This window comes from Mycobacterium sp. SMC-14 (assembly GCF_046250075.1).
GTDB lineage: Bacteria > Actinomycetota > Actinomycetes > Mycobacteriales > Mycobacteriaceae > Mycobacterium.
In genome coordinates this window covers 4146458-4373406 of the sequence record NZ_CP176429.1, presented here as the reverse complement: position 1 = coordinate 4373406, position 226949 = coordinate 4146458, and the positions used below count along the sequence as shown (strand labels likewise).

Below are 226949 nucleotides of genomic sequence, written 5' to 3'. Positions count from 1 at the left end.
GCCGTAGTCGGGCAGATAGTCGCTGACGCGATCATCCAGGGAGAAGGCGCCGCGCTCGGCCAGCATGTGCATCACCGTGCTGGTAATGGCCTTGGCGGTCGAGTACACGCAGAACGGGGTGTCCACACCCACCGGGACCAGCTCCGCATCAGCGGGATCCGACGGACCGTTGCCCCAGCCGTGCCCGATGGCCCGGTTGAGCACCACGCGACCGTTGTGGCGCAGGCACAACTGGATCGCGGGGTGCAGTCCGGCCGAATACCAGTGCCGGGCGGCCTGCCAGATCCGCTCCACGGACGCCGGGTCGATACCGGAATGGTCCTCGTCGCCGATCGCGGTGACGGCGTCGAGGTCGGCGGGGATACGGACGGTGCCGTCGGGTGTCATGCCCGCCAGGTTACGTGGGACGCCGAGCTCCGCCCCGGCCGAAATACAGTTCCTGGGTCGCCACGCAGACCAGCTGGCCCGCCCGGTTGTACATCGTCGAGGTGGTCAGGCCGCGCCCGGCGATGCCGCTGGGCGTGAACTGGTCCGAGAGCACCCAGTCCGAGAGGTCGACGGGCCGCTGAAACCACAGCGCATGGTCGATCAGCGCGTTGAAGGTACTGGCCTGATTGGTCCGCCGCATGGCCAGCGCCGCCTCCACCATGGTGGTGCCGGACAGGTAGGTCAACAGGGCACTGTGCATCGCGGGATCCGCCGGCACCGCCTCGGCGGGTTTCCACCACAACCGCAGCCGCGGCGACGGCTCGCCACGCTCCATGGCGATCCGTGGCGGCGCGTCCACGTAACGCAGGTCGAACGGGTGCGGCTGAACCCAATAGCCGCCCAGTTCGTCGGCGTAGGCCGCCAGTTGTTCCTGCGACGACGGCAGCGAATCCGGGTCGGGGACATCCGGTATCGGCTGCTGGTATTCGGGCGCGTCGACCGCGGTGGTGAACGACGACAGCACTTCCAGCAGGATCTGGCCGTCCTGGCGGGCCGTGACCTGTCGCGTCGACAGCGTGCCTCCGTCACGGGCCACCTCGACATGCAGGTCGACCGGGCGGCGGGCATCCCCGGCCCGCAGGTAATAGACGTGCACGCTGTGCGGCACCCGGCCCGGCGCGGTGCGGCTGGCCGCGATCAGTGCCTGGCCGGCGATATGCCCGCCGACGATGTGGTGGATCCGGTTGTCCAGCTGGGTGGCCACGAAGTGCTCGTCATCGACGCGGTCGACGTCGAGGGTGGCGATGATGTCGGCCAGGGCCGGCTGGCGGTGCGGCACGTCGTGGCTCACGCGTGCGCGCCCATCTCCATCACGTACACGCCCGCGCCGATCAGCACCACGCCACCGGCCATCACCGGCGTGAACGGATCGTCGAACAAGAACCGGGCCAGCACGGCGGTCAACGCCACTCCGACACCCGACCAGACGCCGTAGGCCACCCCGACCGGAATGCCGCGCTTGAGCACCATCGCCAGCAACACGAAGGACAACACATAGCCGACGGCAACCGGGATCACCCACTGCCATCGAGAGAAGCCGTCGGAGGCGCGCATCGACAGCGTTCCGGCGACCTCGAAACCGATCGCCCCGAACAGGAAGAGCCAGGCCATCACTCGCCGGTGAATTCGGGCTTGCGCTTGCCCATCATCGCGCCGATGCCCTCCAACAGGTCCTTGGACGCCAAGAACGCCGAGTTCCAGGCCGCGACGTAGCGCAGGCTGGCCGACACCCGGTCGGTGCGCTGCTCGTCGAGCACGTCCTTGATGCCGGCGACGGTCAGCGGCGGGTTCTGAGCGATCTCGGCCGCTGCGGCGTGCGCGGCGGCCAGGCTGGCCTCGGCGTCGGCATAGACATCGTTGACCAGGCCGATCTTCTCTGCCCGGGCCGCGTCGATGTCTTTGCCGGTCAGCGCGAGTTCACGCAGGTGGCCGTCGGACAGGATCAGCGGAAGCCGGGCCAGGCTGCCCACATCGGCGACGATCGCCAGCTTGACCTCGCGCACGCTGAACTTGGCGTCCGCGGCGGCGTAGCGGATGTCGACCGCGGAGATCAGGTCGACCCCGCCGCCGATGCACCAGCCGTGAATCGATGCGATGGTCGGTGTCCGACAGTCGGCCACCGCGGTGATCGCACCCTGCATGCGCTGCAGCTCGCGGTGGAAGTCCGCCCGCGGCCGGGCCAGCGCGCCGTCGGCCAGCATCGGTGTCATGGTGCCGCCCATCGCGGCCACGTCCAGCCCGTAGCTGAAGTTCTTGCCGGAGCCGGTCAGCACGATCGCCCGCACCTCGCGGTCGGCGTCCAGCGCCGCGAAGACCTCCGGCAGCTCCGCCCAGAACGCCGGGCCCATCGCATTACCCTTGCCCGGCCCGATGAGCGTGACCTGGGCGACGTGGTCTTTGATCTCGACGGTGACGGATTCATACGACGCTGTCATACCCAGACCGTAGCGTTGGACGCATGACTCCTGATCTGCGACCCGGTACCGACGCGCCCCCCGCCGACGAGCTCGCCGGCGCCGAAGCCGCGTGGGCGGTGCTGGAGCAGGTGTTGAGCGGTATCAGCGGCGACGCATGGTCCAATCCGACGCCCTGCTCAGAGTTCGACGTCGCGCAGCTGACCGAGCACCTGTTGCACTCCATCACCATCCTCGGCGGCGCGGCGGGCGCGGAGTTTCCGGTCCGGGATACCGCCGATTCGCTGGCCGACCAGGTTTCCTCCGCCGCTCGGCCCGCCCTGGACGCCTGGCGAGGTCGCGGTCTGGACGGCACCGTCGCGTTCGGCCCCACTGAGCTGCCGGCCAAGATGGCTGCGGGCATTCTGGCGCTGGAGTTTCTGGTGCACGCGTGGGACTACGCGACGGCGACGGGCCGCACGCTGAATGCGGCCGAACCGCTGGTCGGATACGTGCTGGACCTGGCGCACACGATCATCACACCGGTGGGCCGGGTGCGAGCGGGGTTCGGCGACCCCGTCGATGTCCCCGATTCGGCATCGAGCCTGCACAGGCTGATCGCCTTCACCGGACGGTCATAACCTCGCAACCTGCTGTCCAATCCGGCGTCGTTCAAGCTGCCTAGCGTGGGTAGGACATGGACATTGCCGGATGGTTGTGGGCATTGACGATCGTCGGCCTACTAGGGCTCCTGGCGTTCGACTTCTTCGTGCATGTTCGCAAGGCGCATGTTCCGACGTTGACGGAATCCGCGCGCTGGTCCGCCGGCTACATCGGCGTCGCCGTGCTCTTCGGGGTCGGCATGTTTGTCTTCGGTGGCGCCGACGCGGGCTCGGAATACTTCGCCGGCTACCTCACCGAGAAGGCGCTCTCCGTCGACAATCTGTTCGTGTTCCTGGTCATCATGGCCAGCTTCCGCGTGCCTCGAGTCGACCAACAGAAGGTGCTGCTGTTCGGGATCGTCATGGCGCTGGCCGCGCGGACCGGCTTCATCCTGCTCGGCGCCGCGATGATCAACCGTTTCGCCTGGGTTTTCTACTTCTTCGGCCTCCTGCTCCTGCTGGCGGCGGGCAACATGCTCAGGTCGGGCAGCGCAGAGGAGGCTCAGCGAGCTCCCGACGTCATCGTCGGGCTGGTGAAGAAGGTGGTGCCTACCAGCGAGCGTTACGACGGCGACCGGCTGTTCACCCGGATTGACGGGCGCTGGGCGATCACCCCGATGCTGTTGGTGATGTTGGCGATCGCCGGCACCGATGTGCTCTTCGCGCTCGACTCGATCCCGGCGATCTTCGGCCTGACCCAGAACAGCTATCTGGTGTTCACCGCGACGGCCTTCTCCCTGCTGGGCCTACGCCAGCTCTACTTCCTGATCGACGGCCTGCTCGACCGGCTGGTGTACCTGTCCTACGGACTGGGGCTGATCCTCGGCTTCATCGGCGTGAAGCTGATCATGCACGCGATGCACGAAGGGGGCGCCGGGGGTATCGAGATCGGCACCGGGCCGTCGCTGCTGGTGATCGTCGGCGTGCTCACGGTCACCGTCATCGCCTCACTGCGGCACCGCCGGCACGCGGCGAAGGGCCAGACCGCGCGCGATCGGGAGCTGGTGCTGCGGCGCTGAATCAGATCCGGCCCAGGGGAATGCGGCAGTTGCCCCTCTCCGAGCGACAACTACCGACGCTTGGCAGTGCCCTGAGCCGTTTGATGCTCCTATAGACGTCAAGCCGCGGTTTGGTGGGTGGTGGGTTGTTGGCGTAGGTGTTTGGTGAGGGTCCAGATTTCTCGGATGAGGTGGCGTTTGAGGCAGCGCATGATTTCGGGTTTGGTTTTGCCTTCGGTGATACGTCGGGCGACGTAGGCGCGGGTGGGTTCGTGGTATTTCATGCGGACGACGACGATGCGGTGCAGTGCGGCGTTGGCGCGGCGATGCCCGCCTCGGTTGAGCCGGTAGCGGAGGGTTTTGCCGCTGGAGGCCGGGATCGGGCAGGTGCCGCAGAGTTTGGCCAAGGCGGCTTCGTTGCGGATACGTTCGGCGTTGTCACCGAGTGCCATCAGCAGCTCTGAGGCGTTGTCGGGGCCGATCCCGACCGCGGCGGTCAGCTGCGGGGCGATCTGTTTAATGAGGGTGCCCAGTAGCTTTTCGTGCTCGGTGACTTCGTCGTTGAGGGCCAGCCAGCGTTGGGCGATGGCCCGCAGACTGTATTTGGCTGCTGCGGTCACCGAGGTGGTCGGGCCCGGCCGGAGGCTGGCGCAGCGGCGCAGCAGGGCCATGTTGGGCAGGGGTTGGAGGGTTTCGCGTAACTCGGCCGGTGCGGTGATCAGCACGGCCTTGAGTGACTGCATGGCTGTGGTGCGGGCTTTGACTGCGGCGTTCTTGGCGACTTTGATGTGCCGGATCATCTCCACCGTGCCGTCGTCGGTCTTGGGGATCGCCTCGGTGTGGCCGGCTAGCACCGCGCGAGCGGCATTTTCGGCGTCGAGCAGATCGGATTTGCCGCGGCGATGGCGGTCTTGGCGGTTGGGTCGCATCACCTCCACCACATCGCTGCCGCTGCGACGTACCGCTGCGGCCAGGCCGCGGCCATAGGAGCCGGTGCCTTCAATCCCGAAGCTCGATGCGGTTCCGAACGTGCCGGCCCAGTCGATCAACGCGCGATATCCGCTGGTGTTCGCATCGAAGGTGGCCGTGGCCAATAGGGCGCCACGTTCATCGAGGACCGCCGCGGCGTGCAGGTGTTTATGGGTGTCGACACCGACGATGACTCGACCACCGGGGACTTGTGTTGGCATGATTGGTATCGCGACCTTTCAGCAGGGTTGTGACGCTGGCCGGTCGGGCCGGACAAGACTGTGATGGGACCTGAATTCCGGTCAGGCTCCTATGAGGTCACTGCCCGCCCGGTCAGCACCAGGGGCGCGACTGCCGAGCAGGCGACAGATCAAATCAAGGACACCCGCAAAGACGGGGTCAGTCGCTCAAGTGGGTCAGCCCGCCCGACAGCCACTCAAATCTTCACAGTCGCTCAAAGGTGGGCAACGGTCTACATGGCCCGGATTTCCGGGAACGGGCTAGACCCGCTCCAGGTAGAAGTAGAAGTACCGGCCGTTATCCAACACGCCCGCCTTGCCGTTCATGATGCCCAGCACGGTGTTGTCGTCCACCCGCTTGAAGTGGTCGTGGGTGGGCTGGCCGTCGTAGACCATGGTCGCCACCACCTCGCCGCGGAACTCCTCGGCCCACAGGCTCGCCTCGCCCTTGCCGAGCTTGACGTTGGAGAACTTGTTGCCGTCCTCGTCCAGGCACACCAGCGGCTGCACGTCGGTGAGCGAGTTGAACGTCTTGCCGAACCAGCGGGCCTTGTCCAACAGGCCGTTCATCTTGTGGCCGGTGACGAACTCCCCGCCGCGCCACTCGCCGATCATCTGCTCGACGGTGGCCGGTGGCAGCGTCGCCCACAACGCATCGATCTCGGCGTCGGGGATCTGGTCGGTGCGGTCCTTGAGTGCGTCGAACGTGGTGCGGGCCAGCTCGTCATTCATGGTGGTCATCGTGTCAGCCGGCCTTGTTCACGGCCCGCTTGAGGCCGAACAGCAGGCCGTGCGCCAGCACCGCGGCGACCCCGGGCAGCCGGTTGTCGGCGCTGACGGTGTAGCTGATCTCCGTGCCGGAACCCGTCGAGCGCAGGGCCACGTTGCCGATGTAGTTGCGGAAGGGGATGCCGGAGACGCCCCGGTAGCTCAGTCGCTGATCCGGCTCGAAGGCGATGATCTCCTCCACCAGCGGCGCCATCCCCGGCACCGCCTGGATGCGACGCTGGGCGCCGACGCCGTTGGGCTCGGGGGTTCCCGGCCGGATCACGGTGATCTTCAGACCGGGGGCCCAGTCGGACATGGCCTCGTAGTCGGAGAGCACCGCCCACACTCGAGATGCGGATGCGGCGACGGTGGCAGTCGCGGTCGCGTGCATGTCAGTTCCTCCTCAGCGGTACGTCTGTGCGAACCGTAACAGCGCGTCGTTCTCCTCCGGCGCGCCGATGGTCACCCGGACTCCGTCTTGCCCGTAGGGGCGGACCACCATACGGGCCGCCGCGGCGGCGGCCACGAAGTCGGCGGTGCGCTCGGCCAGCGGCAGCCACACGAAGTTGGCCTGTGAATCCGGCAGCTCGAATCCGGCATCACGCAGCGCAGCCGAAACCCGGGCCCGCTCGGCGACCACCGCGTCGGTGCGGGCCAGCAGCTCCTCGGCGGCATCCAGCGAGGCGATCCCGGCGACCTGCGCCACGCTGGACACCGTGAAGGGCACATAGACCTTGCCCAGTGCGGTGATGATCTCCGGGTCGCCGACCGCGTAACCCAGGCGCAGACCGGCCAACCCGTAGGCCTTCGAAAAAGTCCGCAGCACAACCACATTCCGGTGGCGTCGGGCCAGGCCCAGGCTGTCGGGGAGCAGGCCGTCGCGGATGTACTCCACATACGCCTCGTCGATGGCGATCAGGATGTGCGGTGGCACCGCGGCGACGAACCGGGCCAGCGCGCCGGGGTCGACGACGGTGGAAGTCGGATTGTTCGGATTGCAGACGAAGATCAGCCGGGTGCGGTCGGTGATGGCGTCCAGCATCGCGTCCAGGTCGTAGGTGTGCTCGCGTAGCGGCACCTGCACCGGTACGGCTCCGGCCGTACGGACCTGCAGCGGATAGATCTCGAAGCTGCGCCAGCCGAACACCACCTCATCGCCTGCGCCGGTGCTGATCTGGATGAGCTGCTGGCACAGGCTCACCGACCCGCAACCCGCCGCCACATGCTCGGGGCCGAACCCGACATGCTCGGCCAGCCGGGCGCGCAGCGCGGCGTAGCCGTTGTCCGGGTAACGGTTGGTGGTGGCCAGGGCGGCTTCGACGGCTTTGGCCACGCTGGGCAGCGGGGGGAACACCGTCTCGTTGCTGGCGAGTTTGATCGATCCGGGGACCGTCTTACCCTCGACGTAAGCCGGCAGCGCGGCGATCTCCGGGCGCAGTCTGACGGTCACGGACCACAGCATATGTGTGCCGTTGGCGGTGTAGTCCGGCGGCGGTTCAGCGAGGCTCGACCGAGGGGAGGCGAAGCTGGGACCGCCGTACTAACCCCGCGGTTTCAGAACTGGGGGAGTGATCCGGTACCCTCAACGAGTTCGGGAGGCGTGCCAGAGCGGCCGAATGGGACTCACTGCTAATGAGTTGTCCCCTTTACGGGGGACCGGAGGTTCAAATCCTCTCGCCTCCGCAACGGCCGGGCTTGCTCGACCGACAACTGAAGAGACAGGCGCCCGTAGCTCAACGGATAGAGCATCTGACTACGGATCAGAAGGTTGGGGGTTCGAATCCCTTCGGGCGCACATTTTCACGGTACAGATTGCCCCGGCTACGGCCGGGGCTTTTCTGTTTGGCGGGATTGACGGGCCGGGTCGTGTGGTCGGGACGCCGGCTCTTCCGCCCCCATACCATCTCGAATTAGGTTAGCCTTACCTCTAGCGTGTCGGAGGTCGTCGTGCTCCGCTCGCGATGGACGAAGGCGGCTGCGGATCGCCGCAGGAGGTGAAGGGCTGTGGCTGCGCGAATTGGGCTGGGTGATCTCGAACGCACGGTCATGGAATGCCTGTGGTCGGCGTCAGGGGCGTTGACAGTCCGCGAGGTTCACGCGTCGGTGGCCGTCAAGCGGAACCTGGCTTACACCACGATCATGACTGTGCTGCAACGGCTTGCGAAGAAGAATCTGGTGGTCCAGCGGCGGGACAATCGCGCCCACCGTTATGTGCCGACGCAGGGCCGTGCCGAGCTGGTCGCCGAACTAATGTCGTATGCACTCGATCAGGTTGTCGACTCGCGCGGACGCGAGGCCGCGTTGGTTCACTTCGTCGACCGCGTCGGCGCTGACGAAGCCGCCGCGCTCAGACGAGCGTTGGCTGAACTCTGATCGGTTGCGGCTCACACCACCGGCAGATCCATGCGCTGACCACCAAGGCGGGGTGTCGTCACCGATGGGTCAAGGGGTCCGGCGAGAACCACGCCCTCTTTGCCTGCCAGGACTTGGCCAACCCGTAGGCGAAGATCCCCACCGACAGGCAGATGCAGGCCCAGATCGCCGGGCCGGCGTAGCCGCGCGCCCAGATCGAGCAGACCGCAATCAGGCAGGCCCCCACCGCAAATACCATCGAGACCAGGTATAGCTTGATCGTCCTCCTGGCCCGCGGATCGTGTCGGAGGGCCAGCATCAGCCGGCCGACGTATCCGCTCAAGAGCAGTACCAGGATGCACACCGACACCTCGTAGGCCGTCATCCAGAAATCGCCGGTCAGGCCGGCGAACGTGTCTGGCTCGAAGCCCCGTGCGCTCATCGCGTAGGTCACCACCATCACGACGACGTTCAGTCCCACGGGTATCTGGAGATGCTTACGCATGATCGGGGGCACCTGATCGGGATCGGCGAGGCGGACCAGCATGTGGTAGATGTTCGCCAGCACCGCCACGATCAGGAACATGTTGCCGAGGAGCTGCTGGGCGTTCCACACGCCCAAGTGGCGGTGTAGCCGGGGTCCCAGCTCATCACCGGCCCAGGGCGACAGCAACACCAGCGCGCAGCCCTCCATTGCGATGGCAAAGGTGGCGGCGGCCTCCCAGCGTGACCACCACGTGTCGCGGCGGACCCACAGGCTGTACAGGACCACACCGAGGGTGATGACGATGAATAGGGAAATCATTGCGCGCCGATCACCTTACCGTCACCGGAGGTAAACCAAGCGCTTTTCGCCTTCCACGATCGCGCGGACCCGTAGGCGAAGGTGCCCACCGCCAAGCAGATGCTGAGCCAGATCCAGCGGCTGGCGTTGTCGCCGTCGACCCACGTCGAACCGACCACGATCAGACAGGCGGCGGTGGCGAATGCCATCGAGACGAGGTAGAGGTCAATGGTGGGCTTGGCGCGCGGATCGTGCCGCAGGGTCAGCATCAGCCGGCTGACGTAGGCGCTGAGGTAGATCACCAGCGCACAGCCGACCACTTGGTACAGCTCCATCCAGGCATCGGTCCGGGGTGCGGCGAACGCATCAGGCTGGTAGTCCTGGTCGGAGCGCAGGTAGGCCGGCACCATCACGGCGATGCTCAGCCAGATCGGGATCATGAGCTGGCGGCGCATGATGAACCGCACTTGATCGGGGTCGGCGAGACGGACCAGCATGTGATAGATGTTCGCCGTGACGGCCACGATCAGGCACAGGTGGCCGATCAGCTGTTGAACGTTCCACACCCCGAGGCCGTGATGTAAAACCGGGCCGATCTTGGCCCCGGCCCACGGCGACATCAGTAGCAGCGCACAGGCTTCCAATGCCAACGCGAAGGTGGCGGCGTTCTCCCAGCGTGTCCACCAAGTGTCGCGGCGAACCCAGAGGCTATAGGCGACGACTGCCAATGTGGTGGCAATGATTCCCGACGTCATCGAGTGCCCTCACGACAGGGCTTGCGGGGGATTGGGCTGCCCGACCGGAGGTTCGCTGCTGGCGAACCACGCGGCTTTGGCCTGCCAGGAACGGGCTGAACCGTAAGCGAAGATCGCCACGGAAATGCATGCGCACAGCCAAATCAGCGGGCTGACATCGGCTTTGGACCAGGCATTGCTCAAAAGCGCCATGATGGCCGCCACGGCGAAGGCCGTGGAGGCCGTGTAGAGCTCGACGGTCTCTTTGGCACGGGGGTCGGATCGCAGCATCGACAACACTCGCGTCGCGTAGCCGGACAGGTAGATCAGCACCAGCGACAACAGTGCCCAGTAGGCCCTCGCCCAGGCGCCCCCGCCCCCGAGCGATGAGAAGCCGTCCGGGCGATAGCCCGCGTCGGCGATGAGGAACACCGCCACCATCGCCACCACGCCGGCCTGTACGGGCAACTGCACGTGCAGGCGGAACAACGGTCGGATCTGGTCGAAGTCGGCCAGCCGTGCCAGCACGTGGTAGATGTTGGCCGCGATGGCGACGACGAAGCAGATGTGACCGGCCAGCTGCTGGATGTTCCATATCCGCATGGCGTGCCGCAGCGCCGGACCCAGGGTCTCAGCTGCCCACGGCGACATCAGGACGAGCGCGAAGGTCTCCAGTGCGATCGCCAGGGTGATGCCGATCTCCCAGCGCGACCACCACGTATCGCGGCGCACCCACAGGGCGTACAGCGCCACCACCACGGTGGCACCAATTAACGCCGACGTCATGCGTCGACGGTACTTCCTGGGGGTCGTCTTAGACGGGAGGTTTGTCCAGATCCGCCTTCAAATCACCCAGGCGCAGTGGCCGTGATGAGGACTCCAGGTACTCGGCGACGGCGTCGTGCTCGATCAATCCGAACCGTACCTGCAGGTCGACGGGGTTCAGCCCGAAATACCTGGCAACTCGGATCAGATTGTCCGCGCTGATCAGCCGACCCTCATGTGCCGCCTTGTAGTAGGCGGACTTGCGGTAGCCGAATGCCTCGTAGACCTCGGTCGCTCCAAGCGGCCTGCCTACGAGATAGGGCAACACGACGGTTGGATCTTTGTGACGATCGTCCACAGCAATACACCTTAGCTCTTCTTCGTGGACCGCACAAGTATTTCGGAAACTCGGCGGAGCATAAATACGCTAAAACCGACTGGTCGTAAGCAATTCAAGCATTGCACGGGCTGCAATCCTGGTTCCGAGGGGGATAGCGGAAAGGTCGACCATATAGTCCGGCGAGTGCGGTGTGAAGGGGAACAATTGACCCTTTTCCGCGGACTTCGCGTACACCTGTGGATCGGCGACGCCAACCAGCAGATATGACAGCGGTACCTCCAGGTGCTGCCCTTTGAGCAGGTGGCAGTCCTCCGAGCCGGTCAGCGCCGGCAGCTGGCGCACGACGTTGGCCGGACCGAGCAGGTCGCCGAGCGCGGTGGCCACCCGGTCGGTGAGGGTGGTGTCGTTGACCAGCGGAGTGGCGCCGCCGGCCAGCGAGATCTCCGGCAGCCGGTCCTCGCCCATCCCGTAGCTGCGGGCGATGCCCCGGCAGATGGACCGAATGCCGGCCAGCAGCGTCTCGCGCACGTCGGGGTTGAACCAGCGCAGGTTGACCTTGAGCAGCGCCCGGTCCGGAATGACGTTGTAGGCACTGCCGGCCTGCACCGAGCCGACCGTCAGCACCGCCGTCTCGCTGGGTGCGACGGCGCGACTGACAATGCTCTGGAACTGCACGACCGCCTGTGCTGCCATGAGCACCGGGTCGCGGGCCAACTGGGGCATGGACCCGTGTCCGCCCACACCGTGGAACACGATGTCGAGCTGGTCGGTGCCGGCCATCCGCTCCCCGCCGACCGCGGCAACCATGCCGACCGGTAGCGGCGCGGTGTGCATCGCCAGGAAGGCGTCCGGTCGGGGTGCGACGTCGTAGAGGCCGCCGTCGATCATGGCTTGGGCGCCGGCGATCAGTTCCTCGGCGGGCTGTCCGATCAGCACCGCGGTACCCGACCAGGTGTGGGTGGTCTCGGCGAGCACCTTGGCCAAGCCCAACATCCACGTCACGTGCGCGTCGTGTCCACACATGTGCCCGAGCGCCGGGTTGCTGCTGGCGTAGTCCAGGCCGGTGGCCTCGGGCACCGCCAACGCGTCCATGTCGGCCCGATACATCACCACCGGGCCGGGGCCGTTGGCCAGGACCGCCACCACGCCGGTGCGGCCGATCCCGGTGGTCACTGTGAAGCCGAGGTTGCCGAGTGCCTGCGCGGCGGTCCGCGCGGTGCGCACTTCGTTGAACCCCAACTCGGGATTGCGATGCAGATCTTTGAAGATGTCGACCAGGCGCCGAGTGTCGGCAGTGACGATCCTGTCGATGTCGTCGATGAGGTCTGTCATTTCGCATCCGCCATCCAGGCCTGGGCCCGCTCGAAGAGCCAGACGGCGGCCTCGTGCAACTGGTCGCCGACCTCCTGCTGCGCCATGCCCGCCGACGCGCGGGCCAGCGTGCCCTCGATCACGATGGCCAGCTTGAAACCTGCCATCACCGTGTACCACCCGAGGTGCGACAGATCGCGCGAGCTGCCCGCGGCGTAGCGCTGCACCAGGTCATCGGGGGAGGCCAGCCCGTCCATGCCGGTCAGTGTGTGGCTGAACACGCTGGACCCGTCATCTTGGCGCCAGGTGGCCAGCAGCCAGCCCAGGTCCAGCAGCGGGTCGCCGATGGTCGACATCTCCCAGTCCACAATCGCCACCACCTCAGGTCCGGTGGGGGAGAACATCACGTTGGCCGCGTGGTAGTCGCCGTGCAGGATCCCCGGCTGCCAGGATGCCGGCACGTTGCGCTGCAGCCAGGCGGCGACGTCCTCGAGGCCCGGCAGGTCGGGCCCCGGATAGTTTTCGAACTGTCGGTAGGAGTCCAGTTCGGAAAGCCACCGCGGCACTTGGCGTTCCAGGAACCCGTCGGGTTTTCCGTAGTCCGCCAGCCCCACGGCGACATGGTCGACGGCGCCGAGTTTCGCCAGCGCATCGGCCATCGACAGTCCCATCCCGTAGCGGACCGTCGGGTCGCCGGCGTGCAGGGCGGGCAGTTCTCCGCTCGCGTTGAACCCGTCGACCGGCTCCATCAGATAGAACACCGCATCGCCGAGCACCGCCGGGTCGTCGCAGACGGCGATCAATCCCGGATGCGGCACGTCGCTGCCGGCCAACGCGGCCAGCAGCCGGGTCTCGCGCAGCATCACCGCATTGCTGCGCGGTCGCAGGTGCCGCGGGCCGCGCCGCAGCACATAGCGGCGACCGGATCGGGTGAACGCCAGCATGACGTTCTGGGTGCCGCCGGAAAGCTCCGTGACGTTGTCCAGCGGGCCCTCGCCCAGGCCCTGAGTGGACATCCATTCCGCGACCGCTTCGAGGTTCACGGGGCGAACCTAACCCGTCGGCCCGCAGCGGTTCACCGGTTTCGCGGGCCCCGTCTCCGCGGTGTCAGCTCTTGGGCCGGACCTGCTGGGAGATCGTCTGCACCCGGATCGAGTCGTCGCCGAACAGGAACGTGTCTACCCCGTCGACGCGTGAATCCGGTGCGTCCAGGGTCCATTCCAGCAGCAGCACCGTGCCGCTGTAGGTCTGCGACTTGATCTCGAAGGTCGCGTCGGCCAGTGCGGCGGACAGCTGGCTGAACGCGGCCCGGATTCCGCTACTGCCCCGCGCAACGCCGGCGGCGGTGATCAGCTCGGATTCGTCGGTGTAGTCGGCGAGCAGCTCGTCGACGTCGCGAGCGAGCAGGGCCTGGAGGTGATGGTCGAAGATTTCCTGCGGTGTGCGTGCCATGCGATGAAGATATCGGCGCGCCCGACATACTGGAACGTGATGTCTACGCCACGGGGATCGGTCGAACGTGTCGTGATGTCGCGCGCCGACGGCAAGCCCATCACTGTGCTGGTGGTCGACGACGAGGCGGTGCTGGCCGAGATGGTGTCGATGGCGCTGCGCTACGAGGGCTGGACCACCGCGACCGCAGGCGATGGCGCTTCGGCGATCGCGGCCGCCAAGGCGGAACGTCCCGACGTCGTGGTGCTCGATGTGATGCTGCCCGACATGAGCGGACTCGACGTGCTGGGAAAGCTGCGGGATGTCAACCCGCGGCTGCCGGTGCTGTTCTTGACCGCCAAGGACGGCCTGGAGGACCGCATCGCGGGGTTGGCCGCCGGCGGCGATGACTACGTCACCAAGCCGTTCAGCATCGAGGAGGTGGTGTTGCGGCTACGCGCGCTGTTGCGCCGCACCGGGGTGAGCACCGCCGAGGCCGGCGCCCAGATCGTGGTCGGCGACCTGGTACTCGACGAGGACTCCCACGAGGTGACCCGGGGCGGTGACCCGATCACGTTGACGTCCACCGAGTTCGAGCTGCTGCGCTACCTGATGCACAACGCCAAGCGGGTGCTGTCCAAGGCGCAGATCTTGGACCGGGTGTGGGACTACGACTTCGGCGGCCGGGCCAACATCGTTGAGCTTTACATCTCCTACCTGCGGAAGAAGATCGACAACGGCCGAGAGCCGATGATCCACACGCTGCGCGGTGCGGGCTATGTGCTCAAGCCGGCTGGGTAAGCCGCCGCAAGGCGGCACCTGGCGCAACTGGTCGCTGCGGGCGCGCCTGCTGGCCGGTCAGATCGTGCTGCTCACCGTGGCCTGCCTGGGTATCGGCGCGGTGACGGAGCTCGCGCTGTACCAGTACCTGGTCAGCCAACTCGACCACCAGCTCTCCGACGCCTCGCATCGCTCGGCGCGGCTGCACGGCCAGCCACCGCCGCCGCCCGGGCACCGGCACCACCGGCCGCGGCCGGGGCCCGGCCCGGACTTCCTGGACGCCCCCGGCCAGCCGGCCGGCATGGTCGGTGCGGTGGTGGAAAGCGGGGACGCCCCCGCGGCCGGCCAGGACATCGAGGCGGGGTACCTGAGCACCTCGGGTCAGCGGGAGGAGCTGAGTCCTTCCGCCACAACACGATTGACCGATGTGTCGGCGGGATCGCCGCCGGTGACCCGGCGCCTCGACGGCGTGGGCCGCTACCGGGTGGTCGCGACCACCGCCCGGCGCAGTGACGACGTGATCGTCACCGGGCTGCCGCTGGCCGCGGTGGACGCCACCATGGTCCGGGTGCTGCTGATCTTCGGGCTGGTCACGCTGGTTGCGGTGGCCGCGGTGGCCACCGCCGGCAGCGTGGTCATCCGGCGAGCGCTGGCCCCGCTGCGCCGCGTCGCGCAGACCGCCGGCGAAGTGGCCGGCCTGCCGTTGGATCGCGGTGAGGCGACGCTGCCGGTGCGGGTCGCCGAGTCCGACGCCAACCCCCGCACCGAGGTCGGCCAACTGGGCGCCGCGGTCAACCGGATGCTCGAGCACATCGCTGCCGCGCTGTCGACCCGCCAAGACAGTGAGACCCGGGTGCGCCAGTTCGTCGCCGACGCCAGCCATGAGCTGCGCACGCCGCTGACCGCAATCCGTGGTTACACCGAACTGGCGCAACGGATCCCGGTATCCGACGACGCGGACTCGCAAGGCCTGGCGCACGCGTTGAGCCGGGTGCAGTCCGAAACCGAACGGATGACCCAACTGGTCGAAGACCTGCTGCTGCTGGCTCGGCTGGACTCCGGTCGTCCGCTGGAGCACGAGCCGGTGGACCTGTCCCGGATGGCGGTCGACGCCGTCAGCGACGCGCACGTCGGGGGCCCGGACCATCAGTGGCAACTCGATCTGCCCGATGAGCCGGTGACGGTGCCCGGTGATGCCGCCCGGTTGCACCAGGTAGTGGCCAACCTGCTTACCAATGCCCGTGTGCACACCGGCCCGGGAACCGTGGTGACCCTTCGGCTGGCCGTCGATGGCGACGACGCGGTGCTCAGCGTCACCGATGACGGGCCGGGCATCCCGGCGGAGTTCCTGCCGGAGATCTTCCAGCGGTTCGCGCGCGGGGACACCTCCCGGTCACGCAAGGGCGGCAGCACCGGGCTCGGGCTGGCGATCGCCTCGGCAGTGGTCCGCGCGCATCGGGGCAGCATCGGTGTCGCCAGCGAACCCGGCCGTACCGCGTTCACCGTGCGCCTGCCCCGGTAGCTCGGTACTTTCCGCGAGCGTGCGTGTCTGCCCGGCGACACGCCGGGTGTGTACGTACATCTGCGCGCGCTCGCCCCCCGGGTTTGCACACGCCCCCCGAGGGGTAGGCGACCCGGATGAACCCCGAACTGCCACCCGAACCGGGCCGGCCGGAAGAGCCGCCGCACCGGCGTACTCCCGAGGAGCCGCCGGAACGACTGGTGCCCGCGGACCCGCCGGAACGACTGGCACCCGCCGAGGTGCCCGAAAGGCTGGTTCCCGACGACCCGCCGGCCGCGCCCGACGACTCACCGGAGAGGTGATCCCATGCGTGCTGAAGAAGGCGACGAATCCATCCGTGACTACGCCCGCGAGGCACGCGAGACCCGCGACCGGGTCGCCCGCCCGTCGTGGCCGACGCGGCTGCGCAACGCACTGACCGCGTTGCGCCGGCGCCGTTGACGCGACAACCCACGCCGCGACACGGCATTGGTGGCAAGCTGGGCGCCATGGAAGACCAGCCGGTGAGTGCAACGATCGAGGCCGCCCATGCCGAGCACCGCAGCACGCTGCCCTTCGGCGACACAACAGATTTCGTCGACGCCGACCGCGGCTTCATCGCCGCACTGACGCCGTGTGTCATCACCGCCGCCGATGGCCGGGTGGTGTGGGACAACGACAGCTACGACTTCCTCGCCGGTGATCCGCCGACCTCGGTGCACCCGTCGTTGTGGCGCCAGTGCCAGCTGGCCGCCAAGCAGGGGCTCTACGAAGTCGTTGAGGGCATCTACCAGGTCCGCGGCTTCGATCTGTCCAACATCACCTTCGTCGAGGGCGACACCGGCGTCATCGTCATCGACCCGCTGATCTCCACCGAGGTCGCCGCCGCGGCGCTGCGGCTCTATCGAGAGCATCGCGGGAATCGTGCGGTCAGCGCCGTTATTTATACCCACAGCCACGTCGATCATTTCGGCGGTGTGCTGGGTGTCACCTCGCAGGCCGACGTCGACGCCGGCCGGGTGGCCGTACTCGCCCCGGAGGGCTTCATCGAGCATGCGGTGTCCGAGAACGTCTACGCCGGCACCGCGATGACGCGGCGTGCCGCCTACATGTACGGCACCGTGCTGGCGCGCGGCCCCCGCGGGCAGGTCGGCTGCGGCCTGGGACAGAACACCTCGACCGGGGAAGTGTCCGTGATCGTCCCGACCGTCACCATCTCTCGCACCGGTGAGACTCACGTCATCGACGGCGTGCAGATCGAGTTCCAGATGGCGCCGGGCACCGAGGCACCGGCCGAAATGCACTTCTACTTCCCGCAATTCCGGGCGCTGTGCATGGCCGAGAACGCCACCCACAACCAGCACAACCTGCTGACCTTGCGGGGCGCGCTGGTGCGCGACCCGCGGGCCTGGGCCGGCTACCTCACCGAGGCCATCGACACCTTCGCCGGGCGGGCCGACGTCGTGTTCGCCTCGCACCACTGGCCGACCTGGGGCACCGATCAGATCGCGGAATACCTCGGGCTGCAGCGTGATCTGTACGCCTACCTGCATGACCAGACACTGCGGCTGCTCAACCGCGGCTACACCGGGATCGAGATCGCCGAACAGTTCCAGCTACCACCCGCGCTGGAAAACGCCTGGCACGCACGCGGCTACTACGGATCGGTGAGCCACAACGTCAAAGCCGTCTACCAGCGGTATCTGGGCTGGTTCGACGGCAACCCGGCCCGGTTGTGGCCGCACCCCCCAGAGGAACTGGGACCCCGATACGCGGCAGCGCTGGGCGGCGTGGACCGCGTCGTCGAACTGGCCGACGCGGCCTTCAAAGACGGTGATTTCCGTTGGGCGGCAACCCTGCTCGACCATGCGATGTTCACCGACGCCGACCACGCCGGGGCGCGCAGGCTCTACGCCGACACGCTGGAGCAGCTGGCCTACGGCGCGGAGAACGCCACCTGGCGCAACTTCTTCCTCTCCGGTGCCACCGAATTGCGAACCGGCAACTTCGGCACCCCCACCCGGGTCGCCTCGGTGGGGCTGCTATCTCAGCTCAGCGCCGAGCAACTCTTCGACAGCCTGGCGATCCGGGTCAACGGGCCGCGGGCCTGGGATCTGACACTGGCCCTGGACGTCTCGTTCGCCGACACCGGGGTCAACTATCGCCTCACCCTGCGCAACGGGGTACTCGTGCACCGCAAGACGCCGGCGGATCCGGCCAGCGCTGACGTCACGGTCACGGCGGCCACCACGCCGGCGCTGCTGGCAGCGCTGCTGGGCAATGGCGGGCTGGAGGTCACCGGCGACCAGACCGCCTGGGCGAACCTGCTGCGCGTACTCGACAAGGCCGACCCGAACTTCAACATCGTCACCCCGTGAGGCGGGGCCGAACCGGCCCCTTAGGGTGACAGGGGTGCAGTTGCTGCTGATCCGCCATGCCCTCCCGCTACGCAGCGAGTACGGCCAGGGCTCCGATCCCGAGCTGTCCGAGACCGGCTTCGCCCAAGCGCGGCGCCTGCCTGATGCGTTGACTCGATTCCCGATCACCCGGCTGGTCAGCAGCCCGCAGCGCCGGGCGATCCAGACCGCTGAGCCGCTCGCCGCGCAGCTGGGGTACGGCGTCGACATCGACGAGCGGTTCGCCGAATACGACCGCGACCTGGCCGGCTACCTGCCTGTCGAACAACTGGCCACCGAGCGACCGCAGGATTGGGCCCGGATGGCGCAGGGCCACCTGCCCGCCGACGTCGACGAGGCCGCGTTCTGCGCCCGAGTATCTGACGCCGTCGCCGACGTGGTGGCCGGCGCCGAACCCGACGACACGGTCGCGGTGTTCAGCCACGGCGGCGTGATCAACGTGATCCTGCACCAGGTCCTGGGCACGCAGCGTCTGCTGTCATTTCCCATCGACTATGTGTCGATCACCCGCCTGCTGTACTCGCGGTCCGGGCAGGCAGCGGTGGCATCGACGAACGGCACCGAGCATGTCTGGGACCTGCTGCCGCGCAATCAGGCCCGGTTCTCCGGCGGCGAGGGCCGCGGCGAAGCCGCGGGCTGATCCCGGTCGGCTACCGGTGCGCCGCGAGGGACTTCTTGGCGGCGCGACGCAGTTGGAAGATGCGCGCGGTCCCGACCAGGGCGGTCAGCAGCCCACCGCAGATCGCCGCCAGCAGGATCGCCACCCCCGTGGGCAGGCTCCACGTCCAGGTCAAGAACGCCAGGTCCACCGGGCCGGTGTTCTGGGTGACGAACACCAGCAACACAATCAGGACCAGAAAACCGGCGATCAGCGCGCTCCACAGCGCGCCGGCGCGGGTCAACGGCATCGCCGCTGGAGGCGGCGGCGGGGGGCTGGCTTCACCCTGAGGTGGGTCGACGGGCACGCGCGGGTCGCTGCTCATGGGGATATCTTGCCGCCTGGGGCCCGGAAATGAACCGGTTCTCGTCAGTTTGCGCATCGGGGGGCCTGACGGCGGATCGTTGGCCGGTCGCTTACGGTGGATTGGTGAGCGCAGCCCCGTCCGGCCCGTGGCCGGCGATTCTGACCTGGCGGGCGCCCGACGCCCCCCGGATGGAGTCGGTGCGTGTGCAGCTGTCCGGCAATCGGATCAGGGCCAACGGCCGCATCGTGGCCGGGGCCACCGCCGAGCATCCGGCGTTCGGCGTCTACTACGACCTGCACACCGACGAGTCCGGCGCCACCAAACGGTTGGGCCTGACCGTCACGCTGGCCGAACGGGAACGGCAGCTGGTGATCGCCCGCGACGAAGAGAACATGTGGCTGGTCACCGATGCCCGTGGGCAGTCCCGTGCCGGCTATGACGGTGCCCTGGACATCGACATGCTGTTCAGCCCGTTCTTCAACACGCTGCCGATCCGGCGGGCCCGGCTGCACGAGCGGGAGGCGGCGATCACCCTGCCCACGCTGTACCTGAACCTGCCCGACATGTCGGTGGTGGCGGCCACCGCCAGCTACAGCAGCGTCGGGACCCGGCCCGGCATCAAGGTGATCACCCCGGGAACCGATGCCCGCGGCACCACCCTCACCGTCGATGACGACGGCTTCGTCATCGACTATCCCGGGTTGGCAACGCGGATCTGATCACCCCGCCGGCGCGGCCCGCGGCGGCCAATTCCCGGCGCCAGTCGTTGGCGCCGACGACGACGGTGACGATCTCGCTGCGCGGGAAATTGTCGTAGCGCGTGCGGGCGGCGTGCCCATGATTGACCAGTTCGGCCACCGAGTCCGACGCCGACAGCGAATCGCGCGCGTCGGCCAGCAGCGCGATCGCGCGATCCAGCGCCGGCAGCAGCCGTTGCCAGTTGGCCTCGCACATGGCCCGGACCAGGTCCGGTGCCGTGCCGGCGACGCGGGTGCCGTCGCGGAAGGATCCGGCGGCCAGCGCGAACGCCAGCGGTACATCGGCCGCTGTCACGGCCAACGCCTCGGCCATCAGATGCGGAAGATGAGAGATGGCGGCCGCGGCCGCATCGTGCTCCTCGGAGCGGGCCGGTACCGCCAGCGATCCGCAGTCCAGAATCAGGTCCAGCACCTCGGCGAACACCGCCGGGTCCACGTGGTCGTCGACGCTGATCACCCACGGTGCGCCCTGGAACAGATCGGCGTGCCCGGCGGGCCAACCGGAGTGGGCGGTCCCGGCCATCGGGTGTCCGCCGACGAAGCGGGCCTGCAGCCCGGCGGCGGTGATCTCGTCGAGCACCGGGCTCTTGACGCTGGTGACGTCGGTCAGCGGGCAGTCGCGTGCGAGCCGGCTGATGGGTTCGAGCAGCATCGGCAGCGCCGGCACCGGGACGGCGATCACGATCAGCGCGCCCGTCTGTGCGGCGCGCTTCAGGGCCGTTTCCAACTCGGTGGTGGCGTCGAAGCCGTCGGCGACCGCGGCGTTCACCCCGTCGGCCGACCTGTTGTAGCCGAACGCCGTCCGGCCTGCCGCCGCGGCCGCACGCAGCACCGAACCGCCGATCAGACCGAGCCCTAAGACGCACACCGGAGTCTTCACTGTGCTTACCGCCACCTGTCCAGGTTGGCACACGCTGGTCAAGGGCGTAAGCGGCGACTACCGTAGGCGCCCATGGGAGCACAGAGCTCGTCCGCACCGGGCCGGCCGGCGGAGACGCTGGACGGTTTCGGAGTGGCTGTTGTGCGTGAAGACGGCAAGTGGCGTTGCACGTCCATGCGTGCTGCAGCCCTTACCAGTCTGTCCACAGCAGAGACAGAGCTACGTGAACTTCGCAGTGCCGGAGCTGTTTTCGGTCTGATCAATGTCGACCACGAGTTCTTTGTGATCATCCGCCCTGGCCCGGCCGGCACCCGCTTGTTGCTCTCGGACGCCACGGCGGCGCTGGACTACGACCTCGCCGACGAGGTGCTCGAAGAGATCGACGCCGACATCGACGCCGACGACCTGGAAGATGCCGACCCGTTCGAAGAGGGCGACCTGGGAGTGCTGTCCGATATCGGCCTGCCCGCCGCGGTGCTCGGCGTCATCCTCGACGAGTCCGACCTGGCCGTCGAAGAGCAGCTGCACCGCATCGCCAACGAGATGGGATTCGACGAGCAGCTCACCGCGGCCCTGCCGCGACGCGCTCGGTGAGCGGCCCGCCCACCGACGAGGACCTGATCCGCGCGGCCCTGCTGGCCGCCGGCCAGGCCGGGCCGCGCGACGTGCCGGTGGGTGCGGTGGTGGTCGGTCCCGACGGCACCGTACTGGCCCAGGCGGCCAATGCGCGCGAAGCTCTCGGCGACCCCACCGCACACGCCGAACTGCTGGCCATCCGCGCCGCTGCCGCCGTCCTCGGCGACGGCTGGCGGCTCACCGGCGCGACGCTGGCCGTCACCCTGGAACCCTGCACCATGTGCGCGGGCGCGCTGGTGGCCGCGCGGGTGGCCCGGCTGGTGTTCGGGGCCTTCGAACCCAAGACCGGGGCGGTGGGCTCGCTGTGGGACGTAGTCCGGGATCGCCGGCTCAATCACCGGCCCGAAGTGCGTGGCGGGGTGCTGGCTGCCGAGTGCGCTGCGCCACTGGAAGCGTTCTTCGCCCGGCAGCGATTGGGCTGACGGGCACCTTGTTAGGTACGCTGTCCCGCGGTGGCGTGTCCGAGCGGCCTAAGGAGCACGCCTCGAAAGCGTGTGTGGGGTAACCCCCCACCGAGGGTTCAAATCCCTCCGCCACCGCCATGTGATGTCAGTGATCACCCCGGCTCGCTGCCGGGGTGATCACTGACTCGCGAGATCCGATCCACGCAGGAAATGTTCGAGTAGCGGCCTGCGTCAGCCCGATCTCGCGGACGGATGCGGCCGTCAGACGCCCGCAGTCACTTCCTTCTGCAGCGCCGAAGTACCGCGTTTGGGCGCGGTCCGCGAATGAGTCGCGTACATCGCCAATCCGGTGAACGCCAATCCGCCTACCAGGTTGCCCAGCACCGTGGGAATCTCGTTCCACTCGATGTAGTCCATGATGGTGAAGTTCCCGCCGAGCATCAGGCCGGAGGGGAACAGGTACATGTTGACGATGGAGTGCTCGAAACCCATTGCGAAGAACAGCGTCACCGGCAGCCACATGGCGATCACCTTTCCGGTGACGTCGGTGGCCAGCATGGCCCCGACCACCCCGGTGGACACCATCCAGTTGCACAGCATGCCGCGCACGAACAACGTCAGCATGCCCGGAAAGCCGTGTGCGGCATAGCCGAGCGTGCGAGCCTCGCCGATGTGCCCGATCAACTGACCGACTTCGTTGGGCGGGCTGGAGAAGCCGTAGGTGAACACGATCGCCATCAGCACCGCGACCGTGAACGCACCGGCGAAGTTGCCCAGGAAAACCAGTCCCCAGTTCCGCAGCACCCCGCCGATGGTGACACCCGGGCGCTTGTCGAGCCAGGCCAGCGGCGCCAGCACGAACACCCCGGTCAGCAGGTCGTATCCGAGCAGGTAGAGGATGCAGAAGCCGGCCGGAAACAGCAGTGCCCCGATGATCGCCTGACCGGTCTGCACGGTCATGGTGACCGCGAATGCCGCACCCAGTGCCAGGGTTGCACCGGCCATGAATGCGCGGATCAGGGTGTCGCGGGTGGACATGAAGATCTTGGACTGGCCGGCGTCGATCATCACATTGATCAACTCGGGCGGCTTGACGTAGGTCATCGAACTCCTCAGGGACCGCAGGGCGAAGTGGTTGGTTGCAACGGCGCGTGTGACCCTATTTCGCGACGGCCCGCTCGGACCCGGCTCGCCAGCCAACTCCTAGTCAGCCCACAGACGTTGCCCAACAACGTCTTCGCCGCACCTTCGCGGCGTTTTACCAGCTAAAACCTCACCGAGGCCGGTCGACTGCATACGTGCCGGCGTCGTCGGTGAATTCCGCAAGCACCCGGCGCTGGGCGCCGTCGACAGTGACCACACAGCTGAAACTGCCGCCCTTGCGCACGGTCGGATTGACCCCGTTGTTGCAGCGGACATCGGTCACGTTGTCGCGTCCATAGCCGTTGATCGGATCGGTGAGTACCTGCAGGACGCCGTCTTGGGCCTTGCGCACATCGAGTTCGACCGGCCCGGAGTCGCCGATGACGCCCCGCAGCACCAGAGTCAGGAGCATGGCCAGCGCGAGCAGTCCGGTGATGCCCGAGGCGATCAGCAGAACACGATTCGACAGCGGCTTCGGATCCGCCGGTTTGCCAGGAGCGGCCGCGGGGTTCGTCCGCGGCTGGCGACGGTCCTGCGGCACCGGAGGCCGCGGGCCCGACGGTGGCGGCCGATGCGTCTGCGGGGGCGGTGGCACCCGATGCGGTGGGGGCACCGGGGGCCGGCGGACCTCCAGATACCACGGCTGCTCAGGCCGGCCCAAAGGCGGCCGTGGGCGCTGCGGCGGCGGCCCCTGCGGCCCGCGCGGCCCACGCGGCTGCTGTGGTGGCCGGGGAAGGGGCGTGGTCCGCCGCTCCGGCCGTTCGCGCGGATCCTCTGGACGGTTCATGACATCGTGCCCATCACGGGAACCGCTCGAAGCAGCCGTCGATGTCGCCGTGCAGCCCGGAGCGGAACGCCAGGATCCGGGTGAAACCCGCAGGCACGGTGTCGTCGTTGGCGTCGCTGGCGACAATGCCGTTCATCAGCAGACCGGTGACGGCCTCGTCGAGGTCGCCGCCGGCCAGCGTCAAGCCCGGGCCGGACGACAACGTCATGGGTTCGGCCATCCGCCGCTGGGCCACCCCGGTCAGGCACGCGGTTCGCAACGCCGCCGCCGCCGATTCCAATCCGACTTCACGTTCGCGTTGCACCGCAAGGGCGTACCGCGACGTGACGGCCGACAACCCGGTGTTGTCGCCCTGCGGCATACCCAGGGTCGATTGATCTGTCGGCGCACTCATCTCCTGCAGTCCGGCCAGATCGACGACGATGAGGTTGGACTCCGGGCAGTAGGCCACCGGGTCGGGCTGGTGGCCACTGGGGCATTTGCCCGACGTGGACAGCTCCGGCGGGCGGGACAGGCCGAAGATCTGGCCCAGCTGCTCCATCAGGGTGGACAGCACGGACGCATCGATCGTGAGGTCGCTTTGCGGGTTCTCCGAATCGAACAGGGAATTCGGCAGATCGCCACGGCGCTTGCGGATCTCATCCATGTCGATCCCGGCGCACATCGCGGCGCCGCCGTCGAAGCCGGTCTGGAACGCGCCGACCCGGTCCAGGGCGGTGCCGTGCTCATCGGAGATCGACACCGGATTGTCCGGCGTCGACACCGGGTCGCGGATCACGATCAGCCCGGCCAGCACATGGTTGAGGCCGTCGCCGGTGCTCAACTGCACCCGCGACGAACTGCCCGCGGCCACCCACTGCAGATACACCCCGGCAAAGCAGTCGGCCTGCTGTTCGCGGACCAGGGTGCGGGTCAGCGGGTTGACGATCCCGGCCATGTTCTGCAGGGCGTGCCCGTACTCGTGGGCCAGTGTTCCGTTGATCGCCATGTCGCCGAAGTATTTTCGGGCCGTGGGCAGGAACTTGGCCCGGTCCCAGGCCATCGTGTCCATCCGGCGGCAATACATCGCGTTCGGCAGGTGGTAGACCTCGCCGCCGCACACCGACGGGCCGTCTGCGTCGGTGGAGTCATACGACATCAGCGTCGAGACCGGCTGGAAGCGTCCGCGCAGCGATTCGGTGTAGTGCTGCGTCCAGAAGTCCTCGATGTCGTCGATCGCCAGCAGCGACAACCGGTCGATGTCGCCGCCGTCGCTGCCCTGGACCCGGGCGGTCACCGGCGGAACGTCGCCGCGCGGGCCGCTGGGGCCCTCCGCGGTGGGCAGTCCGCCGACCCGCCCGGGGTCGTACAGCATCGATATCGCATGCCCGGCGACCACCGTCGGGACGCTGTTCTGTGAGCAGCCCGCCAGCGCCAGGGTCAGGGCGGCCACCCCGAAAAGTGTTCTGGCGGTACGGCCGAATCCGCGTTGAGCCATCGTCACCTGCTCAGGTAGGCCACGATCCCGCTGGTGACCGCCGAGGCGTACTGCGCTCGGCCGTCGGCGCTCTCCAACAGTGCCACGTCCTGGGGGTTACGCATGTTGCCCAGCTCGACCAGCACCGCCGGATACTCGGCCAGATTCAGTCCGGCCAGATCCGCTCTCCCGTAGAGGCCGTCGGCGCCCAAATAGCTGGATTGCGGGATCCCCGCGGCGGCCAGGGAATCCCGGATGTCACCGGCCAGCGCCACGGCCGGGCCGGACTGGGCGTCGTTGAGCGCCGGGCTGGAGTAGTTGACGTGGAAACCGCGGCCGGAGGCCGGCCCGCCGTCGGCGTGGATGGACACGATCGCATCCGGGTGAGCAGCGTTGGCCGCGGCGGCGCGCGCGTCGATGCACGGGCCTACCGAGGTGTCGTCGGCGCGCGAGAGTTCGGTGTGCACGCCGAGGCGCTCGAGTTCGGTCCGGATCCGGTTGGTCACGTCCCAGTTCAGGCTGTGCTCGGGGTAGCCGTCGTCGGCGGCGGTTCCGCTGGTCTGACAGGGCTTGGTGCCGCCGCGCCCATTGGGCACCTGCCGGCCGATCGAGGCGTCGTTGGCGCCGCTGTGCCCGGGGTCCAGGAACACCGTTTTGCCGGCAACGGCGGGATTCGCGGGATCTGCCGGAGCGGCGGGCGCAACAATGCCGGCCGTGAGCAAGCACCCGGCCGAGGCGACACAGACAATGGCCCGGCGACGCACGGGGCAAGACTAGCAAGCGGCCAAGGGCCCCTCCGGGGTGTAATGGATCGATGCAGCTGATGTCACCGCTCGACTCGGTCTTTCTGCTGACCGAAACGCGCGAGCACCCCATGCACGTCGGCGGGCTGATGCTGTTGGAGCCGCCGGAGGGGTCTGGACCGGAATTCGTCGGCGAGATCTACCGGAGCCTGTTGGGCGCCCGTGACCTGCAGCCCGCCTTCCGGAAGCGCCCGGCGTCGCTGTTCGGTGGCATACCGAGCGCGCGCTGGGCCTTCGACGACGACGTCGATCTTGAGTACCACGTGCGGCGCTCGGCACTGCCGGTGCCGGGGCGGGTGCGTGATCTGTTGGAGCTGACCTCGCTGCTGCACGGCAGCCTGCTCGATCGGCACCGCCCGCTGTGGGAAGCCCACGTGGTGGAGGGCCTGGCCGACGGCCGGTTCGCCGTCTACGTCAAGATCCACCACTCGCTGATTGACGGCGTCTCGCTGCTGCGGCTGATGCGCCACACCCTGTCGACCGACCCGCGAGAGTCGGAACTGCGCACTCCGTGGTCGGTCCGGCCCCCATCGCGGCCGCGCCCCGACTCGCCATCCCCGTTGAGCGAATTGACGTCGATGGTCAAAGGCGTTGCCGCCCTAGGGCCGTCGACGGTGAAGCTGGCGCGTGCCGCGCTACTGGAGCAGCAGCTGACCCTGCCGTTCGAAGCGCCGCGCACCATGCTCAACGTCAAAATCGGTGGCGCTCGCCGTTGCGCGGCGCAGTCCTGGCCGGTGGAGCGGGTGATCGCGGTCAAAAGGGCGGCCGGGGTCACCCTCAACGATGTGGTGCTGGCGATGTGCGCCGGCGCGTTGCGCGCCTACCTCGACGAGCAGCACGCCCTGCCGGACCACCCCCTGGTGGCGATGGTCCCGGTGAGCCTGCGCACCGAAGCCGAAGCCGACTCCGGCGGCAACATGGTCGGCACCATCTTGTGCAACCTGGCCACCGACCTCGAAGACCCGGCGCAGCGACTGGCGACCATCAGCGAGTCGATGCGCCGCAACAAGAAGGTGTTCAGCGAGCTGCCGCGCACCCAGGCGCTGGCCTTGTCGGCGGCCAACATGGCGCCGCTGGCCTTGGCGGCCATTCCCGGTTTCGTCTCGGCGGCCAAGCCGCCGTTCAACATCGTCATCTCCAACGTTCCCGGTCCGGCCGAGCCGCTGTACTGGCGCGGCGCCCGCCTGGACGGCAACTATCCGATGTCGATCGCGCTGGACGGGCAGGCACTGAACATGACCGTCGTCAGCAACGCCGGCAATCTCGATTTCGGGCTGGTCGGCTGCCGTCGGTCGGTTCCGCACCTGCAGCGCCTGCTCGGGCATTTGAACACCGCGCTGGAAGAGCTGGAACACGCCGTGGGGGTGTGAGGCGTGGCCAAGCGCAGCGCCGGGTTGCTGTTGTATCGGTCGGGCGCCGACGGCGGAGTTGAGGTGTTGATCGCCCATCCCGGCGGACCGTTCTGGGCGCGCAAGGACGACGGGGCCTGGTCGATTCCCAAGGGCGAGCAACCCGAGGGTGAGGACCCATGGCACACCGCGCGACGTGAATTCGCCGAGGAGCTCGGCCTTCAGCCGCCGGACGGCGAGCGAGCCGACCTCGGCGAGGTGCGCCAGGCCGGTGGAAAAGTGGTCACGGTGTTCGCGGTGCGCGGCGACCTCGACGTGACCGACGCCCGCAGCAACACCTTCGAATTGGAGTGGCCGCCGCGGTCGGGACAACTACGGCAGTTTCCGGAAGTAGACCGGGTCGGCTGGTTCTCGGTGGCCCAGGCGCGAATCAAGCTGCTGGCCGGGCAGCGGCCCGTCCTCGACCGGTTGGTGCACTACCTGGGCATCGAGCCTTAACCGCTGGTCTGGCTCGGCGGTGTTCCTTGTTGCTGTTGACGCCGCTGCGCCAAGCTGGAAACGATCATCCGCGCCAGCGTGTTCGCGCCGGTTGCCGCGGCCCCCTGCGGGGACCGCACGGCCGGCGCCGCCGGAGCGTGCCACTGCGCCAGCGCATTCAGTTCACCGTCGAGGAACTGGCGCCGGCATTCGCCCCGCTGAATCTTGCCGCTCGAGGTGGTGGGCACCCGCATCGCCGGCACCAGCAATACGTCGTGGGCGTCCAAGCCGTGCTGCTCGCTGACCGCCGCGCGGATGGACTCCATGATCCCGGGATATTCGCTCTCGGCGACCTGCTGCCGATAGTCCACTTCCTGCACGATCACCAGTCGGGCGTCGCCATGCGGTTTCGGTTGCACGGCGAAGACCGCGCCGCGGTCAGCGAGCAACGCCGGATGGCTGTCCTGCACCGTCGGCTCGATGTTGTTCGGGAAGTAGTTGCTGTCGCCGATGGTGACGAGGTCCTTCCACCGCCCGGTGACGAATACCTCGCCCTGGCATAGAAATCCCATGTCGCCGGTGCGCAGGAAAGGGCCTTCACCGGTGTCCGAGAGGAATCCGGCGAAGCTGTGCGCGTTCTCTACCGGCCGTGCCCAGTACCCCTGCGCAACGCTGGGCCCGGAGACCCAGATCTCGCCGACCTCGTCCGGTCCGAGGCTGCGGCGGGTCTCCGGGTCGGCGATCACGACCCGTTGGCCGTACACCGGTGGGCCGCAGCTGACCACTGCGACGGCGTCGGTGGTGGCGTCGACGTCGACGGTGCGGTTCTCGCTCAGCGCCTTGCTGTCGAGGTAGCGGACGCCGGCGACCTCAGGAGTGGGGTCGGCGGAGACCAGCAGGGTGGCCTCGGCCAGGCCGTAGCACGGCAGAAACGCCTCGATGCGGAATCCTGCCGGAGCGAACGCGTCGGCGAACTCCTGAATGGTCGATGCGTGGATCGGCTCGGAACTGCTCGCGGCGGTGGTCCAGTGCGACAGGTCCAATGCCGCACGCTGCTCGGGGGTGCTTTGTTTGACACACAACCGGTAGGCGCTGTTGGGTGCTGCGGTCGTGTTGGCGCGAAACCGAGACATGGCTTCCAGCCACGCCATCGGCCGCTGGAAGAAGACGATCGGCGACATCAATACGGTGGTGCAGCCGACGTAGATCATCTCCAGGACTCCGCCGATCAGTCCCATGTCGTGCTGCTGCGGCAGGAAGTAGACGCTCGTCTCGTTCTCGTTGCCGTGGTAGGCCCGCCGGATGGACTCCAAGTTGTGCATGAGGTTGCCGTGCGTCACGACCACACCCTTGGGTGATTTGGTCGACCCGGAGGTGTACTGAATCATCGCCGTGGTGCTCGGGTCGATGTCGGGCGCCTGCCACGCTTCAGGGGTGGCGGCGTGGTCGATGGCGCACCACCGCAGCGCCGACATGCCGGGCACATCGGCAGCTGCCATCTGAAGTTGGTTTTGGGTGGTGGAGGTCGCCACCGCGAAGGCGGCTTGTGCATCGGGCGCGACCAGCTTCAGACGTGCCAGGGGAGTGTCGACCGGCACTGCGATCGCCCCGGCGTAAAAGCAGCCGAAAATGCTGACGATGCTGTCCAGGCCCGGTCGGCAGATCACCAGCACTCGTTGCCCGGCGGCGCCTTGGCGCTGCAGGTCGGCCGCAACTGCTCGAGACTTGGCGTCGAGTTCCCGATAGGTCAGGCTGGCCGTGACATTGTTGCCGTCGGGGGCGAAGCGGAAAGCGACCTTGTCCCCGTATCGGTCGGCCTGCAGCCGAAGCAAGTCCACCAGGGTGGGCGTTGTTGGAATGAACTGCTCAGGCATGCCCACACCATAATCCGTGCGCCCAGGGGCGCCTCTAGGAGCGTTGCGTCTGCGAGTGGCCGCCGCACCACTGTTCCGGTGGCACCTGGGCCTTCACCTCCGCGACGTGCTCGCCGCAGCCGTCCCAGGTGATTTTGCCGCAGACCTGGCACGGCACGGGGTAGCACATCGGCGGTTCCTTTCAGGTGGTGCGCAAGGCAACTGCCAGCGTATCGATGACGGTGCGGATTTTCTCGCTCACCTCATCGGCGATCGCCGCCAACGCCGGATTGTCGATGACTTGGGCCATCAGCTGCGGATTCATCGCCTCCACCAGCACCGTGCCCGGATGTTCGGTGTCTTCGCGGACCACGACGTTGCAGGGCAGCAGCACCCCGATGCGCTTCTCGGCGCTCACGGCCCGGTGCGCCAGCGGTGGATTGCAGGCACCCAGGATGAGGTAGCGCTCCATCTCTTCGCCGAGCTTGGCTTTCAGCGTTGCCTGCATATCGATTTCAGTCAGCACGCCGAAACCGTTGTCCTTCAAAATCTCCCGGGTCTTCGCTGTGACGGCGTCGAAATCGGCGCCGGTCACTGCGGTGCTCATCGCCACGGACATGAGGCCTCCTTGGTTGCGGTGAGCCCAGTCTATCAGACACCCCCGGGGGTATATACCTTCACGGTATCGTCGCCTCATGCAGACCCTGCGCACGCCCGACGACAGGTTCGCCGGCCTCCCGGATTTCGCCTACCCGCCGCAGTTTTGCGACCTCGACGACGATGACGGTGGCACGCTTCGGGTGGCGTGGGTGCAAGACGGTCCCGCAGATGGGGATCCGATCCTGATGCTGCACGGCGAACCGTCGTGGTCGTATCTGTACCGCAAGATGATGCCGATCCTGGCCGAGGCAGGGTATCGGGTCATCTGTCCGGACCTGGTCGGATTCGGCCGTTCCGACAAGCCGACCCGCGCGCAGGACCACACCTACGCGCGACATGTCGAGTGGATGCGTGCGCTGGCGTTCGACGTCCTCGACCTGCGCAACGTCACGCTGGTATGCCAGGACTGGGGCGGGTTGATCGGGCTGCGGGTACTCGCCGAGAACCCGGACCGGTTCAGCGGCGTCGTCGTGGCCAACACCGGCCTGCCCACCGGGGACATTCCGATGCCGGAGGTCTGGTGGCGCTTCCGGGAGGCGATCCAGACCGCACCGACGATCGATGTCGGATGGTTCGTGCAGGCCGGGTGCCGCCGCCCGATGAGCGAAGCCGTCCGAACCGGCTACGACGCCCCGTTTCCCGACGACAGGTACTGCGTCGGTCCCCGGACGATGCCGTCGCTGATCCCCACCACGCCGGAGGATCCCGCGGCCCCGGCCAACCGGGCGGCGTGGGCTGCGCTGTGCGCCTCGCAGACCCCGATGCTGGTCGCGTTCAGCGACGGCGATCCGATCACCGGGGCCATGGCGCCGATCTTTCAGCGCGAGATGGTCGGGGCACACGGCCGGGCTCACCCGGTGATCCACGACGCCGGCCACTTCCTGCAGGAGGATGCCGGCGAAGAACTGGCCCGCCACGTCGTGGAATTCCTGCGCCGCTGACGGTTCCCATGCCGGCGGCCAAGGATAGGGGTCATTGTCCGACTTTGAGCGACAACGTCGCCCGATTGTCGGCCGATTGGCCTGGCGAGCCCGGGTTTGATGCTCCTATAGACGTCAAGCCGCGGTTTGGTGGGTGGTGGGTTGTTGGCGTAGGTGTTTGGTGAGGGTCCAGATTTCTCGGATGAGGTGGCGTTTGAGGCAGCGCATGATTTCGGGTTTGGTTTTGCCTTCGGTGATACGTCGGGCGACGTAGGCGCGGGTGGGTTCGTGGTATTTCATGCGGACGACGACGATGCGGTGCAGTGCGGCGTTGGCGCGGCGATGCCCGCCTCGGTTGAGCCGGTAGCGGAGGGTTTTGCCGCTGGAGGCCGGGATCGGGCAGGTGCCGCAGAGTTTGGCCAAGGCGGCTTCGTTGCGGATACGTTCGGCGTTGTCACCGAGTGCCATCAGCAGCTCTGAGGCGTTGTCGGGGCCGATCCCGACCGCGGCGGTCAGCTGCGGGGCGATCTGTTTAATGAGGGTGCCCAGTAGCTTTTCGTGCTCGGTGACTTCGTCGTTGAGGGCCAGCCAGCGTTGGGCGATGGCCCGCAGACTGTATTTGGCTGCTGCGGTCACCGAGGTGGTCGGGCCCGGCCGGAGGCTGGCGCAGCGGCGCAGCAGGGCCATGTTGGGCAGGGGTTGGAGGGTTTCGCGTAACTCGGCCGGTGCGGTGATCAGCACGGCCTTGAGTGACTGCATGGCTGTGGTGCGGGCTTTGACTGCGGCGTTCTTGGCGACTTTGATGTGCCGGATCATCTCCACCGTGCCGTCGTCGGTCTTGGGGATCGCCTCGGTGTGGCCGGCTAGCACCGCGCGAGCGGCATTTTCGGCGTCGAGCAGATCGGATTTGCCGCGGCGATGGCGGTCTTGGCGGTTGGGTCGCATCACCTCCACCACATCGCTGCCGCTGCGACGTACCGCTGCGGCCAGGCCGCGGCCATAGGAGCCGGTGCCTTCAATCCCGAAGCTCGATGCGGTTCCGAACGTGCCGGCCCAGTCGATCAACGCGCGATATCCGCTGGTGTTCGCATCGAAGGTGGCCGTGGCCAATAGGGCGCCACGTTCATCGAGGACCGCCGCGGCGTGCAGGTGTTTATGGGTGTCGACACCGACGATGACTCGACCACCGGGGACTTGTGTTGGCATGATTGGTATCGCGACCTTTCAGCAGGGTTGTGACGCTGGCCGGTCGGGCCGGACAAGACTGTGATGGGACCTGAATTCCGGTCAGGCTCCTATGAGGTCACTGCCCGCCCGGTCAGCACCAGGGGCGCGACTGCCGAGCAGGCGACAGATCAAATCAAGGACACCCGCAAAGACGGGGTCAGTCGCTCAAGTGGGTCAGCCCGCCCGACAGCCACTCAAATCTTCACAGTCGCTCAAAGGTGGGCAACAGCCGCATCTCCTCCCGGCCGTGGCTTCTATGACAGATGGGGCCGCAGCATCCATGATGGACACCATGGACCTGCCCGTGGCGCCGCCGGTGGCCCCGATGCTCGCCAAGGCGGCGGCCAAGGTTCCGAGTGACGGAGACGAGCCGGGGCGCTGGTCCTACGAACCCAAATGGGATGGCTTTCGTGCCATTGTGTTTCGCGACGGCGACGACGTGCTGCTGCAGTCCCGCAACGGCAAACCGCTGAGCCGCTACTTCCCGGAACTGCTGGAGGGGCTGCGCGCCGAGACCGCCCCGCGCTGCGTGCTCGACGGCGAAGTGGTGGTGCCGCGCCAGATCGGCGGGCGGATCCGGCTGGACTGGGACTCGCTGAGCCAGCGGATTCACCCCGCCGAAAGCCGGGTGCGGTTGCTGGCCGAACAGACCCCGGCGCAGTTCATCGCCTTCGACGCGCTGGCCACCGGTTCGGCGTCGCTGCTCGACGAACCGTTCCGCCTGCGACGCGCCGCGCTGGCCGAGCTGATCGCCGGCGGCGTGAGCTGTCACATCACCCGGGCCACCGCCGACCCCGAACTGGCCACGCGCTGGCTCACCACGTTCGAAGGCGCCGGGTTGGACGGGGTGGTCGCCAAGCGGACCGACGGACCATATCTGCCCGGCAAGCGCGAGATGGTCAAGGTCAAACACCACCGCGATGCCGATTGCGTGGTGATGGGGTATCGCATCCACAAGAGCGGCGTCGGCATCGGTTCGCTGCTGCTGGGCCTGTACCGCCCCGACGGCGAGCTGGCGATGGTCGGCGGTTCGTCGGCGTTCACCGATGCCGATCGGCTCAAGCTCCTGACCGAGCTGGAACCGCTTCGCATCGGTGACGTCCGCGACGGCGAGGCCAGCCGGTGGAACTCTGCCGCCGACAAGCAGTGGGTCCCGATCCAGCCCGAGCGCGTCGCCGAGGTCGCCTACGACCAGATGGAGGGAAGCCGCTTCCGCCACACCGTGAAGCTGCTGCGGTGGCGTCCCGACCGCGACCCGGCCAGCTGCACCTTCGACCAGCTCGAGGTGCCGCTGAACTACGACCTCGCCGACGTACTGGAGACCTGATGCCCGGCCCCGAGGAATTGGATGTCCATGGCATCGCCGTCCGTTTCACCAGCGGCGACAAGGTGTACTTCCCTCGGCTGGGCGCCGGCGGCACCAAGCGGGCGCTGGCCGACTACTACCTGGCGGTGGCGGGCGGACCGCTGCTGCACGCCCTGGCCGACCGGCCCAGTCACCTGCAGCGGTTCCCCGACGGCATCGACGGCGACGAGGTCTACCAGAAGCGGCTGCCGCGTTCGCACCCGGAAAACGTGGAGTCCTGCCGGGTGACGTTCCCGTCCGGGCGTACCGCCGACGCCCTCAAAGTCACCCGGCCCGCCGACATCCTGTGGGCCGTGCAGATGAGCACCGTGACCTTCCATCCCTGGCCGGTGCGCTGCCCCGACACCGATCACCCCGACGAGCTGCGCGTCGACCTGGACCCGCAGCCGGGCACCGGCTTCGCCGAGGCCCGTGCGCTCGCTCTGGAGGTGGTGCGCCCGCTGCTCGACGAGCTCGGGCTGGTCGGCCACGTCAAGACCTCCGGCGGCCGCGGTCTGCACGTTTATCTGCGGATCAAGACCGACTGGGACTTCATCGAGGTCCGCCGGGCCGGCATCGCGCTGGCCCGCGAGATCGAGCGGCGTGCACCGGAGGCGGCCACCGCTGAATGGTGGAAAGAGAAGCGTGGTACGCGGATCTTCGTCGACTTCAACCAGAATGCGCGCGACCGCACCATGGCGTCGGCCTACTCGGTGCGGGCCACGCCGATCGCCACCGTGTCCACCCCGCTGACGTGGGACGAGCTGGCCGACGGCGCCGATCCGGACGACTACACCATCAGCACGGTGCCGGAGTTGATCGCACGGCGCGGTGACCCGTGGAACGCCATCGACGACTTCGAACAGTCCCTGCAGCCGTTGCTCGACATGGTGGCCGCCGACGAAGCCCGCGGACTGGGGGACATGCCCTACCCGCCGAACTACCCGAAGATGCCGGGTGAGCCCAAGCGGGTACAGCCCAGCCGGGATACCGATTTGCACAGGAACACGTAGGTGTATGGCCCGCTGCTGAGGTCTCGTTTTTGCACTCAGGGCTGTGTTGGGACCTGAGACGGCAGCCCTGGCTGCAATCTCAGGCGTCAGGACCTTCACTCCTGGCGCAACAGCCCGATGCAGGTGGCGGTGAGCAGTCGGGTCAACGCGGTGGTGAAGTCCAGGTTCCACTCCGGTGGCACCTGCCGCTCGGCGGCATAAGCGTCGGCCAGCTTCGTCGGTGGGTGCGCGACCTGCCACAGCGGCGCCGCCAGCGAATAGGACGCCAACAACAGATCGAAGGCACCTTGCTTGCCCAGTCGGGGGAGTGCCTGCCGGAGGGCGTCGGCCATGGTCAGCCCCGCCGCGGTGATCTTTCGTCGGATCTCGATCACCCGCTCGGCGTCTACTTCGTGGTCGAGATGCAAGTGCAGGTTGGCCAGCATGTCGCAGAACAACGGGTCCGCGGCCAATCCGCTGGCCAGGGTGGCGGCCACCCGGTCCGGCGACATCGTTTCGGGCTGCCGCAGTGCGGTGCAAACGGTGTCTGACCAGCCTTCCCAGCTCTCGGCGGCTAGCCGCAGCAGCACCTCTTTGTGCGAGCTGAAGTAACGCCGTACCGCCGAGTGGTGCACCCCGGCCCGGCTCGCCACCGCCGTCAGCGTCACCGACGCGACACCGTTCTCCGAGGCCACCGAACGCGCCGCCTCCATCAACGCATCAGCCCGCTGACGCTTGTTCGCGTCACTGCGGGCACGTTTGAAGGAGACCTGACGCACAGCGAGAGGATAACGCACACGATGTGCGTTGCGGGCCTCCGTGGGAGTGCTGTAGCGTGCGTTTACGCACGTTGATGTGGGTTAGGGTATCCAAAGCTTGCTGGTGTGAGGGGACTTCGATTTTCAAGGTACTGAGCCGGGTGTGGATACCCCTGGTCATATTGGCGGTGGTCTGTGTCGCCGCATTCACCGTGACGCGCATCCACGGCCTGTTCGGCTCTGAAAAGCGCCCCTCCTATTCAGACGGCCAAAACGACGAGACCAAACCGTTCAACCCCAAGCGGTTGACCTACGAAATCTTCGGTCCGCCAGGGACGGTGGCCGACATCAGCTATTTCGACGTCAACTCCGAACCGCAACGTGTCTCCGACGCCACCCTGCCGTGGCAGCTCGAAATCGTCACCACCCTCCCCGCGGTGGTGGGAAGCATCATGGCTCAAGGCAATAGCAACAGCATCGGCTGCCGCATCATCGTGGACGGCGAAGTGAAGGCCGAGCGGATCTCCAACGAGGTCAACGCCTACACGTTCTGCCTGCTGAAGGCGGCATGAGCCAGCCCAACACGCCTCGCGCCGGCGAACAGCCGGAGCGGCCGTTCATCGCACGGACCATCCGCCGGTTCGCCATACCGATCATCTTGGCGTGGCTGGCGCTGATCGCGGTGCTCGTCGCCACCGTTCCGCCACTGGAAGAGGTCGGCAAACAGAACGCCGTTTCGGCGAGTCCTAAAGACGCCCCCTCCATGCAGGCCATGACGGAGATGGGCAAGGTCTTCAAGGAGTCGGACTCCGACAGCACCGCGATGATCGTGCTCGAAGCCGACCACGAACTGGGCGACGCCGAGCACGAGTACTACGCCGAAGTGGTCGAGAAGCTCAAGGCCGACACCGCGCACGTCCAGCACGTACAGGACTTCTGGGGCGACCCGATGACCGCGGTCGGAGCCCAAAGTGCCGACGGCAGAGCGACATACGTGCAGTTGAACCTGGTCGGCAATATCGGCCAGGCGGCGGCGAACGACTCCATCGCCTCGGTCCGCGAGATCGTCGACTCGGTCCAGGCGCCGCCGGGGCTGACCGTCTACGTCACCGGCACCGCGGCACTGGCCGCCGACATGAACCATGCCGGCGACAAGTCGATGTTCAAGATGATGGTGGTCACCATTCTGGTGATCCTGACCATGCTGTTGCTCGTCTACCGGTCGGTCATCACGGTGGCGCTGCTGCTGGGCATGGTCTACATGGAACTGAACGCCGCCAGCGGCGTGGTGGCGTTCATGGGCCACCACCACTGGGTCGGGTTGACGACGTTCGCCGTCAACCTGCTGGTCTCACTGGCGATCGCCGCCGGCACCGACTACGCGATCTTCCTGATCGGCCGCTATCACGAGGCCCGCCAGGCCGGCGAAGACCGGGAATCGGCGTACTACACGGCCTTCGAAGGCGTCGCACACGTCATCCTGGGCTCGGGCCTGACCATCGCCGGAGCGGTGTTCTGCCTGCACTTCACTCGGATGCCCTACTTCGTCACGCTGGGCATCCCGTGTGCGGTGGGCATGCTCGTCTCGGTCACCGCGGCGTTGACGCTGGGCCCGGCGCTCATCACCGTGGGCAGCCGGTTCGGCCTGTTCGACCCCAAGCGCGCCACCAGCACCCGCGGTTGGCGGCGGGTGGCCACGGTGATCGTCCGCTGGCCCGGCCCGGTTCTGGTTGCCTCACTGGCGGTCGCGGCCGTCGGCCTGCTGGCGCTGCCGGGATATCAACCGGCGTATGACGACCGGAAATACATTCCGTCCGACATCCCCGCCAATGAGGGCTTCAACGCGGCGGACCGGCACTTCTCGCAGTCCCGGATGATGCCCGAGGTGTTGTTGATCGAGTCCGATCACGACATGCGTAACCCGTCGGACTTCCTGGTCATCGACAAATTGGCCAAGTCGGTGTTCAAGGTCGTCGGGATCTCCCGGGTGCAGGCGATCACCCGCCCGCAGGGAACCCCGCTGGAACACACCTCGATCCCGTTCCAGATCAGCATGCAGAACGCCGGCCAGCTACAGACCATGCAGTTCCAGAAGAAGCGCATGGACGACATGCTGACTCAGGCCGAGGCGATGGCTCAAACCATCGCCACCATGCGCCAGATGTACGGCCACATGAGCCAACTGGCCGGCATCACCCACGAGATGGTCGTCGACATGGATGACCTACAGGCCCAGATCTACGACATTCGGGACCACATCGCCGATTTCGAAGACTTCTGGCGGCCGATCCGCAATTACTTCTACTGGGAACCGCACTGCTACGACATCCCGATCTGCTTCTCGCTGCGCTCGGCGTTCGACATGGTCGACAGCGTTGATCCGATGAGCGAGAGCATGGACAAGATGATCGCGCACATGGGAGACATGGACGCGCTCATGCCGCAGATGCTGAGCACCTTCCCGCCGATGATCGACACCATGGAGACCATGCGGACCATGATGCTGACGATGCACAGCACCATGTCCGGCATCTTCGCCCAGATGGACGAGATGAGCGACAACGCCACCGCGATGGGCAAGGCGTTCGACGAGTCCAAGAACGACGATTCGTTCTACCTGCCACCCGAGGTGTTCGAGAACCCGGACTTCAAGCGGGCGATGAACATGTTCATCTCCCCGGATGGCAAGGCCGTCCGGATGATGATCTCGCACCGGGGCAATCCGGCCACGGCCGAAGGTATTTCGCACATCGACAAGATCCGCACCGCGGCCGAAGAAGCGCTCAAGGGCACGCCGCTCGAAGACGCCAAGATCTATCTCGGCGGCACGGCGTCGCTGTTCAAGGACATGCACGACGGCTCCAACTACGACCTGTTGATCGCCGGAATCGCCTCGCTGTGCCTGATTTTCATCATCATGCTGCTGATCACCCGTGCCCTGATCGCCGCGCTGGTGATTGTCGGCACCGTGGCGCTGTCCTTGGGTGCGTCGTTCGGGCTGTCGGTGCTGTTCTGGCAGTACCTCATCGGCATGCAGCTGCACTGGCTGGTGCTGGTGATGAGCGTGATCATCCTGCTGGCGGTGGGCTCCGACTACAACCTGCTACTGGTAGCCCGGTTCAAGGAGGAGATCCACGCCGGGCTGCATACCGGCATCATCCGGGCGATGGGCGGCACCGGGAAGGTGGTGACGTCGGCGGGACTGGTGTTTGCCTTCACCATGACGTCGATGGCGGTCAGTGACCTGCGCATCATCGGGCAGATCGGCACCACGATCGGGCTGGGGCTGATGTTCGACACGTTGATCGTGCGGTCGTTCATGACGCCGTCGATCGCGGCGCTGCTGGGGCGCTGGTTCTGGTGGCCGATCAACGTGTTGCCGCACGTCGGTGGGAAAGCCGCCCGGCATCGAGAAGCCGCCGCGCTCGCGCGGGGGGATGACACCCAGGAGCTGGCCCACAACCGGTAGCCGGGTGTGAGCGATTGCATGCTCAGGGGCCAGAAAACCAATTAGGTAGCATGACTAAAGTTATGTAGCATTGCTTACTGAGTTCGAATGGCTGAGCGGCCATTTGCTGGCGCATTCGCCTCACCTGCTTCACCCGACTCAGTGGCCTCACCGTCGGGTTCGGCGTCCGAAAACTGACAGAGTGAAAGGACCGGGGGAATGGCTACAGTGGATTCCATGCGTACGCACCGCCCGTTTCTGCGGGGCATCGTCGTGACTGCGGCCGCTGTAAGTGCAGCAGCGGCCGCGGTGCTGTTGCCCGCCACCGCCTCCGCCGACGCGACCGACGACTTCCCGATCCCGCGCCGGGTGATCCGGACCGAATGCAGCGCCGAGCAGATGCTGGCCGCCAGCCGTGACCTGTCGCCGATCTACTACGAGCGCTACATGATCGACATGCACAACAAGCCGGTGCAGGTGCAGCAGGCTGCCATCGACAAGATGCACTGGTTCTTCTCGCTGAACCCCGAGCAGCGCCGGGCCTACTCCGAGGAACTGGCGACCAACTTCGCCGACCCGGTGACGGTGTCGTGGCCCAACCACGCCAAGATCTTCTTCAACAACAAGGGCGTCGTCGCTAAGTCGACCGAGGCCTGCAGCCAGTACCCGCGCGACGACATGTCGGTGTGGGACTGGGCCCCCAAGCCGTAACAGGAGAGGCGATGAGCGGTTCCATCCGTCGAGTCATACGGGTTCTGCTCGTCGCCGGCGCGGCGGGCGGCCTGCTCCTCGGGGCTTCGGGATCTCCTGCGGGTGCTCAACCTGCGGGGTTCCCCAACTTTGACGACTTCACCGCGGTCCCGGTGGACAACTACATCTCGACGGGCCCGAAGGGGCCGGGGCGCTGGGTGAATTTCTCCACGCCCTACAACGTCGCCTGCCAATTCGACGCCATCGATCCGCCGGCGGGATCATCGCAGGCCATCATGTGCGACGGCGACATGCCGGGCCTGGCCAACGCGCCGCTCGGCTCCGGCGCCCCGGTGGCGGGCGGCTGTGTGATCGGGACCGTGCGCTCCCAGGGTGCGGCGGGCCTGCGGCTGAACCGCGAATCGACCGGCTGCGGCCGCCAATTCTCCAACGGGGCCTTCCTGGGCGTCGGGCAGAAGCTGACCTACGGCAACGTGACCTGCGCAGTGGGCACCGACCAGCTCGTCGCCTGCCTGGACACCTCGCTGGGACATCACGGGTTCGTGCTGAGCCCGTCGGGCAGTTCGGCGTTCTGACGCTGCCAGGGCCCCGGCTGCGCTACGGGTCGATGTTGAAGGTGGTCGTGTAGGTCCGCGGGTGATAAGGCGGTGGCGGGGCATCTGGCCCGACCGGCCAGCCCTCCGGTGTCGGCCACGTGCTGACCCGCATCGTCACCTGCTCTTGCCCGTTGGGAAGCGTCTCGACGTTGACGATGCTCGGCCCATACGGGACGGCCGGCTGATTGCCGGGGCTCGGGATGAATCCGGGGCCGGTGAGCTCCTGTGCGGGAGCCTGGAGCAGGCCCTGCGGGGTGCCCGCGGCCACGCCCATGACCTGATGGTCGTCGCTCGCGCTGGTCAACAGATACCCGCCCTGGGGCAGAGCCACAATCTGATTCTCCCGGTTGCCGGGACCGAGATTGTCGAAGGCGCCGACCTCGTGCAGGCTGTTCATCCAGGCGTTCGGCGGGTCACCGGCGACGACCGGGGCCGACTGCCACAGGGCGCGCTGACCGTCCTGGCCGACGTTCCCGACGATGACCATGGTTCCGGATGCCGGGTCGTAGACGCCGCTGGCTTGGGAGATACCCACCTTGGTGTCTGAACCGAGGGGGGTGCCCAGCAGCGGTCCCAAATCCGTTGCCGGGTCGGCCAGATTCTGTACTCGCGATTCCGGCGCGATGTAGTTGTCCGGTGAGGTGCCGGGCCCGTAGGGCCGCACACTGTAGAACGCGTATTGCTGACCGTCGGGGCCGACGGCGGTGCCGGTCGGCAGTGCCCGGAAACCATCGTCGACCGGGAACGGATTGTCGATGTCGGGCTTGCCGGGGATGTGTATGCGGGGGTGGCCGCTCTCCGGATCGCCGGTGATGACGATGCCAGTGCCCGGGATAGTCGCCCCCAGGTCATACGGTGCACCGTCCTGCTTCTCCGGCATCGGCGGGCTGCCCACGCCGGCGATGGTGGGATCGTGCGGCTGCTGACCGTCGGCGGGAATCGTGTTGTCCACCAGCCGGATATGCGGGTCCTGTCCGCCCTCACCGCTGCCCAGCTTGTAGTGGTTGGTCAGGGTCTGCACCAGCTGAGCCCGCTGGCGACTGTCGGCGGCGGCCTCGGAGACCACCCGGTGGATCTCGCGAGTCTTGGCGGTCAGGAATCGCTGGAATTGGCGGGAACCGGTGGGGGTGTCCAGGCCCGGCCAGCTGGCTGCCGATTGGCGGATCTCGGCCTCGATGGCGTCCAGGCGTTGCCGCGAACTCACGCTGTGCTGTACGGCCTGCTGCAGGACCGATTGGAGCTCTTTGTCGGCCGCTACCGATGCCGCCAGCCGGTTCGCGAGCAGGTCTTCACGCGCGCGTGCCGCATCCGCGAAAGCACCGAGGTTCTCGGCCATAGCGCACAGGGTAGTCGGCCCGGGTTGGGCTACTGGCTCTTTTTCACCCGGCGCTTGCCGGTGGGGCGCAGCTTGTCGTCGTCGGTCGATGCCGGCTCGTCCGCGTCCTCGCCCGCCGATTCGGCTTCAGTCTCGGCTTCGGTCTCGGTCTCGGTCTCGGTGTCGTCAGCGTCAGCGTCCGCGTCGTCGTCAGTGTCGTCAGCCTCGGCCGCGTCGTCGTCAGCCTCGGCATCGTCGTCGGCCTCAGAGTCTTCGGCCTTCGCGTCGCCGGACTTCTTGCCCCGCCGGCGCTCCTTCTTGGGCTGCTTCTCGGCCTTGGGCTTGATCGGTTTGGGGGGCGGCGGCGGCATCTCGGCGACGAACGCCAGGTAGAACGCGCCGATTCCCAACAGGGCGATCGCGGCCGCGGCCCCATAAATCCCGAACAGCCACATTCCGAAGCTGTCCAGCGACAACCAGATCTCGCTGACCGCGGTGCCCGCGATCAACGCGCCGGCCACCAGGTGCGCCACGATCGAGCCGGTCAACAGCGACAGCGCCAGCTGCGGGGTGCCGTACTCGGGCTTGCGGGCCTGCTTCAAGACCGTCGCCACCGGCAGGGCCGTTGCCCCGACCAGCAGTCCGAGGATGACTCGCATCACGGTGCCCAGCACATGCGGACTGAAGCCGGTCAGCTCCCACCATCGCGGCAGGACAAAGAGGAAATACAGAATGGCGGCGAGGGTCGAGAGCGACGCGTGCCAAATCGTGGCGACGGTACGACTCACGCCACCTCCCATGCTCGTCAGCTAGTGATTCAGGTGCGACCGGACCTCGATCTTTCGGTCCGGCCGCACCTGAATCGGGTGCGGAGGATAGGGGATTTGAACCCCTGAGGGCTATTAACCCAACCCGCGTTCCAGGCGAGCGCCATAGGCCACTAGGCGAATCCTCCGTCGGCAATGGTAACTGAGTCCCTCGGCGGGCCTGCGCACTGCTCTTCCAGTCGGGTTCCCGCCCCGCGTCGCCGCGCTCTGCTGGACCGCTAGACTTGCCCCTGGACCCCGCGCGGCGTCCATCCTGTGAACTCCCCCAGGGCCGGAAGGCAGCAAGGGTCAATGGGCTCTGGCGGGTGCGCGGGGTCCCCTTATATGTCGGGCCTTCGCCGGATGATTGCGCTTGATAAGGGACTTGAAAGGGACGTCGTGTCGCTGCATACCCTCAACCGTGCCGACCTGACCGCGCAACATGAGCGCTACCAGCAGGACTACGCCGCGCTGCAGGCCAAGAAGCTGTCACTGGACCTGACCCGCGGCAAGCCGGCGCCCGCGCAGCTCGATCTGGCCAACGGACTGCTGGCCCTGCCCGGCCCCGACGACTACCGCGGCGACGACGGCACCGACACCCGCAACTACGGCGGCCTGCACGGTCTGCCCGAGCTGCGCTCCATCTTCGGGGAGCTGCTCGGCATCGCGGTCCCCAACCTGATCGCCGGAAACAACGCCAGCCTGGAATTCATGCACGATGTCGTCGTCTACTCGATGCTGCACGGTGGCGTGGACTCGCCGCGGCCCTGGAGCCAGGAGCCGGCCGTCAAGTTCCTGTGCCCGGTGCCCGGTTATGACCGGCACTTCGCGATCACCGAGACCCTGGGCATCGAGATGATCCCGGTCCCGATGCGCGAGGACGGCCCGGATGTCGACCTGATCGAAGAGCTCGTCGCCGCCGACCCGGCCATCAAGGGCATGTGGACTGTGCCGGTGTTCGGCAACCCGACCGGCATCACCTACTCCTGGGAGACCGTGCGCCGGCTGGTGCAGATGAAGACCGCTGCCCCCGACTTCCGGCTGTTCTGGGACAACGCCTACGCGGTGCACACCCTGACCACCGAGTTCCCCCACCAGATCGACGTGCTGGGGCTGGCCGCGGCCGCGGGCAACCCGAACCGGCCGTACGTGTTCGCCTCCACCTCGAAGATCACCTTCGCCGGTGCCGGTGTCAGCTTCTTCGGCGGCTCGCTGGGCAACATCGCCTGGTACCTGCAGTACGCCGGGAAGCGCTCGATCGGCCCGGACAAGGTCAACCAGCTGCGTCACCTGCGGTTCTTCGGCGACGCTGACGGGGTGCGGCTGCACATGCGCCGCCACCAGGAGATCCTGGCGCCCAAGTTCGAGCTGGCCGCCGAAATCCTGGAGCGTCGCCTCGGGGACTCCAAGATCGCGTCGTGGACCGACCCCAAGGGCGGCTACTTCATCAGCCTGGATGTCTGGCCGGGCACCGCGCGTCGCACCGTCGCGCTGGCCAAGGACGCCGGCATCGCGGTCACCGAGGCCGGTGCGTCGTTCCCGTACCGCAAGGACCCCGAGGACAAGAACATCCGGATCGCCCCGTCGTTCCCGTCCGCCGAGGACCTGCGCGACGCCGTCGACGGACTGGCCACCTGTGCGCTGCTGGCCGCCGCCGAGCAGCTGCTGGGCTGAGATGTCCAGAGTCTGGGGCTGCGCGGTGGTGGCGGCAGCTTGCGTGGTGCTGGGCCCGGTCCCGGCAGCGTCCGCACTGCCGGGACCGCCGGTCGACCCGAAGCCGGTGCCGGCTCCAGTGGCCGCGCCCGAGCAAGTCGAGGCCTTGCCGCCCAGGGCGGCTGATGAGCTCGACCTTTTCCGGCACGACGCCGCCGAAGCCGCACTGGGCAATCCGGTGGTCTACGGCGACGGCCAGTGCTACCCGCTCGTCGAGCACTACATCCAGTCGCTGGGCTGGTGGCGCAACACCGATCCCAGCGGCAACGTCTCCGACCTCTACCACCATTTCCCCACCAACGGCCTGAGCCGATACTTCGACCAGGTGCCGTTCGACGGCGGCCTGAACGAGCCGCGGGTCGGCGACATCGTGGTCTACGACCCCGGCGGTTACGTCAGCGAGCACGGGCACGCCGCGGTCGTCACGGACGTCCGCGGCCACGGTCCGCTGCTGAGCTATGAAACCGCCGACCAGAACGCCGGCGGCCGGTTGTTCGTCACGCTCAACCAGCGTGACTTCAGCCCGATGTGGAACACGCTGGGGTATCTGCGCCCGAAGTCGTAGCGCTTGGCCTGGCGGGCCTGCACCGTCGTCGGGCCGAGCAAGTAACCTCCCTTGCGTGGCGCTCTACCGCAAATACCGGCCGGCAACCTTCGCCGAAGTGGTGGGGCAGGAGCACGTCACCGAACCCCTGTGCACCGCCTTGTCGGCGGGCCGGATCAACCACGCCTACCTGTTCTCCGGGCCCCGTGGCTGCGGCAAGACGTCGTCGGCGCGCATCCTGGCCCGATCGCTGAACTGTGCGCAGGGGCCCACCCCGACGCCGTGCGGCACGTGCGACTCGTGCGTGGCGTTGGCCCCCAACGGCCCGGGCAGCATCGACGTCGTCGAACTCGACGCGGCCAGTCACGGCGGCGTCGACGACACCCGCGATCTGCGCGATCGCGCCTTCTACGCCCCCGCCCAGTCGCGCTATCGGATCTTCATCATCGACGAGGCGCACATGGTGACCACCGCGGGTTTCAACGCGCTGCTCAAGATCGTCGAGGAGCCGCCCGACCACCTGATCTTCGTGTTCGCCACCACCGAGCCGGAAAAGGTGCTGCCGACCATCCGGTCGCGCACCCACCACTATCCGTTCCGCCTGCTTGCCCCGCGGACCATGCGGGAGTTGATCGGCCGGATCTGCGAGCAGGAGAACGTCGCCGTCGACGACGCGGTGTATCCCCTGGTGATCCGGGCCGGCGGCGGCTCGCCGCGCGATACCCTTTCGGTGCTCGACCAGCTGCTGGCCGGCTCGGAGAAGGACGACACCGGCATTGACCACGTCCACTATCAACGGGCGCTGGGCCTGTTGGGGGCCACCGATGTCGCCCTGATCGATGAGGCGGTCGACGCCCTGGCCGCCGGGGACGCCGCATCGTTGTTCGGAGCGGTCGAGGCGGTTGTTGACGCCGGCCATGACCCGCGCCGGTTCGCCATCGACCTGCTGGAGCGGTTCCGGGACCTGATCGTGCTGCAGGCGGTCCCCGACGCGGTCGCCAAGGGTGTGGTCGACGCGCCGGAGGACATGCTGGAGCGGATGCATGAGCAGGCCGCCCGGCTGGGTCCGGCCACCCTGGCGCGCTATGCCGAAGTGGTGCATGCCGGCCTCGGCGAGATGCGTGGTGCCACCGCGCCGCGGCTGCTGCTGGAGGTGGTGTGCGCCCGGCTGCTGTTGCCCTCGGCCGCGGACACCGAAGCCGCACTGCTGCAACGGGTTGAGCGCATCGAGGGTCGACTCGACATGTCGATCCCGTCGGCGCCCGCGCGAACCGGCACCGCTCCCACCGTGAGCTCGCCGGCTCCGGCCGCTGCCGCCCCGGCTGCCGCCCCGGCGGCCGCCCCGGCGGCACCCGCCGCGTCAGCCGGCAAGCAGTTCACCCGCCGCTCTGCCCGGGCAGCTGAGGCCGCGCCCGAGCCTGCGCCGGTGCCTGCCGCCGCCCCCACTCCCGAGCCGGTGCCGGCACCCGCGGTGGCAGTGCCCGAACCCGAACCCGCCGCGCCACCCGTGCCGGCGCCGACGCCGCAACCCGAGCCTGAACCCGCGCCGGCGCCGCCGGCGCCCGCTGCGGCAGCCACCCCGGGCGAACCCGACGCCGCCGCGGTGCGCGCGATGTGGACCACGGTCCGCGAAAAGGTGCGCCAGCGCAGCCGCTCGACCGAGGCGATGCTGGCCGACGCGACGGTGCGCACCGTGGACGGCAACACCTTGGTGCTGACCCACGGAACGGCCTCGCTGGCCAGGCGACTCTCCGAACCGCGCAACACCGACGTCATCACCGAGGCGCTCAAGGACGCCCTCGGGGTGAACTGGCGGGTGCGCTGCGAGGCCGGCGGACCCGCCCCGGAAGCGGGCCACCCGGCTGCGCCCGCTGCCGTCGATGTGGAATCGGCGCGGCGTGCCGACGAGGAGGCCATGCTGGCCGAGGCTGCCGGAGACGCCGGCTCAGACGCCCCGCCCCGCCGCGACCCCGAAGAAGTGGCCCTGGAGTTGTTGCAGAACGAGCTGGGCGCCCGCCCGATCAGAGGCGACTGAAGGCTGCTCTTTCTAGGGGGTCCACCAGGGCCGCAGCGGCAGGCCCCCATCCCCGCCCTGCTTGTCGACGTTGCCGGCCAGCACGTGGTGTAACTGACATTGGTTGCGCTCGAAGCCGATTACCGCCGCCGCCATGTACAGACCCCATACCTTGGCGCGGCCCAGGCCGACTTCGGCGACGGCCTCGTCCCAGTGGTCCACCAGGTTCTGGCACCAGCCGCGCAGCGTCTTGGCGTAGTGGAGCCGGAAGTCCTCCTCGTGCAGGACCTCGAGACCGGTCTGCTGGATCTCGGCGGTGATGGTTCCCACCCCGGTGATCTCGCCGTCGGGGAAGACGTACCGGTCGGTGAATGGGTCGCCCTTGTAGATCGAATTGTCCGCCGTTGTGATGCAGTGGTTGAGCAGCAGGCCACCGGTGCGCAGTTTCGATTTGAGGAAACCGAAGTAGGACGGGTAGTTCTTCACCCCGATGTGCTCAGTCATTCCGATCGACGAGACGGCGTCGAACTCGGTCTCTCGCACGTCCCGGTAGTCGCAGTGCCGGACTTCAGCGAACTCGGAGAGCCCTTCATCGGCGATCGCCTGCTGCGCCCAGGCGACCTGCTCTGCAGCCAGGGTGGCGCCGAGCGCGTGCACCCCGCGGCGCGCGGCGTAGCGCACCATGCCGCCCCAGCCGCAGCCGACGTCAAGCAGGCGATCTCCGGGCTTGAGGCGCAGCTTGTCGAAGATCAGCCGGTACTTGTTCTCCTGGGCTTCTTCCAGCGTCGCGTCGGCGGTCGGGTAGATCGCACAGGTGTAGGTCATCGACGGGCCCAGCACCCACTCGTAGAAGGTGTTCGACACGTCGTAGTGGTGATGAATCGCGTCCGCGTCCCGAGACTTGCTGTGCCGCAGCCCGCTGGCGGTGCGTCGCCATTTGGGTGGCGCCTCCTCCGGAGGCGGCGCGATCGGCTTGAGATTCCTCAGTCCGATGGAACGGACGATGTTGGCCATATCGCGCGGCGACGGGTGCTTGAATTCGAGGTCCGCCATGGCGTTGAGCACCTCGTAGGGATTTCCCGGATGGACACCACGCAGCTCCAGGTCACCCGAGACGTAGGCCCGGGCTATGCCGAGTTGGCCCAGTGAGGTGGCCAGATACGCGGTGGCGCGTGGATTCAGCAGATCGACTCCTAGTTCTGCGTCATCGGGGCCGGCACTGCTGCCGTCGTAGGCGGAGATCTTCAGCGGTGGCTGCCCCCCGCCGGCCAGCAGCACCAGAATCTCGGCCAGCCCCAGCTTGCCGTTCGCGGTGGTGTTCGTGCTTCTGATGAGTGTTTTGGCCGTCATGATGAAACCCCCCTTGTCGAGATGCGGATAACCGCCCGGGCGCCACCTCAAACACGCGTAACGTTGCACCGCAATGGGCGAGATGACCGAAACAACCACCTGCGCGATCGTCGGTGGTGGACCGGCAGGCATGGTTCTCGGGTTATTGCTGGCCCGTGCCGGTGTGCAGGTGACGCTGCTGGAAAAGCACGCCGATTTCCTGCGCGACTTCCGTGGCGACACCGTGCACCCCACCACCTTGCGACTTCTCGACGAGCTCGGGCTCTGGGAGCGCTTCACGACGCTGGCGCACAGCGAGATCCACCAGGTCAGTCTGGACGTGGCGGGGCGCGACGTGACGGTGGTCGACTTCGGCCGGTTGCGCCGCCAGCCGCACCCCTACGTCGCGATGGTGCCGCAGTGGGACCTGCTCAACCTGCTCGCCGAATCCGCGCAGACCGAGCCGACGTTCAGCTTGCGGATGCAGACCGAGGTCACCGGGCTGCTGCACGAAGACGGTCGGGTGGCCGGAGTGCGCTACCGCGATGCCGACGGCACCGGCGAACTGCGTGCGGACCTCACGGTCGCCTGTGACGGACGCTGGTCGGTCGCACGGCACGAGGCCGGCTTGCACTCGCGCGAGTTTCCGGTGAACTTCGACGTCTGGTGGTTCCGGCTGCCGAACGACCGCGCCGCTCAGCCCACCTTGTTGCCCCGGCTCGGGCCGGGCCGGGCCGCGATCATGATTCCGCGCGACAGTTACTTCCAGGTCGCCTACCTGGGGCGCAAAGGCACCGACGCGGACAAGCGGGCGCGCGGTATCGAGGCGTTCCGCCGCGACGTGGTCGAGCTCATTCCCGAGGCCGCGGATTCGGTGGAGGCGTTGCGGACCCTGGACGACGTCAAACATCTTGACGTACGGGTGAATCGGTTGCGGCACTGGAGTATTGACGGTCTATTGTGCATCGGCGACGCGGCGCATGCCATGTCGCCGGTGGGTGGTGTCGGCATCAATCTGGCGGTGCAGGACGCGGTGGCCGCCGCGACCATCCTGGCCGAGCCGCTACGCCAAAGGCGGGTGACCCGCCGGGATCTGGCCGCCGTACAGCGACGCCGGGAGCTGCCCACCGTCGTCACCCAATCGGTGCAGCGGGCGGCGCACCGGGCGCTCAACCCGATCCTGCGCGGCGAGAACCTCAGCCCGCCGGCGAGTGCGGGCACGTTGTTCGCCAGGTTGCCCTGGCTGTCGGCGATTCCGGCCTACCTCGTCGGTGTGGGGGTGCGCCCCGAGCGTGCCCCGGCCTTCGCGCGGCGTTAGGGCCGCCACCACGGCCGCAGTGGCAGGCCGACCCCAGCGCCGCCGTTGGTCGCCAGCGCATGATGAAGCTGAATCACGTTGTGCTCGAAGCCCAGCCGGGAACCGGCCATGTACAGACCCCACACCTTGGCGGTGGCCAGCCCGACTTCGGCGACGGCGTCGTCCCAGTGCGCCACCAGATTGGCGCACCAATCGCGCAGGGTCAGCTCGTAGTGGTTGCGCAAGTTCTCGGTGTGCAGCACCTCCAGGCCGGCGTCTTGGATCTCGCTGATGATCCGGCCTGATCCGGCCAGCTCCCCGTCGGGGAACACGTAGCGGTCGATGAAATCGCCGGCGGTCGCACTGGACTTGTTGTCCGCCCGGGTGATGCAGTGGTTGAGCAGTAGGCCGCCGGGGCGCAGCTTGGACTTGAGGAAATCGAAATAGGCGGGGTAGTTGGCCACCCCGATGTGTTCGGTCATCCCGATCGAGGAGACCGCGTCGAATCCGGATTCGCCGACGTCGCGGTAATCGCAGTGCCGCACCTCGGCCCGGTCGGCCAGGCCGGCGTCGGCGATCGCGCGCTGTGCCCACTGGGCCTGCTCGGCCGACAGCGTCGCACCGATGGCGCGCACCCCGTGCCGCGCCGCGTAGCGCACCATGCCACCCCAGCCGCAGCCCACGTCGAGCAGTAGGTCGCCGGGGCACAGCCGCAACTTGTCGAAGATCAGCCGGTACTTGTTCTCCTGGGCCTGCTCCAGCGTCGCATCCGGCGAGGGGTAGACCGCGCAGGTGTAGGTCATTGACGGCCCGAGCACCCATTCGTAGAAGTCGTTGGACACGTCGTAGTGGTGGTGAATCGCCTCGGCATCGCGAGACTTGCTGTGCCGTAAGCCTTCCGCGATGCGCCGCCACCGGGGCAGTGCCTCTTGGGGTGGCGGGGCGATCGGCACCAGATGTTCGATCCCGATCGAGCGCACGATGTTGGCCAGCACTCTCGGCGAGGGCCGCTTGAAGTGCAGCTCGTCGGCGAGGGCCTTGAGCAGCAGATAGGGATCCCCGGGATGCACGCCGTGCAGCCCCAGGTCGCCGGAGATGTAGGCGCGGGCCATCCCCAAGTCACCCGGTGCGGTGGCCAGATAGGTGGTGCCGCGCGGGGTCAGCAGGTCTAGGCCCAGGGGCGCGTCGTCGGGGCCGGTACTGCTGCCGTCGTAGGCGGTGAAGCGCAGCGGCAGGTGTCCGTCGGTGGACAGCGTCTCCAGCACCTGGGCCAGGCTCATCCTGCCGGTCGGAGTGCGTACCTGCGCGCTGTCGATCGTCATCGTCGTCGCACCGCCTTGGCGTAGAGGTCCAGTAGCCGCGAGTCGGGGTCGTAAATCTTCTTGATCCGCCGATAGGTTTCACCGCCGTAGAGCTCGTCAAACTCCGCGGCGGTGTAGTAGGAGTCGGAGTACAGCGACTTGTGGCCATCCAGCTCGCTCACCTTGGCCTCGATCAGGCGATTGGTGGCCCCCTCGGTGGCTCCGGCCGGGACCGACGACCAGAACCCGACGTTGACGTAGGTGCGATTGGACCGGATCGGGTACAGCGGCCACTCCTCGTCACCGCGCAGCCGCAGCGGGCATAACCACACCGGCTCGATCGGCACGTGGGCGAAGAACCACTCCAGAAATTGCCGGCAGCGTTCCAGCGGCACTTCGATGTCCTGCACCACGCGCTCACGTGGTGGGCGGTGATTCCGCTTCTCGATCCGGTCGGCGATGGCGAAGCGCTGGTCGTAGGCGATCAGCTTCGAATAGACACTGCTGCGCCGGTAGCGCCGCGGCCACCACCGTCGCACCAGGGGGCGTTGTGCCCCGAACGCGCGCGAGCACCAGAACCAGTCGGTGTCCCAGCGCCACAGGTAGTCGTGGATGGTCAGCCGGTCGTCTTTGATCCCGTGCGCGTGCCGGATCGAGCGGTAGTAGATCTGCTGGCCGGTGTAGTCGCTGACGGCACCGGGTGAATCGGTCGCGATACCGACACACAGGTAGCTCTCCCGGGGGCTGAACACCACCCCGTCGAGGTAGTCCACCGGAACGCCCTCGAACCCGCCGGTGTCGATGATGCGGTCCATCGTCGAGACCAGGTCGTCGAGGGAATCGAACCGGATGTGCCGCAACGCGACGAACGGCTTGACGGCTTCCAGCTCGATCCGCAGCCGCGTCGAATATCCCAGCGTGCCATAGGAATTCGGAAACGCATGAAACAGGTCCTCATGCCGGTCGCGCGATACTGTCAGCATTTCGCCGCTGCCGGTGAGCACGTCCATCTCCAGCACCGACTCGTGGGGAAGCCCATTGCGGAACGACGCCGACTCGATTCCCAGCCCACTGACCGCGCCGCCCACCGTGATCGTCTTGAGCTGCGGGACCACCAACGGTGCCAGGCCGTACGGGAGGGTGGCGGCGACCAAGTCCTCGTAGGTGCACATGCCGTCGACGTCGGCGGTGCGGTTCTCCGGGTCGACGGCGATGACGCTGACCAAGCCCGAGGTGTCCAGACCGGGTGCCTGGCGCTTCGCGCGCGCCCGAAACAGGTTGGAGGTGGGCTTGGCCAACCGGACCGATTCGTCGGAGGGGATGCTCCGGTAGCTGTCCAGCAGCAGCTGCACCCCCCGCGCGTGGGATGTCGGTGTATCGGCCGGCCGAACGGACATCACCTCCCACGCTAACGGCGGATCGGCGGATCTGCACGCACCGCGCAGCGGGTCAGGGCAGCTGAGTCTGACTACTCAGGAAACTGGCGATGCCGCGCGCCACCGCGTCGGCGTAGCGCTGGCGGCCCGCCGGACTCTCCATCAGGCCCGCATCGGTGGCGTTTTTCATGTTGCCCAGCTCGACCAGGACCGACGGGTATTCGGCCAGGTTCAGTCCGGCCAGGTCGGCGCGCCCTTTCAGGCCGTCGGTGCCGATGTAGTTGGCCGGGGGAATGCCCGCGGCCTGCAACTGGCTGCGCATGATCTGGGCGAACCGTACTGCCGGGCCCTCTTGGGCCGGGTTCAGTGGCGGTGCGGAGTAGTTGACGTGGAATCCGCGGCCGGCGGGCTGCCCGCCGTCGGCGTGGATGGACACGATGGCATTGGGGTGCAGTGCATTGGCTGCTGCGGCGCGTGCGTCGATGCACGGGGCCGGCCCGTTGTCGTCTCCTCGCGACATCGCGGTGCGGACCCCGGCGGAGTTGAGGGCTTGGCGGATCCGCAGTGTGGTGTCCCAGGTGAAGCTGTGCTCGGGGTAGCCGGAATTGGTCGCGGTGCCGCTGGTCTGGCAGTTCTTGGTGCCGCCCCGGCCGTTGGGCACCTGGCGTGACAGCGCGGCGGGGTCCCCCGAGCCGCTGTGTCCGGGGTCGAGGAACACGATCATGCCGGCGATATTGGCCGGAGCGGCCCAGGCCAAGGGAGCCAGCGGGGCGCTCGGTACCGCGGCGGCCACCACCAGGCCGGTGGTGATCGCGATACCGACACGGACAAGAACTGGTACGCGCACGCCGCCAAGGTAGGCCGGGGCCGACTACGCTGGAAATCTCACACGCACCGGGTCTCGCAGCTGAAACCAAGCCGCAACCCAGTCGAGACCACGCACACGACAACGCAAGGGGAGTGTCATGCAACCAGGAGGCCCGCCCGACATGTCGGCGCTGCTGGCCCAGGCTCAGCAGATGCAGCAGCGACTGCTGCAGGCGCAGCAGGAGCTGGCCGTCACCGAGGTGCACGGCGAGGCCGGTGGAGGCCTGGTCAAAGTCACCTCCAACGGCAGCGGCGAGGTGCTCGCGGTGAACATCGACCCCAAGGTTGTCGACCCCGAGGACATCGAGACCCTGCAGGACCTGCTCGTGGGAGCGCTCGCCGACGCCTCGAAGAAGGCGCACACGCTGGCCCAGCAGCGGCTCTCGCCGCTGGCCGGCGGCATGGGCGGTGCGCTCGGCATGCCGGGAGCCTAGGTGTGCCGCCTTGTTTGAAGGCCCGGTTCAGGACCTGATCGACGAGCTGGGCAAGCTGCCGGGCATCGGCCCCAAGAGCGCCCAGCGGATCGCGTTTCACCTGCTGTCGGTGGAGCCGCCGGAGATTGACCGGCTCACCGCGGTGCTCACCAAGGTCCGCGACGGGGTGCAGTTCTGTGAGGTGTGCGGCAACGTCGCCGACGCGCAACGCTGCCGGATCTGCGGGGACCCGCGCCGCGACTTCGCCCAGATCTGCGTCGTCGAGGAGCCCAAGGACGTCGCGGCCATCGAACGCACCCGGGAGTTCCGCGGTCGCTACCACGTGCTCGGCGGGGCGCTGGATCCCTTGTCGGGGATCGGCCCCGAGCAACTGCGGGTGCGTGAGCTGCTGAATCGGGTCGGCGAGCGGATCGACGGGGTTGATGTGAGCGAGGTGATCATCGCCACCGACCCCAATACCGAGGGCGAGGCCACCGCCACCTATTTGGTGCGGGTGCTGCGCGACATTCCCGGCTTGAGCGTGACGCGATTGGCGTCCGGTTTGCCGATGGGCGGCGACCTGGAGTTCGCCGACGAGCTGACCTTGGGCCGGGCCTTCACCGGCCGCCGCGCCATGGCCTGATTTCTCTCCCGCGAGCCTGGGGGTACCTCCCGCTTGCGGGGGAGAGTTATCGCGGTCACTACTCGCACTTCTTCGCGCTAACTACAGGCTCGCGTGGGGTGTCGGTGTCCGTCGGCAGTATCTGGACATGGGCGAGGTCTTCATCGGCAGCGAAGCGCTGGCGCAGGACCGGCTCACCGACTATGAACTGCGTCGCTGGCACCGGCCGATCTTCCGAGACGTCTACGTGGTCAAGACCCATGAGCTGACGCTGCGCGATCGGATCGAGGGAGCGTGGCTGCGGTCTGGACGCCAAGGCGTGATCGCGGGGGTCGCGGCTTCGGCGCTGCATCACGCCGAATGGGTTGATCGCGACATCCCCATCGAGTTGGTCTGGTCGAATACCAGGCCACCGCAAGGACTGATCGTTCGCGACGAAACCCTCTCCGACGACGAAATCACCAAAGTCGCAGGCATGCCGGTCACCACCTCGGCCCGCACCGCCTACGACCTAGCCCGCCACCTGCCCCGCGGCAAGGCGCTGGCCCGGCTCGACGCCTTGGCCCGGGCCACTCCGTTCAGCGCAGAGGACGTGCTGTTGATCGCCAAGCATCACAAAGGCGCACGGGGTCTACGCCGGCTGCGCTCGGTGCTGCCGCTCGTCGACGCCGGCGCCGCCTCACCCAGGGAGACCTGGCTGCGGCTACTCCTTGTCGATGCGGGTCTGCCGACTCCGACCACCCAGATCCCGGTGTGCGACCGCAGCTACGCGCCGTTCGCCTACCTCGACCTGGGCTGGGAGAAGTACCGGGTGGCCGCCGAGTACGACGGTGATCAACACCGCACCGACCGGTCGCAGTACGTCAAGGACCACCAGCGTCAGCGCCGGCTGGAAGCCGTGGGCTGGATCAATATCCGGGTGATCAATGAAGACCATCCCGGTGACGTGACGGCCCGGGTCCGCACGGCCCTGCAGTCTCGCGGCTGGCGACCCTGTAGCCCCTAGACCGGCTGCAGCACGTCGGAGATCGGCACACCGGCGGCGATCCCGGCGCGGGCGGTTCGCACCTTCTCCGGGATTCCCGCGCCCACCACGGCGACCAGCGCCCCGTCGCGCTCGTAGTAGGCCAAGAAGCGGCGACCGTCATCCTCGACCAGGTGCACGGTGTCGCCGGCTCGGGGCCGGCCCAGGCACTGGATCTTGACGTCGTACTGGTCGCTCCAGAAGTAGGGCACGCCGGGGTTCACCACCGCTTCCAGGTTCAGCATCGCCGCCACCAGGATCTTGGCCTGATCGGCGACATTGCTCCAGTGCTCGACGCGGATCTGCGTCCCGGTGGCGTCCCGCCAGGACGCCACATCGCCGATCGCCCAGACATCCGGGGCGCTGGTACGCCCGACCGCGTCGCAGACCACGCCGTCGGCCACGTCGATATCGCTGGCGGTCAGCCAGTCGGTGGCCGGGCGCGACCCGACTCCGACCACCACGAGGTCGGCCTCGATGACCGACCCGTCGGACAGCGTCACCGACTCGACGTCGTCGTTGCCAATAACGGCCTCCACCGCCACACCGGTACGCACGTCGACGTCCTCGTCGCGGTGCAGCCGGGCGATCAGTGCCCCAGCCCGCTCGCCCAGTACGCCGGCCAGGGGTGTGGCCTGCGGCTCCACCAGCGTCACCCGCGCTCCCAGGCGGCGCAGGCTGGCCGCGACCTCGCAGCCGATGAAGCCGGCGCCGATCACCACGGCGCGCCGCGCATCAGCAGCCCGGCGCTGCAGCGCTACGCAGTCATCGAGCGAGCGCAGCACACAGATGCCGTCCAAGTCGCCAAACGCCGCGATGCGGTTGGGCACCAGGCCGGTGGCGATCACCAGGTGGTCGTAGCCGAGCACCTGACCGTCGGCCAGCGTCACGGTGTGCGCCGCGGCGTCGACGGCAACTGCCGGGCAGCCGAGACGCAACCCGATCCCGTTGTCCTCGTAGAACCCGGCCGGCTTCAAAGCCACTGCGCTCAGAACGACGTCGTCGACTTCGCCGCGCAGCATCTGCTTGGACAGCGGCGGACGGTCATACGGAGGGTGCTCTTCGGCGCCGACGATCGTGATCGGGTCGCCGAAGCCGTTGCGCCGAAGCTGTTCGGCGGTACGCACCGCCGCCAGGCCCGCCCCGACGATGACCACCCCGCTCACGGCCGGACCACTTCCACCATCTCGAAGTCGGCCTTGGCCGCGCCGCAGTCCGGGCAGCTCCAGTCCTCATCGATGTCGGCCCAGCGGGTGCCGGGCTCGATGCCGTCCTCCGGCCAACCCAGCGCCTCGTCGTATTCGAAGCCGCACTGCAGGCACCGGAACAGTTTGTAGTCGCTCATGAGTTCACTCCGATCGGTTCGAAATCCAGCTTTTCTCGTACCGCACAGTCCGGGCAGGTCCAGTCGTCGGGGATCTGCGGCCAGGGGGTCCCGGCGGGAAACCCCTCTCGGGGCTCCCCGGCGGCCTCGTCGTAGACGTACCCGCAGCCCGGGCATCCGTACCCGGCCATCAGGCGAGCGCCCCGTAGCGAGCCAGGATCTTCTCCCGGCGCCGCGGCGAGATGTTGGCCCGGGTGATGTCACCGGCGTAGTGCTCGAGCACCCGGTGGTCCATCAGCTTGCGCCACACCGTCGGGAAGTACGTCACCCCGATCAGGGCCCCGTAGCCGGCCGGCAGGTTCGGCGAGTCATCGAAGCTGCGCAGCGTCTGGTAGCGCCGGGTCGGGTTGGCGTGGTGGTCGCTGTGCCGCTGCAGGTGGTAGAGGAACAGGTTGGTGACCATGTGGTCGGAGTTCCAGCTGTGCTGCGGTGTGCAGCGCTCGTAGCGGCCGCTGGACTGCTTCTGGCGCACCAGCCCGTAGTGCTCGAGGTAGTTCACCGACTCCAGCAGCGAGGACCCGTAGATGGCGTTGATCAGCACGTAGGGCCACAACGCGACGCCGAACACCGCGATCAGCACGCCCCAGAACAGCACCGACATCGCCAGGGCGTTGACCACGTCGTTGTCCGCCCAGGTCCGCGGGTTCCACGGGCTCTTTCCGGTCCGGCGGACCCGTTGGGCCTCCAGCTCCCAGGCAGACCGGATGCCGCCGAAAGTGCTGCGCGGCAGGAACTCCCAGAACGTCTCACCGAAGCGGGCCGACGCGGGGTCTTCGGGGGTGGCCACCCGGACGTGGTGGCCGCGGTTGTGCTCGACGTAGAAGTGGCCGTAGCAGACCTGGGCCAGGGTGATCTTGGCCAGCCACCGCTCCAGCGACTCCCGCTTATGGCCCAGCTCGTGGGCGGTGTTGATGCCGACCCCGGCCACGGTCGCGGTGGTCAGCGCCACCCCGATCTTGCCCAGGGCGCCCAGCGACCCGTCGAAGCCGAGCCAGCCCAGGTCCGAGGCGGTGAACAGGTAGGCGCCGAAGATGGCGCTGGCGTACTGGAAGGGGATGTAGGCGTAGGTGGCGTAGCGGTAGTACTTGTCGTTCTCCAGCGCCGCCATCACCTCGTCCGGCGGGTTCTGCCCGTCGGCGCCGATCCAGAGGTCCAGCGCCGGCAGCAGCACGTAGAGCAGGATCGGCCCGATGTACAACGGGAGTTGCGCCGCGGTGTGCAGGCCGGCCTGGTTCAGCGCCCAGACCAGCGGCAGCATCAAGAACAGCATGGTGGGCACCACCAGGCCCAACAGCCACAGGTGACGCTTTTTGTCCTGCCAGAGCTTCGGTTCGCTGGCCATCTCGGTGCTCATCGCGTTCAACCCCTCGCCTCGGTCACACCACGTGTTTTCGGATGTGCCTGACGTTAGGTAGCGCCGCAGCCTCGCCGCTCGTCCCGCGCGGCCGGAATTCGGCCGGCTATTCGTCCTGCGAAGACAACACGGCAGCGCCATACCACTGACACAGCAGCAAGGCGATCTCGACGTCCAGACGATCGTCGGCGATCGGGCGGCCTCGCCGCTCGACCGCCCGCTGCACCCGGTACTTCATGGTGTTGACATGGAAATGGAGTTGCTCGCCGGCCGCCTTGAAGCTGGATCCGGTCCGCAGGAAGACCCGCAGGGTGTCGCGCAGCCGGCCGTCGCTCTCGGTCGCGCAGGCCAGCGGGCCGAGCACCTCGGCCACCCAGGCCCGCGCGGCCGGCAGGTTGTCACCGCCGAGTAGTGCCGCCGCGGACAGTCCGGGGTCGCTGGCCGCACTGACCCGGTTCTCGGGTGCACCGGAGGCGACGGCCAGGGTGTGCGCCGCCAGAGCCTGTTGATGCGATCGGCGGAAACCCTCGACGCCGGGGAGCGGATCGCCGATCGTCACCCACGGCTGGCCGTCCGCGTTGAGCGCGTAGGCGCGGATCTGTTCCACCACGTCGTCTCCGGTGCCCGACGGCAGCGGAAGCCATGCCCACCCGGTGGTGCTGTCGGCCGGGACGAACAGCGGTGCCCCGTGCACCGGCAGTGACTCGGCGAGGTGCTTGACGAAACCCTCCGCAGCGGAAAGCCTGTCGCCGCCCGACTCGGGGTACCACACCACGATCCCGGCGTGGGTGCGCCGCAGCGGATAGCGAATCGCGGTCGTCATCGCGTCGACGTCTAGGCTCTCATCGGCAAGGATGTCTCGGACCCGCAACGCGCGCACCGCATTTCGACTCTCCAGCCAGCGTTCCCGTTCGGCTTGGTAAACGGTCGAGACCTGCTGCGACATCTCGTCGATATAGCCGAACATGAGCGTCGACATGGTGCCGAGCACGCTCAGGCTCAGGTCGGGTTCCAGCTCGGCGGAACGGATCTCGGCCAGCACCAGTTGCAACGCCACCGAGTGCCCCAGCCGGTAACCGCGCACCAACGCGTTGACCGGCACCCCGCGCTGCGCCAGCCGGCGGGCGTGTTCCAGGGCAACAGGCGGTGCCGCGATGTCGGCCACAGGAATGTTGTGGCGGATTGCCGAGAAATACGTGTCGACGTTCGCCGACACGGTCTCATGCAGCAGCTGCAGCAGCGACGAATCGCTGGTGAGATCCGGTGACTCCTTGGCGACCAGATCTTCGATGACGCCGATCGTCTCGGCCAGGCGATCGTAGAGGCGCTGGGAGATCTCGATCGCGGCCTGGGCGACGGCGCTCTCATCGGTCATGGTCTGACCGTAGTCAGACTCGCCGGGGCGCAGCCAGCCGTTCGCGGCGCAGCACGTCCACTTCCGGCAGTTCCAGGGGTGCCAGGTCGCCGACCACCTTCGCCAGCAGCAGATCGGCCAGTTCGGGGTTGCGGGCCAGGCATGGCCCGTGCAGATAGGTGGCGACGACGCTGCCCTGCACCGCGCCGTCGTAGCCGTCGCCGGCCTTGTTGCCGGCGCCCTTGGTGACCGCGCTCAGCGGCGAGGCGTCCGGCCCCAGCACGGTGCCGCCGCGGTGGTTCTCGAAGCCGGTCAGGGGCGCGGACAACCCCGCCAGCAACGGTGTGGCGACCACCTCGCCGATGGTGCGCGACTCCTGTGGAGAGGTGGTCACGTCCAGCAACCCGACCCCTTCGACCCGCTCACCGGCCGAGGTCTCATACCAGTGCCCCAGCACCTGGATGGCCGCGCAGATCGCCAGCACGGGTGCTCCCCGCGCCGCCGCGCGCTGCAAGCCGGGATGGGTGATCAGATGCCGGGTGGCCAGTCGTTGCGCGTAGTCCTCGGCGCCGCCCAGGGTGTAGAGGTCCAACGACTCGGGCACCGGCTCGGCCAGGGTGATCTCGACGATTTCGGCGGGAATCCCGCGCAGCAGCAGTCGCTGCCGCAGCACCACCGCGTTGCCGCCGTCGCCGTAGGTGCCCATCACGTCGGGCAGCACCAGCCCGATCCGCACGGTGCCGTCAGCCATCACCCAACCTCCGCTGCAATTGCAGGAACGCGGTGTAGTTGGCCACCACCTCGACCGGCCCGGGTGGGCAGGACGCGATCGCGGCGAGGGCGTCGTGCACCAGGGTGTGTTGCACGCCGGCGTAGCCCAGTCGCACTGCCAGGTCGGTGCCGCGCTCGCCGGCCGCCACCACGGGAACACCCTCGAAGTGCTCGAAGCGCACATCCCACAGCCAGGACAGGTCTTCGCCGTCGGGCACCTGACCGTTGACCGCGATCACCACGCCTGCGGCATGTTTGTCGACCATCGCCAGTGCTTCCTGCCAGCCGGCGGGGTTCTTGGCCAGCAGCATCCGCACCGTGTGGTCGCCGACCTGCACGCGGCGGTAGCGCCCGGCCACCTCGTCGACCGCGGACACCGCGGCCACCGCTTTGGCCGGGTCGGCGCCCAGGGCGACGGCGGCCGCGACGGCCTGGGCGGCGTTGCCGCGGTTGACGGTGCCGGGCAGGGCCAGCCGCATCGGCAGCACCAGACCGTCCGGCCCGTAGAGCGAGTCGTCGTCGAACCACCACTGCGGGGTGGGCCGACTGAACTCGCTTCCGGTGGAGCGCCAGTGGTCCTCGTGGCGGTCGATCACCTCGCCGCTGCGTGGGCAGCTGACCGAGTCGCCCGACCAGCCGGCGCGCGCGGCGACCCAGACCACGTTGGGGGAGTCGTAGGCGGCCGAGGTCATCAGCACGTCATCGCAGTTGGCGACGACCACCGTCTGCGGATGACGGGCCAGGCCGGTACGCAGCGCGCGCTCCACGGCGTTGATCTCCCCGACCCGGTCCAGCTGATCCCGGGACAGGTTGAGCAGTACCACCACGGCCGGCGACACCGCATCGGCCACGTGGGGGACATGCATCTCGTCGACCTCGAGTGCCGCCAGCTGTGCGGTCCGGTCGGCGGCCAACGCCGCAACCAGCCCGGCGTCCATGTTGGCGCCCTCGGAGTTGGTGGCCACCGCGCCCAGGTCGCCCAGCGCGGCCGCCAGCATGCGGGTGGTGGTCGACTTGCCGTTGGTGCCGGTGACGATCGCGGTGCGTCGCCCCGCGCCGAGCTGACGCAGGATCGATCGGTCGAGGGTCATCGCGATCAGACCGCCGATCATCGCGCCGGCGCCGCGGCCGGTCACTCGCGACGCCCAGCGGGCACTGGCACCGGCGGCCAGCGCCAGGCGTCCGCGGGCGGTGATCATCCGGTGAGTTTAAAGTGCCCCGACACGGGCCATCGCCGGCCGGCATCGTCCGACCCGCATGCCATCCTCGTCACATGAGTGCTCGGTGGGGCCGTCCGGCCCGCGAACCCGGCGACGGCTGGGTCGTTGTCGACGTCGAGACGTCGGGGTTTCGGCCCGGACAGGCCCGGGTGCTCAGCGTCGCCGCGCTGGCGCTCGACGCCGACGGTCGGGTAGAGCAGTCGGTCTCGCACCTGGTCAACCCGGGCACTGACCCGGGCCCCACCCACGTGCACGGGCTGACCGCGGAGATGCTGGCCGGACAACCGCAGTTCGCCGATGTCGTCGACGAGGTTGTCGCACTGTTGCCGGGGCGCACCCTGGTGGCCCACAACGTGGCGTTCGACTACACGTTCCTGGCGGCCGAAGCGGAGATGGCCGGCGCCGTACTGCCCGTCGATTCGGTGATGTGCACCCTGGAGCTTGCGCGACGGTTGGACCTCGGCCTGCCCAACCTGCGGTTACAGACGCTGGCCGCGCATTGGGGCGTCGTCCAGACCCGGGCGCACGACGCACTCGATGATGCCCGGGTGCTGGCCGGCGTGCTGGAGCCTGCGCTGCAGCGCGCCCGGGAGCGTGACGTGTGGTTGCCGGTGCGGCCGGTGACCCGGCGCCGCTGGCCCAACGGCCGGATCACCCACGAGGAACTGCGGCCGCTGAAGGCCCTGGCGTCACGGATGCCGTGCGCGTACCTCAACCCGGGCCGCTACGTGCGGGGCCGCCCGTTGGTGCAGGGCATGCGGGTGGCGTTGTCGGCGGAGTGCACCCGCACCCATGAGGAACTCGTCGAACGCATCCTGCACGCCGGGCTGGCCTACAGCGACGTCGTCGACGCCCACACGTCGCTGGTGATCTGCAACGAGGACCGCCCCGAGCAGGGCAAGGGCTACCTGGCGCGCGAACTGGGGGTGCCGACGGTTTCCGACCGCGACTTCATGGCGTATGTCGGCGGGAACGGCGGCGTCGTCGGAGGCACCGGCATCGAAGAATTCGTCGACACCGGTGTCGCCGGCGATCAGATCTCGCTGTTTTAGTGCCTCGCCCGAGGCGGGGAGTGTCCCAATTTGGGACATCCACAGGTGAACGGATAACGCCATGCTGTTAACCGTGACGAAACATTTGCGGTCATCGGCGCTGCAGCGATGACCACCGCGGTACGCGATGACCGGGCAACCGCCGACGTGACCCCGCTGTTAGGCCGGGCACGCCGAGGCGCGTCGACCCCGGCTCGCCTGCGGGAATCTTCGATGCCGGACGAGGTCGTGGAGAACGGTCCCAGCCTCGCCGGCCAACTCGTCGGGCTCGCCGCCCGGCTGAGCATTCGGCCCATCCTGGCGATCGGCAGTCAGCTGCCGCAGGCGCCATGGCCATGGGGCCTGGTGGACCACGCTGCCCGGGTCGTCCCCTCCGCCCCGGGCAGCGTTCGCCACACGGTTCGGTTGTCGCGCTGCACGGCACGGCTGGTCCGCGCCGCCGGCGTGCTGCCGGCGGACGGCACCGGGCGCGTCGTGCTCTACCTGCACGGCGGGGCATTCTTGACGTGCGGTGTCAACACCCATGACCGGCTGATCACGATGTTGTCGAAGTACGCGGACAGCCCGGCATTGGCGGTCGACTACCGGAAGATCCCCAAGCACTCGGTGGGTGCGGCGGTCGACGACTGTTATGAGGGCTACCAGTGGCTGCGTAGCCAGGGCTATGCACCGGACCAGATCGTGGTCGCCGGTGACTCGGCCGGCGGCTACCTGGCCCTGGCGTTGGCCCGACGGCTCCTCGATGAGGCCGAACAACCCGCGGCCCTGGTCTGTATGTCACCGCTGACCCAGATCGCCAAGGCGTCTCGGAGTACGCACTCCAATAGCGGCAGCGACGCGATGTTCCCGGCCAAGGCCTTCGACGCGCTGGTCGAGCTGATCACCTACGCCGCCAAGCGGCGCAGCGTGAATGGCATCCCGGAGGAGGTCTTCGAGCCACTGGACCACATCGAAGCCGGATTGTGCCCCACCCTGATCCACGTCTCCGGCTCCGAGGTCATGTTGCAGGACGCCAGGCTGGTGGCGCAGCGCCTGGCCGACGTCGGTGTTCCGGTCCAGCTGCGGGTGTGGCCGGGCCAGATGCACGTGTTCCAGATCGCCGGCCCGATGGTGCCGGAGGCCGTCCGCTCGTTGCGTCAGATCGGCCAGTACATCCGTGACGTGACCGACTGGATGACGGTTCCCGAGGCAATCGACGACTACGTGGTGATCCCGTAGGTCTTCAGCTTCCGGTACAGGCTCGACCGCGACATCCCCAGGTGCGCGGCCGCAGCGGCCCGATTGCCATCGGCCTGTCGTAGCGCCGCGACGATCGCGTCTCGTTCGATGACTTCGAGCTGAGTCAAGGCCCGGCGGGCGACGCTTTGGCAGTATCCCGGCAGGTCGGTGTCGGCGATCTCGCCGATCTGGCGTTGGCGAAGGGCATGCACCAGGGCCTCCCGCAGCTGAGTGATGTTGCCGGGCCATGAATATCGGCCGACGAGCCGGCGGGCCGCCGCACTGAGCCGCACTTTGCGTTCCGGTGCGATCCCGCGCAGCAGGGCGGCGGCGATGCCCGGCAGGTCATCGGTGCGGTAGCGCAGCGGCGGCACGGTGATCGCGGTATGAAAGTGGCCCAGTAGCTCACCGAACTCCGGCGTTGAGTCGGATGGGTCCTGCGACACCGTAGCGACCACCCATCCGAGTTGATCGAGCGATTCGATCGCAGCGAAGTAGGCATTCAGCGCTTCGATGCCGACTGCGTCTGCCCGGTCGATGTCCCGGGCGATATGCAGCGTGGGCCCGTCGGTCGGCGGGCCGACCGTGCCATCCGCCGCAAGCTGTTCGGCGTCGACGGTGATGCTGCGAGCGCCGGGATAGACCGACTGAAAAAGTTGTGTCGCCAGAGTGAATTTGCCTACTCCGGATTCGCCGACCAGCAGTACCGGCGCGGTGTTGTCCAGGGCCTGCCGAAGTTCGTCGATTGCTCGCACCCACGCCGGCGAGCGACCGCCGGCCAGCGACTCATGCGAGCCGAACAACGTGGTCAGCCCGAGCGGGAGCACGCCGGGCTCGGCGGATGCTCCGATCGATGTGGCGCGCCCTGACGTCGCCGGTTCGGCGATCACCAGCAGTCCGGCGACCTCGGTGCCGGCGAAGACCCGGGTTCCGCGGATGCGCACGATGCGTTGGCTGCTCGGCAGGACAACGGTGTCGCTGGCACGTTCCCTGCGGGCCAGCAGGAAGGTCGCATGGTCGCGGAGTACCTGTTGTTCGCCGGCGTCGAACATCTGCTGGGCGGCGGGGCTGGCGATCAACAGTGCGGCACCGAAGGCGAAGACCGCCGCCCGGGCCGACCGGGCCGTGACGCGTAGGTAGGCGTCGAAGACGGCCTGTTGCGTCTGGCTACGGTCGAGCAGCAGGTTGCGGCTGATCTCCTTCGCGGCGTTCTTGACCAGAACATGCATCACGGGGTTCCACGCCTGGGTCAGCGTGGCGATTGCCACCACGCCCTCGACGCGGCCGGTGACGGGGTCGAGGATCGGAGCGCCACAGGCGGCAAAGTTCTCCAGGCTCTCGCTGTAATGCTCCGGGCCGACGATGCTGACGGGCTGGCCCGACTCGAAGACGGTTCCGGCCCCGTTGGTGCCCACGGCCGCCTCCGAGAAGTCGAATCCGGGCGCGTACTGGACTCGGTCGAACAGGCGCGTGGCCGTCGCGGAGGTGTCGATCCGTTCGACGACGCGCACCCTGCGGTCGGTCAGGCCGATGGCCAGCGGCAGGTCGGCGGGGGAGGTGTCGTCGCCCAACTGCTTCAGCACGGGTCGCGCGCAGCGCGCCAGCAGCGAATCGGTGTCAACCTCATCGGTGAACGTGCTGATCGGGCGGACGACATCCACCCCAGCGTCCCGGCTGCGCTCCCACGAAGCGACCACCAGGTCGGAGACTCCCGCGACGCTTGGCCTGCCGAACTCCAGGAATGCCATCCGGTCGGCGGCAGCCCTCAGCAGCGGGTTGTCATCCCCGGACATCGCGTCATACCTGCCCCCCGTAGGTCGCGTCAGCCGAGCCGGGCCGCCCTGTTCACCGCGGAGACCACCGCCCGCAGCGACGCGGTGGTGATCGACGGTGCGATCCCGACGCCCCAGACGGTGTGGTCGCCGATCTGAGCCTCCACGTACGCCGCGGCCTGAGCCTCCTCACCGGCGCTCATCGCGTGCTCCGAATAGTCCAGCACGTGGACCTGTACACCGACCTGGCTCAGCGCGTCGACGAACGCGGCCAGCGGGCCGTTGCCGGCCCCGGTGATCTCGGTTTCCACGCCGTCGACCAAGACGGTGGCCTCGATGCGGTCGGTGCCGTCGTCGGTCTCGGCGGCGAGCAGCTTCTGGTGCATCCGCTCCAGCGGACGGATCGGGTTCAGGTACTCGTCGGCGAAGGCGTCCCACATCTCCTTCGGAGTGACCTCGCCGCCTTCTCCGTCGGTCAGTTGCTGGATCACCCGCGAGAACTCGATCTGCAGCCGGCGCGGCAGCACCAGGCCGTGGTCGGTCTTCATCACATACGCCACGCCGCCCTTGCCGGACTGCGAGTTGACCCGGATCACCGCCTCGTAGGTACGGCCCACGTCGCGGGGGTCGATCGGCAGGTAGGGCACCTGCCAGAGCATGTCGTCGACGTCGGAGTCGGCCGCGTCCGCATCGATCTTCATCTGGTCCAGGCCCTTGTTGATGGCGTCCTGGTGACTGCCCGAGAAGGCCGTGTAGACCAGGTCGCCGCCGTAGGGGTGACGCTCGGGTACACCCAGCTGGTTGCAGTACTCGACGGTGCGGCGGATCTCGTCGATGTTGGAGAAGTCGATCTGCGGGTCCACGCCACGCGAGAACAGGTTCAGGCCCAGCGTCACCAGGCAGACGTTGCCGGTGCGTTCGCCGTTGCCGAACAGGCAGCCCTCGATCCGGTCGGCCCCGGCCGCATAGCCCAGCTCCGCGGCGGCCACGGCGGTGCCGCGGTCGTTGTGCGGATGCAGGCTCAGGATCACGCAGTCGCGTCGCTTCAGGTTGCGGCTCATCCACTCGATCGAGTCGGCGTAGACGTTCGGGGTCGCCATCTCCACGGTGGCCGGCAGGTTGAAGATGATCGGGTTGTCCGGTGTCGGCTCGATGACATCGCCCACCGCGTCGCAGACCGCCTTGGCGTACTCCAGTTCGGTTCCGGTGTAGGACTCCGGCGAGTACTCGTAGCGCCAGCGGGTCCTCGGGTGCTTGGCCTGCTCCTGGAGGCACTTGCGCGCCCCGGCCACCGCAATGGCCTGCACCGCAGCCTGATCGGCGCGGAACACCACCCGGCGCTGCAGGACCGAGGTCGAGTTGTAGAAGTGCACGATCACGTTCTTCGCGCCCGTGCAGGCCTCGAAGGTGCGCTCGATCAGCTCGTCACGGCACTGGGTCAGCACCTGCAGGGTGACGTCGTCGGGAACGGCGCCCTCGGTGATGATCTCGCGGACGAAGTCGAAGTCGGTCTGGCTGGCCGACGGGAAACCGACCTCGATCTCCTTGTAGCCCATGGCCACCAGCAGGTCGAACATCCGGCGCTTGCGGGCCGGGCTCATCGGGTCGATCAGCGCCTGATTGCCGTCGCGCAGGTCGACCGCGCACCACAGCGGGGCACGCTCGATGACGCGGTCGGGCCAGGTGCGATCCGGCAGCGTGATGGCCTCGACCTCATCGGCGAAGCTGCGGTACCGGTTGACCGGCATTGCCGAGCCGCGCTGCGGGTTCCAGGCGGGCTGGCCGGGGTTAGCTGGTCCCGCGGGTTTGGTGATGGCGCGGGTGGACGTGAAGGCGTCCGGGTGAGAAGGGGTGGAATAGGTAGTCACGATTTTCGCTCCGGCTTGTCAAGGGACTTGTCCAGTGGACTGGAGAACCGGCGCATCGGCGAAACCCGCGACGGGGAGCCGGTCCTGGTCAGACCCCGTCGCGGCGACCGAGCAGGAGCGCGCGCTGCACGTGAAGAAGCTTACACGCCGATCCGGCGGCCGCAGCGCGATGTCCTCGCACGTTGCCGCGCTGGAGGCCAAGTGAACCGGCGAAGTCCTTCCCCTATCCTTGTTGAGGTTCTTGTAGAGGCCCGATCAGTGAAATCGGCGGAAAGGACGACCGTGGCGCTCGTCGTGCAGAAATACGGCGGATCGTCGGTGGCCGACGCCGACCGGGTCCGCCGGGTGGCCGAGCGCATCGTCGAGACCAAAAGGGCTGGTAACGAGGTCGTGGTGGTGTGCTCCGCGATGGGCGACACCACTGATGACCTGCTGGACCTGGCACAGCAGGTCTGCTCCGCACCGCCGGCCCGTGAGCTGGACATGCTGCTGACCGCCGGGGAGCGGATCTCCAATGCCCTGGTCGCGATGGCCGTCGAGGAGCTGGGCTGCAACGCCCGCTCATTCACCGGGTCGCAGGCCGGCGTCATCACCACCGGCGCGCACGGCAAGGCCAAGATCATCGACGTCACCCCCGGCCGGCTGCAGGCCGCGCTCGGCGAAGACCAGGTGGTGCTGGTCGCCGGGTTCCAGGGCGTCAGCCAGGACACCAAGGACGTCACCACCTTGGGCCGCGGCGGCTCGGACACCACCGCGGTGGCGCTGGCCGCGGCGCTGAGCGCCGACGTCTGCGAGATCTACACCGACGTCGACGGCATCTTCAGCGCCGACCCGCGCATCGTGCCCAACGCCAAGCGCCTGGACACCGTCACCTTCGAGGAGATGCTCGAACTGGCCGCATGCGGCGCCAAGGTGCTCATGCTGCGCTGCGTGGAGTACGCCCGCCGCTACCACCTGCCCATCCACGTCCGGTCGTCCTACTCGGACAAGCCGGGCACCATCGTTTCCGGATCGATCAAGGACATCCCCATGGAAGACGCCATCCTGACCGGAGTCGCGCACGACCGCAGCGAAGCCAAGGTGACTGTGGTCGGTATCCCCGACCTGCCCGGCTACGCGGCCAAGATCTTCCGTGCCGTCGCCGACGCCGACATCAACATCGACATGGTGTTGCAGAACGTCTCGAAGGTCGAGGACGGCAAGACCGACATCACCTTCACCTGCCCCCGCGACAACGGGCCGGCCGCGGTGGCCAAGCTGGAGTCGCTCAAGGGCGAGATCGGCTTCACCGAGGTGCTCTACGACGCCAAGGTGGGCAAGGTGTCGCTGATCGGCGCCGGGATGCGCAGCCACCCGGGTGTGACGGCCACGTTCTGCGAGACGCTGGCCGACAACGGGGTCAACATCGACCTGATCTCCACCTCCGAGATCCGCATCTCGGTGCTGTGCGCCGAAGATGATCTGGACAAGGCCGTCGTTTCGCTGCACGAGGCGTTCGGCCTCGGCACCGACGAGGCGGCCACGGTCTACGGCGGGACGGGGCGCTAAATGGTTTCCATCGGTGTGGTCGGTGCGACCGGCCAGGTCGGCCAGGTGATGCGCGCTCTGCTGGAGGAGCGCAACTTCCCGGCAGACGAGGTGCGGTTCTTCGCCTCGGCGCGCTCGGCCGGACGCAAGCTGGAATTCCGCGGCGCCGAGATCGAGGTCGAAGACTCCGAGACCGCCGACCCGTCCGGGCTGGACATCGCGTTGTTCTCCGCCGGGGCGACCATGTCGCGGGTGCAGGCGCCGCGGTTCGCCGCGGCCGGCGTCACGGTGATCGACAACTCGTCGGCCTGGCGCAAGGACCCCGATGTGCCGCTGGTGGTCTCCGAGGTGAACTTCGACCGCGAGGTGCGCGGGAAGCAGTTGGCCAAGGGCATCATCGCCAATCCGAACTGCACCACGATGGCTGCGATGCCGGTGCTCAAGCCGCTGCACGACGAGGCCGGTCTGACCCGGCTGATCGTCTCGACCTACCAGGCGGTCTCGGGCAGCGGCCTGGCCGGCGTGCAGGAGCTGGCGACGCAGGTGCGTGCGGTCTCCGGCGGTGCGGAGGCCCTGGTGCACGACGGCGGCGCGGTGGACTTCCCGGCGCCGGACAAGTACGTCGCGCCCATCGCATTCAACGTGGTCGCGCTGGCGGGTTCGCTGGTCGACGACGGTTCGGGCGAGACCGATGAAGACCAGAAGCTGCGGTTCGAGAGCCGCAAGATCCTCGGCATCCCAGAGCTTTTGGTGAGCGGCACGTGCGTCCGGGTGCCGGTCTTCACCGGTCACTCGCTGTCGATCAACGCCGAGTTCGCCCGGCCGTTGAGCCCGCAGCGGGCCGCCGAGCTGCTGGCGGACGCCCCGGGCGTGACGCTGACCGACGTGCCGACGCCGCTGGCTGCTGCCGGCGCCGACGACTCGCTGGTGGGCCGAATCCGGGTTGACCCGGGCGCTCCCGATGGGCGCGGCCTGGCGCTGTTCGTCTCCGGGGACAACCTGCGTAAGGGCGCGGCGCTCAACACGATTCAGATCGCCGAGCTGCTGGCTGCATCTTCCGGGTCCTGACGCGGCCCTGCCAAGGCGCCGAACGTGCAGTCAGCGCGAAATTCTCCGCGATTTTTCGGGCTGAGTACACGCTCGGCGGGGTCGGTGTTGATGGCACTGCTGTTGGCTCTGCCGGGGGTGGCGCACGCCGAGCCGCCCGCGCCCATCCCGCGTCCGGTGCTGTGGCCGCTGGCCGAAGGCCAAGTGGTGCGGATCGGCCCCAGTGCCGGAACCGGAACGCCCACCGGCGATTACGGTATCGGCGCCACCGACCTGTGCGAGTTCATGGAGTTCCCCACCGCGGTGCTGCAGATCTGCGGGGACAGTTTCGCCGGCCAGGGCGTCGGGTATGGCGGCTGGTATTCGCCGATCGCGCTGCGCGCCGACGCCGATTCGGTCGTTGACTCCGACGGGGTGCGCTACACCGGGGTGATCGGGGTGGACAAGCCGTTGTTGGCCGACCCGGCGCCGGCGGGCAGTACGCAGCTGCCGGCCGGGATCGTCTCGATCAACCGGACCAACTATCTGATGGTGACCACCGCCAAGATGCTGGTTCCCCAAAGCACACGGTTGGTGAAAGCCGATCCGGCGCAACCGGGTTGGCAGACGGTGCCGGGATCGGTGCGGCCCGCCTCCTACCAGGATCACGGGCAGTCCCAGATCAGCGGTTACTACGACCCGATTCCGACCCCGGACTCGGCCACCGGCTGGGTGTACATCGTGGCCAACAACTTCGACCGCAGTGCGGCGGTGACGCTGTATCGGGTCGCTCCGGGTGCGTTCACCGACCGGTCGGCCTGGCAGGGCTGGTCGGCCACCGCGGGCTGGGGCCATGCGCCCACGCCGCTGTGGAACGACCAGATCGGTGAGCTCAGCCTGCGCCAGATCGACGGCAGGCCGGTGCTGTCCTACTTCAACGGCACCACCGGGAACATGGAAGTTCGGGTGGCCTACGAACCGACCGGGTTGGGCACCGCCCCGGTGACCACGGTTGTGCAGCACGCCGAGTGGCCGGATCCACCGGTGCCCGTCGAGACCCTGCCGTCGCCCTACGACAACCGGCTGGCCCAGCCCTACGGCGGCTACATCTCGCCGGGATCAACCCTCGATGAGCTGCGCGTGTTCGTCAGCCAATGGAACACCCAGCCGCGTGACCGCGCGCCCTATCGGGTGATCCAGTTCGCGGTGAACCCGTTCAAGCCCTGGTCGGTCAGCTGAACAGGGGGCCGGCGGGGCGCCGGGCTCATAGCGGATGCATAGCCAAGACCTAGCGGTGCCTGGTGTTGCCCCCGGCAAGATGCCTTGCATGAGCGAAACACCTGTCACCACAACTACCCCACCCGCACCGCCGGGTGAGCCCAAGCCCTACTGGGTCTACCGGCTGGCTGCCTGGGTCGCCATCGTCGCCGGAATCGTCTTCATCGTGTCGTCGATCTTCTTCGCCGGTGTCTGGGTCAGCCGCGGCGGCCCGGGCGGACACCACTGCCACGGTCATCACGGGCATCACGGCCAACACGCGATGTTCCACAAGGGCCACCACCACCGCGGACCGGGGCCGATGGGACCCGGCCCGGACCAGCGGGGACCCGGCGAGCTGCCGCCATCGGTGAGCACCCAGGCTCCGCCGTCCCCGCCCGGCCGGTAACCCGGTCCGGCCACGAGCAACCGGCCGCCGCCCCTCCCGAAGGGCGGCGGCCGGCGCCGTTCTCGGGCATGATTGATCGGTATGAGCGAGTCGCCAGCCCCCACTCCACCGTCGCCTCCGCCGAACCGGCTCTACCAAGCTGCGGCCTGGGTGGTGATCGTCGCCGGAACGGTCTTCGTCGCCGCCGTCATCTTCGGCACCGGTGTCTACCTCAGCGGCAACGGTGGGTGCTGGCACCATCACCACCACGGCCCAGGCATGATGCATCACGGTCCGCCGATGGGCCCCGGATTCGGGCCCGGCGGCCCCGGCTTTGGGCCCGCAGGTCCCGGCGAAGAGCCGGAATGGCCGGGCTTCCGGCCGGCCGGCCCGGGTAATGGGCCCGGTGGTCCCGGTGGCCCACCCGCTCCGCCACCACCGACGTCGGCTCCACCGCACCGCTGACCCTGAAAAGGGCTGCTGAGTGTGCGGTCTCCTGCGCGACTGGTCATGCCGGGTGTAGGTAACCGCACACTCGCCGGAACGCGTTGAGTCACAAGGTCTTGACCACAAGAGGAGACAGACAGATGACCGAGCACTACACCACCACCGATGCCGGAATCCCGGCACCCAGCGACGGCGAATCGCTGACGATCGGCCCGGATGGTCCCATCCTGTTGCAGGACCACTATCTGATCGAACAGATGGCGATGTTCAACCGGGAGCGCACCCCGGAACGTCAGCCGCACGCCAAGGGGGGTGGGGCTTTCGGGCATTTCGAGGTCACGGCAGACGTCACCAAGTACACCAGGGCCGCGGTGTTCGCGCCGGGCGCCAAGACCCCGACGCTGACGCGGTTCTCCACCGTCGCGGGCGAGCGGGGCAGCCCAGACACTTGGCGCGACCCCCGCGGTTTCGCGACAAAGTTCTACACGTCTGAGGGCAACTTCGACCTGGTCGGCAACAACACCCCGGTCTTCTTCATGCGTGACCCGCTGAAGTTCCAACACTTCATCCGCTCCCAGAAGCGTCGCGCGGCAAGCAACCTGCGTGACCACAACATGCAATGGGACTTCTGGAGCCTCACGCCGGAGTCGGCGCACCAGGTCACCTGGTTGATGGGGGACCGGGGCATTCCGAAGAACTGGCGCCACATGAACGGCTACTCCAGTCACACCTACAGCTGGATCAACGCCGCCGGAGAGATCTTCTGGGTCAAGTACCACTTCATCAGCGACCAGGGTGTGGAGTCCCTCACCCAGGACGAGGCCGACCGGTTGGCCGGTGTCGATGCCGACTATCACCAGCGCGACCTGTATGAGGCGATCGAGCGGGGTGAGTATCCGAGTTGGACGCTCAAGATGCAGATCATGCCGTTCGAGGAGGCAAAGACTTACCGCTACAACCCGTTTGATCTGACCAAGGTATGGCCGCACGCCGACTACCCGCTGATCGACGTCGGCAAGCTGACCCTGGATCGCAACGTCAGCGACTATCACAGTGAGATCGAGCAGGCGGCATTCCAGCCCAACAACATGGTGCCCGGGACAGGTTTGAGCCCGGACAAGATGCTGCTGGCCCGAGGTTTCTCCTACGCCGACGCGCACCGGGCCCGGATCGGGACGAACTACAGCCAATTGCCGGTCAATGCACCGAAATCCGAGGTGCACAGCTATTCCAAGGACGGCGCCATGCGGTTCGTCAACGCGACGGACCCGGTGTATGCGCCGAACTCGATGGGCGGTCCCAAGGCCGACCCGGCCCGTGCCGCCGAAGTGCGCTGGCACGCCGACGGGGACATGGTGCGTGCCGCCTACACACTGCGCCCCGACGATGACGACTTCAGCCAGGCCCGAACCCTGGTCCGCGATGTCCTCGACGACGATGCACGGAAACGATTGACCGCCAATATCATTGGGCACGTATCGGCCGGTGTCACCGAACCGGTGCTGTCCCGGGTGTTCGAGTACTGGCGCAATGTCGACCCTGATCTGGGCAGCGCGGTGGAGGCCGGGGTGCGGGCCAACCTTGCCTGACGGTCGGCGCGCCGCCGCAACCCTTTTGGCGGGGCTGGGATTGGCCGCTGCGGGCGCAGCGGCCGCTCCGGTCGCCGCCGCCGGACCGTCCGAACCTGGTGTGGTCTCCTATGCGGTGTTGCCCAAGGGATCGGTCGGCAACATCGTCGGCGCCCCGATGGGCTTCGAAGCCGTCTCCGGGCAGCCGTTTCAGGCCTTCTGGGTCGACGACCCGGCATGCAACAACTGGGCCGACATCGGCCTACCCGAGGTCTACAACGATCCCGACCTGGCGTCGTTCAACAGCGCCGTCACTCAGACCTCGGCCAACGATCAGGGCCACTTCGCCAAGCAGGCGGTGGGGGTGTTCGCCACCAACGATGCCGCCGCCGCGGCGTTCCGTCGCGTGGTCGACCGGACCGTCGGCTGCTCGGGCCGCACCACCGCGATGCATCTGGACAACGGAGCCACGCAGGTCTGGGAGTTCAGCGGTGGGCCGGCCACGGCAACGGATGCGGCCTGGACCAAGCAGGAGGCCGGCACCGACCGGCGCTGTTTCAACCAGACCCGGCTGCGGGCCAATGTCGTGCTGCAGGCCAAGGTCTGCCAGTCCGGTAACGCCGGCCCGGCGGTGAACGTGCTGGCAGGAGCGATGCAGAACTCCCTGGGTCAGTGATCACCGGTCCTCTTGTCGGCCCTCTCCGGTAGCGTCGGGAAGATCAACGGGCGGAGGGGTTGATATGGGGTTCGCCGCGGCGACGCAACTGTCCCGCGGAGATCAGTCTTGTCTGGGCGGCCCCGAGCTGTCTGGCGCCGCCGAGGCCGCCGACTACATCACCGAGCGATGCCTCACCGATGCCCCGCACGGCCGGGTGGGCCTGGAGATCGAGGCGCACTGCTTCGACCCGACCGACCCGCACCGTCGCCCGGGCTGGGCCGAGATCGGCGATGTGCTGCGGTCCCTGCCGGAGTTGCCGGGCGGCAGTGTCGTCACCGTCGAACCCGGCGGCGCAGTGGAGCTCTCCGGCCCTCCGCTGACCGATGCCCTCGCCGCGATCGAAGCGATGACCGCCGACCAGGCGGTGCTGCGGGCGGCTTTCGCCGACGCCGGGCTGGGGCTGGTGCAGCTGGGTGCCGACCCGCTCCGGCCCACCGAGCGGGTCAACCCCGGCGAGCGTTACGCGGCGATGGAACAGTTCTTCGCCGCCAGCCACACCGGTTCGGCCGGCGCAGCGATGATGACGGCGACGGCGTCGGTCCAGCTCAATCTGGATGCCGGTGCGCGTTCCGGTTGGGCCGATCGGGTCCGGCTGGCCCACGCGCTGGGCCCGACGATGGTCGCGATCTCCGCCAACTCCCCGCTGCTGGCAGGCGAGCTCTCCGGCTGGCGCTCCACCCGGCAGCGGGTCTGGAGCCGGCTGGACTCGGCGCGTTGCGGTCCCGTCCTCGGCCTGGACGGCACCGACCCCGCCACCGACTGGGCGCGGTATGCGCTCAAGGCGCCCGTCATGCTGGTGCACACTCCCGAAGCGATTCCGGTCAGCCGCTACGTGCCGTTTGCCGACTGGGCCGACGGACGGGTGCGGCTCGGTGGCCGCCGCGCCGGTATCGAAGACCTCGACTACCACCTGACCACGCTGTTTCCTCCGGTGCGCCCGCGCGGATGGCTGGAGATCCGCTACCTCGACAGCGTCGACGACACCCTTTGGCCGGCACTGGTATTCACTCTCGCCACCCTGCTCGACGACCCGGTCGCCGCCGACAGCGCAGCCGAAGCAGTGGCGCCCGTCGCCACCGCCTGGGACGTCGCCGCCCGGATCGGCCTGGCCGACCCGCGGCTGCATGCGGCCGCCGGGCGCTGCATTCGCCTGGTCGTTGACCGGGCGCCGGCATCCCTGCGTGACGGGATGGATCGGCTGGCCGGCATGGTCGAACGGGGCCGCTGCCCGGCCGACGACGTCACCGACGAAGTGACCCGGAGCGGCACCACGGCGATGGTCACCCGACTGGCGCGCAGACAATCATGACCCCATCGGAAACCTTGGCCCGCGACCTGACCCGGGCGCGGAGCCGCACACTGGCGCTCGTCGATTTCGACGACGCCGAGCTGCACCGCCAATACGACCCGCTGATGAGCCCGCTGGTGTGGGATCTGGCCCATATCGGTCAGCAGGAGGAGCTGTGGCTGCTGCGCGACGGAGACCCGGCCCGGCCCGGCATGCTGCCGGCGGATGTCGAAGGCCTCTACGACGCCTTCACTCACCCGCGGGCCAGCCGCGTCGCCCTTCCGCTGTTGGCACCGGAACAGGCCCGGAAGTATTGCGCCACCGTGCGTTCCAAAGTTTTCGACAAGCTGGAGACGTTGCCCGCCGGTGCGGGCCATGCCGCCGACTTCTCGAACGGGTTCGCGTTCGGCCTGGTGCTCAGCCATGAACACCAGCACGACGAGACCATGCTGCAGGCGCTGAACCTGCGTGCCGGCCCACCCCTGCTCGGCGCCGGCGCTGTTCTGCCCGCCGGGCGGCCCGACCTGGCGGGAACCTCGGTGTCGGTACCGGGCGGTGAATTCGTGCTCGGCGTCGACGCAGCCGAGGAGCCCTTCTCGCTCGACAATGAGCGCCCCGCGCACCGCGTCGACGTGCCGGGCTTCCGGATCGGCCGGGTGCCGGTGACCAACCGCGAATGGCGGGCCTTCATCGACGACGGTGGCTACCGGCAACCTCGGTGGTGGACCGAACGGGGTTGGCGCCACTGTGTGCAGGCCGGGTTGACGGCGCCGGAGTTCTGGGGCCCCGATCACCGGACCCGGGTACGGTTCGGCCACGTCGAGGACCTGCCTGACGACGAGCCGGTGCAGCACGTGAGCTACTTCGAGGCACAGGCATACGCGGCGTGGGCCGGGGCCAGGCTGCCCACCGAGATCGAATGGGAGAAGGCCTGCGCCTGGGACCCGGTCATCTCGGCGCGGCGGCGCTTTCCGTGGGGCGCCGCCGATCCGTCGGCCCAGTTGGCCAATCTCGACGGCGCGGCGCTGCGTCCGGCTCCGGTCGGGGCCTACCCGCAGGGGGCATCGGCCTATGGCGCGCAACAACTGCTCGGCGATGTCTGGGAGTGGACGAGTTCGCCGCTGCGACCGTGGCCGGGCTTTTCTCCGATGATCTACCAACGCTATTCGGAGCCGTTTTTCGGCGGAGACTATTGGGTGCTGCGCGGTGGGTCCTGGGCGGTCGCCCGCGAGATCCTGCGGCCGAGCTTTCGGAACTGGGACCATCCCTATCGGCGGCAGATCTTCGCCGGTGTGCGACTGGCCTGGGACATCTGATGTGCCGGCACCTGGGCTGGCTGGGCAAGCCGCGTTCACTGGCCGAGCTGATTCTCGAGCCGCCGCAGGGCTTGCTAGTGCAGTCCTATGCACCGCGCCGGCAGCAGCACGGGTTGCTCAACGCCGACGGTTGGGGCGCTGGATTTTTCGACGGCGATGTGCCGCGACGTTGGCGCAGCGCCGCACCGCTGTGGGGTGACGTGTCGTTCGCCTCGGTCGCCCCGGCGCTCGGAAGTCACTGCGTGGTGGCCGCGGTGCGTTCAGCCACCGTCGGGATGCCCATCGAAGCCAGCGCCACGGCTCCGTTCACCGACGGCAGTTGGCTGCTGTCGCACAACGGCGTGGTGAACCGTGGGGTTCTGAAAACCACCGATTGTGCCGAATCGGTCTGTGACAGTGCGATCCTGGCCGCGGCGATCTTCGATCGTGGGGTGGAATCGTTGGGCGAGGTGATCGCCGATATCGGTGCGGCCGACCCGCAAGCACGACTGAACATACTGGCCGCCAACGGTTCCCGGATGTTGGCGACGACCTGGGGAGACACCTTGTCGATGTTGCACGGATCCGATGGCGTGGTACTGGCCAGTGAACCCTACGACGACGACCCGCGCTGGGTGGATATCCCCGACCGGCACCTGGTGGACGCGCACGACGGCGAGGTCTGTGTCACGGCCCTGGGTGCGGCTCGATGACGGGGGTCACCATAGCCAATCACCTGGCCGCCGACGCGGCGCGCACCGCACTGCGCGCCGATGTCCGTCAAGGGCTGGCGCAGCGTCCGAAGTCTTTGCCGCCCAAATGGTTCTACGACGACGTCGGCAGTGATCTGTTCGACCAGATCACCCGACTGCCCGAGTATTACCCCACCCGGGCCGAGGCGGAGATCCTGCGGGCACATTCGGGTGAGGTGGCGGCGCTGTCGGGTGCGGACACCCTGGTGGAACTGGGCAGCGGCACCTCGGAGAAGACCCGGATGCTGCTCGATGCGCTGCGGGACGCCGGGGCACTGCGCCGGTTCATCCCATTCGACGTCGACGCCGGGGTGCTGGAGACGGCGGGGGAGGCGATCGCCCGTGACTATCCCGGCGTGCGAGTCCAAGGTGTCTGCGGCGACTTCGAGCACCACCTGGCACAGATCCCCGATGGTGGCAGACGACTGTTCGTGTTCCTGGGGTCGACCATCGGCAACCTGACACCGGGCCCACGTGCCGACTTCTTGGCCGGCCTGGCCGCGGTCATGCACGACGGTGACGGCCTGTTGCTGGGCACCGATCTGGTCAAAGACACCGGCAGGCTGGTGCGTGCCTACGACGATGCGGCCGGGGTGACCGCGGCGTTCAACCGCAACGTGCTCGCGGTGGTGAATCGTGAACTCGATGCCGACTTCGACCTCGACGAATTCGCCCATGTGGCGCGCTGGAATTCGGCGGAACAGCGCATCGAGATGTGGTTGCGCGCCCGCCGCGCCCAGCATGTCGTGGTCAAGGCGCTGGACCTGGCTGTCGATTTCGCCGCGGGCGAAGAGATGCTGACCGAGGTGTCCTGCAAGTTCCGGCCGGAGCAGGTGGCCGACGAACTGGCCGCCGCGGGACTGCGCCGTCGACGGTGGTGGACCGACGCGGCAGGCGATTTCGGCCTGTCGCTCGCCATCAAATGAGCCTGGCCGACCGTTGGCGCGCGGCGCGCCCTCCGGTCGCCGGGCTGCACCTGGACAGTGCGGCCTGTTCACGGCAGAGCTACGCGGCGTTGGACGCCGCAGCCCGCCACTCCCGCCATGAAGCCGAGGTCGGTGGCTACGTCGCCGCCGAGGCGGCCGCGCCGGTGCTGGATGCCGGGCGGGCGGCTTTCGCCGCATTGACCGGCATGGCCGACGCCGACGTGGTGTTCACCACCGGATCGCGAAATGCGCTGGACCTTCTGCTGTCCCGGTGGCCGGGTGCGCAGCGCACCCTGGCCTGCCTCCCCGGCGAATACGGCCCGAACCTGGCGGTGATGGCCGCACACGGATTCAGCTGGCGAACGCTACCGGTGGACCACACCGGCCGCTTGGTGCTCGACGAGGCGGCAGCGGTACTTGCCGCCGACCCGCCCGGCCTGGTGCACCTGACCCCGGTCGGCAGTCACCGCGGGCTGGTGCAGCCCCTGGCGCAGCTGGCGGATATCTGCCGGTCGGTCGGTGTTCCGCTGGTGGTCGACGCGGCGCAGGCCTTGGGCCAGATCGACTGCGCCGTCGGCGCTGACGGCGTCTATTCGTCGTCACGCAAATGGCTTGCCGGACCGCGCGGTGTCGGGGCGCTGGCGGCACGACCGGCGTTGGCTGAGCTGGCGTCGCCGGGCCCGGAGGCCGGTGACGTCAATGTGGCTGCACAGGTGGGGTTCTCCGTCGCGTTGGGGGAACATCTGGCGGCCGGGCCGGCAGCGGTGCGGGCTGCGCTGGCCGGCGTAGGTGCCCGGAGTCGACGGGTGTTGGCTCAGCTATCCGGCTGGCGGGTGGTCGAACCGCTCGACGAGCCGAGCGCCATCACCACCTTGGCCCCGCCGGCCGGCATTGATCCGGTGGCGGTGCGGGCGTGGCTGATCGCCGAGCACAGGATCGTTTCCACCGCAGCCGGAGTCGAGCGGGCACCGCTGGAGCTGACCATGCCCGTGCTGCGGATCTCACCGCACGTCGACACCACCGAGGCCGACGTGCAGGTGCTCGCTGCGGCGTTAGCCGAAGCGCCGCAAGGCGGATGAAGGCGGCTCTCGGCCAACGCTAGTGGCCGAACAGCCCGCCGCCGTGGCCTCCGCCGAACAGGCCGCCGCCTCCGCCGCCGAACAGGCCACCACCGCGGGATCCTCCTCCGCCGAACAGGCCGCCGCCGCCTCCGCCGCCGAACAGCCCACCGCCGGGCTTTCCGCCACCGCCGAACAGCCCACCGCCGGGGTTGCCTCCGCCGCCGAAGATTCCGCCGGGCTTACCGCCGCCGCCGAACAGGCCACCACCCAGGTTGGGCATGGAGGGAGCGCTCGGTGCGGGCAGGGACGGCAGCGACGGTGCCTTGGGTGCCGGAAGGGACGGCAGTGAGGGCGCCTGGGGCGCGGTGAACGACGGCAGTGAGGGCAGCGAGGGTGCCTTGGGCGCTGGCAACGACGGCAGTGCGGGCGCCTGCGGTGCCGGCAGCGACGGCAGTGCGGGCGCTTGGGGTACCGGGAGCCCTGCCGGGGGGCCTGAATTCGGCAGCTGGATCGGCAGATTCGGCAGTTGGATTCCCGGGGCCGGATTGACGGCGGGTGCGTCGGGAACCTTGACCGGCAGCTCAGGCAGCTGAATGCCCGGGTTGGGGTTGACCGCGGGAAGGTCCGGTACCTGAACCGGCGGATCCGGCAGTTTCACCACCGGCGGGTTCGGTTTGATCACCGGGATCTCGGGTTTGACGACCGGTGGGTTCGGGTTGACCACTGGGATTTCAGGGTTGAGCACCGGGGGATCGGGCTTGACTACCGGGGGATCGGGCTTGACCACCGGGGGATTCGGCTTGACCACCGGCGGAATCGGTTTGATCACCGGCGGATTGGGCTTCACGACCGGAGGATCGGGGAGCTCGACCGGCGGATTGGGCTTCACGACCGGCGGAGTGGGGAGCTCGATCGGCGGGTGGGGCTTCACGACCGGAGGATCGGGCTTGACCACCGGAGGAGTGGGGAGCTCGACCGGGGGTTCGGGCTTGACCTCGGGCGGTTGGGGCTTGACCACCGGCGGGACCGGGGCCGTCGGTTTCTTCGCGGGCAGCCCCCACAGGAATGACAGGTCTGGCATCCCCGAAAGGACGGGCCGGTGGGGGGCCGGCCGCGGAAGCGGCGCGACGACGAAGGGCGACAGGGCATGCGTCGCCGGCGGCTGCATGGGCAACGGCGGACCGAATATCGGTGCGGGAACAAACAATGGCCCGGTGGTTGCCCCGGCCGCCACCGGCATTGGTGCCGGCAGGCCGGGCGCCGGGGCATCCAGCGGCACCGCCGCCGGGAGATCGGGCGCCGACGGCAGGCTCAACGGCGGCAGCGGAATCGAGTCCGCTGGAGCCTGCCCCATCACCGGCGGTTGTCCCCCGAACGGCTCGGTGGCGGGCACCTGAAGATTCGGCGCCCGGTGGGGAATGGTCAGCGCTCGACCCAGATCCGGCCGCAACGCGACGAGGTTGGGGGTGATATCCAGGGTCATGGCCACCATCAGCGCTGACGCCGCAGCGAATGCGGCCGAAGCAAGCGCCGCACCGGCCACCAGCAACGGGCGCCGGGCCGGCGGACCCGCGGGAGCGAAGATCTCGGTGGCCGCTTCGGCTTCGTCGTCGGGCACCGCGCTGTAGGCCAGATCGTCGGCTCCCAGATCGGGGATGTCGTAGTAACAGGGGCCGACAGCAGCGGAACCGGGTTCTTGCGTGTAGGCCAGCGCTGCGGACTCCGCCTCGACACCGGCCAGCCGGGCGGATGCCAGGGCTGCGCCGCGGGCCAGGGCCGCACGCGGTTCCGCGGGTTCGCACACCTCGTGGTCGACCGTCGCCTCCAGTCGCGGCCGAAGCGCCGTCGAATCACCCTCGGGGCAGATCAGGAACAGGCCGTCCGGGCAGGTCTGGGCGGCGTTGAGCCGATCGGCGACCGTGTCGACCGCGGCGGTGGCGTCGCCGTCATCGAGGGCTTGGCGAAAGATCCGGGTGATGGTGCCGTGGGTGCAGTCGACCATGGCCAGGGTCGCGGTCGACGCCTCGACGGACAGCAGCCCCATCTGGTCGCAGCCGACCGTCTGTCCCAGGTTGTGGGTCAGGCTTGCCGCCGCAAGCACCGGCGAGACCAGAGCCACGTTGTCCAAGCCTTCGAGGGCGCCGCTGGCAAGCCGCGAACTCAGTGCGGCCGCGTCGAGCGGATCGGTCACGGTCACGCCGGTCGCGACCAGGTGAAGTCCGGCCGAGTCCGCGGCGTCGCGCGCTCGCAGGATCGCCGCGATCAACGCGTCGACGGCGGCGAATTCGGCGAACTCGTCGGTGGGCACGTCAATGCTGAGCTCTTCCAGCGTGACGCCGTCCCCGCGTTCTCCGCGGACCAGCACGGTGTGGATGGTGGCGGGTGTGCTCGACGCAAGTGCCACACCGAGGACGACGTCCATGTCTTCTCCGATTCAGTTCTGACCTGCACGCGGTCGGCCACGGCGGCTTCTGGGGGGCACAGACATCGGCGGCGTTCCGACACCGTTTGTTCACCATCACGAGATCTACTCGCAATACATCGAAATATGCGTCTGAGTGAATAAATAGCGTCTGATGGGTTCGTGAAGAATGTCTGATTTTGTGGACCGACGCTGGCGAGCGTCGCGATCCTGCCGCGTAGCGCCACCCGATCGGGCCAGGTAAGCCATGATGGACGCGGCACCGACGGGCACCGGTATGGACAGGAGTCAGACTTGGCCGATTTCGTCGCGTCGATCGACCAGGGCACCACCAGCACCCGCTGCATCATCTTCGACCATGACGGTGCGGAGGTGGGCCGTCATCAACTCGAACACGAACAGATCCTGCCCCGAGCCGGCTGGGTGGAACACGATCCGTTCGAATTGTGGAACCACACCGCCGCGGTGCTGGTTTCGGCGCTCAACACCACCAAGCTGCACGCTTCGGACCTGGCGGCGCTGGGCATCGCCAACCAGCGCGAGACGACGGTGGTGTGGAACAAGAACACCGGGCAGCCCTACCACAATGCGATCGTCTGGCAAGACACCCGAACCGACGCCATCGCGGCGGCTCTGGAGCGTGACGGCCACGGCGAGGTGATCCGGCGCAAGGCGGGCCTGCCGCCGGCCACCTATTTCTCCGGCGGCAAGCTGCAGTGGATTCTGGACAACGTCGAGGGTGTGCGCGCCGATGCCGAACGGGGCGACGCGCTGTTCGGCACCTGCGACAGCTGGGTGCTGTGGAACCTGACCGGCGGGCCGCGCGGCGGCGTGCACCTGACCGACGTCACCAACGCCAGCCGCACCATGCTGATGAACCTCGAGACCCTGGACTGGGACGACGAACTGCTGGCGTTGTTCTCGATCCCGCGGTCGATGCTGCCGCGCATCACGGCGTCGTCGACGCGGCGCCGGCACGCGGTCACCGCGAGTACCGGGCCGTTGCGCGGCGAGGTGCCGATCGCCGGCGTCCTGGGCGATCAGCAGAGCGCCATGGTCGGCCAGGTGTGCTTGTCCGCGGGTGAGGCGAAGAACACGTACGGCACCGGAAACTTCTTGCTGCTCAACACCGGTGAGCAGATCGTCCGCTCCGACAACGGATTGTTGACCACGGTCTGCTACCAGTTCGGTGACGCCAAGCCGGTCTATGCGCTGGAGGGCTCGATCGCGGTCACCGGCTCCGCGGTGCAGTGGTTGCGCGACCAGCTGGGCATCATCAGCGGAGCCACGCAGGTTGAGTCCCTGGCCCGCCAGGTCGCCGACAACGGCGGAATGTACTTCGTGCCGGCGTTCTCCGGACTGTTTGCGCCGTACTGGCGTTCGGATGCGCGCGGTGCGATCGTCGGGCTGTCCCGCTTTAACACCAACGCACATCTGGCGCGGGCCACGCTGGAGGCGATCTGCTACCAGAGCCGGGATGTGGCCGAGGCGATGGAAGCCGATTCCGGTGTGCACCTGGGTGTTTTGAAGGTCGACGGTGGTATCACCGCCAACGACCTGTGTATGCAGATCCAAGCCGACGTGCTCGGTGTCGACGTGGTCAAACCGGTAGTGCCCGAAACCACCGCGCTGGGCGCGGCCTATGCGGCAGGCCTGGGCGTCGGGTTCTGGAAGGGGCCCGACGAACTGCGTGCCAATTGGCGCGAAGACCGGCGCTGGACCCCGAACTGGTCGGATGACCAGCGCGCCGAAGGCTATGCCGGGTGGCGAAAGGCCGTGCAGCGCACGCTGGACTGGGTCGAGTTGCCCTGAGGATGGCCGCACGCAAGCGGGTGCTGCCCGGCGCGCTCATTGCGCTGGTAGTGGTGGCAGCCGTCGGCTGGGCGTGGTGGCAGAACGGCGGTTTTTCGCAGCCGTCGGGTCCTTCTCCGGCTCCGACGCCGCCGACGCCGAGCGCGGCGCCGCTCGACCCGGGCTATGACGATGCCCGCCGCATGCTCGAAGCCCTACCGGTCAAGGGCTGGGATCGAGTGCAGGACTTCAAGCGCTACCGGTTCGGCGAGCGGTGGAGCGATGACGTCGACGTCGAATTCGGCCACAACGGCTGCAATACCCGCGACGACGTCTTGCGCCGCGACTTGGCGCAGGTCGAATTGCGACGGGGCACCTGCCTGGTGCAGCGCGGGGTCCTGCATGACCCGTACTCCGGCGAGACCATCGCGTTCGTCCGTGGTCCGGAGACATCCGACGCCGTGCAGGTCGACCATCTCGTGTCGTTGGCCGACGCCTGGTACAAGGGCGCCCGGTCTTGGGACGACAGGCGTCGCCGCGATTTCGCCAACGACCCCCGCAACCTGCTTGCGGTCAGCGCCCAGGCCAACTTTGACAAAGCATTCCGCGACGCCGCCGGCTGGCTGCCGGCGAACGTCGCGTTCGAATGCGAATTCGTAGCCCGTCAGATCACGGTCAAAACCGCGTACGGACTGTGGGTTTCATCCAACGAGAAGACCGCGATGCATCGGGTCCTTCGCCACTGCTGACGGTCGCGATCAGTCGGTTTCCCCGAGGATGCCGTAGATCTCCTTGCGGGCGCTGTTGACGATGTCGACGATGCGCTGCTGCTGTTCGGGCGTGGCTGCCTGGCCGGCCTGAGCGACGGCACCGAACAGCTGGCCGGTCGCGGTGCGCAGATTGATCTGCCCCGGGTCGGCGCCGTCGGCGATCTGCTCCCACGGTGGTGTCTCGATCGTCTCGGCGACCCCGCGGCCTTCTTCGGTCAATTCGAAAAGGCGCTTCTTACCGTCGGTTTCGGTGCCGGTGATCAGGCCCTCATCGACCAGCATCTGCAGGGTCGGGTAGACCGAGCCCGGACTGGGGCGCCACAGCCCTTGGCTGCGCTCGGCGATCTGCTGGATGATCTCGTAGCCGTGCATCGGGCCCTCGGCCAGCAGGGCCAGGATGGCCAGCCGCACGTCGCCGCGTCGGCCACGATTGCCGCGCCGGTGTCCACGGTGCCCGCCCGGACCGAAGCCGAAGCCGAAACCGGGACCGCCGGGTCCGAAACCCGGCCCGAAACCCGGACCGAATCCGTGCCGGAAATCCGGGCCGAACCCGGGGCCGGGGGCCTCGTGGCCGGGACCGAAGCCCAACGGAGCGCAGTGGTCGGCGGCTTGGTCGCGCAGCTGCCGGCGAAATTCGCGCCGGGCCTGCGGGCGCGCGATGTGTGCGGCGCGGCGCTGATGTGGCGACGCCGGGCCGAAACCGAATCCGAATCCGACCTGGTGTTCGGCATCGTCTGGGAAGGGCCCGCCGGGCGGACCGAAAGGGTTGTTCATGCGTACCTCATTGCTCCGGAAGGGGGAGCGCGATTCGCTCCCGATACGTTGACGATATATCGGGAACTATCGAGATGCAACGGTAGTGTCGATCCGGCCGACAGAATCGACACCATCCGAACGGGATTTATGGGCAACGGCATCCCCACGGGAAGCACCGCTGGCCGAGTCGATCGCCGGGGAGCTCGGGCCGGCGATCGGCAATGGCGTGCTAGCTCGGGGGAAAGAAGCCGCCCGCATTCGGTGGCGGCCACGGCGCCGGAGGCGGCGGGAAATACGGTCCGGGCGCTTGAGCCTGAAACCGCGCCAGTTCGCGTTGATGGCGTTCGGCCAGTACCGCAGCCAGCACCAGTTCGGGCGGGGCATCCGGGGGCGGTGGCGGTGAGATGTGCGCGAGTACGTCACCGGAGATCCGGTAGGCCATCATCTGGCGGGTGTGCGGGTCGAGCTGTGCGGCCCGGCCGAGGAATTGCCGTGCCAGTTCTGCGGATTCGGCACGCAGGCCCGACAACTGCAATGTCGACGCCCACCAGGCCAGCCCCGGCGGCATCATGGGCGGCGGCGTCGAGGCCGGCGCGCGTTCGCTGATCACGACGGTGCCGGCGAAGATGTCGCCCAGGCGCTTTCCGCGCGGCGACAGCAGGCTGCAGATCACCGCTGGGCTGCCGGTCAGTCCCCAGATCTCGATCACCGAGGCCAGCGCCCGAAAGAGGGCCTGCCGGAAGCGTTCCGGGCCGCCGTCATCGGAAACCACCCGCAGTCCCATCGCCATCTTGCCCAGCGACCGGCCCCGGGTGACGGTCTCCATGACGACGGGGTAACCGACCAAGAGCAGTACGGCGAAGATGATCATGACCGCCGTGGTCAAGGCGTCGTCGAACTGGCCGAGGGTGGTGGCCCACAGCACGATCGCGCAGAGGTAACCCACCATCACGACGGTGATGTCGATCAGCGCGCTGACCGCGCGCACCGGCAGTTGCGCGATCGCGATGTCGAGAACGACGGCGTCGCCGGTCACCAGCTCGGGGCCGCGGTTCGCCATAGCTCAGACGCTACTCGCCGAACCGGTGACATCGAGGCGCTCGCCGCCGTGCCCGATGGCGCGGACCTGCATCGCCCGGCTTCGCCGCTAGGCTCGGCGACGTGGATGTCGACGCCTTCGTGCTGACCCATCGACCGACCTGGGAACGGCTGGAGTCACTGGTCAAGAACCGGCGGCGGCTCACCGGAGCCGAGGTCGACGAACTGGTCGACCTCTATCAACGCGTGTCCACGCACCTGTCGGTGGTGCGCTCGTCGTCGTCGGACGCGGCGCTCATCGGCCGACTTTCCGCCCTGGTGGCGCGGGCGCGTGCGGCCGTCACCGGTGCTCATGCGCCGCTGGCCTCGGAGTTCGTCCGGTTCGTGACGGTGTCGTTCCCGGTTGTCGCCTACCGCGCCTGGCGGTGGTGGCTGGGCACCGCCGTGGTGTTCCTGGCGGTCTCGGCGGTCATCGCCTGCTGGGTGGCCGGCAATCCCGATGTGCAGGCGGTGATCGGCACCCCCGCCGAGATCGACCGGTTGGTCAACCATGACTTCGCCGCCTACTACAGCGATCACCCGGCAGGGTCGTTCGCGCTACAGGTCTGGGTGAACAACGCCTGGGTAGCCGCCCGTGCCATCGCGTTCGCGGTGCTGCTGGGCCTGCCGATACCGGCGCTGTTGTTCGCCAACGCGGCCAACGTCGGCTTGGCGCTCGGGCTGATGTTCCACGCCGGCCGGGGCGGTTTCATGCTGGGACTGCTTGCCCCGCACGGACTGCTGGAGCTGACGGCGGTGTTCCTGGCCGGCGCGGTGGGGATGCGTCTGGGCTGGGCGGTGATCGCCCCGGGCGATCGGCCCCGCACACAGGTGCTCGCCGAGCAGGGCCGGGCCGTCGTCGCGGTCGCGGTGGGGCTGGTCGTGGTGTTCGCCGTGGCCGGGCTGCTTGAGGCGGTGGTGACCCCGTCGCCGCTGCCGACGTGGCTGCGGGTCGGCATCGGCGTGCTGGTCGAGGCGGCGTTCCTGGCCTACGTGGTGTACTTCGGGCGCAAGGCGGTGGCCGCCGACGAGACCGGTGACATCGCCGATGCCCCCGACGTGGTGCCCACCGCCTAGCCCCGTCCTGCGCGAGCCGGCGGTCCCCCCGCCCTTGCGCGAACGTGCGTGTCTGCGCAGCGACACGCCGCAAATGGTGGCATTGTGCGCACGCTCGCGGCCGCGATCAGAGCCGCCCGGCGGCCTTCATCGCCAGATAGGCATCGGCCAGCGCCGGCGCCAGGTCCTCCGGTGGGGCGTCGATGACCTGCACGCCGCTGCGGCGCAACTGGGTTGCCACCGCACGGCGATCGTTGCGGGCTCGCTCGGCGGCGCCGGCGTCATAGACAGCGGCAGCGTCGCCGCGGCCCCGCGACAGCCGTTCCACCCGCGGATCGGCAACCGCGGCCAGGATCACCTGGTGTGCTGCAGTCAGTTTCGGCAATACCGGCAGCAGGCCCTCTTCCAGGGCGGAGGGGTTGAGATCGGTCAACAGCACTACCAGGTTCTGTCGCCGCGCCCGCCGGGACAAAGCGGCCAGCATCGCCGCCGCGTCGGATTCGACCAGCGCCGGTTGCAGTGGCGCCATCGCGTCGACCAACTGGGCGAACAGCCGGGTTCTCGACGCCCCGAACACCCCGGCCCGGGTCACAGAGTCGTGTGCGAGCAGATCGACGTGGTCGCCGGCGCGTAATGCCAATGCCGCCAACAACAGTGCGGCGTCCATCGACCAATCCAGCCGCGGCCAGCCCGCGGGGTCCCGCGCGGTCGGGTCGACCCCGATCCGGCCCGCCGCGGTCCGGCCGGTGTCGAGCACGATGACGACCCGCCGGTCACGCTCGGGCCGCCAGGTGCGCACCACGACGTCGGAGCGCCGCGCGGTGGCCCGCCAGTCGATCGAGCGCACGTCGTCGCCGACGACGTATTCGCGCAGTGAGTCGAACTCGCTGCCCTGACCGCGCACCAGCGCCGGAAGATTCCCGTCGATCTCGCGCAGCCGGGCCAACCGTGCCGGCAGGTGTCGGCGCGACAAGAACGGTGGGAGCACCCGCACGTTCCCGGGCACCTGCCGGGATCGCTGGCGTCCGGCCAGCCCCAATGGTCCGATCGAGCGCACGGTGACCCGGGCGGCCTGTTGGTCGCCGCGGCGGACCGGCCGTAGTTCGGTGACCAGCCGGTATTGCTGTCCGGCCGCCAGCTCCAGCGGATGGGAGTGCGGCGTGGCACAAGCGCTGGGCGGCCAGGAGTCACGTATCTGACCGCGGAATCGGCTGCCACCGTTGCCGATCCACAATGTCGTCAGCACCGTCTGGCCGAGCCGTGCCGCGTTGTCCATGGACCGTTCGATGCGCAACGTCGCGGGATCGGTCGTCAACGCGACATCGAGCACCACGGCCGAGATGAGCCCGGCCAGCAGCACCGTAAACGCCGCCGCCGGCCAGGGTGCCACCGTGATCGGCACGGCGCAAAGCAGTGCGATCAGCGCGGTGCGACCCGTCAGAATCACCAGCGCGGCACCGGAACCGAGGCCAGGATGGCATCGAGAACGCCGTCGGCGGTGGCGCCCTCGAGGTCGGCCTCCGGGCGCACCATCACCCGGTGCCGCAGCGTGGAGCGGGCCATCGCCTTGACGTCGTCGGGCGTCACGTAGTTGCGCCCGGACAGCCACGCCCACGACCGCGAGGTGGCCAGCAACGCGGTCGCACCGCGCGGCGAAACACCCAGTTGCAGGGCGGGGGAGCGCCGGGTCGCCGAGACCACGTCGACGATGTAGCCCAGCACCTGGTCTGCCACCAGGACCTGGCGCACCGCGGCGCGACCGGCCGCCAGGTCCTGCGCGCCGGCCACCCGGGCCACCGCGGACAGATCGTGCGGGTCAAAGCCCTGTGCATGCCGAGACAAGATGTCGATCTCGGCCTCGCGCACCGGCAGCGGCACGGTCAACTTGAGCAGGAACCGGTCGAGCTGGGCCTCCGGCAGCCGATAGGTGCCCTCGTACTCGATGGGGTTGGCAGTGGCGGCGACGATGAACGGGTCGGGTAGCGGCCTGGCCGCACCGTCGACGCTGACCTGCCCTTCCTCCATCGCCTCCAGCAGCGCCGCCTGGGTCTTGGGGGGCGTCCGGTTGATCTCGTCGGCCAGCAGCAGGTTGGTGAAGACCGGCCCGGGGCGGAACACGAACTCCGCGGTGTGGGTGTCGTAGACCAGCGAACCGGTGATATCGCCGGGCATCAGGTCCGGGGTGAACTGGACCCGTTTGAAGTCCAGCTGCAACGCGGCGCTCAGAGTGCGGACCAGCAGTGTTTTCGCCACGCCCGGGACGCCTTCGAGCAGCACATGGCCGCGGCATAACAGTGCGATCACCAGGCCGCTGACCACGGCGTCCTGGCCGACAACAACCTTGGCGACTTCGCTGCGCAACGCCAGCAACGCCTCGCGGGCCGCGGCAGCAGCCGGATTCTCGGCGGGAGTGTGAGTCACGAGTCGGTGACCTGCCTTTCGATGTCGTCGAGTGCGTGGGCCAGGGCGACCAGGGCATCGTCGGAATCCGGAGGTGGTCCGAACAGTAAGTGCCCGAGCCAGTCCGGGTGGGCGCCGATCCGCGCCGACACTGCGGCGATCAGCGTGGGTGGCTCTGGTCCCGGGCCCAATCCCAGTCGTGGAGCCAGTCGGCGCAGGGCCGCAGTGCGCAGCGCGGCGGCGGCTCGGTCCCGGGCCCGGTGGGAGCGGTAGAGCCGGCCAAGCCCCTCGACGGCCTCCGATGCGCGGACGACGACGGGCAGTGGCTCGGCGACCAGGGGGCCCAGTCGGCGGCCCTTCCACACGGCGGCCAGTGCCAGCGCCACACACAACTGCCAGAACAGCCATCGCACGTTCGACGGGATCATGCCGGAAATCGCTGCCTTCCCCGACCTTGCGCCTTGAACATGTTGGGGCGCATACCAGATCAGGCGATCTGAGGTGCCGGCAAGATTCATCGCCAGTGCGGCGTTGCCCGCGCGGGCCAGGTCGGCGTTGGTCATGAAGGTCTCACTGCCGATCACGGTGATGGTCCGCTTGCCGTCTCGATAGCGCACCAGGGCGCCGTCGTAGCAGCTGTCCACCGAATGGCCTTGGACCGCAGCGTAGGTCGCGGTGGTACGCAGGTCCACTTCTCCCGCCCGTTGCGCCTCGCGCAGGCTGCAACCGGGCTGGTGGGTGTATGCCCGGGCCGGCCCGGACCGGATGCCCGGTGCCAGGGCCTTGCGGGCCAGGGCATCGGGTGCCACCAGTAGCAGGTCGCCCGGCAGATCGGCCAGCCGGTTCATCAGCTCACTGCCGGCGATGCGCGGGGTCTGGGCCACCAGCACCAGCGTGTCGGGACGCGCCTGCAGCGCAACGTCATCGACGGTTCCGGCGGGCACAACCTCCACTCCGCGGTGACGCAGCAGCGCCACCAGCGCATGCGCGCCCTCGGGCCCGGTGGCATTGGGATCCATTCGGCCGCCGGGCCGCGGTGTGGTCAGGTAGGCGCCCACCGCCGAAACCGCCACGATCACAGCCAAGGCCGCGGCGACCCACAGCCACGTCCGCCGCCGGGTTCTCATCGGAACTGCCGTGCCGGTGTTGTGGCCCGCATCCGCTCGTCCAGGTCTGCGACGATCCGATATCCCTCCGGGGTCGCGGGCAGCTCGCCGTAGCTGACGTCATTGAATATCTCGGCGGCCCGGAACAACTCACCGGCCAGAACCGGTAGCGCCGTACCGGCGTCGCGGGCCAGTTCGGTGGCGGTACGGCCCGTGGCGGGATGCAAGACCCCGGTCTCCTCGAGTTGGCGAGCCACCGCCCGCAGTCGGTGCCGGATCGCTTCGACCCAATCCCCCGCTGCGGCATGCCGTTGCGCAGCGGCGCGGTGTTCGGCGGCACTGAGTTGCATTGCGCCGTACAACGGGTCGCCGCGGCGGCCATCGTGCAGCATCCGGCGGCTGACGTGGACGGCAGTCACCACGGCCGCCGCGAGGACGATCAGCAGCAGGCTGATGGTGAACCACCCGCCCGGCAACTCCGCACCCTTGAGCACCAGCCGCCGTACCAGCGTCTCGATGAAGTCGAGGAACTGTTGTTTGGGCGACGGCCGCGGGTACATCGGTTTTGCCAGCTCGCGTTCGGCCGCCTCGCGGGCGGCTTCGCGGTCGACGTCGACGGTGGGCACCCGGGGTCCTTACCCCGGGGGCCGGGTCAGCCAGAGGTTGTCGGTCCACCCGGCGCCGTAGGGCCCACCGGTTGCGCCGGTGCGCAACACCAGGTCGAACGCCTCGCCCCGGATACGGCGGTCGGTGTACAGCAGTACCGACACCCCGGCGCTGAAGGGCAGCACGATGATCTGACCGATCGTCGTTCCGATCCGGGAGAACAGGCTCAACTGTGCTCCGCCGGTCAGGGCGTCGGTGCCGTGGGTGACGATCATCCCGAAGATGTTGAAGGGAAACGCCACCGCACTGCTGATCAGGGAGACGATCAGTGCGGTCAGCGCCATGATGCCCAGCACCCGCCAGAAACTGTTGCGTACCAAGTAGAACGAGCGCCGCATCGCTTCGAACACGGGTTGACGCTCCAGCACGATCACGGTCGGCGCGAAGACCAGCACGGTGTAGCCGTAGGCCAATGCTGCGATCAGTGCCGGTACCAGCGGCACAGCGATCAACACGGCAGCGCCGGTGCCGCCGGCCCCGGCGGCGAAGGTGACCAAGGCGGCCGCGAAGCCACACAGCACCGCCGCGGCCAGGCCGATCAGGGCGGTCAGACCGATCAGCGGACCGAAGCGGTCGCGGACGCTCGCCCAGGCTTCGGCGATGGTGATCGGCGACCCGAACACCGCGCGACCGACCACGACGGTCAGCAGGCCGGTCAACACGATGGTGCCCAGGGCGGTCACGATGGCCGCGCCGACAGAACCGGTCAGCCACGCCGCCACGTCGCCGCCGGACAGCTCCGAGGACGACCTGCCCGGGCCCGACGGGCCGAGCGCCGACAGCAGGCCGAACAGGGCGATCCCGCTGATGATCTGGGTGGCCACCACGACCACGGCGGTGAGCCCGAGGACGGTCTTGGGGTTGGCCCGGATGTAGCCGACCGCACCGTTGTAGATGTCGGTGAGGCTCAGTGGGCGCAGTGGAATGATGCCGGGCTTGAGTTCCGGCTGCGGATAGCCCTGCGGGGGGCCGTATCCCGGCGGCGGGCCGTAGCCGGGTGGGGGACCGTAGCCCGGGGCCGGGGGACCATAGCCGACCGGCGGTGGGCCGTAGCCAGGCGGCGGGCCGTAGCCCGGAGGGGGTGGGCCGTAGCCCGGCGCTGGCGGTCCGTAGCCGGGCGGCGGGCCGTAGCCGGGCGGCGGGCCGTAGCCCGGAGGTGGCGGGCCGTAGCCGGGAGGCGGAAAACCGGGTCCGGGGTAGCCGGGCGGAGGCGGATTCACCATGTGGCTGAGCGTAGCGTTATGGGGCATGGCGGAACTCAAATCCCAGTTGCGTACCGATCTGACGGCGTCGATGAAGGCGCAGGACAAGCTGCGCACCGCAACCCTGCGAATGTTGTTGGCCGCGATTCAGGCTGAAGAGGTCGCCGGAAAACAGGCCCGGGAACTGACCGACGAGGACGTCTTGAAGGTGCTGGCGCGCGAGGCCCGCAAGCGTGCGGAGTCCGCGACCATCTACACCCAGAACGGCCGGGGCGACCTCGCCGCCGAAGAGCACGCCGAGGCCCGGATCATCGACGAGTACTTACCTGCGCCGCTCAGCGACGCCGAACTGGCCGACGTCGTCGACACCGCGCTGGCCCAGGTCGCCGAGGCGATCGGGGAGCGGCCGCACATGAAGCACATGGGTCAGGTGATGAAGGCCGCCACCGCGATCGCCGCGGGCAAGGCCGACGGTTCGCGGCTGTCGGCCGCGGTCCGGGACCGGCTCTAGCGATAGCCCGCGGCATCGGCGCCGATCAAGGCGGTAGCACGCAGACCAATTTCGGCATTGGCCGTGATTGATGTAGCCAGCACGGAGGGGAAGGGCCCGGACTGGCCGCCATCGAGGCCGAATTTCGGTATCGATGTCGCCGAGTCGTCAACACCGCTCAGTCGTGGTTGAAATGTGCCGAAAGCGCAATCAGGATCGTCACGATGACGAGAATGACGATGATGGGAAGCGCCCACGGGAGTACCGCTTCGATCACCACACCAGCATAGGCCGGTTTCGGCTGGCAGTAGCCCGGCCGAGTGGAAGCGCATAGGCCAGGTGGTGAAGGCCGCCACCGCGATCGGCGCGGTCCGCGAACGGCTCTAGGAACCGGTTGCCGGCAGCTGCCAGCCCGTCAGAGCGGCGATGAAGCTGTCGGGGTCGGTAACGCTGACGTAGAGAACGCGGACCGGCCTGTTGAACCAGCCGGCCGTCGGCGCTTTGCTGGGTTTGACGGCGTGGGTCAGCCGTATCTGGACCACGCCGTGCCGGGATCCGTTGACCAGCCAGCCATTACACGCCTGATGGACCCCCCAGCCCCACATGCGTTCCGGTGCCGGCCGGGCGGATTCGATGTTGTCCAACGCGATGTCCATGGCGAAGGCCCATCCGCTGCGGACTTGCAGCAGCCCGTCGGCCACCCGGATGCTCGCCCGCCCGGGCCCCAGGCCCAACGCGGACGCCAGTGGTCGATACCACCGGTCATAGCGCATCGGGAAGTCCACAGCAGACATTGTCTACGGCTAAGGAGCCTGGTGGACCGGTTTCGATACAACCAGTAACCGAAGGGCGTCCGCTATTCCGCTTGGCGGAAGTAAGGCTCAACCGTGCCGCTGAGCTTGACGACCATCGGATTTCCGCGGCGATCCTTGGCGGTAGGGACTTCCACCCGCACCCAACCTTCGGCCACGTTGTATTCGTACACGTTGGTCTTCTCGACGCCATTGAAGCGAATGCCGACGCCGCGGAGGAGCGTCTCTTCGTCATAGAAGGCGCTGCCCGGATCGATGGAGAGGTGATTCGGTGGAACGTCTGTGTTCTGATCCTCGGACAAGATGATGGCCTTCGTCGAATGCTGCGGGAAGTTCGTGGATTTGATTCGCTAAGAAACCTACGTGACCAAGGCTGGCTGGATGAAATCACGGCCAACCCAGGTCGCCGGGCCCGACCCAACTGCGGACCACGACGAGAAAGGGCTCCGACTGGATTGACCAGTCAGAGCCCTCTACCTGCAACAACATGAGTCGGGGTGGCGGGATTCGAACCCACGACCTCTTCGTCCCGAACGAAGCACGCTACCAAGCTGCGCCACACCCCGTGTGAAGCCACGACAGCGTATCGCACCGCGCCGCCGGTCACCCAAACGCCCAGTTCAACCAACATCGAGGCCCAGCTCACTAGCTCCCGAGAGCATGAAACGCCCCACATTCCGGCGTGTGGAGCTCGCAAACATAGGCGGACTTAGGCAGACTGACTAACAAGGTTTAGCGCAAAGGGAGTCAAATCATGACGCTGTTAGGCGGAGCGGTGTATGCCGGTTTCTTCGCTCTGGCTGCGGTGTGGCTGGTGGCCACCAACCCCGACGCAGCCGAAGAGCGGGCTCAGGCGAACGCGAACCGGCAGGACCTCTCGAACTCGGCCAGAACGGCCGCCGGGCCCGTCGGATCGAGCCCTTGCTGCGCCAGCCAGTCGTCGTTGTAATAGGTGTCGGCGTAGCGGTCGCCGCTGTCGGCCAGCACGGTGATCACCGATCCGCTGCGCCCGTCGGAAACCATCTCGGCCAGTAGCGCAAACGCACCCCAGACATTGGTGCCGGTCGAGGCACCCACCCGACGGCCCAAGACCGCGCTGACGTGCCGCGCAGTGGCCACCGAGGCGGCATCGAGCACCGTTACCATCCGGTCCACCACGTCGGGCAGGAACGACGGTTCCACCCGCGGCCGGCCGATGCCTTCGATCCGCGACGATTCCTCGACCACGACGTCGTAGCGGCACTGTGAGTAGGCCGGGTAGAAGGCCGAATTCTCCGGGTCGACCACGCACAGCCGGGTGGCGTGCCGGCGATACCGGATGTAGCGGCCGATCGTCGCGCTGGTGCCGCCGGTGCCGGCCCCCACCACGATCCACTCCGGGATCGGATGGGCTTCCTCGCGCATCTGGGAGTACATCGACTCCGCGATGTTGTTGTTGCCGCGCCAGTCGGTGGCGCGTTCGGCGTTAGTGAACTGGTCCAGGTAGTGCCCGCCGGTATCGGCGGCGATCCGCTCCGCTTCGGCGTAGACGTCGGCCGCATGCGTCACGAAATGGCAGCGTCCACCCTGCGCCTCGATCAGAGCCACTTTCGACGCACTCGTCGAGGCCGGCATGACCGCGACGAACGGTAGCCCCAGCAGCGCCGCGAAGTAGGCCTCGGACACCGCGGTAGACCCCGAGGACGCCTCGACCACCGTGGTGCCCTCGGCGATCCGGCCGTTGCACAGCCCGTAGAGGAACAGTGAGCGGGCCAGCCGGTGCTTGAGGCTGCCGGTGATGTGGGTGGTCTCGTCTTTGAGGTACAGCGCTACGTCGGCTTCGGCGGCCCACGCCGAGGGCAGCGGGTAACGCAGCAGATGGGTGTCGGCGCTGCGCCGCGCGTCGGCTTCGATCAGCCGGATCGCGTTGTCGGCCCAGAGCCGTGGATGCCCGTGGTCGGCGATCCGCCCAGTCAACGGGCCGACACGGAGGGCTGGGTCGAGCCGCGGATGAGCTGCGAATCGTCACCGCCGGTCGGCGCGGCCACCAGGGTCAGCAGGCTGGCTTCGGGGCGGCAGGCGAACCGCACCGGCGCGAACGGCGAGGTGCCGATTCCCGCCGAGACATGCAGGCGCATGTGCGCACCCCACTGTGACGGTCCCTTGACCCGCGAGCGATCCAGTCCGCAGTTGGTCACCAGTGCGCCGTAGAACGGCACGCACAGCTGGCCGCCGTGGGTGTGTCCGGCCATCACCAGCTGATACCCGTCGCCGGCGAACCGATCGAGCACGCGTGGCTCCGGCGAATGGGTCAGCCCCAAGCGCAGATCGGCGGTCAGGTCGGACGGACCGGCGATGGTGTCGTAGCGGTCCCGCTCGATGTGTGGGTCGTCGACGCCGGCCGCGGCGATCCGATGTCCGGCCACGTCGAATTCGCGACGGTTGTGGGTCAGGTCCAGCCAGCCGCGCTCGGTGAACGCCGCGCGCAGGTCCTGCCACGGGAGCGGGACGCCGTGGACCCGATGCGTCGGCTTGGTCAGGTACTTCGCCGGGTTCTTCAGTCGCGGTCCGAAGTAGTCGTTGCTGCCGAACACGAACACTCCCGGCACCGACAGCAGATCACCCAGGGCCTGAACCACCGCCGGCACCGCCTTCGGATGCGCGAGGTTGTCGCCGGTGTTGACCACCAAGTCCGGCTCCAGGCGCACCAGCTCCCGCAGCCAGGCCTGTTTGCGGCGCTGGCCGGGACGCATGTGGATGTCGCTGATGTGCAGCACCCGCAGCGGTGAGGAGCCGGGAGCCAGCACCGGCATCGTCGCCTCGCGCACCACGAACGCGTTGCGTTCGATGATCGCGCCATAGCCGATAGCGAGGGCCGCCGGTCCGAGCGCCGCCGAAGCGGCGACGACAGACCGGGTCAGGGCAGGTGAGGCAGCCATGGCGTTCAGACTACTGCGCCCGGACCGCGTCGCCGCGACTACGGCGGCGGCGCAGGGGGTGGCAGCAGCGGAATGGTGATCGGGGGCAAGCCGGGAATCTCCACCACCGTCGACCCCACCGGTCCGAGCGGCGGCAGGCCGTCGGGTGGCGGTGGCGGTGGCGGTGGGATGCCGTTGCTGACGTCGATGGTGATGATCGAACCGGGAATGGTCTGCCCACTCGGTGACGTACCGACGACGGCACCGGAACGGGCGCTGCTGTTGACCCAGTTCGGCTGGTCGGCGACCTGGAACCCGACTTCCTTCAGGCGCGCCCGGGCGGCGTCCACGTCCAGGCCGGTGACGCTGGGCACCCGTGAGTTGGGACCGCCGTCGACGTACCGCGGATCGGTCGGCGGCATGATGACATCGCCGAAGTCGTTGGCGATCGGTTTCATTGCCGCAAACCAGGTCCGGGCCGGCTCGTTGCCGCCGTAGAGGTCGCCGTCCCCACAGTGCCGCAGCGGGAACGAGCACAGGTCGCCGGGCGAGAGGGAGTCGTCGAAGATGTAGTTGGCGGCGGCGTAGCGGTTGGTGAAGCCCAGGAAGCCCGACGAGCGGTGCGCCTCGGTGGTGCCGGTCTTGCCCGCCATCGGCAGGTCCCAGCCCACCGAACCGGCGGCGGGCGCCGCGGTGCCGCCACCTTGGATGTCCTTGCTCAAGGCGTTGGCCATGGTGTTCGCGAGCCCTTCGGGAACCACTCGCTCACAGGTCTCGGTGGTCACGGCCACCTCGTTGCCGTTGCGGTCGAAGACCTTGTCGATCGGGTTCGGCGGGCACCAGACGCCGCCGGAGGCCAAGGTGGCGGCAACGTTGGACAGCTCCAGCGCGTTGACCTCGATCGGGCCCAGGGTGAACGAGCCCAGGTTCTGCCGTTTGACGAAATCGGCCAGGCTCTCGCTGCTGTCCGGGTCGTAGTCGCGGGCGGTGCCCGGATCGGCATAGGAACGCAAGCCCAGTTTGATCGCCATGTCCACGGTGCGGCCGACACCGACCTGGGAGATCAGCTTTGCGAACGCGGTGTTGGGCGAGGTCGCCAGCGCGGTGGAGACGTTCATCGGCGACCGGTAGGGGGCGACGTTGACCACACACCAGGTCTCCTTGGGGCAGCCCTTGGCGCCGCCTGAGCCCATGCCCTTGGTCTGGAACCGGCCGGGCACTTCGAGGTCGGCGCTGATCCCCATGCCCATCTCCAGTGCCGCTGCCACGGTGAAGGTCTTGAAGATGGATCCGGCGCCGTCGCCGACCAGCGAGAAAGGTTGCGGCCGCATGGTTTCGCCGAGGTCGGCGTTGAGCCCGTAGGTGCGGTTGCTGGCCATCGCCAGCACCGGGTGTGCGTCGCTGCCGGGCTTGATCACGCTCATCACGCTGGCGATGCCCTGCACGTTGGGGTTGGCGAAGCTGTCGATCGCCTCTTTGATCGGGGCCTGCACGTCGGGGTCCAGCGTGGTGTGGATGACGTAGCCGCCGCGGGCCACCTGTTCCTTGCTGATCCCGGCCCGCGTCAGGTACTCCTGCACGTAGTCGCAGAAGAAGGCCCGGTCGCCGGCCGCGATGCAGCCCCGCGGCAGCTCGTTGGGCTGCGGCAGGATGCCCAGTGGCTCGGCCTTGGCCGCTCGCAGCGCGTCGGCCTCACCGGGGATGTTTTCGATCATCGTGTCCAGCACCAGGTTCCGTCGCGCCAGTGCGCCCTCGGGATTGGTGTAGGGGTTCAGCGTGCTGGTCGACTGCACCATGCCGGCCAGCAGGGCCGACTGCTGCCAGTTCAGGTCCGCGGCGTCGACACCGAAGTAGGTCTGGGCGGCGTCCTGGATGCCGAACGAGTTGTTGCCGAATGAGACCAGGTTCAGGTAGCGGGTCAGGATCTGCGGCTTGGTGAAGGTCCGGTCCAGGGTGAGCGCCATCCGGATCTCGCGGAGCTTGCGCGCGGGGGTGGTCTCGATCGCGGCACGCTTCTCGGCGTCGGTCTGGGCCAGCACCAGCAGTTGGTAGTTCTTGATGTACTGCTGCTCCAGCGTCGACCCGCCGCGGGTGTCGATGTCCCCGGAGGCGTAGCCGGCCAGCCCGGTCAGCGTCCCCTTCCAGTCCACCCCGCTGTGCTCGGCGAACCGCTTGTCCTCGATGGAGACGATCGCCAGCTTCATCGTGTCGGCGATCTTGTCGCTGGGCACCTCGAACCGGCGCTGCGAGTACAGCCATGCGATCGTGTTGCCCTTGGCGTCGACCATCGTGGACACCGCGGGCACGTCACCGCTGACCAGCTGGGCCGACCCGTTGGCCACCACGTCGGAGGCGCGGTTGGACATCAGGCCGACACCGCCGGCGACGGGAAACAGCAGCGCCGCGAGCAGCACGGCGGCGAGCAGACAACACCCGGCCAGTTTGAGCACAGTAGGGCCGGTCGGGGGGCGCTCCGACATGGCTACACACTAGCGGTGGTCGCAAGCGCGGCTGAGCCGGGCGATCGGGGCACTCACCTACCTGCGGTGTGGGCCCACCCGCTTGCGGGGGACGGGCCACCGCCATCAACCCGGCCCCGGGGCAGGCGGGCGCTCGCCGAAGACGCCGAAGACCGTGGGTGCCCGGGCCGATTTAACTGACATAGGCGTCAAAAACTGTCGCGTTCAGGCAAGGCTTTGCTGCTGATGGCGGCGCAGATCATGATCGGACGGCACGGTTGTCCCAAAAAAGTGCCGGTCAACCTGTTGCGCAGACAGCACCTGACCACCTAACTTGGACATCAAGTGCGATTCAGGTAACACTGATGACACGATGTGGCGTAGATCGCAATGTTGGTTCGCGTCGATGTTGAATAGGTGGCTGCCGGGGCGGCCGGGACGGAGGATCGTCAGTGTCTGTTACGGGGACAGCGGTTCATAACGCCAGCATGCCAACGGATTCATCCCAACCCCCCCGAACCGTCCTGCGCGGCGTGCAGGACGAGGGGCGAATCGCCTGGGTTTCCAAGGCCGTATGCCGCGGTGCGGATCCCGACGAACTCTTCGTACGTGGTGCGGCACAACGCAAAGCCGCAGTGATCTGTCGGCACTGCCCGGTTGTGCTCGAGTGTTTGGCCGACGCCCTCGACAACCGGGTCGAGTTCGGTGTGTGGGGCGGCATGACCGAGCGGCAGCGCCGAGCACTGCTCAAGCAGCACCCCGAGGTGACCTCCTGGGGCGAGTACTTCGCCGCTCAGCGCAAGCAGCGTGACGCCGGCTGATGCCCGGCTGAGTCCCTCTTCGCTTCTACTTCTACTTCTTCGCCGTCAGCTGATCGGCGATCGCGCCGAGCGCCTCCAGATCGGAGACGTCGAACGGCAGTGACGGCACCCCGACGATGGGGACCCGCGGGTTGGCCCGGGTGAAACGCGACAGCAGTCGGATCTCACGTTTGGCGGTAGCGCCGCGTTCGGCGTGAATCTGCAGCGCCGCGGTGGTGAGCGCCTTCGTCCCCTCGGGCAGCGACGCGCTGACCTCGGGCTCCTGCAGCGTCTCGATCGCGTCGATGGCGCGCTCGATGGGCAGGTCGCACAGCATCGGATGGGTGCGGTTGAGGATCAACCCCGCCAGCGGCATGTGCTCTTGGGAGAGTCGGTCGACGAAGAACGACGCCTCCCGCAACGCGTCGGGCTCGGCCGCCGACACCACTACGAACTGGGTGCCGCGGCGCTTGAGCAGGTCGTAGGTGCGGTCGGCCTTCTCCCGGAAGCCGCCGAAGGTGGCGTCGAGGGACTGCACGAAATTCGCTGCATCGGAAAGCATTTGAGAGCCCAGCACAGTCGACAGTGCTTTCATCGCCAGACCGACGGCGCCGGCTACCAGTTTGCCGATGCCCCGGCCGGGGCCGAGCAGCAGCTTCCACAGCCGGCTGTCCATGAAGCTGCCCAGCCGCTTGGGCGCGTCCAGGAAGTCCAGGGCGTTGCGCGACGGCGGGGTGTCGACGACCACCAGGTCCCAGCGGTCCTCGCTCAGCAACTGGCCGAGTTTCTCCATCGCCATGTATTCCTGCGTACCGGAGAGCGAGGTGGCCACCGTTTGGTAGAACTGGTTGCCCAGGATCGCCTCGGCCCGCTCCGGGCCCGAGTACTGCGTCACCATCTCGTCGAAGGTGCGGCGCATGTCGAGCATCATCGCGTACAGCTGACCGGGCACTTCCGCAGGCAGCGTGACTTGCTGCGGGTTGTTGCCCAGGTCGTCGATGCCCAGCGCCTGCGCCAGCCGGCGGGCCGGGTCGATGGTCAGCACCACCACGGTGCGGCCGTATTCGGCGGCCCGCAGCGCCATCGACGCGGCGGTAGTGGTCTTGCCGACGCCGCCGGCGCCGCAGCACACCACCACACGGTTGGAGGTGTCGGCCAGGATGGCCGCCAAGTCCAGCGCCAGCGGCTTGCCGGTCGTATCGGGTGTCATCGAACCCCCTGTTGGCCGAGAACTTCGGAGAGCTCATAGAGGCTGCCGAGGTCGACCCCGTCGGTGATCGTCGGCAGATGCAGGCGTGGCACGTCCAACTGCTGCAGCTGTTCGGCCGTTTCGGTCCGGGCGCTGATGCGGGTGGCGTGCTGGATGGTTTCGGTCAGCAGGCCGGCGAAGTCGTCGTCGGTCAGCGTGATCCCCGCCGCCGCCAGTCCGCTGCGAAGCGCGTCGGCGTCGACGACGCCTTCGGCTGCCTTGGCCAGGTCGGCGGGATCCAGGTGTGCGGGGATGTCGCGGTTGACGATCACACTGCCGATCGGCAGGTCCAGCGCCCGCAGCTCGTCGATGGCTTCCAGGGTTTCCTGCATCGGCAGGGCCTCCAGCAGCGTCACCAGGTGGATGGCCGTCTGATCGGAGTGCAGCAGCTTCACCACGCCGTCGGCCTGGGAGTGCACCGGGCCGCCCTTTGCCAGCTGCGACACCGCCTTGGTGACGTCGAGGAATCGGGAGATCCGGCCGGTCGGCGGCGCGTCCACCACGATCGCGTCGTAGACCGGCTTGTTGTTCTTGTCGGTCTGGATCACGTGGTACTTGATCTTGCCGGTGAGGATGACGTCGCGCAGGCCGGGCGCGATGGTGGTCGCGAACTCGACCGCCCCGACGCGCCGCATCGCCCGCCCGGCGATCCCCAGGTTGTAGAACAGGTCGAGGTATTCCAGGAACGCGGCCTCGATGTCCATCGCCAGCGCGTCGACCTGCCCACCGCCCTCGGCGGTCGCAACCTTGAGTGGGGTGATAGGCAGCGGCGGCACGTCGAAGAGCTGCGCAATGCCTTGGCGCTCTTCGACTTCCACCAGCAGGACCCGACGTCCGCCGGCCGCCAGCGACAACGCCAGCGCGGCGGCCACCGTCGACTTGCCGGTACCGCCCTTGCCGGTCACGAAATGCAGCCGGGCCTTCGTCAATCGCGAAGGCCAGCCGAGAGCAGGCTCGCTGCTGGATGTGGCTGTCACCACTGCATGCTAACCAAACGCTTGGACGTCCTAGCGATAAGCTCGCTCCCATGAGTGAACGCACGGTCTGGGAGTACGCCACGGTCCCCTTGATCACGCACGCCACCAAGCAGATCCTCGACCAGTGGGGCGAAGACGGCTGGGAGCTGGTCTCGGTGCTGCCGGGGCCGTCCGGTGAGCAGCTCATCGCCTTCCTGAAGCGCCCGAAATGAGCTGGCGGGCCCGGCTGACCGAGCTCGGGATCGAGCTGCCCGACGTGGTGGCGCCGCTGGCGGCCTACGTGCCGGCAGTTCGCACCGGCAACCTGGTCTACACCTCCGGTCAGCTGCCGATGCAGTCCGGGGCGTTGCCGCACACCGGCAAGGTCGGTGCGCAGGTCAGCCCGGAGGAGGGCCACGCGCTGGCGCGAATCTGCGCTCTCAACGCGCTGGCCGCCGTGGATGCCCTGGTCGGGCTCGACGCGGTGGCCCGGGTGGTCAAGGTGGTCGGGTTCGTCGCGTCGGCGCCGAACTTCAACGGGCAGCCCGCCGTGATCAATGGGGCCTCCGAACTGCTGGGTGAGGTGTTCGGCGACGCCGGCAAGCATGCCCGCTCGGCGGTCGGCGTCTCCGAGCTGCCGCTGGATGCCCCCGTGGAGGTCGAACTGATCGTCGAGCTGAAGGCCGCGGCGGAGTAGTCGAGCGGTGTCCGCCAGTCATCCCGCCTACGGTCGGTTGCGGCCGGTCACCCAGACCGCGTCGGTGCTGTTGGCCGACAACCCGGGCTTGATGACGCTGGAGGGCACCAATACCTGGGTGTTGCGTGGCCCGGGCAGCGACGAGGTGGTGGTCGTCGACCCGGGGCCCGACGACGACGAGCACATCGGCCGGTTGGCCGAGGTCGGCAAGATCGCCCTGGTGCTGATAAGCCACCGGCACTTCGATCACACCGAAGGCATCGACAAGCTGGCCGACGCGGTGGGGGCACCGGTCTACTCCGCTGGGAGCGGGTTTCAGCGTCGACTCGGCGGCGGCCTGACCGACGGTCAGGTGATCGACGCAGCCGGACTGCGCATCAAGGTTTTCGCCACCCCCGGTCACACCGCGGACTCGCTGTCGTTCGTGCTGGATGACGCCGTCCTGACCGCCGACACCGTGCTGGGCCGCGGCACCACCGTGATCGATACCGAAGACGGCGACCTGACGCACTACCTGGACTCGCTGCGGCGCCTCCGCGGTTTGGGTGGGCGCACGGTGCTGCCCGGGCATGGACCGGAGCTGCCCAACATCGAGGCGGTGGCCACCGGCTACCTGGAGCATCGCGAACAGCGGCTCGACCAGGTGCGCTCGGCGCTAGCCGCGCTGGGTGAGGACGCTACTGCCCGTCAGGTGGTCGAACACGTCTACACCGACGTCGACGAAGAGCTGTGGGGTGCCGCCGAATGGTCAGTGCAGGCCCAGTTGGACTACCTGCGGGGCTGAGTCACCGCCGCGAGCCTGTAGTTAACGTGGGAAAGTGCGAGCAGCGGCCACGCTAACTACAGGCTCGGCGAACAGGTCCCTAGCGCGCCCGGCGGGCCAGCCGCTCGGAGTCGGAGATCAGCACGCTCTTGCCCTCGAGCCGGATCCAGCCGCGGTGGGCGAAGTCGGCCAGCGCCTTGTTCACCGTCTCCCGCGAGGCCCCGACCAGCTGGGCGATCTCTTCCTGGGTCAGGTCGTGGGTGACCCGCAGGGCCCCGCCTTCCTGGGTGCCGAACCGTTGCGCCAGCTGCAGCAGCTGCTTGGCGACCCGACCGGGCACGTCGGTGAAGATCAGATCGGCCAGGTTGTTGTTGGTGCGACGCAACCGGCGGGCCAGCACCCGCAGCAGCTGCTCGGCGATCTCGGGCCGATCGGAGATCCACGACCGCAGGGCGTCGCGGTCCATCGAGACCGCGCGCACCTCGGTGATGGTGGTCGCGCTCGAGGTCCGCGGACCCGGGTCGAAGATCGACAGCTCACCGAACATGTCCGAGGGGCCCATGATGGTCAGGAGGTTCTCCCGGCCGTCGGGAGACCGTCGGCCGATCTTCACTTTCCCGGAGACGATGATGTACAGCCGGTCGCCGGGCTCTCCCTCGGCGAACACGGTGTGTCCGCGCGGAAAGTCCACGGGCTGAAGCTGCTTGGTCAGCGCGGCTACGGCGCTGGGCTCAACTCCCTGGAAGATTCCGGCCCTCGCCAGGATCTCGTCCACGATGCCCCTTAGATGTTTTTGATGAAGGTTTGAAATCGTAAGTGCGGGCCGCTACCCGGCCAGCCACCTGAGTCTAGAGCCACGCGTCAAGCGAGATTACAACGCTATACACGGTTGGCATGCCGATTCGGAGGAAACTGCGGATTGGCCTTCGCCTCCCGGCTCAGCCCCGTTTCGATGCGTTCCAGCCCGACTGCTGACAGCATCAGCAGCATCGGGATGGCGGTGATCAGCAACCAGGACACAAGTCGTCAGTAAACATGGGCAAGGTCTCGTTGGGGTCACAAATTAGTACCCTGTCGGAGGTGACAGTGGACAAAGGCTCCCGCGCGTCGCGGACGGAGACCCGAACCGGACTGGTCCGGCGTGCTCGTCGGATGAATCGGACTCTGGCGCAGGCCTTTCCCGACGCCCACTGCGAGTTGGACTTCACCACGCCGCTGGAGCTGGCCGTCGCGACGGTGCTCTCGGCCCAATGCACGGACGTGCGGGTGAACCTGACGACGCCGGCGTTGTTCGCCCGGTACCCCACGGCGCTGGACTACGCCCAGGCCGACCGCACCGAGCTGGAAGAGCTCATTCGGCCCACCGGCTTCTACCGCAACAAGGCGTCTTCCCTGATCAACCTCGGCCAGATGCTGGTCGAACGTTTCGACGGGGAACTGCCCGACACCATGGAAGAGCTGGTGCGCCTGCCCGGGGTGGGTCGCAAAACCGCCAACGTGATTCTGGGCAATGCGTTCGGGGTCCCGGGCATCACCGTCGACACCCACTTCGGCCGGCTGGTGCGGCGTTGGGCCTGGACCAGCGAGGAAGACCCGGTCAAGGTCGAGCATGCGGTTGGTGAGCTCATCGAGCGCAAGGAATGGACGTTGCTGTCCCACCGGGTGATTTTTCACGGCCGACGGGTGTGTCACGCCCGCAAGCCGGCCTGCGGAGTGTGCGTGCTGGCCAAGGACTGCCCGTCGTTCGGGATCGGGCCCACCGCCCCGATGGAGGCCGCCGCGCTGGTCAAGGGCCCCGAAACCGAGCATCTGCTGGCTTTGGCCGGGCTAGCGGCGGTCGCCAGCACGACGGAGTCGGTCGCAGCGGGCCGCCGCAGTCCGGCCTAGCGGGTCCCTGGATCAGATGGCGCCGATGAGCAGGTCGCGAGGATGGACCCTGACCGGGTTAGCGGTACTGGCGGTGGTGGCCGCGCTGCTCACCGGGCTGGTCACCGAACTGCGCCGTGAGCCGACCGCCGTGCAGCCGGGCCGCAGCCCGGCCGTGGCCGGCGCCGGCGCGGACCTGACGTCGCTGCGGCAGCGCGCCGACCTGCCGCCCTGTCAGGTGGGGCCGGGAGACACCGGGCCGACTGCCCTGCGCGGCGTGACCGTCGAGTGCGCGGCCGACGGGTCGCCCGTCGACGTGGCTGCGATGTTCGCCGGCCGGAAGGTGGTGCTCAATCTGTGGGCGTACTGGTGCGGGCCCTGCCGCGACGAACTGCGGGCGTTCGCCGAGTACCAGCGCCGGGTCGGGCCGACCGTGACGGTGGTGACGGTGCACCAAGACGACAACCAAGCGGCGGGCTTGGCCCTGCTGGCCGAACTGGGCGTGCGGCTGCCCACCCTGCAAGACGGCCGCCGGCAGCTTGCGGCGGCACTGCGGGTGCCCAATGTGATGCCCGCGACTGTGGTGCTGGCCGCGGACGGTAGCGTTGCCCGCATCCTGCCGCAGCCCTTCGCCAATGCCGAAGAGATCGCCGCCGCCGTCGAGAACAGCGGCCGCTGATGTGGGGCGATCAGGATCCGGCACGCAAGGGAGGCGCGGTGAGCGCTGGCGAGTCCCAGTCCTGGGCCCCGTCGCGCGCCCCGTCTTGGCTTCGCCCGCTCGTCGACAACGTCGAGAAGGTGCCGACGGCCTACCTGCACCGGCTGCCCGCCGATGTTCGCGCGATGATCACGGCGGCCAACGCCAAGGCCAGCGCCGGCGGCCGCGGGCGCGACGCGGCCGTCCTGGTGCTGTTCTCCGGGCCGCCGGGAGGCCCGCCGGAGGCGATATCGGAGTCGGCTGACCTGCTGGTAACGGTGCGGGCCTCGACGCTGCGCCACCATGCCGGCCAGGCCGCATTTCCGGGTGGAGCAGTCGATCCCGGCGACGACGGACCGGTTGCCACGGCGCTGCGGGAGGCCAACGAGGAGACCGGAATCGATCCGGTCCGGGTGCATCCGTTGGTCACGATGGACAAGATCTTCATCGCCCCCTCGGGATTCCAGGTGGTGCCGGTGCTGGCGTACTCCGAGGATCCTGGGCCGGTGACCGCGGTGGACCCCGGCGAGACCGCTATCGTCGCTCGCGTTCCAGTCCGGGCATTCATCAACCCGGAGAACCGGTTGATGGTTTACCGTGATGCGCGCAGTCGGCGTTGGGCCATGCCGGCGTTCCGGCTCAACCAGATGCTGGTCTGGGGATTCACCGCCCAGGTGATCTCGGCGATGCTGGATGTGGCCGGCTGGGCACAGCCCTGGGACACCAGCGAGGTGCTTGGGCTGGACGAGGCCATGGCGCAGGTTGGAGGAGAAGGCGAGATATGACGTCGTCGCAGTGGCTGGACATCGCCGTCCTGGCGATCGCCTTCGTTGCCGCAGTGTCCGGCTGGCGCTCGGGTGCGCTGGGCTCCCTGCTCTCTTTCGTCGGTGTTGCGTTGGGGGCCATGGCCGGCGTGCTGCTGGCCCCGCACCTGATCGAGAGCGTCTCGGGTGCTCGGCTGAAATTGTTCGCCGCACTGTTTCTGATCCTGGCCATGGTCGTCATCGGTGAGGTCGCCGGCGTGGTGCTGGGGCGGGCGGTGCGCGGGGCGATCCGCAGCCCGGGTGTTCGGGGAGTCGACTCCGTCGTGGGCGTGGTGCTGCAGCTGGGCGTGGTGCTGATCGCGGCCTGGCTGCTGGCCACCCCCCTGACCGCGTCCGATCAGCCGAACCTGGCTGCTGCCGTCAATGATTCACGCGTGCTGCGTCAGGTCGACGACCTCGCGCCGCGTTGGCTCAAGAACGTGCCTCGGCGGCTCTCGGCGGTGCTCGACGACTCCGGGTTGCCCGCCGTGTTGGAGCCCTTCAATCGCGCCCCGATCGCTGCGGTGGATGCGCCGGACCCGGAACTGGCTGCAAGCCCGGTGGTGGAAGCCACTGCGCCGAGTGTGCTGCGGATCCGCGGCGTGGCGCCCAACTGCCAGAAAGTGTTGGAGGGCACCGGATTTGTCATCTCACCCACTCGGGTGATGACGAACGCGCACGTGGTGGCCGGTTCGGACAGCGTCACCGTGGAAAGCGGCACCAAGTCGTACGAGGCCACGGTGATCTCCTTCGACCCCAAGGAAGACATCTCCATCCTGGCGGTGCCCGATCTGCCGCTGCCGCCGTTGGCGTTCGCCTCCTCGCCCGCCCAGGCTGACACCGACGCACTGGTGTTGGGCTACCCCGGAGGCGGCGTCTTCGAGGCCACCCCGGCGCGAATCCGCGACGTGATCAATCTCGAGGGCCCCGACATCTACCGCAACACGACCGTCACCCGCCGGGTGTACACCATCAGAGGCACTGTGCAGCAAGGTAATTCCGGTGGTCCCATGATCGATATGGACGGTCGGGTGATCGGCGTGGTGTTCGGTGCCGCGGTCGACGACGCCGACACCGGGTTCGTGATGACCGCCGAGGAGGTGGCGGGTCAGCTCGCCCGCATCGGCGACACCCAGCCGGTCTCGACACAGACCTGTGTCGGGGGAGAGTGATCAGGCGAGGAACCGCAGCAGGTGGTCATTGACCACCTCGGGCGCCTCTTCGTGAGCGAAATGCCCCGCGCCGGGCACCGACACGTACTGCCCGTGGGGCGCATACTGCCGCGTCTTGTTGACCGGATCGGCCAGCACGTAGGGGTCGTTCGCGCCGCGTAGGTGTAGCAGTGGAATATTCAGCGTGCGTAGGTCCAGCGCCTTCATGAACCGCCGGCCCTCAGCCCGGAGCTGGCTGCGCACCGCCCAGCGCTGGTACTCCAGCGCGCAGTGCGCCGCCGACGGAATCTGTACCGCGGTGCGCAGGTGCCCGATGGTTTCGGCGAAATCCTGACTCGCCTGCCAGCTCGCGCCGGCTCGACTGCGCACCAGGCGCTCGAGCTCGGCTCCACCTCGGCGGGTCAGGGAGCGCTCCGGCCAGAACGGCACTTGGTAGCGAAGCAACCATGGCAACAGCGCTCGGCCCTGATCGGCATGGGTCAGCGCCGAGTGACGCAACGCCGCCGGGTGCGGTGAGCTGACCACGGCGATATCGCGCACCAGGCGGGGGTGCAACAGTGCGGTGGCCCAACACACCAGGCCCCCGTCGGCGTGGCCGACCAGGGTCGCCGAGGAGTGCCCCAGGGCGCGGATCAGCCCGGCCGTGTCACCGGCGAGGGTCCAGCCGTCGTAGCCCCGGGGAGGCTTGTCGCTACCCCCGTAGCCGCGCAGGTCGACTGCGACGACCCGGGCGTCGTCGCTCAGCCCGCGCAACTGATGACGCCAGGTCCACCAGAACGAGCCGAACCCGTGCAGCAGCATCACCAGCGGCCGTGAGGTCGGCGGGGCGTCGGCGGCGTTGGGCGTGTCTTTGCCGACCGTTGTCGCCTCGACGACATGGAAGCGAATGCCGTTGGCGTGGATGTCCCAGTGTCGCCACGGCCCGTCGATGCGGGTGATCGACGGATCCGGTGGCGGCACTACCAGCCCGAGGGATCGGTGGTCGGCCTGCCGTCGGGCGAGCCCGCCGGTGACGCCGACGAGCCGTGCAGGCGGGTCGGGTCGGGGCGCAGCGCATCGCGGGTCTCACGCACCGATTCGATCGTTTGGCGCGGCCCGCGGATACGGCGCACCCGCAAGAAGCCGAGCAGCGCCAGGGCCACCGTCACCACCAGCATGATCCCGAACACGATCAGGTAGGCCGCCCAGTCCTGCAGCCACATGTTGAGCAGCTCGGCGACGAAGAAGAAGAAAAAGAAGGTGGAGTAGAACAGCACGACCAGGGCCGCGATGAAGAAAACGCTGCCGGTCAGGCCCTTCTTGACGTCTCGGGTGATCTCGGCGCGGGCCAGCTCGACCTCCGCGCGAACCAGCGTCGACACCTGCGCCGTGGCGTCCTTGACCAGCTCGCCCAGGGACGGGTCGGCGGGCAGCGCGTGCGGGTCGGCCAGCGGGATGGTCGCCAAGGTGTTCGGCACGCCGTTGCGGTCCGCCCTAGCTGCGGCGCGTGGTGCATTCCTGCGGTCGCCCTTGCTCACTGGCTGTCCTCCCGTTCGCCGTCGTCGCGGCTTAATGTTGCCATGCGGTAGCCGACCCGACGAGTGACCCCGGAAAGCTGCGGCAGATCGCGAGCCACCGCGCCCCCGACGGCGCTGGCCCGCGGCGCGCCCAGCCCCGCCACGTCACTTACCGCCGTTAGGCTGTTTCTCTACCACCGGGGGTGGAGTTGATCGACGGGAGAACCGCTGTGCAGATCGCACACCGCTGGTCGTTGCGCGCCGCGACGGTGCTGTTGGCATGGGTGGCCTGTGCCGGCTTGGCCACAGTCGCCGTACCGGCGGGCCGGGTAGCCGCCGACGACAAGGTGGTGATGGGCGGGGGCGCGGGCATCGTGGTCGACGAGGACACGCTGTGCACCCTGACCTCGATCGGCCACGACAAGACCGGTGCGCTGATCGGTTTCACCTCGGCACACTGCGGCGGGCCGGGCGCGCTGGTGGCCGCCGAGGGCTCCGAGGGCAACGGCACGATCGGCCACATGGTCGCCGGCAACGACGGCCTGGACTACGCCGTGATCGAGTTCGACCCCAACAAGGTGACGCCGGTGCCCAACTTCGGCGGCTTCGTGATCGGCGGCATCGGGCCGGACCCCATGTTCGGTCAGATCGCCTGCAAGCAAGGCCGCACCACCGGCAACTCCTGCGGTGTCACCTGGGGGCCGGGCCAGGACCCGGGCACCATTGTGATGCAGGTGTGTGGGCGGCCTGGTGACTCCGGCGGGCCTGTCGTGGTGAACAACATGTTGGTCGGCATGATCCACGGTGCGTTCAGCGATGCGTTGCCGACGTGCGTGGTCAAGTACATCCCGTTGCACACGCCCGCGGTCGTGGTGTCGATCAACGCCGTGCTGGGCGACATCAACGCCAACGACCGGCCGGGCGCGGGCTTCGTCCCGATCGGCTAGGCGGGGCTCAGTCGGCCGCCCGGATCGCGTCGAACACGCTGGGGTCCACCAGGGTTGAGGTATCGCCCAGTTCGCGGCCGTCGGCGATGTCGCGCAGTAGCCGGCGCATGATTTTGCCGCTGCGGGTCTTGGGCAGCTCCGGGACGATGTGGACGTTGCGGGGCTTGGCGATCGGGGAGATCTCCACGGTGACCCGCTCGCGCAGGTCGTCGACGATCGTGCCGCCCACGTGGCTGTGGGATGCCGCCAGTACCACGAACGCGCAGATCCGTTGGCCGGTCTGCTCATCGATGGCGCCGACGACGGCGGCCTCGGCCACCGCTTCGTGACCGACCAGAGCGGACTCCACCTCCGCGGTGGAGATGCGGTGCCCGGACACGTTCATCACGTCGTCGATCCGGCCCAGTACCCAGATATCGCCGTCGGCGTCGTAGCGGGCGCCGTCACCGGCGAAGTACCAGCCCTGCTCGGCAAAGCGCGACCAGTAGGTCTCGATGAAACGCTGCGAGTCACCCCAGATCCCGCGGGTCATCGACGGCCACGGCTGATCGATGACCAGGTAGCCCGAAACCGGTTCCCCGGCAGCGTCATCCGGAGACAGCAGGTCGCCGTGATCGTCGACGATGCGAGCGGAAATCCCGGGCAGCGGGGTCATCGCGGCACCCGGTTTGGCCGCGGCCACACCGGGCAGTGGGGTGATCATCGCCGCGCCGGTCTCGGTCTGCCACCAGGTGTCGACCACCGGGACGGCGTCCGCGCCGATCACTCGCCGGTACCAGCGCCAGGCCTCCGGGTTGATCGGTTCACCGACTGAACCCAACAGTCGCAGACTGGTCAGATCGTGGGCGTCGGGGACCTCGCGGCCCCACTTCATGAACGTGCGGATCAACGTGGGCGCGGTGTAATAGATGGTCACACCGTACTTTTCGATGATCTGGAAGTGCCGGTGCTGGTCCGGGAAGTCCGGGGTGCCCTCGTAGATCACTTCGGTGGCGCCGTTGGCCAGCGGCCCGTACACCGAGTAGGTGTGGCCCGTGACCCAGCCGACGTCGGCGGTGCACCAGAAGACGTCGGAGGCGGCCTTGAGGTCGAAGACGTAGTGGTGGGTGTAGGCCGCCTGCGTCAGATAACCGCCACTGGTGTGCACGATGCCCTTGGGCTTGCCCGTGGTCCCCGATGTGTAGAGCAGGAACAGCGGCTGCTCTGCTTCGAACGCCTCGGGGGCGTGCTGCGGTGCGGCCGGATCCACCACGTCGTGCCACCACAGGTCGCGGTCGGGGTTCCAGGCCACCTCGCCACCGGTGCGGCGCACCACCAGAACGTGCTCGACACTCGGAGCATCGGCTACCGCCTCGTCGACCGCAGGCTTGAGCGGTGCCGGCTGGCCGCGGCGGAACTGCCCGTCGGAGGTGATGACCACCTTCGCCTGCGCGTCGTCGATGCGGGAACGCAGCGCGTGCGCGGAGAACCCGGCGAACACCACCGTGTGCAAAACGCCCAGCCGCGCGCACGCCAGCATCGCGATGACCGCCTCGGGGATCATCGGCAGGTAGATGGCCACCCGGTCACCGGCGACCAAGCCGAGCCCGGTCAGCGCGTTAGCCGCCCGGGAGACCTCGGCGAGCAGGTCCGCATAGGTGATGGTGCGGGCGTCGCCATCCGGCTCGCCCTCCCAGTGGATCGCCACCCGGTCGCCGTGGCCGGCTTCGACATGGCGGTCCACGCAGTTGTAGGCGACGTTGAGTTTGCCGTCGGCGAACCAGCGCGCGAACGGAGCGTCTGAGTAGTCGAGCACCTCGGCGAAGGGCGTTGCCCAGCTCAACCGGTTGGCCTGCTCGGCCCAGAACGCGAGCCGATCGGATTCGGCTGCGCGGTACAACTCCGGACCCGCGTTGGCCTGGGCGACGAACTCGGCGGCGGGTGGGTACGACGGCGCTGAAGCGGCGGGTGTTGCGGTCACGGTCACCGAGCCTAGGCGTGTGCCTGATTCGCCGCAGGAGTAGGGCGATGTGGCTGAGTCAGGCGGACGCCTGGGCTGTGTGATGCCTTCACCTAGGCCGAGTCGACTACCGAGGTCGGTCGTGTCCACGGTCCGACGGTTTAGAGCATCGCAGGGGATCATTGTGGTCCAAATGCTGGCTCAGTGCTTGCGCACGAGACTTGTCGGTGGGGAGTGGCAGGTTCTGCGGTGATGGCGCGTCACACCACGTTTAAGTTCTGCCTCGATCCCACGGTCGAGCAGTGCGACGTGCTGGCTCGGCACGCCGGGGCGGCACGATTTGCGTTCAACCAGTGCGTTCGTCTGGTGAAGACCGCGCTGACCGAGCGGCGCACCGACGCGGGCGTCGAGGTGCCGTGGACCGGGTTTGATTTGATCAATACGTTCAACGCATGGAAGAAGACCGCAGAAGCGGGGCGGGTCTTTGCCGTCAATAACGCCGGTGTGGCAGAGGTCGTCGCCGTCGGCCTGGCGTGGCGCACCGAGGTGCGGCAGCAGGTGTTCGAGGAAGCAGCCGTCGACCTGGGTAGAGGACTCGCGGCGTGGTCGCAATCGCGGTCCGGGAAACGCAGGGGCGAGCGCGTCGGCTTCCCTCGCTTTAAGAAGAAGGCCCGTTCGATCCCGTCATTTCGGTTGCGCAACAAGCACCCCAAGAACCGGCGGCCGGCGATCCGGGTCGGCGAGGGCGACCGGCCACGTTCGGTCACCCTGCCCGGCGTGGGTCAGATCGGGGTTCACGACGACACTCGCCGCCTGCGGGGCATGCTCGCCAAAGGCCGGGCCAAGATTCTGTTCGCTACCGTGTCCCAGCGTGGGGGGCGGTGGTGGGTCTCGCTGACCACCGAAGCCGCCGAGTTGCACCCCAGCCAGCGACACCACCCTCGCGCAGCCGACGACGGTGGCGGCTGGATCGGCGTCGACCGGGGGCTATCAGCATTCGTGGTCGCCGCTGACGCTGCTGGCATTGAGGTCGCACGCCTCACCGACGCACCCAAAGCACTCGCCGCCGGCATCGCCAAGCAACGCCGACTTGCGAAATCGTTGTCCCGCAAGCAGAAAGGATCACACAACCGTCTCGATGCCGCGGCCCGCTTGGCCCGGCATCACCATCATGTCGCTAATATGCGGCGGCATTTCGCACACCAGGTCTCCAACCAGCTGGTCAAGACCCACGACCGGCTCGTCATCGAGGACCTGCACGTGGCGGGAATGCTAGCCAACCACCGGCTGGCCCGCGCAATATCCGATGCCGGCTGGGCCGAGTTCGGCCGCCAACTGCACTACAAGCAGGCATGGCGGCGCGGTGAGGTCATCACCGCAGACCGCTGGTACCCGTCAAGTCAGCTCTGTTCGATCTGCGGCGACCGCCGAACCGACCTGAGCCTGGCCGACCGGGTATTCACCTGCGCACACGGCCATCGCCTGGATCGTGACGCCAACGCCGCGACGAACCTGGCCCGATGGGGTCAAAACTACTATGCTCTGCACCGATCCCCGGCCCCCCAAGCAGGAGGCCGGGCCACCAATGCCCGCCGACGGGACGGCTCTGGCCAACACCCCCGTGTTGGTGAAACCAGCCCGGTTGACGCGGGAACAGATGTCCAGGCCGCGCCGGCGGCCTGAACCGACGACGCCCGAGAAGGGCGGTGCCGAACAGTCACCACAGCTGTCCGACACGCTTGAATCACCTCGCCGGTAGTGTCACAGCCCGTGACCACTTCGGAGGATCCACTGGCCCCGTTAGCTGCGCTGCCCGGTGTCGCAGAGGCCAGTGAGCAGGTTCGCGACGAGCTGGCTCGGGTGCACCGGCACAAGACCAACATGCGGGGCTGGCCGGTCAGCGCCGCGGAGGCGTCGCTGCGGGCGGCCCGGGCGTCGTCGGTGCTCGACGGGGGCCCTGCGGCCGTGGACGCCGCCTCGACTTCCGACCCGGTGTTCGCCGGTGCCCTGCGGGTGGCCCAGGCTCTGGAAGGCGGCGAGACCACGCTGGTTGAGGTGTGGCGGCGTGCGCCGCTGCAGGCCTTGGCTCGGCTGCATGTGCTGGCCGCCGCGGACCTCGTCGACGAGGAGCGCCTCGGCCGGCCGGAGGGTGGCGCGGCCGTCGGGCGCCGGCTGGAGATGCTGGCCGACCTGGCCACCGGCGGCACCTCGGTGGCCGCCCCGGTCTTCGCCGCGGTGGTGCACGGCGAAATACTGACGTTGGCGCCGTTCGGCAGCGCCGACGGTGTGGTGGCCCGGGGCGCGGCCCGGCTGGTCACCATCGCCAGCGGATTGGACCGTCACGGGCTGGGCGTCCCCGAGGTGACCTGGATGCGCAACGCCCGGGACTATCGACGGGCGGCGACGGATTTCGCGAGCGGTTCAGCAGAGGGTGTCACCGCCTGGCTGCTGCTGTGTTGCGGCGCGATGCGCACCGGTGCGCTCGATGCGCTGGGGATAGCTGAGGCCGGTCGCTAGGCGCTGATTCGGGCTGCTTGAAGACCACCCGGAACGAACGAAGCGGGCGGCGCTCCGAATGATTCGGCTCGCCGCCCGCTAGCACGGTACACGGTTACCAAGCGTCCAACTTGGGCTGCGTGGGTGGCCTCGGCGCTCCTGCGGTGTTCTTCGGCTGCAACCCCACCCAAAGGGCTGGCAACACCGATCACGTTCCGCAATTACGCAGGCCCGCAACACTTCTGCCATCTTCGCGGCTGTGGCTCCGCGTGGGTACCGCTCTCCGTACTGGGAAGTGCGGTTCGGGAGGTCGATCCTTCTCTTCCGGGTCGACCCTGGCCTTACCGGCTTCCGTGCTTCCTTTGTACTACGTGACGCACGACACAGCAAGGGTCAATCGCATACGACGTGTGTCGTGTCATCGGATTGTGATCAGCGATGTTTGCTGGAAGCGGGTTCAGGGCACCAGTCGGCGCAGCAGGGAGTAGGTCAGCGCGCCCGCGGCCAGTGCGCTGACGCCGACCGCGGCGGTGGTGGCCAGCGCGGCACCGGAGGGCGCCGGGATGCGGTCACGCAGCGACACCGGCCGCGAGAAGGTCAGCACCGGCCAGCCGTTGGCGATCGCCTCTTTGCGCAGCGCGCGGTCGGGATTGACCGCCGATGGATGTCCGACCACCTGCAGCATCGGTAGGTCGGTGATCGAGTCCGAGTAGGCATAGCAGTGCTCCAGCGGGTAGCCCTCGCGGGCGGCCAGTTCGCGGATGGCCTGCACCTTGCCTTCGCCGTAGCAGTAGAACGCGATCTCCCCGGTGTACTTGCCGTCGGCGACGACCATCCGGGTCGCCATGGCGTGGGTGGCGCCGAGTGCCCGGGCGATGGGCGCCACGATCTCCTCCCCGGAGGCCGAGACCACCACCACGTCGCGGCCGCAGAGTTTGTGATCGGCGATCAGCTCGGCCGCCTCCGCGAAGATCAGAGGCGTGACGATATCGTGCATCGTCTCGTTGACGATGGCCTTGATCTGTTCCACGTTCCAGCCGGTGCACATGTTGGTCAGGTGGGCGCGCATTCGCTCCATCTGATCGTGGTCGGCGCCGGACAACAGCATCAGGAATTGCGCGTAGCTCGACTTGAGCACGGTACGACGGTTGATCAGTCCCTGATCCATAAAGGGTTTGCTGAAGGCCAGCGCGCTGGACTTCGCGATCACCGTCTGATCGAGGTCCAAGAAGGCGGCCGTGCGGGTTCGGGGAGCCCCGGAAGGGTCGCCGGATGCCGCAGGTGAGGTAGGCGGTGACTGCGGCTGCGGGGTGGGTGCGGACACCGCCACAGCATAGGTCCGGGAGGCCGGCCAGCCCGGTGCTACGGCAGAAAGAGCACTTCACACGTAGTGCGAGATTTGAGTCGCCATTCGATAGCAACACTCGCAAACACTTGCGCCGGACCACCCTGTCGTGTGTATAGTGGCATCACTCGGCTTATGCTGAGGGTGTATCGGCCCGACCCCCCGGGGTTGATACGCGACGACCTCCGCCTCCTCCCCCCCTGGCGGGGGTCGTCTTTTTTAACCGGTAAGTTGTTCGCCGGAGCCCCCTCTTGCTGACTGGAACGTGTTACAGATCCGGCTTCTCGTACCATTAGTTTGGTTTTTTAGATAACGCATTACTTCGAGTTATCCACAGTCGCGAATTTCATCCACACTTGGTGTGAATTGGCTGGCGTCGCGGGGTGCGTCGCACCACGGTGAGGCGGTGAGCACAGCCACCCGCCTGTTGGCCCTCGTCACCCAATCGGCGCTACGCGACGAACTGGACCGGGTGGCCGCGGCGGTGGGTGTCCGCGTGATCCACCTGGGCTCGGCGATACCGAACCGCAGGGCCTGGTCCGCCGCTGCCGCGGTAGTGCTCGACGAGCAGGCTGCCGCCCGCTGCGGCCCGGCCCGATTACCGCGCCGCCCCCACGTCGTCGTGCTCACCACCGGCGAGCCCACCACCCTCGCCTGGCAAGCCGGCGTCGTCGTCGGGGCGCAACGGGTCCTCGCGCTGCCCGCCGAAGCTGACGAACTGGTGGCCGAGCTGGCCGAAGCCGGCGAGTCGGTGCGGGACGGGGCGCGCCGCGGCGACGTCATCGCGGTGATCGGCGCACGTGGGGGAGCGGGCGCATCGTTGCTGGCAACGGCGCTGGCCCAGCAGGCAGGTGATGCGCTGTTGGTCGACCTCGACGCTTGGGGCGGCGGTATCGATCTGCTCGCCGGTACCGAGAATGCCGCCGGCCTGCGCTGGTGCGACCTGGCGCAGCACAGCGGGCGGCTGACTTGGCCGGCGCTGCGCGGAGCCCTGCCCCGCCACCACGGGGTGAGTGTGCTGTCCGGCGCTCGGCGGGGCGACGCGGCCCAGGAGACCCCTGGAGTCGAAACCGGCCCCGTCGACGCAGTCGTGGATGCCGGCCGTCGAGGCGGGGTGACGGTGGTCTGCGACCTGCCCCGGACGTGGGCCGACCCGGTCGAGACCGCGCTGAGCGCCGCCGATCTCGTCGTGGTGATCAGTCCCTGCGACGTGCGGTCGTGCGCGGCCGGGGCCGCGATCGCACCGCGTCTTCGCGCGCTGAACCCCAATGTCGGCCTGGTGGTACGGGGGCCGGCCCCCGGCGGACTCCGAGCCGCGGAGGTGGCAGAGATCGTCGGGCTACCCTTGCTGGCCGCATTGCGGGCCGAGCCGCGACTGGCCGAGCGACTCGAACATACGGGCTTGCATTTGCATCGGCGTTCGGCGCTGGCGGTGGCAGCCGGACGAGTACTCGAAATGTTGCCCCAGCGGAAAGCTTTGGCATCATGAGGGATTCGTTGATCGACCGGGTCCGGGAGCGGCTGGCGTCGGAGTCCGGGGGATCGTCGGAGTTACGCCCCCAGGCGGTGGCCGCGGCGATCCGGGCCGAATCCGGTGGGGTGCTCGGCGATACCGAAATGCTGTCCAGCCTGCGAGTGTTGCAGACCGAACTGACCGGCGCCGGGGTGCTGGAACCACTGCTGTGCGCGTCGGGCACCACCGACGTCCTGGTCACCGCGCCCGACGCCGTGTGGGTCGACGATGGGGCAGGCCTGCGGCGCACCGAGATCCGGTTCGCCGATGAAGCGGCGGTGCGCCGGCTGGCTCAACGACTGGCAGTGGCGGCGGGACGCCGGCTCGACGACGCCCAACCCTGGGTGGACGGGCAGCTGCACGGCTTCAACGTCGGAGGCGCCGGCGAGTTCACCGTGCGTCTGCACGCGATCCTGCCGCCCGTCGCTGCCGATGGCACGTGCCTGTCGCTGCGGGTGCTGCGCCCGGCCACCCAAGACCTCGCCGCACTGACCGCCGCGGGCGCCATTGCGCCGCCGGCAGCGGCGCTGCTGACCGACATCATCGCCGCCCGACTGGCGTTTCTGGTCTCCGGCGGTACCGGCGCCGGCAAGACGACCCTGCTGGCCGCCCTGCTCGGCGCGGTCAACGAAGGCGAGCGTGTGGTCTGCGTCGAGGACGCTCCCGAACTGCAACCCCGCCACCCTCATCTGGTCCGGCTGGTGGCCCGCGCGGCGAACGTTGAAGGCGCCGGCGAGGTGGGGCTGCGCGAGTTGGTCCGGCAGGCGCTGCGGATGCGGCCGGACCGGTTGGTGGTCGGCGAGGTCCGGGGCGCCGAAGTGGTCGACCTGCTCGCCGCATTGAACACCGGCCACGACGGCGGTGCCGGGACCGTGCACGCCAACAACCCCGCTGAAGTCCCGGCCCGCCTCGAAGCGCTTGCCGCACTGGGTGGTCTGGACCGTGCGGGCCTGCACAGCCAGTTGGCGGCGGCCGTCTTATCTGGTGTCGCGAGCATGTGTGTATGACTGTTACCGATTAGGTGCGTCCCGTGCCGATCAGCCTAATCGGGAACGATTGAATCGCACGGTGTGCCCGCCTAGGGATTGCGCGGCTGCCATCCCGGCCCGTTTCTCCTGTCGCCTGCCCGGTTGCACTGATTGCGCCCCGGGAGAGGGCTCACCCCGGGCGGTTGTCGTCTGTGCCCCTTTGACCGTCGGGCTGTGGAACTGCGGATTGGGCTTCCTGGGTCCGGTGAGTGGCCAGGAAGTCGTCGACGATGCGGGCGCAGTCGTGTGCGGTGATGGATCGCAGGCCGGTCATTCGTGCGAACGCGAGTGGTCCGATGAGTTGGCACAGTGCGAGATCCGGGTCCAGGCCGTCGAATTCAGCAGCGGCCTCAATGTCTTGCAGGATGGCGTCGAAGGGCTGCCGGTATTGGTTGATGACCCGCGCTCGCAGCGCCTGCGGGGCATGTTCGGTGCTGGCGTGATCGATTGTGGTCGGGCCCAGGGCGAGCCAGGCCAGCATGGTGATGTGTGCTGGGGCGTCGGCGAACAGCGCAGACTGTCGGGTGAGCAGTTCGATGAGTCGTTCGCGCAATGTCCCACTGGCCGGCCCGGGTGGGGTTACTTGAGGTAAGAGTCGCTCGAAGGTGGCCGCGAGCAACTGCGATGAGCTGCCGAAATGGCGGTAGAGGGTGGTGCGGGCCACCTTGGAAGCTTTGGTGACCGCCTCGATGGTGACGGCTTCGATGCCACCGCTGCTGAGCAGCGCGGTCGCGGCGTCGAGCAAGCGGTTGCGCGACCGGGTCCGGCGGGGGTCAATATCGTCGTCATCGGGCACCGGCGGTACCTGCTCGCTGCTCACACCCACTCACCCCTCGCCTCATTCCAGATTCCCGACCAATTACCCGCGTCACCGCCCGTAACGGGTACCGTACCAACGGTAGCGCAGCGAAACTATGTGTACCGAAGGTGTCGTTGGTGGCCGATCACTCACCGCATCACGATGTCGCGTCCGGCCGCTCGGGTGCGGCACGGCCTGAGCTGCTGCCCGCACATACTCGGACGTGTATGGGTTGCGGACCGCAGAATCCGCACGGTCTGCAGCTGGTGGTTTACCGCAGCGGCGACACGGTGTACGCGGACGTGACTTTCGACGAACGCCACGTCGGCGCGCCCGGTCTGGCGCACGGCGGGGCGGTCGCCGCCGCCTGCGACGACGTGCTGGGGTTCGCGCTGTGGATTGCCGGCGCGCCCGCTGTGACACGCAGCCTGACCGTCGAATACCTCCAGCCGGTCGTGCTGCATCGATCCCACCGCATCACCGCGCACATTGCCTCCCGGGAAGGCCGCGTGCTGCACATCGGCGCAACCGGCACCGACCCCGAGGGGGCCACCCGATTCACCGCAAATGCGGTGTTCGTCGTGGTCACCGCCGATCACTTCGCCGCCTATGGCGACGTAGCAGCGTTCGAACATCTTCTTCGGCGGCTCGGGGACAACGGGGCGCCGAGCGATCCGGAATCCTGACCCGCAACCCGTAACGCTATTACTAGTAGCGCAGCGCTACTTGCCGTACCATTTCAGTGCAGACCGGTTGGGCGTCGACGGAGGTGCGCGATGTACACCACGTGGATCGAAGGTTGCACCGTGCAGCGGATGTCGTTGCAGGGTGATCTGGTGTTGAGCTTTGATGACGCCAACGAGGTAGTCATCAGTTGCCTGCTGTGGCTTGCCCTGCCGGCTAGCGGTGAGTTTCCGGCCGAGGAAGTGCTCATCGACCCGCGCGAGGTCGCCGCCCACCAACGTCCGCTACTGGATCTGGCGGGTGCGGTGTGCACGAAGGCATGCCACGACGATTCCGGTCGGCTACTCCTGAGCTTCTCCAACGGCCTGCGCATCGAGGTCAGCGCCAACGAGCGCGCCACCGCCTGGGAGCTCTACGGCAAACACCACGGTTACATGGCGTGCCTGCCGCACGGCAGGGTCAAGGTGGTCCGCCATGACATCCCCTACGACGAGGACGACAATGCCGGTGCAACGACCCCCAACTAAGGATCTTCGTCATCGCCGGCAGCCGAGTCATTGTGACCGGCGGCAGCGTCTTTCGTGGGCGCAGGCGCGGTGAGTGCGGACAACCCGGGCGGTGCGGGCACGGCAACCCTGCCTGTGCGGGCCCGCAACGGGGTGGCCGATCCGGGCCAATCCAGTGAGTACAGCAGCCGGTTAGCAACACTGGCCGGGTTCACGGTGCGTCATAAAGCACTGGTCATCGGCGGCTGGATCGCCGTCGCCGTGCTGCTTGCACTGGTGTTCCCGCAGCTGGAAACGGTGGTACGGCAGCAATCGGTGAACCTGATCCCCCGCGACGCCGCGTCGTTTCAAACCGTGGACCGCATGAGCGCGGCCTTCGGTGAACAGGGCTCCAAAACGATGCTGGTCGTGGCGATGGAAGACCCCGACGGCTTAACCGCGCCGGTGCGCAACCGCTATGAGCAGTTGGTGGTGCAGCTGCGCGCCGATACCGACCACGTCTTGCTGGTTCAAGATCTGCTCGCCGACCCGGTCACCGCGGCGCATGCGACCAGCAATGACGGCAAAGCCTGGTATCTGCCGGTGGGTGTGGCCGGCACCCTGGGTGACCCCAAGGCCGCCGAATCCGTCCAAGCCGTGCGCGACATCGCCGCCGGTTTATTCGCCGGTTCACCGACGACCGTGCACGTGACGGGCCCGGCGGCCACCTTCAACGACCAGATCGCTGCCGCCGAACACGACCTGCTGCTGATCTCGATCGCCACCGCCGCGCTGATCGCACTGATCCTGCTGATTGTCTACCGGTCGGTGTTCACCGCCTTGCTGCCCCTGCTGGTGATCGGGGTCAGCCTGGCCGTCGGCCGTGGTGTGCTGTCTGTCCTCGGCGAGAGCGGCATGCCCGTCTCGCAGTTCACCGTGGCGTTCATGACCGTGATCCTGCTCGGGGCGGGCACCGACTACACGGTGTTTTTGATCAGCCGCTACCACGAACAGCGCCGCGCACATGTCCCCGCCGATCAGGCCGTCATTCATGCCACCGCCAGCATCGGGCGCGTGATCCTGGCCTCGGCGGCCACCGTTGCGCTGGCCTTTTTTGCCATGGTTTTCGCTCGCCTCAGTGTTTTCGCCGGGCTCGGCCCGGCCTGCGCGGTCGCCGTGCTGGTCGGATTCCTGGCCACCGTGACCCTGTTGCCGCCGGTGCTGGCGCTGGCCGCCCGCCGTGGAATCGGCGAGCCGAAATCCGATCGAACCCGCCGCTACTGGAACAGTGTCGCTGTCGCGGTGGTCCGCCGGCCGGTGCCACTGTTGGCCGTGAGCCTGGTGATCCTGCTGGCCCTCTCGGCCATCGCCACCACGATGAAGATCAGCTACGACGACCGCAAAGGCCAGCCTGCCACCACCGCCAGCAACCAGGGTTACCAACTGCTGGATCGCCACTTCCCCAAAGACGTCGTCATCACCGAATTTCTCGTCGTGGAGAACCCCGACGACATGCGCACCAGCAAAGGTCTGGCCGACCTCGACGAGATGGCCTCCCGGGTCGCCCAAGTATCCGGGGTCACCAAAGTCATCGGGATAACCCGCCCCACCGGCACCCGTCTCGAACAAGCCCAACTGTCTTGGCAGAACAGGCAGATCGGCGACAAGATGGCCGACGCCGTCGCCGATGGCGACGCACGAAAAGGCGACCTCACTCAACTCACCGACGGCGCCGATCAACTCGCTGGCGGCCTGGCCCAGCTCGATGCCGCCCTGCACGCGATCTTGACCCCGCTGTCGGGCGTACTGGCCCGAGCCCAATCCGGTGACACCCTGCTGTGGTCATCTCGACCGTTGCTGCAAGAACTTTCGGCCTCCGCACCCACCGTCGACCAAGCCATCCAATCCGGCCCCGGGCTGCGGTCGCGGGCGGATCAAGCCGAAACCGCCCTCGCCGTGCTGGCCCCCCTCGTCGATGGCCTGAACACTTCCGAGTGGTGTGCCACCACGCCGCAATGCGCGCAAATCCGTAACCAGGTCCGGATCCTGGTGAGTTTGCGCGATAACGGATTCTTCACCGAAGTCGCCACCCTCGGCGATCGCTACAACCCTGACACCGACGCCACCATTGCTGGCACCCTTGCCGACATACAAGCCGCTGCCGCAGCACTTGACAAGGCCTTCGGAACTCAGGGTGATCCCGCGGACCCGGCCGGCAACATCGGCCGGCTCCAAGAGGGCGTCGGCCAACTCGCTTCCGGGGCGCAAGCGCTGGCCGCCGGTGTGCACGCCCTGGCCGACAGCAACATCGAAATGTTGGCTCGGATGGGCCAGGTCGCCGCCCAACTGCAGAACTCGGCCCGCGCCAGCGCCGGCTCTGACGCAGCGAGCGGTTTCTACCTGCCCGCCAGTGCCTTCGATAACCGTCAATTCACCGACGTTGCCAAACAATTCCTCTCACCCGATGGCAAAACCGCCCGCTTTGTCGTCGAATCCAGCTACGACCCCTACAGCGCGCAGGCGATCACCCTCGCCCGCCAGATCGTCGAGACCGCCGACACCGCCCGCCCCAACACCACCCTGGCCAACGCCACTATCGCCGTTGCCGGGTTCCCCGCCGTCAACTCCGACATCCAACGGCTCCTGTCGGCTGACTTCACCCAACTGGCCATCAGCACCCTGGTCATCGTCGGACTCATCCTCATCCTGCTCTTGCGCGCCCTGCTCGCCCCGCTATACCTGCTGGGGACGGTCGTGCTGAACTACCTGGCCTCACTGGGCATCGGAGTGCTGGTCTTCCAATGGGGACTCGGCTACGAAATCGCCTGGCCCGTCCCGTTGCTGGCTTTCATCATCCTGGTAGCCGTCGGCGCCGACTACAACATGCTGCTCGTCTCACGGCTGCGGGAGGAATCCAAACACAACATTCGCGTAGGGGTACTGCGCACCGTCGCCCGCACCGGCTCGGTCATCACCTCGGCCGGAATCATCTTCGCCGCCAGCATGTTCGGACTGATGTTCGGCTCCATCGCGATCATGATCCAAGTCGGCCTCATCATCGGCTGCGGACTCCTACTCGACACATTCCTCGTTCGCACCCTCACCGTCCCCGCCATCGCCACACTCCTGCGCGAAGCCAGCTGGTGGCCCAACACGCCGCGCTCTATCCCACCTCCACACCGTCAGGCCCGCCTGAGCGATCCGTATTACGACACAGGCACCCTGTAACCGCCGCAGATTGGGGGATTACGGCTACGGGTGCGTGGTTTCGGCGCCACAATGGCTGGAATCGCGAGTGAAGTGCAGGCGGTGCCCCAAGCCGTTGTTGCGATGGCACCCATTAGCCGCCGCCCCCTGCACCGTTTCCGGCGTCGAGTTGTCCGTAGAGCAGTGCGATTGTCGATTCTTGTTCGGCAAGCTTGGTTCTCAGTGCGCGGATCTCACCGTCCTTGGCGACCAGTTGGGCACGTAGGGCGGCTACGACGGTGCTCTCGCGGCCCGTCGCGGCGTCGAGCGAAGGCGGCTGGCGTCGGTAGGCGTCGATGATCGCGACGAGGTCGCGGTGCTTGTAGACGGTCTTGCGTTCTACGCCGGCGCGGGCAGCGACGGTGGATATGTTGATGATGGCGTTGGTCTTGCGCAGGTGTTTGATGGCGCGTTCGATATCCCGGCGCTTGGTCTGGGAGATGTTCTTACGGTAGTCGGCCAGGGCGCGGCGGGCGTTATCCGAAGGGGGAGGGGGGCGTTGCCTCATCCGGGTGCGTTGGGGTCGGCTTTGCGTAGAACAGATTCGTGGCTGCCGCGGGTCTTGACCTTCAACAGCGGCAACCGGTTTGAGGCACCAGCACCGCCCACACTGGCTCCGTTCGCGAGGCCCTCGGTGTCGGTGTGCAGACGCTCGATGATCGCGTCCAGAGAGGCGATCTCCCGGCGCCGTTCGTGAATCCACACGTTGTCGTCGGTGAGTTCCCGCCCGCTACGTCGCCGGTACTGTTCGCGGCGGACCTCGATCAAGTTGACGGTCTTGGCGCGCTGCGCGATCAATTCGTCGAGATGAGTGGCGTCGGTGGCGAAATGCCCGCATGACAGACAAGCATTTCCTTTGTCACAGCTCTTCAGCGGAGGAAGCAGGCACACGCCGTTGGGAAGTACCCGATCCGTGCGGGCCGCCAGTTGAGTCATGTCATAAATATCGGATGGACTGATTGCGATATCGGTGCCGTGTGCGCCGACCTTCTTGTGCCGCAGGAATTCTGACTCAGCTGTTGCAGCAAGCGTCGCAGCGTAGCGCAGGGTCATCTCAGGGGATGCGTGCCCAAGGTATCGCTGTACCACGTGAATGGGAACGCCGTCGTTTAGCAACTCGGTGGCCCGGGTATGGCGCAGCCGATGGGTCTGGCTGAACCGCAGCGGACGCCCGGCCGAGTCGGCCAGGCCGTGAACCTTGTCGAGTTTGTTCAGTGCCACACCGTAGGACTGGTAGGTGCGGGCCCGGTGGCCCTGATGCTGGTGGCGCAGTCCGAGGAACAGGTACTTCGGGCTCAGCCCAGGGTAGCGGCGGCGAACCCACTGTTGCTGTTCGGTGATCACGTTGACCACCGCCTTCTCAACCAGGATCGACGGCAGTACCCCGTCGACCTTGGTCTGCTGGTAGCGCAACTTGGCGACGAATGCGTTGGGGTCATCGGAATCTGTGGGGCGTTCCGGGCCGGGAATAGCGGTCAGAGGGTCGAAGTCGAGCATCAGTATCTCCGAGGCTCGGCGTCCGGTCAGCGCCTGCAGCAGCCAGACGCGCGCGGCTTGCGGGTCTCCGAGGCCGGCGACAACCGAGATCGTTGCATCAGGGTGAGTGATGGCCACCGGCATACCGCGATCGGCCGCCAGCACATCGAGGTAGCACAGCATCTGCTGCAATTCCGACGTGGAGAACCACGTCAGCTCCCGCTGCCGGTTGGCGCGGCGCGTTCGAAACGCCGCGCCCCACAGACGCGTGTAGGTGTCGGTGATCTGAGCCCACCGGGGGTCGCCGGTCGCCGCAGCGGCTTCCTCGGCGTGATCAACCATGAAGGCGTAGAACACCTGGGCCTGCGACTGGGTCGAGTCCACCGCGGATGCTGACAACGGCCGGTCTGGTTTGAACTGTGCGGATGGGGATTTCAGGTAGTTGGAGAACTCGGTGAACAACAACCGCAGGGCGGCGCGGTCATCGGCCAACAGTGGGGTGCTGATGTTGCGGGCGGCCAAGAACGGGCCGAGGTGCCTGGCCATGTTGCGAGCACGATCGGCTACCGATGACCAGCGCAGCAATTCCGCGGTTATGGAGGTGCGCAGCCAGAACCGCACGCCCTCACGCAGCCAGGGCGGGTGGATCGCGGCAAGTTTGACGACTTGGTCATGGCTGGGTTCATGTTCGCGCTGTGGTATGCGGGGATCAGCCCGTAGATCCCAGATGTCATGGGCCCACCACGGGGCATCGGTGCAGCGCACCGATACGTAAAGATGCAGGTGCTCGATCAAGGCCACGACCTGGCGCCGAGCCCCCGCGGAGGGCAGGCGGGCGTTGCGGCGCTCAAAGCGCACCACGGCGTGACGTACGACATCCTCGGCCGCGAGGTCTGCAATGCTCACTGGAGGCCGGTGATACCGCTGCTGGTGCTCGGCGGCGGCGTCGGTCAAGGCGACGGCCGTCCACTTCAGCAGGAACGGCTCGATCTTGCGGATTCCTTCGTGGCCGCACAACCACACCCACCACGCCATTTCTTGGCGAAAGCGTTCTGGGACATCGGCGGGGGTGAAGTCGTGGCCGTCGGGATTGTTCAGGTAGCGCTGGTTGCGCACGAACACGGCGTCGAACGGTGCAGCGTCGATGCGGTAGTGCAAAGTTCGCCACGATTCAGGGACCTGCTGCCATTGCCGATCCCACACGGTGGCCGCCGCGGATCCTGCAGAATCGACGTGACTGTTACGGGGTTGAGTCATGGCTCACCTTCCAGCCGGCGACGAAGCTCTTCCACTGCGCGACCGTGCGCATCTCGGCGTCGGCGGTCACCCACCCGTAGATCGACAGCGTGGTCTGCACATCGGCGTGGCCGAGACGGCGCATCACCACGTGTTCAGGCACCCCAGACAACAGCAGAGCTGTAGCGTGGGTGTGGCGCAGCCAGTGAGGAGTCCAGTCCTGCGGCAACACATCAGCATGGGCGGCCGTGAGGGTGTCCACCTTGTCGTAGACGGTTTCCGGGCGCAACGGTGCATAGCGCTGGCCGCGTGCCAGATTGACGAACACGAAGTGCGACGCCAGATCGGCAACCGCGACGTCGGCGGCCCACCCGATCAGCTGCCACACGTACTCGCTGTAGAGGGCTACCAGATCATCGCCGATGTAGATCCGGCGTGCACCGGACTTGGCTCGTACCCCATGGGGGTGATCGTCGCGGCCGGCCACCAGAATCGACGGAGTCTCACCCCCGGTGATATGGAAATCATTGTGGCGCAAAGATAATGCTTCACCTATTCGCATTCCGGTCTCGGCCAGGACGGCGAAGAATAACCGGTCACGCAAACCCGCCTCGCTGCCGGTCCACTCACCCGACGGCGACTGCACACTGCAGCCATCCAGGATGGCGTTGACTTGATCGGGCAACAACACCGGCGTCTCGCTGCGATTGGGTGCACGCCGGCGGTGCACAGGCACCTCCTGATCACGTCGCGGTCCGACACCAGCCAGGGTGGGGGCATAGCGGCGCCGCGAGGATCGGGCGTGGGAGGAAAACAAGCGGCGGTACGGGCGGGTCAAATCGTGGGCGTCGGCGAAGTACCGGTACATCGACAACACCGCAGCCCCCCGCGGCTGCAACGACGACTCGGCCATCCCAGGCCCGGGCTCACCGATACGGACCATGCCCGGCAGATCCCCAGTCCGCAGATAACACAGGAACTCGCCAAACAGGCTAGTGGGAAAATCATCCCAGGCCGCGCCGGTGTGTTCGAGCACCGTCCACCACGCCGATAGCCCGTATGCGTAGGCACGCACCGTATTTGGAGACGCGCCCTGATCTGCGAGGAACCGCAAGTACTCTCGGGCAGGTGCAACGGGTAGCCGATCGGCGCCGACCACCGTGTAGGTATCAGGCCGGTCCGGGAAACACAGCCGCTGCACCCGCGCCACGTTCAGCAGCCTCTCGCGCCGTTCATGGAGTTTTACCGCGACGGAAATCGTCGAGGCGGACCACTTGATGCCGCTCTTCCGGGGCTGATCCGCTAGCACCGCGCATCCCGACGGCAGCCATCGGGCGCCTGTCAGATGCAGGTGAAGGCCGTTGCGTAGCCAGGAACCATTCGAGCAGATCCGATGGAAATATCATTGACTCGCGTGCGGCCAGCATCGGCACCGAGGCATCCCCGTAGCAGCGTTCCACCCACTTGCGCAGCAGCCTGGGCCGCTCGGGGTCACGTTCGTTCCATCCGGGTTCCGTCATACCCCAGGTATGCCCAGTCTCAGGATTGATCCGTGAATACAGTTGTGTGGTAAGCATTTTTGCGCGATCAGCGTCGATCAATCCCGAGTCACGCATGTGCATGATCAGCGAACCCAACGACAAGCCCCACTTGTCCTTGAGCGGTTTGAGGTTCAACAGTGACATCACCTGTGGCAACTCCGGCGCCAGCGCGGCGACGGGCGCCAACAACTCGGTGGCGAACCGGTTGGCCTCCAACTCCTCGCCCGAGTTCACCGAGCAGTGCCCACGGCTGTGCAACACCAAATGCCCCAACTCATGGGCAACGGTGAATCGGGTCCGTTCCCACGACTCGGATTCGCGCAACACTACGAGCGGGCGATCCCGGTGTCGTCCCACCCAACTCGAATAACCCAAGTGCTTCTCGTCACGCGCTCTCCCCGGTGTGGCCGCGAACTCGCTCTCCCACTCACCCGGAGTGCGCCGCCGGACGATCACCGGTGCACCCAATCGCTCAGTTTCATACATCAAATCATCCAGTGGCTCATGAGGTTCTAGCCCCATCGCCTCGCGCAGCCACCCTGCGGCCTGGACCGCGCTCGGCCGGTGATGATCCTTGCCGCAGATCGACGGGACCTTCACATGAGGCAATTTCGACCGCTCATCCAGGTCGCCGAGAAAATCGCCGGCGAGCGAAGCGAACGTCGCCAAGAAGTCCTGCTCGCCAACAGTCATCGACTTTGGCGCCCGGAAAAGCAACTCACCCGCCGATACGCGAGACTGCGGTTCCGAGCTGAAAAACCGTGCAGGAAAGCGGAACAACTCCGACAGCCCCGCAACCTCATCAACGGACAACATGATCGTCGAAGACTTCTCGATCTTCGTCTGGCGGGCATTGCTCCAGCCAACCAGGCCCACCACAGAAGTTGCCGTCATGCGCCGCAATAGCCGGGCCTGCCGGACCCGTGCACCAAAAACCTCGATCATCGTGCGCTCGATTCAACATCACCCGAGTGGGAGCCCCGCATGCACCCAGCAGTGTGCACGAGGGCTACGACGATTCCGGCGGCGCTTCGTTCAGTGTCTCCTCGGTGACGCCGTCGGCATCCGCGAAGTCCTCGTCCCGGCGCCGCTTTCCGGGCATTGCAACCTCGGTAGCCTGCGTGAACGGATCCATGGTGGGTGCCGTTTTCGCACGCTGCTCCATGATCGGTGGCGGCAGCGGAGTGCTGGCGTAGAGTACCTGAACCTTGTCGGTGAGTATGCCCGCAGCCAAGACCGCACCACCCAAGCCCAGATTGCCTGGCCACCACAGTACGTATTGCCGATACCCGGGAGGCTCCGGAATGCCATCCCCGCCGCCGATTGGGTACCCCAATTCCTCCTCGATACTCAGCTGATGCTCGCCGGGCACATACTCCACCGATTCGAGCAGGCTGCCGTCCCAGTTGCGTGGATGTTTGCGCACCCCGATACGAGACCCCTTCCCGTCGACCAGAACAATCCCAAACCCGTTGCCCTTGATCGCCTTCAAAGTCGAGTCCTCGGTCTGGCGACGCCACCTCGAGAACAGCAACGTCTCCAGCAGCGTGCATGACACGGTGATTCCTCGGGGATCGTTCCCCTGATCGACGTACCGGTCCGGAACCTCCGCCAACCTCGCACACAGATCGCCATGCGTTTCGCCCAACACGAGAGCATGCTGCTCGACGAACTTCTCCACCAGCAGTTGTGGATTGTCGTGTAGGTCCATGGGGTGAATTTTTACCCCGGTATCCCACATCGGCCGGCGCGCCACGCCGTGCAAACTTGGAAAATGTTTGGCCAACCATACCTAAGAGGATACATGTATACGATGATTAATGTGCAGGTAAACACGCTGATTAACCAATAGAACGTGTTAAACCTCTGATAAACCTACCAGGTGCTGGTGCACGTGGCGCGGGATCGCGATGGCAGGCGGCGACTCACCGACATCTCGATGCTGCGCCGCGCCGCCGGTGGACAGGTACAGGTCGCGCCGGTATGGCAGGCCGGGCGTGGCCTGGTCGACCACGCCGTCGAATTCCGCGGCATGCTGCGCGATCGGATGCCCGCGTGAGCGGCCCCGCGGCCGCCGCACTGGCCTTGGCCGCGGCGACGCTGCTCGGTGTTTCACCGCGCCGCCGCATCGCACCGATCGGCCGCCGCCCTGGCGCTCCGATCGTCGGCCGGGCCGGCCGGTGGAGCGTCGTCGGCACGGTGGCCGGAGTCGCTGTGCTGGCGGTGCTGGCCCTGCCGCCGAGCACGTGGCTGGCTGGGGTCGTTTTGGCGGCCACGTTCGCGGTGCGCCACCGCCGCGGTCTGCGCCGCCGCCGGGCCGGCGCGGAATCGCGCGCCTTGGAAACGGCCCTGGATGCCTTGACCGCGGAGCTGCGGGTGGGAGCACATCCGGTGCGCGCGTTCGCCGTTGCGGCTGCAGAATCCAACCACCCCGCGGTGGCCGCCGGCCTGGGCGGCGTCGCCGCCAGGGCCCGACTGGGCGCCGACGTGGCGACCGGCCTGCGTGATGTAGCCGGATCCTCGGCGCTGCCCTCGCAGTGGGAGCGGCTCGCCGCCTATTGGGAGCTCGGGGGACAGCACGGCTTGGCGATCGCCACCCTGATGCAGGCCGCGCAACGCGATATCACTGCCCGGCACAGGTTCACGGCGCGCGCCGAAGCCGGTATGGCCGGCGCCCGCGCCTCGTCGACGCTCTTGGCCTGTCTGCCGTTGCTCGGCGTGTTACTGGGGCAGTTGATCGGCGCGCGGCCGGTCGGATTTCTCCTTGGCGGAGCGGGTGGGCTGCTGTCGCTGATCGGGGTGAGCCTGGTCTGCGCCGGGCTGCTCTGGTCCGACCGGATCACCACGCGGGCCGGTGGTGTCACGTGACCGCCGCAGCGATGTTGCTGGCTGTGGCAGTGCTTGCCGCCGCCGGACCGGCGACGGTGCGGGCGCGCGCCGGGCTGCCCCGGCCAGTCAGTCCGCCGCCCGGTCGGCCAGTCGCGGGCAGGGACGCGCTGGCGCTGGCCGCCGACCTGGACGTGTTCGCGCTCTGCCTGACGGCGGGGATGTCCGTCTCTGGTGCGGCCGTGGCCACCGCCCGGCACGCGCCGCCGCCACTGTCCGGGGTGTTGAGCCGGGGCGCCGACCTGCTGGCGCTGGGGGCTGAACCGGCCATTGCCTGGTCGGCGCCGAACGGACCGGCCGGCGGGGCACTCGACCCGACCACCACCGCGGTATTGCGTCTGGCTCGAAGGTCGGGGTCATCCGGCGCTGCGCTGGCCGCCGGGCTCGGCGAACTTGCTGCGCAGTCCCGTGACGAGGCCGCGCACACGGCCACGGCCGCTGCCGAGCGGGCGGGAGTGCTGATCGCCGGGCCGCTCGGGCTGTGCTTTCTGCCCGCGTTCGTGTGCCTGGGCATCGTGCCGGTGGTGGCTGGGTTGGCCGGCGACGTGTTGCGGTCGGGCCTGCTGTGATCGTCGATCTTCGCGGGCGGGCCGCGAGAGCCGAAGAGGGTTACCGATGAAGGAGGCTTTATGAGAACGCGGGTATTTCAGGCGCGCAACATGTTTCGTGTCATCTCGTTGAAGATGGTGCTGTTGGCATCCGATGATTCCGGGATGTCCACGGTGGAATATGCCATCGGGACCATCGCTGCCGCGGCTTTCGGCGCGATCCTCTACACCGTGGTCACCGGTGATTCGATCGTGTCGGCACTGAACCGCGTCATCGGACGCGCGTTGAACACCAAGGTCTGACGGGTGGCGACCGGCCGTGCGTCACTTGCCGAGGATGCCGGCGCCAGCACGGTCGAGGCGGCGTTCGCGCTGGCGGCCCTGGTCTCGGTGCTGGTGCTGTGCCTGGCCGGGATCACCGCGGTATCCGCCCAGATCCGCTGCGTCGACGCCGCCCGGGAAGCCGCTCGGCTTGCGGCGCGCGGAGACGCGACCGCGGTCACCGCGGTGGTGCGGCGAATCGCACCCGACGGTGCGACGGTCCGGTTGCGCTCCGAGGGCGACCTGGTGGTTGCCAGTGTCACCGCTCGGCCGGTTCTGTTGCCCGGCATGGCGATCACCGCCGAGGCGGTCTCGGCAGCCGAGCCGCCGCGGTGAATCCGGTGGGGCCACCGTGGCGGCCGCCGCGATGATCGCGGTGCTGCTGAGCGTCACCGGCGGCGGCTTCATCCTCGGTGCCGCGGTCATTGCGCGGCATCGCGCGCAGGCCATTGCCGACCTGGCAGCTCTGGCCGGTGCGGCCCGGATTCCCGCCGGGCCCGCGACGGCCTGCGCGCACGCCACCATGCTGGGCTCGCGGATGCATGCCGCTGAAATCACCTGCACGGTCGACGGACTCGATGTGGTGATCGCTGTCGTGATGCCAGTGCCAGGCTGGCGGCTCGGCCCAGCCCGGGCGGCGGCTCGCGCCGGGCCGATCGCGACGGCCTAGGGGGCCTCGAGCGCCTGTTCCAAACCGGCTCGATCAGAATCGGTGGGGCCCAACCCCGCCTCGGCGAGTTCGGCAGCGGTGGGCAGGCGCAGCGCGATCAGTCCGGCTACGGTGCCCTCGTCGAGATCCACCCGGTTGACCGTCACGTGCACCGGCGCCCAACCGCCGTCCACCTGGCGCAGCCGCAGCACTCCGCTTGCCGGGGCCTGGGAACGAGCCAGGTCGCTTTCCATTCGGGCGATCTGCACCTGGTCGTCGGGATGTGCCCGCGAGACGTCCGCCGGACCGCGCCAGTCGTAGAACGGGCACGGGTCGTCGAGCCACTTCAACAGCCGCCGGGTGGCAAGATCGACCACGGCCCGGTGCACGCCCGGCTGGGCCAATGCGTGCAGGATCTGCTGCGCCAGGAAGTCGGGGCGCTGGACCGCGCCATCGAACTGGCCGCGCCAGTTCATCCCGCGTGTCACCAGGTGCTCACGCCCGCCGGGGACGGCCTCGCGGGCGGTGCGGACCACGAAGCCCACCCGAATGTTCTCACCGTTGAAATCGGTGACATCCCAACTGCTGCAGATGGTCTGGCCGGGTTCGGCCCGGATCGCCAGCGCCAGCACCTTGTTCTCGTTGGGGCTGAACTCGCGGGCGGGCAACTCTTCGACGAACGCCCTGCCGTGGGTGGCCTCCACCTCCGGGTCTTTGCCGCTGTTGATCAGCGACTCTCGGGTGTCGGTGGCCACTCCCTGGGTCAGGTCCCATTTCAGCGGGCCCGGGATGGGGCGCTCGGACGGTTCCATGTCGGCCGGCCCGGTCCAGACGTGCACGCCGTGCACCCGACCGTCGGACATCACCACGGGTTCGGTGCGGATCACCCGATCGCGGCGGGGTGTGATGCTGGCCAGGGGCTGCCCGGTCCGCACCGATTCGGCGATCGCGGTCTGAATCGCCGCGAGGTGTGGGCTGCGTCGCAGGAACTGGGTGAGCGGCACCAGGTTCTTCAGCTGACGGCCTTGGGCGACGACTACCGGTTCACCCCCGAGGGTCTCCACCAGCAACCAGTCGTGCGCCATAATCCACCGATATTACGGCCACCGCCCTTCTACCAGCGTCAACAGCGAATTATTTCCCGGATCCGACGAGCGCTTCTCGCGGGCCGGCGCCCTGCCAAGTTGCGGAGGATCCGGTGCAGCCGGTAACTTACGGCCGCATCCGATCATGTATCGGGTTGGGAACGGATCGCATCTCTCGACCGTTCGTCTTACTGGTCCCGCGCGCCTTTTCGCGTGGTGACGCCCGTCACTGCGATGCAGTTACCGGGGTAAGGGCTCGGGGGAGTCGGCCGTTCGGGGGGTCGGCCGACTCCCGCAGTCATTCCGCACTGATGCGCCAGCCGTCGAGCTTGCCCAGCACCAATCGCAGCACGCGCACCGCGCCTTCTTTGTCCAACGGGTCATTGCCGTTGCCGCACTTGGGGGATTGCACGCACGACGGACAGCCGTTCGGGCATTCGCAGGATTCGATCGCCTCCGCGGTGGCGGTCAGCCAGGTGGCCGCCGCACGGAATCCCCGTTCGGCGAAGCCGGCACCGCCAGGGTGGCCGTCATAGACGAAGACGCTGGGCAAGGCGCCCAGCGCCGCGGGACCCACCGCGGTGGACAGCCCGCCGATGTCGCCGCGATCGCAGCTGGCCACCAGCGGCAGCAGCCCGATCGCCGCATGCTCGGCGGCGTGTAGCGCCCCCGGGATCGCAGGTTCGGCGACCCCGCAGGCGGCCAGCGCGTCGGCGGCGATGGTGTAGACCACGGCCATGGTGGGCAACGTCGCCGGCGGCACGTCCAGATCGATGAAGTCCAGCACCTCCCCGGTCGGCAGCCGTCGCAGGTAGCCGACGATCTGGCGGGTCACCGTCACCGGCACCAGGCCCAGACTGACCGGGCCGAACCAGGCACGCTCACCGTCCCCCGTCACGTCGATGTCGGTGATCTCGCGCGCGAATGTGGCGTAGCCGGGATCCTCGGCGTGCACAAACGCGATCTGGCGCTCCGTGTCCAGCGAGTCGACCACATAACTCTCGCCCTGATGCAAATACACCGCGCCGGTGTGCACCGTGGCCGGCGCCCGTCCGGCGTCGACACTGCCCAGCAGCCGGCCGGTGTCGGCTTCGACGATCACCACCTGCCCGCCGGCCGACCCGCGGATCTCTACCGTCGCGTGCGGCTCCAGTCCGGGCGCCGGGAAGTATCGGTCGGACCGCCGTCGCAACAATCCGTCGTCGACCAGGGTGTCGGCCACCTGCTCGGCGCCCAGTTGCGCCACCTCGGCGGCGGTCAGCGGCAGTTCGGCGGCCGCGCACAGCAGCTGCGGTCCCAGCACGTAGGGGTTGGCCGGGTCGATCACCACCTGCTCGATCGGCTTGTCCAGCAGCGCCGCGGGGTGGTGCACCAGATAGGTGTCCAGCGGGTCGTCGCGGGCGACCAGCACGATCAGCGCCGTCTGCCCCCGTCGGCCCGACCGGCCGGCCTGCTGCCAGAACGATGTCACGGTGCCGGGGAAGCCGGCCATCACCACCGCGTCCAGCCCGGCGATGTCCACTCCGAGTTCCAGGGCGTTCGTGGTGGCCAGGCCATACAACTGGCCGTCGGCCAGCGCACGCTCTAGGGCGCGACGATCCTCGGCCAGGTATCCGGCCCGATAGGAGGCCACCTTCTCGACCAGGGCCGGGGCCACCGATTCCAGCCGGGTGCGGGCCGCCAGCGCGGTGAGCTCCGCGCCCCGGCGCGAGCGCACGAAGGTCAGCGTGCGTGCCCCCTCGGCGATCAGGTCGGCCATCACCCGGGCCGCCTCGGTGCCGGCGGCGCGACGTACCGGTGCGCCGTTCTCCCCGGTCAGGTCGGTGCGCAGCGCCGGTTCCCACAGGGCCACCGTTCGGGCCCCGTGTGGTGAGCCGTCCTCGGTGACCTCTGCGACGGGTTGTCCGACCAGCGCCGACGCGCTGGCTCCCGGCGATGCGGTGGTGGCACTGGCGAAGATCACGGTGGGACCGGTAGGTGCCCCCGGCGCCGAGTAGCGCGCACACAGCCGCAGCAGCCGTCGCAGCACCATCGCCACATGCGAACCGAAGATCCCCCGGTAGTAGTGGCATTCGTCGACGATCACGAAGCGCAGCCCGCGCAGGAAGGCCGCCCAGCGGGCGTGGTTGCGCAGTAGTGACAGATGGATCATGTCCGGGTTGGAGAACACCCAGCGGGACCGTTCCCGGGCGAACCGGCGGATCTCGGCGGCGCTGTCGCCGTCGTAGGCGGTGGGGGCCACCGCTCCGGCTGCGCCACCGAGTCGGGGAACCGCCGTGGTCAGCGTGTGCGCTGCGCGCAGCTGATCGTGCCCCAGTGCCTTCGTGGGCGACAGATAGAGCACCCGGGCGCGGGGATCGGTCACCAGCGCCTGCAGCACCGGCAGCTGATAGGCCAGCGATTTCCCCGACGCCGTACCGGTGCTGATCACTACGTGACGCCCGGCGTGCGCCAGTTCGGCGGCGGCCAGCTGATGCGACCACGGCGCCTCGATCCCCCGTCCGGTGAAGGCAGTGATCACGTCGGGCTCGGCCCAGCCCGGCCAGGCGCCGGTGCGGCCCGCTGACGCCGGCAGATCGGCGACGTGACGCAGCGGGTCTTCACCGGATTCGACCCCGGCGAGCGCGGCGGCCAGCAATTCACCACCGAAACTCGCCGTCATTGGCCCCGTCCTCAATTGCCTGGTTCATGCGGCGGTCCCAGCTTCGCCTCTCCTACGTCGAGTCTCGCTGAACCGCCGGCCTCGAATGCCCGCCGCCGTATTGTTCACCCTGCCTCAAACCTTCGACAGGTCATTTAGGCACCGCAGTCTGTCCTAAGGGCCACGAACATGGTTGACTGATGGGCGGTCGTAGCTTCTGTGTTCGTGTTAAGCCTTCGCAGGATCTGTGGTTGCGGCCGCAGTGCCCGCGGGGGAGTGTCGGTGTCCGCACCGGCCGACCGCCAGGGTACGGCGGTCGGAACAGGCCCGGGGCAGCGAAATGCGGTGCCCCGAACAACGGTGCGTACCGCACCGGGCAAGAAGAGTAAGGAAAGATCGACAAATGCCACAGGGAACTGTGAAGTGGTTCAACGCGGAAAAGGGCTTCGGCTTCATCGCACCAGAGGACGGCTCGGCGGACGTGTTTGTCCACTACACGGAGATCCAGGGAAGCGGCTTTCGCACCCTTGAGGAAAACCAGCGGGTGGAGTTCGAGGTCGGGCAGAGCCCCAAGGGCCCCCAGGCCACGGGCGTCCGCGCCGTCTGAGCCACGGAATTTGACGTCACCCCCCGGGCAGCTCCCGCCAACGGAGCTAAGCCGGGGGGTTTCGTTTCGGGCGGGTAAGACCTCCCCGGATGCCGCCGGATGGTGGACCGGCTTACTGTCGGTGACGTGAGCCAGCTTTCCTTCTTTTCGGCAGAGTCGGTGCCGCCCAGCGTCGCCGACCTCACCGGGGTGCTGGCTGGCCCGGGGCAGATCGTCGTGGCGGGCGATGGAGCGCGACTGTCGGTCGTGGTCGACGCCCAGTGGCGAGCTGTGGCGTTGGCCGAGCTGATCGGCGAGGCCGGTCTGTTGTCCGAGGTCACCCGCACCGAGGAGGACACCCCGCTGGTGCGGACCGCGGTCGACGCACGCTTGCGTGTGCTGGCCCAGGCGTGGACCCGCGGTGCGGTCAAGACCGTCCCGCCGCAATGGCTGCCGGGTCCGCGTGAACTGCGGGCGTGGACGCTGGCGGCCGGCTCCGTCGAAGGCGACCGATACCTGCTCGGGCTCGACCCACACGCGCCGGACACCTTCGAGCCGCTGGCTTCGGCCATGATGCGGGTGGGCATCGCGCCCACCCTGATCGGCACCCGCGGGGGTCATCCAGCGCTGCGGATCACCGGCCGCCGTAGGTTGTCGCGGCTGGTAGAAAACGTCGGGGAATCACCCGCGGACCCCGAGGCGTTGAGCCAATGGCCGCGTGTCGGAGCCACGATCCCGGGCTATGCGGACGGGTTTTGAGAGAATGCACTGCTGAACGCCGGTTTGCATCGGCGCGGTCGTGAGTGCGAGATTGTCAGGTGTCCACTGGCGGCGTGACGCGGCGGTGCGGACAGAAGTGGAGTGGTAAGCGCAAGGTGGCTGACTCTGAAACGGTGAGCGCCCGCAATGGCGATAAGACACCCGTGCGGCGGCTCGTCATTGTCGAGTCGCCCACCAAGGCACGGAAAATTGCGGGTTACCTGGGCCGTAACTACGTTGTCGAGTCCTCCCGAGGGCACATCCGGGACCTGCCGCGCAACGCCGCCGACGTGCCGGCGAAGTACAAGACCGAAGCATGGGCGCGCCTGGGCGTCAACGTCGACGCCGACTTCGAACCGCTCTACATCGTCAGCCCCGACAAAAAGAGCACCGTTGCCGAGCTCAAGGACCTGCTCAAGGACGTCGACGAGCTCTATCTGGCCACCGATGGTGACCGGGAGGGCGAGGCGATCGCCTGGCACCTGCTGGAGACCCTGAAACCGCGCATCCCGGTCAAACGGATGGTGTTCCACGAGATCACCGAGCCGGCGATCCGCAACGCCGCCGAAAACCCCCGCGACCTGGACATCGACCTGGTAGACGCGCAGGAGACCCGGCGCGTCCTGGACCGGTTGTACGGCTACGAGGTCAGCCCCGTGCTGTGGAAGAAGGTCGCGCCGAAGCTGTCGGCGGGCCGCGTCCAGTCGGTGGCCACCCGCATCATCGTGCAGCGCGAACGCGAGCGGATGGCGTTCCGCAGTGCCTCCTACTGGGACGTGGTCGCCCAACTGGACGCCAGCGTCTCCGACCCGACGGCCTCCCCGCCCAACTTCACCGCCCGACTGGTCGCCGTCGACGAGCTGCGGGTGGCCAGCGGACGCGACTTCGACTCGCTGGGGGCACTGAAGAAGCCCGCCGAGGTGCGGGTGCTCGACGAAGCCGCGGCCACCGCCCTGGCGGCTGGGCTGCAGGGCGCGTCGCTGTCGGTGACCTCGGTCGAGGAGAAGCCCTACACCCGGCGGCCCTACGCGCCCTTCATGACCTCGACGTTGCAGCAGGAAGCCGGCCGCAAGCTGCGGTTCTCCGCCGAGCGGACGATGAGTATCGCCCAGCGGCTCTACGAGAACGGCTACATCACCTACATGCGTACCGACTCGACGACGCTGTCGCAGTCGGCCATTGATGCCGCGCGTACCCAGGCCCGCCAGCTCTACGGCGAGGAGTACGTCTCGCCGTCGCCGCGGCAGTACACCCGCAAGGTCAAGAACGCCCAGGAAGCCCACGAGGCGATCCGGCCCGCCGGCGAGACGTTCGCGACACCCGACGCGGTACGCAACGAGCTGGGCAGCGATGAGTTCCGGCTCTACGAGCTGATCTGGCAGCGCACCGTCGCCTCGCAGATGGCCGACGCCCGCGGCACCACGCTGAGCCTGCGGATCGGGGGGCGATCCGGCAGTGAGCAGGTGACGTTCGCCGCCAGCGGCCGCACCATCACCTTCCCCGGCTTCCTCAAGGCCTACGTGGAGACCGTCGACGAGTTGGCCGGCGGCGAAGCCGACGATGCCGAGCGCCGGCTGCCGCAGCTGACCCAGGGCCAGCGGGTGGACGCCACCGAGGCGAACCCGGATGGCCACGCCACCAACCCGCCCGCGCGCTACACCGAGGCCTCGCTGGTCAAGGCGCTCGAAGAGTTGGGCATCGGACGGCCCTCGACATACTCCTCGATCATCAAGACCATTCAGGACCGCGGCTACGTCTACAAGAAGGGCAGCGCCCTGGTCCCGACCTGGGTGGCGTTCGCCGTGATCGGCCTGCTCGAGCAGCACTTCGGTCGCCTGGTCGACTACGATTTCACCGCGGCGATGGAGGACGAGCTCGACGGGATCGCCGCCGGGCGCCAGCGTCGCACGGACTGGCTGCACAACTTCTACTTCGGCGGCGACTACGGCGTGGAAGGCTCGATCTCCCGGGCCGGCGGGCTGAAGAAGCTGGTCGGGGTGAACCTGGAGGGCATCGACGCCCGCGAGATCAACTCGATCAAGCTGTTCGACGACGCCGAGGGACGACCGGTCTACGTGCGGGTGGGCAAGAACGGGCCCTACCTGGAGCGCATGGTCACCGGTGACGACGGCGAGCCGACCCCGCAGCGGGCCAACCTGGATGATTCGCTCCCGCCGGATGAGCTGACTCTGGCCTTGGCCGAGGAACGCTTCGCCACCCCGCAGGAGGGCCGACCGCTCGGTGTCGACCCGGCCACCGGGCACGAGATCGTCGCCAAGGACGGCCGCTACGGCCCGTATGTCACCGAAGTTCTGCCGCCGCCGCCCGATGACGAGTCCGGTAGCACCGCCAAGAAGGGCAAGAAGCCGGTCGGCCCCAAGCCCCGCACCGGTTCGTTGCTGCGCAGCATGAGCCTGGAAACCGTGACCCTCGACGACGCCCTGAAGCTGTTGTCGTTGCCGCGGGTGGTCGGCGTCGACCCGGAGTCCGGTGATGAGATCACCGCTCAGAACGGCCGCTACGGGCCATACCTGAAGCGCGGCACCGATTCTCGGTCGCTGGCCACCGAAGAGCAGATCTTCGAGATCTCTCTCGAAGAGGCGCTGAAGATCTACGCCGAGCCGAAACGCCGTGGCCGCCAAGCAGCTGCGACCGCGGCGCTGCGGGAGCTGGGTGTTGACCCGGCGAGCGGCAAGCCCATGGTGATCAAGGACGGCCGGTTCGGCCCGTACGTGACCGACGGTGAGACCAACGCCAGCCTGCGCAAGGGCGACGAGGTGGCCACGATCACCGATGAGCGTGCCGCCGAACTGCTCGCCGACCGGCGGGCGCGGGGACCGGCGAAGAAGGCTGCCAAGAAGACCGCCCGCAAGGCGCCGGCGAAAAAGGCACCGGCGAAGAAGGCAGCCGCGAAGAAGGCTTCGAAGAGCTGAGTCAGTCCGCGGCGGCTGCGGTCTCGGCGCCCTCGGCCGGGATCACTTCCAGCGCTGCGAGATTCAGTGGCCGTGCCAGCTGAGTGGGAGCGGCGCGCCCGCGCAGCTCGACGATCTCGCCGACCTCCCAGCACAGCGCCTCGGCGTCGACCGCGCCGCTGACCGCAACCGCCGACGCCAGCACGTGGCCATCCTCCAACTTGGCCAGCTCGGTCAGCCGGGCGGCCTCGTTGACCGGGTCGCCGATCACGGTGTACTCGAAACGGGCCCGGGCGCCGATGTGGCCGGCGATGGCCCGCCCGGCCGACACCCCGATGCCGAACTCTTCGGAACCGAGCACCGGAAGCAGGCCGTCATGCAGTTCGCGGGCCGCCGCCAAGGCCGCGCTCGAGGCGTCCGGGTGCTCGATGGGCGCACCGAAGATGGCCAGCGCCGCGTCACCCTGGAATTTGTTGACGAAACCGCCGTGGCGTCCGACGGCCTCGACCACGACCCGGAAGAACTCGTTGAGCAGGTTGACGACCTCGCTGGGCGGCCGTGTCGCGGCCAGCTGGGTGGAACCCACCAAATCGATGAAGAGCACCGCCACGTCGCGCTCCTGGCCGCCCAGCTCGGTGCCGCGCTCCAGCGCACGCCGGGCTACGTCCTCGCCGACGTAGCGGCCGAACAGATCGCGCAGCCGCTGCCGCTCGGCCAGGTCACGCACCATGTCGTTGAACCCGGCCTGCAGCAGGCCGAGTTCACTGGCGTCGTAGATCTGCATGTGAGCGTTGTAGTTACCGCGCTGCACCTCGCCCAACGCCCAGCGCAACTGGCGCAGCGGGTCGGCGATCGACATCGACACCAGCACGGTGCCGGCCAGCCCGATGACCAGTGCGGCCAGCGCCATCAGCAGGATCGGGGTGAACAGTTTGTCCGGCGAGGCGTTGAGCAACGACGCCTTGCCTGCCAGCACCGACAGCACGATCGCCAGCACCGGCACCCCGGTCGACAGCAGCCAGGTCAGCAGCTGGCGCAGGATCACTCCGGGCGCCCGCAGCTTCTCCGGGGTGCCGTCGCGCAGGGCCGCAACGGCGACCGGCCGCAGCACCCGCTCGGACTGCAGGTAGCCGATGATCGCGGTGGCGGCGGCACCCAGGGCGGTGGCGGTGACCACCACCGGCACCACGTCGTGCACCACTTGCCAGCTGATGACGACGAACACCACCCCGCCGACCGTCCAGTAACAGATGCTGATCAGGGAGCGGTAGAACGGCATCCGCAGCGCCCGGGACCGGGCCAGCTCGGTATCGGCGGGATCGGAGTCGCCGTTGGTCTCGAGATCGGCGAGCAGCGCCTCCCGGCGCTGCCAGCGGAACACCGGCATCAGCAATGCGGTGCTGATCGAAAACCCAAGGCCGAACAGGCACAGCAGCACGATCGCGAAGAGCGCCAGGTTCAGCCGCGGCAGGTCCTGCAGGTTGATCCGGTCTTCCTCGGGCAGGCCGAAACGCAGGAATCCGAACACGAACAGCGAACCGATGATGTCGGCCTGCAGCATGCTCAGCGTGAAAACCGGCCAGGGTGTGCGCACGACCCAGCGGACGAATCGGTTGATCCGCCCGACCAGGGTCGTGGTGCTCACCAGCACACCGTATCGGGCCAGCCGACAAAGCCCGAGTCCGAATGTCCGGTCAAGCCACTACTGTGGCCGATGATGTCCGGGGTTTTCGCGCGTTTGGTGGGCCAGCAGTCGGTCGAAGCCGACCTGCTGGCTGCCGCGCGGGCGTCTCGACGTGATTCAGCACACAGTGGCACGACCGCCGGCGGTATGACCCACGCCTGGCTGATCACCGGCCCGCCCGGTTCGGGCCGGTCGATAGCGGCGGTGTGCTTCGCCGCGGCGCTGCAGTGCACCGCCGACGAGTCCGACGGCGGTCCCGGCTGCGGTCGGTGCCGCGCCTGCACCACGACGATGGCCGGCACCCACGCCGACGTGCGGCGGGTGGTGCCGGAGGGACTGTCCATCGGCGTCGACGAGATGCGAGCCATCGTGCAGGCCGCCTCCCGCCGGCCCGGCACCGGCCGCTGGCAGATCGTGGTGGTCGAGGATGCCGACCGGCTCACCGAGGGCGCGGGCAACGCGCTGCTGAAGGTCGTCGAGGAGCCGCCGCCCTCGACGGTGTTCCTGTTGTGCGCCCCCTCGATCGACCCCGAGGACATCGCGATCACGCTGCGGTCCCGGTGCCGTCACGTGGCGTTGGTGACGCCGCCGCCGGCGGCCATCGCCCAGGTGCTGATCGAGGCCGACGGGCTCGACCGGGAGACGGCGGACTGGGCCGCGGCGGTCAGTGGCGGCCACGTGGGACGGGCCCGGCGCCTGGCCACCGATTCCGAGGCCCGCCAGCGCCGCCAGCGCGCGCTGTCACTGGCGCGCGACGCGGCGACCCCGTCGCGGGCGTTCACCGCGGTCGACGAGTTGGTGGCCGCGGCGGAGTCCGAGGCCCGGGATCTGACCGCCGAACGCGCCGAGGTGGAAACCGAGGAACTGCGCACCGCGCTGGGGGCCGGCGGCACCGGCAAGGGCACCGCCGGAACACTGCGCGGCACCGCCGGGGTGATCAAGGACCTGGAGCGCCGGCAGAAGTCCCGTCAGACGCGGGCCTCGCGCGATGCGCTGGACCGGGCACTGATCGATCTGGCCACCTACTTCCGCGACGCCCTGCTGGCCGCCACGGCCTCGGCCGGCGTCGCCCGGCCCAACCACCCGGACATGACCGATGCGGTCGCGGCGATCGCTTCTCACGCGTCGCCGGATCGGCTGTTGCGCTGCATCGAGGCGGTGCTCGAATGCCGCGACGCCCTGGCGGCCAACGTCAAGCCCCGCTTTGCCGTCGGCGCCATGGTGGCCACCGTCGGGCAGGCCCTGCGGGACGACCTGTAGACTGACCCGGCCCGGTTTAGGCGGGGCGCGCCACCTTAGCTCAGTCGGTAGAGCAATTCACTCGTAATGAATAGGTCAGGAGTTCGATTCTCCTAGGTGGCTCCACTTTTTGGCAGTTCAGGCCGTCGTCATCCGGCCAATCGATCCCGCAGTACGTCGACTCCGTTCCCCTGGAGATGCTGAAGCGCCCACGGACGGCCCGCGAGTACCGAGGCCAGGTGTGCTGCGTTCCCGGTGACGGTGAGCCCGTCGCCGTGTTTCCAGTGCAGGTCTTCGGCCCGTAACGACAATCCGCGGGCCCACGCCCGCGACGGGATGAACGGATTCGGTATCTGCACCTGGGTGTCCAGCACCGCGGCCAGTTGTGCCGGCCCGATGGTGGAGTCCAGTCCCAGCGCGAACCGAATGTCCAACTCGTGGATCACGTGATCGCCCAGCAGCAGTCGTCTGGGGAAGGCCCTGCCCAAGCCTCGCGGGGCTGACATCCCGGTGGCAAAGTCCTCCAGCAGCTCCGCCGGTGACCGACGTTGGGCAAGGCGTTGTGCAAGAACCGCATTAGCACGGTCGAACGATCCGCCACGGCGCACCATCGCGAAAGTCATCTGCGTGCCAGAGGCGCGATAGCCCAGTGCCAGATGCGCCAACACATCGTGATTGGTCCAGTGCGTACACAGACTCGGCTGCGCCCACTGTGTCGGTGACCATTCCCGGGCTGCCGCGAGAAACCGGATGTCATTCTGGTAGAGCAACTTACGCGACTGCATCGAAGCACCCCCGCAAGAAGTCGGTCTGATCGCGCAGAAGTCTGTCCAGCAGGGGCGGGTGGTAGACCTCGAAGTGGTCGCTGTCGTAGTGGCGGGCCTGTCCGCGCGGGGCGCGCTCCGCGACGGTGACGGCGTGGCGCGGGTCCATGAGGTTGTCGCGCTCGCAGACGCACACCAGCAACGGTGCCGCAATCTCACGGGCCGACCGCAGGGCACTGGTGAACGCGATACCGAGTACATCCGAGGCGCCGACCCGGTTGTCGAATGACCCGTCTGGCGAGGCGACGCCGTTCCAGCCCTGCACGGATCCGGCAACGGTCACTGCGGCCGTACTTCCCGGTGGGCCCACGATGGGCACGTAATGCGGTGTGGCATCGACCAGGCGCCGGGCCGCATCGGCGAGCAGAGCCGGCCCGAGCCGCAGTGCTGCCCCGAGTCCGAGCCGACGCAATGTCGCCGGTCCGGCGACGATGGGACACTGCACCACGACGGCAGCCAGATCAGCACGCCCGACGGCGACCTTGAGCACGTGCATGGCGCCTAAGCTGGTGCCCCACAGCGCGATCCGGGTGGAGTCCAATTCGGGACGGCTACGCGCGAAGTCGATCGCCGCGCCTACGTCCTGACGATGGCGGGTCAGGCTGAGGCGCTGCCGGGGTAGCCCTCCGGAATCGCCGGTGTGTCGGTAGTCGAACGCCAGCGTCGCGATTCCGGCCCCGGCGAAGTGCTGCTCGTACTGGCCGAGGGACATGGTGTGGTTGGCGCCGAACCCGTGCGCAAGTACGACCACCGGGTGTGGGCCAGGCCCCTCGGGCAGCGTGAGCCAGGCGGCACAGCGAGTGCCTTCCGAATCGAATCCGGTGCTGACAGTGGTGAACGGCATATCGCCTCCTTAGATACGTACGATGTACGTGTTGTATATTGCGTACACCGTACGTGTCAAGGGGGAGGTGGCGATGCGAGCCCGATTCACGCTGGCTCAAGTTCAGGCGGCCGCGCTGCGCATCGTTGATGGCGAAGGCTTGCCCGGTCTGAGCATGCGGTCCCTGGCGGCAGCGTTGGGCACCGGCCCGATGACGCTCTACAACTACGTGTCCAACCGTGAAGGCCTGGAGGATCTGGTTGCCGAGGCGGTCATCGCCGGCGTCGAGATTCCGGCGGCGAGCGATGACTGGGTCGACGACGTGCGGTCAATCGCGACGGCGCTGTGGCGGGCAGTTCGCAGTCACCCCAACGCGATACCGCTGGTCCTCACCCGCCGCACGATGTCGCCCTCGAGTTATTCGGCGGCCGAATACCTGATCGAGGCGCTGGGGCGTGGCGGCCTGTCTGAGGATCGGTTGCTTGTCGCGTTTCGGGCCGTGCTGAGCCTGGTGATGGGCAGCGCGCAAGTCGAGCTCGCCGGCCCGGGATCCGGCGCCGGCCGCGACCAAGAGCAACGTGAGATCGCCAGGCGGATCGGTGAACTCGCCGGCGACGAGCATCGGCACATCGCGGCGCTGAGCAAAGTCAGTCAGCGTTCAACGGCGGCCGACGAGTTCGCCGGCGCCCTGGAGCTTCTGCTGGCCGGGATCCAGACGCGCGCTCACGCTATTAATGATAATGATTGTCAATAAGGGTCAAATCGCGCTACCCTGAGATCCGCGCAACGCGGCCTTGGTCCACACGGCTGTAGGCGCGGCGACACCACGACGCGAAGTGAGCGATTTCCTTGTACGCCAATCCCAAACCCGAAGTGTCGTCACTCTTTCGCTACGTGGAGACTCTGCACGCCGACCGAGAGTGGGGCGCCATGCTGGATTCCGGCGCCGGAGTGAAGTCCCTGCAATGGATCCAGGCGCTGCCGACCGACCGGTGGACGGCGATCACCGCGGCGCCTGGCATGGCCGAGGCGACACGTGCCGCGCTGGGCGACGGAATCCGGTCACAGGACCAGCTGTTGGTCGGCAACTGGATCGATGACGGCCTGCTTGCCGGCGAAACCTTCGACACCGTGCTGGTCGACTATCTGGTCGGCGCGATCGAGGGTTTTGCCCCGTACTGGCAGGATCGGGCGTTCGAACGATTGCGTCCCCTGGTCGCCGACAATGGCCGGCTCTATGTCATCGGGCTGGAACCCTACGTTCAGTACAAGCCCAAGACCGAAAGCGGCCGCATCATTTGGGAAATCGGCCGGGTCCGCGACGCGTGCCTGTTGCTGGCCGGCGAGCGGCCCTACCGTGAGTACCCCCTCGAATGGATGCTGCGCCAGCTCGAACGGGCCGAGTTCCGGGTCGTGGAGAGTCGACGTTTTCCGATCCGATACGGGTCCCGTCATGTCAACGGCCAGCTTGATATGTGCCGCAGGCGACTTGAACGCTTCAATTCCTCTGCAGTCGGCAGCTCGATGCTCCAGTATGTCGAAGAGCTACGGCTTCGAGCGCTGATCGTCCTCGCGCGCGAAGGTGGCCTGCGGCACGGTCACGACTACGTGATCGCCGCGGAACCGCTGCCCTGAACGTGGCTTTAGATGTACATCGCCGGGTCGATGTAACTGGTCGGGTCCACCAGCGGCTCCCGCTGTTTCTCGGTGCGATGGCGCACCGCAGCCGGGATTCCGGTGGCGATGCAATCCTCCGGGACATCCTGGGTGACAACGGCATTGGCGCCGATCGCACTGCCGTCTCCGACGGTGATAGGACCGAGGACCTTCGCGCCGGCGCCCACCGTGACACCGTTACCGATGGTCGGGTGGCGCTTGCCGTGACTCAGCGAACGTCCGCCGAGGGTGACGCCGTGATAGACCATGACGTCATCGCCGATCTCGGTGGTCTCGCCGATCACCACGCCCATGCCGTGGTCGATGAAGAACCGCCGCCCGATGGTCGCGCCCGGGTGAATCTCGATGCCGGTGGCGAATCGGGTGGCCTGAGCCAGCAGGCGGGCCACCCCGCGCAGTGCCGGCCTGGCCCACAGCCGATGCGCGATTCGATACGACCAGATCGCATGCAGACCCGAATAGACCAGCGCGTTCTCGAAGTCCCCGCGCGCGGCCGGGTCATGCTCGCGCGCGTTGCGCAGGTCCTCGCGCAGCCGCGCCAACACACCACTCATAGGTGTGATCATTCCCGAATGTGCTCGAACAGCGGCGTGGAGATATAGCGCTCGCCGAAGTCGGGGACCACCACCACGATCAGCTTCCCGGCGTTCTCGGGGCGCTTGGCCAGCTCGAGGGCGGCCCACAAGTTGGCGCCGGCCGAGATTCCGCCGAGGATCCCTTCCTCGGTGCCCAGCGCGCGAGCAACCCGGATGGCGTCGTCGAATTGCGCGTCGATGATCTCGTCGTAACAGTCGCGGTCGAGTACCTCGGGGACGAAGTTGGCGCCCAGGCCCTGGATCTTGTGCGGACCGGGGTCGGCGCCGTGCAGGATCGCGGAGTCCTTGGGTTCCACGCCGACGATCTGGACCTCGGGCTTGTGGGCCCGCAGGGTGTGCGAGACGCCGGTCAGCGTGCCACCGGTACCGATGCCGGCGACGAAGATGTCGACCGCGCCGTCGGTGTCCTTCCAGATCTCTTCGCCGGTCGTCCGTTCGTGGATGGCCGGGTTGGCCGGGTTGGCGAATTGGTCTGCGGACAGGGCGTTATGGGTGTCGGCGACTATCTGCTTGGCCTTGGCCACCGCACCGGCCATGCCCTCCGAGCCGGGAGTCAGCACGATCTCGGCGCCGTAGGCGCGCAGCATCACCCGGCGCTCGGTGGACATGGTGTCCGGCATGGTCAGGATCACCTTGTAGCCGCGGGCGGCGCCGACCATCGCCAGGGCGATGCCGGTGTTGCCGCTGGTGGCCTCGACGATGGTGCCCCCGGGGCGCAGCTGGCCGGATTGCTCGGCGGCGTCGATGATCGCGACGCCGATGCGGTCCTTGACGCTGTTGGCGGGGTTGTAGAACTCCAGTTTGGCCGCCACCTGGGCGCCCAGGCCCTCGGTCAGCCGGTTGAGTCGCACCAGCGGGGTATGACCGATCAGGTCGGTGACGTTGTCGTAGATCCTGCCCATCAAATGCCCTTTCCTACCAAGGCCGCCATAGGTGCTAGGCGCTCCCTTCGGCGATACGCCGTACGGCCCTGATGAAGACGTCGATCTCTTCGAAAGTGTTGTAGAACGCGAACGACGGTCGCACGGTGGCCTCCAGGCCGTAGCGGCGCAGGATCGGCTGCGCGCAGTGGTGACCTGCGCGCACCGCGATGCCCTCGGAGTTGAGCGCCTTGCCCACGTCCGCCGGGTCGTGGCCGGCCAGGACGAACGACAACACGCTGGCCTTCTCGTCGGCGGTACCGACGAGCCGCACCCCGGGGATATCGGCCAGGCGTGGGGTGGCGTACTCCAGCAGGGCGTGCTCGTAGGTGGCGATGCGTTCGATGCCCACTCGTTCCACATAACGCAGGGCTTCGCCCAGGCCGACCGCGTCGGCGATGTTTCCAGTGCCCGCCTCGAACTTGTTAGGCGGTTCTTGATAGATAGAGCGTTCCAGGGTGACGTCGGCGATCATGTTGCCTCCACCCTGCCACGGCGGCGTCTCGGCCAGCGCCTCGGCGGTGCCGTAGAGCGCTCCGATACCGGTGGGACCGAAGATCTTGTGTCCGGAGAACGCGAAGAAGTCCGCGCCCAGTGATTGCACATCGATGGGAATGTGCGGGATCGACTGTGCCCCGTCGATCAGCACCCGCGCGCCGTAGCGGTGTCCGAGCTCGACGATGTCGTGCACCGGGGTGACGGTGCCCAGCGCGTTGGAGACATGCGTGGCGGCAACCAGTTTGGTCCGCGGACCCAGCAGGTCCTCGAATTCGCCCAGCAGCAGGTTGCCCGCGTCGTCCACCGGGGCCACCTTCAGAATCGCCCCGGTCTTCTTCGAAATCAATTGCCACGGAACGATATTCGCGTGGTGCTCCAGATGAGTGATGACGATCTCATCGCCGGGGCCCAGATTCTTGCCGCCCCAGGCATGAGCAACCAGGTTGATCGCCTCGGTGGTGCCGCGCACAAAGACGATGTCCTCGCTGCGCGGTGCCCCGAGGAATCGCCGCACGGTGTCGCGGGCGTCCTCGTAGGCGTCGGTGGCGCGGGCCGCGAGTTCGTGTGCGGCCCGGTGGATGTTGGAGTTCTCGTGGGCGTAGAAGTACGACAGCCGGTCGATCACGGCCTGCGGCTTCTGTGTGGTGGCGGCGTTGTCGAACCAGATCAACGGCTTGCCGTTGACCGTCTCGCGCAGGATCGGAAAGTCGGCGCGCACCGCGTTGACGTCGAAGATCTCACGCGAGTCCGGCACCGTCGGAGCCGGTTCGGCGGCCGGCACCCGATGGGATAAAAAGGCGTAGTTCGCCTCGTCGCCACCGGCGGCCGGCGCGGGCGTGTCGTGCCAGTCCAGCTGCGGAATCGTCGGCACGCCCCCGGGCCAGCCGGGGGCCGATCCACGTGGCGCGACCGGGACAGCCCCGGCCGGGGAGCCGGCCAGCACCCCGGGCACGGTCGGCACGATGCCGCTCGGCACCGCGAACGCCGACAGGTCGGCTAACCCGGGCGGCAGCAGCCCGGACGGGTCGGGAACACCGCCCCGCGGTGCCACCGCGGTGGTCTGCGGCGGTGAGTCCGGTCCGGGCCGGGCGGCATACAGCTGATTGGCCAGTACCTCCAGCTCAGCAGCGCTGACCGGTGGGTTTACCGGCCCGCGATCACTTGTACTCATGGAAACGGTCCACCGAGACGTCGTCGAGCACAGCGAGCGCATCGTCGGTGAGCACGGCCAGCGAGTTGTACAGCGTGACCAGGTAGGACGCGATCGCCGACCGGTTGATGCCGGTGAACCGGACCGACAGGCCCGGGGCCTGCTCGCCGACCAGGCCGGGCTGGAACAACCCGACGACGCCCTGGCGCTCCTCGCCGGTGCGCACCAGCAGGATCTTGGTCTTGGAGTCCTCCACCGGCACCTTGTCGCTGGGCACGATCGGAATGCCGCGCCAGGTGATGAACTGGGCACCGAACAGGTTCACCACCACCGGCGGCACTCCGCGGCGGGTGGCTTCGCGGCCGAAGGCGGCCACACCGAGCGGGTGGGTCAGGAAGAACCCGGGGGTCTTCCACACCTTGGTGATCAGCGAGTCCAGGTCGTCGGGGGTGGGCGGGCCGGTCAGGGTGGAGATGGTCTGCTCCGGGGTGACCTGGGCCAACAGGCCGTACTCCGGGTTGTTGACCAGCTCGAACTCCTGGCGTTCCTTGATGGTCTCGATGGTGAGGCGCAGCTGCTGAGCGACCTGGTCGTGGGGGCTGGAGTACAGGTCGGAGACCCGGGTGTGCACATCAAGCAGCGTGGAGATCGAACGCAGGGTGTACTCCCGCGGGCTGGTCTCGTAGTCCACGAACGTCTGCGGCAGCGGTTCGGTCGAACCGGCGCCCTGCTCGGCTGCGATAGCGACCTGGCCGGGGTTGACCACCCGGTTGACCCGGTAAATACCGGCTTCGACCGGGACCCAGTTCAACAGGTGCAGCAACCAGCGCGGCGTGATGGTGGCCAGTTGCGGGACAGTCTTGGTCGCATTGGCGAGTTGCCGTGCGGCGAGGTCCCCGAGCGCCTGAGATTCGTTCTGAGCGGACGTCATTGCTTTCCTCCTGATGAGTGACGGCGCCAATCATGGACCATGGTCCGGGTTTGCCCACCAGTTGCGCTCAGGGCGAATTGAATCCCTCGCAGTTCGCGCCGCTGCGGTACATGTCGTAGGGTATGTGTATGTCGAACATCACGCTGCCACAGCCGCACGCTTTGTGCCGCCTCGCCGCGTGTTGTTGTTGTTGATTCTCTGACGCCCTGATTCCTTAGCGTCGCAGCCCGCCCCTTTTTCTCGGCGAGATGCTGCCGTGCGCGCTTCAGACCAGAAAGTCGACTCGGCATGACCGTTTCAACCTCCCTTTTTCCCGTTCTCGACACCGAGCCCGGGGTGACCGTCCGCCGCAGGGTGCAACCCCGCCCGGTCGTCGATATCGACCGAATGACCCGCTATCACGGCGGCACGTATTCGCACACCGTCGACCGGATCGTGTTCACCGACGGAACGAGCGCGCGCACCGATCTGATTCGCCTGAACCCAGGCATCGCGGCATATTCGCTGGACTTTCACGGCATCGCCCCGACCCGGCCGTCGGCCTACCGGATCGATACCTGGTCGGCGGTTCCGAACCTGCGCAGTCCCGGACAGGGCGCCCGTGACCCCCGCGAAGTTCAGGTCGATTGGATCCTGCGCAATTCGGTTCCGCGGCTGACCACCGTCGAGTTGAGTCGACGGCTGCGGGAGGCCGGCCATCAGCTGGGCCGCGGCAACATCACCGAGCACGAGGCGATAGCCGCCACCCAGGCAGCGATCTGGCGGCTGGCCAACGGTTTGGAGCTGGACACGCGTGCCCGCACCGAGCCGGTCCGGGTGTTGCGCGACGCCGACGGGGTGACCGTCGAGTTCGAAGAGGCCCTCGAGTTGGGCGGCTACACCCTGGAACTGGTCGCCTCGGAGCCGGTGACGGTGACCCTGCACAAGTCCGACGACGGCCGTAGCTGGCGGGAGGTGCCCTCGTCGCGGCTGGCCGCCCCGGCCGCCGGCGCTCATCGCAAGGCGCTCGGCGTGGGTGCCACCGTCGGGGGTCACCGGTTCTACCGCCTGTCGGTGGCTGGGACCGGACCGTCGGCCACGCTCGGCGACGTCGACTTCTGGCTCAACGGCACCAGCACCTATCGCAACGCCGACCGCATCGTGGCCCTCTACCGGTATCTGCTGGCCGGTGCGGCACGGGCGCGCTCCACCGCACCCGGATTGAACGTCTCGTCGGCCACCGTGGCCGACGGTCTGGTGGGCCCGCTGCGCCTGTCCGTCGCCGACTCTGCCGCCCTGAGCGCCGAGGGTGCGGTGTTGCTGGACGACGACGGCAACGAGTTGACCGGTCCGGTGGAGCCGGGCAGCGTTTTCTACCTGCGCCCGCGCCCGGGTGCGGTGTCGGCGCGGGTACGCGTCACGGTTCCCGGTACCGACGACGGCTACGGCGGCCGGGTCCTCACCGGCATTGCCGGAGAACAGGACTCGCAGATGTTCACCCCGGTAGCGCTGGCGGTTCCGGCCGCGCTGGTCGTCGACTTCGACCTGACCTGGTCTCAACGGGCCTTGCCGCACCGGTCGCGACGGCCGCGGTCAGCGGCCCGATCCGCCTAGCGACGGATCCACCAGCGGCAGTCGCACCCGAAACACCGTCCAGCCTTCGGTCGACTCCACACCCACCGAGCCGCGGTGTGCGTCGACGATCGAGGAGACGATCGCCAGCCCCAGCCCGGTGCTGCCCAATTCGCCGGAGCGGGCCTTGTCCGCCCGGACGAACCGCTCGAAAAGGTGCGGCAGGAGGTCGGCGTCGATACCGGGCCCGTCGTTGGCCACCGTCAACTCCGCGGCAGGCCCACCGACTCCGCCGTGGTCCGCGGTGATGGCCGTGGTGACCGTCACCCCGGGCGGTGTGTGCACCCAGGCGTTCTTCAACAGGTTGGTGACGACTTGGTGCAGCCGCGCGCGATCGCCGCGAACCCAGACCGGGGTGTCGGGCAGGTCCTTGATCCAGTGATGGTTCGGTGCGGCGGCGGTCGCGTCGTTGACCGCGTCGAGCACCAGATCGGCCAGGTCGATATCTTCGAGCTGCAGGTCCTGGCCTTCGCCGAGCCGCGACAGCAACAACAGCTCCTCCACCAGCGAGGCCATCCGCTGCGCCTCGGACTCGATGCGGGCCAGGGCGTACTCGGTGGTCGGCGGCAGGGCCGCGCTGTCCTGCCGAGTCAGTTCGGCGTAACCCTGGATCGCGGCGAGTGGCGTACGCAGTTCGTGGCTGGCGTCGGTGATGAACTGCCGCATTCGCCGGTCGGCATCGCTGCGATAGGCCAGGGCGCTGTCGACGTTGTCCAGCAAGCGATTCAGGGCGCCGGCGACGATTCCCACCTCGTTGTTCGGGTCGACGTCGCCGGCGGCCACCCTGATGGTGATGCGCTCGTCACCCTCGGCCAGTGGCATCGCCGCAACCGAGGCGGCAGTCGCCGCGACCCGGCGCAGCGGCCGCAACGCGTAGCTGACCACCGTGATGGTCAACCCCGCGGTGATCAACAGTGCCAAGGTGTAAAGCGCTGAGGCAGCGGCCATTCGGCGATCGACGGTACGGTTTGCCAGGTGCATCGAGCCGCCGATGAACAACAGGTCGTCGTCGTCGACCGCGCGGGTGCTCACCCGATAGGAGCCCAGACTGCCTAGCTCCACCGTCTGCGGCGGACCACTGGTCCAGTGCCGCTCGGAGATGGTGGCCACCACATCGGCGGGCGCCGGATACGGATCGCGCTTGGTGAACACCACCGCCCCGATCACCACGCCGTCGCGTAGCACCGCGAGGACGTTTCCCGGGGTCTGATCGCTGAAACTGAGCATGGCCGCGCCGATGTTCGACTGGCCGTCGGGTCCCACCACGTTGTCGACGTGGCGATAGTCGGCGAAATAGTGGCCGAAGGCGTTGAGCGACTCGTAGAGGTCGGCGTCGATCGTGGCGGTGACATAGGTGCGCAGGCTCAACACCGACACCGCGCCCACCGCCACGAACACCACCGTGACGACGGCCGACACCCCCAACACCAACTGACGGCGTAGGCCGCGCGGACGCCACCGGGGTGGGTTGGGGGCTGCGGTCATTCCGGCGACTTGCACATGTACCCCACACCGCGCACGGTGTGGATCATCGGCGCCCGGTCGGCGTCGACCTTCTTACGCAGGTAGGAGATGTAGAGGTCGACGATGCTGGTGCGGCCGGCGAAGTCGTAGTTCCAGACCCGGTCCAAGATCTCCGCACGACCCAACGCCCGCCCCTGGTTGCGCATCAGGAAACGCAGCAGTTCGAACTCGGTCGTGGTCAGCGCCACCGCGGTGCCGCCGCGGGTGACCTGACGGCTTGCGCCGTCCAACGTCAGATCGCCGACGGTGATGACTTCGTTCACCGGTGGTGTCTGCTGGCCGGACCGGCGCAGCAACCCGCGCAGGCGGGCCACCAACTCTTCCAGGCTGAACGGCTTGGTCATGTAATCGTCGGCGCCCGAGGTCAGTCCGGTCACTCGGTCGGTCACCGAGTCGCGGGCGGTGAGAAACAGTGTCGGCGTGTAGGGGTCGGATTCGCGGACCCGCTGCAGAATCCGCAGCCCGTCGATATCGGGCAGCATGATGTCCAGAACCAGCAGATCGGGCGCACCGCCGTGGAACTTGGCGACGGCATCGCGTCCGTTATGGGCGACGTCGACCACCCACCCCTCGTAATGCAGGGCCATCGTCACCAGGTTGGTCAGCGCCGGCTCGTCGTCAACCAGCAGTACCCGAATCGGTGATCCGTCGTGACGATAGATCCGCGGAAGCTGCCCGAGGATCGCCTTGCGCGGAGGCTGACCGTCCGTGTTACCCACCATCGGTCGCCATTTTCCACCGAGTCGGGGTCATTCGCCGAGCAGACGTTGCTTTCGCTGGGCGAATTTCTCCGGCGACAGAACGCCCGAGTCCCGCAATTCGACCAGCGCGCGCAGTTCGGCGACGACACCGATGGCTTTCGACTTGTCGGCTTTGCCGAGCTTGACCGAGGTGTCCGGATCTTCGGGATCGGTGGCCCGCTTGCGCGCTGCGGTGACGTTGGGCCCCGTGGCCTGCGGGGAACGGCGTTCGGTGCCGGCCATCGCGCCCCCGGCCGCGCCGGCCAGGGCCATCTGCGAGTACGGGAGCTTGGCGGCGGTTGCCATCGGCCCCGCTGCCGCGGAGGCGGTACCGGCTTGTGCCGATACCAGGCTGGCTTCGCGCAATACCGAGGGAACGGCCGCCGCCCAGGCTCGCGGCACCGACATTCCGCCCAGCGGCATCGCCTTGCCGGTACTGGCCCACGCCGTACCAGTCCCGGCCAGGTTCGCGGTGGGAACCAAACCTCCTAGGGCGGGCGCGGTTTCACCGATCAGACCCAGCGCTCCCAGTTCGGCTCCTTCGGGAAGGGCGAGTTCTCCCAGCGTCATCGCCAAGCCTCCGAACGCTCCGCCCAGGCCGATCGCCCCGAACGGCCCGACGCTGCCGACCTCGAAAACCGCGCTGATCATGTCGAACAGCAGGCCCGGCGACACCGAGCCGTCGCTGGTGTCGGCTGCGGTATTGGGTGCGGGTGGGGTGAAGGTGGGCAGTTGGGTGGCTGCTGCGGCGTTGGTGGCGTAGTCGTACATGGCAGTGGCGTCTTGGGCCCACATTTGGCTGTAGTGGGCTTCGGTGGCGGCGATGGCGGGGGTGTTGTGGCCGAGGAAGTTGGTGGCGACCAGGGCGGCCAGTTGGGCGCGGTTGGCGGCGATGACGGCGGGGGGCACGGTCATGGCGTAGGCGGTTTCGTAGGCGACCGCGGCGGCGGCGGCTTGGGTGCCGGCGTGGCCGGCTTTGGTGGCGGTGGTGCTCATCCAGGTGGCGTAGGGGGTTGCGGCGGCGACCATGGCTGCTGCGGAGGGTCCTTGCCAGGTTTGGTCGGTGAGTCCGGCGATGACGGTTCGGTAGTTGTTGGCGGCTGATTCGAGTTCGGCGGCCATGGTTTTCCAGGCTGTTGCGGCGGCGCGGATGGGCCCTGAGCCGGCTCCGGTGTACATCAGCCCGGAGTTGACTTCAGGTGGCAGCGCTGCAAAATTCATCGGCCGCCCGCCGCCCCGTCGACGAACGTGTCGATGACGCGTTCGCGTTGCCGGTGGAATTCCTCGTCGCTGAGAACGCCCGCGTCGCGCAGTTCGGCAAGCCCGCGCAGTTCGGCCAGGACCTCCACGCCCGTCACGGTGTCATCCGGCTCCGGGACTGGTTCCGGGTCCGCCTGTTTCGGCGTAGTCACCGACGCGGTAGTCGAGGGGGAACGACGTTCGGCGCCGGCGGTGCCGGCCAGCGCCCGCCCGGCCGCGCCGGCCAGAGCCATCTCGGCGAAGGGGAGATCGGTTCGGGCCGCAGTCGCCGCTGCTGAAACAGCGCTGGATTGTGCTGAGAGCAAGGTGATTTCGCGCAGTGCAGTGGGTGCCGTCGCTGCCCAGGCTCGCGGCACCGACAACCCGCCCAGCGGTAACGCTTTGCCCACACCTGCCCAGGGCATTGTGGCGCGGCCGGCACTGGCCAGGCCGGCGGAGGGCGCCGATCCCATGGCGACCGGGCCAATACCCAGGGCGCCACCGATGGGCACCGCTTCGCCGAGCAGGCCCAGGCCGCCGGCGGCGCCGAAATCGCCGGTGAAACCCAGGCCCGCGAACGGCGCCAGGCTGGCTGTTTCGATTGCCAGACCGCCGAATTCCAGTCCCGCCCCGCCGCCTTCGAAGGGCGCGATGCTGTCCACCTCCAACAGCGCGACCAGGATGTTCAGCAACAAGCCTTCCTCGCCGGCGCCGTCGTACGAGCCGCCCGAAGTGTCCTCGGCGGGTGCGGTGAAGGTGGGCAGTTGGGTGGCTGCTGCGGCGTTGGTGGCGTAGTCGTACATGGCGGTGGCGTCTTGGGCCCACATTTGGCTGTAGTGGGCTTCGGTGGCGGCGATGGCGGGGGTGTTGTGGCCGAGGAAGTTGGTGGCGACCAGGGCGGCCAGTTGGGCGCGGTTGGCGGCGATGACGGCGGGGGGCACGGTCATGGCGTAGGCGGTTTCGTAGGCGACCGCGGCGGCGGCGGCTTGGGTGCCGGCGTGGCCGGCTTTGGTGGCGGTGGTGCTCATCCAGGTGGCGTAGGGGGTTGCGGCGGCGACCATGGCTGCTGCGGAGGGTCCTTGCCAGGTTTGGTCGGTGAGTCCGGCGATGACGGTTCGGTAGTTGTTGGCGGCTGATTCGAGTTCGGCGGCCATGGTTTTCCAGGCTGTTGCGGCGGCGCGGATGGGCCCTGAGCCGGCTCCGGTGTACATCAGCCCGGAGTTGACTTCAGGTGGCAGCGCTGCAAAATTCATCGGCTACTCCTCGATTGCCGATATCTGACGCTATTTTCGGCCGCTACGACCGGGCAACTCTGCAGCGATGACTCATACGAAACACATATCTACCGGGCTGGTTTGGTTAACGCGGCGCTGCCAGCGGGGGAACTGCGGTGGAATACAGCCAGGCCTGCCATAACGACTGCAGCGGTTCGCCCGCGTATCCGCCGGCCAGCGCGGTGAAGTCTTCGGTGCCGGCGTTGCCGTGGCGGTAGCGCGACGTCCAGTCGCGCAGCAGGGCGAAGAAGGCATCGTCGCCCAGCCTTTCGCGCAGCAGATGCAGGGTGATCGCGCCGCGTTTGTAGACCCGATCGTCGAACATGTCGGCAGGTCCGGGATCGGCCAACAGCAGATCTTGTGGCAGACCTGCCAGTTGCCGGTGATAACGCCGAGCCAATTGGTCAGCGCTTGGCCCGCCGGAATGCTCGGACCACAGCCATTCGGCGTAGCAGGCGAAGCCTTCATGCAGCCAGATATCGCTCCAGCGCCGCAACGTGACGCTGTTGCCGAACCACTGGTGGGCCAGCTCGTGGGCGATCAGTCGTGTCGATGACCCGGTGCCGTCGCAGTGGTTGGCCCCAAAGATCGAAATCCCCTGTGCTTCAAGGGGGATCTCCAAGTTGTCGTCGGTCACCAGCACCGTGTAGCCGGCCGCCAGCGGGTAGGGACCGAACAGTCGAACGAACAGCTCCACCATCTGCGCCTGGTCGGTGAAGTCGCGCTCGAACTCGTTCTGCAGGCGGGCGGGCAGCACCGCACGGATTGCCACCGCCGACCCCGGCACCTGGCGGGTCACGTACCGGCCGATCTGCAGGGTGACCAGATAGGTCGGCGTCGGCTCGGGCTGCTCGTAGGTCCAGGTGGTGCGGGTCGCTCGGGTCCGCCGCGATATCAGTTCGCCGTTGGCGACCGCGTAGTACGGGCTGTCGGTGCTGATCTGGATCCGGTAGCTGGCCTTGGCGTAGGGATGATCATCACAGGGGAACCACGACGGTGCTCCGTTGGGCTGTCCGGAGACCAGCGCACCATCGGATAACTCCTCGAAACCCACTTCACCCCACAGTGTTTCGCTGGGCCGGGGCGATCCCGAGTATCGGACGACGATCACCAGCGCGGCACCGGGCGGCACCGTGGCGGCCAGCGTGATCCGCAGCTTCGCCGACGAGGTGGCGAACCGGGCGGGTGGGCGACCGTTGACCCACACCTTGGCCACCGACAGTGCGTCGGCAAGGTCCAGGGTGATCTCGCGCAGTGCTGTCAACGCGACGGCGGTGATGGTCGCGGTGCCTGAGAGTCGGTTGCTGCTGACCTTGTACTCCAGGTCGAGCTCGTAGCGCGAGACCCGGTAGCCGCTGTTGCCGCTGGTAGGCAGGTAGGGGTCAAGAACAGGCGCCGCGGCCTTGGCTGCCTTCGTGGGTTTGCTCATGCCGCGGGCTCCTGACTCGCGGCGGCCGACGAGCCGCGCTTCTTGCCCGACACCTGCCACGGCGCAATCGGATTGCCCTGCCAGCGGGTCGCCGCCGGCACCTCGTCACCGCGCATCACCAGCGAGGCCGGCCCGACGGTGGCGCCGGCGCCGACCCGGGCCGCGGGCAATGCCACGCAGTTGGGCCCCAGGGTGGCGCCCGCCTCCAGTGTGACGGTGTCCATCTGCATGATCCGATCGTGGAACAGGTGCGTCTGCACCACGCAGCCGCGGTTCACCGTCGCGCCGGCACCCAGGGTTACCAGATCGGCCTCGGGCAGCCAGTACGTCTCGCACCACACGCCGCGGCCGATGGTGGCGCCGAGCGCCCGCAACCACAGGTTCATCACCGGGGTACCGGTTGCGGCCCGGGCGAACCACGGGGCGGCAACGGTTTCGACGAAAGCGTCGGAGACCTCGTTGCGCCACACGAACGACGACCACAGCGGGCGCTGTGACGCCCGGATCCGGCCCACGATCAGCCATTTCGCCACCACCGCGCTGCCGCCGGCCACCGCGCCCGCGGCCAGCAGCGTGACACCGCTGCCCAGCGCGGTCCAGCCATAGCCGAACCGTGTTGCCCCCCACTGCAACGTGCCCAAAACTGCGGCCCCGATCGCAAAGGTGACCACCACCGGGATCAGCCGGAACGTCTCCATGACGGCGCGCATGATCTTTAGCCGAAGCGGCGGTTCGAAGGTCCGTTCGGCATCGAGGTCGGCGGCCTTGCGCCGCAGGCGCACCGGCGGGCTGCCCAGCCACGACGACCCGGTCTTGGCCTTATGCGGTGCCGTCGACAGCACCGCCACCAAGGAGTTGTCGGGGACCCGCCTGCCCGGCTGGGTGATCCCGGAATTGCCCAGGAACGCGCGCTTGCCGATGGTGGCCGGCGCGACGTGGATCCAGCCGCCGCCCAACTCGTAGGAGGCCACCATGGTGTCGTCGGCGAGGAAGGCGCCGTCGGCGATCGTGGTGAACTTCGGGATCACCAACGCGGTGGAGATCTCGGTGCCATCGCCCACCTTGGCTCCCAGCAATCGCAGCCACCAGGGCGTGATCAGGCTGGCGTACACCGGAAAAAGGTAGTCGCGCGCGGCGTCCATCAGACGTTCGGTGGCCCACAGCTGCCAACCCACCCGGCTGCGCACCGGGTGGTAGCCCTCCGTCAGTCCGATCGACAACAATCGCACCCCGACCACGGTCAAGGCGGCGTAGCTGAGCATCGCGACCAGCGCGGCCGGCGGGGTGGCCAACATCGCCGGGCGGACCGCGTCGGCCAGGGTGGCGCAGTCCCGCACTGCCCAGCCCAGGACCGCCAGCCCGGCGCCCAGCGCCAACAATGGCAGGCCGGCGAGCGCCAGTGAAGTCAGCCCGTACAGCGCAGCCCACACCGGGCGCGGCGGCGGCCGGTGATCCGGCCAGGGGTGGTGTGCCTTACCGGATTTCACCGCCGGCGAGCCGGTCCAGTACTGGCCCTTCTTCACCTCGCCGACCACCCCGGAGCCGGGAGCCACATCGGCGTCCTTGCCGACCGACGCACCGGGCAGCAGCGTGGTGCGGGCACCGATGGTGGCGTCGTTGCCGACCGTGACGGGACCGACGTGGAACGTGTCGCCGTCGATCCAATGCCCGGTCAGGTCCACCTCCGGTTCGATGGAACACCGGTGGCCCAGCGTCAACATCCCGGTCACCGGCGGGGCGGAGTGCAGATCCACACCCTCGCCGATCTTGTTACCCAGCGCTCGCGCGTAATACACCAGCCACGGTGCGCCGGAAAGATTCTCGGCGCCGCCGGCGGTGGCGAGCCGTTCGGCGATCCAGACCCGAAGGTGCTCGGGGCCGCCGCGCCGATAGGCTCCCGGCTGCAGGTTGGAAAGCAGTGCGCGCGCCGCCAGTGCGGCGATGCCCATCCGGCCCAGCGGGGTGACGAACAGCACGAAGGCGGCGATCACCCACCACCAGTCGAGCCGCGCCAGCCAGGGCAACGGGTGTACCGCCGCCACCACGTTGTTGGTCAGTGCCAGCCAGGTCACCCACTGCAACCCGGTCAGCGTGGCCAGCGGCACTGACAGCAGCACCTGCGCGGCCTGGGTCTGCCACGGCGTGGGCTCAACTGTGCGGGAAGTGGCCTCCGCGCCGGGATCACTGCGGCCCATGTCATCGAGAAAGCCGGCCAGGGAGCCCAGGCGTGGACGGTCGTAGAGCTGGGCGACGGTGGTCTGCGGGTAACGCTGTCGCACGGCGGCCACCAGCTGTGCGGCTTGCAGCGATCCGCCGCCGAGGGCGAAGAAGTCGGCCTGTTCGTCGTCGACCGGGGCGCCGAGCACGTCGCGCCACAGTCCGGCCAGCCAGCCCAGGGTGCTGTCCGGGTCGTCCCCGAGAACTCCGCAGCCGGCCAGGGCGCCCGGCTCCGGCCCCACCGGCCACGGCAGCGCATCGCGGTCCACCTTGCCCGATGTGCGGGTAGGCAGTTCGTCGACCAGCACCAACCGGGGGACCAGCGCCGCGGGCAGTCGCCGACCCAGCTCGGCGCGGGCGGCTGCGAGGTCGAAGTCCAGATCGGTGCTGACCAGGTAACCGACCAGCAGTGGGGTCCCGGCGGCGCTGGTCCGCACCGCCGCCGCGCCGCCGCTGACGCCGGGCAGTGTCACCAGCGCGCTGTCCACCTCGCCCAGTTCGATGCGGCGGCCGCCGACCTTGACCTGGTCGTCGGCCCGGCCGCAGAACACCAGTCCGTCGGCGTCGAGGCGCACCAGATCGCCGCTGCGGTAGGCCCGCGGCCATTCCAGGGCGGGCAGCGGCGCGTACTTCTCGGCGTCTCGGTCGGGGTCCAGGTAGCGGCCCAGCCCGACACCGCCGATCACCAGCTCGCCGACTTCGCCGGTGGTCACCGGCGCCCCGTCGGGGCCGAGCACGGCCAGGTCCCACCCCAACAGCGGCAGTCCGATCTGAACCGGGCCGTTGCCGTCGAGCTGCGCCGCGCAGGCCACCACGGTGGTCTCGGTGGGGCCGTAGGTGTTCCACACCTCGCGGCCGTCCACTGCCAGCCGGGACACCAGCTCCGGCGGGCAGGCCTCGCCGCCGAAGATCAGCAGCCGTACCGCTTCCAGTGCCTCTGCGGGCCACAGCGCCGCCAGGGTGGGCACGGTGGACACCACGGTCACGTCCCGCGCCACCAGCCACGGGCCCAGATCCATGCCGCTGCGCACCAGCGATCGCGGTGCCGGCACCAGACAGGCGCCGTAGCGCCAGGCCAGCCACATCTCCTCGCAGGACGCATCGAACGCGACCGACAGTCCGGCCAGCACCCGGTCGCCGGGCCCGATCGGGTTGTCCTGCAAGAACAGCTGAGCTTCGGCGTCGACGAAGGCCGCCGCGTTGCGGTGCGTGATCGCCACGCCCTTCGGGGTGCCGGTCGATCCCGAGGTGAAGATGATCCAGGCGTCGTCGCTGGTCTGCGGTGCCGTGGCCCGCCAGCCGCGGGACGCGCCGGGGCCGCGGATCAGACCCTGCTCGGTGATGACCGCCGCCACCTGGGCCTCGTTGAACACCAGCTCGGCGCGCTCGGGCGGATCGTCGGCGTCCACCGGCACGTAGGCCGCGCCAGTGGCCAGCGCGGACAGGATCGCCACGTACAGCGCGTAATTGCCCGACGGCATCCGGATGCCGATGCGGTCGCCACGGCCCAATCCGCGGGCGGCCAGCCACGCGACGCTGTCGGCGATGTCCTCGATCAGCTCGCCATAGGTCAACACCACGTTGCCGTCGTCGATGGCGGGAGCATCGGGGTAGCGAGCAGCGGTCTCTTGCAGGATGTCGATCAGGGTGCGGGGCTGCGGCGCCGAGGAGCCGCGCAGATATTGCGCGGGGACTTGCAGTGAGGGCACGACTGTAGAACGTACCCAGCACGGTCGGGGCGTGCAGCGCGTCACCGTCAGCTCGGCGCGTTGTTCGCAGGTGTTCAGGTCTACCGGCGACCGCCGAGCCGCGCCAACTGACGGTGGGCGCCGTAGGCGGCAACACCGACCGCGAAGACCACAAGCCCGGCCAGGACCGAGGTGAGGGGCAGGGCGAAAGCGACAACGATGCAGCCGAGCATGCCGATGATGGGGATCAGGCTCGGGGGACGGCCTTCCGCGGGGGTCAGCGTCCAGGCCGCGGCGTTGGCCACGACGTAGTAGATCAGGACCGCGAACGAGGAAAAACCGATGGCGCCACGGATATCGGTAGTGGCGGCCAGAACGGTGATTACCAGACCAACGGCGATCTCGGCGCGGTGCGCTACCCCGAACCGGGGATGCACCGCGGTCAAATACGCGGGCAGATACCGGTCACGGGCCATGGCCAGGGCGGTTCGCGACACTCCCAGAATCAGGGCGAGCAAGGACCCGGTCGCCGCGAGTATCGCCGCGATCTGGACTGCCACGGTCAGCTTGCCCGCCTCGGCGACCATCGCCACCTGCACCAGGGGCGCCGACGCGCCGGCGAGACCTTCTGGGCCAAGAACATTCAGTGCCGCCGTAGCCACCAGCGCGTACACCACAAAAGTTATAGCCAAGGCGATCGGGATCGCGTGTGGAATGGTGCGCGCCGGCTCCCGGACCTCCTCTCCCAGGGTGGCGATGCGGGCGTAGCCGGCGAACGCGAAGAACAGCAGGCCCGCTGCCTGCAGCACACCCGACACCGACACCGACGAGTGGTCGAACCGAAGGGGTTCAATACCCGAAGTGGCCACGGCGGTCACCACAACCGCTGTCAGGACCACCAGCACCACGGCCACGATCACCCGGGTCAGCCACGCTGATTTCTGCACCCCCAGCACGTTGATGGCGGTTAACCCGAGTACCGTCGCCACCGCGATCGCGTGTCCGTGCGCGGGCCACGCGTAGAAACCCACGGTCAATGCCATCGCCGCGCACGATGCGGTCTTGCCGACGATGAATCCCCACCCGGCCAGATAGCCAAAGAACGGGGTCAGTCGCTCGCGCCCGTATACGTAGGTACCGCCCGATGCCGGATACCTTGCGGCTAGCCGCGCCGAGGAATTGGCGTTGCAGTAGGCGATCGCCGCTGCCACGACCAGACTGATCAGCATCGCCGCACCGGCCGCCCGTGCCGCGGGCGCCAACGCCACGAAAATTCCGGCACCGAGCATCGAGCCCAGCCCAATCGTCACCGCGTCGAACATGCCCAGTTGCCGGCGCAGCTCGCCGGACTTGCGCTGCCGGTCAGGCGTGGCGTGATCCTCCATCAACCCAGCCCACTGTCGCTAGCGCGGCGCGAGATAGCCGACCGGGCCGACGGCGATACACACCGACAGCGCTGCGGTGTCGGCGCGCGCGGACACGTTGTGTCCGGCGCCGGGCAGCCGGACGAAGACACGGTTGAGGCCCGGTCGCACTCGGACCCGCACGTCGGGGCCATCGGACAACGACAGCGTCATCGCACCGTCGACGTTGGCCAGGTAGTTGATCTCTGCGGTCCAGTCCGCGGGCAACAGCGGGCCGTCCAGTGCCAGTGTCGCCGGCAGGTCCGGTTGCACCAGATACCCGCAGCGGGGCACCGGCCCGGCCACCAGGGAGCGGACCCAGGTGACTTGGGCGTCGGTCACCGTCCCCGAAGTGGTCAGCATCCGCAACTTCGTTGTTGTGGAGGCGAATTCGGGACGGTCGCGAAGCAGGGTGAACATGTGGCTGGCCAGGTTCTCCGGGTAGACGACACGCTGCAGTACCAGCGGGTCGACCTCCTGATCCAGCATCGGCGCGTCGGAGGCGGCGTGGGCGGCGGCCAGGCCGTGCTTTGCGTTCTGCAGATACGCGCGAGCCGGGTCGTCCCGCCAGCAGGTCAAGAACGTCACCGTCGAGTACAGGCTGCTCGCGGTAAACGCGGCCGCCAGGCCGGTTACCGCCACGGCGCGCGGGCGGGCGGCGTCCAGCCACCGCGACGAGTCCCGGTTGGGGGCGCACAACCCGACAGCCCCCAGGATCGCCAGCACCACGACGAGGTCGGCCAGGTAGCGCAGGGTTTGGGCCAGTTCTAGCGCGGTGAACGCCGAGGACCGCATCAGATAGATCGGGACCTGGCAGGCCGCCGCGTAGCCTGCCGCAGCCAGCCACACCGGTGCCAAGCGGTGCTTGCGCGCCAGCGACACCGCCAGCAGCGTGGCCAGCACCAGAGCGCCGAGCGTCATCACCACCGGCCCCGGCAGCGCCCACGGCGAGGCCGGTGCCCAGCGCGCCCACGTCCACGGGCCGCCGGCCAGGCTCGGGACGATGCCGTGGGTGATCGAGCGCAGCAGCAGGTCGCGGGTCATCTCCAGATCGAAACTCCACCGCTTCTGATTGACCACCGCCAGATAGACCCCGATCCATCCCGCGGTCACCGCCAGCATCGCCGTCCACAACCGGACACCGGCCCGCCACGTCCCGGCGATCGCGCTGGTCAGCGGCGAGCCGCAGACGTAGCCCAGCAGCGCCACTACCGCGAACGCGACGAACGGGATGACCGCGGACTTCTCGAAGAACAACAAGCCGCCCAGGTAGGTCAGCGTGGCGGTGTACGCATAGCGCCGGTTGCCGGTGCGCGCCAACAGGATCGCGTCGGCGCACACCCAGGCCATCGCGGCGCACAGCGGTAGGGAGTTCAGCGCCGCCGACCACCAGGCGAAGGCCGGCAATCCCAGCGGGGTCCACAACGCGAAGGTCAGCGGCACCAGCAGCACCGGCCGCCAGCCCAGGATCACCCACAGCACGCGCAGCAGCGCGCAGGACGACAGCAGCTGCAGCATCACCAGGCTGACCGCGGGCGCCGCCCACTGCAGCGGCCACAGCTTGGCCAGCGCCCCGGCCACCAGGAACGCGCCCGGCATCACGTGACCGTCGTGGTCATCGAACAGGTACGCCGGCGACAACAGCGGGTGGGTGCCGGCCCGGCCGACCAGGATCAGGTCGTCCCAGTAGAAGTAGCCCCCGAACGCCACCACCGCCCGCACTACCAGCTGGGCGGCGATCAATCCCACCGCCGCCCAGCAGACCCAGGGCAGGGCGGCGATCCGGGTGCGCATCCGTCTTTCTTACCTGTCGGTATGGTGGGCCGGTGCGAGCACTGGTCACCGGGGCAGCCGGATTCATCGGATCGACGCTGGTCGACCGCCTGCGGGCGGACGGACACCAGGTAGTCGGGTTGGACAATTTCGCGACCGGGCGTGCCGGCAACATCGAGCACCTGGCCGACGACGCCGACTTCAGCTTCGTCGAGGCCGACATCGTCTCCGCCGACCTGAACGCGATCGTGGCTGAACACCGGCCCGAGGTGATCTTTCACCTGGCCGCCCAGATCGACGTGCGCCACTCGGTGGCCGACCCGGTCTTCGACGGCTCGGTCAACGTCATCGGGACGATCCGGCTGGCCGACGCCGCGCGCGCCGCGGGGGTGCGCAAGATCGTGCACACCTCCTCGGGCGGGTCGATCTACGGCACCCCGCCGCGCTATCCGACCAGCGAAGACGTCCCGACCGATCCGGCGTCGCCGTATGCCGCCGGCAAGGTGGCCGGTGAGATCTACCTCAACACCTATCGCCACCTCTACGGGTTGCAGTGTTCGGCCATCGCGCCGGCCAACGTCTACGGCCCCCGCCAGGACCCGCACGGCGAGGCCGGGGTGGTGGCGATCTTCGCCCAGGCGCTGCTGGAGGGCCGGCCCACCAAGGTGTTCGGGGACGGGTCCAACACCCGCGACTATGTATTCGTCGACGACGTGGTGGACGCCTTCGTGCGGGCCTCGGGGCAGCAGGGCGACGGGCAGCGGTTCAACGTCGGTACCGGCGTGGAAACCTCGGACCGGCAACTGCATTCGGCGGTGGCCGCCGCGGTCGGAGCGCCCGACGACCCGGAGTTCCATCCGGCCCGACTCGGTGATTTGCGACGCTCCTGCCTTGACATCGAGCGGGCGCGACAAGTGCTGGGATGGAGCCCGCGGGTCGGGTTGGCCGACGGCGTGACACGCACCGTCGCATATTTCCGGCAGATGAAGTCCATCTGAAGTCTGTGGCATACTGGCCGGTCGGAGGGGAGTATTCCCCAATTCGCAGTGTCGTCATCACGTCGCCCGTCATCGGGTGACCGGGGCTGTGGGCCGGACCACCGGCGGAAGAGACCTCCAGCGCTGCAATAACGCTGGAGGCAATCCATGGATGTGTTCGCAATCGGCCGTATCGGACTGGACGCCGTCGGCGCCGTCGCATCGGCCAGCCTGGACCTGGCCGCCATCCCGCTGCGTGAAGGCGCCAAGATCCTGGCCGGTGAGCCCTCCGATCTGACCAGCCGACGCAGCTGGCGCGGTGCTGGACGGGCCTGGATCGAGGTGCACGGGCTCGACGACGCCGACGGCGTGGACATCGGTGCCGAGGTTCTCGAAGCCCTGCGGGCCGAGCCCGGCGTCACCTCGGTGCGGCTGAACCGCCCACTGTCCCGGGTGGTCGTCGAGATCGGTGACCACGTTTCGCTGGCCGATCTGTGCGCCGCGGTCGAAGCCGTCGAAAAGAACGTCGAATTGACCGCGACCGAAACCGCGGCGCTGCCGGGCGACGGACTGCTGCTGGCCACCAAGGGCGCGATGGTGGGCGTCAACGCGGTCGGGCTGGCAATCGCAACCGTGGGCAGCGCGATGCGCCTGCCCGCCGCGCCCAAGATCTTCGACGCCGCAGCGTCGGTGGCCCGCTATCAGCCGCTGGTCAGGGGCGCCCTGGAAAGCCGGATCGGCCCGGCCAAGACCGACCGGGTGCTTTCCCTGGTCTCGCTCGGGTCGCACGTCATCACCATGTCCCCGGCGATCCTGGCGGTGGACCTGATGGTGGAGGGGCTGAAAGCCTCCGAGACCCGCGCCGGGGCGCTGGCCTGGAATCGCTACGAGCCGGAGCTGGCCCGCTGGGATTGCTCCGAAGCTGAGCACCCGGACGTGCACCCCTCCGCGCGACCTGTCCCGCGGCCGGACGGTATGGCCGAGCGCTACCTGAAACGCACCGCGGTCGCGCAGGTGGTCGCGGCCGGGGCGGTGGGCGCGCTGACCCGCAACCTGGACATGACCTCGAGTGCGATTCTGGCCACCTCGCCGAAAGCGGTGCGCACCAGTTGCGAATCGTTCGCCGCGACCCTGGGACAGGGACTGGCGGACACGCACGGAGTGCTCCCGCTGCGGCCGGACAGCCTGCGCCGCCTCGACAAGATCGACACCGTGGTCATCGACCCGCGAGCGCTGATCGGTGAACAACGCCGGGTGGTGCAGATCCGCGGTGCGAGCGAGCACGAGCTGCCGAAGGCCTGGAACAGCGCGCAGAGCCTGCTTGACAAGCCCGGACTGCGCCCGGGCTGGCACCGGGTCCCCGGGATGACAGTCCGCGGGTCGACCCGCAAGGAGCCGGTGGACGCACTGATCCTTCCCGCGCACCACGCGCTGGCGTCGGCGGTGGTGCTCGAAGGGCGTGCCGCGGGCGTCGAACTGGTCACGGTGGACACCGAGATCCTCGGTGAGCTGCGCCCCGGCTTCGACGACATCCGCCCGGTCTCCGGCGACGATTTGGACGCCGCGCTGGCCGCGGCCGTGACCGACCTGCAGCAGGCCGGCCGCACCGTCGCGGTGCTGTCCACTTCGGCGGCGCAGGCGCTGGCGTCGGCGGATCTGGCGCTGGGTGTCATGCCGACCAGCGAGCACGCCGACACCCCACCACCCTTCTATGCCGACCTGTTGCTGGCCGACCTGGCCGGAGCATGGCAGGTGCTGCGCGCGCTGCCGGCCGCCCGGTCAGCCACCGAGCGCGGGGTCGCGATCTCGATCGGCGCATCGTCCATCGCCGGGCTGCTGTTGGTCCGGGGGGTCCGGGCGACCATCCCGGGGGTCGGGGCGGGGCAGAGCCGCGGTCCGGGGCCGGTGACCGTCGGTGCCGGCGCCGGAATGCTCTCGGGATATCTGCTGGCCCGCCGGGTGCTGCGGGCGCACGCGCCGAAGCCGGCCCCGGCCTACGAGTGGCACGCCATGACGGTCGAGCAGGCGCGCGAGCTGCTGACGCCGGACGCCGTGCTGCCGCTTGCCGAACGCGCGCCGGTCGACACGGAAGCGCAAGGCATGTTCTGGCCGTACTTCCACGCCGTGCGTGAGGAGTTGTCCGACCCGATGACGCCGATCCTGGCGCTGTGCTCGGCGGCGACCGCCATGCTGGGTTCGCCGATCGACGCCGTGATGGTGGGTACGGTGCTCACCGGCAACGCCATGCTGGCCGCCTACCAGCGGTTGCGGGCCGAGAGCCGACTGAACATCTTGCTGGCCCAGCAGGCCCCGCCCGCCCGGGTCGTGCAGCTGGGTGCCGACGGCACACCGACTTACCACGAGATCGTCGCCGAACAATTGCTGCCCGGTGACCTGATCGAGGTGCGTAGCAACGAGGTGGTGCCCGCTGACGCGCGCGTCATCGAGGTGTCCGACCTGGAGGTCGACGAGTCCGCGTTGACCGGCGAATCGCTGTCGGTCGGCAAGCAGCTCGACCCGACTCCCGGCGCCGAACTGGCCGAGCGCAGCTCCATGCTCTACGCGGGCACCACGGTGATCGCCGGAAAGGCGCTGGCGCTGGTGACCGCCGTGGGTGCCGACACCCAGGCCCGCCGGGCCTCCGAACTGGCCTCCGGCGAGCTGCCCGAGGTCGGCCTGCAGCACCACCTGTCCCAGCTGATGTACCGGACCTTCCAGTACAGCGCCGCCGGCGGTGTGGCGGTCGGTGCGCTCGGCCTGCTGCGCCAGGGCGGGCTGCGCGTCGCGCTCGGCAACGCGATCGCGGTCGCGATCGCCGCCGTCCCGGAGGGCATGCCGCTGATGGCCACCCTGGCCCAGCACGCGTCGTCGCAACGGTTGAGCAAAACCGGTGCGCTGGTGCGGATCCCGCGGTCGGTGGAGGCACTCGGCCGGGTCGACGTGGTCTGCTTCGACAAGACCGGAACGCTGTCCGAGAACCGGCTGCGGGTCGCCACGGTGCGCCCGCTCGCGGGATATTCCGACGACGACGTTCTGGGCACCGCCGCGCAGGCGGCGCCGGCCCCCGACGGTGCGGCCCACGCGCACGCCACCGACCAGGCCATCGTGGAAGGCGCAGCGGCCGCAGCCGGTTCCCGGCCGTGGATCGAACCCGACGCACACCTGCCGTTCCGCTCCGGGCGGGCCTTCTCGGCATCGGTGCTGGGTTCGGAGCTGCTCGTCAAGGGGGCACCGGAAGTGGTGCTGGGAGCCTGCAAGAACGCCGGCGCCGCGGTCGAGCAGCAGGTGGCCGCGATGGCGGCCCAGGGGCTGCGGGTGATCGCGGTCGCCCACGGCACACTGACGGCCGCCCAGGTGCGGGCCGTGCAGGAAGATTCCGACCGTCTCGCGGAGGTCAGTGCCTCCGGGCTGACGCTGATCGGGTTCCTCGGCCTGGCCGACACGCCCCGGGCCGACGCTCCGCAGCTGCTGGCCGATCTGGCCGCCCGCGGTGTCGACATCCGGATGATCACCGGCGACCACCCGATCACGGCCACCGCGATCGCCGCCGAGATGGGTGTGACCGTCGCCCCGGAGCAGGTCATCACCGGCTCGGAGTGGAATGCGTTGAACCGCAAGGAACAAGAGCACGTGGTCTGCGAGCGGGTGATCTTCGCCCGGATGTCACCGGAGAACAAGGTGCAGATCGTTCAGACCCTGGAGCGTGCCGGCCGAGTGTCGGCGATGGTCGGTGACGGCGCCAACGACGCCGCCGCGATCCGGGCCGCCACGGTGGGGCTGGGTGTCGTTGCGCACGGCAGCGACTCGGCGCACGCCACCGCCGACGTGGTGTTGACCGACGGCAAGATCGGTGCTCTGGTCGACGCGATCGACGAGGGTCGGCGGCTGTGGCGGGGCGTGCAACTGGCGATCTCCGGGCTGCTGGGCGGCAATGCCGGCGAAGTGATGTTCTCCGTGATCGGCACTGCGATCACCGGGAATTCACCGCTGAACACCCGGCAGTTGCTGTTGATGAACACTCTGACCGACGCACTGCCGGCCACCGCCGTGGCGGTGAGTACGCCGGCCGGCCCGATCGGTGACGCGGTGCCGGGACTCGACGAGCGCAAACTGTGGCGTGCGGTGGCGTTCCGCGGCGGTGTCACTGCCGCGGCCGGCACCGCCGCTTGGGCGATGGCCTCAGCAACCGGTTTGCCGCAGCGGGCCGCAACGGTGGCGCTGATCTCGCTGGTGACCACCGAACTCGGTCAGACCGTGGTCGACTCGCGGGCGCCGATGGTGCTGGCGACTGCGGCCGGATCGTTCGCGCTGTTCGCGGCGATAGTCTCCACCCCCGGGGTCAGCCAGCTGTTGGGCTGCACGCCGGTCGGCCCGATCGGCTGGGCGCAGGGTCTCGGTACGGCCGCGGCGGCCACCGCCGCAGTGGCCGTGGCGAGCAGGTTCTCGACGCCGGCTAAGGAGATCGCTGCCCCGGCTAAGGAGATCGCGGCCCCCGCCAAGGCGGTAGCGGCGGTTCCGGCGAAGAAAGCCCCGGCTGCCAAGAAGGCCCCGGTCAAGAAGGCCCCGGTCAAGAAGGCTCCAGCCAAGAAGGCCCCGGTGGCGAAGAAAGCTCCGGTTACCAAGAAGGCCCCGGCCGCCAAGAAGGCCCCGGCTGAGAAGGCCGTGCCGGCCAAGAAGGCACCGGCCAAAAAGGCCGCCGCGAAGAAGTCTTCCGCCAAGCTGGAGCTGGTGCGCTGAGGTTGTCCCGTTACGCCGGCTGAAGCACCGGCACCTGCGACAGCGGTCGTTTGGATGCGCGAACTTGCGCATCGAGCAGCCCGGCGCGCCAGAGCACCGCGTACAACTCGACCATCGGCACTGTCAGCAGTGCCGCTGTGACGTCGGCCAGAGGTTCTGCCAGGATGTCGGTCCCCCGCATACCTGCAACGGTGAGGGCTCGAATCGGACGAGCGGCAAACCCGTTGTTACCACAGGGACAACTGTTGCCGAATTACTGGGTTTCAGGCGGTTCGGGCGGTTGGGCTTGCCCGAGCGCTATCACCCGTGCCAGCCGGGCAAAGCGCAGCTCCAGATCGCGGAATCGCATGTAGGTGCTCAGTGTGGTGAACGCGAAAACCATGATCAGCACGTACAGCATCAGATCGGTACCGCGGCGCACGCCGAGCCAGTTAGCCAGCACGGTGGTGTCGTCGGGACGCAGCACCGCATAGATACCGGCCACCACAAACACCAGGTAGCCGACTTTCACCCAGGCTCGCGACTGGGCGGATCGTCGCGACAGCAGCAGGTAGATCAGCAGCACCAGCACCGCCGCGATCAGCAGTACCTTGATCCAATTCATGAGGAGAACCTGTTCACGCTGGCGATCCTGTTCATCGCGACATCCTCTTGCGTAGCAACCCGTCGAAAAGGATGTTGACGCCGTTGAGCAGCGGCTGCCCCTTCGACTTCGAGTAGTCGGTGTAGAGCACCTCGACCGGCTCTTCCCCTACCCGCCAGCGGTTCTCGGCGATCAGCGCGATGAATTCCCCGGCGTGGCTCATGCCGTTCATGGTGAGGTCGAGTCGGTCGGCGACCCGCCGGTTGAACACCCGCAGACCATTGTGGGCGTCCGAGAGTCCGAGCCGGCGGATCCGCGGGTTGAGCAACACGGCGGCCCGCAGCACCACTCGTTTGAGCGGAGGCACTGTCGCGGCAGCCTCGGGTGCGCCGAACCGCGTGCCGATCACGATGTCGAGGTCGGTGGCGTCGAGACGGTCGATCATGCGCAGCAGATCGGCCACCCGGTGCTGGCCGTCGGCGTCAAAGGTGGCGAACAGCCGGGCGCCGGGCCGCCCGCGGGCGAACTCGACCCCGGTCTGGATGGCCGCTCCTTGGCCGAGGTTGACCGGATGGCGCACGACATAGGCGCCCGCACGTCGGGCTGTGACGGCGGTGTCGTCGGCGCTTCCGTCGTCCACACAGACCACGTAGTCGAAAACCGAACGGATCCCGGCGATCACGTCACCGATGACGGTCGCCTCGTTGAACGCCGGGACGATGATCCAGACATCGGGGTAGCGGGTATCGATGGTTTAGAAAATACACGCCCGCCCGCCTTAGGAATCGGTGCGCAACGCGACCAGATGCACGGCGATTCCCACCAGCGGACCGCACAGCAGGGCCACCACGGTCCTGGTGGGCAGGTCCAGCGGGAGCAACAGGAGCAGCGTCGAGGCCACCGTGGCGCCCACCCAGCCCAGCGCGTACGCGCGATGCAGTGCCGCGGCGACGGTCGCTGCCCCGGTCAGCGTCAGCAGCGCGATCGCGGTGGCCGCCGTGGTCAGTCCGGCCAACAGCAGCCCGTCGGCGCGGTAATCCGGGCCGAACACCGTGCGCAGCAGCCACGGACCGAGCAGGCCCGCCGCCACCGCGCCGGCCGCGCCCAGCGCGGCAACGGCCGCGGCCGGCGTGCTCAGCGCCCGCAGTCGGCGACCTCGTTGGTCGACGAAGTGCGCGATCAGGTTGCCCTGCATGGCGGTCAGCGGCACCAGCAGCGGCGCGCGGGTCACCGTGACCGCCAAGATCACCACACCGCCCGCGGCGCCCAATTCGCCGTAGGTGGCCTGTAACAGCACCGGAAAACCCATCACCAGGATCGCGCTTGCCCCGGCGGCGGTGATCGAATGCGCCGCACCGCGCAGGAACTCCGCCGTGCTCACCGGAGTCAGCAGTCGCGCTGCCGAGCGGGCCGCGGGCGAGGCGGCCAGCAGCAGCAGCCAGGCCAGCGCGCCGGCCACGGTGGCCCACAAGAACCCGAGCAGGCCCCAGCCGATGACGAACGTCGCGGTGGCCACCGCCACCCGAATTGCCGCATCGGTCACCATCAGGGCGCCGTACTGCGTCCACCGGTTGGCGCCGGCCAGCACGCCGAGCAACGTGGCGTGCACCGCGAAGTTGGCCAGACCGAAGCACAGCAGCCCCACCGACAGCCAGCGCGCCTCGACGAACACGTGGCCGCTCCACAGCGGCGAACTGGCGGCGACCACGCCGACCGCCACCAGCCCGGTCAGCCCGGCAACCCGCAGCGGGCGAGTGTGCGCCGTGGGGGAGGGCCCGGGCTCGGATTCGCTAGCGCGCCGGACTTCCCTGGTGGTCTCCTGCAGCAGGCCGTTGGCGGCACCGTTGACCAGGCCGAAGGCGCCCCAGAAGACGCCGAACACCGAGAAACCTGCCGGATCCAGGTCGCGTGCCGCCAGGTACAGCACCGCGTAGCCGCAGAGGGCGCTGAGCAGGGTTGCGGTGCCGACCCGGGCCATACTGGCTCGGGCGACGGGGCCCGTGGCCACCCCGCGAGGGAACCCGGGGGATCCGGTACCACCGACATCGGTCACCACGGCGAAAATACTAAGCGGGTCGCGGGGTACGGTCGGTCAGCCCGCTGAACTGACTGGACGACCGGAGGCTCCCCGATGGACCCGTCGCTGTTGGAATGGCTGGTGACATTCGCGGGCCTGGGTGCGGTGCTCGGTTTCGATCTTTTCCTGGTGGCCCGGCGCGTACACGAGCCCACGATGCGCGAGGTCGCGATCCGGCTGTCGTGCTACATCGGGCTGGCGGTGGCGTTCGGCATCTGGGTGTGGCATTTTCACGGCGCGAAGTACGGCATGCAGTTCTACGCGGGGTGGCTGACCGAGTACAGCCTGTCGGTGGACAACCTGTTCGTGTTCGTGATCATCATGAACAGCTTCAACGTGCCCAAGAAGTACCGCCAGGAGGCGCTGTTCGTCGGCATCATCCTGGCGCTGTCGTTCCGGGCGGTGTTCATCGCGCTCGGCGGCGTCGCCGTGCAGCGGTTGTCGTGGACGTTCTATGTTTTCGGCGCATTCATGGCCTACACCGCGATCAAACTCCTGCGCCACGAGGACCCGACCGGGGAGGGTGCGGGCGAGGGCGGCAACAACGCCGTGGTGAGATTTGCGCGCACCCATTTCAACGCCACTGATCGGTGGGCCGGCGTGCGGTTCTTCGTCCGGGACAACGCCGGGGCGTGGGCCGTCACCCCGATGTTTCTGGTCGCGCTCGCGTTGGGCACCACCGATCTGGTGTTCGCGATGGACTCCATCCCAGCCATCTACGGGCTGACTCGCCAGCCCTACCTGGTGTTCACCGCCAACGTGTTCGCCCTGATGGGGCTGCGGCAATTGTTCTTCATCCTCGGCAAGCTGCTGAGCCGGCTGGTGTATCTGTCGCAGGGACTGGCGGTGATCCTGGGCTTCATCGGGGTGCGGATGGTGTTGCACGCGCTGCGCACCAACGAGGTCTGGTTCATCAACTCCGGTCGTCCGCTCAACGTCCCGGAGATTCCGACCCCGGTCAGTCTGGGGGTCGTGGTGGGGGTGTTGCTGCTGACGACGGGGGCCAGCCTGTACCGGACCCGCGGAACTACCTCAGTGGAGTGAGAAGACCGGAATCGACGGCGCCGCGATCCGCAGTGCGTCGTCCCTGGAATCCGGTGTCAGTCCCGCTACATAGCCTTTGACCTGCCAATACCACCGTTGCAGGTAGTGTCGCAGCACCTCCGGCTTATCGTCGTCTGCCACCTCGGTGACCCGGGCCGGCCTCGGGCGCCACCGCGGCCCGATCTGGATTTCGCCGGCGGCGCGCACATTGCGCACCCACTCGGTGTTGCCGCGCGGCGACACCAGGTAGTCCACCCCGTCGACGGTCAGGAGATTGATCACGACGCCGCGGCGTTTGCCGCTCTTGCGGCCTCGTACCGAGAGCGCGCGGGTGCCGGCAATGCTGATCCCCGCCTCGGCCAGCTTGCGGATCAGTGCATTGGCGAATCGGGCGGCTGCACTGGGTCGGTCGTATCCGGCGGCCATGGAATCGTCCCCCTTAGCGGAAAGTTTCGAGAGCACCGCTCTCGTTTGTTTGATGGTGACACACTGGACGGACCAAAACAAGAGCGGTGCTCTCGAATCTGTCAGACTGGCGCGATGGGCAGACGGCAGGAATCGCGGGAACGTATCGAGGCGCAGATCATCGAGGTCGGCCGGCGCCAACTGCGCACCCACGGGGCGGCCGGGCTGTCACTGCGCGCCGTCGCCCGCGATGTGGGCATGGTGTCCTCGGCGGTCTACCGATATGTGGGCAGTCGCGACGAGTTGATTACCCTGCTGCTGGTCGACGCCTACAACGATCTGGCTGACGCGGTGGCGCGGGTTCGGACGCGGACGTCGTCGTGGCACGCGGACATTCAGGCCATCGCCCATGCGGTGCGGGACTGGGCGTTGGCCAATCAGGCCGGGTGGGCACTGCTGTACGGCAGCCCCGTTCCCGGCTATCACGCGCCGGTCGAGCAGACCGTGGCCCCAGGCACCCGGGTGGTCGGTGCGTTCTTCGAAGCGATCGCGGCGGGCATCGCCGCCGGCGACATTGCGTCTGGCAACAGCGCTGTCGCGCAACCACTATCGGCAGACTTCGAGCGACTGCGGCATGAGTTCGGGTTCCCCGGCGACGATGCCGTCGTCGCGAAATGTTTCCTGCTGTGGGCCGCCCTCGTGGGCGCGGTCAGCCTGGAGGTGTTCGGCGGGTACGGCGAGGACACCCTGTCGGCGCCGCGGGCGGTGTTCGACGTCCAGCTCGCACTCCTGCTGGACGTCCTGGCGCGGCCGCAGCCGCCCGATTAACGCGGCGGTCCCAGCTTCGGCTCTCCTGCGTCGAGGCTCGCTGAACCGCCGGGTTGATGCGGCGGTCCCAGCTTCGCCTCTCCTGCGTCGAGGCTCGCTGAACCGCCGGATCAGTGACCGGAGGTCTTGAACCGCTCGATCGACCGGGTGATCTCGGCCTCGGCTTCGGCACGGTCCACCCAGTCGGCGGCCTTGACGAACTTGCCCGGCTCCAGGTCCTTGTAGTGCACGAAAAAGTGCTTGATCGCGTCCAGCTCATAGGCGGGCACGTCGCTGATGTCCTGAATGTGGTCCCACCGGTGGTCACCGGCCGGCACGCACAGCACCTTGGCGTCGCCGCCGGCTTCGTCGGTCATCTGGAACATCCCGACCGGCCGTGCCTCGACCAGCACACCGGGGAACACCGACTGCGGCAGCAGCACCATCGCGTCGAGCGGGTCGCCGTCCTCGCCGAGGGTGTCCTCGATGAAGCCGTAGTCGGTCGGGTAGCCCATCGGCGTGTACAGGTAGCGGTCGAGCTTGACACGCCCGGTGGCGTGGTCGACCTCGTACTTGTTGCGCTGGCCCTTGGGGATTTCGATGGTCACGTCGAATTGCACCGGGCCAGTCTAGAGCGGCCCGCATTCACGCTCGGACTCCGCCCGTCCGGCACAATTGCGCCAGAGAAGGCAGGAGAGACATGCAACCCACTCGGTGGCGACACAGCAGCGCCCATCTGGGTATCGCGGCCGCGGTACTGGCACTGGCCGCCGCGGTGGTGGTCATCGCGGTGGTTGTGCTCCCGGATGAATCCGGCGCCGGTGCGCGCGTCGTGTCGCCGGCACCGGTGGCGACTGCCAAACCCGGGGTGGTTCCGGTCTCCGACGACGCCCCGATGCCGGTCGGCAGCGCCCTGGCGGCAGCCATGGCGCCTGCGCTGGCCGACCCGAATCTGGGCCGGTTGACCGGGCGAATCACCGATGCGTTGACCGGCAAGGCGCTGTGGACACAGCAGGAAGATCTGCCGGTGCAGCCGGCGTCGACCAACAAGGTGCTGACCGCGGCCGCCGCCTTGCTGGCGCTGGATTCCGGCGCCCGGGTCACCACCCGCGTGACGGCCGGCGATCAGCCCGGGGTGGTGGTGCTGGTGGGCGGCGGCGATCCCACCCTGTCGACCGCCGAGGTCGGTCAGGACACCTGGTACCGCGAAGCCGCGCGTATCAGTGATCTGGCCGAGCAGGTTCGCCGCAGCGGGGCAAGTGTCTCCGAGGTGCAGGTCGACGTGTCGGCGTTCACCGGCCCCACCATGGCCCAGGGTTGGGACGCCGAGGACATCGAAGGCGGCGACATCGCCCCGATCGAGGCGGTGATGGTCGACGGCGGCCGCGTCCAGCCCACCACAGTCGAGTCGCGGCGGTCCCCGACGCCCGCGCTGGACGCCGGGAAGGCGTTGGCCGCGGAGCTGGGCGTCGACCCCGACAAGGTGAGCATCGCGTCCTCGACGGTGACCGGGCGCGAACTGGGGGCGGTCCGATCGGCGCCGCTGGTGGTCCGGCTCGGCGAGATGATGAACGCCTCCGACAACGTGATGGCCGAATCCATCGCCCGGGAGGTGGCCGCGGCGATGGGCCGGCCTCGTTCGTTCGCCGGCGCGGTCGACGCGGTGACCAACCGGCTGGCCACCGCCCACATCGCGGTGAGCGGAGCCGCCCTGCAGGACTCCAGCGGGCTGTCGGTCGACGACCGGCTGTCGGCCCGGACCCTCGATTCGGTGGTGCAGGCGGCTGCCGGGCCGGACCTGCCCGAATTGCGTCCACTGCTGGACATGCTGCCGGTCGCCGGCGGCAGTGGCACGCTCTCCGAGCGGTTCCTCAACCCCAAGACCGGGCGCGGCGCGGCCGGCTGGCTGCGGGCCAAGACCGGCTCGCTGACCCGCACCAATGCGCTGGCCGGCATTGTCACCGACCGCGATAAGCGGGTGCTGACGTTTGCGTTCATCTCCAACGACGCCGGACCCACCGGGCGTACCGCAATCGACGCGCTGGCCGCGGTTCTGCGAACCTGCGGGTGCGGATGAGCGAGTCCGACGTCGGCAGCGCGGTGGACTTTGAGTTCGCCGCGACGGTCGGTGGCTGGCTGGCACGTCCCGCGCCGCCGATGACCGATTACACGCGCCGTCAGGTCGTCGAGGAACTGCACACCAGCGCTCGCGCGGCAGAACCCCTGGTCCGCGAGGTCACTGGTCTGGGCGACGACGGTCCGGTCCCCGACGCCCGCGTGGTCGACCGGCGACAGTGGGTCGCCGCCGCCGCCGAATCGATGCGGGTGATGATGGGCGCCTCCGAGCGGCCCGCCGGTTTCCTCACCAGCCGGCTGACTGGGGCGCAGACCGGCGCGGTGTTGGCCTTCGTCTCCTCGGGCATCCTCGGCCAGTACGACCCGTTCTGTGCTGACGGTGGCGCGCTGCTGCTGGTCTACCCCAATGTGGTCGCCGTCGAGCGTCAGCTGCAGGTGACTCCGGCCGACTTCCGGTTGTGGGTGTGCCTGCATGAGGTGACGCACCGCGTGCAGTTCAGCGTCAACCCGTGGCTGGCCGGCTACATGTCCGAAGCACTGGCGGTACTGACCGGCGACAGCAGCCCGGACCTCACCCAAGTGGTGGGCCGGCTGGCCGACTATCTGCGGGGCCGCCATGACGACGCGGCCTCGCCGGGCCCGGCGGGGATCCTGGGCCTGGTGCGGGCGGTGCAGTCCGAGGAACAACGCACCGCGCTGGACCAACTGCTGATGCTGGGCACGCTGCTTGAAGGCCACGCCGATCACGTGATGGACGCGGTCGGGCCGCTGGCGGTGCCGTCGGTGGCGACCATTCGGAGCCGCTTCGAGGAACGCCGCCAGCGCAGCCAACCCCCGCTGCAACGGCTGTTGCGGGCCTTGCTGGGCCTCGACGCCAAGCTGAGCCAGTACACCCGCGGCAAGGCCTTCGTGGACGCCGTGGTCGGCCGCGTCGGCATGGACCGGTTCAACGCGGTGTGGTCGAGTCCGCAGACCCTGCCGCTGCCCGCCGAGATCGAAGAGCCCCAGCGGTGGATCGACCGGGTGCTGTAGCCGCGCTGCGCGCCGCCCTGGGGGCGTTCGCCGAGCAGCATCTGCCGCAGGGTGGAGGCTGGGCGGTCGCGTTATCCGGTGGGCCGGACTCGCTGGCGCTGACCGCCGTCGCCGCCCGGATGCGGCCGACCACCGCGCTGATCGTCGACCACGGCCTGCAAGCCGATTCGGCGCAGGTGGCCGAGGCTGCGCGAAGTCAGGCGCTCGAACTGGGATGTGTTGATGCGCGGGTTATTTCGGTGACCGTCGGAATTGTGGGCGGTCCAGAGGCGGCGGCGCGCACGGCCCGTTACGCCGCGCTGGCCGATGCCCGCGGCGCAGGCCCGGTGTTGCTGGGACACACACTCGACGATCAGGCCGAGACCGTGCTGCTCGGGCTCGGCCGCGGGTCGGGCGCTCGGTCGATGGCCGGCATGCGGCCGTACGACCCACCATGGTGCCGGCCGCTGCTGGGGGTACGACGCGCAGTGACCGGACAGGCCTGCGCCGAACTGGGGCTGGCGCCGTGGCTCGACCCGCACAACAGCGACCCTCGCTTCACCCGGGTGCGGTTGCGCGCCGAAGTGCTGCCCCTGTTGGAGGACGTGCTGGGCGGCGGGGTGGCCGAAGCCCTGGCCCGGACCGCGATCGCGCTGCGGGAGAACACCGAGCTCATTGATGCCTTGGCCGAGCAGGCGCTGCCCGGCGCCACAGCCGGTGCCGGGTTGGACGCTGCGGCCCTGGCGGCCCTGGCGGCTCCGGTACGCCTCGCGGTGATCCGGCGCTGGCTGATCGATGGAGGCGGGCGCGGCCTGACCGACCTGCAGATCCGCGCAGTGGACCGACTGGTCACCGCATGGCGCGGGCAGGGTGGGGTGGCGATCGGATCAGACCTACGGGGCCAGCGACTGTTCGCGGTCCGCGGCGACGGGTTGCTGCGGCTGCGCCGCGAGCCGGTCTGAGCCCCGGACGTGAATTTGTTCGCCGCAGTTGGTTGTCGAACGCGCGCCATGGCACGCTGTGCTGGTGGCTGAGAACTCGCCTGGGGAGGGACCCGAGTTGTATGCGGGTGACATCAAATCGGTATTGCTGAGCGAGGAGCAGATCCGGACCCGCACTGCCGAACTCGCTGCGCAGATCGCCGCCGAGTACGCCGATGGCCGTGCCGAGGGTGACGACCTGCTGCTGATCACCGTGCTCAAGGGCGCGGTGCTGTTCGTCACCGATCTCGCCAGGGCGATTCCGCTGCCCACGCAGTTCGAGTTCATGGCGGTCAGCTCCTACGGATCGTCGACGTCGTCGTCGGGGGTGGTGCGCATCCTCAAGGACCTCGACCGCGACATCAGCGACCGCGACGTGTTGATCGTCGAGGACGTCGTCGACTCCGGGCTGACCCTGTCGTGGCTGCTGCGCAACCTGGCCACCCGCCGGCCCCGGTCTCTGCGGGTCTGCACTCTGCTGCGCAAACCCGATGCGCTGGGTGCGGGCGTCGACATCTCCTACGTGGGCTTCGACATCCCGAATGATTTTGTGGTCGGCTACGGCCTGGACTACGCCGAGCGCTACCGCGACCTGCCGTACATCGGCACCCTGGACCCGCGGGTCTATCAGGGCTGAATGCCGCTGTAAGGGCGGGGCCTTCTGGCGAAGGAATCGTGCTCCGCTGCGACCGCCTGCTGTCGGGCAAAGTCCACCAGGTTGGCAATCTCGGTGCTGGTGGGCAGCCAGCCGTCAGCCAGGCCGCTGGAGATGGCGGTGTAGATGGTGTGGCAATCGGCGACGGAGAGCTCGGCAGTGAACTCTTCGACAATGCGCCACAGCCAGATAGTACCGTTATTGCTGCCATCGTCTCTGATCGCCGTGGCCGGCAACGCCGTCGCCTCTTCGGGTCTTGTTTGGGTTTTCACGTTTGTTTTCCTTGTTTATTGATTGTCTTGTGAACGAAAGTGCTTTGTCTCGAAAGATATTCAGCAGCTGACGAGACTGCCGGCGTCGCCACGGTGGCACGGAGAGCCAAACTCATGTCGATTTCGCCCGTCGGCGTCGGGAACAATGGCGTAAACCGTGCGCTGATACGGCAGAACCGGCTCCGGGTCAGCCGTCGGCCCAAGCGAATTAACCGAGGACGGGCCGGCTAACCGAGGCCGCCGCGTCCGGCAACCCATTGGTCTTCCGCGTGGGCTCGTGTGGTGCGCGTTGCCCTTTCGCGGTCACTGATCACCAGAAGTGCGTCGACGCTTGAGTCGTTGTTGGGTGCCGCCGCGTTCATCATCGTCTCGTGCGCCTGGTCGGGCTTGGTCCGAGGGGGAACCACGAGCAAGAGGATCCGGTTCCGGTCGGCACCGAGAACCTCCAGAGTGTTGACCGGCTGCCGTTCGTAGCCATGGAGTTGCACCGTTCGTCCGTCGGTGCGGAGTTTGGCAGGTGCCGGCGCCCACTCGCCGAGGTTGTACCGCACTCGTTGAATGCTTCCGATTCGAACCGATAACATCGAGAGCAGGTCCGGGAGCTCGGTGGTGAGAGTGCCACTCCATGGCCACCATGCCCCGTCGACCTGTCCGGTCTGCGGCGCCTTTGGCTTCAGGCGCAACCGTGGTCTGCGTTGCGGCGGTGTCGGGTGTCGGCCCGTTGCTGAGCGGAAATATTGCTGCGTCATAACGACGCTCCTGACTGGGCCGCGAATCGGCCGGCTACCTTCAGATCGGCGGCGATACAACCCAGAACGGTCAGATGCGGAATACCGCCGATATGCCATACCCTACCCGTACCTTGGCTTAGGGGCGCCCGATCGGCGTGCTCAGAGCCCTGCGGCGTGCTCGAGCAGGCGGAGTTCTTCGCCGAGAAGTCTGGTCAGCTCACTCATTCCGGGAACGGCTTCGCGGCAGCCGGTAAGCCCGAACGCAATCGTATCGTCGGTGCTCGTGCAGGTGATGTTGAGTGCCTGCCCGTCGACTGGGATCGACAGGGGATAGAGCTCGTCGAGTCGGGCGCCGTTCCAGTACAAGGGCACCTTAGATCCGGTCACGTTCGAGATCATCACGTTCGGGGGCCGCAGCAGCCTGTGCTGACCGAAGAGCATGCCCAACGCCAGTGGTGTGGCACCCAGCGCACTCATCGCGAGGACCTGCAGCTGACTGTGCGCACCCAGCGCCGTCTTGCCCTCGCGCATGCTGTTCCGCACCGACAGCAGTCGCTCGCCGGAATCGGCCAGGTCGGTGGCCAGGCCGCACATCAGAGACCCGATTCTGTTGCCGGTGTCGTCCCGGCCGGCCGCAGGCCCGGGCAGCCGCAGTGAGACCGGAATCATCGCCACCAGCGACGCCAACGGCAGCGCTTTCCTAGTGGTCAGGTAGTTGCGCAGGGCGCCGGCGCACATGGCCAGCACCACATCGTTGACCGTTGCATCGCTGTGTTTGGCGACCAACTGCAATCGTTCCAGCTGCCACGAGCCCCCGGTGAAGGACCGGGCACTGTCAATCGCCACATTGAACATGGTGTGCGGTGCGACCAGCGACAGCGCGCCGCCGCGCTGGCGCAGGGCCTGCACCAGCGTGCCGGCGAGTGCCGGCAGCAACCCCGCGGCATCGCGTGCTCCGTCCCAGATCGCCGCCGTCGCCCGCCCCGCCAGCGAACCGCTCGACGTCGAGTCCGGTGCAGACGCGGAGCGCGTGTCGGCCGGCTCCCACAACGCAGGTTGACCGCGGCGAGCCGGGTCAGTGCTCAACGCCGCACGCAGCATCCCCATCGCGTAAACCCCGTCGGCGAGCGCATGGTGGACCTTGATGTACACGGCATAGCGGCCGTCGGCGAGGCCTTCGATCAGGTGCATCTCCCACAGCGGCCGATCCCGGTCCAGCGGGATCGCGTGCAGCCACGACACCAGCGTCCACAACTCCCGCAGTCCGGCGGGCCGCGGCAGCGCCGAATACTGCACATGATGGTGGAGGTCGACGTCGGTGCCACTGTCCCAGCCCCACTGCCCCAGCGACAGCACTGAGCGGCGAGCCCGTTTGCGCCACATGCCGGCGACTTCGTTGCGAGCGATGGCTGCCGCGAACATCTGACGGACATCCAAGGCACAGGCACCTTCGGGCGGGGTGAACATGGCAAGCCCACCCACCTGCATCTGGCGATTGTCCGATTCGGCCAGCAAGAACATCGAATCGGTCGGGGACATGGGGATCAACATCAAGGCACAGCTCCAGACAGAAAGTGAGCACCATCAGTGGTGCAGCAATGGCTTTCGGCGAGAGCATCGGTTCGGCTGGGCGAATCTCGTTGATTCAGGCCCAGATACCGCGGAGGGTTGCCTTCGCCTCGCACCTTCAGGTCGGCGATGATCTCGCTGGTCGCGGTGGTGCAGTGGCACCTCGTTGCGATTGGGAGGCTGGAGTGCCCGCCCTGCGGATCCGCAAAGAATGTGGCTTCGATCGGATGAGGTGGAGCCTCACCGCTGGAATCAACCGTACGCCTCACGCTGGTCGTTGTCTCAGCTCGCCGGCTTGGTCGGCCACCGGGACCGGATCGATGTGAGCGGCGCGGTTCTTGCGCTTGGCCGGCCGCCTTCTGCCGGCTCTGTCAGAGGCCCCGCCGATCAGCGAATCGGTGTTCCGGCGTACGGCGTTCGAATACCGGCGTCTCGCATGCGCCGGCCCCTGGAGAAGAGCCGGGTCAGGCGCGCGATTCGCTTGATGGGACCGCCGGGGATCGCTAAGTCCTCAGCGGTGCGCGGCCGCTCCCACCGCAGCTCACCCTGGTAACCCGCGTCTGCAATGGCCCCGCACAGTTCAGCGACATCGACGGTGGAATCCGCGTCGATCGTGGCGGTCGCGGTCGGGAAGTCCACCGAGGCCCGCACGCCGTTGATCGTGTTCAGCTTTAGCTCGATGTGCGCCGAGCACATCCGGCAGGTCATGCCCGTCACATCGAGTTGGATCCGTCGAATGTCGGTCAAGGCCTCTCCTCCTTCAATCCCTCTGTAAGTAGTCGCTGGGCGGGGCTGTCCGGTTCCGATGAACAGCCGTGAGCCACAAGTTCGGCCAGCGGCGCAGGCGTGGCAAACAACTCGGTGACCCCGTCTACCGTCAGGTCGACAGTCGCGTGGCCTGCCAGGTACTGCGCGTACGAACGCTCGCCGAGTCGCATCCCGAGGGTGAGCCAGGCGTCGATGACCGCCCACCGGCGTGGATTGCACCGTGCCCAATCACTGTCGTCGAGAAGCTGCTTCCACTGGTCGACATCGCACTCCCGGGCGCCGAAGCGGGCGAGAAACTCCGAGTACTCGACGGGCGTCCCCCGCAGCACGGTGATGGTGCGGCCGAGCGGGGCCGACAGCATGCCCAGGATCGCCGCCGCTGCCGACCGGCTGTGGGTGACTTCCTCCGTTAGTTGCACGGCGGGGTAAGCGCGCAGTGCCGAGCAGGCATCGGCGAGTGCGACCAAAATATCGGCCGTTCTTCGCAGTTGGTGCGGCTCGCCCAACACCCGGGGTAGCCGCACCAGGGAGAAGGCCAGGTGGCCAGCGTTGCGCGCGACAATCAGCTCGGCCAGCGACTTGGACGCCGCGTAGGGATAGGGCGCGGCGCGCGGATCGACAACCAGCGGTGTTGCCGGTTGCGCGCTCACCACTGAGGTCGACAAATGCACCAACCGGGCGTCGTGTGCTGCGCAGGCCGCAGCGATGGTCGACACCGCTTCCACGTTGGCCGGCCGCAGCTCCCGATAAGGCACCACCACATTGGTATTGCCGATGGCGTTGACCACGGTCGCTGCGTGGGTGGTGCGAATCAGCTCAGGGATACGTTGCGGGGCAATGTGTTCGATGCGAACACCGTCGACGCGGGCCAGCTCCCGCCAGGGACCGGCATCGGGCAGCTCCGAGGTGGTGGCCAAGACCAGCTCCGAATCGAATCCGTGGGCGCGCAGCTCGGCCGCAGCTCGGGCAAAGCCGGTGCCTAGGATTCCTGAGGCGCCGAACACCACAACGGTGCCGGTGCCATCGGAGCTCGGGCTTGGTGCGGGGTAGGGCAGTGATGGGGCCAAGATCGCGAGATCGTCGTCGATCTCGGCGGCGGTGACCTCGTCCACCCCCATCCCGTCGGTGCTTTCGATCAACCGGCTGGCACTGTCGGCGCTGATCACATCCAGCAACGACACGTGTCGGCCGAGGTAGCGTCGGGTGGCAGGCAGGATACGGATCAGATCCAGCGAGCCGACACCTTCGCCCAGCAGTGAGGAGTCCGGCCGCAGGGCGCGGTTCAGATGCCGACTCCACAATTGCGCCAGGCCGTTTGCTTGGGCGGGCGCTGCGCCGGTTTCTGCTTGGTGAGTCTTGGGCAGACGATCCGAATCAACCTTGCCGCCGGGCTTGCGTGGAATCTCCGGGACGCCGGACACCACGAAACCGGGGACTCTCGCCGCCAGCAGGATGCCTCGAATGCGTTCGGCTGCAGCAGAGTCGGTAGACCCCATCTTAGTGTTCGGGGTCTGAAACCAAACTCCGAGCCGGGTGCCGTCCGGCTCGACGGCGACATCGCAGATCGCGGGATCCTCGGCGATAAGCCGGGTGACTTCGGCAGTGTCGACGCGCTTGCCGGCAAGCTTCACAACGGCGTCCTTGCGACCCGCAAACACCGGAAAGCCCGCGCCGTCAAAGCTCACCCGGTCTGCGGTGGCAAACGCACGCAGCGGCGAACCGTCGACGGCGAGTACGGTGCCAAAGGTGGTGCTGGCGATACCCACGTAGCCCGCAGACACCTGGTCGCCGAGCAAGACCACCTCACCGAATGCGATGAAAACGGTGTTGGGAGCCAGGGGTTTCCCCAGTCGCCGTTGGCAACTGGGCTCGACCACAGTCTCCTCCCCGTTCAGCGACAGGTTTGTCACCACCACCGTCGCCTCGGTGGGACCGTAGCTTGAAATCAGCGCGACGTCTGAAACACCGCGAAACGCCTGCCACCTCTCGACGGCGCGGGAGCGAACCGCCTCTCCGCCGATCACGATTTGGCGCACGCGTGATGCCGCCACGGTGTCAAGCATGTCGGGTTTGTCGCAGCACAGGTGCCAGATGGCGGTAGGCAGATCGAGGACCGTAACGCCGTGGCGCATCAGGTCTTCTCCCAGTCGCGTGAGATCTCCGGTTCGTGTTGCCGCCGAGCGAACCAGAGCGGCACCGGATTGCGCGGCGCCGAAAATCTCCTCCACACTGATATCTGACGTCAGGGGCGCACATTGCAAGACGGTGTCGTGCTGCTCCCATCCGTAGGCCAGCCGTGCTCCCCGACAGAAGATCGCCAGTGCGCCGTGAGTGATCGGCACCAGCTTGGGACTGCCGGTAGAGCCTGAAGTCGGCATGACGTAGGCGATCCGTTGCGCCAAGTCATCGTCGTCGCGGACCTGCTGAAGGCGGTCCGAAAGGCGGGAGGGCGGTGTCGGCAAGTCGGTATAGTCGATGTCGACCAATCGTGCTGAAAGCCCACCTTCCGAACGGAGGGCCGCCAGGCGGTTTTCGAGTTCGCCGGCGCTTTCGCAGACGCTGTAGCCGCAACCGGCTAGATGGCATGCGACCAAGAGATCGATGGTCTTGTCGGTGTGATCGTCGATGAATACCAACAGTTCACCGGGCTCGACGGCCGAACTCTCCAGCCAAGCGATCCAGGAATCGACATACCGACGGCGTTGCCGCCAGCCATCGATATCGGCGTTCGGGTCGAGAAACCATGCCGACACGGCCGGCCTTGTGGGGCTGGGCGCGATATCGGTGGAATGGCACGTAGCGTCGGCGTGGACCTCGAACCACTGGCCCACGCTCATCGCGACGGGCTGATTCCACTGGGCCGGCATCTGCAGCAACACCCGGGCGATCACGGCTGCGATTCCCGGGGGTTGGGTCCGGTGATCGCCATCCCAGATCGACAGCGTCAGAGTCTGGTGCGGATCGTCTTGGACGGCTGCCACGGTCAGGCCCTCGATCGGCCCGATATCTGTGGTAGCCGGCATGCCGTCAAGGAACGGACGCAGTTCGGGAGCGCAGGGGTCCGGAAGGAAGTTGAGCGCCAATGCGTCGGTCTGGGGAGTCCGGTTGACCGTCAGATAGATGCGGCGATACAACTCCTCCCGGAACCAGCGCCGCCGCACCGCTTTGACGTATCCGCGGTCCACATTGGCCACGAGCTCTCGCACTGATGCGAAACCCGGGAAGCGAACAGATTGGGCAACTGAGTTGACGATGCAGGTGGCCACCTCAAGAGCGGGCTCACCAAACCGATTGTCGATGGCGTGCACCACCAAGGCATCGGTACTGCATCGACGGCCTGCATCGACGGCGACGGCGGCTGCCGTCACCAACACATGCAGCGGCACCTGTGCCCGAGCGGCCAGCTTCGTGATCGCTTCGTAGTCGGGTCCGGTGATCTGGACCGACTCGAGCAGCACCCCTCGGCGAGCACTGCCTGACCTCGGTGGCGATTGCGGATAGCCCCCCGCGGTTGCCTCGCCTGCCAACTCCCGCTGCACCGATTCGGTCAACCGCTGCTGTGCGGCGTCAACTTGTTCGGCTTCGCGGCGGTGGGCTTCGGCCAGGCGCTCGAGCTCGGCTGCCACGTCGGGCAGTTCGGGGCCTAGGGCCGACAGGTTGCGGCCCAGGTCGGCTTCGATCAGACCGGTCGCACCACCGTCGAGCAGGAGGTGGTGTGCATGCATATCCAGGCCCACGACGTCGCCGCTCGAACTGACCTGCATGGTGTAGCGCACCAGGGGGCGGGACAGAATTCCCGAATCCCATTCCCGCACCAGTGGTTCTGTGCCGTCATGGGACATTCGCATGAGATCGTCCGCCCGCAGCCGCGGAACCAGGTGAGGATACTGCGCTTCGGCCTGTTCGAGAACGCACAATTGCACCGGGTTGCGTTGGACAGCGGCTGCCAATGCGAGCCGGAATCGGGGAAGCGGTATGGGCGACAAGCGATACCGGCGGCCGATCAGATACAGCGTGGGATCGGCATCCTGCAGCACGCCGCGGTAGATGTTCTGCTGGGAGACTGAAAGCGGGATAGACACCGGGGAAGGGGAGTCAGGCATGCCGGCCGGGAACTTCCAGCTCGGCAACCCAGCCGGCGATCGACAGGTCGCGCGCCAAACGTGCCGGTAGCTCAGACTCGCGGTCCACTCCGAGACGCTTCATCAACAAGACGAATCGAACCGAGTCCAGGCCGAGGTCCCGCAGGTCGGTGCCGTCGCCGTCGAAGAGGTCGGCTTCGTCGATGTAGAGCACATCGCAGACCGCGGCGAGGATCCGCTGGCGGATGGTCTCAACCATGTGCTCGAGCATCGATCGCTGCGGCCAGCGACGTGCGCATGACCTTGCCGGACTGGGTTCGCGGAATGCTGTTCACCAGGACGATCCGCGACGGGCGGGCGGCGGATTCCACCTCGCTTCGGTAGCGGGCTGCAATTGTCTGTTTGAGGCTGCGAATACCGGCCTGGTCCAATACTTCCGACGCGACCACCGCGAGGCCGACCAGGGCTCCGAACTCCGGGTCTGGGATCTCGTAACATGCCGCCTCGCGGACCCCCGGAATGGATTCTGCGACGCGGTCAACCTCGTCGGGGGCAACATTGACTCCGCCGCAGATGATCATCTCCGAGGCCCGCCCCCGGATATAGAAGTACCCGTCGCTGCCTTCGTCGAGCAGGTCACCGGTGTTCACCCACCCGTCACGCAGTACTTCGTGGGTCCGGTCCGGGTTGTTCCAGTACCCCAGCATGTTTGCCGGCGAATTGATCCACAACGTTCCCGACGAGGCCGGCGGGCCGGCCGGTCCGCTGCCATCGCCGTCGAGGTGAACCCGCACGCCGGGGTAGGGTCGTCCGACCGCTCCTGCCTCGATGGCGGCGATCGACCCCGGCGCGGTGGGAAGACACAGTGCGGTGCAACCAGTTTCGCTCAAACCGTAGACCTGGGCGGTCCGTATACCCGCGGTCTCGACGAACTGCACATCGGATGCGATAGCCCGCGATCCGCCGTAACCGAGAAAACGCAGCGAAGGCGGCACCGATGCGCCGGTCGCTTTCAGCTCGGCGACCAGACGTGAGAGCAGTGTCGGGACCAGGCAGACCGTAGCGACCTCGTTGGTCGTGAGTATCTCCAACAGCGACGCCCCGTCTTCGCCGCCGGTTACGCATGTACCACCTTGCATCAGGCAGTTCAGAATCCACCACAGGCCACCGATGTGCGTGGCCGGCAACGGCGAGTACGCGACTTCGCCTATCACCCAATCGATCCACGTCAAGCCGGTCTCCCGCAAGATGTCGGCGACGGCGTAGAAGGTCCGATTGGCCAGCAGCACAGCCTTCGGTTCGCCGGTGGTGCCGCTGGTGAAGATCATCGCCAGCGGGTCGTCTGCGCCGCCGTTCGTCCCCGGGAGCACGTCGGGAGCTGCGAGCGGGGCGCTGCCTTCGGCCACCGACAGCGTCGGTACCGCGGCGAGGGTCTCCGGTGGGTCGGAAAGGGACAGTCGGGCACCCTCGGTGCACAGAACTGCGGCGGGTTGCGTGAGTTCGGCGAACCTTTCGACGGTGGCCATCGGCAGATTGCCGTCCGCCAGAACGGCAATGGCGCTCAGTCGGGCGCAGGCAAGCACCGCGAGGTATGTCTGCGGTCCGTTGTCGGAAATGACAAGTACGCGAGAGCCCATGGACACCCCACTCGCCTGCAGTGCTGCGGCCAGGCGTTCCCATTCGGCCGCCAGTTCCTGGTAGCTGAACGGACTGCTTCCGTCGCAACGACGTAACGCGATGGCGTCGGGGCGTCGGCGCACGTGTTCGAGAATGCGATCCAGTACGGACGTGTGGGCCGGACTCATCATGTCTGCGTGCCTATTCTGGGTTGTCAGCCGGGGATGTTCAGTGCGGCGAGTTCGAATTCGCCGAACGCTGAACCGCCGTGTTCGTCCCAGAATTCGATTGCGCACGGCACACGCAGATACCGCACCGTGCGTTGCATGATCTCGAAGTTTCGGCACTCCAGCCGGGCGCTGAACTTGTTGGCATCGATCGGCCTTTTGAACCGTGACGATGAGGTTCTGATGAACATGCTGGACAGCTGGTGCTTGCAATAGTCTTCCAGCCCCCAACCGCGGAAGGCCGGAATGATGCCATCGGCGATGGCCGGTGCAAAAGCGCTGTAAGCGAGCTGGTTGAAACACAGCACCAACTCGACCGCGTTGAAATGCCCAGTGCTACGGATGTAGGCGGACTCGGCGATCGTGAAGTTACCTTGAGCTAGAACAGAATCAGCGTCGGCCTGCGACACCGCTTCGACCAGATACCGGCAACCCTTGTAGGTATAGGGCTCCAGGACGGTGGCCAGCACGTCCTCGGTGATCGGTGCAGCGTCGCTCAGTGCGGGATGAGGCGAAGCGATGCCGCTCATGCTGCGTATCCGGGAGTCTGGTGGCCGTCGAGCATGGTCAGCCGATACGTGGTCAAGGTTCCTTGAGAGCTTCCGTGCTTGGCACGATGCATCAGAACTCGGTTGTCCCACAAGATGATATCTCCGACCTCGTAGTGCTGGGTGTGGATAAAGGGATGTGTGAAATCCGGATCAAGCTGCCCGGTCGACTCCATGAGCTGTTGCAGGATCTGTGGGGCGAGCTCCCGACCATCCTGGCCTTCGATTCGAGTGGTCCCCGAAGCGCAGATATACAGAATCTCTTCCCCGGTCTTCGGATGCCGGATCACGGTCGGCCATTTGATGGGCGGTGTCGTCCGGGTGATTTCGTCCCACACTTCCCCGATCGGCCGGTATATGTCGTCGGGGCGGATCTTGATGTGCCGCCGGGGATCATGAGTGCTCAACGTCCCTCGGGCCGCGTCCTGTAGCGCGGCGGGCACCGAGGCCCAGGCCTGGTTGAGGTCGATGAAGTAGGTTCCCCGGTCAGGCCCGGGAACGGTCAGGGGCAACACCATCGAGAACGCGAACGGCTCGGGCATGAACATGTAGTCGATGTGCCAGAACGCGCCGGTTCGCGGAACGCCTTGGTGTTCCTCCGTGGACGATACGAATATCTCTGGAAACTCGTGATGGTGGTACATGGATTCGTAATAGGGCACGATGTCGCCGACGATCCTGCCCAGCTGCAGGTACTGCTCCGGCGAGGGGTGAACGCCCTTGAGGATGACGAGCTTGTTGGCGTAGACGACCTCGCGAATCTCCTCGCGGGTGATGGTGCTCAGATCGTTGGGGTCGACCCCGGTGATCTGCGCTCCAAGGCCGGTGCCGGTGACGGTCAGCGTCATCCGATCGTGCTTTCCTTGCTCATTGTTCTTTTCCATCCTCTATTGGTTGTGTGAGTTGCTCTACCTGGTCGGAGTCGCACCAGCTGGTGGGCAACATCGGTACTCTCCGGATTTCGTCAGCGTGCCCCGCGAGTCCAGCGGCGCGGGTGGAGGCGACCACTGCTGCGATGGGATCGGGACGTTCGGCAGGGCCGGCATCGGAATCCGCCGCCACGACAGCGCCGTCGCCAGCCTGGAGGAACTCGTAACGGTTGCCGTGCATGCGAACCCGGCCCCTGCTGCGACGACTGCGTCGGCCGCGGGCGTCCGCAGCGATGCCCCGCGGAGAGGTTGCGCGACGGGAAGCCGCAGCACTGCTGGAGGACGCCATATTCTCTTTGGGACCGGTCTTGACGCCGGGTGGTCCCCAGCCGGAGACGAGATAGGGGATCAGTGCGGCAACTCCGTCAGCGCTCGGTGTGAGGACGGGTGTGCTCGGTCCCGGCGCACTGGCGGTGCCGCCCACGCCGGCGGAGGAGCCGGCCGCAGCGGGCGGTGCCACAATCGCCGCAGCGGGGATGTCCACGCTTCCTTCACCGATCAACGTAGCGACGATGTCCGGTTCTTGATCAGCCGGGATCTGTTGGCCGTTCAGCAGCGGTAGCAACTTCAAGGCGCTCAGCGCGCTGAGGGCAGGAGCGAAGAAGGGCAACAGCAACAGGGCATATGACGCGTAGTAGGGGTACCACAACACGTCGTAGGCGATCAATGCGACCACCGCCAGGAAGGTGGCGACCACCGGATTGAAACCTAGGCCCTGGAAGAAGTCCTCGAAGATTCGCAGCAGTTCTTCGGCATTGCCGGCATTGTTGAGAAGGTCGGTGATGAGTCGTGAAAGTTCCTGCAGCCAGTCGCCGTTTCCAACGCGTTCTGGGGCGGTGGCCTCGGCGGGGGAGGCGATGGGCGGCGCGGGGAGGAGCTGCGGGGTCGAGGCGAGTGCCGCGGTGGCGGTGCCCTGGTATACGGACATGGTCTCGGCGGCCTGCACCCACATCCGCGTGTAGTCGGCCTCGTTGGCGGCAATCGGGACGGCGTTCACTCCGAAGAAGTTCGTGGCGAGCAGCACCGCGTGGACCGCGTGGTTGGCGGCCAGTTCTTCGAGACTGGGCATCGAGGCCACTGCGGCGCTATATGCGGAGGCAGCCGTCTGGTGTTGTGCGGCAGTCGCGGCAGCGTCGGCGGCTGCTTGTTCCAACCAGGTCAGGTATGGCGTGTGCGCGGACAGATAGGCCGTGGCGCTGGGGCCCTGCCAGTGGCCGGTCTGCACGGCGGCCAGCACCTGGGTCAATTCAGCGGCGGTATCGTCGTAGATGCCGCTGAGCTGCTGCCATTGCGCGGCGGCTGCCAACATAGGGCCCGGCCCTGGGCCAGTTGCGAGCATGGCGGAGTGCGTCTCGGGAGACATTGCCATCCAGATCGGGGCGGTCAGGATGGCACCTCCTCTGATGTCGTGGATTGCGCGGAACGCAAGGCGCGGGCCAGTTCCCCGTCAACGAGATGGTCGGAGATGGGAATCAAAAAGTTCCGGTCGGTCGCGGTTAGATTTCTCGCAGCGACTCGCGGGGGCCCGGCGGGTACGGTCTGAAGGCGTGCCAGTCATTGACGCGCGCCATCTCGATGGGATATCCGAGACCGCGTTGCTCACGTTGTATCAGCGAGCTGCCGAGGCGAAGCGGCCTGACGGGGTGATCGATGACCCGATGGCGATCGAGTTGCTCAATAGCCTTGATTACGATTACGCAGACTTCGGCAGGACGCACCAGGCCACTGCGATGCGGGCTCTGGTGTTCGACCAGGCCACGCGGGAGTACTTGGCGGAGCATCCGCGCGCGACCGTGGTCGCCCTTGCGGAAGGGCTGCAGACCAGCTTCTGGCGGGTCGATAACGGCCAGTTATGCTGGCTTTCGGTGGATTTGGAACCCATCGTTGCGCTGCGCCAGCGGTTGCTGCCGGCATCAGCCCGGCTGCGGCACTGTGCCCAGTCGGCACTCGACTACTCGTGGATGGACGAAGTCGACGACTCCGCTGAGGTGTTGATCACTGCCGAGGGGTTGCTGCAGTATCTGGATCGCGAAGCGGTGTTCGCTCTGTTCGCCGCCTGCGCGGAGCGGTTCCCTGGCGGCCGGATGATCTTTGACAGCGTCCCGAGGTTGTTGAGTTCCTACTCACGCTCGCGACGCGGCTTCAAGCTCAGCGACAACTACACGGCGCCACCAATGCCGTTCTGGTTCACTGCGCATGACTACGACGAACTGCGTGCGGTGCCCGGGGTCAGGGCCGTCTCTGAACTCGGCATGCCGCCTGGGCGAGGCACCGTGCTTGGAGCGGTGGTTCCGCTGATCTATGGTGTGCGTGGTCTGGCGAGGTTTCGTGCGCCAACCACTCTGGTCGATTTCGGCTGACGAGAAGTCAGACCTGACAGCAAGATTGAGAAAACTTCAGAATCTCTTCTCCGCTCAGGAACTTATCCTGCTTCCGGCTCGACAAACTAGGCATGAAATCGTCTCATCACGCTCACGACCTCGCATCGCACCTCGGCATCGGTGGCCTCATGGCCGGGGGGACCGCACTGGCCCTTACCGGAATGATCGCAGTAAGCCCGGTGGCGCCGGCGCTGGGTGGAGCCGTGCCGCCGTCCGTGCAACTGACCGCGTCACTCGACCTGTTCGGGCCATGGGCCGACGTGTTCAACACCACGCTGGCCAACGCCACCGAGGTCTTCGACGCAATCAAGGATGCTGACTTCGGTTTCCCCGGCTCGCTGCAAGAGGCTTTGGCCGCAACAACGTTCATCGGCGTCGACGTGGCAACGCCCGAGGGCTCGGACCTGGCGGCTCAAACTCTGGACTGGAGTCATCTCTGGGGCCTGCAGTATCTGGCCGGGATGGACATGGGTATGGGTGTCGTGCCGGTAGACGCTGCCGAGCCCGCGGCCACAATTCTGACGCTCTTGTCTTCACCGTTGAGCGGCGTCCTGATGGGACTGATCGGCCCGCTGGTAAGCCCCGGGGTAGAGCTGATCAACAGCATCGGGTCGATCGTCGACAGTATCGGCGATGGCGACTTTGAGGCAGCGCTGCAAGGGCTCCTGGCCGTTCCGGCCAACGTTGTCGGTGCGTTCTTCAACGGTGCCACCTTGAACCTTGATGCGTTGGTTCCGTTGTTGAACGATGCTTTGCAAGTCCCGGAAGGCAATGCGGTCCTCGGTGCCAGCTTCGATTTCGGCGGTCTTTTCACACCCGGAGTAACAGATTCCGGGAGCATCGGTGGTTCGATCTACAACTCACTCGGTCTCGACCTGCAGATGGTGGGGATGGGCATGCCGTACTCGGCCCCGGGTGAGGGTATTGGTCTCATCGCGTCGTTGGTCAATCTCTTGGATATGTTTGTGGCCGGAACGGACTGACGCCGAACCGCAGTGCAATGCGGGAAGCGGGCGCCCGGAATCTCTCAAGGCGCCCGCTTCGTCGCAACCGATGGTGGTCAGCTCCCGATCGATAACTTCGGTCTTGAGTGTTCTTCCAGATCAACCGGTTTCGGAACCGGCCGGCGGGCGGGGGTCGGACGCGTCCGAACCACCTGTGGCCACCAGAACCACTTGCCGAGCAGCGCGGCGATGGAGGGCATCACGAACGACCGGATAACGAGTGTGTCGAACAGCAGTCCCAGTGCGATCGTAGTTCCAATCTGCGCTACCACCCTCAACTCGCTGACAGCCATGGACATCATCGTCAGGGCGAACACCAACCCGGCCGAGGTCACCACCGAACCCGTGCCGCCCATTGCCCGGATGATGCCCGTGTTCACGCCGGCCCGGATCTCTTCTTTGAACCTGGCGACCAGCAGCAGGTTGTAGTCCGAGCCAACAGCCAGCAGGATGATCAGCGACATCGCCATCACCATGAAGTGCAGCTCCAAACCGATAATGTGCTGCCAGAACAAGATCGACAAGCCAAACGACGCTCCCAGCGATACCAGGACGGTGCCGACGATCACTGCGGCGGCGATCACGCTACGGGTGATGATCAACATGATGATGAAGATCAGGCACAGTGCGGCTATACCGACTGCCAAGAGGTCGTAGTTGTTGCCCTCCTGCATGTCCTTGAACACCGACGCCGTACCGCCGACGTAGATCTTCGAACCTTCCAGCGGAGTGCCTTTGATGGCCTCCTTGGCGGCGTGCTTGATGCCGTCGACGCGTGTGATCCCTTCGGGGGTTAGGGGATCGCCGTCGTGCGTGACGATGAACCGAACGGCGTGGCCGTCCGGTGACAGAAACACCTTCAAGCCGCGTTTGAAGTCCTGGTTGTCGAAGACCTCCGGTGGCAGATAGAACGTGTCGTCGTTCTTCGATTCGTTGAACGCCGTGCCCATTGCGGACTGGTTGTCCAGCATCGCCGCGGTCTGATCCAGCAGGCCGCTCTGGGAGGAATACATGGTGAGCATCGCCGTCTGCGTCGACGTCAGTGTCTGGATCTGTGCAGGCAGTTGCCGGAGCAGCTGTGGTATCAGAGCGTCGAGTCGATCGAGGTCAGGCAGCACCTGGTCGATATCGCCGCTCAGTACATCGGTGCCGTCGAGGGCATCGAAGACCGATCGCAGGGCCCAGCAGGTCGGGATGTCGAAACAATGCGGTTCCCAGTACAGGTAGCTGCGCAGTGGTCGCATGAAATCGTCGAAGTCGGCGAGATGATTCCGCAGTTCCGCAGTGTCAGAGGCTAGTTGATGTGTCTTGTGGACCATAGCGCGGGTTGTCGCGCTCATCTCGGTCATCAACAGCTGCATCTGCTCCATGGCATCGATGCCGCGCTGCAGATCTTCGGCACTGGCGCGGAACCCCTCCATGCGGTCCTGCAGGTATCCCTGATTTAGTACCTGCACGGTGCCCTGCAGGCTGAGCTGAGCCGGCAGCGTGCTGAACCTCAATGGCGTGCCATCCGGGCGGGTGATCGTCTGGACCCGGCTTATCCCAGGTTGGCGCACGACCTTCTTGGCGATCTTGTCGATCACCAAGAAGTCTGCCGGATTGCGCAGATCCCGATCGCTCTCCACTAGCAAGACCTCGGGATTCATCCGCGCCGTGGAGAAGTGCTGTTCGGCTGCGGCATAGCCGGCGGTGGAAGGCAGATCCGAAGGAAGGTAGCGGCGTTCGTTGTAGCTGGTGCGATAGCCGGGCAGCGTCAGCAGGCCGATCAGGGTCAGCGCAGTACTGGCCACCAACACCGGAGCCGGCCATCGGACGATGACCGCACCGAGTTTGCGCCAGCCACGGATTCGCATGGCGCGCTTGGGTTCCAGGAGTCCCCGACGGCTGGCCACGGTGATGATCGCCGGGCCGAGCGTCAGCGCCACCAGCATGGCGACGACCATTCCGGCGGCCAGCGGAATACCGAGCGTCTGAAAGTAGGGGAGCCGGGTGAAGTGCAGACAGAACGTGGCACCTGCGATCGTCGAGCCCGACGCCAGGATCACGTGCGCCGTTCCGTCGAACATCGAGCGGTAGGCGGTTTCGCGGTCTTGACCGGCTGCCCTGGCTTCCTGATAACGGCCGACCAGAACGATCGCGTAGTCGGTCGCGGCGGCGATAGCCAAGGTGACCAGCAGGTTGGTTGCGAAGGTGGTCAGACCGATGAGATGGAAGTAGGCGAGCCAGGCCACCACGCCGCGCGCCGCTGCGAGGGCGAGAAACACCAACGCCAAGACAATCAAACCGGTGCTTATCGACCGGTACACCAACAGAATCATCGCAGTGATGACCAAGAACGTGAGACCCACGATGACTTGCGCGCTGTGGTCACCGGCTACCTGCTCGTCGGCGGCCAGAGCCGCGGGGCCGGTGACATGGGTGCGCGTTCCCGGAGGGGCTTCGACCTCGGCGACGATTCTGCGGACCGCCTCAAGCGACTCGTTCGCCAGTGTCTCGCCCTGATTTCCGGCCAGGTAGACCTGCACGTAGGCCGCTCGGCCGTCGTTGCTCTGCGCGCCGGCAGCGGTCAGCGGATCTGCCCAGAAATCCTGCACATGTTCGACATGGACGGTGTCGGCGTTGAGCCGGCTAACCAGTGCGTCGTAGTAGCGGTGCGCATCATCAGCCAGTGGCTGCGGGCCCTCCAGCAGGATCATCGCCGAGCTGTCGGAAGTGTATTCGCCGAAGACCTGGCCGACGCGCTTGATCGCGGTAACCGATGGTGCAAAGTCTGGGCTCATGGGTACCGAGCGCATCTGGCCGACGATTTCCAGTGGCGGCACCGCGGTGCTGAGGACGACGACGACTGCGAGCCATCCCAGGATGATCGGGACGGCGAGCCGCCGAATCCAGGTGGCGACGGCGGAGTGTTCTGCCCGGGGTAGCGGCGCCGGTGCAGGCGAGGTGATCTCAGGACCAGCAGCGGCTGTCATAGATGGCGCAAGCGTTGGGACAAGTCATCGCCCAATGAGTCGGACGAGGCACGTGGAAAGTTCCCACGCCCGCAGCTCGAACCTACGGGGCCGTTAGAAGGGCGGTGGATCGTCGTCTGGGGTGGCGGCGACCTTGGGGAACCAGGTGGCGTCGAATGCGGCGCGCCGGGCTTGGCGGGCCTTGTGGTTCTGGTTGCGTTCGGTGGCGATGCGCGCCGCGCGGTTCTGAGCCCGGGTGCGTCGGCGGCGGGGCATCATCGCGGTGCGATCACCACAGCGGTCATCGTCGCGGCGCAGCGGTGCCGGCAGTTCCCCGGTAGGTGCGCACAAATGCGGGAACAGCAGGGAACTGCCCGGAGTGGTGACATAGGCCTGCCCCGACGGCGAAGTCAGGATCACCGTGCCATCGGGCAGCTGCTGATCCCGCCAGCCCCAAAATGTCTTCACCAAATGATGTGTGCGGCAATAGCATTTGAGATTCGATGGATGGGTGACACCGCTGTCGCCACGGGCAATCGTGTGGATGCTCCTATGCAGCGTCAAGGGCCCCGTTTTGAGGGTTGAGATCGGCTTGGAGGGCTCGGTATAGCTCACGGACTACCGCTCGTTTGAGGCAGCGCATGATTTCCTTTTTCGACTTGCCCTCTTCGGTGCGGCGGGCTGCGTAGATTCTGGTCGGTTGGTGCCAGCGCAGCCGGTTGACCACGACCAGGTGGATCGAGCTGTTGGCTTGCCGGTCGCCGCCGCGGTGCAGTCGGTGCCGTGTGGTGCTACCAGTGCTGGCCGGGATGGGGGCCACGCCGCACAGTCGGGCCAGCGATGCTTCGGATTTGAGACGGTCGATGTTCTCGCCGGCGGTGGTCAGGATTTGTCCTGCGGCCTCGGTACCGACGCCGTTGACGGCCAGCAGATTCGGAGCGTGGCGGGTGAGGAGGTCGTGAAGTTCATGGTTAGCCTTGGCGATTTCGTCGTCGAGCATCTGGATACGTTTGGCCAGGCGGCGCAGCATGCGGCGGGCGTTCATCGCGGGGTCTTCCAGGGTGGCGCTAGCGGGAATGCGCAGCCGTGCGCATCGCGAAACCAGGGCGGCTCGGTCATAGCTGCCCAGTTTGGCGCGTAGCTCTTCGGGGGCGCACCACAGTAGACCGTGCATCTGGTGCAATGCGGCCCGGCGAGCTTTGGTGGCGCTGCGCCGGGTGGCGCGAATTTGGCGCACCGATTCGACGTACCCGTCGCGGTCTTTCGGGGTAGTGGTTGCCGACTCACTCAACACCGCACGCGCGGCGTTGATCGCATCGATCGGGTCAGATTTGCCTTGTCGGCGTCGATCTTGGCGGTTGGGTCGAGCCACTTCGATCACCGTCACCGCGTGTGTTTGCAGATACCGGTGCAGCCCAGCGCCGTAGGAACCCGTGCCCTCCAGTCCCGCCTTGACCACCTCGCCGTACGAGCGCATCCAGGACAGCATTTTCCGGTAGCCGGCGCGGGTTGCCGGAAACTCCTGTTCTGTCAGTAGCTTTCCCGTGTTGGCGTCGAGGAGGGCGCCATGATGGGTCAATTTGTGGGTATCAACCCCGGCGACGATGTGACGCGACCCTGCCTTACTTGTCATGCTTGTTCTACCGTCCTCAATTTCCGGTGGATGGGTGGCATCACCGGCGTTGGCGGTTGGACAAGACAGAGATGGGTGCTTGTGGCGCAAGCTCCTATGAAGTCACAGCCGTCACGTCGGTGACGTCGAGCGCGTCACCCACGACGGCGGTCGACAGATCCACACAAGGACAGCCCACCGGCGCCAATCGAGGTCAGAGTCAGGCCGCCGTCGCGGGTGACACCTCATCATCTCTGTCGATGTCGCACTCGAGCGCCGGACGGTCACAACCGGGCCAGCGGCACGTCATGTCCCGGCACCGCACAAAGTCCGCCAGCGCCTTCGAAGGCACATACCCCGACTCCGGCGGGGCATCGCCGGGATGCATCAACGACACCAACCGGGCCGATCGGGCGAGCTCGGCGATCAACTCCGGCGGGATCAGCCCATCAGCCTCCACCAACGAACCCGGCTCATCACCAGTCCCATCCACGGTGGCCTGCTCAGCGATCACATGAATCACCACCGGCGACACTGCCGCACGCCCCCCCGCCACACAATCCGGACGCCCGCACCGGCAACCCAGCCGATCCGCCCGCGCCGCCAACGCCCCCATCGCATCGGCACGCCGCTGCTCCCGCGTGCGTGGATCGTGCTCACACACCGTGGCCGCCAACGCATCCAGCGCCTTCCCCAGGGCACGGGCATCGGGGGTGAACAAGCTGCCGTAAACCTCCGAGAGCCCGCCCTCTTGGTCCTGAAACCCGATCTTCCGCTCCGCTTGGCGCTCCTTGCGGCGCCGCACCGCATCAGCGTCGGCCTTGGCCACGATCTTGTCGATCTTTCCCGCCAACCGACTCCTGGTCAGGGACGGCCAACGCACCACCTGCGCCGCCAACTGGCCATCGACCAGCGCCAACACCTCACGATTAGCAATCAGATCCGTGCGATACACCATCGTCTGAAACAACCTCATATCGATGTCGCCGGCCTTGAACACCTCCGCCACCTGCGGCAACTGCTCACGCATCGCCCGCGCATAGTGCAACCGACTGCCCGCCAACCCCTGACTGATCCGCAACGCCGCCGCCACCTCAGCAGCCACCGCCGCCTCAGTATCGACCGCCCACTCCTGCGTCTCACCACAGCGACTCAACCGCAGCGCAAACAACTCCCCGATCGCCACCAACTGCGCCGCCGCCGCCCGATTCTCCGCCCGACCCGCCGCACAGATCCGCTCCACCAACGCAGCCGACTCCGGCGTCACCGACGGATAACGCCGCTCAAACCGCTCACTGAGCCGCGCGACCGACTCCGCGGAGGGAAGCGTTCGTTCGAACATATGTGCGACTCCTCAGGTTTGTGTGGGGAGTTTGGGGTGTAGGCCGCCGAGGCAGAGGTAGATCATTGAGCTCAGGGTTTGGGCGGAGTGGTGTCCGTAGCCGCGGGCGTTGATGAGTCGGATCTTGGCGTTGATGCCTTCGATGAGGGCGTTGCTGATGCCGAGTTCGATCGCGGCCAGAATGGGTTCGAAGTAAGCCTCGAAGCGTTTTCCCAGCGCGACGAACGCGGGGATGCGGGAACGCTTGGCTGCGGTGATCCAGGCTTTGAGCAATCTGCGGGCGACACCGGGTTCGTGGTCGTAGCGGTAGAGGTCGCGCGCTTGTTCTTTGAGGGTCCAGGCTCGGCCTATACGACGGTTGGTGCGTGCGATCTGGTTGACCAGGGCGCGTTTTTCGTCGTTGAGTTTGTTCTCGCCGGTACGCAGCGCCCATCGGGCGGCTTTCCAGTCCGCTGTGGCGTACCCGGGTAGGCGGATCGATTCGGCGAAGACGCGGTCCAGGGCACGGTTGACCCATTGCATGATGTGGAAGCCGTCGTAGCAGATGGTCGCGTGTGGGACCGCTGCGGTGGTGGCGGCGGTGTAGGCGGCTGAGACGTCCATGCTGACGGCTTCGATCTGTGCCAGTGAGCAATCCGTCTGGGCGGCATAGAAGTTGGTCAGTGATTGCTCGCTGCGGCCGGGTTGGATGTCGACGACGGTTCCGGTGTCGTGGTCGCCGATGATGGTCAGGTATCGGTGGGGGTGGCGGTAGCAGATCTCGTCGACCCCGATGCGGTAGAGCGTCTGCAGGCGGCGCTGATCAAGCAGCTCGGCCACGCCGCGGGTGATGATCGCGGTGACGGTTTCCCAGGCGCAGCGCATTAACGTGGCCACCGAGGTGCGGTCGGTGCGTTGGGCCAGCCAGAGCACCATGTCCTCGAAGTCGCGGGTATGACGCGCGCCGGGACGGGCCCAGGGCAGTTCTTCGGTGATCACCCCGCAGTCTGGGCAGTCGATGCGGCGAATCTCGTAGACCAGCCACAGCTGTGATCGAGCCAAATCCAGATGGCGCCAGCGCCGGCGCCGGCGGTCATAAATGGACCGTGAGTGTTTGCCGCATGGGCAGCGCAGCAGCCTGGCCTTTGGGCGCAGGCTGACCTCGATCTCACCGCCGTCGATGGCGACATCGGTGACCGTGGCTCCGGGAATCTGCAATAGGCGGTTAAATGCAGTACTGACGCGCACGCGGATCGTTCCTTGCGGTTGAGGTTGGTGTGGTAACCCCGAAACCTAGAGGCGCACCGCGTGCGCGTCCCTCATTTCACCGACGAACCGTCAAATCCTATTGCAGCGCAGACCAATATCGCCCTGAGCAGGGAAAAGGCGCCCACTAGAACCCTAGGAGCGCCACATATGTTCGATTGTACGCGTCTCCACTGACTCAAACTTTCTGACAGGGTCGCCAGTTGTGGATAACTGCGGTCACTGCCGGAAGGCTGTGGAGTGAGATCTGACTACGGATCAGAAGGTTGGGAGTCTTAGCTCAGCTCCCAGATCGCCGTCACGGTGAAGCTCACGGTCTGCTGTCCTGGCTCGACCGGGGGAGCGGCGGCCATCGCGCGGGGCATCGGCATCCCCACCGGCATCGGCGGCGGCGTTCCTCCGGCGATCTCGGAGATCGAGATCACCTGTCCGAGCCGCAGGCCCGACAGCTGGGCGTACTGCTCGGCGCGGTCCTTGGCGTCGTTGAAGGCCCGCTCCCGGGCGCCGCGCACCAATGCCGAGTCGTCCTCGATGGAGTAGCTCACCCCATTGATCCGGGTGGCGTCGCCGCCGGCCCGCACGATGACCGCCAGCACCTGGGAGGCGGAATCGCGCTCGACCTTGACCCGGATGGTGTTGCCGGCGCGGTAACCGGTGATGTTCGCCGACCCGCTGGCGTCGGGATTGCCGTACTGCGGCTGCAGGCTGACCTGAGTGGTGCTGATGTCCTTGCGGTCCACGCCGGCGTCCACCAGTGCGTCGATCACCGCCTGCTGACGCTCGCTGGTCTGGTTCATCGCGCTGGTGACATCTCCGGCGACGAACTCGATCCCCGCCTCGGTGGTCAGCGTGTCAGGCACCCCCTGGACCTCGCCGGTGCCCACCACAGTCACCTGACGTGGGATGTCCGTCCCGCTGCCGCCCGGTGCGGCGTCGCAGCCGGCCATCGCGAGCGCGGCCACGCCGGCCAGCGCCAGCGTCATCGACCAGCGGAGAACCATCCGGGCACTGTGTGTCGGCATGAGTGGCACCTTATCGGAGTCGACGCAGACACCGGCGGAAAAGATCCATGCGGCACACTGAGGCGATGACCTCCGCGCCGTCGCGAGCCCTGTCCAGCGCCATCGAGCCGTTCGCCGGCCAGGTGTACTTCTCCCCGGAGTGTCACCGCGGCTACGCGGCACTCGGTTTCGGCGCCAGCCCCGCAACAACCGATGGGGTCGAAATGCCGGACGGGCCAGCGTACTTCTGCAGCCGGGGTTCCGCGCTGGGCCAGGCGCCCGGCGACGTGATCGCCGCGACGTTCGGGGTGTTCAATCCGGCCGTGGTCGTTCCCGCCGTCGGTTACGGCTGGAAGCTGACCGATGCGCCGACCATCCGAGCGGCGCGTACCGAGGGTGCGGTGGCTCAGCTGCGCCGGGTCCTGGGTGCAGCTCCCGACGGCATTGAGCGCGCCGTGGAGCTGCTGCGCCGCGCCGTGGATGGTCTCTCGGTGGCCGGCAAGCCGCTGTTCGCCGGGCTGGTTGCCGACGGTCTGGCCGGTGAGCCGCTGACCGATGCCTGGCTGTTGGCCGACCAGCTCCGCGAATTCCGTGGCGACGCGCACGTGAACGCCTGGGTCGCAGCGGGATTCGATGCCGTCGAGATCGGACTGATCACCGAGCTCTATCGCGGATTCCCGCCGCGCACCTACGTCCGGTCCCGGGCGTGGAGCGATGACGACTTGGCCGGGGGTGAGGCCCGGCTGGCAGAGCGCGGCCTGGCGCGCGCCGGCGTGCTCAGCGATGCCGGGCGCGCCGCGCGCGAGGCGGTCGAGACGTCAACCGATGCGGCATGTGCTCCGGTCGTGGGCCGCCTCGGTGACGACCTGGGTGAATTGGTGGAACTGGTGGGAGGGTGGTCGAAGCAGCTGGTCGACGCCGGTGGCTTCCCGAAGGCGTGGCTGGGCGCTTCGGCTACGGGGTAACCAGGATCTTGCAGTGCCGGTCGGGGTCGGCCAGCTCGTCGAAGGCCGCGCCCACGCCGTCGAGTCCGACCTCGCCGGTGATCAGCGGTGCCACATCGATGTGGCCCTCGGCGATGGCCCGCAGTGACGCGGCGAATTCCGCCGGGTCGTAGGCCAGTACGAACTGCACGCTGATTTCCTTGGCGATGCCGTAGAACGGGTGCACGGTGTCAGATTCCATGCACACGCCGGCCACCACTAGCCGGCTGCCCACCGGCGCTCGCCGCAGCACGTCGTCGATGATGCCCGGCACCCCGACCGCCTCGAAGATCACCTTCGGGGTGACGGTGTCGAACGGCGAGCCCTGCGCCGGATCGAGCGTGCGATGCGCACCCATTCTGGCGGCAAGTCCTCGCCGGGCGGGCGAATAGTCAGCGGCCGCAATGTCTTCCACCCCTGCGGTGCGCAAGGCGGCGATGATCGCCATCCCGATCGGTCCGCAGCCCAGCACCAGCGCAGTCTCGCCGGCCGCGATGCCGGATTTGTTGACCGCGTGCAGGCCCACCGCCATCGGTTCGGTCAGCGCGGCGTGGCGGGGATCCAGCCCGTTGGGGATCGGCACCAGCAGCGGGGCCGACAGCAGCATCTTCTCGGCGTAGCCGCCCACCGTGGTGTTGGAGTAGACGATCGGTTCAATACCCTTGGCGGCCAGCAGGACCGGTATGGAGGTGATCGGTGTTCCGGCGGCAAACGTGTCGGTGCCGGGACCGGCTTCGAGCACCGTCGCACTGAACTCGTGGCCCATGAAGATATCGGCGCCCAGATCGACGGACGCACGGGAGGACGGGCTGCCGGACATGGCCTGCGTCGCGGCCAGCACCTGCTCGCCATGCGAGGCGAAATGCAGGTCTGATCCGCAGATGCCGCAGGCGGTCACCTCGACGAGCACCTGGCCCGGACCGGGCGTCGGCTCGGGCACGTCGTCGCGGTAGATCATCCGCCCGTCGCGCAGCACCGCCGCGCGCATCAGTGCGAACTATCCGTTTCGGGGGGCGCGGACTCGGCCACGTGCTCGACGACGGCGTTCGTGATCGCCTCGCCGACCCGGCCGAACAGTGAGTCGCGCATGCCGCGGGCCCATTCGTGCGACGCCCTAGGCGCGGTGAGCTGGCCCTTGAAGTGGGGAATCACCTTGCGAGCCAACAGCTCGTAGCTGTGATACGTGGCCTCGGGTGAGGCCCAGTCGTGCCCGAGGAACAGCAAGGTTCCGAATCCTCCGGAGCGCTCCAACAGCCCGGTGATGTGTTCGATCGCGTCATCGGGGGTGCCGATGCAGCTACTCCCGGCCGCGGCGTACGCCTCGACGAACTCGGTCGGCGTCTGCGGCGATCCTTCGACTTCGCTTGCCAGCGGTACGAACCCGGCCGCGCCGAAGTAGTTCGCGAAATCCTGCAGCCCGTATGTGCAGTCGGCCACCGCCTGCTCGCGGGTGTCGGCGATGTGCATGATGCTCAGCACCCGCCAGTCACCCCGATCCGGCTCGTCGCGGCCGGCCTTGGCGGCCTGATCGCACACCACCTGCCAGGTGTTCTCCAGTGCAGCGAAGCCGCCCGGCACCGACATCGACAGGGACAGCAGTGAAGTGCCCAGCGCGCCGGCCAACCGCGGGCCGGACGGCGAAATCATAGCGGCCGCAGAAACTTCCGGGTATGGCCAGGTGTAAGGGCGAATATGCAGGGCCGCGTCGCGCAGGGTGAACCAGTCCGAATGCCGGGTGATCAATTCGCCCGGCTCAGCCCGGAACAGTGCCAGGATCGCCTCCAGGGACTCCTGCATCATCCGGCGCTGCTCGACGGGATCGATGCCCATCATGTGGGCGTCGGTGGGCAGGGCGCCCGGCCCCGCGCCGAACATCACTCGGCCGCGCGTCAGATGATCCAGCAGTACCCAACGGTCGGCCACCATCAACGGGTGGTGATAGGGCAGCGAAACCACGCCGGTGCCCAGCCGGATGTGCTTGGTGCGCTCCGCGGCCGCGGCGATGAACACCTCGGGGCAGGCGATGAGCTCGTAGCCGCCCGAATGGTGTTCGCCGAACCAGGCTTCGTCGAAGCCCAGCCGGTCCAGAGCGACGACGCGTTCCAGGTCATATTCCAGTGCGACCGTCGGTGATTGACCTAGCGCGTGAAACGGCGTGATGAAGACCCCGAAGCGCAGCGGCCGGGCGGTCACGATGCCGCTCCCGCCGGCAGGCCCGCCAGAAATTCCAGCAGCACCGTGTTGACCTCGTCAGGCCGCTCCTGCTGCAGCCAGTGGCCGGCGCCGTCGATGATCACCTCGCGGTAGGGGCCGGTCACCAGCTCGGCGGCCCGGTCGCGGCGGGTGAAGGTCAGCACCGGGTCGGCGGATCCGGCGATGAACATGGTCGGGACGTCGATGGTGGCGGCGGCCGGATTGGTCATGATCTCCCAGTTGCGGTCGAGGTTGCGGTACCAGTTCAGCCCACCGGTGAACCCGGTGCGGGTGAATTCGGCGATGTAGTGGTCCAGTTCGGTGGCGCTGATCCACTCCGGTCGCGCCGCCGGCTCGGCCAGTCGATCGATGAAACCCATCGGCCCGGGCGCGACCATCAGCAGCGCCGTGTCGTGGTCGGCCGGGCTGAGGCTGCCCATCATCCGGCGCATGGTGCGGGCGGGATCGGCATCCAGTTCCGCATCGGCGACGCCCGGTTCCTGGAAATAGAGCATGTAGAAGAAGTTCTCGCCGAAGACCTTGGCGAACGCCTCGGTCGGCGGCAGTTGCGGGCGGGGCACCGGCGGCACGCTGAGCCCCACCACCGCGGCCACCCGCTCGGGGTGCAACTGCGCGGCGTTCCACACCACCGGACCGCCCCAATCGTGGCCGATCCAGATTGCCTGCTCGGCGCCGACGTCGTCCAACAGGCCGACCAGATCGCCGGTGAGTGCTGCCATGTCGTAGGCCGCGATCTCGTCGGGTCGCGACGAGCCGCCGTAGCCGCGCTGATCGGGGGCCAGCACGTGAAAGCCCGCGTCGGCCAGGGCCGGGATCTGATGTCGCCAGGAGAAGGCCAACTCCGGGAATCCGTGCGCCAAGAGGATGACCGGGGCACTGGGCCCGTTTCGCTCGCCCGCTTCGGTGACCCGCAGGGTCACGCCGTTGGTGTCGACGAATCGTTGAGTTGCTCGTTCGATTGCGGGAGCCACCGTCACACCAAAGCACAACCGGGCCGGGATCGAACAGGGTTCCCGAGTCCGGCCAGGCAGGTTAACCGCAAGGGACGGTAGCCTGAACATGCCCAGCTGCATGTATTGGAAGGATTTGGCCGCGCCCGGCCGATGTCTGATGAATCGCAAAAACGTGATCCGCACCGTAACCGCGATCGCAGTGGTGTTGCTGCTCGGTTGGTCGTTCTTCTATTTCAGTGACGACACCCGCGGATACAAGCCGGTCGACACCTCGGTGGCGGTGGCCCAGATCCACAGCGGCAACGTCAAGAGCGCCCAGCTCGACGACCGCGAGCAACAGCTGCGGCTGGTCCTGAAGACTCCGCTCACCAGTGTCGAGGTGACCGACAAGGCCGGCCAGTCGGGCAAAGCCGACAAGCCCGGCCGGGCCGAGAAGGTCGACAAGCTGATCACCAAGTACCCGACCGGGTACGCGGTTCCGCTCTACACCGCGTTGACGGCGAAGAAGGCCCAGATCAACACCGTGGTGAACCAGGGCAGCCTGCTCGGGTCACTGCTGATCTACATGTTGCCGATGTTGCTGCTGATCGGGTTGTTCGTGATGTTCTCCCGCATGCAGGGCGGTGCCCGCATGGGCTTCGGCATGGGCAAATCACGGGCCAAACAGCTGGGCAAGGACATGCCCAAGACCACCTTCGCCGACGTCGCCGGCGTGGATGAGGCGGTCGAAGAGCTCTACGAGATCAAAGACTTCCTGCAGAACCCGGGCCGCTACCAAGCCCTGGGCGCCAAGATCCCCAAAGGCGTGCTGCTCTACGGCCCGCCCGGCACCGGTAAGACGCTGCTGGCCCGCGCGGTCGCCGGTGAGGCAGGCGTGCCCTTCTTCACCATCTCCGGCTCGGACTTCGTGGAGATGTTCGTCGGCGTCGGTGCCTCCCGGGTGCGGGACCTGTTCGAACAGGCCAAACAGAACAGCCCGTGCATCGTGTTCGTGGACGAGATCGACGCCGTCGGCCGCCAGCGCGGCGCCGGCATGGGCGGTGGACACGACGAGCGGGAGCAGACCCTCAACCAATTGCTGGTCGAGATGGACGGGTTCGGCGAGCGGGCCGGGGTCATCCTGATCGCGGCCACCAACCGGCCCGACATCCTCGACCCCGCGCTGCTGCGCCCCGGCCGGTTCGACCGCCAGATCCCGGTGACCAACCCCGACATCGCCGGGCGGCGGGCGGTGTTGCGGGTGCATTCGGCGGGCAAGCCGATCGGCCCTGACGCCGACCTGGATGGGCTGGCCAAGCGCACCGTCGGCATGTCCGGCGCCGATCTGGCCAACGTGATCAACGAAGCGGCGCTGCTGACCGCGCGCGAGAACGGCACCGTCATCACCGGCGCGGCACTGGAAGAAGCGGTGGACCGGGTGATCGGCGGCCCCCGGCGCAAGGGCCGGATCATCAGCGAACACGAGAAGAAGATCACTGCTTACCACGAGGGCGGCCACACCCTGGCGGCGTGGGCGATGCCCGACATCGACCCGGTCTACAAGGTCACCATCCTGGCTCGCGGCCGTACCGGCGGGCACGCGGTGGCGGTGCCCGAGGAAGACAAGGGACTGCGCACCCGCTCGGAGATGATCGCCCAGCTGGTCTTCGCCATGGGCGGGCGCGCCGCCGAAGAACTGGTGTTCCGCGAGCCGACCACCGGAGCGGTCTCCGACATCGAGAAGGCCACCGCGGTCGCGCGGGCCATGGTCACCGAATACGGCATGAGCGCCAAGCTCGGCGCGGTTCGCTACGGCACCGACCACGGCGATCCGTTCGTCGGACGTGCGATGGGTAAGCAGGCCGACTACTCGCACGAAGTGGCCCGCGACATCGACGACGAGGTACGCAAACTGATCGAGGCCGCGCACACCGAGGCCTGGGAGATCCTCACCGAATACCGCGATGTCCTCGACATCCTGGCCGGCGAGCTGTTGGAGAAGGAGACGCTGCACCGCGCCGACCTGGAGAAGATCTTCGGCGACGTGAACAAGCGGCCCCGGCTGACGGCGTTCGACGACTTCGGCGGGCGGGTCCCGTCCGACAAGCCGCCGATCAAGACCCCCGGTGAGCTGGCCATCGAGCGTGGCGAGCCGTGGCCGCAGCCGAAGCCGGAACCGGCGTTCAAGGCCGCCATCGCTCAGGCGTCCCGGGAGGCGGCGGCCCGGGCGGGTGAAGCCGGGCCCAACGGCAGCAACGGTGTGCCCGCCGGCGGTGACGCGGGCACCCAACCGGACTATGGGGCCCCGGCGGGCTGGCACGCGCCGGGTTGGCCGCCCTCCCAGCAGTCGCAGCCCCAGCAGCAGGGCGGCTACTGGTATCCGCCTCAGCACTGGCCGCCCAGTGGTTACCCGCCCGCCCAGCACTACCCGCCCTATCAGCACCGGCCCCAGCCGTACCCCGGTGCCGGCCAGCCGCCGCCACCGCCGGCATCGTCCGGTGAGGCCGATGGCGGTGGTCGTGGCACGGAGAACAAGCGGTCCGAGCAGCCGTCCGGTGACTGAGAAAGCGGGGTCGACGATGACGTCGGCAATTTTCGATCAGGCGCGGGCCGAGGCCGCCGTGCGCGAGCTGCTGCTCGCGGTGGGCGAAGACCCCGACCGGGCGGGCCTGCTCGACACTCCGGCGCGGGTCGCACGGGCCTATCAGGAGATGTTCGCCGGGCTCTACACCGACCCGGACGCGGTGCTGGAGACCACCTTCGACGAGCAGCACGAAGAGTTGGTGATCGTCAAGGAGATCCCGCTCTACTCGACCTGCGAGCACCACCTGGTGTCTTTTCACGGTGTCGCGCACGTCGGGTACATCCCCGGCTACGACGGCCGGATCACCGGTCTGTCCAAGCTGGCGCGGGTGGTGGATCTCTACGCGAAGCGGCCGCAGGTGCAGGAGCGGTTGACCGCGCAGGTTGCCGACGCCCTGATGCGCAAACTCAATCCACGCGGAGTCATCGTGGTGGTCGAGGCTGAGCACCTCTGCATGGCGATGCGCGGAGTGCGCAAGCCCGGTGCGATCACCACTACGTCGGCGGTCCGCGGACAGTTCAAATCCGACAGCACGTCGCGCGCTGAGGCCCTGGAACTCATTCGGCGCAAGTGAGCCCGACACGCGTGCAGGTCGTCGGGGTGGTCAACGTCACCGCCGACTCGTTCTCCGACGGCGGCCGCTACCTCAACGTCGACCGTGCCGTTGCGCACGGCTGCCGGCTGGCGGACCAGGGTGCGGCGATCATCGACGTGGGGGGTGAATCGACCCGGCCGGGCGCGCTGCGTGCCGATCCGCGGGCGGAGGCTCAGCGGGTCGTTCCGGTCGTGAAACAACTTGCTGAGCAAGGTATCACCGTCAGCATCGATACGATGAACGCCGCCGTCGCCGATGCCGCGCTGGACGCCGGCGCCACGATCGTCAACGACGTGTCCGGAGGAGCCGCCGACCCGGCCATGGCACCGCTGTTGGCTTCCTCGGGTGCACGATGGGTGCTGATGCATTGGCGGCCGGTCGATCCGGACAATCCACATCGGGTGCCGTGCTACCGCGACGTGGCGGCCGAGGTCCGTGAGGATCTGCTCGCCTCCGTCGACACGGCTGTGGCCGCCGGTGTGGATCCCTCGCAGCTGATCATCGATCCTGGCCTGGGCTTCGCCAAGACCGCGCAACACAATTGGGCCCTGCTGCATGGGCTGCCGCAATTGGTCGGTCTCGGCGTGCCGGTTCTGGTTGGCGCGTCACGCAAGCGGTTTCTCGGTACGCTGCTGGCCAGCGAGGACGGTACGCCGCGGCCGCCCGACGAGCGCGAAACGGCCACCGCGGTGATATCGGCGTTGTCCGGGCTGCACGGCGCCTGGGGCGTGCGGGTGCACGACGTGCGAGCCTCGGTCGACGCGCTACGTGTCCTGGGAGCCTGGAGCCAAGGAGGTGCGAGCCGTGACTGATCGGATTGAGCTGCGCGGCTTGAAGGTTCGTGGCAATCACGGTGTGTTCGAGCACGAGCGGGCTGACGGCCAGGACTTCATCGTCGACATCACGGTCTGGATGGACCTCGCCGCCGCGGCGACCAGTGACAACTTGGCCGACACCTACGACTACGGACTGCTCGCGCAGCGCGCCGCGAATATCATCGCCGGCCCGGCTCGCGATCTCATCGAGACCGTCGCCGCTGAGATCGCCGAGGAGGTGATGGGCGACGCACGAGTGCAGGCCGTGGAGGTGACGCTGCACAAGCCGCACGCCCCCATCCCGCTCACCTTCGCCGACGTCGCGGTGGTGGCGCGGCGCTCACGCAGCGACCGGCGCGGCAAGGTGGTTCCGGCGTGAGTCGCGCGGTTCTTTCCATTGGGTCCAACCTGGGGGACCGGTTGGCCCTGATCCAGTCGGCGGTCGACGGCCTGAGCCCGGCCGTGCGCGCCGTATCGGGGGTGTACGAGACGCAGGCGTGGGGCGGCGTCGAACAGGGGCCCTTCCTCAATGCGGTGCTGATCGTCGAGGACCCGGCCACCGATGCGCACGGCTGGTTGCGCCGCGCGCACGAACTGGAGCAGGCGGCCGAGCGGGTGCGCATCCAGCGATGGGGGCCGCGGACCCTGGATGTCGACGTGATCAGCTGCCACGACACCGGGGGCACGGAGGTGCTGTCGGACGACGACGAGCTGACGTTGCCCCATCCCCGGGCCCATCTGCGTGCGTTCGTACTGGTGCCCTGGCTGGCGGTAGAGCCGCAGGCACGACTCACGGTGGGCGGCCGGCCGCGTGCGGTGACGGATCTGCTCGACGAGCTGGAACCGGCGGAGCGGGCCGGGGTGTCGCTCACCGATTCGGGGCTGCAGCTCTGATGGGCCCGACTCGCAAGCGTGACGTGGCCGCCGCGGCCGCCGTGGTCGCGATCATCAGCTACCTGGCGGTCCCGCTGCTGTACCGATGGTTCCCGCCGATCACTGTGTGGACCGGGATATCGCTGCTGGCGGTCGCGATCGCCGAGCTGGCCTGGGGCCGCTACGTCGGCGCGAAGATCGACGACGGTCAGATCGGCGCCGGAGCCGGCCGGCTGCATCCGCTTGCGGTGGCCCGCACCGTGGTGGTTGCCAAGGCGTCGGCCTGGATGGGGGCGCTGGTGCTGGGCTTCTGGCTGGGCGTGCTCGGCTATCTGCTGCCGCGCCGGTCCACCCTGCACGTCGCGGATCAGGACACCGGCGGGGCGGTGGTCGCGGCGGCCAGCGCGCTGGCTCTGCTCATCGCCGCGCTGTGGTTGCAGAACCGCTGCAAATCGCCGCACGATCCGGGCCCGTCCACCGAGCTGACCGGAAATCAAGCCGGGTAAGAATCGCCGGAGCGGGGCGACACGCGGATTGACCTCGTACAGGTACAGTCGGGCAATGCGCGCCAGCAACGATACGGGACAGAGCGACGAGGTGGAGCGGCGCAGATGAATTCGGTCCTGTCCCGCGCCCCGGGTCGGCGTGGAGTTCGCAGGCCGGGCTGGACATTGATGACGGCGTTGCTGATTCTTGCGATCGCCGCGAGTTCGGCGCTGGTGTTCACCAGTCGGGTGGAGCTGCTCAAACTGGCAGTCATCATCGCGCTGTGGGCCGCGGTCGCGGCGGCATTCGTGTCGGTGATCTATCGGCGGCAAAGCGATGTCGACCAGGCGCGGGCGCGCGACCTGAAATTGGTGTACGACCTGCAATTGGATCGCGAGATTTCCGCTCGGCGCGAGTATGAGCTGACGGTGGAGTCCCAGCTGCGCCGTGAGCTGGCCTCTGAACTGCGGGCGCAGGCCGCCGACGAGGTCGCGGCCCTGCGGTCGGAGTTGGCAGCGCTGCGCACCAACCTGGAGATCCTCTTCGACGCCGACCTGAGCCACCGGCCGGCGCTCGAGCCTGAGCGCACCCCGGTCCGTGCCTACAGCGACTGGGCGCGCTCGGGCGGAGAACCCTCCACCGGCGCGACCCGAGTCGCGTCGGCGGCCACCTCGATGTACCCGCCGGACTCGGTCACCCAGACCGCGGAGAACCCGATCATCGACGTCCCGGAGGTGCGGATTCCGGCCGCCGGGAACCCCACACCGCAGGCGCCGCAGGCGCCGCACGCCGAGGGCCGCCGCGGTTCGCATCGCCGGCGTGCCGACGAGACACCCCGGCGTAGCGCCGAAGAGTCACCACGGCGGGCCCCCGACGAGACGCCGCCACCGCAACCGGCCGCCGCCCGTTGGGCGCAGCCGCCGCAGCCCTTCATCGCTCCCGAACCGCGCCGTGAGCCGGAACCGCCGCAGCCCCCGCCGGCCCCCCAGCCTCCCCGGGCCGCCGCGCCGACCCCATCCTGGAAACCCGTTGGTGCCGAAGGGGAATGGCTGCCGCCTGGCGCACCGGGTAGCAACTGGTCCGCGGAGGTTCCGGCCGACACCGGGCGGCACGGGGCACCCGACCACAGCGCGGAAGCGCCGAGCCGACACGGTCGCCACGCAGACCCCGCCGAATCCGTCGCCGGTCCGCCGGTCAACGGCGCCGAGCCGGCACCCAACGAGGGAGGGGGGCGCCGGCGGGCGCGCTCCCGGCACGCGGCGGAGCCGGCCGGCGACCATGCCCGGCCGGCGCAGGACGACGCCACGCCCCCGGTAACCGCCGAACCGCAGCCGGCCGAGCCGCCGGCTCCCGCCCACGCCAGTGCGCCCGCGTCCCGGCATTCCGCAGGCGCCGACGGGAGCGCCGAGGGCCCCAGCACCGGCGGCCAGTCGGTGGCCGACCTGCTGGCCCGGCTGCAGCCCACCGCAGGCGAAGGGCGCCGGCACCGCCGTCGCGAGGGGTAATCCGCGGCCAACTGCGACCAACGTCACTCGCAGCGCCGCGACCGATCGGGATAGACTCACCGGCGACCGTCCGGTACCCGCAGCGCGGGACTGGAACGAATACCAAGAGAACCTGTGAGGTCGTCTGCATGGCGCAGTTCGACGGACTGCGGCCCGCCCGGCTCAAGGTCGGCATCATTTCGGCTGGCCGCGTAGGCACCGCACTCGGTGTCGCGCTGGAGCGCGCCGAGCATGTGGTGGTGGCCTGCAGCGCCATCTCCGAGGAGTCGCGCCAGCGCGCCCGGCGCCGGCTGCCCGACACCCTGGTGCGGCCGGCACCCGATGTGGCCGCGGACGCTGAATTGCTGCTGCTCGCCGTTCCCGACACCGAACTGGCCGGCATAGTGTCCGGCCTGGCCGCCACCGGTGCGGTGCGGGCCGGCACGATCGTGGTGCACACCTCCGGCGCCGCCGGGATCGGCGTTCTTGCGCCGCTGACGCAGCAGGGCTGCCTGCCGCTGGCCATCCATCCCGCGATGACTTTCACCGGCTCGGATGAGGACATCGACCGGTTGTCGGAGAGCTGCTTCGGCATCACCGCTGGCGACGAGATCGGCTACGCCGTCGCTGAAGCGCTGACCTGCGAGATCGGCGCCGCGCCGTTCCGGGTCGAGGAGTCCGCCCGCACCCTCTATCACGCCGCGCTCTGTCACGGCGGAAACCATGTGGTGACCGTGATCGACGACGCGCTGGCGGCGTTGCGGGCGGCGTTGCCGGGGCGGATCGGCTCAGTGGCGGCCGATGACCCGGACGGGATTGCCGAGCGGGTGCTCGGACCGCTGGTGCGTGCCGCACTGGCCAACACCCTGCGTGACGGGCGGGCCGCGCTGACCGGGCCGGTGGCCCGCGGCGACTCGGCCACCCTGGCCCGGCACCTGGGCGCCCTGGCCGATGTGGACCCGGACCTAGCCGAGGCATATCGCACCAACGCGCTGCGCACCGCGCACCGCGCCGGTGCCGCCGACGACGTACTGGAGGTGCTGGCCCGATGAGCCCGAACACGTCCCGGGGTCCGCAGCCCACCTTCACCGCCGGCGGGTTCAACGTCTACGAACGCCCGGATGATGTCGCCCGGGTCAGCCGCGCGCTGCGGTCGACCGGTCGCCGGGTGATGCTGGTGCCGACCATGGGCGCCCTGCACGACGGCCACCTGTCGCTGATTCGAGCGGCGCAGCGAGTGCCCGGTTCGGTGGTCGCGGTGTCGATCTTCGTCAACCCGCTGCAGTTCGGCGCCGGTGAGGACCTCGACGCCTACCCACGCACCCTGGATGCCGATCTGACCGCGTTGCGCGCCGCGGGCGTAGACCTGGTTTTCACGCCGACTGCCGCGGCCATGTACCCGAACGGCCCGCGTACCGCGGTGCACCCGGGTCCGCTGGGAGCCGAACTCGAAGGTGCCGCGCGCCCGACCCACTTCGCCGGCATGCTCACCGTGGTCGCCAAATTGCTGTCGATCGTGAGCCCCGACCGGGTGTTCTTGGGCGAGAAGGACTATCAGCAGTTGGTGTTGGTGCGGCAGATGGTCACCGACCTCAACCTCGACGTGACCGTGGTCGGCGTGCCCACCGTGCGCGAATCCGACGGCCTGGCGATGTCGTCACGCAACCGCTACCTCAACGCGGCGCAGCGTGAAGCGGCGACGGCCCTGTCGGCGGCCCTGGCTGCCGGTGAGCGCGCGGCCGCGGCCGGCGCACCAGCGGCGCTGGACGCCGCCGCCGCGGTGCTGTCCGCGGTCCCTGTCGTCGACGTCGACTACCTGCAGGTACGAGGGGTCGACCTCGGCCCGGCACCCACCGACGGACCCGGACGGCTGCTGATCGCCGCCCGGGTGGGTTCGACCCGACTGCTCGACAACGCGGCGATCACGCTCGGACTTCCCATCGACGCCGACGTGGCGTTAGCCGCACAAACCCGGAGGAATTGATGTTTCGGACGATGCTCAAGTCGAAGATTCACCGTGCCACCGTCACCCATGCGGACCTGCACTATGTCGGCTCGGTGACCATCGACGCCGATCTGATGGACGCCGCCGACCTGCTCGAGGGTGAGCAGGTCACGATCGTCGACATCGACAACGGCGCCCGGCTGGTGACCTACGCCATCACCGGCGAGCGGGGCAGCGGTGTCATCGGGATCAACGGTGCGGCAGCGCATCTGGTGCATCCCGGCGACCTGGTCATCCTGATCGCCTACGGCACCATGGAGGACGCCGAGGCCCGCCGTTACCGGCCGCGGATCGTGTTCGTCGACGCCGAGAACAAGCAGGTGGATCTCGGCGATGACCCGGCCTTCGTGCCCGATGACGTCTCGGATCTGCTCTCGCCCAGAAGCGTGCGCTAACCGTGCTGCTGGCGATCGACGTCCGCAACACCCACACCGTCATCGGCCTGATCGCCGGCTCCGGTGATCACGGAAACGTCGTGCAGCAGTGGCGGATCAGGACCGAGGCGGAGATCACTGCGGACGAGCTGGCGCTGACCCTGGACGGACTCATCGGCGACGACGGCGAACAGCTCACCGGTGCCGCCGCACTGTCCACCGTGCCGTCGGTGCTGCACGAAGTTCGGCTGATGCTCGACCAGTACTGGCCCTCGATCCCCGCCGTGTTGATCGAGCCGGGTGTGCGTACCGGGATCCCACTGCTGGTGGACAATCCCAAGGAAGTGGGGGCTGACCGGATCGTCAACGGGTTGGCCGCGTTTCACAAGTTCAAGACGGCGGCGATCGTCGTCGACTTCGGTTCTTCGATCTGCGTCGATGTGGTTTCGGCCAAGGGCGAATTCCTGGGCGGTGCCATCGCGCCCGGCGTCCAGATCTCGTCGGACGCCGCCGCGGCCCGCTCCGCCGGCCTGCGCCGGGTCGAACTCACCCGGCCGCGCTCGGTGATCGGCAAGAACACCGTCGAATGCATGCAGGCCGGTGCGGTCTACGGGTTCGCCGGTCTGGTCGACGGTCTGGTTCGCCGGGTCCGCGAGGAAGCCGCGGGAGCCGGAGACGACGTGACCGTGGTGGCCACCGGTCACTCCGCACCGCTGTTGTTGGCCGATCTGGAGACTGTCGACCATCACGATCCCAACCTCACCCTGGACGGACTGCGGCTGGTGTTCGAACGCAACCGGGACAGTCAGCGGGGCAAACTGCGCCCGGCGCGCTGAGTGCCGCGGGCTTTTCGTCCTGTCGCCCTGTTCCTCTAAGCTGGCGGGTCGTGAGCTCCGCCGATGTATCCCCTGAGACGCAGGACGAATCCGACCTCCCTGAGCAGTTCCGGATCCGACGCGACAAGCGAGCTCGGTTGCTGGCCGAAGGCCGTGATCCCTATCCGGTCGCGGTCGATCGCACCCACACACTTGCCCAGATCCGGGCCGACTACCCCGACCTGGAGGCCGACACCGCCACGGGCGACGTCGTCGGCGTCGCGGGTCGGGTGGTGTTCTCCCGCAACTCGGGCAAACTGTGCTTCGCGACCCTGCAGGAGGGCGACGGCACCCAGCTACAGGTGATGATCAGCCTGGCCAGCGTCGGGGAGCAGGAGCTGGAGGCGTGGAAGACCGACGTCGACCTCGGCGACATCGTCTACGTGCACGGCGAGGTGATCAGCTCCCGCCGCGGCGAGCTGTCGGTGCTGGGCGACTCCTGGCAGATGGCGTCGAAGTCATTGCGACCCCTTCCGGTCGCGCACAAGGAGATGAGCGAGGAGTCGCGTGTTCGGCAGCGCTATGTCGACCTGATCGTCCGGCCGGAAGCCCGTACGGTGGCGCGTCAGCGCATCGCGGTCATTCGCGCGGTGCGCAACGCGCTTGAGCGTCGCGGATTCCTTGAGGTCGAAACACCGATGTTGCAGACATTGGCCGGCGGAGCGGCCGCCCGGCCTTTCGTCACTCATTCGAACGCGCTCGACGCGGACCTTTTCCTGAGAATCGCACCAGAACTGTTCCTGAAACGGTGCGTTGTCGGCGGCTTCGACCGGGTCTTCGAACTGAATCGGGTGTTCCGGAATGAAGGCGCTGATTCCACGCATTCGCCCGAGTTTTCGATGCTGGAGACCTACCAGGCCTACGGCACCTATGACGACTCGGCGGTGGCTACCCGAGAGATTATTCAAGAGGTTGCCGATGAGGTGATCGGGACCCGTCAACTGCCGCTGCCCGACGGCAGCATCTACGACATTGACGGTGAATGGGCGACGGTTGAAATGTATCCATCATTGTCGACCGCACTCGGCCAAGAGATCACCCCGGCCACCTCGGTAGCCGACCTGTGGGCGATCGCGGATCGCCTCGGCGTAGAGATCCCCAAAGACCGCGGCTACGGTCACGGGAAACTGGTCGAGGAACTGTGGGAACATGCCGTCGGCCATGCGTTGAGTGCCCCCACTTTCGTCCGGGATTTCCCGGTCGAGACCACGCCGCTGACCCGCCAGCACCGCAGCATCGAGGGTGTCACCGAGAAGTGGGATCTCTATATGCGCGGTGTTGAACTGGCCACCGGCTATTCCGAGCTCGTCGACCCGGTGGTGCAGCGTGAGCGTTTCGCGGAACAGGCGCGCGCGGCGGCTGCCGGCGATGACGAGGCGATGGCGCTCGACGAGGACTTCCTGGCGGCCATGGAACATGCGATGCCGCCCTGCACAGGTACCGGAATGGGTATCGACCGCCTGTTGATGGTGTTGACGGGTCTATCAATTAGGGACACCGTTTTGTTTCCGATTGTTCGTCGTCAAGGCAACTGAACTGCACCGCAGCCTGTTGTGTTGAAGCAGGCGTATTTTTATGGCAGATTAGTCGGCGAGGTCGAATACGGCTTTGCGCACTGTTCGCGCGCAGGAAAGCTACCTAGGGGTACCAATGGCGAAAAAAGTGACCGTCACCTTGATCGATGATTTCGATGGTGAGGGTGCCGCCGACGAAACGGTCGAATTCGGCCTGGACGGGGTGACCTACGAGATCGACCTTTCGAGCAAGAATGCTACAAAACTGCGCGCAGAACTGAAGAAGTGGGCCGACGCAGGCCGTCGGGTCGGAGGTCGCCGGCGTGGACGGTCCGGTGGTGGCCGCCGTGGAACCATCGACCGTGAGCAGAGCGCCGCGATCCGCGAATGGGCCCGCCGCAACGGACACAATGTGTCGACCCGCGGGCGTATCCCGGCCGACATCATCGACGCATTTCACGCCGCAACCTAGCCGGCAGTTCAGCGAGGCTCGACGCAGGAGAGGCGAAACTGGGACCGCCGGATTGGCCCAATGGTTTCGCTGCTGGCGAACCCAGGAGCCGTCGGAAACACATTCGATGGGTTAGACGTTGCTCCCTTGCATCCGGTGCCAGGTCCTTCGGGGCGGGCCATCGGGTGGTCGATTCAGTACGCACTGCAAGGCAGGTCACAGCGCGCTGCGCCGCCCACTAGAGTGGACAGCAGGCACGCCGGCCGAGCCGAGGCCGATCAAGTGCCGATCGCGAGGGAGAGCAGGTAGCCACCGATGTTCGAGAGATTTACCGACCGCGCCCGCAGGGTTGTCGTCCTGGCCCAAGAAGAGGCCCGGATGCTCAACCACAACTACATCGGGACCGAGCACATCCTGCTGGGCCTGATCCACGAGGGCGAAGGCGTAGCCGCCAAGTCGCTGGAGTCCCTGGGCATCTCTTTGGAAGGGGTGCGCAGCCAGGTCGAGGAGATCATCGGCCAGGGCCAGCAGGCGCCGTCCGGGCACATTCCGTTCACCCCGCGCGCCAAGAAGGTGCTCGAGCTGAGTCTGCGCGAGGCGCTGCAGCTCGGCCACAACTACATCGGCACCGAGCACATTCTGCTCGGCCTGATCCGTGAGGGTGAGGGCGTCGCCGCGCAGGTTCTGGTCAAGCTGGGTGCCGACCTCACTCGGGTGCGCCAGCAGGTGATCCAGCTGCTGAGCGGCTACCAGGGCAAGGAGACCGCGGAGGCCGGCACCGGAGGCCGCGGTGGTGAGTCCGGCTCGCCGTCCACCTCGCTGGTGCTCGACCAATTCGGCCGCAACCTGACCGCGGCCGCCATGGAGGGCAAGCTCGACCCGGTCATCGGCCGCGAGAAGGAAATCGAGCGGGTCATGCAGGTGCTGTCCCGGCGCACCAAGAACAACCCGGTGCTGATCGGTGAGCCCGGCGTCGGCAAGACCGCCGTGGTGGAGGGCCTGGCGCAGGCCATCGTGGCCGGCGAGGTCCCCGAGACGCTGAAGGACAAGCAGCTCTACACCCTGGACCTGGGTTCGCTGGTGGCCGGCAGCCGTTACCGCGGTGACTTCGAGGAACGCCTGAAGAAAGTCCTCAAGGAGATCAACACTCGCGGCGACATCATTCTGTTCATCGACGAGCTGCACACCCTGGTGGGTGCCGGTGCGGCCGAGGGCGCGATCGACGCGGCCTCGATCCTCAAGCCGAAGCTGGCTCGCGGTGAACTCCAGACCATCGGCGCCACGACTCTCGACGAGTACCGCAAGTACATCGAGAAGGACGCCGCACTGGAGCGCCGGTTCCAGCCGGTTCAGGTCGGCGAGCCCACCGTCGAGCACACCATCGAGATCCTCAAGGGTCTGCGGGACCGCTACGAGGCCCACCACCGGGTCTCGATCAGCGACTCGGCGATCGTGGCGGCAGCCACCCTGGCCGACCGCTACATCAACGACCGGTTCTTGCCGGACAAGGCGATCGACCTGATCGACGAGGCCGGTGCGCGGATGCGTATCCGCCGGATGACCGCGCCGCCGGACCTGCGTGAGTTCGACGAGAAGATCGCCGACGCACGTCGGGAGAAGGAGTCCGCGATCGACGCGCAGGACTTCGAGAAGGCGGCCAGTCTGCGGGACCGGGAGAAGCAACTCGTTGCGCAGCGCGCCGAGCGCGAAAAGCAGTGGCGCTCAGGCGATCTGGATGTCGTGGCCGAGGTCGATGACGAGCAGATCGCCGAGGTGCTGGGCAACTGGACCGGTATCCCGGTGTTCAAGCTCACCGAGGCCGAGACCACCCGCCTGCTGCGGATGGAAGACGAGCTGCACAAGCGGATCATCGGCCAGGAGGACGCGGTCAAGGCGGTCAGCAAGGCGATCCGGCGTACCCGCGCCGGGTTGAAGGACCCCAAGCGGCCGTCTGGCTCGTTCATCTTCGCCGGCCCGTCCGGTGTCGGTAAGACCGAGCTGTCCAAGGCGCTGGCTGAGTTCCTGTTCGGCGACGACGACGCGCTCATCCAGATCGACATGGGTGAGTTCCACGACCGCTTCACCGCCTCAAGGCTGTTCGGTGCCCCTCCGGGCTACGTCGGCTACGAAGAAGGCGGTCAGCTGACCGAGAAGGTGCGGCGCAAGCCGTTCTCGGTGGTGCTGTTCGACGAGATCGAGAAGGCCCACGCCGAGATCTACAACAGCCTGTTGCAGGTTCTCGAGGACGGCCGGCTCACCGACGGGCAGGGTCGCACGGTGGACTTCAAGAACTGCGTGCTGATCTTCACCTCCAACCTGGGCACCTCCGACATCTCCAAGGCGGTCGGATTGGGCTTCACCCAGGGCGGCGGGGAGAACAACTACGAGCGGATGAAGCTCAAGGTCAACGACGAGCTCAAGAAGCACTTCCGTCCGGAGTTCCTCAACCGCATCGACGACATCATCGTCTTCCACCAGCTCACCAGGGAAGAGATCATCGAGATGGTCGACCTGATGATCGGCCGGGTGGCCAAGCAGCTGCGGGCCAAGGACATGGACATCGCGCTGACCGACAAGGCCAAGTCCTTGCTGGCCAAGCGTGGCTTCGACCCGGTGCTGGGTGCGCGTCCGCTGCGGCGCACCATCCAGCGCGAAATCGAGGACCAGCTCTCGGAGAAGATCCTGTTCGACGAGATCGGTGCAGGTCAGCTGGTCACCGTCGATGTCGACAACTGGGACGGCGAGGGTGCGCACGAGAACGCGGTGTTCACCTTTGCCGGTAGCCAGAAGCCGACCGCCGAGGCGTCCGATCTGGCCAAGGCCGGCGCGCCCACTGGCGAGTAACTGCTACTGACGCGAAGCGGGCGGCACCTTCACTCGAGGTGCCGCCCGTTTCGTTTCCGGCAGACCGGTCAGCTCAGACCTCGGCGCCAGAAGAAGTGATGCACCATCCCACTGGGGCTTGGGACCTGCTCGAGATGGAAACGGTCCACGAGTTCGTCGGGGCTCGTCCACAATCTTTCCCCGCGGCCGAGGTCGACCGGTGCCACCGCGACATGCATCGTGTCGATGAGATCGGCGTCGAGGAACTCGCGCACCGTGGCAACGCCGCCGCCGATGCGCACATCCTTGCCCTGGGCCGCAGACAATGCGCGCGCCAGTGCTTCCTCGGGGGAGGCGTCGAGGAAATGGAAGGTGGTGTCTCCCAGCGTGAAAGATGGCCGCGCATGGTGGGTGAGGACGAACACCGGTGTGCGGAACGGGGGCTCGTCGCCCCACCATCCTTGCCAGTCGTAGTTTTCCCACGGACCCCGCTGTGGACCGAACTTGTTGCGCCCCATGATCTCTGCGCCGATGTTGTTGGCCCAGTCGCGGGTGATGTAGTCATCTAGTCCGAAGCTGCCGCCGGGATCGGTCCGGTTGACCCAGTGCGCGGTGGCACCTGCCCAGGACATGAAGTCCGCCGGATCGGCGTGACCGAACGGACGGTCGCGGCTCTGTCCTTCCCCCGCACCGTATCCGTCGCTGGAAACGCTGAAGTTCTGCACCCGGACCAGTTGTGACATGGGGTCCCTTCCTGGTTGCACTGTGCGGACGGTTCGGGCTAGCGCTGTACGGGCAGCAGGCCGAACGCCTGCTTGGCGACCTGCAGCATCCAGCTGCCGACGCTCTTGCCGTGGTCACGCGGCCAATTGAGCTGGAAGCTGACCACCCATGGCTGACCGCCCCGGTCGACGGCGTACCAACTGAAGGTCAGATCGCCGGGCAGGCCACCGGCTTTGGCGCCGATATAGGGCCAGTCGGTGCGTGGCAGGTCGATGCCACGAACCGCGGACAGGATCTCCCGGACCGGTGCGGCCTTGCCGACCGCAGCGGCCTGCAACGCGACGTGCACCCGGCAGATGTCCTCGGCGCTGCCGTACCACTCGGCGCCGTACGCAGACGCCGGGATGTGCGCACGGATCGGATCCGGCTCATAGGGGCGGGAATCGGCCTGCTGCAGTAGCTTTGCCCGTTCCTGCGGTGAGCCGTGCTGCCACTGCTCGCGCAGGTCTGGTTTGCCCCAGCCCACCGAGAACAGTTCGTACATGGTGGGAAACGGCGTCATGCTGGCCGGGTCGTGGTGGCCGGCCGCGGCCAGCGCGCGCTCGACCGCCCGAGTGCCCACCCGGCCGATGAGCAGATCGGTCGCCATGTTGTCGCTGGTGGCGATCATCTTCTCGGCTGCCCTGCGCACCGAGACGTGGGCGCCGTCGGGCAGTTCCTCGAGTCCGGATGAGCCGACCGCCTTGGCCCGGCCGGTGATGGTCAGGGGGTCATCCCAGGACACCGTCCCGGCCTTCACTTCGTTGGCCACCGCCAGCAGCACATACAACTTGAAGATCGATGCCAGCGGCAGGGGCTGGGCGGTGTTGGCACCGGCCACCGGTTTGCAGACACCACTCTCGATGCGCGAGGCCTGGTAGGAGTACCGCGCGCCGGTCTTGTTCAGCACCGAATCGAGGTCATGCCACGAGCCGATGGTCGGTGCCTCGGTGGTCGGTTTGAACAGGTCGACCATGCCGTTGTCGTCGGTGCGGAGCCTGATGTCCTGCCGAGCGCCGTAGGAGGTGGTCAGGTGCAGGGTGGCCGCGCCGGCGCGAATGTCGACGCTGTCGAGGTGGAACGGCCGGTCCCACCACAGCGATTCCATGGTCGTGACCACCTGCTCGACCTTGTCCGGTGCGGCCAGGGTCGCCACCCCGATCGGGCCGATCGGCCAATCGGAGTTCAGCATGTCCATGGTCTGCTTGGCGCGCAGGCCGGGCGGAGTCTTGGTCGAAATCGTCACGCCGCTGCCGGAACCGTCGTCGGCGGGAGATGCCGGTGAAGGGGCGCAGCCGGCGGCTGCCCCGGCGGCAAGGGGGACCAGGGTCAGAGCGGTCGTCCATGCCGCCAGGTGGCGCCGCACGGGACTAGGCCTGTGCGGCGGTTCCGGCGACGTCAAGCACGACCTCGAACTCCAGCAGTGATGCCCCGGTCGCCACCGGCTTGGCGCGCTGCCCGGCGTGGGCTTCGACGGCGGGTCCCTGCGCCCACGCCTGGAACGCTTCGTCGGACTCCCAGTGCGTCACCACGAAGTAGCGGTCGTCGCCCTTGACGGGGCGCAGCAGCTGGAAGCCAAGAAAACCGGGCTGGTTCTCCACCGCGTGCGCGCGATTTGCAAACCGTTTCTCCAGTTCGGGCCCGGCGTCGGCGGGCACCTCGATTGCATTGATCTTCACCACTGACATGGGCCTAGGCTACCGTGCCCCGGGTGGGGATCGTGTCGACCGAGTTGCTGACCTACCGCGGCGGCCACGGGGCGCCGTTGGTGCTGGTGCACGGTCTGATGGGGCGTGGCACCACCTGGCCGCGGCAACTGCCCTGGCTGACCAGGCTCGGTGCGGTCTACACCTACGACGCCCCCTGGCATCGAGGCCGCGAGGTCGCCGACCCCCATCCGATCGCCACCGAACGCTTCGTCGCCGACTTGGCCACCGCTGTGGAGCAGTTGCCCGGCCCGGTGCGGCTGATCGGACATTCGATGGGCGGATTGCATTCGTGGTGCCTGGCGGCCCGTCACCCCGAACTCATCTCCGCACTGGTGGTCGAGGACATGGCGCCGGACTTCCGGGGCCGCACCACCGGCCCGTGGGAGCCGTGGGTGCATGCCCTGCCGGTGGAGTTCCCCAGTGCTGAGCAGGTGATCGCAGAATTCGGCGACGTCGCCGGACGCTACTTCCTGGAAGCCTTCGACCGCACCGAGACCGGTTGGCGGCTACATGGTCGGCCCGAGTGGTGGTTGCAGATCGCCGCCGAGTGGGGCACTCGGGACTACTGGGAGCAGTGGCGCGCGGTGCGTGCGCCCACCCTGCTGATCGAGGCCGGTAACTCGGTGACTCCGCCGGGGCAGATGCGCGAAATGCACCGCATCGCGTTCGACAGCAGTTACCTGCACGTTCCGGAGGCGGGACACCTGGTGCACGACGAGGCGCCGCAGGCCTACCGCGAGGCCGTCGAGTCGTTCCTGTCCTGACCGGGCAGCGCGAAGCGGCCGTCGGGCAGTAATTCCACCAGTCCATCGCCCAGCAGGGAGCTCAGGGCACGCTCGCGTTGGACCGGGTCCGCCGGCCAGGCCAGGTCAAGCTCGGCGCGTGTCACTGCAACGGCGTTGTCCCGCAGCACATCCAGTAGCCGTCCGCGGACTTGTCGGTCGGTGCCGGCATAGCGTTGGGCGGCGCGCTTCGGACCGGCGGGCGCCGGCGAGCCGGCCAGCCGCCACCGGCAGGTGGCCCGCAGCGGGCAGGAGTCACAGCGCGGCGACCGCGCGGTGCACACGATGGCGCCCAGCTCCATCAGCGCCGCGGAGAACCTGGCGGCCCGATCGGGTCCGGGCAGCAGGGCCGCCACATCGGCGTGGTCGCGTTTCGCCGACGGGGCGCCGGCGTCAGCCTGCCCGTGCACAGCCCGGGCCACCACCCGGCGCACGTTGGTGTCCACCACCGGAACCGGCTGGCGGTAGGCGAAGCTGGCCACCGCCCTGGCGGTGTAGCTGCCGATCCCGGGCAGCTGCTGCAAGACATCGACGTCGTCGGGCACCACGTCGGCGAATTCTCGAGCGATCACCGTCGCGCATTCATGCAGCCGCTTGGCGCGGCGGGGATAGCCGAGTTTCCCCCATGCCCGCAGGATGTCGGCCTGGCTTGCGGCCGCCGTCGCCGACGGCGTGGGCCAGCGCGCCACCCAATCCGGCCAGATCGGCAGGACCCGTGCGACCGGCGTCTGCTGCAGCATGAATTCGCTCACCAGGATCTGCCACGGCGTGACATCGCCCGCCCGCCAAGGCAGATCCCGTTCAGCCGACGCGAACCAGTTG

Annotated in this window: 213 protein-coding genes, 6 tRNA genes, 1 other RNA gene and 3 pseudogenes (2 of these 223 running past the window's edge); 106 read left to right on the top strand and 117 right to left on the bottom strand. The window is 67.8% G+C overall.

Going from position 1 to position 226949, the window contains the following annotated elements; all coding sequences use genetic code 11:
* The 4 genes in view from lipE to ACKY0W_RS20800 are tightly spaced (at most 10 nt apart) and all read right to left on the bottom strand, a layout consistent with a single transcriptional unit that may run on beyond the window.
* On the bottom strand, nt 1-387 hold the 5' portion of the coding sequence (lipE, locus tag ACKY0W_RS20815; RefSeq protein WP_409435615.1) for a lipase LipE. 855 nt of this gene lie to the left of the window's left edge; only the first 387 of its 1242 coding nucleotides appear in the window; it begins with the start codon at nt 385-387; its stop codon lies off the left edge, out of view.
* Between the two features lie 10 nt (nt 388-397).
* Nucleotides 398-1279: an acyl-CoA thioesterase gene (locus tag ACKY0W_RS20810; RefSeq protein WP_409435614.1), complete on the bottom strand. Its 882-nt coding sequence runs from the start codon at nt 1277-1279 to the stop codon at nt 398-400.
* Entirely contained in the window at nt 1276-1599 is a 324-nt protein-coding gene (locus ACKY0W_RS20805; protein WP_409435613.1) for a DMT family transporter, read from the bottom strand. Before ACKY0W_RS20805 ends, ACKY0W_RS20810 begins: the two co-directional genes overlap by 4 nt.
* Complete coding sequence (locus ACKY0W_RS20800) at nt 1599-2423, bottom strand: crotonase/enoyl-CoA hydratase family protein (protein WP_409435612.1); 825 nt, start codon at nt 2421-2423, stop codon at nt 1599-1601. The genes ACKY0W_RS20805 and ACKY0W_RS20800 overlap by 1 nt, the downstream gene beginning before the upstream one ends.
* A gap of 23 nt (nt 2424-2446) precedes the next feature.
* Here ACKY0W_RS20800 and ACKY0W_RS20795 point away from each other — a divergent pair, with 23 nt between their 5' ends.
* Nucleotides 2447-3022, top strand: coding sequence for a TIGR03086 family metal-binding protein (locus ACKY0W_RS20795; RefSeq protein WP_409435611.1), 576 nt, complete (start codon nt 2447-2449; stop codon nt 3020-3022).
* A 56-nt stretch (nt 3023-3078) separates the two neighbouring features.
* Nucleotides 3079-4062, top strand: coding sequence for a TerC/Alx family metal homeostasis membrane protein (locus ACKY0W_RS20790; RefSeq protein WP_409435610.1), 984 nt, complete (start codon nt 3079-3081; stop codon nt 4060-4062).
* A 98-nt stretch (nt 4063-4160) separates the two neighbouring features.
* On the opposite strand, the gene ACKY0W_RS20785 is transcribed toward ACKY0W_RS20790, so the two are convergent.
* From ACKY0W_RS20785 to ACKY0W_RS20770, 4 genes are all read right to left on the bottom strand, one after another.
* Nucleotides 4161-5231 (bottom strand): IS110 family transposase, encoded by a 1071-nt coding sequence (locus tag ACKY0W_RS20785; protein WP_409434931.1) that lies wholly within the window; start codon nt 5229-5231, stop codon nt 4161-4163.
* 279 nt (nt 5232-5510) lie between these two features.
* Nucleotides 5511-5981 carry a DUF4334 domain-containing protein gene (locus tag ACKY0W_RS20780; protein ID WP_409437877.1) on the bottom strand — a complete coding sequence of 157 codons (471 nt, stop codon included), beginning with the start codon at nt 5979-5981 and terminating at the stop codon, nt 5511-5513.
* A gap of 13 nt (nt 5982-5994) precedes the next feature.
* The gene (locus ACKY0W_RS20775) at nt 5995-6408 is read right to left on the bottom strand and encodes an SRPBCC family protein (protein ID WP_409435609.1); all 414 of its coding nucleotides are present in this window, start codon (nt 6406-6408) and stop codon (nt 5995-5997) included.
* A 12-nt stretch (nt 6409-6420) separates the two neighbouring features.
* Nucleotides 6421-7467, bottom strand: a complete 1047-nt coding sequence (locus ACKY0W_RS20770) for a pyridoxal phosphate-dependent aminotransferase (protein WP_409435608.1) — start codon at nt 7465-7467, stop codon at nt 6421-6423.
* Between the two features lie 144 nt (nt 7468-7611).
* Between ACKY0W_RS20770 and ACKY0W_RS20765 the strand changes: the two genes are divergently transcribed.
* From ACKY0W_RS20765 to ACKY0W_RS20755, 3 genes are all read left to right on the top strand, one after another.
* Nucleotides 7612-7700, top strand: a tRNA-Ser gene (locus tag ACKY0W_RS20765).
* A 39-nt stretch (nt 7701-7739) separates the two neighbouring features.
* Nucleotides 7740-7812: transfer RNA gene (locus tag ACKY0W_RS20760), tRNA-Arg, on the top strand.
* Between the two features lie 251 nt (nt 7813-8063).
* Nucleotides 8064-8390: a BlaI/MecI/CopY family transcriptional regulator gene (locus tag ACKY0W_RS20755; RefSeq protein ID WP_409437876.1), complete on the top strand. Its 327-nt coding sequence runs from the start codon at nt 8064-8066 to the stop codon at nt 8388-8390.
* A 58-nt stretch (nt 8391-8448) separates the two neighbouring features.
* On the opposite strand, the gene ACKY0W_RS20750 is transcribed toward ACKY0W_RS20755, so the two are convergent.
* The 7 genes from ACKY0W_RS20750 to ACKY0W_RS20720 form a co-directional block, all read right to left on the bottom strand.
* On the bottom strand, nt 8449-9174 hold the full coding sequence (locus ACKY0W_RS20750) for a hypothetical protein (protein ID WP_409435607.1): 726 nt from the start codon (nt 9172-9174) through the stop codon (nt 8449-8451).
* The gene (locus tag ACKY0W_RS20745) at nt 9171-9908 is read right to left on the bottom strand and encodes a hypothetical protein (protein ID WP_409435606.1); all 738 of its coding nucleotides are present in this window, start codon (nt 9906-9908) and stop codon (nt 9171-9173) included. The genes ACKY0W_RS20750 and ACKY0W_RS20745 overlap by 4 nt, the downstream gene beginning before the upstream one ends.
* 9 nt (nt 9909-9917) lie before the next feature.
* A complete protein-coding gene (locus tag ACKY0W_RS20740) occupies nt 9918-10673 on the bottom strand; it encodes a hypothetical protein (protein WP_409435605.1) in 756 nt (251 codons plus the stop codon).
* A 28-nt stretch (nt 10674-10701) separates the two neighbouring features.
* Entirely contained in the window at nt 10702-11010 is a 309-nt protein-coding gene (locus tag ACKY0W_RS20735; RefSeq protein WP_019737957.1) for a hypothetical protein, read from the bottom strand.
* Nucleotides 11011-11079: 69 nt separating this feature from the next.
* Nucleotides 11080-12324 carry an amidohydrolase gene (locus ACKY0W_RS20730; protein ID WP_409435604.1) on the bottom strand — a complete coding sequence of 415 codons (1245 nt, stop codon included), beginning with the start codon at nt 12322-12324 and terminating at the stop codon, nt 11080-11082.
* Nucleotides 12321-13319: a phosphotransferase family protein gene (locus tag ACKY0W_RS20725; protein ID WP_409437875.1), complete on the bottom strand. Its 999-nt coding sequence runs from the start codon at nt 13317-13319 to the stop codon at nt 12321-12323. The genes ACKY0W_RS20730 and ACKY0W_RS20725 overlap by 4 nt, the downstream gene beginning before the upstream one ends.
* 91 nt (nt 13320-13410) lie before the next feature.
* On the bottom strand, nt 13411-13755 hold the full coding sequence (locus ACKY0W_RS20720; protein ID WP_409435603.1) for a nuclear transport factor 2 family protein: 345 nt from the start codon (nt 13753-13755) through the stop codon (nt 13411-13413).
* Nucleotides 13756-13830: 75 nt separating this feature from the next.
* On the opposite strand from ACKY0W_RS20720, the gene ACKY0W_RS20715 reads away from it, so the two are divergent.
* The 6 genes from ACKY0W_RS20715 to ACKY0W_RS20690 all read left to right on the top strand — a co-directional run bounded on the left by ACKY0W_RS20715 (nt 13831) and on the right by ACKY0W_RS20690 (nt 19072).
* Entirely contained in the window at nt 13831-14535 is a 705-nt protein-coding gene (locus tag ACKY0W_RS20715) for a response regulator transcription factor (RefSeq protein WP_409437874.1), read from the top strand.
* Nucleotides 14513-16036, top strand: a complete 1524-nt coding sequence (locus tag ACKY0W_RS20710) for a sensor histidine kinase (RefSeq protein WP_409435602.1) — start codon at nt 14513-14515, stop codon at nt 16034-16036. Before ACKY0W_RS20715 ends, ACKY0W_RS20710 begins: the two co-directional genes overlap by 23 nt.
* Nucleotides 16037-16152: 116 nt before the next feature.
* Nucleotides 16153-16338 carry a hypothetical protein gene (locus tag ACKY0W_RS20705; RefSeq protein WP_409435601.1) on the top strand — a complete coding sequence of 62 codons (186 nt, stop codon included), beginning with the start codon at nt 16153-16155 and terminating at the stop codon, nt 16336-16338.
* Nucleotides 16339-16342: 4 nt separating this feature from the next.
* Nucleotides 16343-16477, top strand: coding sequence for a hypothetical protein (locus ACKY0W_RS20700; RefSeq protein ID WP_409435600.1), 135 nt, complete (start codon nt 16343-16345; stop codon nt 16475-16477).
* Between the two features lie 47 nt (nt 16478-16524).
* Nucleotides 16525-18393: an alkyl/aryl-sulfatase gene (locus ACKY0W_RS20695; RefSeq protein WP_409435599.1), complete on the top strand. Its 1869-nt coding sequence runs from the start codon at nt 16525-16527 to the stop codon at nt 18391-18393.
* Between the two features lie 34 nt (nt 18394-18427).
* Nucleotides 18428-19072, top strand: a complete 645-nt coding sequence (locus ACKY0W_RS20690; protein WP_409435598.1) for a histidine phosphatase family protein — start codon at nt 18428-18430, stop codon at nt 19070-19072.
* 10 nt (nt 19073-19082) lie between these two features.
* Here the strand turns inward: ACKY0W_RS20690 and ACKY0W_RS20685 are convergent, their stop codons facing one another.
* Nucleotides 19083-19415, bottom strand: coding sequence for a lipopolysaccharide assembly LapA domain-containing protein (locus tag ACKY0W_RS20685; protein ID WP_409435597.1), 333 nt, complete (start codon nt 19413-19415; stop codon nt 19083-19085).
* Between the two features lie 104 nt (nt 19416-19519).
* Here ACKY0W_RS20685 and ACKY0W_RS20680 point away from each other — a divergent pair, with 104 nt between their 5' ends.
* Nucleotides 19520-20116 (top strand): putative glycolipid-binding domain-containing protein, encoded by a 597-nt coding sequence (locus ACKY0W_RS20680; protein ID WP_409435596.1) that lies wholly within the window; start codon nt 19520-19522, stop codon nt 20114-20116.
* On the opposite strand, the gene ACKY0W_RS20675 is transcribed toward ACKY0W_RS20680, so the two are convergent.
* The gene (locus ACKY0W_RS20675; RefSeq protein ID WP_409437873.1) at nt 20082-21023 is read right to left on the bottom strand and encodes a prephenate dehydrogenase; all 942 of its coding nucleotides are present in this window, start codon (nt 21021-21023) and stop codon (nt 20082-20084) included. The two genes, ACKY0W_RS20680 and ACKY0W_RS20675, sit on opposite strands and share 35 nt — an antisense overlap.
* An 84-nt stretch (nt 21024-21107) precedes the next feature.
* On the opposite strand from ACKY0W_RS20675, the gene ACKY0W_RS20670 reads away from it, so the two are divergent.
* The 3 genes from ACKY0W_RS20670 to ACKY0W_RS20660 all read left to right on the top strand — a co-directional run bounded on the left by ACKY0W_RS20670 (nt 21108) and on the right by ACKY0W_RS20660 (nt 22213).
* Nucleotides 21108-21629 (top strand): tRNA adenosine deaminase-associated protein, encoded by a 522-nt coding sequence (locus tag ACKY0W_RS20670; RefSeq protein ID WP_406756781.1) that lies wholly within the window; start codon nt 21108-21110, stop codon nt 21627-21629.
* Nucleotides 21626-22093: a nucleoside deaminase gene (locus ACKY0W_RS20665; RefSeq protein ID WP_406756782.1), complete on the top strand. Its 468-nt coding sequence runs from the start codon at nt 21626-21628 to the stop codon at nt 22091-22093. The genes ACKY0W_RS20670 and ACKY0W_RS20665 overlap by 4 nt, the downstream gene beginning before the upstream one ends.
* 29 nt (nt 22094-22122) lie before the next feature.
* A tRNA-Ser gene (locus tag ACKY0W_RS20660) sits at nt 22123-22213 on the top strand.
* A 123-nt stretch (nt 22214-22336) separates the two neighbouring features.
* On the opposite strand, the gene ACKY0W_RS20655 is transcribed toward ACKY0W_RS20660, so the two are convergent.
* From ACKY0W_RS20655 to ACKY0W_RS20640, 4 genes are all read right to left on the bottom strand, one after another.
* Nucleotides 22337-23179 (bottom strand): formate/nitrite transporter family protein, encoded by an 843-nt coding sequence (locus tag ACKY0W_RS20655; protein ID WP_409435595.1) that lies wholly within the window; start codon nt 23177-23179, stop codon nt 22337-22339.
* A gap of 169 nt (nt 23180-23348) precedes the next feature.
* Complete coding sequence (locus tag ACKY0W_RS20650) at nt 23349-24005, bottom strand: DUF4333 domain-containing protein (protein WP_409435594.1); 657 nt, start codon at nt 24003-24005, stop codon at nt 23349-23351.
* Nucleotides 24006-24018: 13 nt separating this feature from the next.
* Nucleotides 24019-25482: a neutral zinc metallopeptidase gene (locus ACKY0W_RS20645; RefSeq protein ID WP_409435593.1), complete on the bottom strand. Its 1464-nt coding sequence runs from the start codon at nt 25480-25482 to the stop codon at nt 24019-24021.
* A 2-nt stretch (nt 25483-25484) separates the two neighbouring features.
* The gene (locus ACKY0W_RS20640) at nt 25485-26225 is read right to left on the bottom strand and encodes an Rv3717 family N-acetylmuramoyl-L-alanine amidase (RefSeq protein WP_409435592.1); all 741 of its coding nucleotides are present in this window, start codon (nt 26223-26225) and stop codon (nt 25485-25487) included.
* A gap of 50 nt (nt 26226-26275) precedes the next feature.
* Between ACKY0W_RS20640 and ACKY0W_RS20635 the strand changes: the two genes are divergently transcribed.
* Complete coding sequence (locus tag ACKY0W_RS20635) at nt 26276-27634, top strand: WS/DGAT/MGAT family O-acyltransferase (RefSeq protein WP_409435591.1); 1359 nt, start codon at nt 26276-26278, stop codon at nt 27632-27634.
* Between the two features lie 3 nt (nt 27635-27637).
* Complete coding sequence (locus ACKY0W_RS20630) at nt 27638-28111, top strand: NUDIX domain-containing protein (protein WP_409435590.1); 474 nt, start codon at nt 27638-27640, stop codon at nt 28109-28111.
* Here the strand turns inward: ACKY0W_RS20630 and ACKY0W_RS20625 are convergent.
* Genes ACKY0W_RS20625 through ACKY0W_RS20615 form a run of 3 tightly spaced genes read right to left on the bottom strand, consistent with a single transcriptional unit; the run spans nt 28108 to nt 30562 of the window.
* The gene (locus tag ACKY0W_RS20625) at nt 28108-29964 is read right to left on the bottom strand and encodes a fatty acyl-AMP ligase (RefSeq protein WP_409435589.1); all 1857 of its coding nucleotides are present in this window, start codon (nt 29962-29964) and stop codon (nt 28108-28110) included. The two genes, ACKY0W_RS20630 and ACKY0W_RS20625, sit on opposite strands and share 4 nt — an antisense overlap.
* A 34-nt stretch (nt 29965-29998) precedes the next feature.
* The gene (locus ACKY0W_RS20620) at nt 29999-30133 is read right to left on the bottom strand and encodes a hypothetical protein (RefSeq protein ID WP_409435588.1); all 135 of its coding nucleotides are present in this window, start codon (nt 30131-30133) and stop codon (nt 29999-30001) included.
* Nucleotides 30134-30145: 12 nt separating this feature from the next.
* Entirely contained in the window at nt 30146-30562 is a 417-nt protein-coding gene (locus ACKY0W_RS20615; protein WP_409435587.1) for a DUF302 domain-containing protein, read from the bottom strand.
* A 76-nt stretch (nt 30563-30638) separates the two neighbouring features.
* On the opposite strand from ACKY0W_RS20615, the gene ACKY0W_RS20610 reads away from it, so the two are divergent.
* Nucleotides 30639-31544, top strand: a complete 906-nt coding sequence (locus tag ACKY0W_RS20610) for a haloalkane dehalogenase (RefSeq protein ID WP_409435586.1) — start codon at nt 30639-30641, stop codon at nt 31542-31544.
* A 114-nt stretch (nt 31545-31658) separates the two neighbouring features.
* Here ACKY0W_RS20610 and ACKY0W_RS20605 read toward each other — a convergent pair whose 3' ends face one another.
* Complete coding sequence (locus ACKY0W_RS20605) at nt 31659-32729, bottom strand: IS110 family transposase (protein WP_409434931.1); 1071 nt, start codon at nt 32727-32729, stop codon at nt 31659-31661.
* Between the two features lie 304 nt (nt 32730-33033).
* Here ACKY0W_RS20605 and ACKY0W_RS20600 point away from each other — a divergent pair, with 304 nt between their 5' ends.
* Both ACKY0W_RS20600 and ACKY0W_RS20595 read left to right on the top strand, forming a co-directional pair.
* A complete protein-coding gene (locus ACKY0W_RS20600; RefSeq protein WP_409437872.1) occupies nt 33034-34077 on the top strand; it encodes an ATP-dependent DNA ligase in 1044 nt (347 codons plus the stop codon).
* The gene (locus ACKY0W_RS20595) at nt 34077-35108 is read left to right on the top strand and encodes a DNA polymerase domain-containing protein (RefSeq protein ID WP_409435585.1); all 1032 of its coding nucleotides are present in this window, start codon (nt 34077-34079) and stop codon (nt 35106-35108) included. The genes ACKY0W_RS20600 and ACKY0W_RS20595 overlap by 1 nt, the downstream gene beginning before the upstream one ends.
* A gap of 95 nt (nt 35109-35203) precedes the next feature.
* On the opposite strand, the gene ACKY0W_RS20590 is transcribed toward ACKY0W_RS20595, so the two are convergent.
* Entirely contained in the window at nt 35204-35884 is a 681-nt protein-coding gene (locus ACKY0W_RS20590; RefSeq protein WP_409435584.1) for a TetR family transcriptional regulator, read from the bottom strand.
* Between the two features lie 56 nt (nt 35885-35940).
* On the opposite strand from ACKY0W_RS20590, the gene ACKY0W_RS20585 reads away from it, so the two are divergent.
* The 4 genes from ACKY0W_RS20585 (at nt 35941) to ACKY0W_RS20570 (ending at nt 40579) form a co-directional block, all read left to right on the top strand.
* Nucleotides 35941-36417: an MmpS family protein gene (locus ACKY0W_RS20585; RefSeq protein WP_409437871.1), complete on the top strand. Its 477-nt coding sequence runs from the start codon at nt 35941-35943 to the stop codon at nt 36415-36417.
* Nucleotides 36414-39314, top strand: coding sequence for an RND family transporter (locus tag ACKY0W_RS20580; protein ID WP_409435583.1), 2901 nt, complete (start codon nt 36414-36416; stop codon nt 39312-39314). The genes ACKY0W_RS20585 and ACKY0W_RS20580 overlap by 4 nt, the downstream gene beginning before the upstream one ends.
* A gap of 216 nt (nt 39315-39530) precedes the next feature.
* A complete protein-coding gene (locus tag ACKY0W_RS20575; RefSeq protein ID WP_406756796.1) occupies nt 39531-40004 on the top strand; it encodes a DUF5078 domain-containing protein in 474 nt (157 codons plus the stop codon).
* A gap of 11 nt (nt 40005-40015) precedes the next feature.
* Nucleotides 40016-40579, top strand: coding sequence for a hypothetical protein (locus ACKY0W_RS20570; RefSeq protein WP_409435582.1), 564 nt, complete (start codon nt 40016-40018; stop codon nt 40577-40579).
* A 22-nt stretch (nt 40580-40601) separates the two neighbouring features.
* Here the strand turns inward: ACKY0W_RS20570 and ACKY0W_RS20565 are convergent, their stop codons facing one another.
* From ACKY0W_RS20565 to ACKY0W_RS20555, 3 genes are all read right to left on the bottom strand, one after another.
* Entirely contained in the window at nt 40602-41936 is a 1335-nt protein-coding gene (locus ACKY0W_RS20565) for a DUF4226 domain-containing protein (protein ID WP_409435581.1), read from the bottom strand.
* Between the two features lie 29 nt (nt 41937-41965).
* Entirely contained in the window at nt 41966-42703 is a 738-nt protein-coding gene (locus ACKY0W_RS20560) for a hypothetical protein (RefSeq protein ID WP_409435580.1), read from the bottom strand.
* Between the two features lie 81 nt (nt 42704-42784).
* Nucleotides 42785-42870: transfer RNA gene (locus ACKY0W_RS20555), tRNA-Ser, on the bottom strand.
* Nucleotides 42871-42970: 100 nt separating this feature from the next.
* On the opposite strand from ACKY0W_RS20555, the gene ffs reads away from it, so the two are divergent.
* From ffs to ACKY0W_RS20535, 4 genes are all read left to right on the top strand, one after another.
* Nucleotides 42971-43067: signal recognition particle sRNA small type (gene ffs / locus ACKY0W_RS20550), an RNA gene on the top strand.
* Between the two features lie 17 nt (nt 43068-43084).
* Nucleotides 43085-44395, top strand: a complete 1311-nt coding sequence (locus ACKY0W_RS20545; RefSeq protein ID WP_409435579.1) for an aminotransferase class I/II-fold pyridoxal phosphate-dependent enzyme — start codon at nt 43085-43087, stop codon at nt 44393-44395.
* 1 nt (nt 44396) lies between these two features.
* Nucleotides 44397-44999, top strand: coding sequence for a CHAP domain-containing protein (locus tag ACKY0W_RS20540; RefSeq protein ID WP_409435578.1), 603 nt, complete (start codon nt 44397-44399; stop codon nt 44997-44999).
* A gap of 55 nt (nt 45000-45054) precedes the next feature.
* Complete coding sequence (locus ACKY0W_RS20535) at nt 45055-47013, top strand: DNA polymerase III subunits gamma/tau (protein ID WP_409435577.1); 1959 nt, start codon at nt 45055-45057, stop codon at nt 47011-47013.
* A 12-nt stretch (nt 47014-47025) separates the two neighbouring features.
* Here ACKY0W_RS20535 and ACKY0W_RS20530 read toward each other — a convergent pair whose 3' ends face one another.
* Nucleotides 47026-48342, bottom strand: coding sequence for a class I SAM-dependent methyltransferase (locus ACKY0W_RS20530; RefSeq protein ID WP_409435576.1), 1317 nt, complete (start codon nt 48340-48342; stop codon nt 47026-47028).
* An 82-nt stretch (nt 48343-48424) separates the two neighbouring features.
* Between ACKY0W_RS20530 and ACKY0W_RS20525 the strand changes: the two genes are divergently transcribed.
* A complete protein-coding gene (locus ACKY0W_RS20525; protein WP_409435575.1) occupies nt 48425-49639 on the top strand; it encodes an FAD-dependent oxidoreductase in 1215 nt (404 codons plus the stop codon).
* On the opposite strand, the gene ACKY0W_RS20520 is transcribed toward ACKY0W_RS20525, so the two are convergent.
* Genes ACKY0W_RS20520 through ACKY0W_RS20510 form a run of 3 tightly spaced genes read right to left on the bottom strand, consistent with a single transcriptional unit; the run spans nt 49636 to nt 53142 of the window.
* Nucleotides 49636-50898: a class I SAM-dependent methyltransferase gene (locus tag ACKY0W_RS20520; protein ID WP_409437870.1), complete on the bottom strand. Its 1263-nt coding sequence runs from the start codon at nt 50896-50898 to the stop codon at nt 49636-49638. The two genes, ACKY0W_RS20525 and ACKY0W_RS20520, sit on opposite strands and share 4 nt — an antisense overlap.
* Nucleotides 50899-50936: 38 nt before the next feature.
* Nucleotides 50937-52316 (bottom strand): FAD-binding oxidoreductase, encoded by a 1380-nt coding sequence (locus ACKY0W_RS20515; protein WP_409435574.1) that lies wholly within the window; start codon nt 52314-52316, stop codon nt 50937-50939.
* Between the two features lie 52 nt (nt 52317-52368).
* Entirely contained in the window at nt 52369-53142 is a 774-nt protein-coding gene (locus ACKY0W_RS20510) for an Rv3717 family N-acetylmuramoyl-L-alanine amidase (protein WP_409435573.1), read from the bottom strand.
* Nucleotides 53143-53260: 118 nt separating this feature from the next.
* On the opposite strand from ACKY0W_RS20510, the gene ACKY0W_RS20505 reads away from it, so the two are divergent.
* The 3 genes from ACKY0W_RS20505 (at nt 53261) to ACKY0W_RS20495 (ending at nt 55203) form a co-directional block, all read left to right on the top strand.
* Complete coding sequence (locus ACKY0W_RS20505) at nt 53261-53596, top strand: YbaB/EbfC family nucleoid-associated protein (protein ID WP_409435572.1); 336 nt, start codon at nt 53261-53263, stop codon at nt 53594-53596.
* Nucleotides 53597-53606: 10 nt separating this feature from the next.
* A complete protein-coding gene (recR, locus tag ACKY0W_RS20500; RefSeq protein WP_047319776.1) occupies nt 53607-54218 on the top strand; it encodes a recombination mediator RecR in 612 nt (203 codons plus the stop codon).
* A 127-nt stretch (nt 54219-54345) separates the two neighbouring features.
* On the top strand, nt 54346-55203 hold the full coding sequence (locus tag ACKY0W_RS20495) for an endonuclease domain-containing protein (RefSeq protein ID WP_409435571.1): 858 nt from the start codon (nt 54346-54348) through the stop codon (nt 55201-55203).
* Here the strand turns inward: ACKY0W_RS20495 and ACKY0W_RS20490 are convergent.
* The 7 genes from ACKY0W_RS20490 to ACKY0W_RS20460 form a co-directional block, all read right to left on the bottom strand.
* Complete coding sequence (locus tag ACKY0W_RS20490) at nt 55200-56387, bottom strand: NAD(P)/FAD-dependent oxidoreductase (protein WP_409435570.1); 1188 nt, start codon at nt 56385-56387, stop codon at nt 55200-55202. The two genes, ACKY0W_RS20495 and ACKY0W_RS20490, sit on opposite strands and share 4 nt — an antisense overlap.
* Nucleotides 56384-56566: a rubredoxin gene (locus tag ACKY0W_RS20485; protein WP_409435569.1), complete on the bottom strand. Its 183-nt coding sequence runs from the start codon at nt 56564-56566 to the stop codon at nt 56384-56386. Before ACKY0W_RS20485 ends, ACKY0W_RS20490 begins: the two co-directional genes overlap by 4 nt.
* On the bottom strand, nt 56563-56736 hold the full coding sequence (locus ACKY0W_RS20480) for a rubredoxin (protein WP_409435568.1): 174 nt from the start codon (nt 56734-56736) through the stop codon (nt 56563-56565). Before ACKY0W_RS20480 ends, ACKY0W_RS20485 begins: the two co-directional genes overlap by 4 nt.
* Nucleotides 56736-57959: an alkane 1-monooxygenase gene (locus ACKY0W_RS20475; protein ID WP_409435567.1), complete on the bottom strand. Its 1224-nt coding sequence runs from the start codon at nt 57957-57959 to the stop codon at nt 56736-56738. The genes ACKY0W_RS20480 and ACKY0W_RS20475 overlap by 1 nt, the downstream gene beginning before the upstream one ends.
* 106 nt (nt 57960-58065) lie before the next feature.
* Nucleotides 58066-59334, bottom strand: coding sequence for a PucR family transcriptional regulator (locus ACKY0W_RS20470; protein WP_409435566.1), 1269 nt, complete (start codon nt 59332-59334; stop codon nt 58066-58068).
* A 13-nt stretch (nt 59335-59347) separates the two neighbouring features.
* Nucleotides 59348-60064, bottom strand: coding sequence for a type 1 glutamine amidotransferase (locus ACKY0W_RS20465; protein WP_409435565.1), 717 nt, complete (start codon nt 60062-60064; stop codon nt 59348-59350).
* Complete coding sequence (locus ACKY0W_RS20460; RefSeq protein ID WP_409435564.1) at nt 60057-61283, bottom strand: MurT ligase domain-containing protein; 1227 nt, start codon at nt 61281-61283, stop codon at nt 60057-60059. Before ACKY0W_RS20460 ends, ACKY0W_RS20465 begins: the two co-directional genes overlap by 8 nt.
* A gap of 74 nt (nt 61284-61357) precedes the next feature.
* Here ACKY0W_RS20460 and ACKY0W_RS20455 point away from each other — a divergent pair, with 74 nt between their 5' ends.
* A complete protein-coding gene (locus ACKY0W_RS20455) occupies nt 61358-62356 on the top strand; it encodes a DEDDh family exonuclease (RefSeq protein ID WP_409435563.1) in 999 nt (332 codons plus the stop codon).
* A gap of 108 nt (nt 62357-62464) precedes the next feature.
* A complete protein-coding gene (locus tag ACKY0W_RS20450; RefSeq protein WP_409435562.1) occupies nt 62465-63574 on the top strand; it encodes an alpha/beta hydrolase fold domain-containing protein in 1110 nt (369 codons plus the stop codon).
* Here ACKY0W_RS20450 and ACKY0W_RS20445 read toward each other — a convergent pair.
* The gene (locus ACKY0W_RS20445; RefSeq protein ID WP_409435561.1) at nt 63556-65367 is read right to left on the bottom strand and encodes a sigma-54-dependent Fis family transcriptional regulator; all 1812 of its coding nucleotides are present in this window, start codon (nt 65365-65367) and stop codon (nt 63556-63558) included. The genes ACKY0W_RS20450 and ACKY0W_RS20445 overlap by 19 nt on opposite strands.
* 29 nt (nt 65368-65396) lie before the next feature.
* Nucleotides 65397-67214, bottom strand: coding sequence for a 2-isopropylmalate synthase (leuA, locus tag ACKY0W_RS20440; protein WP_409435560.1), 1818 nt, complete (start codon nt 67212-67214; stop codon nt 65397-65399).
* A gap of 282 nt (nt 67215-67496) precedes the next feature.
* Between leuA and ACKY0W_RS20435 the strand changes: the two genes are divergently transcribed.
* The 12 genes from ACKY0W_RS20435 to egtE all read left to right on the top strand — a co-directional run bounded on the left by ACKY0W_RS20435 (nt 67497) and on the right by egtE (nt 79485).
* Complete coding sequence (locus ACKY0W_RS20435; RefSeq protein WP_409435559.1) at nt 67497-68762, top strand: aspartate kinase; 1266 nt, start codon at nt 67497-67499, stop codon at nt 68760-68762.
* Entirely contained in the window at nt 68763-69809 is a 1047-nt protein-coding gene (locus ACKY0W_RS20430) for an aspartate-semialdehyde dehydrogenase (protein WP_409435558.1), read from the top strand.
* 90 nt (nt 69810-69899) lie between these two features.
* Nucleotides 69900-71006, top strand: a complete 1107-nt coding sequence (locus ACKY0W_RS20425) for a DUF4185 domain-containing protein (protein WP_409435557.1) — start codon at nt 69900-69902, stop codon at nt 71004-71006.
* Nucleotides 71007-71094: 88 nt separating this feature from the next.
* Entirely contained in the window at nt 71095-71433 is a 339-nt protein-coding gene (locus tag ACKY0W_RS20420; protein ID WP_409435556.1) for a hypothetical protein, read from the top strand.
* Between the two features lie 81 nt (nt 71434-71514).
* Nucleotides 71515-71877, top strand: a complete 363-nt coding sequence (locus ACKY0W_RS20415) for a hypothetical protein (protein WP_409435555.1) — start codon at nt 71515-71517, stop codon at nt 71875-71877.
* Between the two features lie 122 nt (nt 71878-71999).
* On the top strand, nt 72000-73448 hold the full coding sequence (locus tag ACKY0W_RS20410; RefSeq protein ID WP_409435554.1) for a catalase: 1449 nt from the start codon (nt 72000-72002) through the stop codon (nt 73446-73448).
* A gap of 25 nt (nt 73449-73473) precedes the next feature.
* Nucleotides 73474-74103, top strand: coding sequence for a sensor domain-containing protein (locus tag ACKY0W_RS20405; RefSeq protein ID WP_409437869.1), 630 nt, complete (start codon nt 73474-73476; stop codon nt 74101-74103).
* A 64-nt stretch (nt 74104-74167) separates the two neighbouring features.
* Entirely contained in the window at nt 74168-75454 is a 1287-nt protein-coding gene (gene egtA / locus ACKY0W_RS20400; protein ID WP_409435553.1) for an ergothioneine biosynthesis glutamate--cysteine ligase EgtA, read from the top strand.
* Nucleotides 75451-76749, top strand: a complete 1299-nt coding sequence (gene egtB, locus ACKY0W_RS20395; RefSeq protein WP_409435552.1) for an ergothioneine biosynthesis protein EgtB — start codon at nt 75451-75453, stop codon at nt 76747-76749. Before egtA ends, egtB begins: the two co-directional genes overlap by 4 nt.
* Nucleotides 76749-77441: an ergothioneine biosynthesis protein EgtC gene (egtC, locus tag ACKY0W_RS20390; protein WP_409435551.1), complete on the top strand. Its 693-nt coding sequence runs from the start codon at nt 76749-76751 to the stop codon at nt 77439-77441. Before egtB ends, egtC begins: the two co-directional genes overlap by 1 nt.
* Nucleotides 77438-78406 (top strand): L-histidine N(alpha)-methyltransferase, encoded by a 969-nt coding sequence (gene egtD / locus ACKY0W_RS20385; RefSeq protein ID WP_409435550.1) that lies wholly within the window; start codon nt 77438-77440, stop codon nt 78404-78406. Before egtC ends, egtD begins: the two co-directional genes overlap by 4 nt.
* Nucleotides 78403-79485, top strand: a complete 1083-nt coding sequence (gene egtE, locus ACKY0W_RS20380) for an ergothioneine biosynthesis PLP-dependent enzyme EgtE (RefSeq protein ID WP_409435549.1) — start codon at nt 78403-78405, stop codon at nt 79483-79485. Before egtD ends, egtE begins: the two co-directional genes overlap by 4 nt.
* 19 nt (nt 79486-79504) lie before the next feature.
* Here egtE and ACKY0W_RS20375 read toward each other — a convergent pair whose 3' ends face one another.
* Nucleotides 79505-81889: a hypothetical protein gene (locus ACKY0W_RS20375; RefSeq protein WP_409435548.1), complete on the bottom strand. Its 2385-nt coding sequence runs from the start codon at nt 81887-81889 to the stop codon at nt 79505-79507.
* A 294-nt stretch (nt 81890-82183) separates the two neighbouring features.
* Between ACKY0W_RS20375 and glpK the strand changes: the two genes are divergently transcribed.
* Complete coding sequence (gene glpK / locus ACKY0W_RS20370) at nt 82184-83701, top strand: glycerol kinase GlpK (RefSeq protein ID WP_409435547.1); 1518 nt, start codon at nt 82184-82186, stop codon at nt 83699-83701.
* A gap of 2 nt (nt 83702-83703) precedes the next feature.
* A complete protein-coding gene (locus ACKY0W_RS20365) occupies nt 83704-84429 on the top strand; it encodes an HNH endonuclease family protein (RefSeq protein ID WP_409435546.1) in 726 nt (241 codons plus the stop codon).
* A 9-nt stretch (nt 84430-84438) separates the two neighbouring features.
* Here ACKY0W_RS20365 and ACKY0W_RS20360 read toward each other — a convergent pair whose 3' ends face one another.
* Entirely contained in the window at nt 84439-85224 is a 786-nt protein-coding gene (locus tag ACKY0W_RS20360; RefSeq protein WP_409435545.1) for a PadR family transcriptional regulator, read from the bottom strand.
* A gap of 211 nt (nt 85225-85435) precedes the next feature.
* Nucleotides 85436-86266, bottom strand: a complete 831-nt coding sequence (locus ACKY0W_RS20355; protein ID WP_409435544.1) for an RDD family protein — start codon at nt 86264-86266, stop codon at nt 85436-85438.
* Between the two features lie 101 nt (nt 86267-86367).
* On the opposite strand from ACKY0W_RS20355, the gene ACKY0W_RS20350 reads away from it, so the two are divergent.
* The gene (locus ACKY0W_RS20350; protein WP_409435543.1) at nt 86368-87360 is read left to right on the top strand and encodes a stage II sporulation protein M; all 993 of its coding nucleotides are present in this window, start codon (nt 86368-86370) and stop codon (nt 87358-87360) included.
* Between the two features lie 106 nt (nt 87361-87466).
* Here ACKY0W_RS20350 and ACKY0W_RS20345 read toward each other — a convergent pair whose 3' ends face one another.
* Genes ACKY0W_RS20345 through ACKY0W_RS20325 form a run of 5 tightly spaced genes read right to left on the bottom strand, consistent with a single transcriptional unit; the run spans nt 87467 to nt 92734 of the window.
* A complete protein-coding gene (locus ACKY0W_RS20345) occupies nt 87467-88786 on the bottom strand; it encodes a DUF58 domain-containing protein (RefSeq protein WP_409435542.1) in 1320 nt (439 codons plus the stop codon).
* The gene (locus ACKY0W_RS20340) at nt 88783-89760 is read right to left on the bottom strand and encodes an AAA family ATPase (RefSeq protein WP_409435541.1); all 978 of its coding nucleotides are present in this window, start codon (nt 89758-89760) and stop codon (nt 88783-88785) included. The genes ACKY0W_RS20345 and ACKY0W_RS20340 overlap by 4 nt, the downstream gene beginning before the upstream one ends.
* Complete coding sequence (locus tag ACKY0W_RS20335; RefSeq protein WP_409435540.1) at nt 89757-90866, bottom strand: DUF4350 domain-containing protein; 1110 nt, start codon at nt 90864-90866, stop codon at nt 89757-89759. Before ACKY0W_RS20335 ends, ACKY0W_RS20340 begins: the two co-directional genes overlap by 4 nt.
* Nucleotides 90863-91471 carry a DUF4129 domain-containing protein gene (locus ACKY0W_RS20330; RefSeq protein ID WP_409435539.1) on the bottom strand — a complete coding sequence of 203 codons (609 nt, stop codon included), beginning with the start codon at nt 91469-91471 and terminating at the stop codon, nt 90863-90865. Before ACKY0W_RS20330 ends, ACKY0W_RS20335 begins: the two co-directional genes overlap by 4 nt.
* A 9-nt stretch (nt 91472-91480) precedes the next feature.
* On the bottom strand, nt 91481-92734 hold the full coding sequence (locus ACKY0W_RS20325) for a hypothetical protein (protein WP_409435538.1): 1254 nt from the start codon (nt 92732-92734) through the stop codon (nt 91481-91483).
* Nucleotides 92735-92759: 25 nt separating this feature from the next.
* Here ACKY0W_RS20325 and ACKY0W_RS20320 point away from each other — a divergent pair, with 25 nt between their 5' ends.
* Entirely contained in the window at nt 92760-93224 is a 465-nt protein-coding gene (locus ACKY0W_RS20320; RefSeq protein ID WP_406756842.1) for a GatB/YqeY domain-containing protein, read from the top strand.
* A 362-nt stretch (nt 93225-93586) separates the two neighbouring features.
* On the opposite strand, the gene ACKY0W_RS20315 is transcribed toward ACKY0W_RS20320, so the two are convergent.
* The 6 genes from ACKY0W_RS20315 to ponA2 all read right to left on the bottom strand — a co-directional run bounded on the left by ACKY0W_RS20315 (nt 93587) and on the right by ponA2 (nt 99392).
* Entirely contained in the window at nt 93587-93997 is a 411-nt protein-coding gene (locus ACKY0W_RS20315) for a hypothetical protein (RefSeq protein ID WP_409435537.1), read from the bottom strand.
* 62 nt (nt 93998-94059) lie between these two features.
* On the bottom strand, nt 94060-94317 hold the full coding sequence (locus ACKY0W_RS20310; protein ID WP_409435536.1) for a DUF3297 family protein: 258 nt from the start codon (nt 94315-94317) through the stop codon (nt 94060-94062).
* A gap of 190 nt (nt 94318-94507) precedes the next feature.
* Nucleotides 94508-94581: transfer RNA gene (locus ACKY0W_RS20305), tRNA-Pro, on the bottom strand.
* Nucleotides 94582-94864: 283 nt separating this feature from the next.
* Nucleotides 94865-95971 (bottom strand): PLP-dependent cysteine synthase family protein, encoded by a 1107-nt coding sequence (locus tag ACKY0W_RS20300; RefSeq protein ID WP_409435535.1) that lies wholly within the window; start codon nt 95969-95971, stop codon nt 94865-94867.
* On the bottom strand, nt 95968-96933 hold the full coding sequence (locus ACKY0W_RS20295; protein ID WP_406756846.1) for a metallophosphoesterase: 966 nt from the start codon (nt 96931-96933) through the stop codon (nt 95968-95970). The genes ACKY0W_RS20300 and ACKY0W_RS20295 overlap by 4 nt, the downstream gene beginning before the upstream one ends.
* A 38-nt stretch (nt 96934-96971) precedes the next feature.
* On the bottom strand, nt 96972-99392 hold the full coding sequence (gene ponA2 / locus ACKY0W_RS20290; protein ID WP_409435534.1) for a transglycosylase/D,D-transpeptidase PonA2: 2421 nt from the start codon (nt 99390-99392) through the stop codon (nt 96972-96974).
* Between the two features lie 467 nt (nt 99393-99859).
* Here ponA2 and ACKY0W_RS20285 point away from each other — a divergent pair, with 467 nt between their 5' ends.
* Nucleotides 99860-100192: a WhiB family transcriptional regulator gene (locus ACKY0W_RS20285; RefSeq protein ID WP_406756848.1), complete on the top strand. Its 333-nt coding sequence runs from the start codon at nt 99860-99862 to the stop codon at nt 100190-100192.
* Between the two features lie 31 nt (nt 100193-100223).
* On the opposite strand, the gene ACKY0W_RS20280 is transcribed toward ACKY0W_RS20285, so the two are convergent.
* The gene (locus tag ACKY0W_RS20280; RefSeq protein WP_409435533.1) at nt 100224-101381 is read right to left on the bottom strand and encodes an ArsA family ATPase; all 1158 of its coding nucleotides are present in this window, start codon (nt 101379-101381) and stop codon (nt 100224-100226) included.
* Complete coding sequence (locus ACKY0W_RS20275; RefSeq protein ID WP_406756850.1) at nt 101378-102400, bottom strand: ArsA family ATPase; 1023 nt, start codon at nt 102398-102400, stop codon at nt 101378-101380. Before ACKY0W_RS20275 ends, ACKY0W_RS20280 begins: the two co-directional genes overlap by 4 nt.
* 47 nt (nt 102401-102447) lie before the next feature.
* Here ACKY0W_RS20275 and ACKY0W_RS20270 point away from each other — a divergent pair, with 47 nt between their 5' ends.
* The 3 genes from ACKY0W_RS20270 to ACKY0W_RS20260 are packed head-to-tail and all read left to right on the top strand — an operon-like array spanning nt 102448 to nt 103857.
* Nucleotides 102448-102609 carry a DUF4177 domain-containing protein gene (locus ACKY0W_RS20270; protein ID WP_109560444.1) on the top strand — a complete coding sequence of 54 codons (162 nt, stop codon included), beginning with the start codon at nt 102448-102450 and terminating at the stop codon, nt 102607-102609.
* Nucleotides 102606-103073 carry a RidA family protein gene (locus tag ACKY0W_RS20265; RefSeq protein WP_406756851.1) on the top strand — a complete coding sequence of 156 codons (468 nt, stop codon included), beginning with the start codon at nt 102606-102608 and terminating at the stop codon, nt 103071-103073. Before ACKY0W_RS20270 ends, ACKY0W_RS20265 begins: the two co-directional genes overlap by 4 nt.
* Before the next feature lie 7 nt (nt 103074-103080).
* Nucleotides 103081-103857 (top strand): MBL fold metallo-hydrolase, encoded by a 777-nt coding sequence (locus ACKY0W_RS20260; protein WP_409435532.1) that lies wholly within the window; start codon nt 103081-103083, stop codon nt 103855-103857.
* A gap of 79 nt (nt 103858-103936) precedes the next feature.
* Here the strand turns inward: ACKY0W_RS20260 and crp are convergent, their stop codons facing one another.
* The gene (gene crp / locus ACKY0W_RS20255) at nt 103937-104611 is read right to left on the bottom strand and encodes a cAMP-activated global transcriptional regulator CRP (protein ID WP_013830875.1); all 675 of its coding nucleotides are present in this window, start codon (nt 104609-104611) and stop codon (nt 103937-103939) included.
* Nucleotides 104612-104715: 104 nt separating this feature from the next.
* Entirely contained in the window at nt 104716-104856 is a 141-nt protein-coding gene (locus ACKY0W_RS20250; protein ID WP_409435531.1) for a hypothetical protein, read from the bottom strand.
* A gap of 132 nt (nt 104857-104988) precedes the next feature.
* On the opposite strand from ACKY0W_RS20250, the gene nth reads away from it, so the two are divergent.
* From nth to marP, 4 genes are read left to right on the top strand one after another with little or no spacing between them, the layout of a single operon-like run.
* Nucleotides 104989-105723, top strand: coding sequence for an endonuclease III (gene nth, locus ACKY0W_RS20245; protein ID WP_409437868.1), 735 nt, complete (start codon nt 104989-104991; stop codon nt 105721-105723).
* 25 nt (nt 105724-105748) lie between these two features.
* The gene (locus ACKY0W_RS20240) at nt 105749-106381 is read left to right on the top strand and encodes a TlpA family protein disulfide reductase (protein WP_409435530.1); all 633 of its coding nucleotides are present in this window, start codon (nt 105749-105751) and stop codon (nt 106379-106381) included.
* Complete coding sequence (locus tag ACKY0W_RS20235; protein ID WP_409435529.1) at nt 106381-107184, top strand: NUDIX hydrolase; 804 nt, start codon at nt 106381-106383, stop codon at nt 107182-107184. Before ACKY0W_RS20240 ends, ACKY0W_RS20235 begins: the two co-directional genes overlap by 1 nt.
* The gene (gene marP, locus ACKY0W_RS20230) at nt 107181-108374 is read left to right on the top strand and encodes an acid resistance serine protease MarP (protein WP_406756856.1); all 1194 of its coding nucleotides are present in this window, start codon (nt 107181-107183) and stop codon (nt 108372-108374) included. The genes ACKY0W_RS20235 and marP overlap by 4 nt, the downstream gene beginning before the upstream one ends.
* Here the strand turns inward: marP and ACKY0W_RS20225 are convergent, their stop codons facing one another.
* Genes ACKY0W_RS20225 through ACKY0W_RS20215 form a run of 3 tightly spaced genes read right to left on the bottom strand, consistent with a single transcriptional unit; the run spans nt 108375 to nt 110034 of the window.
* The gene (locus ACKY0W_RS20225) at nt 108375-109334 is read right to left on the bottom strand and encodes an alpha/beta fold hydrolase (protein WP_409435528.1); all 960 of its coding nucleotides are present in this window, start codon (nt 109332-109334) and stop codon (nt 108375-108377) included. It lies immediately after the preceding gene.
* The gene (locus ACKY0W_RS20220; RefSeq protein ID WP_409435527.1) at nt 109334-109891 is read right to left on the bottom strand and encodes a phage holin family protein; all 558 of its coding nucleotides are present in this window, start codon (nt 109889-109891) and stop codon (nt 109334-109336) included. Before ACKY0W_RS20220 ends, ACKY0W_RS20225 begins: the two co-directional genes overlap by 1 nt.
* Nucleotides 109888-110034 (bottom strand): hypothetical protein, encoded by a 147-nt coding sequence (locus tag ACKY0W_RS20215; RefSeq protein WP_409435526.1) that lies wholly within the window; start codon nt 110032-110034, stop codon nt 109888-109890. Before ACKY0W_RS20215 ends, ACKY0W_RS20220 begins: the two co-directional genes overlap by 4 nt.
* Before the next feature lie 66 nt (nt 110035-110100).
* Between ACKY0W_RS20215 and ACKY0W_RS20210 the strand changes: the two genes are divergently transcribed.
* The gene (locus ACKY0W_RS20210) at nt 110101-110817 is read left to right on the top strand and encodes a serine protease (RefSeq protein ID WP_409435525.1); all 717 of its coding nucleotides are present in this window, start codon (nt 110101-110103) and stop codon (nt 110815-110817) included.
* Nucleotides 110818-110824: 7 nt separating this feature from the next.
* Here the strand turns inward: ACKY0W_RS20210 and acs are convergent, their stop codons facing one another.
* Entirely contained in the window at nt 110825-112777 is a 1953-nt protein-coding gene (acs, locus tag ACKY0W_RS20205) for an acetate--CoA ligase (protein WP_409435524.1), read from the bottom strand.
* A gap of 231 nt (nt 112778-113008) precedes the next feature.
* Between acs and ACKY0W_RS20200 the strand changes: the two genes are divergently transcribed.
* Together ACKY0W_RS20200 and ACKY0W_RS20195 are read left to right on the top strand one after the other, a co-directional pair.
* Complete coding sequence (locus ACKY0W_RS20200; RefSeq protein WP_409435523.1) at nt 113009-114439, top strand: RNA-guided endonuclease InsQ/TnpB family protein; 1431 nt, start codon at nt 113009-113011, stop codon at nt 114437-114439.
* Nucleotides 114440-114526: 87 nt separating this feature from the next.
* Nucleotides 114527-115273 carry an oxidoreductase gene (locus tag ACKY0W_RS20195; protein ID WP_409435522.1) on the top strand — a complete coding sequence of 249 codons (747 nt, stop codon included), beginning with the start codon at nt 114527-114529 and terminating at the stop codon, nt 115271-115273.
* Between the two features lie 436 nt (nt 115274-115709).
* Here the strand turns inward: ACKY0W_RS20195 and ACKY0W_RS20190 are convergent, their stop codons facing one another.
* Nucleotides 115710-116576: an HAD-IB family hydrolase gene (locus ACKY0W_RS20190; RefSeq protein WP_406756862.1), complete on the bottom strand. Its 867-nt coding sequence runs from the start codon at nt 116574-116576 to the stop codon at nt 115710-115712.
* A gap of 445 nt (nt 116577-117021) precedes the next feature.
* Here ACKY0W_RS20190 and ssd point away from each other — a divergent pair, with 445 nt between their 5' ends.
* Entirely contained in the window at nt 117022-118086 is a 1065-nt protein-coding gene (gene ssd, locus ACKY0W_RS20185; RefSeq protein WP_409437867.1) for a septum site-determining protein Ssd, read from the top strand.
* A complete protein-coding gene (locus tag ACKY0W_RS20180; RefSeq protein ID WP_409435521.1) occupies nt 118083-119117 on the top strand; it encodes a TadA family conjugal transfer-associated ATPase in 1035 nt (344 codons plus the stop codon). The genes ssd and ACKY0W_RS20180 overlap by 4 nt, the downstream gene beginning before the upstream one ends.
* A gap of 151 nt (nt 119118-119268) precedes the next feature.
* Here the strand turns inward: ACKY0W_RS20180 and ACKY0W_RS20175 are convergent, their stop codons facing one another.
* Nucleotides 119269-119958 (bottom strand): TetR/AcrR family transcriptional regulator, encoded by a 690-nt coding sequence (locus tag ACKY0W_RS20175; protein ID WP_046284848.1) that lies wholly within the window; start codon nt 119956-119958, stop codon nt 119269-119271.
* Between the two features lie 206 nt (nt 119959-120164).
* On the opposite strand from ACKY0W_RS20175, the gene ACKY0W_RS20170 reads away from it, so the two are divergent.
* The 3 genes from ACKY0W_RS20170 to ACKY0W_RS20160 all read left to right on the top strand — a co-directional run bounded on the left by ACKY0W_RS20170 (nt 120165) and on the right by ACKY0W_RS20160 (nt 124334).
* Complete coding sequence (locus ACKY0W_RS20170; RefSeq protein WP_046284847.1) at nt 120165-120623, top strand: PaaI family thioesterase; 459 nt, start codon at nt 120165-120167, stop codon at nt 120621-120623.
* A gap of 90 nt (nt 120624-120713) precedes the next feature.
* A complete protein-coding gene (locus ACKY0W_RS20165) occupies nt 120714-121148 on the top strand; it encodes a DUF6188 family protein (protein WP_046284846.1) in 435 nt (144 codons plus the stop codon).
* 69 nt (nt 121149-121217) lie between these two features.
* Nucleotides 121218-124334: an RND family transporter gene (locus tag ACKY0W_RS20160; protein ID WP_082108291.1), complete on the top strand. Its 3117-nt coding sequence runs from the start codon at nt 121218-121220 to the stop codon at nt 124332-124334.
* A gap of 112 nt (nt 124335-124446) precedes the next feature.
* On the opposite strand, the gene ACKY0W_RS20155 is transcribed toward ACKY0W_RS20160, so the two are convergent.
* The 5 genes from ACKY0W_RS20155 to ACKY0W_RS20135 form a co-directional block, all read right to left on the bottom strand.
* Nucleotides 124447-124860, bottom strand: coding sequence for a hypothetical protein (locus ACKY0W_RS20155; protein ID WP_046284845.1), 414 nt, complete (start codon nt 124858-124860; stop codon nt 124447-124449).
* Entirely contained in the window at nt 124857-127085 is a 2229-nt protein-coding gene (locus ACKY0W_RS20150; protein WP_046284844.1) for a tyrosine-type recombinase/integrase, read from the bottom strand. The genes ACKY0W_RS20155 and ACKY0W_RS20150 overlap by 4 nt, the downstream gene beginning before the upstream one ends.
* Entirely contained in the window at nt 127069-128274 is a 1206-nt protein-coding gene (locus ACKY0W_RS20145; protein ID WP_109401152.1) for a tyrosine-type recombinase/integrase, read from the bottom strand. Before ACKY0W_RS20145 ends, ACKY0W_RS20150 begins: the two co-directional genes overlap by 17 nt.
* Nucleotides 128275-128296: 22 nt before the next feature.
* Nucleotides 128297-129550, bottom strand: coding sequence for an ImmA/IrrE family metallo-endopeptidase (locus ACKY0W_RS20140; protein ID WP_052741218.1), 1254 nt, complete (start codon nt 129548-129550; stop codon nt 128297-128299).
* 64 nt (nt 129551-129614) lie between these two features.
* Nucleotides 129615-130316, bottom strand: coding sequence for a hypothetical protein (locus ACKY0W_RS20135; protein WP_046284843.1), 702 nt, complete (start codon nt 130314-130316; stop codon nt 129615-129617).
* A gap of 171 nt (nt 130317-130487) precedes the next feature.
* Here ACKY0W_RS20135 and ACKY0W_RS20130 point away from each other — a divergent pair, with 171 nt between their 5' ends.
* The 6 genes from ACKY0W_RS20130 (at nt 130488) to ACKY0W_RS20105 (ending at nt 133030) form a co-directional block, all read left to right on the top strand.
* On the top strand, nt 130488-130664 hold the full coding sequence (locus ACKY0W_RS20130; RefSeq protein WP_409435520.1) for a hypothetical protein: 177 nt from the start codon (nt 130488-130490) through the stop codon (nt 130662-130664).
* Nucleotides 130661-131473 (top strand): type II secretion system F family protein, encoded by an 813-nt coding sequence (locus tag ACKY0W_RS20125; protein WP_409435519.1) that lies wholly within the window; start codon nt 130661-130663, stop codon nt 131471-131473. Before ACKY0W_RS20130 ends, ACKY0W_RS20125 begins: the two co-directional genes overlap by 4 nt.
* The gene (locus tag ACKY0W_RS20120; RefSeq protein WP_409435518.1) at nt 131470-132060 is read left to right on the top strand and encodes a type II secretion system F family protein; all 591 of its coding nucleotides are present in this window, start codon (nt 131470-131472) and stop codon (nt 132058-132060) included. Before ACKY0W_RS20125 ends, ACKY0W_RS20120 begins: the two co-directional genes overlap by 4 nt.
* Before the next feature lie 90 nt (nt 132061-132150).
* On the top strand, nt 132151-132342 hold the full coding sequence (locus ACKY0W_RS20115) for a DUF4244 domain-containing protein (RefSeq protein WP_406756923.1): 192 nt from the start codon (nt 132151-132153) through the stop codon (nt 132340-132342).
* A 3-nt stretch (nt 132343-132345) separates the two neighbouring features.
* The gene (locus ACKY0W_RS20110) at nt 132346-132696 is read left to right on the top strand and encodes a TadE family type IV pilus minor pilin (protein ID WP_409435517.1); all 351 of its coding nucleotides are present in this window, start codon (nt 132346-132348) and stop codon (nt 132694-132696) included.
* Nucleotides 132697-132712: 16 nt separating this feature from the next.
* The gene (locus ACKY0W_RS20105; RefSeq protein ID WP_409435516.1) at nt 132713-133030 is read left to right on the top strand and encodes an Rv3654c family TadE-like protein; all 318 of its coding nucleotides are present in this window, start codon (nt 132713-132715) and stop codon (nt 133028-133030) included.
* Here the strand turns inward: ACKY0W_RS20105 and ACKY0W_RS20100 are convergent.
* Entirely contained in the window at nt 133027-134094 is a 1068-nt protein-coding gene (locus ACKY0W_RS20100; protein WP_409435515.1) for a PAS domain-containing protein, read from the bottom strand. The genes ACKY0W_RS20105 and ACKY0W_RS20100 overlap by 4 nt on opposite strands.
* 298 nt (nt 134095-134392) lie before the next feature.
* Nucleotides 134393-136756: a DEAD/DEAH box helicase gene (locus ACKY0W_RS20095; RefSeq protein ID WP_409435514.1), complete on the bottom strand. Its 2364-nt coding sequence runs from the start codon at nt 136754-136756 to the stop codon at nt 134393-134395.
* A gap of 382 nt (nt 136757-137138) precedes the next feature.
* Here ACKY0W_RS20095 and ACKY0W_RS20090 point away from each other — a divergent pair, with 382 nt between their 5' ends.
* The 3 genes from ACKY0W_RS20090 to topA all read left to right on the top strand — a co-directional run bounded on the left by ACKY0W_RS20090 (nt 137139) and on the right by topA (nt 141013).
* On the top strand, nt 137139-137342 hold the full coding sequence (locus tag ACKY0W_RS20090) for a cold-shock protein (RefSeq protein WP_005138711.1): 204 nt from the start codon (nt 137139-137141) through the stop codon (nt 137340-137342).
* 126 nt (nt 137343-137468) lie between these two features.
* A complete protein-coding gene (locus tag ACKY0W_RS20085) occupies nt 137469-138080 on the top strand; it encodes a hypothetical protein (protein ID WP_409435513.1) in 612 nt (203 codons plus the stop codon).
* A 116-nt stretch (nt 138081-138196) separates the two neighbouring features.
* Nucleotides 138197-141013, top strand: coding sequence for a type I DNA topoisomerase (topA, locus tag ACKY0W_RS20080; RefSeq protein WP_409435512.1), 2817 nt, complete (start codon nt 138197-138199; stop codon nt 141011-141013).
* A gap of 1 nt (nt 141014) precedes the next feature.
* Here topA and ACKY0W_RS20075 read toward each other — a convergent pair whose 3' ends face one another.
* The gene (locus tag ACKY0W_RS20075) at nt 141015-142658 is read right to left on the bottom strand and encodes an adenylate/guanylate cyclase domain-containing protein (protein WP_406756924.1); all 1644 of its coding nucleotides are present in this window, start codon (nt 142656-142658) and stop codon (nt 141015-141017) included.
* Nucleotides 142659-142709: 51 nt separating this feature from the next.
* Between ACKY0W_RS20075 and ACKY0W_RS20070 the strand changes: the two genes are divergently transcribed.
* Nucleotides 142710-143936: a DNA polymerase III subunit delta' gene (locus tag ACKY0W_RS20070; protein ID WP_409435511.1), complete on the top strand. Its 1227-nt coding sequence runs from the start codon at nt 142710-142712 to the stop codon at nt 143934-143936.
* Between the two features lie 29 nt (nt 143937-143965).
* Nucleotides 143966-144041: transfer RNA gene (locus ACKY0W_RS20065), tRNA-Thr, on the top strand.
* 23 nt (nt 144042-144064) lie between these two features.
* Here ACKY0W_RS20065 and ACKY0W_RS20060 read toward each other — a convergent pair.
* Both ACKY0W_RS20060 and ACKY0W_RS20055 read right to left on the bottom strand, forming a co-directional pair.
* Nucleotides 144065-144700, bottom strand: a complete 636-nt coding sequence (locus ACKY0W_RS20060) for a maleylpyruvate isomerase family mycothiol-dependent enzyme (RefSeq protein WP_409435510.1) — start codon at nt 144698-144700, stop codon at nt 144065-144067.
* On the bottom strand, nt 144687-145583 hold the full coding sequence (locus tag ACKY0W_RS20055) for an alpha/beta hydrolase (protein ID WP_409435509.1): 897 nt from the start codon (nt 145581-145583) through the stop codon (nt 144687-144689). Before ACKY0W_RS20055 ends, ACKY0W_RS20060 begins: the two co-directional genes overlap by 14 nt.
* A 190-nt stretch (nt 145584-145773) precedes the next feature.
* Between ACKY0W_RS20055 and ACKY0W_RS20050 the strand changes: the two genes are divergently transcribed.
* Nucleotides 145774-146316 (top strand): TetR/AcrR family transcriptional regulator C-terminal domain-containing protein, encoded by a 543-nt coding sequence (locus ACKY0W_RS20050; protein ID WP_409435508.1) that lies wholly within the window; start codon nt 145774-145776, stop codon nt 146314-146316.
* Between the two features lie 119 nt (nt 146317-146435).
* A pseudogene (locus ACKY0W_RS20045) lies at nt 146436-147197 on the top strand (class I SAM-dependent methyltransferase); the annotation flags it as partial.
* Between the two features lie 8 nt (nt 147198-147205).
* Here ACKY0W_RS20045 and epsC read toward each other — a convergent pair.
* Genes epsC through ACKY0W_RS20025 form a run of 4 tightly spaced genes read right to left on the bottom strand, consistent with a single transcriptional unit; the run spans nt 147206 to nt 151334 of the window.
* Nucleotides 147206-147793 carry a serine O-acetyltransferase EpsC gene (epsC, locus tag ACKY0W_RS20040; protein WP_046300258.1) on the bottom strand — a complete coding sequence of 196 codons (588 nt, stop codon included), beginning with the start codon at nt 147791-147793 and terminating at the stop codon, nt 147206-147208.
* An 8-nt stretch (nt 147794-147801) separates the two neighbouring features.
* Nucleotides 147802-148737, bottom strand: a complete 936-nt coding sequence (cysK, locus tag ACKY0W_RS20035; RefSeq protein WP_409435507.1) for a cysteine synthase A — start codon at nt 148735-148737, stop codon at nt 147802-147804.
* Nucleotides 148738-148771: 34 nt separating this feature from the next.
* Nucleotides 148772-150424 (bottom strand): family 2A encapsulin nanocompartment cargo protein cysteine desulfurase, encoded by a 1653-nt coding sequence (locus tag ACKY0W_RS20030; RefSeq protein ID WP_409435506.1) that lies wholly within the window; start codon nt 150422-150424, stop codon nt 148772-148774.
* Nucleotides 150411-151334 carry a family 2A encapsulin nanocompartment shell protein gene (locus ACKY0W_RS20025; protein WP_220694953.1) on the bottom strand — a complete coding sequence of 308 codons (924 nt, stop codon included), beginning with the start codon at nt 151332-151334 and terminating at the stop codon, nt 150411-150413. The genes ACKY0W_RS20030 and ACKY0W_RS20025 overlap by 14 nt, the downstream gene beginning before the upstream one ends.
* Nucleotides 151335-151622: 288 nt before the next feature.
* On the opposite strand from ACKY0W_RS20025, the gene ACKY0W_RS20020 reads away from it, so the two are divergent.
* The gene (locus ACKY0W_RS20020; protein ID WP_409435505.1) at nt 151623-152927 is read left to right on the top strand and encodes a TQXA domain-containing protein; all 1305 of its coding nucleotides are present in this window, start codon (nt 151623-151625) and stop codon (nt 152925-152927) included.
* Here ACKY0W_RS20020 and ACKY0W_RS20015 read toward each other — a convergent pair.
* From ACKY0W_RS20015 to ACKY0W_RS19980, 8 genes are all read right to left on the bottom strand, one after another.
* The gene (locus tag ACKY0W_RS20015; protein ID WP_409435504.1) at nt 152907-154430 is read right to left on the bottom strand and encodes a sensor histidine kinase; all 1524 of its coding nucleotides are present in this window, start codon (nt 154428-154430) and stop codon (nt 152907-152909) included. The two genes, ACKY0W_RS20020 and ACKY0W_RS20015, sit on opposite strands and share 21 nt — an antisense overlap.
* Complete coding sequence (locus ACKY0W_RS20010; RefSeq protein WP_409435503.1) at nt 154427-155191, bottom strand: response regulator transcription factor; 765 nt, start codon at nt 155189-155191, stop codon at nt 154427-154429. The genes ACKY0W_RS20015 and ACKY0W_RS20010 overlap by 4 nt, the downstream gene beginning before the upstream one ends.
* 27 nt (nt 155192-155218) lie before the next feature.
* Nucleotides 155219-156430: a PPE family protein, SVP subgroup gene (locus ACKY0W_RS20005; protein ID WP_409435502.1), complete on the bottom strand. Its 1212-nt coding sequence runs from the start codon at nt 156428-156430 to the stop codon at nt 155219-155221.
* Nucleotides 156427-157701 (bottom strand): PPE family protein, SVP subgroup, encoded by a 1275-nt coding sequence (locus ACKY0W_RS20000; protein WP_409435501.1) that lies wholly within the window; start codon nt 157699-157701, stop codon nt 156427-156429. Before ACKY0W_RS20000 ends, ACKY0W_RS20005 begins: the two co-directional genes overlap by 4 nt.
* Before the next feature lie 106 nt (nt 157702-157807).
* Entirely contained in the window at nt 157808-159151 is a 1344-nt protein-coding gene (locus tag ACKY0W_RS19995; protein WP_409435500.1) for a M1 family metallopeptidase, read from the bottom strand.
* A complete protein-coding gene (locus tag ACKY0W_RS19990) occupies nt 159148-163077 on the bottom strand; it encodes a Pls/PosA family non-ribosomal peptide synthetase (RefSeq protein WP_409435499.1) in 3930 nt (1309 codons plus the stop codon). The genes ACKY0W_RS19995 and ACKY0W_RS19990 overlap by 4 nt, the downstream gene beginning before the upstream one ends.
* An 80-nt stretch (nt 163078-163157) precedes the next feature.
* Entirely contained in the window at nt 163158-164441 is a 1284-nt protein-coding gene (locus ACKY0W_RS19985) for an APC family permease (protein ID WP_409435498.1), read from the bottom strand.
* Nucleotides 164442-164459: 18 nt separating this feature from the next.
* Entirely contained in the window at nt 164460-166253 is a 1794-nt protein-coding gene (locus ACKY0W_RS19980; protein WP_409435497.1) for a hypothetical protein, read from the bottom strand.
* Nucleotides 166254-166285: 32 nt separating this feature from the next.
* On the opposite strand from ACKY0W_RS19980, the gene ACKY0W_RS19975 reads away from it, so the two are divergent.
* Both ACKY0W_RS19975 and ACKY0W_RS19970 read left to right on the top strand, forming a co-directional pair.
* Complete coding sequence (locus tag ACKY0W_RS19975) at nt 166286-167230, top strand: GDP-mannose 4,6-dehydratase (protein WP_409435496.1); 945 nt, start codon at nt 166286-166288, stop codon at nt 167228-167230.
* 147 nt (nt 167231-167377) lie between these two features.
* Nucleotides 167378-171946, top strand: coding sequence for an HAD-IC family P-type ATPase (locus tag ACKY0W_RS19970; RefSeq protein ID WP_409435495.1), 4569 nt, complete (start codon nt 167378-167380; stop codon nt 171944-171946).
* Nucleotides 171947-171956: 10 nt separating this feature from the next.
* Here ACKY0W_RS19970 and ACKY0W_RS19965 read toward each other — a convergent pair whose 3' ends face one another.
* The 4 genes from ACKY0W_RS19965 to ACKY0W_RS19950 all read right to left on the bottom strand — a co-directional run bounded on the left by ACKY0W_RS19965 (nt 171957) and on the right by ACKY0W_RS19950 (nt 174507).
* On the bottom strand, nt 171957-172127 hold the full coding sequence (locus ACKY0W_RS19965; protein ID WP_409435494.1) for an Rv1535 domain-containing protein: 171 nt from the start codon (nt 172125-172127) through the stop codon (nt 171957-171959).
* Nucleotides 172128-172199: 72 nt separating this feature from the next.
* Nucleotides 172200-172550, bottom strand: a complete 351-nt coding sequence (locus ACKY0W_RS19960; RefSeq protein WP_409435493.1) for a DUF2304 domain-containing protein — start codon at nt 172548-172550, stop codon at nt 172200-172202.
* 31 nt (nt 172551-172581) lie between these two features.
* Complete coding sequence (locus ACKY0W_RS19955; protein ID WP_409437866.1) at nt 172582-173280, bottom strand: glycosyltransferase family 2 protein; 699 nt, start codon at nt 173278-173280, stop codon at nt 172582-172584.
* A 27-nt stretch (nt 173281-173307) separates the two neighbouring features.
* Nucleotides 173308-174507: a hypothetical protein gene (locus ACKY0W_RS19950; RefSeq protein WP_409437865.1), complete on the bottom strand. Its 1200-nt coding sequence runs from the start codon at nt 174505-174507 to the stop codon at nt 173308-173310.
* A gap of 153 nt (nt 174508-174660) precedes the next feature.
* On the opposite strand from ACKY0W_RS19950, the gene ACKY0W_RS19945 reads away from it, so the two are divergent.
* On the top strand, nt 174661-175650 hold the full coding sequence (locus ACKY0W_RS19945; protein ID WP_409435492.1) for a TerC/Alx family metal homeostasis membrane protein: 990 nt from the start codon (nt 174661-174663) through the stop codon (nt 175648-175650).
* Here ACKY0W_RS19945 and ACKY0W_RS19940 read toward each other — a convergent pair.
* Nucleotides 175639-176076: a nitroreductase/quinone reductase family protein gene (locus ACKY0W_RS19940; RefSeq protein ID WP_409435491.1), complete on the bottom strand. Its 438-nt coding sequence runs from the start codon at nt 176074-176076 to the stop codon at nt 175639-175641. The genes ACKY0W_RS19945 and ACKY0W_RS19940 overlap by 12 nt on opposite strands.
* 114 nt (nt 176077-176190) lie before the next feature.
* Between ACKY0W_RS19940 and ACKY0W_RS19935 the strand changes: the two genes are divergently transcribed.
* On the top strand, nt 176191-176883 hold the full coding sequence (locus ACKY0W_RS19935; RefSeq protein ID WP_409435490.1) for a TetR/AcrR family transcriptional regulator: 693 nt from the start codon (nt 176191-176193) through the stop codon (nt 176881-176883).
* A gap of 110 nt (nt 176884-176993) precedes the next feature.
* Here ACKY0W_RS19935 and ACKY0W_RS19930 read toward each other — a convergent pair whose 3' ends face one another.
* Nucleotides 176994-177482 (bottom strand): inorganic diphosphatase, encoded by a 489-nt coding sequence (locus ACKY0W_RS19930; RefSeq protein WP_024441707.1) that lies wholly within the window; start codon nt 177480-177482, stop codon nt 176994-176996.
* An 80-nt stretch (nt 177483-177562) separates the two neighbouring features.
* On the opposite strand from ACKY0W_RS19930, the gene dacB reads away from it, so the two are divergent.
* From dacB to hpt, 4 genes are read left to right on the top strand one after another with little or no spacing between them, the layout of a single operon-like run.
* Nucleotides 177563-178939, top strand: coding sequence for a D-alanyl-D-alanine carboxypeptidase/D-alanyl-D-alanine-endopeptidase (gene dacB, locus ACKY0W_RS19925; protein ID WP_409435489.1), 1377 nt, complete (start codon nt 177563-177565; stop codon nt 178937-178939).
* Nucleotides 178936-179970, top strand: coding sequence for a zinc-dependent metalloprotease (locus ACKY0W_RS19920; protein WP_409435488.1), 1035 nt, complete (start codon nt 178936-178938; stop codon nt 179968-179970). Before dacB ends, ACKY0W_RS19920 begins: the two co-directional genes overlap by 4 nt.
* Nucleotides 179949-180911: a tRNA lysidine(34) synthetase TilS gene (tilS, locus tag ACKY0W_RS19915; protein ID WP_409435487.1), complete on the top strand. Its 963-nt coding sequence runs from the start codon at nt 179949-179951 to the stop codon at nt 180909-180911. Before ACKY0W_RS19920 ends, tilS begins: the two co-directional genes overlap by 22 nt.
* 13 nt (nt 180912-180924) lie before the next feature.
* Nucleotides 180925-181566, top strand: a complete 642-nt coding sequence (hpt, locus tag ACKY0W_RS19910) for a hypoxanthine phosphoribosyltransferase (RefSeq protein WP_409437864.1) — start codon at nt 180925-180927, stop codon at nt 181564-181566.
* Here hpt and ACKY0W_RS19905 read toward each other — a convergent pair.
* The 10 genes from ACKY0W_RS19905 to ACKY0W_RS19860 form a co-directional block, all read right to left on the bottom strand.
* Nucleotides 181557-181856, bottom strand: coding sequence for a hypothetical protein (locus ACKY0W_RS19905; RefSeq protein ID WP_409435486.1), 300 nt, complete (start codon nt 181854-181856; stop codon nt 181557-181559). The two genes, hpt and ACKY0W_RS19905, sit on opposite strands and share 10 nt — an antisense overlap.
* Before the next feature lie 227 nt (nt 181857-182083).
* Nucleotides 182084-182605, bottom strand: a complete 522-nt coding sequence (locus ACKY0W_RS19900) for a DUF5994 family protein (protein WP_409435485.1) — start codon at nt 182603-182605, stop codon at nt 182084-182086.
* A gap of 141 nt (nt 182606-182746) precedes the next feature.
* Nucleotides 182747-184138 carry a WS/DGAT/MGAT family O-acyltransferase gene (locus ACKY0W_RS19895; RefSeq protein WP_409435484.1) on the bottom strand — a complete coding sequence of 464 codons (1392 nt, stop codon included), beginning with the start codon at nt 184136-184138 and terminating at the stop codon, nt 182747-182749.
* 405 nt (nt 184139-184543) lie between these two features.
* Nucleotides 184544-184903, bottom strand: a complete 360-nt coding sequence (locus ACKY0W_RS19890) for a heavy-metal-associated domain-containing protein (protein WP_409435483.1) — start codon at nt 184901-184903, stop codon at nt 184544-184546.
* Nucleotides 184900-189027, bottom strand: coding sequence for an AMP-binding protein (locus ACKY0W_RS19885; protein WP_409435482.1), 4128 nt, complete (start codon nt 189025-189027; stop codon nt 184900-184902). Before ACKY0W_RS19885 ends, ACKY0W_RS19890 begins: the two co-directional genes overlap by 4 nt.
* Nucleotides 189020-189253, bottom strand: coding sequence for an acyl carrier protein (locus tag ACKY0W_RS19880; RefSeq protein WP_409437863.1), 234 nt, complete (start codon nt 189251-189253; stop codon nt 189020-189022). The genes ACKY0W_RS19885 and ACKY0W_RS19880 overlap by 8 nt, the downstream gene beginning before the upstream one ends.
* A gap of 4 nt (nt 189254-189257) precedes the next feature.
* Nucleotides 189258-190814 carry a fatty acid--CoA ligase FadD10 gene (gene fadD10, locus ACKY0W_RS19875; protein ID WP_409435481.1) on the bottom strand — a complete coding sequence of 519 codons (1557 nt, stop codon included), beginning with the start codon at nt 190812-190814 and terminating at the stop codon, nt 189258-189260.
* Between the two features lie 23 nt (nt 190815-190837).
* On the bottom strand, nt 190838-191380 hold the full coding sequence (locus tag ACKY0W_RS19870; RefSeq protein WP_409435480.1) for an FcoT family thioesterase: 543 nt from the start codon (nt 191378-191380) through the stop codon (nt 190838-190840).
* On the bottom strand, nt 191377-192246 hold the full coding sequence (locus tag ACKY0W_RS19865; protein ID WP_409435479.1) for a TauD/TfdA dioxygenase family protein: 870 nt from the start codon (nt 192244-192246) through the stop codon (nt 191377-191379). Before ACKY0W_RS19865 ends, ACKY0W_RS19870 begins: the two co-directional genes overlap by 4 nt.
* A 19-nt stretch (nt 192247-192265) precedes the next feature.
* Nucleotides 192266-193690 (bottom strand): PPE family protein, encoded by a 1425-nt coding sequence (locus tag ACKY0W_RS19860; RefSeq protein WP_409435478.1) that lies wholly within the window; start codon nt 193688-193690, stop codon nt 192266-192268.
* Nucleotides 193691-193874: 184 nt separating this feature from the next.
* On the opposite strand from ACKY0W_RS19860, the gene ACKY0W_RS19855 reads away from it, so the two are divergent.
* Both ACKY0W_RS19855 and gjpA read left to right on the top strand, forming a co-directional pair.
* A complete protein-coding gene (locus tag ACKY0W_RS19855; RefSeq protein ID WP_409435477.1) occupies nt 193875-194687 on the top strand; it encodes a class I SAM-dependent methyltransferase in 813 nt (270 codons plus the stop codon).
* A 200-nt stretch (nt 194688-194887) separates the two neighbouring features.
* Nucleotides 194888-195691: an outer membrane porin GjpA gene (gene gjpA / locus ACKY0W_RS19850; RefSeq protein ID WP_409435476.1), complete on the top strand. Its 804-nt coding sequence runs from the start codon at nt 194888-194890 to the stop codon at nt 195689-195691.
* 77 nt (nt 195692-195768) lie between these two features.
* On the opposite strand, the gene ACKY0W_RS19845 is transcribed toward gjpA, so the two are convergent.
* From ACKY0W_RS19845 to ACKY0W_RS19820, 6 genes and pseudogenes are all read right to left on the bottom strand, one after another.
* Complete coding sequence (locus tag ACKY0W_RS19845; RefSeq protein ID WP_409435475.1) at nt 195769-198687, bottom strand: RND family transporter; 2919 nt, start codon at nt 198685-198687, stop codon at nt 195769-195771.
* Nucleotides 198688-198780: 93 nt separating this feature from the next.
* Nucleotides 198781-199209: pseudogene (locus ACKY0W_RS19840) on the bottom strand (hypothetical protein); the annotation flags it as partial.
* A 7-nt stretch (nt 199210-199216) separates the two neighbouring features.
* Entirely contained in the window at nt 199217-200299 is a 1083-nt protein-coding gene (locus tag ACKY0W_RS19835; protein WP_409434447.1) for an IS110 family transposase, read from the bottom strand.
* A 235-nt stretch (nt 200300-200534) separates the two neighbouring features.
* Nucleotides 200535-201620 (bottom strand): annotated as a pseudogene (locus tag ACKY0W_RS19830) (13E12 repeat family protein); the annotation flags it as partial.
* A gap of 12 nt (nt 201621-201632) precedes the next feature.
* Nucleotides 201633-202817 carry an ISL3 family transposase gene (locus ACKY0W_RS19825; protein WP_409434498.1) on the bottom strand — a complete coding sequence of 395 codons (1185 nt, stop codon included), beginning with the start codon at nt 202815-202817 and terminating at the stop codon, nt 201633-201635.
* A 323-nt stretch (nt 202818-203140) separates the two neighbouring features.
* On the bottom strand, nt 203141-203887 hold the full coding sequence (locus ACKY0W_RS19820; RefSeq protein WP_409435474.1) for an SIMPL domain-containing protein: 747 nt from the start codon (nt 203885-203887) through the stop codon (nt 203141-203143).
* A gap of 65 nt (nt 203888-203952) precedes the next feature.
* Here ACKY0W_RS19820 and ACKY0W_RS19815 point away from each other — a divergent pair, with 65 nt between their 5' ends.
* Nucleotides 203953-204831, top strand: coding sequence for an SCO6745 family protein (locus ACKY0W_RS19815; RefSeq protein WP_409435473.1), 879 nt, complete (start codon nt 203953-203955; stop codon nt 204829-204831).
* Here ACKY0W_RS19815 and ACKY0W_RS19810 read toward each other — a convergent pair.
* From ACKY0W_RS19810 to ACKY0W_RS19800, 3 genes are read right to left on the bottom strand one after another with little or no spacing between them, the layout of a single operon-like run.
* Nucleotides 204821-205837 carry a zinc-binding dehydrogenase gene (locus ACKY0W_RS19810; RefSeq protein WP_409435472.1) on the bottom strand — a complete coding sequence of 339 codons (1017 nt, stop codon included), beginning with the start codon at nt 205835-205837 and terminating at the stop codon, nt 204821-204823. The two genes, ACKY0W_RS19815 and ACKY0W_RS19810, sit on opposite strands and share 11 nt — an antisense overlap.
* The gene (locus tag ACKY0W_RS19805) at nt 205837-207042 is read right to left on the bottom strand and encodes an LLM class flavin-dependent oxidoreductase (protein ID WP_409435471.1); all 1206 of its coding nucleotides are present in this window, start codon (nt 207040-207042) and stop codon (nt 205837-205839) included. Before ACKY0W_RS19805 ends, ACKY0W_RS19810 begins: the two co-directional genes overlap by 1 nt.
* The gene (locus ACKY0W_RS19800; RefSeq protein ID WP_409435470.1) at nt 207039-208034 is read right to left on the bottom strand and encodes an alpha/beta fold hydrolase; all 996 of its coding nucleotides are present in this window, start codon (nt 208032-208034) and stop codon (nt 207039-207041) included. Before ACKY0W_RS19800 ends, ACKY0W_RS19805 begins: the two co-directional genes overlap by 4 nt.
* A gap of 139 nt (nt 208035-208173) precedes the next feature.
* Here ACKY0W_RS19800 and ftsH point away from each other — a divergent pair, with 139 nt between their 5' ends.
* The 14 genes from ftsH to clpC1 all read left to right on the top strand — a co-directional run bounded on the left by ftsH (nt 208174) and on the right by clpC1 (nt 222895).
* The gene (gene ftsH / locus ACKY0W_RS19795) at nt 208174-210558 is read left to right on the top strand and encodes an ATP-dependent zinc metalloprotease FtsH (RefSeq protein WP_409435469.1); all 2385 of its coding nucleotides are present in this window, start codon (nt 208174-208176) and stop codon (nt 210556-210558) included.
* Between the two features lie 16 nt (nt 210559-210574).
* Entirely contained in the window at nt 210575-211153 is a 579-nt protein-coding gene (folE, locus tag ACKY0W_RS19790; RefSeq protein ID WP_406759782.1) for a GTP cyclohydrolase I FolE, read from the top strand.
* Nucleotides 211150-211986, top strand: a complete 837-nt coding sequence (folP, locus tag ACKY0W_RS19785) for a dihydropteroate synthase (RefSeq protein ID WP_409435468.1) — start codon at nt 211150-211152, stop codon at nt 211984-211986. The genes folE and folP overlap by 4 nt, the downstream gene beginning before the upstream one ends.
* Nucleotides 211979-212368, top strand: coding sequence for a dihydroneopterin aldolase (folB, locus tag ACKY0W_RS19780; protein ID WP_409435467.1), 390 nt, complete (start codon nt 211979-211981; stop codon nt 212366-212368). Before folP ends, folB begins: the two co-directional genes overlap by 8 nt.
* Complete coding sequence (gene folK, locus ACKY0W_RS19775) at nt 212365-212883, top strand: 2-amino-4-hydroxy-6-hydroxymethyldihydropteridine diphosphokinase (RefSeq protein ID WP_409435466.1); 519 nt, start codon at nt 212365-212367, stop codon at nt 212881-212883. Before folB ends, folK begins: the two co-directional genes overlap by 4 nt.
* Nucleotides 212883-213368, top strand: coding sequence for a DUF3180 domain-containing protein (locus tag ACKY0W_RS19770; protein WP_409435465.1), 486 nt, complete (start codon nt 212883-212885; stop codon nt 213366-213368). The genes folK and ACKY0W_RS19770 overlap by 1 nt, the downstream gene beginning before the upstream one ends.
* A 105-nt stretch (nt 213369-213473) precedes the next feature.
* Nucleotides 213474-214853: a DUF6779 domain-containing protein gene (locus ACKY0W_RS19765; protein ID WP_409435464.1), complete on the top strand. Its 1380-nt coding sequence runs from the start codon at nt 213474-213476 to the stop codon at nt 214851-214853.
* 128 nt (nt 214854-214981) lie between these two features.
* Entirely contained in the window at nt 214982-215884 is a 903-nt protein-coding gene (locus ACKY0W_RS19760; RefSeq protein WP_409435463.1) for a Rossmann-like and DUF2520 domain-containing protein, read from the top strand.
* A complete protein-coding gene (gene panC, locus ACKY0W_RS19755; RefSeq protein ID WP_409435462.1) occupies nt 215881-216816 on the top strand; it encodes a pantoate--beta-alanine ligase in 936 nt (311 codons plus the stop codon). The genes ACKY0W_RS19760 and panC overlap by 4 nt, the downstream gene beginning before the upstream one ends.
* Nucleotides 216816-217232, top strand: a complete 417-nt coding sequence (gene panD, locus ACKY0W_RS19750) for an aspartate 1-decarboxylase (protein WP_406759688.1) — start codon at nt 216816-216818, stop codon at nt 217230-217232. Before panC ends, panD begins: the two co-directional genes overlap by 1 nt.
* 2 nt (nt 217233-217234) lie before the next feature.
* Nucleotides 217235-218047 carry a type III pantothenate kinase gene (locus ACKY0W_RS19745; RefSeq protein WP_406759689.1) on the top strand — a complete coding sequence of 271 codons (813 nt, stop codon included), beginning with the start codon at nt 217235-217237 and terminating at the stop codon, nt 218045-218047.
* Between the two features lie 50 nt (nt 218048-218097).
* The gene (gene lysS, locus ACKY0W_RS19740; protein WP_409435461.1) at nt 218098-219621 is read left to right on the top strand and encodes a lysine--tRNA ligase; all 1524 of its coding nucleotides are present in this window, start codon (nt 218098-218100) and stop codon (nt 219619-219621) included.
* 115 nt (nt 219622-219736) lie between these two features.
* The gene (gene lsr2 / locus ACKY0W_RS19735; RefSeq protein WP_024442366.1) at nt 219737-220072 is read left to right on the top strand and encodes a histone-like nucleoid-structuring protein Lsr2; all 336 of its coding nucleotides are present in this window, start codon (nt 219737-219739) and stop codon (nt 220070-220072) included.
* A 294-nt stretch (nt 220073-220366) separates the two neighbouring features.
* Nucleotides 220367-222895, top strand: a complete 2529-nt coding sequence (gene clpC1, locus ACKY0W_RS19730) for an ATP-dependent protease ATP-binding subunit ClpC (RefSeq protein WP_409435460.1) — start codon at nt 220367-220369, stop codon at nt 222893-222895.
* A 68-nt stretch (nt 222896-222963) separates the two neighbouring features.
* Here clpC1 and ACKY0W_RS19725 read toward each other — a convergent pair whose 3' ends face one another.
* From ACKY0W_RS19725 to mhuD, 3 genes are read right to left on the bottom strand one after another with little or no spacing between them, the layout of a single operon-like run.
* A complete protein-coding gene (locus tag ACKY0W_RS19725) occupies nt 222964-223617 on the bottom strand; it encodes a dihydrofolate reductase family protein (protein ID WP_409435459.1) in 654 nt (217 codons plus the stop codon).
* Between the two features lie 38 nt (nt 223618-223655).
* Complete coding sequence (locus ACKY0W_RS19720) at nt 223656-225002, bottom strand: serine hydrolase (protein WP_409435458.1); 1347 nt, start codon at nt 225000-225002, stop codon at nt 223656-223658.
* A gap of 4 nt (nt 225003-225006) precedes the next feature.
* Complete coding sequence (mhuD, locus tag ACKY0W_RS19715) at nt 225007-225324, bottom strand: mycobilin-forming heme oxygenase MhuD (RefSeq protein WP_024442369.1); 318 nt, start codon at nt 225322-225324, stop codon at nt 225007-225009.
* Between the two features lie 32 nt (nt 225325-225356).
* On the opposite strand from mhuD, the gene ACKY0W_RS19710 reads away from it, so the two are divergent.
* The gene (locus ACKY0W_RS19710; RefSeq protein ID WP_409437862.1) at nt 225357-226109 is read left to right on the top strand and encodes an alpha/beta fold hydrolase; all 753 of its coding nucleotides are present in this window, start codon (nt 225357-225359) and stop codon (nt 226107-226109) included.
* Here the strand turns inward: ACKY0W_RS19710 and ACKY0W_RS19705 are convergent.
* A protein-coding gene (locus tag ACKY0W_RS19705; protein WP_409435457.1) for an A/G-specific adenine glycosylase crosses the window boundary here: on the bottom strand, nt 226076-226949 show its 3' portion. Its footprint extends 65 nt past the window's final position; 874 of the gene's 939 nt are visible here — the last part of the coding sequence; its start codon lies off the right edge, out of view; the stop codon is at nt 226076-226078. The genes ACKY0W_RS19710 and ACKY0W_RS19705 overlap by 34 nt on opposite strands.

Excerpts from the sequence above, each read along its gene's own strand:
- ACKY0W_RS20805 (WP_409435613.1), bottom strand. The coding sequence starts at position 1,599 with ATGGCCTGGCTCTTCCTGTTCGGGGCGATCGGTTTCGAGGTCGCCGGA.
- ACKY0W_RS20800 (WP_409435612.1), bottom strand. The coding sequence starts at position 2,423 with ATGACAGCGTCGTATGAATCCGTCACCGTCGAGATCAAAGACCACGTC.
- ACKY0W_RS20795 (WP_409435611.1), top strand. The coding sequence starts at position 2,447 with ATGACTCCTGATCTGCGACCCGGTACCGACGCGCCCCCCGCCGACGAG.
- ACKY0W_RS20790 (WP_409435610.1), top strand. The coding sequence starts at position 3,079 with ATGGACATTGCCGGATGGTTGTGGGCATTGACGATCGTCGGCCTACTA.
- ACKY0W_RS20785 (WP_409434931.1), bottom strand. The coding sequence starts at position 5,231 with ATGCCAACACAAGTCCCCGGTGGTCGAGTCATCGTCGGTGTCGACACC.
- ACKY0W_RS20780 (WP_409437877.1), bottom strand. The coding sequence starts at position 5,981 with ATGAATGACGAGCTGGCCCGCACCACGTTCGACGCACTCAAGGACCGC.
- ACKY0W_RS20775 (WP_409435609.1), bottom strand. The coding sequence starts at position 6,408 with ATGCACGCGACCGCGACTGCCACCGTCGCCGCATCCGCATCTCGAGTG.
- ACKY0W_RS20755 (WP_409437876.1), top strand. The coding sequence starts at position 8,064 with ATGGAATGCCTGTGGTCGGCGTCAGGGGCGTTGACAGTCCGCGAGGTT.
- ACKY0W_RS20750 (WP_409435607.1), bottom strand. The coding sequence starts at position 9,174 with ATGATTTCCCTATTCATCGTCATCACCCTCGGTGTGGTCCTGTACAGC.
- ACKY0W_RS20745 (WP_409435606.1), bottom strand. The coding sequence starts at position 9,908 with ATGACGTCGGGAATCATTGCCACCACATTGGCAGTCGTCGCCTATAGC.
- ACKY0W_RS20740 (WP_409435605.1), bottom strand. The coding sequence starts at position 10,673 with ATGACGTCGGCGTTAATTGGTGCCACCGTGGTGGTGGCGCTGTACGCC.
- ACKY0W_RS20730 (WP_409435604.1), bottom strand. The coding sequence starts at position 12,324 with ATGACAGACCTCATCGACGACATCGACAGGATCGTCACTGCCGACACT.
- ACKY0W_RS20725 (WP_409437875.1), bottom strand. The coding sequence starts at position 13,319 with ATGTCCACTCAGGGCCTGGGCGAGGGCCCGCTGGACAACGTCACGGAG.
- ACKY0W_RS20720 (WP_409435603.1), bottom strand. The coding sequence starts at position 13,755 with ATGGCACGCACACCGCAGGAAATCTTCGACCATCACCTCCAGGCCCTG.
- ACKY0W_RS20715 (WP_409437874.1), top strand. The coding sequence starts at position 13,831 with ATGTCGCGCGCCGACGGCAAGCCCATCACTGTGCTGGTGGTCGACGAC.
- ACKY0W_RS20710 (WP_409435602.1), top strand. The coding sequence starts at position 14,513 with ATGTGCTCAAGCCGGCTGGGTAAGCCGCCGCAAGGCGGCACCTGGCGC.
- ACKY0W_RS20705 (WP_409435601.1), top strand. The coding sequence starts at position 16,153 with ATGAACCCCGAACTGCCACCCGAACCGGGCCGGCCGGAAGAGCCGCCG.
- ACKY0W_RS20700 (WP_409435600.1), top strand. The coding sequence starts at position 16,343 with ATGCGTGCTGAAGAAGGCGACGAATCCATCCGTGACTACGCCCGCGAG.
- ACKY0W_RS20695 (WP_409435599.1), top strand. The coding sequence starts at position 16,525 with ATGGAAGACCAGCCGGTGAGTGCAACGATCGAGGCCGCCCATGCCGAG.
- ACKY0W_RS20685 (WP_409435597.1), bottom strand. The coding sequence starts at position 19,415 with ATGAGCAGCGACCCGCGCGTGCCCGTCGACCCACCTCAGGGTGAAGCC.
- ACKY0W_RS20670 (WP_406756781.1), top strand. The coding sequence starts at position 21,108 with ATGGGAGCACAGAGCTCGTCCGCACCGGGCCGGCCGGCGGAGACGCTG.
- ACKY0W_RS20655 (WP_409435595.1), bottom strand. The coding sequence starts at position 23,179 with ATGACCTACGTCAAGCCGCCCGAGTTGATCAATGTGATGATCGACGCC.
- ACKY0W_RS20650 (WP_409435594.1), bottom strand. The coding sequence starts at position 24,005 with ATGAACCGTCCAGAGGATCCGCGCGAACGGCCGGAGCGGCGGACCACG.
- ACKY0W_RS20645 (WP_409435593.1), bottom strand. The coding sequence starts at position 25,482 with ATGGCTCAACGCGGATTCGGCCGTACCGCCAGAACACTTTTCGGGGTG.
- ACKY0W_RS20635 (WP_409435591.1), top strand. The coding sequence starts at position 26,276 with ATGCAGCTGATGTCACCGCTCGACTCGGTCTTTCTGCTGACCGAAACG.
- ACKY0W_RS20625 (WP_409435589.1), bottom strand. The coding sequence starts at position 29,964 with ATGCCTGAGCAGTTCATTCCAACAACGCCCACCCTGGTGGACTTGCTT.
- ACKY0W_RS20620 (WP_409435588.1), bottom strand. The coding sequence starts at position 30,133 with ATGTGCTACCCCGTGCCGTGCCAGGTCTGCGGCAAAATCACCTGGGAC.
- ACKY0W_RS20615 (WP_409435587.1), bottom strand. The coding sequence starts at position 30,562 with ATGTCCGTGGCGATGAGCACCGCAGTGACCGGCGCCGATTTCGACGCC.
- ACKY0W_RS20610 (WP_409435586.1), top strand. The coding sequence starts at position 30,639 with ATGCAGACCCTGCGCACGCCCGACGACAGGTTCGCCGGCCTCCCGGAT.
- ACKY0W_RS20605 (WP_409434931.1), bottom strand. The coding sequence starts at position 32,729 with ATGCCAACACAAGTCCCCGGTGGTCGAGTCATCGTCGGTGTCGACACC.
- ACKY0W_RS20600 (WP_409437872.1), top strand. The coding sequence starts at position 33,034 with ATGGACACCATGGACCTGCCCGTGGCGCCGCCGGTGGCCCCGATGCTC.
- ACKY0W_RS20595 (WP_409435585.1), top strand. The coding sequence starts at position 34,077 with ATGCCCGGCCCCGAGGAATTGGATGTCCATGGCATCGCCGTCCGTTTC.
- ACKY0W_RS20585 (WP_409437871.1), top strand. The coding sequence starts at position 35,941 with ATGTGGGTTAGGGTATCCAAAGCTTGCTGGTGTGAGGGGACTTCGATT.
- ACKY0W_RS20580 (WP_409435583.1), top strand. The coding sequence starts at position 36,414 with ATGAGCCAGCCCAACACGCCTCGCGCCGGCGAACAGCCGGAGCGGCCG.
- ACKY0W_RS20575 (WP_406756796.1), top strand. The coding sequence starts at position 39,531 with ATGCGTACGCACCGCCCGTTTCTGCGGGGCATCGTCGTGACTGCGGCC.
- ACKY0W_RS20570 (WP_409435582.1), top strand. The coding sequence starts at position 40,016 with ATGAGCGGTTCCATCCGTCGAGTCATACGGGTTCTGCTCGTCGCCGGC.
- ACKY0W_RS20565 (WP_409435581.1), bottom strand. The coding sequence starts at position 41,936 with ATGGCCGAGAACCTCGGTGCTTTCGCGGATGCGGCACGCGCGCGTGAA.
- ACKY0W_RS20545 (WP_409435579.1), top strand. The coding sequence starts at position 43,085 with ATGATTGCGCTTGATAAGGGACTTGAAAGGGACGTCGTGTCGCTGCAT.
- ACKY0W_RS20540 (WP_409435578.1), top strand. The coding sequence starts at position 44,397 with ATGTCCAGAGTCTGGGGCTGCGCGGTGGTGGCGGCAGCTTGCGTGGTG.
- ACKY0W_RS20530 (WP_409435576.1), bottom strand. The coding sequence starts at position 48,342 with ATGACGGCCAAAACACTCATCAGAAGCACGAACACCACCGCGAACGGC.
- ACKY0W_RS20525 (WP_409435575.1), top strand. The coding sequence starts at position 48,425 with ATGACCGAAACAACCACCTGCGCGATCGTCGGTGGTGGACCGGCAGGC.
- ACKY0W_RS20520 (WP_409437870.1), bottom strand. The coding sequence starts at position 50,898 with ATGAGCCTGGCCCAGGTGCTGGAGACGCTGTCCACCGACGGACACCTG.
- ACKY0W_RS20515 (WP_409435574.1), bottom strand. The coding sequence starts at position 52,316 with ATGTCCGTTCGGCCGGCCGATACACCGACATCCCACGCGCGGGGGGTG.
- ACKY0W_RS20505 (WP_409435572.1), top strand. The coding sequence starts at position 53,261 with ATGCAACCAGGAGGCCCGCCCGACATGTCGGCGCTGCTGGCCCAGGCT.
- ACKY0W_RS20495 (WP_409435571.1), top strand. The coding sequence starts at position 54,346 with ATGGGCGAGGTCTTCATCGGCAGCGAAGCGCTGGCGCAGGACCGGCTC.
- ACKY0W_RS20485 (WP_409435569.1), bottom strand. The coding sequence starts at position 56,566 with ATGAGCGACTACAAACTGTTCCGGTGCCTGCAGTGCGGCTTCGAATAC.
- ACKY0W_RS20480 (WP_409435568.1), bottom strand. The coding sequence starts at position 56,736 with ATGGCCGGGTACGGATGCCCGGGCTGCGGGTACGTCTACGACGAGGCC.
- ACKY0W_RS20475 (WP_409435567.1), bottom strand. The coding sequence starts at position 57,959 with ATGAGCACCGAGATGGCCAGCGAACCGAAGCTCTGGCAGGACAAAAAG.
- ACKY0W_RS20470 (WP_409435566.1), bottom strand. The coding sequence starts at position 59,334 with ATGACCGATGAGAGCGCCGTCGCCCAGGCCGCGATCGAGATCTCCCAG.
- ACKY0W_RS20465 (WP_409435565.1), bottom strand. The coding sequence starts at position 60,064 with ATGGCTGACGGCACCGTGCGGATCGGGCTGGTGCTGCCCGACGTGATG.
- ACKY0W_RS20460 (WP_409435564.1), bottom strand. The coding sequence starts at position 61,283 with ATGATCACCGCCCGCGGACGCCTGGCGCTGGCCGCCGGTGCCAGTGCC.
- ACKY0W_RS20455 (WP_409435563.1), top strand. The coding sequence starts at position 61,358 with ATGAGTGCTCGGTGGGGCCGTCCGGCCCGCGAACCCGGCGACGGCTGG.
- ACKY0W_RS20450 (WP_409435562.1), top strand. The coding sequence starts at position 62,465 with ATGACCACCGCGGTACGCGATGACCGGGCAACCGCCGACGTGACCCCG.
- ACKY0W_RS20445 (WP_409435561.1), bottom strand. The coding sequence starts at position 65,367 with ATGTCCGGGGATGACAACCCGCTGCTGAGGGCTGCCGCCGACCGGATG.
- ACKY0W_RS20430 (WP_409435558.1), top strand. The coding sequence starts at position 68,763 with ATGGTTTCCATCGGTGTGGTCGGTGCGACCGGCCAGGTCGGCCAGGTG.
- ACKY0W_RS20425 (WP_409435557.1), top strand. The coding sequence starts at position 69,900 with ATGGCACTGCTGTTGGCTCTGCCGGGGGTGGCGCACGCCGAGCCGCCC.
- ACKY0W_RS20420 (WP_409435556.1), top strand. The coding sequence starts at position 71,095 with ATGAGCGAAACACCTGTCACCACAACTACCCCACCCGCACCGCCGGGT.
- ACKY0W_RS20415 (WP_409435555.1), top strand. The coding sequence starts at position 71,515 with ATGAGCGAGTCGCCAGCCCCCACTCCACCGTCGCCTCCGCCGAACCGG.
- ACKY0W_RS20410 (WP_409435554.1), top strand. The coding sequence starts at position 72,000 with ATGACCGAGCACTACACCACCACCGATGCCGGAATCCCGGCACCCAGC.
- egtA (WP_409435553.1), top strand. The coding sequence starts at position 74,168 with ATGGGGTTCGCCGCGGCGACGCAACTGTCCCGCGGAGATCAGTCTTGT.
- egtB (WP_409435552.1), top strand. The coding sequence starts at position 75,451 with ATGACCCCATCGGAAACCTTGGCCCGCGACCTGACCCGGGCGCGGAGC.
- egtC (WP_409435551.1), top strand. The coding sequence starts at position 76,749 with ATGTGCCGGCACCTGGGCTGGCTGGGCAAGCCGCGTTCACTGGCCGAG.
- egtD (WP_409435550.1), top strand. The coding sequence starts at position 77,438 with ATGACGGGGGTCACCATAGCCAATCACCTGGCCGCCGACGCGGCGCGC.
- egtE (WP_409435549.1), top strand. The coding sequence starts at position 78,403 with ATGAGCCTGGCCGACCGTTGGCGCGCGGCGCGCCCTCCGGTCGCCGGG.
- ACKY0W_RS20375 (WP_409435548.1), bottom strand. The coding sequence starts at position 81,889 with ATGGACGTCGTCCTCGGTGTGGCACTTGCGTCGAGCACACCCGCCACC.
- ACKY0W_RS20365 (WP_409435546.1), top strand. The coding sequence starts at position 83,704 with ATGGCCGCACGCAAGCGGGTGCTGCCCGGCGCGCTCATTGCGCTGGTA.
- ACKY0W_RS20360 (WP_409435545.1), bottom strand. The coding sequence starts at position 85,224 with ATGAACAACCCTTTCGGTCCGCCCGGCGGGCCCTTCCCAGACGATGCC.
- ACKY0W_RS20355 (WP_409435544.1), bottom strand. The coding sequence starts at position 86,266 with ATGGCGAACCGCGGCCCCGAGCTGGTGACCGGCGACGCCGTCGTTCTC.
- ACKY0W_RS20335 (WP_409435540.1), bottom strand. The coding sequence starts at position 90,866 with ATGAGAACCCGGCGGCGGACGTGGCTGTGGGTCGCCGCGGCCTTGGCT.
- ACKY0W_RS20325 (WP_409435538.1), bottom strand. The coding sequence starts at position 92,734 with ATGGTGAATCCGCCTCCGCCCGGCTACCCCGGACCCGGTTTTCCGCCT.
- ACKY0W_RS20320 (WP_406756842.1), top strand. The coding sequence starts at position 92,760 with ATGGCGGAACTCAAATCCCAGTTGCGTACCGATCTGACGGCGTCGATG.
- ACKY0W_RS20315 (WP_409435537.1), bottom strand. The coding sequence starts at position 93,997 with ATGTCTGCTGTGGACTTCCCGATGCGCTATGACCGGTGGTATCGACCA.
- ACKY0W_RS20295 (WP_406756846.1), bottom strand. The coding sequence starts at position 96,933 with ATGGCTGCCTCACCTGCCCTGACCCGGTCTGTCGTCGCCGCTTCGGCG.
- ponA2 (WP_409435534.1), bottom strand. The coding sequence starts at position 99,392 with ATGTCGGAGCGCCCCCCGACCGGCCCTACTGTGCTCAAACTGGCCGGG.
- ACKY0W_RS20285 (WP_406756848.1), top strand. The coding sequence starts at position 99,860 with ATGCCAACGGATTCATCCCAACCCCCCCGAACCGTCCTGCGCGGCGTG.
- ACKY0W_RS20280 (WP_409435533.1), bottom strand. The coding sequence starts at position 101,381 with ATGACACCCGATACGACCGGCAAGCCGCTGGCGCTGGACTTGGCGGCC.
- ACKY0W_RS20270 (WP_109560444.1), top strand. The coding sequence starts at position 102,448 with ATGAGTGAACGCACGGTCTGGGAGTACGCCACGGTCCCCTTGATCACG.
- ACKY0W_RS20265 (WP_406756851.1), top strand. The coding sequence starts at position 102,606 with ATGAGCTGGCGGGCCCGGCTGACCGAGCTCGGGATCGAGCTGCCCGAC.
- nth (WP_409437868.1), top strand. The coding sequence starts at position 104,989 with ATGAATCGGACTCTGGCGCAGGCCTTTCCCGACGCCCACTGCGAGTTG.
- ACKY0W_RS20240 (WP_409435530.1), top strand. The coding sequence starts at position 105,749 with ATGAGCAGGTCGCGAGGATGGACCCTGACCGGGTTAGCGGTACTGGCG.
- ACKY0W_RS20235 (WP_409435529.1), top strand. The coding sequence starts at position 106,381 with ATGTGGGGCGATCAGGATCCGGCACGCAAGGGAGGCGCGGTGAGCGCT.
- marP (WP_406756856.1), top strand. The coding sequence starts at position 107,181 with ATGACGTCGTCGCAGTGGCTGGACATCGCCGTCCTGGCGATCGCCTTC.
- ACKY0W_RS20200 (WP_409435523.1), top strand. The coding sequence starts at position 113,009 with ATGGCGCGTCACACCACGTTTAAGTTCTGCCTCGATCCCACGGTCGAG.
- ACKY0W_RS20180 (WP_409435521.1), top strand. The coding sequence starts at position 118,083 with ATGAGGGATTCGTTGATCGACCGGGTCCGGGAGCGGCTGGCGTCGGAG.
- ACKY0W_RS20170 (WP_046284847.1), top strand. The coding sequence starts at position 120,165 with ATGGGTTGCGGACCGCAGAATCCGCACGGTCTGCAGCTGGTGGTTTAC.
- ACKY0W_RS20165 (WP_046284846.1), top strand. The coding sequence starts at position 120,714 with ATGTACACCACGTGGATCGAAGGTTGCACCGTGCAGCGGATGTCGTTG.
- ACKY0W_RS20155 (WP_046284845.1), bottom strand. The coding sequence starts at position 124,860 with ATGAGGCAACGCCCCCCTCCCCCTTCGGATAACGCCCGCCGCGCCCTG.
- ACKY0W_RS20150 (WP_046284844.1), bottom strand. The coding sequence starts at position 127,085 with ATGACTCAACCCCGTAACAGTCACGTCGATTCTGCAGGATCCGCGGCG.
- ACKY0W_RS20140 (WP_052741218.1), bottom strand. The coding sequence starts at position 129,550 with ATGATCGAGGTTTTTGGTGCACGGGTCCGGCAGGCCCGGCTATTGCGG.
- ACKY0W_RS20135 (WP_046284843.1), bottom strand. The coding sequence starts at position 130,316 with ATGGACCTACACGACAATCCACAACTGCTGGTGGAGAAGTTCGTCGAG.
- ACKY0W_RS20115 (WP_406756923.1), top strand. The coding sequence starts at position 132,151 with ATGTTTCGTGTCATCTCGTTGAAGATGGTGCTGTTGGCATCCGATGAT.
- ACKY0W_RS20100 (WP_409435515.1), bottom strand. The coding sequence starts at position 134,094 with ATGGCGCACGACTGGTTGCTGGTGGAGACCCTCGGGGGTGAACCGGTA.
- ACKY0W_RS20095 (WP_409435514.1), bottom strand. The coding sequence starts at position 136,756 with ATGACGGCGAGTTTCGGTGGTGAATTGCTGGCCGCCGCGCTCGCCGGG.
- ACKY0W_RS20090 (WP_005138711.1), top strand. The coding sequence starts at position 137,139 with ATGCCACAGGGAACTGTGAAGTGGTTCAACGCGGAAAAGGGCTTCGGC.
- ACKY0W_RS20070 (WP_409435511.1), top strand. The coding sequence starts at position 142,710 with ATGTCCGGGGTTTTCGCGCGTTTGGTGGGCCAGCAGTCGGTCGAAGCC.
- ACKY0W_RS20060 (WP_409435510.1), bottom strand. The coding sequence starts at position 144,700 with ATGCAGTCGCGTAAGTTGCTCTACCAGAATGACATCCGGTTTCTCGCG.
- ACKY0W_RS20055 (WP_409435509.1), bottom strand. The coding sequence starts at position 145,583 with ATGCCGTTCACCACTGTCAGCACCGGATTCGATTCGGAAGGCACTCGC.
- ACKY0W_RS20050 (WP_409435508.1), top strand. The coding sequence starts at position 145,774 with ATGACGCTCTACAACTACGTGTCCAACCGTGAAGGCCTGGAGGATCTG.
- epsC (WP_046300258.1), bottom strand. The coding sequence starts at position 147,793 with ATGAGTGGTGTGTTGGCGCGGCTGCGCGAGGACCTGCGCAACGCGCGC.
- cysK (WP_409435507.1), bottom strand. The coding sequence starts at position 148,737 with ATGGGCAGGATCTACGACAACGTCACCGACCTGATCGGTCATACCCCG.
- ACKY0W_RS20030 (WP_409435506.1), bottom strand. The coding sequence starts at position 150,424 with ATGAGTACAAGTGATCGCGGGCCGGTAAACCCACCGGTCAGCGCTGCT.
- ACKY0W_RS20025 (WP_220694953.1), bottom strand. The coding sequence starts at position 151,334 with ATGACGTCCGCTCAGAACGAATCTCAGGCGCTCGGGGACCTCGCCGCA.
- ACKY0W_RS20020 (WP_409435505.1), top strand. The coding sequence starts at position 151,623 with ATGACCGTTTCAACCTCCCTTTTTCCCGTTCTCGACACCGAGCCCGGG.
- ACKY0W_RS20015 (WP_409435504.1), bottom strand. The coding sequence starts at position 154,430 with ATGACCGCAGCCCCCAACCCACCCCGGTGGCGTCCGCGCGGCCTACGC.
- ACKY0W_RS20010 (WP_409435503.1), bottom strand. The coding sequence starts at position 155,191 with ATGGTGGGTAACACGGACGGTCAGCCTCCGCGCAAGGCGATCCTCGGG.
- ACKY0W_RS20005 (WP_409435502.1), bottom strand. The coding sequence starts at position 156,430 with ATGAATTTTGCAGCGCTGCCACCTGAAGTCAACTCCGGGCTGATGTAC.
- ACKY0W_RS20000 (WP_409435501.1), bottom strand. The coding sequence starts at position 157,701 with ATGAATTTTGCAGCGCTGCCACCTGAAGTCAACTCCGGGCTGATGTAC.
- ACKY0W_RS19995 (WP_409435500.1), bottom strand. The coding sequence starts at position 159,151 with ATGAGCAAACCCACGAAGGCAGCCAAGGCCGCGGCGCCTGTTCTTGAC.
- ACKY0W_RS19985 (WP_409435498.1), bottom strand. The coding sequence starts at position 164,441 with ATGGAGGATCACGCCACGCCTGACCGGCAGCGCAAGTCCGGCGAGCTG.
- ACKY0W_RS19980 (WP_409435497.1), bottom strand. The coding sequence starts at position 166,253 with ATGCGCACCCGGATCGCCGCCCTGCCCTGGGTCTGCTGGGCGGCGGTG.
- ACKY0W_RS19970 (WP_409435495.1), top strand. The coding sequence starts at position 167,378 with ATGGATGTGTTCGCAATCGGCCGTATCGGACTGGACGCCGTCGGCGCC.
- ACKY0W_RS19965 (WP_409435494.1), bottom strand. The coding sequence starts at position 172,127 with ATGCGGGGGACCGACATCCTGGCAGAACCTCTGGCCGACGTCACAGCG.
- ACKY0W_RS19960 (WP_409435493.1), bottom strand. The coding sequence starts at position 172,550 with ATGAATTGGATCAAGGTACTGCTGATCGCGGCGGTGCTGGTGCTGCTG.
- ACKY0W_RS19950 (WP_409437865.1), bottom strand. The coding sequence starts at position 174,507 with ATGGCCCGGGTCGGCACCGCAACCCTGCTCAGCGCCCTCTGCGGCTAC.
- ACKY0W_RS19945 (WP_409435492.1), top strand. The coding sequence starts at position 174,661 with ATGGACCCGTCGCTGTTGGAATGGCTGGTGACATTCGCGGGCCTGGGT.
- ACKY0W_RS19940 (WP_409435491.1), bottom strand. The coding sequence starts at position 176,076 with ATGGCCGCCGGATACGACCGACCCAGTGCAGCCGCCCGATTCGCCAAT.
- ACKY0W_RS19935 (WP_409435490.1), top strand. The coding sequence starts at position 176,191 with ATGGGCAGACGGCAGGAATCGCGGGAACGTATCGAGGCGCAGATCATC.
- dacB (WP_409435489.1), top strand. The coding sequence starts at position 177,563 with ATGCAACCCACTCGGTGGCGACACAGCAGCGCCCATCTGGGTATCGCG.
- ACKY0W_RS19920 (WP_409435488.1), top strand. The coding sequence starts at position 178,936 with ATGAGCGAGTCCGACGTCGGCAGCGCGGTGGACTTTGAGTTCGCCGCG.
- ACKY0W_RS19900 (WP_409435485.1), bottom strand. The coding sequence starts at position 182,605 with ATGACGCAGCAATATTTCCGCTCAGCAACGGGCCGACACCCGACACCG.
- ACKY0W_RS19895 (WP_409435484.1), bottom strand. The coding sequence starts at position 184,138 with ATGTTGATCCCCATGTCCCCGACCGATTCGATGTTCTTGCTGGCCGAA.
- ACKY0W_RS19885 (WP_409435482.1), bottom strand. The coding sequence starts at position 189,027 with ATGCCTGACTCCCCTTCCCCGGTGTCTATCCCGCTTTCAGTCTCCCAG.
- fadD10 (WP_409435481.1), bottom strand. The coding sequence starts at position 190,814 with ATGATGAGTCCGGCCCACACGTCCGTACTGGATCGCATTCTCGAACAC.
- ACKY0W_RS19870 (WP_409435480.1), bottom strand. The coding sequence starts at position 191,380 with ATGAGCGGCATCGCTTCGCCTCATCCCGCACTGAGCGACGCTGCACCG.
- ACKY0W_RS19865 (WP_409435479.1), bottom strand. The coding sequence starts at position 192,246 with ATGACGCTGACCGTCACCGGCACCGGCCTTGGAGCGCAGATCACCGGG.
- ACKY0W_RS19860 (WP_409435478.1), bottom strand. The coding sequence starts at position 193,690 with ATGTCTCCCGAGACGCACTCCGCCATGCTCGCAACTGGCCCAGGGCCG.
- ACKY0W_RS19845 (WP_409435475.1), bottom strand. The coding sequence starts at position 198,687 with ATGACAGCCGCTGCTGGTCCTGAGATCACCTCGCCTGCACCGGCGCCG.
- ACKY0W_RS19835 (WP_409434447.1), bottom strand. The coding sequence starts at position 200,299 with ATGACAAGTAAGGCAGGGTCGCGTCACATCGTCGCCGGGGTTGATACC.
- ACKY0W_RS19820 (WP_409435474.1), bottom strand. The coding sequence starts at position 203,887 with ATGCCGACACACAGTGCCCGGATGGTTCTCCGCTGGTCGATGACGCTG.
- ACKY0W_RS19815 (WP_409435473.1), top strand. The coding sequence starts at position 203,953 with ATGACCTCCGCGCCGTCGCGAGCCCTGTCCAGCGCCATCGAGCCGTTC.
- ACKY0W_RS19810 (WP_409435472.1), bottom strand. The coding sequence starts at position 205,837 with ATGCGCGCGGCGGTGCTGCGCGACGGGCGGATGATCTACCGCGACGAC.
- ftsH (WP_409435469.1), top strand. The coding sequence starts at position 208,174 with ATGAATCGCAAAAACGTGATCCGCACCGTAACCGCGATCGCAGTGGTG.
- folE (WP_406759782.1), top strand. The coding sequence starts at position 210,575 with ATGACGTCGGCAATTTTCGATCAGGCGCGGGCCGAGGCCGCCGTGCGC.
- ACKY0W_RS19770 (WP_409435465.1), top strand. The coding sequence starts at position 212,883 with ATGGGCCCGACTCGCAAGCGTGACGTGGCCGCCGCGGCCGCCGTGGTC.
- ACKY0W_RS19765 (WP_409435464.1), top strand. The coding sequence starts at position 213,474 with ATGAATTCGGTCCTGTCCCGCGCCCCGGGTCGGCGTGGAGTTCGCAGG.
- ACKY0W_RS19760 (WP_409435463.1), top strand. The coding sequence starts at position 214,982 with ATGGCGCAGTTCGACGGACTGCGGCCCGCCCGGCTCAAGGTCGGCATC.
- panC (WP_409435462.1), top strand. The coding sequence starts at position 215,881 with ATGAGCCCGAACACGTCCCGGGGTCCGCAGCCCACCTTCACCGCCGGC.
- panD (WP_406759688.1), top strand. The coding sequence starts at position 216,816 with ATGTTTCGGACGATGCTCAAGTCGAAGATTCACCGTGCCACCGTCACC.
- lsr2 (WP_024442366.1), top strand. The coding sequence starts at position 219,737 with ATGGCGAAAAAAGTGACCGTCACCTTGATCGATGATTTCGATGGTGAG.
- clpC1 (WP_409435460.1), top strand. The coding sequence starts at position 220,367 with ATGTTCGAGAGATTTACCGACCGCGCCCGCAGGGTTGTCGTCCTGGCC.
- ACKY0W_RS19725 (WP_409435459.1), bottom strand. The coding sequence starts at position 223,617 with ATGTCACAACTGGTCCGGGTGCAGAACTTCAGCGTTTCCAGCGACGGA.
- mhuD (WP_024442369.1), bottom strand. The coding sequence starts at position 225,324 with ATGTCAGTGGTGAAGATCAATGCAATCGAGGTGCCCGCCGACGCCGGG.